Origin of the sequence: Cupriavidus metallidurans CH34 (assembly GCF_000196015.1) — a bacterium.
In the GTDB taxonomy this organism is placed as follows: Bacteria; Pseudomonadota; Gammaproteobacteria; order Burkholderiales; family Burkholderiaceae; genus Cupriavidus; species Cupriavidus metallidurans.
Genome location: NC_007973.1, coordinates 2,573,022 through 2,802,964 on the forward strand (window position 1 = coordinate 2,573,022; position 229,943 = coordinate 2,802,964).

General features: G+C 63.5%; 217 protein-coding genes, 4 tRNA genes and 2 pseudogenes (2 of these 223 cut by a window edge). 99 read left to right on the forward strand and 124 right to left on the reverse strand.

All coding sequences use genetic code 11. From position 1 onward, the window contains the following. Positions 1–437 carry the end of a conjugal transfer protein TraG N-terminal domain-containing protein gene (locus tag RMET_RS11845; protein WP_004350620.1) on the forward strand. 1,111 nt of this gene lie to the left of the window's left edge, so 437 of the gene's 1,548 nt are visible here — the last part of the coding sequence; its start codon lies off the left edge, out of view; it ends in the stop codon at positions 435–437. Between the two features lie 15 nt (positions 438–452). On the opposite strand, the gene RMET_RS11850 is transcribed toward RMET_RS11845, so the two are convergent. From RMET_RS11850 to RMET_RS11860, 3 genes are all read right to left on the reverse strand, one after another. Then, positions 453–812, reverse strand: a complete 360-nt coding sequence (locus tag RMET_RS11850) for a DUF3742 family protein (RefSeq protein WP_003149770.1) — start codon at positions 810–812, stop codon at positions 453–455. Between the two features lie 73 nt (positions 813–885). After that, positions 886–1,518, reverse strand: coding sequence for an RES family NAD+ phosphorylase (locus RMET_RS11855; protein ID WP_003149772.1), 633 nt, complete (start codon positions 1,516–1,518; stop codon positions 886–888). Positions 1,519–1,530: 12 nt separating this feature from the next. Continuing rightward, positions 1,531–2,157 carry a hypothetical protein gene (locus RMET_RS11860; protein WP_003149774.1) on the reverse strand — a complete coding sequence of 209 codons (627 nt, stop codon included), beginning with the start codon at positions 2,155–2,157 and terminating at the stop codon, positions 1,531–1,533. Between the two features lie 315 nt (positions 2,158–2,472). Here RMET_RS11860 and mobH point away from each other — a divergent pair, with 315 nt between their 5' ends. Continuing rightward, entirely contained in the window at positions 2,473–4,365 is a 1,893-nt protein-coding gene (mobH, locus tag RMET_RS11865; RefSeq protein WP_004350623.1) for a MobH family relaxase, read from the forward strand. A gap of 47 nt (positions 4,366–4,412) precedes the next feature. Here the strand turns inward: mobH and RMET_RS11870 are convergent, their stop codons facing one another. Next, positions 4,413–5,408: an AraC family transcriptional regulator gene (locus RMET_RS11870; protein ID WP_004350625.1), complete on the reverse strand. Its 996-nt coding sequence runs from the start codon at positions 5,406–5,408 to the stop codon at positions 4,413–4,415. Between the two features lie 411 nt (positions 5,409–5,819). On the opposite strand from RMET_RS11870, the gene RMET_RS11875 reads away from it, so the two are divergent. Then, the gene (locus tag RMET_RS11875; RefSeq protein WP_004350627.1) at positions 5,820–6,614 is read left to right on the forward strand and encodes a crotonase/enoyl-CoA hydratase family protein; all 795 of its coding nucleotides are present in this window, start codon (positions 5,820–5,822) and stop codon (positions 6,612–6,614) included. A 59-nt stretch (positions 6,615–6,673) separates the two neighbouring features. On the opposite strand, the gene RMET_RS11880 is transcribed toward RMET_RS11875, so the two are convergent. From RMET_RS11880 to RMET_RS11890, 3 genes are all read right to left on the reverse strand, one after another. Further along, the gene (locus tag RMET_RS11880; protein WP_003149783.1) at positions 6,674–7,045 is read right to left on the reverse strand and encodes a DsrE family protein; all 372 of its coding nucleotides are present in this window, start codon (positions 7,043–7,045) and stop codon (positions 6,674–6,676) included. Positions 7,046–7,155: 110 nt separating this feature from the next. Further along, positions 7,156–7,533 (reverse strand): carboxymuconolactone decarboxylase family protein, encoded by a 378-nt coding sequence (locus tag RMET_RS11885; RefSeq protein WP_004350630.1) that lies wholly within the window; start codon positions 7,531–7,533, stop codon positions 7,156–7,158. Positions 7,534–7,609: 76 nt separating this feature from the next. Then, positions 7,610–8,836 (reverse strand): MFS transporter, encoded by a 1,227-nt coding sequence (locus RMET_RS11890; protein WP_004350634.1) that lies wholly within the window; start codon positions 8,834–8,836, stop codon positions 7,610–7,612. 149 nt (positions 8,837–8,985) lie between these two features. On the opposite strand from RMET_RS11890, the gene RMET_RS11895 reads away from it, so the two are divergent. The 10 genes from RMET_RS11895 (at position 8,986) to lnt (ending at position 21,103) form a co-directional block, all read left to right on the forward strand. Next, positions 8,986–9,297, forward strand: a complete 312-nt coding sequence (locus RMET_RS11895) for an ArsR/SmtB family transcription factor (RefSeq protein ID WP_003149789.1) — start codon at positions 8,986–8,988, stop codon at positions 9,295–9,297. A 22-nt stretch (positions 9,298–9,319) separates the two neighbouring features. Further along, positions 9,320–9,847 carry a rhodanese family protein gene (locus tag RMET_RS11900; protein ID WP_004350638.1) on the forward strand — a complete coding sequence of 176 codons (528 nt, stop codon included), beginning with the start codon at positions 9,320–9,322 and terminating at the stop codon, positions 9,845–9,847. Between the two features lie 187 nt (positions 9,848–10,034). After that, positions 10,035–10,913: an MBL fold metallo-hydrolase gene (locus RMET_RS11905; RefSeq protein ID WP_003149790.1), complete on the forward strand. Its 879-nt coding sequence runs from the start codon at positions 10,035–10,037 to the stop codon at positions 10,911–10,913. Positions 10,914–10,961: 48 nt separating this feature from the next. After that, positions 10,962–12,632 carry a bifunctional protein tyrosine phosphatase family protein/NAD(P)/FAD-dependent oxidoreductase gene (locus RMET_RS11910; protein ID WP_004350643.1) on the forward strand — a complete coding sequence of 557 codons (1,671 nt, stop codon included), beginning with the start codon at positions 10,962–10,964 and terminating at the stop codon, positions 12,630–12,632. Between the two features lie 518 nt (positions 12,633–13,150). Continuing rightward, positions 13,151–14,707, forward strand: a complete 1,557-nt coding sequence (locus RMET_RS11915; protein ID WP_003149798.1) for a cbb3-type cytochrome c oxidase subunit I — start codon at positions 13,151–13,153, stop codon at positions 14,705–14,707. Next, complete coding sequence (locus tag RMET_RS11920; RefSeq protein ID WP_003149800.1) at positions 14,704–15,345, forward strand: cbb3-type cytochrome c oxidase subunit II; 642 nt, start codon at positions 14,704–14,706, stop codon at positions 15,343–15,345. The genes RMET_RS11915 and RMET_RS11920 overlap by 4 nt, the downstream gene beginning before the upstream one ends. 8 nt (positions 15,346–15,353) lie before the next feature. Then, positions 15,354–16,160 carry a c-type cytochrome gene (locus RMET_RS11925; RefSeq protein ID WP_023120493.1) on the forward strand — a complete coding sequence of 269 codons (807 nt, stop codon included), beginning with the start codon at positions 15,354–15,356 and terminating at the stop codon, positions 16,158–16,160. Continuing rightward, complete coding sequence (locus RMET_RS11930) at positions 16,144–17,241, forward strand: c-type cytochrome (protein WP_004350647.1); 1,098 nt, start codon at positions 16,144–16,146, stop codon at positions 17,239–17,241. Before RMET_RS11925 ends, RMET_RS11930 begins: the two co-directional genes overlap by 17 nt. Positions 17,242–17,287: 46 nt before the next feature. After that, positions 17,288–19,480 (forward strand): heavy metal translocating P-type ATPase, encoded by a 2,193-nt coding sequence (locus RMET_RS11935; protein ID WP_223813029.1) that lies wholly within the window; start codon positions 17,288–17,290, stop codon positions 19,478–19,480. A 24-nt stretch (positions 19,481–19,504) separates the two neighbouring features. After that, positions 19,505–21,103, forward strand: a complete 1,599-nt coding sequence (lnt, locus tag RMET_RS11940) for an apolipoprotein N-acyltransferase (protein WP_003149811.1) — start codon at positions 19,505–19,507, stop codon at positions 21,101–21,103. Positions 21,104–21,256: 153 nt separating this feature from the next. Here lnt and RMET_RS32255 read toward each other — a convergent pair whose 3' ends face one another. Then, positions 21,257–21,625, reverse strand: a complete 369-nt coding sequence (locus RMET_RS32255; protein ID WP_082219899.1) for a sensor histidine kinase — start codon at positions 21,623–21,625, stop codon at positions 21,257–21,259. A 17-nt stretch (positions 21,626–21,642) separates the two neighbouring features. Here RMET_RS32255 and RMET_RS11945 point away from each other — a divergent pair, with 17 nt between their 5' ends. Further along, positions 21,643–22,671: an IS30-like element IS1088 family transposase gene (locus RMET_RS11945; RefSeq protein ID WP_011516271.1), complete on the forward strand. Its 1,029-nt coding sequence runs from the start codon at positions 21,643–21,645 to the stop codon at positions 22,669–22,671. Here the strand turns inward: RMET_RS11945 and RMET_RS11950 are convergent. Next, entirely contained in the window at positions 22,660–23,748 is a 1,089-nt protein-coding gene (locus RMET_RS11950) for a histidine kinase dimerization/phospho-acceptor domain-containing protein (RefSeq protein WP_231138470.1), read from the reverse strand. The genes RMET_RS11945 and RMET_RS11950 overlap by 12 nt on opposite strands. Then, the gene (locus RMET_RS11955; protein ID WP_003149815.1) at positions 23,745–24,413 is read right to left on the reverse strand and encodes a response regulator; all 669 of its coding nucleotides are present in this window, start codon (positions 24,411–24,413) and stop codon (positions 23,745–23,747) included. The genes RMET_RS11950 and RMET_RS11955 overlap by 4 nt, the downstream gene beginning before the upstream one ends. A gap of 180 nt (positions 24,414–24,593) precedes the next feature. On the opposite strand from RMET_RS11955, the gene ccmA reads away from it, so the two are divergent. The 16 genes from ccmA (at position 24,594) to RMET_RS12035 (ending at position 38,219) form a co-directional block, all read left to right on the forward strand. Further along, a complete protein-coding gene (ccmA, locus tag RMET_RS11960) occupies positions 24,594–25,205 on the forward strand; it encodes a cytochrome c biogenesis heme-transporting ATPase CcmA (RefSeq protein WP_004350655.1) in 612 nt (203 codons plus the stop codon). Continuing rightward, entirely contained in the window at positions 25,202–25,888 is a 687-nt protein-coding gene (ccmB, locus tag RMET_RS11965; RefSeq protein WP_003149819.1) for a heme exporter protein CcmB, read from the forward strand. Before ccmA ends, ccmB begins: the two co-directional genes overlap by 4 nt. 12 nt (positions 25,889–25,900) lie before the next feature. Next, entirely contained in the window at positions 25,901–26,638 is a 738-nt protein-coding gene (gene ccmC, locus RMET_RS11970; RefSeq protein ID WP_003149822.1) for a heme ABC transporter permease CcmC, read from the forward strand. Continuing rightward, complete coding sequence (gene ccmD, locus RMET_RS11975) at positions 26,635–26,826, forward strand: heme exporter protein CcmD (RefSeq protein WP_003149824.1); 192 nt, start codon at positions 26,635–26,637, stop codon at positions 26,824–26,826. The genes ccmC and ccmD overlap by 4 nt, the downstream gene beginning before the upstream one ends. Continuing rightward, positions 26,810–27,256 carry a cytochrome c maturation protein CcmE gene (gene ccmE / locus RMET_RS11980; RefSeq protein ID WP_003149827.1) on the forward strand — a complete coding sequence of 149 codons (447 nt, stop codon included), beginning with the start codon at positions 26,810–26,812 and terminating at the stop codon, positions 27,254–27,256. The genes ccmD and ccmE overlap by 17 nt, the downstream gene beginning before the upstream one ends. Positions 27,257–27,259: 3 nt before the next feature. After that, a complete protein-coding gene (locus RMET_RS11985) occupies positions 27,260–29,221 on the forward strand; it encodes a heme lyase CcmF/NrfE family subunit (protein ID WP_003149828.1) in 1,962 nt (653 codons plus the stop codon). After that, the gene (locus tag RMET_RS11990) at positions 29,218–29,742 is read left to right on the forward strand and encodes a DsbE family thiol:disulfide interchange protein (RefSeq protein WP_003149830.1); all 525 of its coding nucleotides are present in this window, start codon (positions 29,218–29,220) and stop codon (positions 29,740–29,742) included. The genes RMET_RS11985 and RMET_RS11990 overlap by 4 nt, the downstream gene beginning before the upstream one ends. Further along, positions 29,739–30,194, forward strand: a complete 456-nt coding sequence (locus RMET_RS11995; protein WP_003149833.1) for a cytochrome c-type biogenesis protein — start codon at positions 29,739–29,741, stop codon at positions 30,192–30,194. The genes RMET_RS11990 and RMET_RS11995 overlap by 4 nt, the downstream gene beginning before the upstream one ends. Beyond that, complete coding sequence (gene ccmI / locus RMET_RS12000; RefSeq protein WP_003149835.1) at positions 30,191–31,072, forward strand: c-type cytochrome biogenesis protein CcmI; 882 nt, start codon at positions 30,191–30,193, stop codon at positions 31,070–31,072. The genes RMET_RS11995 and ccmI overlap by 4 nt, the downstream gene beginning before the upstream one ends. A gap of 97 nt (positions 31,073–31,169) precedes the next feature. Then, on the forward strand, positions 31,170–33,008 hold the full coding sequence (gene dsbD, locus RMET_RS12005; protein WP_011517004.1) for a protein-disulfide reductase DsbD: 1,839 nt from the start codon (positions 31,170–31,172) through the stop codon (positions 33,006–33,008). Further along, entirely contained in the window at positions 33,008–33,844 is an 837-nt protein-coding gene (locus tag RMET_RS12010; RefSeq protein WP_004350666.1) for a TlpA disulfide reductase family protein, read from the forward strand. The genes dsbD and RMET_RS12010 overlap by 1 nt, the downstream gene beginning before the upstream one ends. 2 nt (positions 33,845–33,846) lie before the next feature. Then, positions 33,847–34,620 carry a thiol:disulfide interchange protein DsbG gene (gene dsbG, locus RMET_RS12015; RefSeq protein WP_003149839.1) on the forward strand — a complete coding sequence of 258 codons (774 nt, stop codon included), beginning with the start codon at positions 33,847–33,849 and terminating at the stop codon, positions 34,618–34,620. A gap of 90 nt (positions 34,621–34,710) precedes the next feature. Next, entirely contained in the window at positions 34,711–35,517 is an 807-nt protein-coding gene (locus RMET_RS12020; protein ID WP_004350669.1) for a sulfite exporter TauE/SafE family protein, read from the forward strand. A gap of 42 nt (positions 35,518–35,559) precedes the next feature. After that, the gene (locus tag RMET_RS12025) at positions 35,560–36,936 is read left to right on the forward strand and encodes a dihydrolipoyl dehydrogenase (RefSeq protein ID WP_004350672.1); all 1,377 of its coding nucleotides are present in this window, start codon (positions 35,560–35,562) and stop codon (positions 36,934–36,936) included. 31 nt (positions 36,937–36,967) lie between these two features. Beyond that, entirely contained in the window at positions 36,968–37,291 is a 324-nt protein-coding gene (locus RMET_RS12030; protein WP_003149844.1) for a hypothetical protein, read from the forward strand. A 37-nt stretch (positions 37,292–37,328) separates the two neighbouring features. Next, on the forward strand, positions 37,329–38,219 hold the full coding sequence (locus tag RMET_RS12035; RefSeq protein ID WP_004350675.1) for a LysR family transcriptional regulator: 891 nt from the start codon (positions 37,329–37,331) through the stop codon (positions 38,217–38,219). Between the two features lie 21 nt (positions 38,220–38,240). On the opposite strand, the gene RMET_RS32260 is transcribed toward RMET_RS12035, so the two are convergent. Next, positions 38,241–38,534: a helix-turn-helix domain-containing protein gene (locus tag RMET_RS32260; RefSeq protein ID WP_003149846.1), complete on the reverse strand. Its 294-nt coding sequence runs from the start codon at positions 38,532–38,534 to the stop codon at positions 38,241–38,243. A 119-nt stretch (positions 38,535–38,653) separates the two neighbouring features. Between RMET_RS32260 and RMET_RS12040 the strand changes: the two genes are divergently transcribed. Then, positions 38,654–39,310: a substrate-binding domain-containing protein gene (locus RMET_RS12040; RefSeq protein ID WP_003149848.1), complete on the forward strand. Its 657-nt coding sequence runs from the start codon at positions 38,654–38,656 to the stop codon at positions 39,308–39,310. 199 nt (positions 39,311–39,509) lie between these two features. Here RMET_RS12040 and RMET_RS12045 read toward each other — a convergent pair. After that, positions 39,510–40,835: pseudogene (locus RMET_RS12045) on the reverse strand (tyrosine-type recombinase/integrase); the annotation flags it as partial. A 136-nt stretch (positions 40,836–40,971) separates the two neighbouring features. On the opposite strand from RMET_RS12045, the gene RMET_RS32265 reads away from it, so the two are divergent. The 4 genes from RMET_RS32265 (at position 40,972) to RMET_RS12065 (ending at position 44,167) form a co-directional block, all read left to right on the forward strand. Continuing rightward, positions 40,972–41,517 (forward strand): transposase, encoded by a 546-nt coding sequence (locus RMET_RS32265; protein WP_124682078.1) that lies wholly within the window; start codon positions 40,972–40,974, stop codon positions 41,515–41,517. Between the two features lie 111 nt (positions 41,518–41,628). After that, positions 41,629–43,068 carry an IS481 family transposase gene (locus tag RMET_RS12055; protein WP_008651549.1) on the forward strand — a complete coding sequence of 480 codons (1,440 nt, stop codon included), beginning with the start codon at positions 41,629–41,631 and terminating at the stop codon, positions 43,066–43,068. Further along, positions 43,065–43,898 carry an ExeA family protein gene (locus tag RMET_RS12060; protein ID WP_008651548.1) on the forward strand — a complete coding sequence of 278 codons (834 nt, stop codon included), beginning with the start codon at positions 43,065–43,067 and terminating at the stop codon, positions 43,896–43,898. The genes RMET_RS12055 and RMET_RS12060 overlap by 4 nt, the downstream gene beginning before the upstream one ends. A gap of 53 nt (positions 43,899–43,951) precedes the next feature. Then, the gene (locus RMET_RS12065; RefSeq protein ID WP_011229369.1) at positions 43,952–44,167 is read left to right on the forward strand and encodes a hypothetical protein; all 216 of its coding nucleotides are present in this window, start codon (positions 43,952–43,954) and stop codon (positions 44,165–44,167) included. Between the two features lie 187 nt (positions 44,168–44,354). Here RMET_RS12065 and RMET_RS12070 read toward each other — a convergent pair. The 5 genes and pseudogenes from RMET_RS12070 to uvrC all read right to left on the reverse strand — a co-directional run. Then, positions 44,355–44,963, reverse strand: a pseudogene (locus RMET_RS12070) (tyrosine-type recombinase/integrase); the annotation flags it as partial. Between the two features lie 228 nt (positions 44,964–45,191). After that, a tRNA-Gly gene (locus tag RMET_RS12075) sits at positions 45,192–45,267 on the reverse strand. Between the two features lie 83 nt (positions 45,268–45,350). Continuing rightward, a tRNA-Gly gene (locus RMET_RS12080) sits at positions 45,351–45,426 on the reverse strand. A gap of 180 nt (positions 45,427–45,606) precedes the next feature. Next, complete coding sequence (gene pgsA, locus RMET_RS12085; RefSeq protein ID WP_011517005.1) at positions 45,607–46,206, reverse strand: CDP-diacylglycerol--glycerol-3-phosphate 3-phosphatidyltransferase; 600 nt, start codon at positions 46,204–46,206, stop codon at positions 45,607–45,609. Between the two features lie 133 nt (positions 46,207–46,339). After that, positions 46,340–48,361: an excinuclease ABC subunit UvrC gene (uvrC, locus tag RMET_RS12090; RefSeq protein WP_011517006.1), complete on the reverse strand. Its 2,022-nt coding sequence runs from the start codon at positions 48,359–48,361 to the stop codon at positions 46,340–46,342. A 112-nt stretch (positions 48,362–48,473) separates the two neighbouring features. On the opposite strand from uvrC, the gene earP reads away from it, so the two are divergent. Both earP and efp read left to right on the forward strand, forming a co-directional pair. After that, positions 48,474–49,625, forward strand: a complete 1,152-nt coding sequence (earP, locus tag RMET_RS12095; RefSeq protein WP_011517007.1) for an elongation factor P maturation arginine rhamnosyltransferase EarP — start codon at positions 48,474–48,476, stop codon at positions 49,623–49,625. 129 nt (positions 49,626–49,754) lie between these two features. After that, positions 49,755–50,315 carry an elongation factor P gene (gene efp, locus RMET_RS12100; RefSeq protein WP_008642375.1) on the forward strand — a complete coding sequence of 187 codons (561 nt, stop codon included), beginning with the start codon at positions 49,755–49,757 and terminating at the stop codon, positions 50,313–50,315. Between the two features lie 119 nt (positions 50,316–50,434). Here efp and nagZ read toward each other — a convergent pair whose 3' ends face one another. From nagZ to RMET_RS12205, 21 genes are all read right to left on the reverse strand, one after another. Then, positions 50,435–51,484, reverse strand: a complete 1,050-nt coding sequence (gene nagZ / locus RMET_RS12105; RefSeq protein WP_011517008.1) for a beta-N-acetylhexosaminidase — start codon at positions 51,482–51,484, stop codon at positions 50,435–50,437. A 14-nt stretch (positions 51,485–51,498) separates the two neighbouring features. Beyond that, positions 51,499–51,930: a holo-ACP synthase gene (gene acpS, locus RMET_RS12110; protein WP_011517009.1), complete on the reverse strand. Its 432-nt coding sequence runs from the start codon at positions 51,928–51,930 to the stop codon at positions 51,499–51,501. Next, positions 51,927–52,709: a pyridoxine 5'-phosphate synthase gene (pdxJ, locus tag RMET_RS12115; protein WP_011517010.1), complete on the reverse strand. Its 783-nt coding sequence runs from the start codon at positions 52,707–52,709 to the stop codon at positions 51,927–51,929. The genes acpS and pdxJ overlap by 4 nt, the downstream gene beginning before the upstream one ends. A gap of 28 nt (positions 52,710–52,737) precedes the next feature. Then, the gene (gene recO / locus RMET_RS12120; RefSeq protein ID WP_011517011.1) at positions 52,738–53,634 is read right to left on the reverse strand and encodes a DNA repair protein RecO; all 897 of its coding nucleotides are present in this window, start codon (positions 53,632–53,634) and stop codon (positions 52,738–52,740) included. A gap of 5 nt (positions 53,635–53,639) precedes the next feature. Continuing rightward, the gene (gene era, locus RMET_RS12125) at positions 53,640–54,578 is read right to left on the reverse strand and encodes a GTPase Era (RefSeq protein WP_011517012.1); all 939 of its coding nucleotides are present in this window, start codon (positions 54,576–54,578) and stop codon (positions 53,640–53,642) included. Next, entirely contained in the window at positions 54,575–55,345 is a 771-nt protein-coding gene (gene rnc / locus RMET_RS12130) for a ribonuclease III (RefSeq protein WP_008644793.1), read from the reverse strand. Before rnc ends, era begins: the two co-directional genes overlap by 4 nt. Positions 55,346–55,349: 4 nt before the next feature. Continuing rightward, positions 55,350–55,742 (reverse strand): DUF4845 domain-containing protein, encoded by a 393-nt coding sequence (locus tag RMET_RS12135; protein ID WP_011517013.1) that lies wholly within the window; start codon positions 55,740–55,742, stop codon positions 55,350–55,352. Positions 55,743–55,795: 53 nt separating this feature from the next. Next, entirely contained in the window at positions 55,796–56,695 is a 900-nt protein-coding gene (gene lepB, locus RMET_RS12140) for a signal peptidase I (RefSeq protein ID WP_011517014.1), read from the reverse strand. A 45-nt stretch (positions 56,696–56,740) separates the two neighbouring features. Next, on the reverse strand, positions 56,741–58,534 hold the full coding sequence (gene lepA / locus RMET_RS12145; RefSeq protein ID WP_011517015.1) for a translation elongation factor 4: 1,794 nt from the start codon (positions 58,532–58,534) through the stop codon (positions 56,741–56,743). Positions 58,535–58,781: 247 nt separating this feature from the next. Next, on the reverse strand, positions 58,782–60,287 hold the full coding sequence (locus tag RMET_RS12150) for a DegQ family serine endoprotease (RefSeq protein WP_011517017.1): 1,506 nt from the start codon (positions 60,285–60,287) through the stop codon (positions 58,782–58,784). Positions 60,288–60,416: 129 nt separating this feature from the next. Next, on the reverse strand, positions 60,417–61,496 hold the full coding sequence (locus RMET_RS12155; protein WP_011517019.1) for a MucB/RseB C-terminal domain-containing protein: 1,080 nt from the start codon (positions 61,494–61,496) through the stop codon (positions 60,417–60,419). Between the two features lie 8 nt (positions 61,497–61,504). Next, positions 61,505–62,161, reverse strand: coding sequence for a sigma-E factor negative regulatory protein (locus RMET_RS12160; RefSeq protein WP_011517020.1), 657 nt, complete (start codon positions 62,159–62,161; stop codon positions 61,505–61,507). A gap of 136 nt (positions 62,162–62,297) precedes the next feature. Continuing rightward, the gene (rpoE, locus tag RMET_RS12165) at positions 62,298–62,897 is read right to left on the reverse strand and encodes an RNA polymerase sigma factor RpoE (protein WP_008644807.1); all 600 of its coding nucleotides are present in this window, start codon (positions 62,895–62,897) and stop codon (positions 62,298–62,300) included. A gap of 255 nt (positions 62,898–63,152) precedes the next feature. Further along, a complete protein-coding gene (gene fabF / locus RMET_RS12170; RefSeq protein WP_011517021.1) occupies positions 63,153–64,385 on the reverse strand; it encodes a beta-ketoacyl-ACP synthase II in 1,233 nt (410 codons plus the stop codon). 211 nt (positions 64,386–64,596) lie between these two features. Further along, positions 64,597–64,836 (reverse strand): acyl carrier protein, encoded by a 240-nt coding sequence (gene acpP, locus RMET_RS12175; protein WP_008644813.1) that lies wholly within the window; start codon positions 64,834–64,836, stop codon positions 64,597–64,599. 169 nt (positions 64,837–65,005) lie between these two features. After that, on the reverse strand, positions 65,006–65,755 hold the full coding sequence (gene fabG / locus RMET_RS12180; protein ID WP_011517022.1) for a 3-oxoacyl-ACP reductase FabG: 750 nt from the start codon (positions 65,753–65,755) through the stop codon (positions 65,006–65,008). 20 nt (positions 65,756–65,775) lie between these two features. After that, positions 65,776–66,711, reverse strand: a complete 936-nt coding sequence (gene fabD / locus RMET_RS12185; protein ID WP_011517023.1) for an ACP S-malonyltransferase — start codon at positions 66,709–66,711, stop codon at positions 65,776–65,778. A gap of 73 nt (positions 66,712–66,784) precedes the next feature. After that, positions 66,785–67,765 (reverse strand): beta-ketoacyl-ACP synthase III, encoded by a 981-nt coding sequence (locus tag RMET_RS12190; RefSeq protein WP_024569908.1) that lies wholly within the window; start codon positions 67,763–67,765, stop codon positions 66,785–66,787. Positions 67,766–67,843: 78 nt separating this feature from the next. Next, positions 67,844–68,923 carry a phosphate acyltransferase PlsX gene (gene plsX, locus RMET_RS12195; RefSeq protein WP_011517025.1) on the reverse strand — a complete coding sequence of 360 codons (1,080 nt, stop codon included), beginning with the start codon at positions 68,921–68,923 and terminating at the stop codon, positions 67,844–67,846. Positions 68,924–69,115: 192 nt separating this feature from the next. Beyond that, positions 69,116–69,295 carry a 50S ribosomal protein L32 gene (gene rpmF / locus RMET_RS12200; RefSeq protein ID WP_008644820.1) on the reverse strand — a complete coding sequence of 60 codons (180 nt, stop codon included), beginning with the start codon at positions 69,293–69,295 and terminating at the stop codon, positions 69,116–69,118. A 120-nt stretch (positions 69,296–69,415) separates the two neighbouring features. Continuing rightward, positions 69,416–70,033, reverse strand: coding sequence for a DUF177 domain-containing protein (locus RMET_RS12205; RefSeq protein WP_011517026.1), 618 nt, complete (start codon positions 70,031–70,033; stop codon positions 69,416–69,418). 166 nt (positions 70,034–70,199) lie between these two features. Here RMET_RS12205 and RMET_RS12210 point away from each other — a divergent pair, with 166 nt between their 5' ends. Both RMET_RS12210 and RMET_RS12215 read left to right on the forward strand, forming a co-directional pair. Further along, complete coding sequence (locus RMET_RS12210) at positions 70,200–70,799, forward strand: Maf-like protein (RefSeq protein WP_011517028.1); 600 nt, start codon at positions 70,200–70,202, stop codon at positions 70,797–70,799. Between the two features lie 3 nt (positions 70,800–70,802). Continuing rightward, positions 70,803–71,534, forward strand: a complete 732-nt coding sequence (locus tag RMET_RS12215; protein ID WP_011517029.1) for an SAM-dependent methyltransferase — start codon at positions 70,803–70,805, stop codon at positions 71,532–71,534. Between the two features lie 56 nt (positions 71,535–71,590). Here RMET_RS12215 and RMET_RS12220 read toward each other — a convergent pair whose 3' ends face one another. The 4 genes from RMET_RS12220 to RMET_RS12235 are packed head-to-tail and all read right to left on the reverse strand — an operon-like array spanning position 71,591 to position 74,900. Further along, positions 71,591–72,754 carry a S49 family peptidase gene (locus RMET_RS12220; RefSeq protein WP_011517030.1) on the reverse strand — a complete coding sequence of 388 codons (1,164 nt, stop codon included), beginning with the start codon at positions 72,752–72,754 and terminating at the stop codon, positions 71,591–71,593. Between the two features lie 41 nt (positions 72,755–72,795). Next, the gene (locus RMET_RS12225) at positions 72,796–73,179 is read right to left on the reverse strand and encodes a Rieske (2Fe-2S) protein (RefSeq protein ID WP_011517031.1); all 384 of its coding nucleotides are present in this window, start codon (positions 73,177–73,179) and stop codon (positions 72,796–72,798) included. Beyond that, positions 73,172–73,831 (reverse strand): HAD-IA family hydrolase, encoded by a 660-nt coding sequence (locus tag RMET_RS12230; protein WP_011517032.1) that lies wholly within the window; start codon positions 73,829–73,831, stop codon positions 73,172–73,174. Before RMET_RS12230 ends, RMET_RS12225 begins: the two co-directional genes overlap by 8 nt. Positions 73,832–73,889: 58 nt before the next feature. Next, complete coding sequence (locus RMET_RS12235) at positions 73,890–74,900, reverse strand: RluA family pseudouridine synthase (RefSeq protein ID WP_029310031.1); 1,011 nt, start codon at positions 74,898–74,900, stop codon at positions 73,890–73,892. Positions 74,901–75,881: 981 nt separating this feature from the next. On the opposite strand from RMET_RS12235, the gene RMET_RS12240 reads away from it, so the two are divergent. The 5 genes from RMET_RS12240 to RMET_RS12260 all read left to right on the forward strand — a co-directional run bounded on the left by RMET_RS12240 (position 75,882) and on the right by RMET_RS12260 (position 82,856). Next, the gene (locus tag RMET_RS12240; protein WP_011517034.1) at positions 75,882–78,995 is read left to right on the forward strand and encodes an Rne/Rng family ribonuclease; all 3,114 of its coding nucleotides are present in this window, start codon (positions 75,882–75,884) and stop codon (positions 78,993–78,995) included. Between the two features lie 245 nt (positions 78,996–79,240). Continuing rightward, the gene (gene moaA, locus RMET_RS12245; protein ID WP_029310027.1) at positions 79,241–80,365 is read left to right on the forward strand and encodes a GTP 3',8-cyclase MoaA; all 1,125 of its coding nucleotides are present in this window, start codon (positions 79,241–79,243) and stop codon (positions 80,363–80,365) included. A 37-nt stretch (positions 80,366–80,402) separates the two neighbouring features. Further along, a complete protein-coding gene (mobA, locus tag RMET_RS12250; RefSeq protein WP_011517036.1) occupies positions 80,403–81,014 on the forward strand; it encodes a molybdenum cofactor guanylyltransferase MobA in 612 nt (203 codons plus the stop codon). 94 nt (positions 81,015–81,108) lie between these two features. Next, positions 81,109–82,395 (forward strand): molybdopterin molybdotransferase MoeA, encoded by a 1,287-nt coding sequence (gene moeA / locus RMET_RS12255; protein ID WP_011517037.1) that lies wholly within the window; start codon positions 81,109–81,111, stop codon positions 82,393–82,395. A gap of 179 nt (positions 82,396–82,574) precedes the next feature. After that, on the forward strand, positions 82,575–82,856 hold the full coding sequence (locus tag RMET_RS12260; protein WP_008648396.1) for a hypothetical protein: 282 nt from the start codon (positions 82,575–82,577) through the stop codon (positions 82,854–82,856). Between the two features lie 153 nt (positions 82,857–83,009). Here RMET_RS12260 and RMET_RS12265 read toward each other — a convergent pair whose 3' ends face one another. From RMET_RS12265 to RMET_RS12290, 6 genes are all read right to left on the reverse strand, one after another. Next, on the reverse strand, positions 83,010–84,356 hold the full coding sequence (locus tag RMET_RS12265) for a DNA recombination protein RmuC (RefSeq protein WP_011517038.1): 1,347 nt from the start codon (positions 84,354–84,356) through the stop codon (positions 83,010–83,012). Positions 84,357–84,375: 19 nt separating this feature from the next. Further along, positions 84,376–85,371 carry a 2-hydroxyacid dehydrogenase gene (locus tag RMET_RS12270; RefSeq protein WP_029307391.1) on the reverse strand — a complete coding sequence of 332 codons (996 nt, stop codon included), beginning with the start codon at positions 85,369–85,371 and terminating at the stop codon, positions 84,376–84,378. A 5-nt stretch (positions 85,372–85,376) separates the two neighbouring features. Then, a complete protein-coding gene (locus RMET_RS12275) occupies positions 85,377–86,807 on the reverse strand; it encodes a sodium:proton antiporter (protein ID WP_011517040.1) in 1,431 nt (476 codons plus the stop codon). A gap of 98 nt (positions 86,808–86,905) precedes the next feature. After that, on the reverse strand, positions 86,906–87,592 hold the full coding sequence (locus RMET_RS12280) for a LutC/YkgG family protein (RefSeq protein WP_011517041.1): 687 nt from the start codon (positions 87,590–87,592) through the stop codon (positions 86,906–86,908). 75 nt (positions 87,593–87,667) lie between these two features. Next, on the reverse strand, positions 87,668–88,846 hold the full coding sequence (pncB, locus tag RMET_RS12285; protein WP_029307390.1) for a nicotinate phosphoribosyltransferase: 1,179 nt from the start codon (positions 88,844–88,846) through the stop codon (positions 87,668–87,670). A gap of 87 nt (positions 88,847–88,933) precedes the next feature. After that, positions 88,934–89,464 (reverse strand): hypothetical protein, encoded by a 531-nt coding sequence (locus RMET_RS12290; protein ID WP_011517043.1) that lies wholly within the window; start codon positions 89,462–89,464, stop codon positions 88,934–88,936. Positions 89,465–89,882: 418 nt separating this feature from the next. On the opposite strand from RMET_RS12290, the gene fdxA reads away from it, so the two are divergent. From fdxA to rpsU, 6 genes are all read left to right on the forward strand, one after another. Further along, positions 89,883–90,206 carry a ferredoxin FdxA gene (gene fdxA / locus RMET_RS12295; protein ID WP_008648407.1) on the forward strand — a complete coding sequence of 108 codons (324 nt, stop codon included), beginning with the start codon at positions 89,883–89,885 and terminating at the stop codon, positions 90,204–90,206. A gap of 76 nt (positions 90,207–90,282) precedes the next feature. After that, complete coding sequence (locus RMET_RS12300) at positions 90,283–91,386, forward strand: NAD(P)/FAD-dependent oxidoreductase (RefSeq protein WP_008648409.1); 1,104 nt, start codon at positions 90,283–90,285, stop codon at positions 91,384–91,386. A gap of 238 nt (positions 91,387–91,624) precedes the next feature. After that, positions 91,625–91,700 (forward strand) — tRNA-Asn (locus RMET_RS12305). A gap of 145 nt (positions 91,701–91,845) precedes the next feature. Continuing rightward, the gene (locus RMET_RS12310) at positions 91,846–92,685 is read left to right on the forward strand and encodes an AraC family transcriptional regulator (protein WP_011517045.1); all 840 of its coding nucleotides are present in this window, start codon (positions 91,846–91,848) and stop codon (positions 92,683–92,685) included. 24 nt (positions 92,686–92,709) lie between these two features. After that, on the forward strand, positions 92,710–93,318 hold the full coding sequence (locus RMET_RS12315; protein ID WP_011517046.1) for a LysE family translocator: 609 nt from the start codon (positions 92,710–92,712) through the stop codon (positions 93,316–93,318). 350 nt (positions 93,319–93,668) lie between these two features. Next, the gene (gene rpsU / locus RMET_RS12320) at positions 93,669–93,881 is read left to right on the forward strand and encodes a 30S ribosomal protein S21 (protein WP_008648415.1); all 213 of its coding nucleotides are present in this window, start codon (positions 93,669–93,671) and stop codon (positions 93,879–93,881) included. Positions 93,882–93,945: 64 nt separating this feature from the next. Here the strand turns inward: rpsU and RMET_RS12325 are convergent, their stop codons facing one another. Further along, the gene (locus RMET_RS12325; RefSeq protein ID WP_011517047.1) at positions 93,946–94,563 is read right to left on the reverse strand and encodes a LysE family translocator; all 618 of its coding nucleotides are present in this window, start codon (positions 94,561–94,563) and stop codon (positions 93,946–93,948) included. A 184-nt stretch (positions 94,564–94,747) separates the two neighbouring features. Between RMET_RS12325 and nodI the strand changes: the two genes are divergently transcribed. After that, complete coding sequence (gene nodI / locus RMET_RS12330; RefSeq protein WP_017514830.1) at positions 94,748–95,641, forward strand: nodulation factor ABC transporter ATP-binding protein NodI; 894 nt, start codon at positions 94,748–94,750, stop codon at positions 95,639–95,641. Between the two features lies 1 nt (position 95,642). Then, the gene (locus RMET_RS12335) at positions 95,643–96,500 is read left to right on the forward strand and encodes an ABC transporter permease (protein WP_011517049.1); all 858 of its coding nucleotides are present in this window, start codon (positions 95,643–95,645) and stop codon (positions 96,498–96,500) included. Positions 96,501–96,545: 45 nt separating this feature from the next. On the opposite strand, the gene RMET_RS12340 is transcribed toward RMET_RS12335, so the two are convergent. From RMET_RS12340 to sdhC, 28 genes are all read right to left on the reverse strand, one after another. Then, positions 96,546–97,754 (reverse strand): O-succinylhomoserine sulfhydrylase, encoded by a 1,209-nt coding sequence (locus RMET_RS12340; RefSeq protein WP_011517050.1) that lies wholly within the window; start codon positions 97,752–97,754, stop codon positions 96,546–96,548. Between the two features lie 36 nt (positions 97,755–97,790). Continuing rightward, positions 97,791–99,323, reverse strand: coding sequence for an amidophosphoribosyltransferase (purF, locus tag RMET_RS12345; RefSeq protein WP_008648427.1), 1,533 nt, complete (start codon positions 99,321–99,323; stop codon positions 97,791–97,793). 115 nt (positions 99,324–99,438) lie between these two features. Further along, positions 99,439–99,936, reverse strand: coding sequence for a CvpA family protein (locus RMET_RS12350; RefSeq protein ID WP_011517051.1), 498 nt, complete (start codon positions 99,934–99,936; stop codon positions 99,439–99,441). A 215-nt stretch (positions 99,937–100,151) separates the two neighbouring features. Next, positions 100,152–100,889, reverse strand: a complete 738-nt coding sequence (locus tag RMET_RS12355) for an SPOR domain-containing protein (protein ID WP_011517052.1) — start codon at positions 100,887–100,889, stop codon at positions 100,152–100,154. 41 nt (positions 100,890–100,930) lie between these two features. Then, positions 100,931–102,241: a bifunctional tetrahydrofolate synthase/dihydrofolate synthase gene (gene folC / locus RMET_RS12360; RefSeq protein ID WP_011517053.1), complete on the reverse strand. Its 1,311-nt coding sequence runs from the start codon at positions 102,239–102,241 to the stop codon at positions 100,931–100,933. A 78-nt stretch (positions 102,242–102,319) separates the two neighbouring features. After that, positions 102,320–103,192: an acetyl-CoA carboxylase, carboxyltransferase subunit beta gene (gene accD / locus RMET_RS12365; RefSeq protein WP_011517054.1), complete on the reverse strand. Its 873-nt coding sequence runs from the start codon at positions 103,190–103,192 to the stop codon at positions 102,320–102,322. A 193-nt stretch (positions 103,193–103,385) separates the two neighbouring features. Continuing rightward, positions 103,386–104,183 carry a tryptophan synthase subunit alpha gene (trpA, locus tag RMET_RS12370; protein WP_011517055.1) on the reverse strand — a complete coding sequence of 266 codons (798 nt, stop codon included), beginning with the start codon at positions 104,181–104,183 and terminating at the stop codon, positions 103,386–103,388. 11 nt (positions 104,184–104,194) lie between these two features. Beyond that, positions 104,195–105,130, reverse strand: a complete 936-nt coding sequence (locus RMET_RS12375; protein ID WP_011517056.1) for a DNA-methyltransferase — start codon at positions 105,128–105,130, stop codon at positions 104,195–104,197. Beyond that, positions 105,130–106,323: a tryptophan synthase subunit beta gene (gene trpB, locus RMET_RS12380; RefSeq protein WP_008648451.1), complete on the reverse strand. Its 1,194-nt coding sequence runs from the start codon at positions 106,321–106,323 to the stop codon at positions 105,130–105,132. Before trpB ends, RMET_RS12375 begins: the two co-directional genes overlap by 1 nt. Positions 106,324–106,412: 89 nt before the next feature. Beyond that, complete coding sequence (locus RMET_RS12385; RefSeq protein WP_029310026.1) at positions 106,413–107,120, reverse strand: phosphoribosylanthranilate isomerase; 708 nt, start codon at positions 107,118–107,120, stop codon at positions 106,413–106,415. Continuing rightward, positions 107,098–107,928 (reverse strand): tRNA pseudouridine(38-40) synthase TruA, encoded by an 831-nt coding sequence (gene truA, locus RMET_RS12390; protein ID WP_029307384.1) that lies wholly within the window; start codon positions 107,926–107,928, stop codon positions 107,098–107,100. Before truA ends, RMET_RS12385 begins: the two co-directional genes overlap by 23 nt. A gap of 152 nt (positions 107,929–108,080) precedes the next feature. Then, on the reverse strand, positions 108,081–110,903 hold the full coding sequence (locus RMET_RS12395; RefSeq protein WP_011517060.1) for a FimV/HubP family polar landmark protein: 2,823 nt from the start codon (positions 110,901–110,903) through the stop codon (positions 108,081–108,083). A 301-nt stretch (positions 110,904–111,204) separates the two neighbouring features. Further along, entirely contained in the window at positions 111,205–112,341 is a 1,137-nt protein-coding gene (gene asd, locus RMET_RS12400; protein ID WP_008649390.1) for an aspartate-semialdehyde dehydrogenase, read from the reverse strand. Between the two features lie 441 nt (positions 112,342–112,782). Next, positions 112,783–113,850, reverse strand: a complete 1,068-nt coding sequence (leuB, locus tag RMET_RS12405) for a 3-isopropylmalate dehydrogenase (RefSeq protein WP_011517061.1) — start codon at positions 113,848–113,850, stop codon at positions 112,783–112,785. A 27-nt stretch (positions 113,851–113,877) separates the two neighbouring features. Next, positions 113,878–114,528 (reverse strand): 3-isopropylmalate dehydratase small subunit, encoded by a 651-nt coding sequence (gene leuD / locus RMET_RS12410; RefSeq protein WP_011517062.1) that lies wholly within the window; start codon positions 114,526–114,528, stop codon positions 113,878–113,880. Positions 114,529–114,537: 9 nt separating this feature from the next. Beyond that, positions 114,538–114,672: an entericidin A/B family lipoprotein gene (locus tag RMET_RS12415; RefSeq protein WP_008649378.1), complete on the reverse strand. Its 135-nt coding sequence runs from the start codon at positions 114,670–114,672 to the stop codon at positions 114,538–114,540. 26 nt (positions 114,673–114,698) lie between these two features. Next, positions 114,699–116,108 (reverse strand): 3-isopropylmalate dehydratase large subunit, encoded by a 1,410-nt coding sequence (gene leuC / locus RMET_RS12420; protein ID WP_011517063.1) that lies wholly within the window; start codon positions 116,106–116,108, stop codon positions 114,699–114,701. Between the two features lie 314 nt (positions 116,109–116,422). Further along, positions 116,423–117,124: an ABC transporter ATP-binding protein gene (locus RMET_RS12425; RefSeq protein WP_011517064.1), complete on the reverse strand. Its 702-nt coding sequence runs from the start codon at positions 117,122–117,124 to the stop codon at positions 116,423–116,425. Beyond that, positions 117,124–117,891, reverse strand: coding sequence for a high-affinity branched-chain amino acid ABC transporter ATP-binding protein LivG (livG, locus tag RMET_RS12430; RefSeq protein WP_008649372.1), 768 nt, complete (start codon positions 117,889–117,891; stop codon positions 117,124–117,126). The genes RMET_RS12425 and livG overlap by 1 nt, the downstream gene beginning before the upstream one ends. Next, on the reverse strand, positions 117,888–119,162 hold the full coding sequence (locus RMET_RS12435) for a high-affinity branched-chain amino acid ABC transporter permease LivM (protein ID WP_011517065.1): 1,275 nt from the start codon (positions 119,160–119,162) through the stop codon (positions 117,888–117,890). Before RMET_RS12435 ends, livG begins: the two co-directional genes overlap by 4 nt. Before the next feature lie 12 nt (positions 119,163–119,174). Next, the gene (gene livH / locus RMET_RS12440; RefSeq protein WP_011517066.1) at positions 119,175–120,101 is read right to left on the reverse strand and encodes a high-affinity branched-chain amino acid ABC transporter permease LivH; all 927 of its coding nucleotides are present in this window, start codon (positions 120,099–120,101) and stop codon (positions 119,175–119,177) included. 140 nt (positions 120,102–120,241) lie between these two features. Further along, a complete protein-coding gene (locus RMET_RS12445) occupies positions 120,242–121,369 on the reverse strand; it encodes a branched-chain amino acid ABC transporter substrate-binding protein (RefSeq protein ID WP_008649366.1) in 1,128 nt (375 codons plus the stop codon). A gap of 665 nt (positions 121,370–122,034) precedes the next feature. After that, positions 122,035–123,336: a citrate synthase gene (gene gltA, locus RMET_RS12450; RefSeq protein ID WP_008649364.1), complete on the reverse strand. Its 1,302-nt coding sequence runs from the start codon at positions 123,334–123,336 to the stop codon at positions 122,035–122,037. 42 nt (positions 123,337–123,378) lie between these two features. Beyond that, positions 123,379–123,660, reverse strand: coding sequence for an FAD assembly factor SdhE (locus RMET_RS12455; RefSeq protein WP_080710369.1), 282 nt, complete (start codon positions 123,658–123,660; stop codon positions 123,379–123,381). Positions 123,661–123,794: 134 nt separating this feature from the next. Continuing rightward, positions 123,795–124,496, reverse strand: coding sequence for a succinate dehydrogenase iron-sulfur subunit (locus RMET_RS12460; protein WP_008649360.1), 702 nt, complete (start codon positions 124,494–124,496; stop codon positions 123,795–123,797). Between the two features lie 34 nt (positions 124,497–124,530). Beyond that, positions 124,531–126,309, reverse strand: a complete 1,779-nt coding sequence (sdhA, locus tag RMET_RS12465) for a succinate dehydrogenase flavoprotein subunit (RefSeq protein WP_011517068.1) — start codon at positions 126,307–126,309, stop codon at positions 124,531–124,533. Between the two features lie 3 nt (positions 126,310–126,312). Beyond that, positions 126,313–126,678, reverse strand: a complete 366-nt coding sequence (gene sdhD, locus RMET_RS12470) for a succinate dehydrogenase, hydrophobic membrane anchor protein (RefSeq protein ID WP_008649354.1) — start codon at positions 126,676–126,678, stop codon at positions 126,313–126,315. 11 nt (positions 126,679–126,689) lie between these two features. Next, positions 126,690–127,100, reverse strand: a complete 411-nt coding sequence (gene sdhC, locus RMET_RS12475; protein ID WP_008649352.1) for a succinate dehydrogenase, cytochrome b556 subunit — start codon at positions 127,098–127,100, stop codon at positions 126,690–126,692. A gap of 17 nt (positions 127,101–127,117) precedes the next feature. Between sdhC and RMET_RS33570 the strand changes: the two genes are divergently transcribed. Beyond that, entirely contained in the window at positions 127,118–127,408 is a 291-nt protein-coding gene (locus tag RMET_RS33570) for a hypothetical protein (RefSeq protein ID WP_152560242.1), read from the forward strand. Between the two features lie 65 nt (positions 127,409–127,473). Here the strand turns inward: RMET_RS33570 and RMET_RS12480 are convergent, their stop codons facing one another. After that, positions 127,474–128,328, reverse strand: a complete 855-nt coding sequence (locus RMET_RS12480; RefSeq protein ID WP_008649351.1) for a GntR family transcriptional regulator — start codon at positions 128,326–128,328, stop codon at positions 127,474–127,476. 391 nt (positions 128,329–128,719) lie between these two features. Here RMET_RS12480 and RMET_RS12485 point away from each other — a divergent pair, with 391 nt between their 5' ends. The 6 genes from RMET_RS12485 to RMET_RS12505 all read left to right on the forward strand — a co-directional run bounded on the left by RMET_RS12485 (position 128,720) and on the right by RMET_RS12505 (position 136,107). Next, entirely contained in the window at positions 128,720–129,703 is a 984-nt protein-coding gene (locus RMET_RS12485) for a malate dehydrogenase (RefSeq protein ID WP_008649349.1), read from the forward strand. A gap of 134 nt (positions 129,704–129,837) precedes the next feature. Then, a complete protein-coding gene (locus RMET_RS12490) occupies positions 129,838–130,818 on the forward strand; it encodes an HpcH/HpaI aldolase/citrate lyase family protein (protein ID WP_011517069.1) in 981 nt (326 codons plus the stop codon). Between the two features lie 225 nt (positions 130,819–131,043). Then, complete coding sequence (locus tag RMET_RS12495; protein ID WP_011517070.1) at positions 131,044–131,595, forward strand: hypothetical protein; 552 nt, start codon at positions 131,044–131,046, stop codon at positions 131,593–131,595. Between the two features lie 188 nt (positions 131,596–131,783). Beyond that, positions 131,784–134,489: an aconitate hydratase AcnA gene (gene acnA, locus RMET_RS12500; protein WP_011517071.1), complete on the forward strand. Its 2,706-nt coding sequence runs from the start codon at positions 131,784–131,786 to the stop codon at positions 134,487–134,489. Positions 134,490–134,665: 176 nt separating this feature from the next. Further along, on the forward strand, positions 134,666–134,800 hold the full coding sequence (locus RMET_RS34370) for a hypothetical protein (RefSeq protein WP_008649342.1): 135 nt from the start codon (positions 134,666–134,668) through the stop codon (positions 134,798–134,800). Positions 134,801–134,904: 104 nt separating this feature from the next. Further along, the gene (locus RMET_RS12505; RefSeq protein ID WP_008649341.1) at positions 134,905–136,107 is read left to right on the forward strand and encodes a DUF2863 family protein; all 1,203 of its coding nucleotides are present in this window, start codon (positions 134,905–134,907) and stop codon (positions 136,105–136,107) included. 72 nt (positions 136,108–136,179) lie between these two features. Here RMET_RS12505 and trmB read toward each other — a convergent pair whose 3' ends face one another. Further along, positions 136,180–136,845, reverse strand: coding sequence for a tRNA (guanine(46)-N(7))-methyltransferase TrmB (gene trmB / locus RMET_RS12510; protein WP_029310025.1), 666 nt, complete (start codon positions 136,843–136,845; stop codon positions 136,180–136,182). Positions 136,846–136,923: 78 nt separating this feature from the next. Here trmB and RMET_RS12515 point away from each other — a divergent pair, with 78 nt between their 5' ends. Continuing rightward, on the forward strand, positions 136,924–138,510 hold the full coding sequence (locus RMET_RS12515; RefSeq protein ID WP_049799751.1) for an ABC transporter substrate-binding protein: 1,587 nt from the start codon (positions 136,924–136,926) through the stop codon (positions 138,508–138,510). A gap of 53 nt (positions 138,511–138,563) precedes the next feature. Here RMET_RS12515 and RMET_RS12520 read toward each other — a convergent pair whose 3' ends face one another. Beyond that, positions 138,564–139,463 (reverse strand): class I SAM-dependent methyltransferase, encoded by a 900-nt coding sequence (locus tag RMET_RS12520; RefSeq protein ID WP_029310024.1) that lies wholly within the window; start codon positions 139,461–139,463, stop codon positions 138,564–138,566. A gap of 29 nt (positions 139,464–139,492) precedes the next feature. Then, positions 139,493–140,254: a tetratricopeptide repeat protein gene (locus RMET_RS12525; RefSeq protein WP_011517075.1), complete on the reverse strand. Its 762-nt coding sequence runs from the start codon at positions 140,252–140,254 to the stop codon at positions 139,493–139,495. Between the two features lie 155 nt (positions 140,255–140,409). Between RMET_RS12525 and RMET_RS12530 the strand changes: the two genes are divergently transcribed. The 3 genes from RMET_RS12530 to RMET_RS12540 all read left to right on the forward strand — a co-directional run bounded on the left by RMET_RS12530 (position 140,410) and on the right by RMET_RS12540 (position 142,485). Then, a complete protein-coding gene (locus RMET_RS12530) occupies positions 140,410–140,892 on the forward strand; it encodes a hypothetical protein (RefSeq protein WP_011517077.1) in 483 nt (160 codons plus the stop codon). Between the two features lie 157 nt (positions 140,893–141,049). Further along, positions 141,050–141,406 (forward strand): ArsR/SmtB family transcription factor, encoded by a 357-nt coding sequence (locus tag RMET_RS12535; RefSeq protein ID WP_011517078.1) that lies wholly within the window; start codon positions 141,050–141,052, stop codon positions 141,404–141,406. Beyond that, the gene (locus RMET_RS12540) at positions 141,403–142,485 is read left to right on the forward strand and encodes an SRPBCC domain-containing protein (protein ID WP_011517079.1); all 1,083 of its coding nucleotides are present in this window, start codon (positions 141,403–141,405) and stop codon (positions 142,483–142,485) included. Before RMET_RS12535 ends, RMET_RS12540 begins: the two co-directional genes overlap by 4 nt. 55 nt (positions 142,486–142,540) lie before the next feature. On the opposite strand, the gene RMET_RS12545 is transcribed toward RMET_RS12540, so the two are convergent. The 6 genes from RMET_RS12545 to RMET_RS12570 form a co-directional block, all read right to left on the reverse strand. Then, entirely contained in the window at positions 142,541–143,893 is a 1,353-nt protein-coding gene (locus tag RMET_RS12545; protein ID WP_011517080.1) for a c-type cytochrome, read from the reverse strand. A gap of 10 nt (positions 143,894–143,903) precedes the next feature. Beyond that, a complete protein-coding gene (locus tag RMET_RS12550; RefSeq protein ID WP_011517081.1) occupies positions 143,904–145,679 on the reverse strand; it encodes a GMC family oxidoreductase in 1,776 nt (591 codons plus the stop codon). A gap of 2 nt (positions 145,680–145,681) precedes the next feature. Further along, positions 145,682–146,413 (reverse strand): gluconate 2-dehydrogenase subunit 3 family protein, encoded by a 732-nt coding sequence (locus RMET_RS12555; RefSeq protein ID WP_029310023.1) that lies wholly within the window; start codon positions 146,411–146,413, stop codon positions 145,682–145,684. 310 nt (positions 146,414–146,723) lie between these two features. Then, entirely contained in the window at positions 146,724–147,218 is a 495-nt protein-coding gene (locus RMET_RS12560) for a DNA-deoxyinosine glycosylase (RefSeq protein ID WP_011517083.1), read from the reverse strand. 125 nt (positions 147,219–147,343) lie between these two features. Next, positions 147,344–149,245: a molecular chaperone HtpG gene (htpG, locus tag RMET_RS12565; protein WP_008648084.1), complete on the reverse strand. Its 1,902-nt coding sequence runs from the start codon at positions 149,243–149,245 to the stop codon at positions 147,344–147,346. Positions 149,246–149,345: 100 nt separating this feature from the next. Next, entirely contained in the window at positions 149,346–150,893 is a 1,548-nt protein-coding gene (locus tag RMET_RS12570) for an aminotransferase-like domain-containing protein (protein ID WP_011517084.1), read from the reverse strand. Between the two features lie 84 nt (positions 150,894–150,977). On the opposite strand from RMET_RS12570, the gene RMET_RS12575 reads away from it, so the two are divergent. The 9 genes from RMET_RS12575 to RMET_RS12615 all read left to right on the forward strand — a co-directional run bounded on the left by RMET_RS12575 (position 150,978) and on the right by RMET_RS12615 (position 160,589). Beyond that, positions 150,978–151,655 carry a VOC family protein gene (locus RMET_RS12575; RefSeq protein ID WP_008648089.1) on the forward strand — a complete coding sequence of 226 codons (678 nt, stop codon included), beginning with the start codon at positions 150,978–150,980 and terminating at the stop codon, positions 151,653–151,655. 27 nt (positions 151,656–151,682) lie between these two features. Then, on the forward strand, positions 151,683–152,399 hold the full coding sequence (locus RMET_RS12580) for an alanyl-tRNA editing protein (RefSeq protein ID WP_011517085.1): 717 nt from the start codon (positions 151,683–151,685) through the stop codon (positions 152,397–152,399). A 22-nt stretch (positions 152,400–152,421) separates the two neighbouring features. Continuing rightward, positions 152,422–153,051, forward strand: a complete 630-nt coding sequence (locus tag RMET_RS12585) for a LysE family translocator (RefSeq protein WP_011517086.1) — start codon at positions 152,422–152,424, stop codon at positions 153,049–153,051. 5 nt (positions 153,052–153,056) lie between these two features. Beyond that, positions 153,057–154,031, forward strand: coding sequence for a DMT family transporter (locus RMET_RS12590; protein ID WP_041240544.1), 975 nt, complete (start codon positions 153,057–153,059; stop codon positions 154,029–154,031). A 12-nt stretch (positions 154,032–154,043) separates the two neighbouring features. Then, positions 154,044–154,496: a RidA family protein gene (locus RMET_RS12595; protein WP_008649984.1), complete on the forward strand. Its 453-nt coding sequence runs from the start codon at positions 154,044–154,046 to the stop codon at positions 154,494–154,496. A gap of 87 nt (positions 154,497–154,583) precedes the next feature. Continuing rightward, positions 154,584–155,771, forward strand: a complete 1,188-nt coding sequence (locus RMET_RS12600; RefSeq protein ID WP_029307362.1) for an aminotransferase-like domain-containing protein — start codon at positions 154,584–154,586, stop codon at positions 155,769–155,771. Between the two features lie 37 nt (positions 155,772–155,808). Then, positions 155,809–156,453 (forward strand): glutathione S-transferase family protein, encoded by a 645-nt coding sequence (locus tag RMET_RS12605; RefSeq protein WP_011517089.1) that lies wholly within the window; start codon positions 155,809–155,811, stop codon positions 156,451–156,453. 517 nt (positions 156,454–156,970) lie between these two features. Next, positions 156,971–158,647: an L-lactate permease gene (locus RMET_RS12610; RefSeq protein WP_011517091.1), complete on the forward strand. Its 1,677-nt coding sequence runs from the start codon at positions 156,971–156,973 to the stop codon at positions 158,645–158,647. Between the two features lie 109 nt (positions 158,648–158,756). Beyond that, on the forward strand, positions 158,757–160,589 hold the full coding sequence (locus RMET_RS12615; protein ID WP_011517092.1) for an ABC transporter ATP-binding protein: 1,833 nt from the start codon (positions 158,757–158,759) through the stop codon (positions 160,587–160,589). An 8-nt stretch (positions 160,590–160,597) separates the two neighbouring features. On the opposite strand, the gene RMET_RS12620 is transcribed toward RMET_RS12615, so the two are convergent. The 5 genes from RMET_RS12620 to RMET_RS12640 form a co-directional block, all read right to left on the reverse strand. Continuing rightward, the gene (locus RMET_RS12620) at positions 160,598–161,128 is read right to left on the reverse strand and encodes a chromate transporter (protein ID WP_011517093.1); all 531 of its coding nucleotides are present in this window, start codon (positions 161,126–161,128) and stop codon (positions 160,598–160,600) included. Beyond that, positions 161,125–161,706: a chromate transporter gene (locus RMET_RS12625; protein ID WP_011517094.1), complete on the reverse strand. Its 582-nt coding sequence runs from the start codon at positions 161,704–161,706 to the stop codon at positions 161,125–161,127. The genes RMET_RS12620 and RMET_RS12625 overlap by 4 nt, the downstream gene beginning before the upstream one ends. Before the next feature lie 319 nt (positions 161,707–162,025). Continuing rightward, complete coding sequence (gene parC / locus RMET_RS12630) at positions 162,026–164,356, reverse strand: DNA topoisomerase IV subunit A (RefSeq protein ID WP_011517095.1); 2,331 nt, start codon at positions 164,354–164,356, stop codon at positions 162,026–162,028. Positions 164,357–164,510: 154 nt separating this feature from the next. Then, a complete protein-coding gene (locus RMET_RS12635) occupies positions 164,511–165,296 on the reverse strand; it encodes a lytic transglycosylase domain-containing protein (RefSeq protein WP_029307360.1) in 786 nt (261 codons plus the stop codon). Between the two features lie 69 nt (positions 165,297–165,365). Continuing rightward, complete coding sequence (locus tag RMET_RS12640; protein WP_008649957.1) at positions 165,366–167,360, reverse strand: DNA topoisomerase IV subunit B; 1,995 nt, start codon at positions 167,358–167,360, stop codon at positions 165,366–165,368. Positions 167,361–167,561: 201 nt separating this feature from the next. Here RMET_RS12640 and RMET_RS12645 point away from each other — a divergent pair, with 201 nt between their 5' ends. Both RMET_RS12645 and RMET_RS34375 read left to right on the forward strand, forming a co-directional pair. Then, on the forward strand, positions 167,562–168,773 hold the full coding sequence (locus tag RMET_RS12645) for an MFS transporter (RefSeq protein ID WP_011517098.1): 1,212 nt from the start codon (positions 167,562–167,564) through the stop codon (positions 168,771–168,773). 1 nt (position 168,774) lies between these two features. Further along, entirely contained in the window at positions 168,775–168,900 is a 126-nt protein-coding gene (locus RMET_RS34375) for a hypothetical protein (RefSeq protein WP_008649954.1), read from the forward strand. A 69-nt stretch (positions 168,901–168,969) separates the two neighbouring features. Here the strand turns inward: RMET_RS34375 and RMET_RS12650 are convergent, their stop codons facing one another. The 8 genes from RMET_RS12650 to RMET_RS12685 all read right to left on the reverse strand — a co-directional run bounded on the left by RMET_RS12650 (position 168,970) and on the right by RMET_RS12685 (position 179,906). Then, a complete protein-coding gene (locus RMET_RS12650; RefSeq protein ID WP_011517099.1) occupies positions 168,970–170,895 on the reverse strand; it encodes an ATP-binding cassette domain-containing protein in 1,926 nt (641 codons plus the stop codon). Positions 170,896–171,149: 254 nt separating this feature from the next. Beyond that, complete coding sequence (locus tag RMET_RS12655; RefSeq protein WP_157139107.1) at positions 171,150–173,873, reverse strand: LuxR C-terminal-related transcriptional regulator; 2,724 nt, start codon at positions 173,871–173,873, stop codon at positions 171,150–171,152. Positions 173,874–174,004: 131 nt separating this feature from the next. Further along, the gene (locus RMET_RS12660) at positions 174,005–175,555 is read right to left on the reverse strand and encodes a long-chain-fatty-acid--CoA ligase (RefSeq protein WP_011517101.1); all 1,551 of its coding nucleotides are present in this window, start codon (positions 175,553–175,555) and stop codon (positions 174,005–174,007) included. A 117-nt stretch (positions 175,556–175,672) separates the two neighbouring features. Beyond that, complete coding sequence (locus RMET_RS12665) at positions 175,673–176,506, reverse strand: SDR family NAD(P)-dependent oxidoreductase (protein WP_029307357.1); 834 nt, start codon at positions 176,504–176,506, stop codon at positions 175,673–175,675. A gap of 79 nt (positions 176,507–176,585) precedes the next feature. Further along, positions 176,586–177,005, reverse strand: coding sequence for a MaoC family dehydratase (locus tag RMET_RS12670; protein WP_011517103.1), 420 nt, complete (start codon positions 177,003–177,005; stop codon positions 176,586–176,588). 23 nt (positions 177,006–177,028) lie between these two features. Further along, positions 177,029–177,478, reverse strand: a complete 450-nt coding sequence (locus RMET_RS12675) for a MaoC family dehydratase N-terminal domain-containing protein (RefSeq protein WP_011517104.1) — start codon at positions 177,476–177,478, stop codon at positions 177,029–177,031. A gap of 66 nt (positions 177,479–177,544) precedes the next feature. Next, the gene (locus tag RMET_RS12680; RefSeq protein ID WP_011517105.1) at positions 177,545–178,738 is read right to left on the reverse strand and encodes a lipid-transfer protein; all 1,194 of its coding nucleotides are present in this window, start codon (positions 178,736–178,738) and stop codon (positions 177,545–177,547) included. A 31-nt stretch (positions 178,739–178,769) separates the two neighbouring features. Next, positions 178,770–179,906 carry an acyl-CoA dehydrogenase family protein gene (locus RMET_RS12685; protein WP_011517106.1) on the reverse strand — a complete coding sequence of 379 codons (1,137 nt, stop codon included), beginning with the start codon at positions 179,904–179,906 and terminating at the stop codon, positions 178,770–178,772. Positions 179,907–180,184: 278 nt separating this feature from the next. Between RMET_RS12685 and RMET_RS12690 the strand changes: the two genes are divergently transcribed. The 3 genes from RMET_RS12690 (at position 180,185) to RMET_RS12700 (ending at position 183,498) form a co-directional block, all read left to right on the forward strand. Beyond that, positions 180,185–181,324, forward strand: coding sequence for an acyl-CoA dehydrogenase family protein (locus RMET_RS12690; protein ID WP_011517107.1), 1,140 nt, complete (start codon positions 180,185–180,187; stop codon positions 181,322–181,324). A 67-nt stretch (positions 181,325–181,391) separates the two neighbouring features. Next, on the forward strand, positions 181,392–182,579 hold the full coding sequence (locus RMET_RS12695; protein ID WP_011517108.1) for a lipid-transfer protein: 1,188 nt from the start codon (positions 181,392–181,394) through the stop codon (positions 182,577–182,579). A gap of 88 nt (positions 182,580–182,667) precedes the next feature. Further along, positions 182,668–183,498, forward strand: coding sequence for an SDR family NAD(P)-dependent oxidoreductase (locus RMET_RS12700; RefSeq protein ID WP_011517109.1), 831 nt, complete (start codon positions 182,668–182,670; stop codon positions 183,496–183,498). A gap of 104 nt (positions 183,499–183,602) precedes the next feature. Here the strand turns inward: RMET_RS12700 and RMET_RS12705 are convergent, their stop codons facing one another. Next, complete coding sequence (locus RMET_RS12705; RefSeq protein WP_011517110.1) at positions 183,603–186,380, reverse strand: LuxR C-terminal-related transcriptional regulator; 2,778 nt, start codon at positions 186,378–186,380, stop codon at positions 183,603–183,605. 364 nt (positions 186,381–186,744) lie between these two features. Between RMET_RS12705 and RMET_RS12710 the strand changes: the two genes are divergently transcribed. From RMET_RS12710 to RMET_RS12745, 7 genes are all read left to right on the forward strand, one after another. After that, positions 186,745–187,695, forward strand: a complete 951-nt coding sequence (locus tag RMET_RS12710; RefSeq protein ID WP_104670240.1) for a Bug family tripartite tricarboxylate transporter substrate binding protein — start codon at positions 186,745–186,747, stop codon at positions 187,693–187,695. Positions 187,696–187,908: 213 nt separating this feature from the next. Then, the gene (locus RMET_RS12715; RefSeq protein WP_011517112.1) at positions 187,909–189,030 is read left to right on the forward strand and encodes a CaiB/BaiF CoA transferase family protein; all 1,122 of its coding nucleotides are present in this window, start codon (positions 187,909–187,911) and stop codon (positions 189,028–189,030) included. Between the two features lie 13 nt (positions 189,031–189,043). Then, on the forward strand, positions 189,044–189,793 hold the full coding sequence (locus RMET_RS12720) for a hypothetical protein (protein ID WP_011517113.1): 750 nt from the start codon (positions 189,044–189,046) through the stop codon (positions 189,791–189,793). Between the two features lie 518 nt (positions 189,794–190,311). Beyond that, entirely contained in the window at positions 190,312–191,460 is a 1,149-nt protein-coding gene (locus RMET_RS12730; RefSeq protein WP_011517115.1) for a porin, read from the forward strand. A gap of 152 nt (positions 191,461–191,612) precedes the next feature. Continuing rightward, positions 191,613–192,185: a DUF2889 domain-containing protein gene (locus tag RMET_RS12735; protein WP_011517116.1), complete on the forward strand. Its 573-nt coding sequence runs from the start codon at positions 191,613–191,615 to the stop codon at positions 192,183–192,185. A gap of 644 nt (positions 192,186–192,829) precedes the next feature. After that, on the forward strand, positions 192,830–193,762 hold the full coding sequence (locus RMET_RS12740; RefSeq protein ID WP_011517117.1) for an amino acid ABC transporter substrate-binding protein: 933 nt from the start codon (positions 192,830–192,832) through the stop codon (positions 193,760–193,762). A 132-nt stretch (positions 193,763–193,894) separates the two neighbouring features. Continuing rightward, positions 193,895–195,082, forward strand: a complete 1,188-nt coding sequence (locus RMET_RS12745) for a benzoate/H(+) symporter BenE family transporter (RefSeq protein ID WP_011517118.1) — start codon at positions 193,895–193,897, stop codon at positions 195,080–195,082. Between the two features lie 62 nt (positions 195,083–195,144). On the opposite strand, the gene RMET_RS12750 is transcribed toward RMET_RS12745, so the two are convergent. Continuing rightward, entirely contained in the window at positions 195,145–195,669 is a 525-nt protein-coding gene (locus RMET_RS12750; RefSeq protein WP_011517119.1) for a hypothetical protein, read from the reverse strand. Between the two features lie 338 nt (positions 195,670–196,007). Between RMET_RS12750 and RMET_RS12755 the strand changes: the two genes are divergently transcribed. Then, positions 196,008–196,337, forward strand: a complete 330-nt coding sequence (locus tag RMET_RS12755) for a DMT family transporter (RefSeq protein ID WP_011517120.1) — start codon at positions 196,008–196,010, stop codon at positions 196,335–196,337. 27 nt (positions 196,338–196,364) lie between these two features. Here the strand turns inward: RMET_RS12755 and RMET_RS12760 are convergent, their stop codons facing one another. Beyond that, on the reverse strand, positions 196,365–196,691 hold the full coding sequence (locus RMET_RS12760) for a hypothetical protein (RefSeq protein ID WP_011517121.1): 327 nt from the start codon (positions 196,689–196,691) through the stop codon (positions 196,365–196,367). Between the two features lie 643 nt (positions 196,692–197,334). Between RMET_RS12760 and RMET_RS32270 the strand changes: the two genes are divergently transcribed. Then, complete coding sequence (locus tag RMET_RS32270; RefSeq protein WP_157139108.1) at positions 197,335–198,042, forward strand: fimbrial protein; 708 nt, start codon at positions 197,335–197,337, stop codon at positions 198,040–198,042. An 89-nt stretch (positions 198,043–198,131) separates the two neighbouring features. On the opposite strand, the gene RMET_RS12770 is transcribed toward RMET_RS32270, so the two are convergent. Then, a complete protein-coding gene (locus RMET_RS12770; protein WP_011517123.1) occupies positions 198,132–198,380 on the reverse strand; it encodes a hypothetical protein in 249 nt (82 codons plus the stop codon). An 892-nt stretch (positions 198,381–199,272) separates the two neighbouring features. Between RMET_RS12770 and RMET_RS12775 the strand changes: the two genes are divergently transcribed. Further along, on the forward strand, positions 199,273–200,106 hold the full coding sequence (locus RMET_RS12775; protein ID WP_011517125.1) for a 2OG-Fe(II) oxygenase: 834 nt from the start codon (positions 199,273–199,275) through the stop codon (positions 200,104–200,106). 299 nt (positions 200,107–200,405) lie between these two features. Next, the gene (locus RMET_RS12780) at positions 200,406–200,780 is read left to right on the forward strand and encodes a hypothetical protein (protein WP_011517127.1); all 375 of its coding nucleotides are present in this window, start codon (positions 200,406–200,408) and stop codon (positions 200,778–200,780) included. Positions 200,781–200,928: 148 nt separating this feature from the next. On the opposite strand, the gene RMET_RS12785 is transcribed toward RMET_RS12780, so the two are convergent. From RMET_RS12785 to RMET_RS12820, 7 genes are all read right to left on the reverse strand, one after another. Beyond that, positions 200,929–201,585: a hypothetical protein gene (locus RMET_RS12785; RefSeq protein WP_152560281.1), complete on the reverse strand. Its 657-nt coding sequence runs from the start codon at positions 201,583–201,585 to the stop codon at positions 200,929–200,931. A gap of 433 nt (positions 201,586–202,018) precedes the next feature. Next, positions 202,019–202,234 carry a hypothetical protein gene (locus RMET_RS12790; protein WP_011229369.1) on the reverse strand — a complete coding sequence of 72 codons (216 nt, stop codon included), beginning with the start codon at positions 202,232–202,234 and terminating at the stop codon, positions 202,019–202,021. A gap of 53 nt (positions 202,235–202,287) precedes the next feature. Continuing rightward, positions 202,288–203,121, reverse strand: a complete 834-nt coding sequence (locus tag RMET_RS12795; RefSeq protein WP_008651548.1) for an ExeA family protein — start codon at positions 203,119–203,121, stop codon at positions 202,288–202,290. Further along, a complete protein-coding gene (locus RMET_RS12800; RefSeq protein WP_008651549.1) occupies positions 203,118–204,557 on the reverse strand; it encodes an IS481 family transposase in 1,440 nt (479 codons plus the stop codon). The genes RMET_RS12795 and RMET_RS12800 overlap by 4 nt, the downstream gene beginning before the upstream one ends. A gap of 111 nt (positions 204,558–204,668) precedes the next feature. After that, positions 204,669–205,214: a transposase gene (locus tag RMET_RS32275; protein ID WP_124682078.1), complete on the reverse strand. Its 546-nt coding sequence runs from the start codon at positions 205,212–205,214 to the stop codon at positions 204,669–204,671. Positions 205,215–205,717: 503 nt separating this feature from the next. After that, complete coding sequence (locus RMET_RS12815) at positions 205,718–206,023, reverse strand: hypothetical protein (protein ID WP_011517130.1); 306 nt, start codon at positions 206,021–206,023, stop codon at positions 205,718–205,720. Next, positions 206,020–206,217 carry a hypothetical protein gene (locus RMET_RS12820; RefSeq protein WP_011517131.1) on the reverse strand — a complete coding sequence of 66 codons (198 nt, stop codon included), beginning with the start codon at positions 206,215–206,217 and terminating at the stop codon, positions 206,020–206,022. The genes RMET_RS12815 and RMET_RS12820 overlap by 4 nt, the downstream gene beginning before the upstream one ends. 55 nt (positions 206,218–206,272) lie before the next feature. On the opposite strand from RMET_RS12820, the gene RMET_RS12825 reads away from it, so the two are divergent. After that, positions 206,273–206,479 (forward strand): hypothetical protein, encoded by a 207-nt coding sequence (locus RMET_RS12825; RefSeq protein WP_152560279.1) that lies wholly within the window; start codon positions 206,273–206,275, stop codon positions 206,477–206,479. A gap of 161 nt (positions 206,480–206,640) precedes the next feature. Here RMET_RS12825 and RMET_RS12830 read toward each other — a convergent pair whose 3' ends face one another. The 7 genes from RMET_RS12830 to RMET_RS12875 form a co-directional block, all read right to left on the reverse strand. Continuing rightward, positions 206,641–206,895 (reverse strand): hypothetical protein, encoded by a 255-nt coding sequence (locus RMET_RS12830; RefSeq protein WP_198162174.1) that lies wholly within the window; start codon positions 206,893–206,895, stop codon positions 206,641–206,643. Between the two features lie 84 nt (positions 206,896–206,979). Then, positions 206,980–208,178, reverse strand: a protein-coding gene (locus RMET_RS12835) for an IS3-like element IS1087B family transposase (protein WP_085959070.1) whose coding sequence is annotated in 2 segments (ribosomal slippage) — positions 206,980–207,863 and positions 207,863–208,178 — 1,200 coding nt in all. Because the reading frame shifts where the segments join, the coding sequence is not laid out codon by codon here. Between the two features lie 141 nt (positions 208,179–208,319). Next, positions 208,320–208,529 (reverse strand): hypothetical protein, encoded by a 210-nt coding sequence (locus RMET_RS32280; RefSeq protein WP_011517133.1) that lies wholly within the window; start codon positions 208,527–208,529, stop codon positions 208,320–208,322. Between the two features lie 769 nt (positions 208,530–209,298). Continuing rightward, the gene (locus tag RMET_RS12850) at positions 209,299–209,967 is read right to left on the reverse strand and encodes a recombinase family protein (protein WP_011517138.1); all 669 of its coding nucleotides are present in this window, start codon (positions 209,965–209,967) and stop codon (positions 209,299–209,301) included. A 469-nt stretch (positions 209,968–210,436) separates the two neighbouring features. After that, complete coding sequence (locus RMET_RS12860; protein WP_152560163.1) at positions 210,437–211,342, reverse strand: DUF5677 domain-containing protein; 906 nt, start codon at positions 211,340–211,342, stop codon at positions 210,437–210,439. A 198-nt stretch (positions 211,343–211,540) separates the two neighbouring features. Next, positions 211,541–212,917 carry a phage integrase gene (locus RMET_RS12870; protein ID WP_011517141.1) on the reverse strand — a complete coding sequence of 459 codons (1,377 nt, stop codon included), beginning with the start codon at positions 212,915–212,917 and terminating at the stop codon, positions 211,541–211,543. A gap of 109 nt (positions 212,918–213,026) precedes the next feature. Continuing rightward, positions 213,027–213,101, reverse strand: a tRNA-Arg gene (locus RMET_RS12875). Positions 213,102–213,210: 109 nt separating this feature from the next. Here RMET_RS12875 and RMET_RS12880 point away from each other — a divergent pair. After that, positions 213,211–213,981 carry a PP2C family protein-serine/threonine phosphatase gene (locus tag RMET_RS12880; protein WP_011517142.1) on the forward strand — a complete coding sequence of 257 codons (771 nt, stop codon included), beginning with the start codon at positions 213,211–213,213 and terminating at the stop codon, positions 213,979–213,981. An 816-nt stretch (positions 213,982–214,797) separates the two neighbouring features. Then, the gene (locus RMET_RS12885; RefSeq protein ID WP_011517144.1) at positions 214,798–216,702 is read left to right on the forward strand and encodes a DEAD/DEAH box helicase; all 1,905 of its coding nucleotides are present in this window, start codon (positions 214,798–214,800) and stop codon (positions 216,700–216,702) included. 76 nt (positions 216,703–216,778) lie between these two features. Here RMET_RS12885 and egtB read toward each other — a convergent pair whose 3' ends face one another. Both egtB and egtD read right to left on the reverse strand, forming a co-directional pair. Beyond that, complete coding sequence (gene egtB, locus RMET_RS12890; RefSeq protein WP_011517145.1) at positions 216,779–218,035, reverse strand: ergothioneine biosynthesis protein EgtB; 1,257 nt, start codon at positions 218,033–218,035, stop codon at positions 216,779–216,781. A gap of 130 nt (positions 218,036–218,165) precedes the next feature. Next, positions 218,166–219,254 (reverse strand): L-histidine N(alpha)-methyltransferase, encoded by a 1,089-nt coding sequence (egtD, locus tag RMET_RS12895; protein ID WP_011517146.1) that lies wholly within the window; start codon positions 219,252–219,254, stop codon positions 218,166–218,168. A 571-nt stretch (positions 219,255–219,825) separates the two neighbouring features. Here egtD and RMET_RS12900 point away from each other — a divergent pair. The 3 genes from RMET_RS12900 (at position 219,826) to RMET_RS12910 (ending at position 221,923) form a co-directional block, all read left to right on the forward strand. Next, complete coding sequence (locus RMET_RS12900; RefSeq protein WP_011517147.1) at positions 219,826–220,524, forward strand: TerC family protein; 699 nt, start codon at positions 219,826–219,828, stop codon at positions 220,522–220,524. Between the two features lie 107 nt (positions 220,525–220,631). Further along, positions 220,632–221,426, forward strand: coding sequence for a thymidylate synthase (locus tag RMET_RS12905; RefSeq protein WP_011517148.1), 795 nt, complete (start codon positions 220,632–220,634; stop codon positions 221,424–221,426). Next, positions 221,423–221,923, forward strand: coding sequence for a dihydrofolate reductase (locus RMET_RS12910; RefSeq protein ID WP_011517149.1), 501 nt, complete (start codon positions 221,423–221,425; stop codon positions 221,921–221,923). Before RMET_RS12905 ends, RMET_RS12910 begins: the two co-directional genes overlap by 4 nt. Positions 221,924–222,021: 98 nt before the next feature. Here RMET_RS12910 and pmbA read toward each other — a convergent pair whose 3' ends face one another. Next, positions 222,022–223,389, reverse strand: coding sequence for a metalloprotease PmbA (pmbA, locus tag RMET_RS12915; RefSeq protein ID WP_011517150.1), 1,368 nt, complete (start codon positions 223,387–223,389; stop codon positions 222,022–222,024). 57 nt (positions 223,390–223,446) lie between these two features. Between pmbA and yjgA the strand changes: the two genes are divergently transcribed. Continuing rightward, on the forward strand, positions 223,447–224,046 hold the full coding sequence (gene yjgA, locus RMET_RS12920; protein ID WP_017513869.1) for a ribosome biogenesis factor YjgA: 600 nt from the start codon (positions 223,447–223,449) through the stop codon (positions 224,044–224,046). After that, positions 224,043–224,693, forward strand: coding sequence for a molybdopterin adenylyltransferase (gene mog / locus RMET_RS12925; protein ID WP_011517152.1), 651 nt, complete (start codon positions 224,043–224,045; stop codon positions 224,691–224,693). The genes yjgA and mog overlap by 4 nt, the downstream gene beginning before the upstream one ends. A gap of 78 nt (positions 224,694–224,771) precedes the next feature. On the opposite strand, the gene RMET_RS12930 is transcribed toward mog, so the two are convergent. Together RMET_RS12930 and orn are read right to left on the reverse strand one after the other, a co-directional pair. Further along, complete coding sequence (locus RMET_RS12930; RefSeq protein WP_011517153.1) at positions 224,772–225,653, reverse strand: AEC family transporter; 882 nt, start codon at positions 225,651–225,653, stop codon at positions 224,772–224,774. Between the two features lie 73 nt (positions 225,654–225,726). Beyond that, entirely contained in the window at positions 225,727–226,344 is a 618-nt protein-coding gene (orn, locus tag RMET_RS12935) for an oligoribonuclease (RefSeq protein ID WP_011517154.1), read from the reverse strand. Positions 226,345–226,496: 152 nt separating this feature from the next. Here orn and RMET_RS12940 point away from each other — a divergent pair, with 152 nt between their 5' ends. Genes RMET_RS12940 through RMET_RS12950 form a run of 3 tightly spaced genes read left to right on the forward strand, consistent with a single transcriptional unit; the run spans position 226,497 to position 229,067 of the window. Next, the gene (locus RMET_RS12940) at positions 226,497–227,747 is read left to right on the forward strand and encodes a M48 family metallopeptidase (protein ID WP_029309724.1); all 1,251 of its coding nucleotides are present in this window, start codon (positions 226,497–226,499) and stop codon (positions 227,745–227,747) included. Continuing rightward, the gene (rsgA, locus tag RMET_RS12945; protein ID WP_011517156.1) at positions 227,744–228,715 is read left to right on the forward strand and encodes a ribosome small subunit-dependent GTPase A; all 972 of its coding nucleotides are present in this window, start codon (positions 227,744–227,746) and stop codon (positions 228,713–228,715) included. The genes RMET_RS12940 and rsgA overlap by 4 nt, the downstream gene beginning before the upstream one ends. 34 nt (positions 228,716–228,749) lie before the next feature. Next, complete coding sequence (locus RMET_RS12950; RefSeq protein WP_011517157.1) at positions 228,750–229,067, forward strand: putative signal transducing protein; 318 nt, start codon at positions 228,750–228,752, stop codon at positions 229,065–229,067. Positions 229,068–229,163: 96 nt separating this feature from the next. Here RMET_RS12950 and RMET_RS12955 read toward each other — a convergent pair whose 3' ends face one another. Continuing rightward, positions 229,164–229,943 carry the 3' portion of a CobD/CbiB family protein gene (locus RMET_RS12955; RefSeq protein ID WP_011517158.1) on the reverse strand. The gene runs 201 nt beyond the window's last position, so only the last 780 of its 981 coding nucleotides appear in the window; the start codon falls outside the window, past its right edge — the gene reads right to left on this strand; the stop codon is at positions 229,164–229,166.

Genomic DNA, 229,943 nt, shown 5'->3' on the forward strand with positions numbered 1-229,943 from the left:
TGGTTGTCTGCATTCCGGTGGTGCTCATGGTTAGCACCTACAACCTGAAAACACTCGTGACGGTCAGCGTGGTGCAGTTTGCGCTGTTCTTCGTGGATTTCTGGTTCCAACTCGCGCGCTGGATCGACAGCACCATTCTGGACGCGCTCTACGGATGGGGCTGGGGATGGAACCGGCCGCATACGAATTTCGATCCGGTCATGGGCCTCAACAATGCCTTCGGAGACATGCTGTTGAATTTCGTCATGGCGACGATGTTCATCGTGCTGCCCTTGTTCTGGGTAACCGCCTTGGGATGGGCGGGCTACGCCGTGGGGGGCATGTTGCAAGGGCTTGCTGCTGGTACGGCAGGCGCCAAAGCGGCCGGCGGCAAAGCCGCCGACATGGCCTTTGGCGGCGCTATGAAGTGGGCATCGACACCCAGCAAGAGGAAGTAGTGCCTTGCTTCTTCGCTAGGTCTCATCAGATGGATCATGTGAATCTATCCGATACTCATCGTGGGTATAGAGGCCAAAACCGGCGTGCCCGTGCCGCCACTCTGGTTCGGGCGGCTCCCATTCGACGGTATCGTGCCCCCGGGCCACAAACACCAGCGCGACCAGCAGCAACGCCAGCCAGAAAGCAACGTAGAGCAGCAGCCCCAGGACAGCCAGTTTGCCGGCCCACAGCAGCGCGGCGGCGGCAGCCAACGGCACACCCTTGGACACCAACCAGTTCGACGCCCGACGTTCGCTGCGCGCATAGGCGCGCCACCCGCGGCCAAGGGCGCGGCCGAGGCGTTCCGCAGTGCTGATGCGGGTCGTGGTGCTCATGGTCGTCTCCTGCTACTGAGGGATGCCTATTCCAATTTGGTCCATTTCATTCTGCTGCGGGCTTCAAAGTGCTTCATGACGCTTCGTCATCCGGTTCCACCGGGCCGGGGTCAGGCTCCACGTCGACGCGATACGTGGCAACGAAGTGCGGCCAGTCCACATGGTCCACCAGGTCGATGTCATCGACAACGCCTACCTTTGCTGCCGCACGCTCGAACAGGGCGATGCTCTTGGCGGGATAGTTGTTGCGCGACGGATAGAGCACCCCGTCGAACAGCGCTTGGCCGTCGTCTCCGAGAATTGCATGCACCTGGGCGGACACTTGCTGCGTGTGCGTGTAGTCGCGGCTGGCCAACTGCTCCAGGTTCAGGCCGAAGTAGCCCGCCATGACGCCCGGCGCCGTGAGGTCGGCCAAGAGCACATCGTCCATCACGCCTACTGCGCGCACCATCCGGGCCTGGACTTCTTTCAGCGCGATCGAGCGCTTCGTGTCCGCAAGCCACTGGTGCTTATGAAACACCGACTCCATCAGCGCCGTGGGCAGGTCGCGCCCCAGGTAGAGCACGCCGTAGGCCCGCGCCGGGTCATCGTAGCGATTGGTGCTGCTGCGGCCATAGTACAGCGGGCTGCCCCGATAGACGACGCGGCTCACATGCTGGAGCAGTTCACCGGCATCGATCAGGAACGAAGGCAGCTCGTGGCTCATGGCGATCTCGCTTCAATGCACCTGAACGCCCAGTACGTTGAACACGGCATCGGCCACGTCATCGATCGTGCTGTGCGTCACCGCATCCACCGGCGAGCGGCCGCCCAAGCCTTCGAGCGGTTCGGACAGCGCGCGGTAGATCGTCCAGGGGTCGATGCCCTCGACCTCCTGAAGCACGGTTTGGGTCAACTGCTGCTTTACCGGGTCGAGCTGCCAGTCGGGCAGCTTCTGACCGCGCGGCCCCACGTTCAGCGCCAACAGCCGACGGGCGAGGATGTCCTTGTAGATCTGCTGGCGCGACTTGTCCGCCAGCTTGGCGTACTCGGGGATCGGCAGGTTATGCGGCTGGTTGAAGGCTTCCAGCAACACGGCGCGGCCTCGCTGGACGTCGGTTTCAGTCGGTGCCCAGCGCGTTTCGGTGCGCAGCGCGGCCGCCTTGCGTGCCAGGGCCTGCCCCACCGTCTCTCCGTCCAAGTTGGCGGGCAGCTTCACCGCCTCCACGCGCTCGTGAATGAAAGCCTGCAACTCGGCCGCGAAAGCCGGCGCATCCCGGATTTCGACGGTATCCGCGAAGCGGCGCACATCCTCCACCGTGACGCGCGGCAGGCGATCGGCAATGAATTCAATGGCATTGGGCATGGTGATCTCCCAGGCAGGTTTGAGACAGGATTCACTCTAGTCTCTATTGTCGCTTTTGTCAACTTTGTCGCCTTTCGAGAACCTGCCCGGCGGAAGCGGCGTCCACTCAGCATAGAGCGCGACCAGCACCGGCTCGCCGTCCAATCCATTCCACCGAGTTCCCCATTGACGCTGGAATCGCATCCCGTGCCCCGCTATACCGAAACGGTGAAAGGCCAGAGGGCCGAAATGGCAAGGGAACGGGGTGCAAGGGGAAAGGCCCTACCTCGAAAAGGCCAAAAGGCCTCCCGATCGGCCCGTCATCAGGACACCCACATGCTTTCCCTGTTCCAGCGAAAACGGCCCGCGGTCGCTACCGCTCCAACGCCACCACCCGCATCCGACCTCCCGAAAGGGTTGATGCGGCCCGAGTCGGCCGCATCGCTGCTGGCCACCCCGCGTCGGCAGAAGCTGCTGGAGCACATCTGGCAGCGCACGTCTCTGTCGCGCAAGCAGTTCGCCGTCCTGTACCGCGCGCCGCTGGAGCGCTACGCCGAACTGGTTCAGGCCTTCCCGGCTTCCGAATCGCATCATCATGCGTACCCGGGCGGGATGCTCGACCATGGCCTGGAGATCGTTGCCTATGCCCTCAAGCTGCGGCAGTCCCATCTGCTTCCCATCGGCGCAAGCCCCGAGGACCAAGCTGCGCAGGCTGAAGCCTGGACTGCTGCGGTCGCCTATGCCGCGTTGTTGCACGACATCGGCAAGATCGCCGTCGATCTGCACGTCGAACTGGCCGATGGCTCGCTGTGGCACCCGTGGTACGGTCCGCTGCACCAGCCGTACCGCTTCCGCTACCGCGACGATCGCGAATACCGCCTGCACAGCGCGGCGACGGGCTTGCTCTACCGCCAACTGCTGGACACCCAACTCCTGGACTGGCTCAGTGACTATCGCGACCTGTGGGGACCGCTGCTCTACGTCCTGGCCGGCCAGTACGAGCATGCCGGTGTGCTGGGCGAACTCGTGGTGCAGGCCGACCGCGCCTCCGTGGCCCAGGAACTGGGCGGCGATCCGGCGCGCGCCATGGCCGCGCCCAAGCACGCGCTGCAACGCAAGCTGCTTGACGGGTTGCGCTACCTGCTCAAGGAAGAGTTGAAGTTGAATCAGCCCGAGGCCTCCGATGGCTGGCTCACCGAGGATGCCTTGTGGCTGGTGAGCAAGACGGTCTCGGACAAGCTGCGCGCGCACCTGTTATCGCAGGGCATCGATGGCATCCCTGCGAACAACACCGCCGTCTTCAACGTGCTGCAGGACCACGGCATGTTGCAGCCCACACTGGACGGGAAGGCGGTCTGGCGGGCGACCGTGACCAGCAACGCCGGCTGGACCCACTCATTCACGCTGCTGCGCCTCGCACCTGCGCTGATCTGGGAGGCTGGCGAGCGACCGGCGCCGTTCGCCGGGACGGTAGCGATCGACACGTCACCTGTCGAGAAGCACGCCGCTGCGGCATCGTCGCCGGAGGTCGCGGCGAAACCGACCCCAGGAGGTCAGGAATCGCCGCCATGGGAAGGCGGCAGCGCTGCTGACCCAATTATCGCCCCCCTGGCTGAGGCCATGCCCGACGTCATGGAGGATCTGCTGACGATGGTAGGAATGGGCGATTCGTCCGCCACACAGCAGGATGAGTCAACCATCCCCACCGAACTCTCTGCCACACGCCCTGAAGCACCACCACCATCGATCGTGGCATCTTCACCCTCATCACCGGCGCCCGCGGCCACACCAGCAGCGACAACGGTGCAGCCATCTGGCGAGCACTTCATGGCATGGCTGAAACAGGGGATTGCCTCGCGTCGGCTCATCATCAATGACGCGAAGGCACTCGTGCATACCGTCAGCGATACCGCATACTTGGTCAGCCCAGGAGTGTTCCAGCGATACGCTCAAGAGCATCCGCAGTTGGCAGCCATTGCCCGCCAGGAAAAACTGGAGCCGTGGCAGTGGGCACAAAAGCGCTTCGAGAAGCTGGCCGCGCACCGCAAGCAGGCCAGCGGCCTGAACATCTGGACTTGTCACGTCTCAGGGCCGCGCAAATCGCGGCAGTTGCACGGCTACCTGTTGACGCAGCCCGGTGCGTTGTTCGAGCGAGTGCCGCCCAACAACCCCTACTTGTGCCTCTTCAACGAGGAGGCGGGGCGTGAAGTCTCGCTGGCTGCGAAATGAGGATATCCAGTGGGCGCGGTCCGGATGCCCGCTCTTCGGTGCACAGGTCAGAGCGTAACCCCATGGGAAATGCCCTGCTGCGCCGCCCGGTATCGTCCGGGGGTCATACCCGTCCAGTGGCGGAACGCGCGGTGGAAGACGGCAGGGGCACTGAAGCCCAAAGCATCGGATATCTCCTCCAGTGAGCTGTCGTTGCGCACAAGGTGGAGGATGGCCAGATCCCTGCGCAACTCATCCTTGATGCCCTGGAACGACAGCCCTTCCTGCTGCAGCTTGCGCATCAATGTCCGCGAGGACATGTGCAGCCGGCTGGAAACATCGTCCAGCGTCCGTCCGAGATCCACATGCAGCAGCTCACGCACCTTCAGCCGGAGGGCGTGCTGGTGGTAGGAGGTGAAAATCCAGTCGCGCGGCGCCCGCTCCAGGAAGCTGCGCGCGTCGGACGCGCTGCGTTTCGGCCGGACCTTTGCGAGTTCGGCGTGAAAGGTGATCTGAGAGAGGGGTCCGCAGAAATCGATCGGGGCCGGAAACAGGATCGAATAGTCGGCTGCAAATGATGGGCGTGGAAAAGCGAAGGCCACACTGCGCACCGGGACCTCTCGGCCGGCGAGCCATGACACGATGCCGTGCGTCAGCTTCAGCATCAGTGCGTGCCCGAATCGGTTCCCCCCCGCTTTGGAAGACCGCGGGACAAGTTCCAAGCGCAAGGAGGCGTCTGCCTTCGTGAGACTCAGCCTGTAGTCGTCCAGCAGCAGGTTCCAGACCTGCGTGAAGCGATACAGCGCTACCTCGATGCTTGGCGCGTCCATGACCGCTCGGACGATGTACTTCAAAGCGCCGGTCCGTATGGGCCGGCTCCACAGTCCCATCATTTCATCGCCGGTGGCAGCGGCGCTTCGTCGGTACAGCCCGACCAGTTGATCGTGCGTCAGACGCGAGCCGGGGTGGCTGATGAATGCCTTCACGATGCCGGCCTGCTGCAGGCAGCGATCCAGGGCCTGGTCCGAGCACAGCGAGCGCAGGCTGCGCAGCAGGTCCTCCACCAGATCGCATGAGACCGTGGCCGCCGCGACGGCATTTGGGCTCGCAGGAAGTCCTCTTGGCGGCCTGACGAGATTGTCAGTTTTTGCAAATTTCACGGCGCTATTGGCAATTGAGCCCAGCATCCCCGGTAAGTAATCTACGGGCATGGAAAAGGTAAAGGCCCCTCAATAGTATCGGCTGCGAGGTTCGACCGCGATTCCGGCGGTCTCTCTGCACTTCGCGCCCAGGCCAGGCTCAGTGCGCAAGAATTGGCAACATTGGCATAGATCCTCGGCCTTGAACGGATGGTCCGCTTCAGTGCGGGCCATGCCGTCACCGCAGCGGCGAGGCGGCCGATGCCTGCCGGACCGAGCATATCGACCTGCCCGCCGCAGACCACCATGTTCATGACCCACTGCAAGGAGAACTTCATGTCCGAGCCCATTCTGCTGACCTCCGAACAAGACAACATCGGCATCGTCACGCTCAACATGGCGCACAAGCGCAACGCGCTCAATGAGGAAGCGATCGCCGCCATCGACGCCTATTTCTCAGCGGTGCCCAGCCACATCCGGGCCATCCTCCTGACGGCCAAGGGCGATCACTTCTGTGCCGGCCTGGACCTCAAGGAACATCACGACAAGGCACGCAGCGGCGTCGAGTTCATGCGCGTCTGCCAGGGCTGGCACCGCGCGTTCGACAAGATCCAGCATGGCGGCATTCCCGTGGTCGCCTGCCTGCAGGGAGCGGTCGTGGGCGGCGGGCTGGAACTGGCCAGCGCAGCCCACGTGCGCGTTGCCGACAGCCGCACCTTCTTCGCACTGCCCGAGGGCACCCGAGGCATCTTCACGGGCGGCGGCGCCACGGTGCGCACTGCGCGGATCATCTCCGCCCCTCGCATGGTGGAGATGATGCTCACCGGACGGGTCCTCGATGCGCGGGAGGGCCGCGAACTGGGTTTGGCCCACTACGTATGCGACATCGCGAAAGGCGACACGCCCGCACCCGAGTTCGCCCTGACCCTCGCAAAGAAGATCGCGGGCAATGCGCCCCTTTCAAACTACGCCATCGTCAGCGCCATCAGCCGCATCGCCGACATGTCGGCCACGGACGGGCTGTTCACCGAGGGGCTGGTGATGGCCATGATCCAGCAGGGTGACGATGTGCAGGAGCGCCTGGGCGATTTCGTGAACAAGAAGGCGCACAAGGTCCAACTGAATGCTTGATCTTCAAGACGCGCGCTACCGGCCTCGGCCAGCGATGCGCGACCGCGTCATGGCTGGGCTCAGGTCACTTGCAAGGACCCCCTGGCGCCCATCAGCAACTCCACCACATCGGGTGCGTTGATGACGCTAAAACGCGGGTCCATCTGCGCGGCGGTCATACCGTTGTGGATCATGCACGAGCCGCAGATGGCAATGCGACCTCCCTTTTCCAAGAATTTCTCCAGCAGATCGGCAACGGGTTCGAAAGGCTTGCCGATGTCCAATCCAGCGGCCGCGCCGGGTTGTCCCAGTTCCACGGCTTCCACCATCAGGATGATGGTCGCCGTATGTCCCTTGAGCAGCGCGTTGAGCGCCATGATGAAGGTCACGGTCACCTTGTTGGGATTGCTTCTTCCGTCAAAAATGGTCGCAACGAAGTCGGTGGTCTGCATGGCTAGGTCCTTGTGATAAACAGCGACTGTGGGGATGCGAGTTGGAGGGTGCAAAGCTCTGGCACCGGATGCAGGCGGTCCGCGGCGCCGCACGACGGACCGGGCCCAGGCTACGGGGCGCTGGCCGGCGCGCCCGGAATGCTGGACAGCGCCGCGAACTCGTTGAAGGCGGCCACCGCGTTCGATGCGTACATCGCCGACGGACCCCCTCCCATATAGATGGCCACGCCCAGGGCCTCATGGACCTCCGCAGCCGTCGCGCCGAGCTTGACCAATGCCTTGGCATGAAAGCCGATGCAGCCATCGCACCGCGCGGCCACGCCGATCGCCAACGCGATCAGCTCTTTCGTCTTGGCGTCGAGTGCGCCGTCGGCGATCGCTGCCTTGCCCATCTCACCAAAACTCTTCATGACCTGCGGCACTCCCTTGTGCAGGGGCGCCAGGTGAGCCACCACGTCCTGCGTCAGTTGCCGGTAACTTGTCGTCATCGCGAACTCCTCATGGTTTTGGAACATCGAATATGAAACCGGGTTGACCCGCACGCTCGACCGGACCCAGACGGCTTCATGGCGCAGCGGCCGCCGCCGACTGCCGGCGGTTGCGCCAAGCCAGCCAACCCAGCAGGGCCAGCACGAGCGCGATGAGGGGCAGCATCAGGCCGTTGATGGTTTCCCAGCCCGAGGTGTTCAGCAGCCGGCCCGACCCGAACGAGGCGACGGCCACGGTGCCGAACACCAGGAAATCGTTGAGTGCCTGCACCTTGGCGCGCTCGGGCGCGGTGTAGCAGTCGGTCACCAGCGCCGTGGCGCCGATGAAGCCGAAATTCCAGCCCACGCCCAGCAGGATCAGCGAGCCCCAGAAGTGCAGAAGTTCGAGGCCGGCCAGGGCCAGCAGGCCAGAGGTGCCGATCAACACCAGTCCGCACGCCGTGATGGCGGTCTTGCCGAAACGCGCGATCAGGTGGCCGGTGAAGAAGCTCGGCGCAAACATGGCGAGCACGTGCCACTGGATGCCCAGCGCCGCCTCGCCCACGGTGTGGCCGCAACCCACCATGGCCATCGGCGCGGCCGTCATGATGAAAGCCATCAGGCCGTAGGACACGATGCCCGCCGTGACGGCCACGACGAAGCCTGGACTGCGCGCGATCACTGCCAGCGGGCGCGCCGCGCCCACGACGGCGGACGCCTGGGGCGGCGGCATGCGCAGCATCAGCAGCAGCGGCAAGGCCAGCAGCGCCAGGCCCGCCTGCCCGAGGAAGCTGCCAGCGAACGGCGCCATGGGCCAGGCGTCGCGCGTCCAGATGACGACCTGCGGGCCGATGACCGCGGCGATCAGGCCGCCGATCATGATGCGCGAGATGACGGTGGCGCGCTGCGGCGGCGGCACCGCATCGCTGGCCGCGAAGCGGTAGCTCTGCACGCACGCGCCGTAGAAGCCAGCCATCGCCGTGCCCACGCAGAAGGTCTCGAAACTGCCCCACAGGACGCCCAATGCGGCGATGAGCCCGGACACCGAACCCAGCAGCGCCCCCAACGCATAGGCCGCGCGCCGGCCCAGACGACGCATCAGCAGGGCCGCAGGGATGGTCGACAGCGCCAGCCCCAGGTTGTAGAGGCTGACCGGCAGTGTGGCCAGCGAAGGGTTGCTGGCCAGCATCTGACCCACGATGCCGCCCAGCGAAATGATGATGGGTGGCGCGGCGCCGCCCAGCGATTGGGCGGCCATCAGCAGGCCCACATTGCGGCGGGCATCTGTCGCAGCGGGCGGTGGCAGCGAAGCAGGTGGCGTCATGAACGAATCAGGAATGAGGTGTCAGGCGAACCCACGCCGCAGCATGAGAACACCGGCAGGAAGACCTGCCGCACTTCCTGCCTTCGAGGAAGTGCCTTGATATTTTATTAGCTTATGCTAAATTAGATACATGTTAAATACAAGCTGCCATGATGGTTGACAAGAAAGACCAGTCGTTTCTACAGGACGGCGCGGCCAAGGCTGCGGCCATGCTGCGGACGGTCGGCAATGAGCATCGCCTGCTCGTTCTCTGCCTGCTGATCGAGCATGGCGAGATGACCGTCGGTGCCCTGCACGAAAACGTGGCGCTGAGCCAGTCCGCCTTGTCCCAGCACCTGGCCAAGATGCGCGAGGAAGGCCTGGTGACCTATCGGCGAGAGTCGCAGACCCTGCACTACCGTATCGACAACCCCGACGTGGCCAAGCTCATCGCCACGCTCAAGGCCATCTTCTGTCCCTGATCCACCCTCGGAGGCCATTGCCATGTCCCTGAAATCCATCTCGCCCCAAGCTGCCAGCGAACTCATGAACCAGGGTGCCGTTCTGGTGGACATCCGTGCGGCGGACGAACATGCCCGTGAGCGCATCGCGCAGGCACGCCATGTGCCGATGGACCGCTTGCGAAGCGGCGGCCTGCCGCTCGACGGCGCTTCGGCAATCATCTTCCACTGCCGCTCGGGCAACCGGACGCGGGTGAACGCCCCGACGCTGGGGGCATGCACGGCCTGCGAGGCCTACGTGCTTGAAGGCGGGCTGGACGCCTGGAAGAAGGCCGGCCTGCCCGTCGTGGCGGACGCCTCTCAACCCCTGGAGCTGCAACGGCAGGTGCAGATTGTTGCGGGGTCCTTGATCGTGCTGGGTGCCGTGCTGGGCGCCACGATTTCGCCATGGTTCCATGTGCTTTCGGGCTTCGTGGGCGCGGGGCTGGTCTTCGCCGGTGTCTCGGGGTTCTGTGGGCTCGCGCGCGTGCTGATGCGCATGCCCTGGAACCGCCGCGCGCTGGCCGGCTGAGTCTACGGGTGGGGAAGCGATTTCTTCACTCGGCCGCCGGTCGGCAAGAACATGCGACGGCAAGTTTTTAATTTTGAGTTAATTCGACCCGGACACCATCTGGCATGTGAGAACGACCCACAAACATCCGATCAAGGGAGCTTGGGCGACAACAGACGGGTCATACATTCAGCGAGGCAAAGACACCGTGAAGATCGAACCCTTCTTTGACGAGGACACCAGCACCTTCAGCTACATCGTGCTGGACACGAAAAGCGGTCAGTGCGCCATCATCGACAGCGTGCTCGGCTACGATCCTAAATCCGGCCGCACCTCGCGCGCCGGCGCGGACCGCATGGCCGAGCGCGTGCGGGAACTGGGGGCGAGCGTCCAGTGGATTCTGGAGACGCATGTGCACGCAGATCACCTGAGCGCCGCGCCGTATCTCCATTCGTGCCTGGGCGGCCGAACCGGCATTGGGGCGAACATCCGTACCGTACAGCAGGTGTTCGGCCAGCTCTTCAACGCCGAGCCGGCCTTCGCGCGTGACGGCCGGCAGTTTGATCGTCTGTTCGACGACGGCGAGACCTTCATGCTCGGCACGCTGCAGGTGCGGGCCATGCATACCCCCGGCCATACGCCCGCTTGCATGACCTATCTGGTCCAGGACAACGCCACACCTGAAGCGCCTGCCGCAGCCTTCGTGGGCGACACGCTGTTCATGCCCGACTATGGCACGGCGCGTTGCGACTTTCCGGGTGGCGACGCGCGCACACTGTTCCGCTCGATCGGCCGCGTGCTGTCGCTGCCGCCGGAGACCGTGCTCTACATGTGCCACGACTACCGCCCCGGGGGGCGCGAGCTTCAATGGAAGACCACCGTGGCCGAGGAGCGTGCGCACAACATCCATGTGCGTGACGGCATCAGCGAGGATGACTTCGCGGCCACGCGCGAGCAGCGCGACGCCACGCTGGCGATGCCCGTGCTTCTGCTGCCCTCCGTGCAGGTGAACATGCGGGCCGGCGAGTTGCCGCCTGCCGAATCCAACGGCGTCCACTACCTCAAGATTCCCATCGATGCCCTCTGAGAGCGGCACCGACCGGCTGAAAGGACAATTTCCGGGCAGGAGACCCTCATGGACATCAAAGCCTTGGACCAGGGACTGGCCGTCAGCGGCCAGATCGCTGCCACCGACCTGCAGGCCATCGCCGAGGCTGGCTACCGCTCGGTGATCTGCAATCGGCCCGATGGAGAAGCGGGCGATCAGCCCGGCTTCAGCGAAATCGAGCAGGCCGCCCAGTCACTGGGTATGGCGGCGACCTACCTGCCCGTCGAGTCCGGCAAAGTGACCGACCAGCAGGCCCAGGCCTTCGGGACGCTGATGACGCAACTGCCCGGCCCGGTGTTCGCCTACTGCCGCACCGGCACGCGCTCGGCCACGCTGTGGGCGCTGAGCCAGGCGCAGCGTCAGCCGTTGGCCTCCATCCTCGAAGCCGCGCGCGGTGCCGGCTACGACCTGTCCGGCGTGGCCCGGCGCATCGCCAACGGCGGGCGCACACCCACCGAAGTCGTGGACGCCACGCATGACATCGTGATCGTCGGCGCGGGCGCGGCGGGCATCGCGGTGGCGTCCAGCCTGCTCGCGCGCAAGCCGGACGCGGACATCGCCGTCATCGACCCGGCGGATGTGCACTACTACCAGCCGGGGTGGACGATGGTGGGCGCGGGCATCTTTCCGCCTGCGCACACGGCGCGCACGATGGCGAGCGTGCTTCCGCGCGGCGTCAAGTGGATCAAGATGGCCGTCGCCGCGTTCGAGCCCGAGCGCGACGCCCTCGTGCTCGATGGCTGCCGCGTCGTCAAGTACCAGCAGCTCGTGGTCTGCCCGGGCCTGAAACTCGACTGGAACGGCATCGAGGGCCTACCTGAAACACTGGGCCGCAACGGCGTCACCTCCAACTACCGCTACGACCTCGCGCCCTACACCTGGGAACTGGTGCAGAACCTCAAGAGCGGCCAGGCCCTGTTCACGCAGCCGCCCATGCCCATCAAATGCGCGGGTGCGCCGCAGAAGGCGATGTACCTCTCGGCCGATCACTGGAAGCGGCAGGGCGTGCTCAAGAACATCCACATCGAGTTCTGCAACGCGGGAGGCGTGCTCTTCGGCGTGCCGGACTACGTGCCCGCGCTCATGGAGTACGTGAAGGCTTATGGCATCGATCTGCAATTCAGCAACCAGCTCGTGGCCGTCGATGGCGCAGCGCATGAAGCCACCTTCATCCGCACGAACGCCGACGGCACCAAGGAGCGCGTCACCCGTCCATTTGACCTGCTGCACGCCGTGCCGCCACAGAAGGCGCCGGACTTCATCCGAGTGAGCCCGCTGGCGGACGCTGCGGGCTGGGTGGACGTGGACCCGTCGAGCCTGCGCCACAAGAAGTACGCCAACGTCTTCGCACTCGGCGACTGCACCAACACCACCAATGCCAAGACTGCTGCGGCCGCACGCAAGCAGGCGCCGGTGGTCGCGCACAACCTGCTCGCCGCCCGGAGCGGGTCCACGCGCCTGGCCAGCTATGACGGCTATGGCTCCTGCCCGCTCACTGTCGAGCGCGGCAAGATCGTGCTGGCGGAATTTGCCTACGGCGGCAAGCTGGCGCCTTCGTTTCCGAAATGGTTCATCGACGGCAAGCGGCCGTCATCGCTGGCGTGGCTGCTGAAGGAACGCATCCTGCCGCCGGTCTATTGGGACGGCATGCTCAAGGGCCGCGAATGGCTCGCGCATCCTGTCCTCTCGGACGGGTGAGCCGCCGCATGCGTCATCGCCGGGACATGGGAAACCGACGCTCATAGTGCGGGCGAAAGGAGGAGCGGCATTCGGCCCTCCGAGCCTCAACAGCGGCTATCCCTGCCAGGGGAGACTGTCCTTCGGGATGCGGGTGGTTATAACGGATACGTGCGTCCACTGTGATTTCCTGGCACTAGGCGAACAAGCGATCGTCCCGCCCCCTGCCGATGCTGACCCCAGGCGCAGCGCCGGTGTCTGCCGCGAGGCGGCCGAGACCTTCGCGTCACGACGATTCGAATATCCGGGCCGACTGTATTTGGATCTCGCCATCCAGACAGTCCACGGTCAAAGAGCGCGGGGCACCTCGAAAAACACTCTTAACTTTCGCTTAATCGAGGCTGACCATCATTCCCGTGATTCACATGCGACATTCATAAAAACAATGCTGAGGCAAGCCCTGATGGAACACTATCGCCAACACCAGTGGTTGGCATCGGAACCAATTCGGATGGTTGCGCGCCATTTCTGGAGCGCCCATGAATGAAAGCCTAGGGTTTCTCCTTGCTCTGAGCTTTATCGTCTCGCTGGCGGCTCTGGGCGCGTTGATCTGGTCCATCGTGACGCGCCAGATCCATGCGGGAAAGAAGGAGGCTTCGACCATATTTCTGGAGGGCGAGGCCGGCTCCCCGGATGATCCATCTTCATTCGATGAAGGGGCGGCCGAGCATCGATTCGACGCCTTGCGTGCCGGCGTCGACGCCCCGGGTCGGAACGTCGTACTGGTCCTGTCCATCGCTTCCTTCCTGTTCCTGATCGTTGGCTCGCTGTTCGGGATGATCGCCTCGCTGAAGTTGCACTGGCCCGACTGGCTGGCGAGTCAGGCGTTCACCACCTTCGGGCGCGCGCGCACCGTCCATCTGAATCTGGTCGCGTACGGCTGGCTGTCCACAGGGGGCATAGCGGTCGCGCTCTGGATCATCCCTCGCATGTTTCATACGCCCCTGCGAAGGCCCGCAATGGCGATGGTGGGCGCGGTGCTGTGGGCCCTCGGCGTGGCGGCCGGTGCCATTGCCATTGCCAATGGATGGAGCGACGGCCTGGAGTGGCTCGAAATCCCATGGCAGATCGACATCGTCCTGGCCCTCGGCGGCTTCTTCATCGCATGGTCCGCCATCGCGACGACCCGAAAACGCAACGTTCACCACATCTACGTCAGCGGCTGGTACTACCTCGCGGGACTGGCATGGTTCCCCATTCTGTTCTTCATCGCGAATATCCCGGGCCTGCATTCAGGCGTGCAGCAAGCCACCACCAACTGGTGGTTCGCGCATAACGTGCTTGGCCTCTGGCTGACACCGCTGGGGCTGGGTGCTGCCTATTACCTGATTCCCAAGATCATCGGCAAGCCGATCTATTCGTATAGCGTTTCGCTGCTGGGCTTCTGGGGCCTTGCCTTGTTCTACAGCCAGGTGGGTATTCATCACCTGATCGGTGGGCCCGTGCCGACGTGGGTGGTCACGCTGTCGATCGTGCACAGCGTCATGATGTTCATTCCTGTCATCGCGGTGGCGATCAATCAGCACGTGACGGTCGCGCAGAATTTCTGGGCGTTCAAGGAGTCCATGGCGCTGCGCTTCGTGTCCACGGGCGCATTGATGTACACGGCCGCATCCTTCCAGGGATCGCTGGAGGCTGTACGGGCCATCAACTCGATCACCCACTTCACGCACTACACGGTGGGGCATGCGCACCTGGGAGCTTACGCATTCGTCTCCATCGTGCTGTTCGGCGCCTTCTACTATCTCTTGCCCTACCTGACGGGCAAGAACTGGCCCTGTCCGCGACTCATCGCCATCCACTATTGGCTGACGGTCCTGGGTTTTCTGATCTATTTCCTGTCATTGACCATCGGCGGTTTCCTGCAAGGCATGTCGCTGCTCGATCCACAGACCAGTTTCGCTGACATCACCCGCAACATCGTGCCGTATCTCGAAGGTCGATCGGTGGGCGGCGGCATGATGACGCTGGGACACTTCGTCTTTGCCTTCCATGCGATGGCCCTACTCTGGTCGAAACGGCGAGGTGACGCATGAACCGGCTGATTCCATTGTTCGTCGGCGCTGTCGGAATCTTGGTGTTCGCGACCGTCATGCTCGTGGTGCTCCCCGGCCTGCAGGTCCGTACGGTCCAGGCACCTGCGCAGTTGCAGAACTACACGATCGAACAGCTAAGAGGCCGTGCGCAGTACGTGGCCAATGGCTGTGTCTACTGTCACAGCCAGCAGCCTCGTTCGAGTGGCCAGACGCTGGCGGATCAGGCCCGGGGCTGGGGAAGGCCGTCCACGCCGGGCGACTACGCCTACGACGCTCCCCAACTGCTCGGGACGATGCGCACCGGCCCCGATTTGCTGAATGTCGGGGTGCGCCTGCCGAGCCGGGACTGGCAATTGACCCACCTGTACCAGCCCAGGGCCATCTTCGACTGGAGCATCATGCCTTCGTACCCCTTCCTCTTCGAGGTCAAGGAGAAGGCCGCGCCCGGCGAGGTCGTGGTCAAGTTGCCGCAGGAGTACCGTCCCGCGGACGGGAAAGTGGTGGTGGCCCGACAGGAGGCGCTCGACCTGGTCGCGTACCTGTTGAGCCTGGACCGTTCCTACCCCGTCAGCGCCAAAGAGGCGACATTGCGTGATCGTGGCTACGATCCGAAAACTCAGAAGGGCCCGCGTCAATGAGGGGCGAGATGAAATCCGAGCTGAGCGGCAAGGGGCGTCGTGTTCAAGACGTAGACCCGACATTCGACCCCTGGGAGCAATCGCGTCCCATTCCCTTGTTTGTGCTGGCCATCTTCCTGGCGCTGGCGATCTGGGGCGCTTTGAGCTACATCGCCGACCTGGCGCCGAATCGCGGGGCGGCGATTGGCGGGACCGTTGCGCCGAAGCAGCAGGCGCCCGCAGTTCCCGATGACGCGCCGGTGCTCGTCTTTCAGGGCAACGACATCGTCTGGGCCTGCGCGTCATGTCACGGCGACCACGGTGCTGGCGCGGGGCTGACGCCCGCGCTGGCCGGCCTGTCCGAAGCCTACATCGCGAAGCAACTCCACGACTTCGCTACCGGAAGCCGCCCCAACGAGTCCATGCGGTACGTGGCCAGTGCAATGAGCGCCGAGGAGATCGGGCAAGTCTCGGCCTATTACGCTGCGCTGCCGCACGTTGCCGGGCCGCCCGTCGATCTGGGCGGAGACGCGGCGCGTGGAGAGGCACTGAGCCGAACGGGCGACTGGAAAAAGGATATCCCGGCGTGCGTGACCTGTCATGGCCAGCAGGGTGAGGGTGTCGGCGGCCATTTCCCTGCGCTGGCGGGTCAGCAGCCCGAGTACATCTTCCACCAGTTGGTCTCATGGAAAGGCGGCCATCGCCACAATTCGCCGCAATCCTTGATGGATGACATCGCGTCGCGCATGTCGGACCAAGACATGCGCGATGTGGCTCAGTATTTCGGATCTTTGCGTCCGGGCAGCAAAGGAGGCAATCATGACGAACAACGGTGATCGCCGCTCTGCGCACACGGGGACACTCCGGCGTGCCGGTTATGCTGCGGCGCTGGGTCTCCTGCTGTTTTCGGCAGGTTACGGCGTCTACGAGAGCGGCGTGATGGGGTATCTGTACAGCGCGATCAGCGGCAAAACGGTCACGATTCCTTCGGCCGCGCCCTATTCGAGAGCAGATATGGAAGCTGCTCGCAAGGCCTACGCAAAAGACGCCAAGGCGTCTCCGCCCGGTATGCCCGTCGGTGCGGACGGCTACTACCTCCCGCCTGCGGAGGATGACATTCCGAAAGGACCCTATGGCGATGCCATCCGGCGAGGAATGAAAATCTTCACCGACACTGGCGCCATGGTCAAAGACCACGTGGGCAATTCGCTGGCCTGCGCGAACTGCCACCTCGACTCGGGACGGCGAGAGAATGCCGCACCGATGTGGGCGGCCTATGCGTCCTACCCCGCTTTTCGCAGCAAGACCGGGACCATCAGCACGCTCGAAGACCGGATCATGGGCTGTTTCACCTATTCGATGAACGCCCAGGCGTCGTCCTCCGGGAAACCGCCGCCCGCTGGCAGCGATGTGTACCGCGATCTCATGACCTATATGGCCTGGATGGCCGATGGGCTGCCCGCCGGCAACAAGCCGCGCGGAGCGCTCTATCCCAAGGTGCCGAAACCAAAGGACGACTACGACGTGGGCCGAGGTCTGGCGGTCTATCAACAAAATTGCGCACTGTGCCATGGTCCTGATGGACAGGGCACGCGGGAGGAAAACGGCAAGATGAGATTTCCCCCGCTTTGGGGACCCGAGTCGTACAACTGGGGCGCCGGCATGGCCCGCATCGATACTGCAGCGGGCTTTATCTGGGCGAACATGCCGCTTGGAAAGCCATACAGTCTGACAGAACAGGAGGCCTGGGACGTGGCGGCATTCATCAACAGCCACGAACGCCCCAAGGACACACGCCAGACCGGAACCGTGGCTGAGGCGCTGGAGAAATACCACGAAGGTGAGCAAAGCTACTACGGGAAGGTCGTGGGCGGAAAACTGCTTGGGGTTGGAACGGATGCCAAGAGCGGACCGTAGTTCCGGTGGGGATTTCGACTATGAGCAGGCCCGTGTGGCGGGCCGGATGGTGTTTTTCGTAGACGGGCTTTGGTGCGTGAGCTGTGCGATGGCCTTGCAGCGCGTCCTGCAGCGTGTGCCCGGCGTGGTCTCGGCGACGGTGAATTTCACCTCCGGTTCGGCGCTGGTGACCTGGGTCCCGGAGTCGATCGACTTCCCCTTGCTGCTGCGAAAGGCCGAGGGTCTGGGCTACGCACTGTCCCCGTTGAAAGGCAGCGACGAGCTGGAAGCGGCCCTGCAGCGGCAGGCCAGGAAGATCCGCTTGCAGTTGACCGTCGCGGTCGTCTTCGGGATGTGGAGCATGCTGGGCTCATGGGTGCTTTACCTGAACGCCGACGAGGCGGCGGCGCTCGTCATCGCCTGGGCCAGCGTCGTAGCAAGCCTTCCCGTCGTCGGATATTCGGCGTGGGATTTCTACCGCGCCGCCGCCCGTTCGCTGCGCGCCGGGATCGCAGGGATGGACGTCTTTGCCTCTGTTGCTGTCCTTGGCTCCCTCTTTGTGTCGGTCGGGTCCCTGGCCATGGGGTCCGTGGCGATTTACACCGACGCCGCCACCATGTTGATCACTTTTCTGCTGATCGGAAGATTGATCGAAATCCATGCCCGGCAGGAGAGCGGACTTGCCGTACAAGCATTGCGCAGCCTTGCGCCGGAAACCGCGACGAAGCTGACTTCTGCCGGCGGCGAAAAGGCCGAGAGCACCGTCCTGCTGGCAGAGCTCGCGCCCGGTGATACCGTTTTGATACGCGCCAACGAGCGCATCGCGGTCGATGGCATCGTCGTAGCGGGACAGTCGGCCGTCGATCTCTCGCTGCTGCAAGGCGAGTCCGCGCCTCGCAGCGTTCAGCCTGGCGAACGGGTCTTCGCCGGGTCCGTGAACCTGCGCGGACCTCTGACGGTCCACGTGACCGCCGGTGCGGGGGACCGACGATTGGACGTGCTCGGCCTGCGCATGCTTGAGCTGTTTGGCGCTCGTTCGTCGTTGTCCGAGACGGCCGAGCGCTTCGTCCGGATACTGCTCCCGGTCGTGGTGACGGCATCTCTGCTCGCCTTCGTCCATTACCTGTGGAACGGCTCAAGCGCAGACCAGGCGTTGCTCGGTGCGCTGAGCCTTCTGGTCGCAGCCTGCCCTTGCGCGGTCGGTCTGGCGATGCCGCTGGCCTACGCCTTTACCTGCCGCGAGGCCGCGCGGCGCGGCGTCCTCCTGAGAGACTCCGCGAGCGTCGAAGCGCTCGCCAGGGCAAGGATCATGGCGTTCGACAAGACCGGCACATTGACGTGCGGTCAGATGCGTATCGTCAGCATCCAGACGCGGCACGGGGGGGCCGAACAGGACCTCATCGACCTTGCGGCAAGGGCCGAGGCCGGCGTCGCGCACCCCATTGCACACGCGGTGGTCCTCGCGGCCCGGCAGTCTGGAATGAGCAGCGCGTGCGAGCCCGACGGATGCCAGGTGACGGCGTGCGCGAAAGGCGTGACGATGCATGTCCCCGGCGGCGAGACCGTGTGGGTGGGTGAAAGGCATTGGCTGCTCGCCGCGGGAGTCGAGGGCATGCCGCCGGAAGATGGCCTGCCAGGGCTGGTACACGTAGCCAATGGCCGGGATTGGCTCGGCTCCTTGCGTCTGCAGGATGCCCCTCGCGACGACGCCCGTTCGTCACTGCAGCGGTTACGTGCGCAGGGATTGAAACTCTGGTTGCTGACCGGGGATTCCAGCGCAGCGTCCGAACGCCTGACGGCTGACCTGGGCATAGACTTCGACCGGGTCGAGGCCGATTGCTCTCCGGAAGAAAAAGCCGACATCGTGGCAAAGAGCCCAGCGCCTGTCGCATTCGTGGGCGACGGCGCCAACGATGGCCTGGTCCTGGCCCAGGCAGCCTGCGGAATCGCCATCCCAGGATCGAGTTCCGTGGCTGTTTCCGCAGCCGGGGTGGTGATCGCGCACGGCAGCGTGGGCGCTGTCGTCGAGACCCGTGAGTTGGCTCGCAAGTTTGATCGCATCGTCCGGCAGAATCTCGCATTTTCCGTCGTGTACAACCTCGCCGTGATTGTCGTGCTGTTCGAAGCAGGCGTGACGCCCTTTGCCGCCGCGCTCGCCATGCTGGCCAGCAGCGCGTCGGTGCTCCTGAACACCTGCAGGCTGCTGCAGGGCCGCGTCGTCTGTGACAAGTCGATGCAGGCCAAGCCGGCTGCGTCCTGAAAGGAGCACTGGAATGCTCAGGCTGTGAGCAGGCTTGCGCGGTGGCGAAATGCCGCGACCTTGGCGTTTGCCGGTAGCGCACATGCGTTGACGTTCGCCCCGGATCCGTTGCCCCAGTGGTCGCTGCCCATCGTTCAAATCCTCGCGCTGGCGGTGCTGGCACGCGCCAGCTTTGCCGCCGAGCGCGGCCGGCAGGCATTCCTTCGCGGATGGGCGTTCGGCTTCGTCAATTTTGCGGTCGGCTTGTACTGGCTGTTCATCAGCATCCATGACTACGGTGGTTTGTCCGCGCCACTGGCCGGTGCGAGCGTCGTGGCGCTGTCTGCCTTTCTCGCGCTGTTTCCCGCTCTTGCCTGCGCGATCAGCAAGTGGCTGCAGTCTCGCACTCGGCGGGGAGCAGCGCTGTCACAAGTGCTGGTCTGGTCAGCTGTCTGGGCCGCCTCGGAATGGCTGCGCGGCGTGCTGTTCTCGGGCTTTCCGTGGCTGAACATTGGCTACGCCCATGTGGACAGCCCCTTGGTCGGCTGGGCGCCGTTGCTGGGCGTGCATGGCGTCGCGCTGCTCGCGGCGTGCGCCTCGGGGACCGTGGCGTTCCTGTCGCGTCCGGCCGCGGCTTCCATGCGCTCGAACGTGTCTTTGCTGGCGACGGTGCTGATCCTGATCGCCACGGGATGGACACTTACTCGCCTCGATTGGTCGACGGCCGAAGGCGAGCCGCTGCATCTGAGGCTAGTGCAGGGAAACATCGATCAATCGCAGAAGTTCGACCCGACCCTGCTTGAAGACGGCATCGCCAGTCACTTGCGGCTGGCCGCACAGCCACCGGGCCCCGGAGAGCCGCATCCGGACCTGATCGTCTTGCCAGAGACCGTCGTGCCCGTATTCCAAGACCAGCTCGACCCGATGATTTGGAAAACCTGGCTCGACGTAGCGGCGAACCAGCGCAGCACGATCGCGATGGGCGTCCCTTTGCACAGCATGGCGGCCGACGGCAGTTCGCGCTACACCAACAGCGCCATCGGCTTCGACTCCGGCACGCCGTTGCAGCAGCTTGTCGACGCCTCCGTGCCGCTACGCTACGACAAGCACCACCTCGTGCCCTGGGGCGAATATGTACCGGCTGGGTTCGAGTGGTTCACGCGGATGCTGAAAATGCCGCTGGGTGACTTCGATCGTGGAGCCCCGGTCCAGAGACCATTCTCGGTGAATGATCAGCATTTGGCGTTCAACATTTGCTACGAGGATGTTTTCGGTTCCGAGCTGCTCCCGTCGCTCCTGCCGACCCCAGGCGCAGGACCCGGCGCGAGCGTGCTCGTGAACTTGAGCAACCTCGCTTGGTTCGGCCAGACCTGGGCGCTTCGCCAGCATCTGCAGATCGGGCGGTTGCGCAGCATCGAGACCGCTCGGCCTATGGTGACCTCCACGAATACAGGCATCACGGCCTCGATCGATCCGAAAGGACGGGTCGTTGCCGCTCTGCCGCCACATCGGCCGGGCGTGTTGTCCGCGACCGTACAAGGCATGAGCGGCCTGACGCCGTATGTTCGCTATGGCGACCAGCCGGTCCTGTTGCTGGTAGGGATAGTATTGGCTGCTCTCGTACGGCGCCCGACCCCACGGTAGTCGCAAGAGCGGCAGCCGCACGAGCACCGCCATGCGCCTGATCCCTGGCGGATGCCTACTCCGAAGTCAGGCGCTGGATCGAACGAAGGCGAACCACATCAGCACGCCTGCGTCCATTGGCTGTGACCGCGCTATCCCTGGCAGGGTCCGAACCTACGGTTTTGAATCCAAGCCACGCCCTGCAGGCCTAGCTTGACCTTTTTTGGGTGCGGGGTCGGTGGGCACGAGAAATTTCGCAACCAGGCCTCCGCCTTCCCGGGGTTCGAGATTCAGGGCCCCACCAAATCTCTCTGCAATGGCCCGAACGATCGAAATGCCCAGGCCCGCCCCGTCCTTGCTCTTTCGGCCCTGATCACCGCGCCAGAAACGTTGGCCAATTTGGCATGCCTGCTCGGCAGTCAGCCCGGGGCCACGGTCCGACACGCTAATCACACACTGCTGTGCATTCGGATCCAGGAACACGCCCACCTCGATGGCCGTATCTCGCGGCGAATAGGCGGCCTCAATTCCGAAGTGCAACACCGAGAATTGAGGCCAAGATGACCAAGAAAAATTACCAGCAGTTGAGTGAGACCGAACGCCATGCGATAGCCCTGGGGCTGCAGCAAAAGCAAAGCCTCAGCGCCATAGCCAGGGCCCTGGGGCGTGACAAGAGCACTATCAGCCGCGAGTGCAATCGCAATGCAGGCGGCAAGGGCTACGCCTCCAAGTTCGCCCAGCAGCGCAGTGACAATCGCAAACGCCAAGCCCGTCCCAGCCCCAAGCTGCACCGCCAAGGGCCCTTGTTCCCGCTGGTTTGCGACTACCTGCGCCACAAGTGGTCGCCCCAGCAAATCGCCAACGAACTCCAGCGTCTTCACCCACAGGATCGCCGCTTGCAAGCCTCACACGAAAGCATCTACACCTGCATCTACGCCCAGCCCCGGGGAGAGCTCAAGAAGGAGCTGGTGTCCTGCCTGCGCATGGCCCACGCCAAACGTTGGCCCCGCTCCAGGGGAAAGGATCGCCGCAAGGAGACGCAAGACTTGCTGAGCATCCATGTGCGAGCACCCGAGATCGAGGATCGCCAGTTGCCCGGCCACTGGGAGGGTGATCTGATCAAAGGCAAGGCTAACGCCAGTGCGATTGGCACGCTGGTCGAGCGCACCACCCGTCTGGTGGTGCTGGTCAAGCTGCCACACCCCAACCCCGCCACAGCGGCGCATGTACTGCAAGCCTTCAGCGACAAGCTCAAGACAATAGCCCAGCCGATGCGCCAGACCCTGACCTACGACCGGGGCAGCGAGATGGCCGAGCACCGCCAGCTCAGCGAGAACACAGGCATGAAGGTGTACTTCTGCGACCCCTACAGTCCCTGGCAAAGGGGGAGCAACGAGAACACCAATGGGCTCTTGCGCCAGTACTTCCCCAAGGGGACTGATCTGAGTGGCTACAGCCAGGAGCAGTTGGACGCTGTGGCCGATGAGCTCAATGGACGGCCCAGGATGACTCTGGGGTGGCGCAAGCCCATCGAGGTCTATGCCGAGCATTTGGCGCGGCTGGCCCAGCAGCCGGATTTAGTGCATTGAGTTTTTGTTGCACTTGGACTTGAAACCGCCATAGCGCATCGCGTTGTCAACCAGATTGCGAACCGCCGTTTCCAGCATCGACTTGGGCACCGGGGTTCCGATGTCCTCGCCGCTGACGTTCAACGACAAGCGCTCTTTTTCTGCGGCCTTCCACTGTTCCAGCACGCCGCCGACGGAAGCGACCACCGAAGTGCAACCATCCGCCTTGTCGGCAGACGTCTCGGCGCGGGCCAGTATCATCATCTGGTCCAAGGTGCGCCTCAGCCGCTTCACGCCTTCCTCTGCACTGGAAAGAGAGGACGCCACCTCGTCGCCTTCACTGATCCGGGCCACCTGCAGGTGCGTATCGATCACGGTCAACGGCGTGCGCAGCTCGTGCGCCGCGGCGTCGGTGAATGCCCGTTGGCTGGCGAGTGTCCGTGCCAGGCGCTTGAGAAGCCCATTCATTGCGTCCAGAACCGGGCGCAGTTCCGAGGGTGAATGGTTGACGGCGATCGGGGACGTGTCGTCCGCGTGTTTGTCGCGCAATTGCTGCGACAGAGCCTCCAGGGGGGCGAGCCCCCGTCCGATGCCGATCCAAAGGGCAGCCAGGCCGCCCAGGAAGGCAATCAAGAAGGGCACGCCAGCCACGCTTAGCAATTCGTTGATCAGCATATCCCGCTGATCCACGCGATCCGCCGTCGTGATCTGGTAGCCATTGGCACGAAGAACGTAGACCCTCCACTGATGTCCCAAAACGTCCCGCGTGCTGAAGCCGGCCGGCAGTGACTCGAACTCCGAGTGAGGTCCGGTGGTCGTTCGTGCCAGGATCTCTCCCTGCAAAGACCGGATTTCGCATGCGATGCCCTCCTTGCCGCTGACGCGCACCGCCTCGGTGAAGTCGTTGGACGCTGCATTCGGAGCCAGCGCGGCGCGTTCAAGAAGCCCCGACACCATGCGTGCCGACATGGCAAGACGACCGTCGAGGGTCCGGTCGAGATTGGAATGAACGCCGCGCATCATCCAGCCGGCGGCAGCGCCCCACAGAACCAACAGCGAAATGCCGGCGATCAGAACGGCGCGCAGCCGCAGGCTCATGATGCAAGCCTCCAGCCCAGCCGATAGCCGAGCCCACGGACCGTCTCGATGGCTTCGGCGCCGAGCTTGCGGCGGATGTTGTGGATATGCACATTCAGCGCGTTGCTGCCGATCTCTTCCCCGAGGCCGTACAAGCGCTCGTTGAGCATGTCGGGCGGGACCCACCGGCCATCGGCGTTGGCGAGATGGGCCAGCAGATCGACCTCGCGGCGCGACAAGGAGACGGGCTCGCCCTGGAACCAGGCCAGCCCGCTCTCCGGCTCCAGCCGCAGGGGACCGGCCGAGATGACCTGGGCCGCACGGCCTTGCGTGCGTCTGACCAGCGCATGCAACCGGGCTGCGAGTTCACGCAGGTCGAACGGTTTGATCATGTAGTCGTCGGCACCTTCATGCAGCCCTTTGAGCCTGTGTTCGATGGCGTCCCGCGCCGTGAGGATCAGGACGGGCAATTGAGGTTCGACGGCCCGCATGCTGGCCAGCAACTCCATGCCGTCCCGGTCAGGCAGCCCGAGATCGAGCACCAGGGCATGGAAGGTGTCTTCCGCATGCGTGGCTTCGGCTTCTTCTGCGGTGCCGACGTGATGCACCGCGATGCCGTGCTTGTGCAGACCGGCCACGATCCCCCGTCCGATCAGTTTGTCGTCTTCCACCAACAGTATTCGCATGGCGCCTACCAACCTGAATTTGCTTGTTTGACACGCTCATGTTAGGCCAGAAATGACAGCAAGGTAGGACGCAAGTTCCCGCTAATTCTCAGTTAATCGGGAGAAGACATGATTTTGAAGATTGCCCCTTGAGGGCGCACCTTCCAGGGATGCCCATGTGCATGAACTATGACCCGGCCCATGCTTGAAGCTCTCGATCTCGCGGGCGTTCGCGGGGAGCGCCGCCTGTTTGACCATTTGACTTTCCGGATCGTGCCGGGCGAGTGCCTGTCGGTGCACGGCGAGAACGGCAGCGGGAAGACCACGCTATTGCGAACGCTTGCAGGGTTCGCTACGCCTGCTGCTGGCAGAGTCTTGTGGAAAGGAAAGCCGCTGCGCAACCAGTGGAGTGAATACCAACGCGAACTGGTTTACAACGGCCATGGCATTGGACTCAAAGAAGACCTGAATGCCTTGGACAACCTGCTTGCCGCGGCCGCCATCGCTGGTGAGCCGGTCACCACGGAATGCGTGGAATCAGCGTTGGACGAAGTTGGCTTGGCCGAGCACAGGCACTTGCCGTTCCGGATGTTGTCACAAGGCCAAAAGCGTCGTGCAAGCCTGGCTCGATTGCTCCTCTACAGGAGGAAGTTGTGGATTCTCGATGAGCCCTCCACAGCGCTGGACCAATTCGGTGCGCGATGGCTTGGTGAACTGATCCATCGGCACCAGTCACGCGGCGGCATGGTCGTTCTGACGAGTCACCAGGAGCTGGCCTTGAAAACTTCTCAGACCGTCCGGATGGGGGCATGAGCCGGCCCCTCGTTGCCAATCCGGTATTTGTCGTGATGCGCCGGGACTTGAAGCTCGCCTTGCTCCGAAGGTCAGACGCGCTGATACCTCTTTGCTTCTTTGTCGTGGTCGTCAGTCTGTTTCCATTGGGTATCGGCCCCGAGCGCGAAATGCTCCGACGGATCGCTCCGGGCGTCCTGTGGGTATCGGCGTTGCTGGCCAGCATGCTTTCGCTCAATCGCCTGTTCGAGCAGGATCACGCCGATGGCACGCTGGAGCAGATGATGCTGTCGCCAGCGCCGTTGGCCATGTTGGTCGTCGGCAAGATCGCGGCGCATTGGCTGTTGTCCGGTTTGCCCTTGGCCTTGCTTGCGCCCGCGCTGGCATTGCAGTTCGACCTGCCTGCCTTGTCCCTCTGGATTTTGACCGCATCGCTCGTTATCGGTACGCCGGTGCTCAGCCTCATCGGCGCCGTCGGCGCGGGGCTGACGCTGGGCGTACGCGCAGGGGGTGTCCTCGTTGCTGTGCTGGTGCTGCCGCTCTACATCCCGGTGCTGATCTTCGGTGCCGGCGCGGTCGATGCGTCGATCATCGGTCAGGGAGCGTCGGCCAACCTCTCTTTGCTCGCCGCCGTGTTCGTCTTGGCGGCGTTCTTCACGCCATTCGCAGCGAGTGCATCGCTGCGCATCGCACTGGAGTACTGAGGAGCGAAGCGTATGGTCAACTGGTTCAAGTTTTCATCTCCCAAGGCGTTCTACCCACTCGCGGGGAAGCTCGTCCCTTGGCTCGGCGTGACCGCCGCGGCGCTGTCGCTCGCGGGCGTCTATGTGGGGTTCTTCTTGGCACCCACCGACGCCCAGCAGGGAGAGGGGTATCGCATCATCTTCCTGCACGTGCCGGTTTCATGGATGTCCATGGTCATCTATCTGGCGATGGCGTTCTGGGCCGGCATTGGCCTGGTGTTCAACAGCCGCCTGTCGGCAATGATGGCCTCGGCGCTGGCCCCCACGGGTGCACTGTTCACCTTCCTTTCTCTGTGGACCGGCGCCTTGTGGGGAAAGCCGATGTGGGGAACCTGGTGGGTCTGGGATGCGCGGCTGACCTCTGAACTAGTCCTGCTGTTTCTGTACATCGGTTTCATCGCACTCCAGTCGGCGATCGAAGATCGTCGCCGTGCCGACCGGGCAGGCGCCGTGCTGGCACTGGTCGGCGTGGTGAACATCCCTGTGATCTATTTCTCCGTGCAGTGGTGGAACACCTTGCACCAGGGCGCCTCGGTATCGCTGACTCGTTCGCCCTCCATGGCGACGGTCATGTTGTTGGGCATGCTGATCATGGTTCTTGCGGCCTGGGCTTACACGGCTGCGGCGGCGCTGGCGCGTGTGCGCTGCATCATCCTGGAACGCGAACATCACGCCGGCTGGCTGCAGGACATCGAGGAGGTGAAGCGATGAACTGGGCCAGTGTGGGTGAGTTCCTGGCGATGGGCGGATATGGCGTGTACGTTTGGGGATCCGTCCTGACGACGGTGGTGTTGCTCTGGACTGAATGCCGAATGCTCCGGCGCCGGCGCCGAGCAGCGCTATGGCGCATCCAGTCGGAATTGCTGGGCAAGGAGGCGCGGCGTGAAGCCACGAAATAGACGCATCGCACTCATCGTCGCCGGGCTATCCGCCCTCGGCATCGCCACCGCGCTGGTGCTCAATGCCTTTCAGAGCAACCTTGTGTTCTTCTTCACGCCCTCGCAGGTCAGTGCCGGGGAGGCACCACTGGAGCGCACCTTTCGAGTCGGCGGCATGGTGGAACGAGGTAGTCTGAAGCGCCAGCGTGGTGAGCTTGCCGTGCAGTTCGTCATCACCGATACGGTCAAAGCAATCCCGGTCACGTATTCGGGCATCTTGCCTGACCTGTTCAGTGAAGGAAAAGGGGTGGTTGTTCAAGGACGGCTGGACAGTGCCGGCCTCTTTCGCGCCGAGGAGGTGCTGGCCAAGCACGACGAGAACTACATGCCGCCCGAGGCCCAGCATGCGCTGGACGAAGTCCAGAAGAAGCCGGCTTCAAGGAAGCCTTGACCCATGATTCCAGAAATCGGCCACCTCGCCCTCATCGCTGCCTTGTTCGTGGCACTCGCTCAAGGTGTTCTTGCCCTGGCCGGCGCGGCGCGAGCCAACCTCACCTGGATCGCGTTCGCCCGCCCCGCTGCACGCGCTCAATTCCTGTTGGTGATGGTCGGTTTTGCCGCGCTCACCTGGGCCTTTGTCGCGAAGGACTACTCGGTCGCCTACGTCGCTCAAAACTCCAATTCTCAGCTCCCGCTGGGCTACAGAATGGCCGCGGTCTGGGGCGGACATGAGGGTTCGCTCCTGCTCTGGCTGCTGATGCAGACCGGCTGGGCCTATGCGGTCAGCCGGTTGTCGAAACAGCTTCCGGATGCCATGGTGGCGCGCGTTCTGGGCGTGCTCGGCCTGGTGACGGCCGGCTTCCTGCTGTTCGTCCTGTTGACCTCCAATCCCTTCGAGCGACTTTTCCCGGTACCGCAAGATGGATGGGATCTGAATCCGCTCCTGCAGGATATCGGCTTGATCTTTCATCCACCGCTGCTTTACATGGGGTACGTCGGATTTTCGGTGGCCTTCGCATTCGCGATTGCTGCATTGCTTGCCGGACAACTGGACTCGACGTGGGCACGCTGGTCTCGTCCCTGGGCCACCGCAGCCTGGGCAAATCTGACGGTCGGAATCGCCTTGGGGAGTTGGTGGGCCTACTACGAGTTGGGCTGGGGGGGCTGGTGGTTTTGGGACCCGGTCGAGAACTCGTCGTTCATCCCCTGGCTGGTGGGCACCGCCTTGATCCACTCTTTGGCGGTGACGGAAAAGCGGGCCAGTTTCAAGAACTGGACGGTGCTGCTCTCGATCGGCGCATTTTCTTGCTCGCTTTTGGGTGCCTTTCTGGTGCGCTCGGGCGTACTGACTTCTGTGCATGCATTTGCCACCGATCCGCGACGCGGGTTATTCATTCTGATTCTGCTGACGGTCATTGTGGGCACGTCGCTCGCTTTGTTCGCATGGCGAGCCCCTAAGGTCGGCATGGGAGGACGGTTCGACATGGTCTCCAGGGAGTCCTTGCTGCTGGTCAACAATGTGCTGTTGGTCGTCACTGCCGGCGCTGTCGCGCTCGGTACGCTGTACCCACTGCTCGTCGATGCGCTGGGCCTGGGCAAGCTCTCCGTGGGGCCGCCATACTTCAATGCGGTGTTCGTGCCATTGATGATCCCCGCGTTGCTTCTGATTGCGGTAGGACCCGCCGCCAATTGGAAGGCCGCCCAGTTCGGTGCCATCTTCAGGCAGTTGCGCGTGCCGATGATTGCTGCACCCCTGGTGGGCCTGACCGCCCCGTTCGTGCTGGGGCACTGGTCAGCTTCTGCGGCGTTGGGCTTGATGCTCGCCACGTGGATTGCGGTGTCGGTGGTGACGGGCATCTTCGGCCGAATGCGCGCCACCCGCGGCGGGTTGCGTGCCCAGCCACGCAGTTGGCTTGGGATGCATATGGCGCATCTGGGCATCGCGGTATTCGTGACTGGCGTGACCATCGTCAGTGGGTATGAGACCGAGCGAGACGTTCGATTGGCCCAGGGCGAGTCCGTCAGCATCGGCGGCTACGACCTCACTTTGATCGGCGTCAGAAGCACGCGGGGGCCCAACTACGTGGCGCAGATAGGCGATATCGAACTGTCGCGCGACGGCAAGGTCTTGCGTCGGCTGCATCCGGAAAAGCGCAATTACCCGGCCTCGCAGATGCCGATGACCGAGGTGGCGATCGATGCAAACGGACTGCGCCACGTCTACGCGGCGCTCGGCGAACCGCTCGGCGACGGTGTTTGGAGCGTTCGTGTCTACCACAAGCCATTCGTTGACTGGATCTGGATCGGCTGCATCCTGATGGCGCTTGGCGGTGGCTTGGCCATCAGCGATCGTCGATACCGTCTGAAGCCTCGCCGTCAACACGTCGCTCCGCCATTGCCCGAGGCCGCATCATGAACCGTTTCCTATGGCCGCTGCTCGGATTCCTTGTCTTGGTGTCGTTCCTCGCAGTGGGCCTGACGCTCAAGCCCAGCGAGGTGCCATCGCCCTTGATCAACAAGCCCGCGCCGCGCTTCAGCCTTCCGCAACTGCAAGCTCCGGACCTGACCTTCTCATCCGAGAGCATGATCGGGAAAGTTTGGGTACTGAACGTGTGGGCTTCCTGGTGCGCGCCCTGTCTTGAGGAGCATCCTGTCATCACCGAATTGGCCAGCAGGCATGCTGTTTCGGTGGTCGGCATGAACTACAAGGACACGCCCCAGAACGCCATCGCCTGGCTACGGCGCAATGGCAATGCCTTTGAAACGACGGTCTCCGATGCGCATGGGGCGGTCGGCATCGACTTCGGGGTGTACGGCGTGCCGGAAACCTATGTGATCGATAAGGCAGGCATCATTCGCTACAAGCACACCGGGGCGATTGACGCGGGGGAAATGCGCGGCGAGCTGCTGCCGCTGGTGCGGGAGCTTGAGAAATGATTCTCTGGCGGGTGGCATTGTTTTTCTTTCTGTTCACGGCTCCGGTCTGGGCCAGCGACCAAGCGGCCGAGGACCGAATGCTGGGCATTGCATCCGAGTTACGTTGCCTGGTTTGCCAGAATGAATCGATTGCAGCTTCGCAGGCCGATCTTGCCGCTGACTTGCGCCAACAGATCCGCGAGCAGATCCGTGCCGGCAAGAGCGATGACGACATCCGGACTTATATGGTCGAGCGATACGGCGATTTCGTGCTCTATCGCCCGCCCTTGAAGCCGACAACGATGTTGCTTTGGTTTGGCCCGTTCGTGGTGCTTGCCTTGGGCATTGTGGTCTTGGTCATGAATCTGCGCAGCCGAAACCGCAAGCCGAAGCATGCTGCACTCAATGAAGAGGAGCGCAGACACGCGGACGCGCTGCTGGCTCCGCCACACAATGTACTGGACGAAACATGAGCATCGTTTTCCTGACTCTGGCGTCGGTGCTCGTGGGAGGCGTCTCGATATGGCTTTCTTTCGTTCTCTGGCGAGGGGGACATGGTGCGAGCGACCAAGTTGCCCCTGAAAGCGTGAACGTCGCGGTACTGCGCGATCAATGGGCGGAGTTGGAGAGAGACCACATCAATGGCACGTTGTCGGCCAATGAATTGGCCGATGCAAGATCTGATCTTCAGCGGCGAGCGCTGAATGAAACTGCTGCTCCTCCGTTGAAATTGGGGCCGCCTGCTGGAAGCAAGCGGGCAGCGATCACTGTCGCCATTCTGCTGCCGATCGCGACAGCGCTCACCTATTCGTACCTGGGAAATCCGGCCGCCACGGACCCGTCACAGGTTCGCAGCGCGAGCATGACGACGCAAACCGATGTGCAAGCAATGGTGGCCTCTCTTCAGGCACGGCTGGCCCAGCACCCCGATGATCCTGGAGGCTGGCTCATGCTGGCGCGTTCCTACCGTTACTTCGGCGATCATGAGCAAGCCGTCAATGCCTTCACCCACGCCAATGAGCTGGTCCAGAACGATCCACAGGCGTTGGCGGAGTACGCGGAGTCGCTGTCCAGAATCCGTGGCTCCGGTTTTGAGGGAGAGCCCACTCGTCTGCTTGAGCGCGCCTTGTCGCTCGATCCCAATGCAGCCCTGCCTCTGACTCTGGCCGGCGCTGCTGCGGTGCAGCGCCGGGACTATCAAACGGCCATCGCGCACTGGGAGAAGCTGCTCGGGATGATGCCCCCCGATTCCGAGGCGGCGAAAGTCGTCGCGGCCGGGATTGAACGGGCCCGGACGGAGCAGGCGGAACTCGCCCATGGTCGATCACCAGAGCCAAGCGCAAAGCCTTGATGGCATCCCCGTCCCCCACGGGCCATTGGGGGGACCTTTAGTTTCGCTTAATCGGGTCATCGCATGATCCAGGCAGCTTTGCTTGGAGGACTCGGATTTGGCTTTTTATCGGCGCATCGTAGCGATCTTTCTCCTGTGTGGTTGTGCGGTCGGCAGTGCGTGGGCGGACGGCCTTTTTCCCTCCTGGGGCCGCAGCGAGCGGCAATTTCTGGACGTTGCCGAAGTTCTCAAGCTGGACGCTGTGCAGCAGCAGGGCGATTCGTTCTCGGCCGCTGGACACGTTGCCGATGGCTACTACGTTTATCGCCATGCCATCAAGTTGGTCGATGCGCAGGGCCATGAAGTCAGCCTGACGCTTCCGGCAGGAACAGCCAAACACGACGAATTCTTTGGCGATACGGAAATCTATACGGGCGATGCCCTCAATCTGCGCTTTCCCGCCACCGCCCCCGGCCCGCTGACACTGCATTGGCAAGGGTGCGCGGAGGCAGGTATCTGCTATCCGCCGCAGACCATGAATGTGGCATTGCCGGCAGTGGTGGCCGGCACATCCCCGACCGGCAATGACTCCGTACAGCGGAGTTCGGCTTTGACCTCCACCAACACAGTCAGCTTGGGCGGAGCTACCGAGGTGGCAGAGGATCAAGCGGCAGCGCAGCGCCTAGCAGCATTGGGCCCCGTGTGGGGAACACTGCTGTTTTTTGGCTTCGGCTTGCTGCTCGCTTTCACACCATGCTCGCTCCCGATGATCCCCATCGTCTCCACCATGGTCGTCGGCAGCCAGGCCAAGCCGCGGCGGGCTTTCTTCCTCTCTCTGTCCTATGTCCTGGCGATGGCGGGCACCTACGCCGCGGTGGGCGTGGCCGCTGGCTTGGCCGGGGCCAACCTGCAAGCCACACTGCAATCGCCTTGGCTGCTCGGAGCGTTTGCAGCCTTGTTCCTGGTCCTGGCGAGTTCACTGTTCGGCCTGTTCGAGCTGCAGATGCCCTCGGCGCTGATCAATCGGGTCGAATCCGCCGGTAGAGATCGCTCGGGCGGGAGCATCTCCGGCGCGGCGGCGCTGGGCTTCCTCTCGGCGCTTCTGGTCGGGCCTTGCATGACCGCTCCATTGGCAGGCGCATTGCTGTACATCGGGCAGACCGGCAGCGCGGTCTACGGTGGCATGGCCTTGTTCGCGCTGGGTTTGGGCATGGGACTGCCCCTGCTGGCCATCGCCGTGTTCGGTGCCCGGGTCCTGCCACGGCCTGGCGCGTGGATGGACCGCGTGCGCGTGGCATTCGGCTACGTCATGGTGGGCATGGCCGTGATGATGCTGACGCGCTTCCTGCCCGGCACGGTCAGCCTGGTTCTGTGGGGCGCATGGGTCTTGTCGGTGGCGATTGGCCTGATCGCGTGGGGCCAGGCCGTGGCAGCGAAGCATCGGCTGGCATGGTCGCTGCGGTCCGGCGCCGTCTTCGCCGGCTTGTGGTCCATCCTGATGCTGGTCGGCGCGGCCTCTGGCGGCGAATCGGCATTGCAGCCGCTGGCCCACCTGCGCGGTGGTTCGACTTCGCCAGCACCGGCGGCGGGCGGCGTCGCTTACCTGCAGGCGAAATCGGTCGAGGACGTGGATGCGCATTTGGCACAGGCCGCTTCGCGCGGCCAATGGACCCTGATCGACTTCTACGCCGACTGGTGCGTCAGTTGCCATGTGATCGAACGCAACGTATTCGGCGACCCCGCCGTCGCGTCCCGCCTGGCCCGGATGCAGGTCGTGCGACCAGATGTGACGCGCAATGATGCGACCGATCAGGCCTTGCTCAAGCATTGGGGTGTCATGGGGCCGCCCACGCTCATTCTGGTTGGCCCGGACGGTACGGAACGCCGGGACCTGCGCGTCGTCGGTGAGATCGATGCCCGCGCCTTCCTGGTGCGCTTGGACAAGGCAGGTTCCTGATGATCAGCGTAGGTCCGTTCTCCGTCCAAGTCGTTGCCGTCTTCCTGGCCGTCCTGCTGGCCTGGGCGGTGGCGCGCATGGTTGCCAAGCGGTTGCCCGACTCTCCGTACAAGGCGGCCGGCGGAATGTTGCTGGACGCCGCTTTTGTGGGGTTTGTGGCGGCTCGCCTCGGCTACATCGCGCAATGGTGGGAAGAGTACGCGCAGTCGCCGATGTCCATGATTTCCATTGGCGACCAAGGCTTTTCGTGGTGGGTCGGTGTCCTGGCAGCGCTGGCGCTCATCTGGTGGCGCACCCGTGCGGTTCGGGCATTGCGCCGGCCTGTATTGGCGGGAGTTGCGGTCGGACTCGCAGCCTGGTTTGCTACCGGGGGCGTACTGGCTCTGCTGCAGCGCTCGGCACCGCCGTTGCCAGCGTTGACGCTCGCAACGCTCGATGAACAGCCAGTCGTCCTGAATTCCTATGCTGGGCGGCCCGTCGTGCTCAACCTCTGGGCGTCGTGGTGTCCACCATGCCGTCGCGAGATGCCGGTGTTCGAGCAGGCACAAGCGCAGTATCCCGATATCGCTTTTGTCATGGTCAACCAGGGAGAGAGCGCCCAGCAAGCCCGCGCCTTTCTTGAGAGCGAACGCCTGCATCTCAAGGATGTGCTGCTCGACCCCGCTTCCCAGACCATGCAGGCCGTCGCATCGCGAGGCCTGCCCACCACCTTGTTCTTCGATGAGCAAGGACGCCTGGTGGATACCCATCTGGGCGAACTCACGATGGCCAGCCTCAAACACACGGTGTCGCGCCGATTCGCGCCAGCCCAACAGATCAAGACAGACAAGGAGTAACCATGTTTGCACAACGCTCGCACATTTCGTTCCTGCTGGCCGCCAGCTTCATGGTGGTCACCGGCTGCAGCAAGGCAGAGACGGCTGACAAGCCGGCCGTCCTCAAGGCGCTGGAAGGTCAGGGCCTGACCGTCACGCAGGAATTCAAGGTCGGCGGCGGTCTGCGCGCCTTCGCTGCCGTCGCGGGTGACCGGCCCATTGCCGTGTACATCACGAGCGATGGCAATGCCATCGTGGGAACTCGCCTGAACGCCAAGGGCGAGCCAATGGACGAAGCGGACCTGGAAAAGCTGGCCGCCAAGCCGGTCAGCGACAAGGAATGGTCGCAGCTGCAGTCGTCCACCTGGGTGCTGGACGGCAAGGCAGATGCGCCGCGCGTCATCTACACCTTCAGCGATGCCAACTGCCCCTATTGCAACGCCTTCTGGGAAGCTGCACGCCCCTGGGTGGATTCCGGCAAGGTCCAGTTGCGGCACATTCTGGTAGGCATCATCAAGGATGACAGCCCGGCCAAAGCCGCGGCCATTCTTGGCGCGCCTGACCGGAGTGCGGCGTTGTTGACGAACGAGCGGCAGTTTGGCCAGGGCGGGATTACGCCAGCCAAGAGCGTGCCTGCCGATGTGCGCAAGATCCTCGATGACAACCTGGCACTCATGGCGAGCACCGGCTTCCGGGGGACGCCCGGCATCGTTGTACGCGGCCCCAATGGGATCCTCAAGAAGTACAACGGCATGCCGCGAGGGGCGCAATTGGGTGAAGTGCTGGGGCCGCGCTGAACCAGCCGCCCAGGCGCCGAACCTGATGGCCGCTTCTCTCAGCCCGCATCTCAGGCTGCTCAACGGAAATTGCACAAAGGATCATTCACTATGCTCTCGCTGACGGGTGGAGTGCTGGGCCTCATCATCGGAGCCGTGCTGGGATTGACTGGCGCCGGCGGCGGCATCTTCGCGGTGCCGGCGCTGGTGTTCGGCCTGGGCATGGACATCCGTCAGGCCGCGCCCGTGGCGCTGCTCGCCGTGGGAGCAGCGGCGACCCTGGGCGCTTTGCAGGGCTTGCGCCAGGGGGTAGTTCGGTACAAGGCAGCGATGATGTTGGCGGCTGCCGGCGCCGTGACGGCTCCGCTGGGCGTGCAGTTTGCCCACTGGCTTTCGCCTCGATGGCTGAACCTGATCTTCGTCGCCATCATGCTCGTGGTGGCCTACCGGATGTTCATGTCATCTCGCGGCAGCCAGACGCAGGACGATCTGGCTGACGAGCCAGCCCGGGTCTGCAAGATCTCCAAGGACACCGGCCGCTTCGTCTGGAACGTGCGAACAGCGACCACGCTGGGGAGCATCGGCATCGTCTCCGGTTTGGCCACGGGCATGTTGGGGGTGGGCGGCGGATTCATCATCGTCCCGGCTCTGGCGCATTTCAGCGAGCTGCGCATGCACAGCATCGTCGCGACCTCGCTCATGGTGATCGCGCTGCTGTCCGCTGTAACCGTGTTCATCGCGTGGAGTCATGGCATGACGCTCACCGCGCCCGCCTGGACATTCGTTCTCACGGCGCTCGTGGGCATGTCGCTCGGCCGTGTTCTGGCACGCAGGATTCCCTCAAAGATGCTCCAGCGGGTGTTTTCGATCACCTGCGTGGCCGTGGCGGCCCTCATGCTCATGCGCAATGTTGGCTAGAGGTCCGATGTTCGATTAATTGATTGTGGACGGGAAAATTCAATGCAGACAAGGAAAGTAGATGTCGCCATCATTGGCGCGGGAACCGCTGGCAGCACCGCATTCCATGCGCTGAAAGCGACAGGCAAACAGGTGGTTCTGATCGATCGGGGGCCATTGGGGACGACCTGCGCGCGCGTCGGATGCATGCCCTCGAAGGCGGCCCTGCATGCCGGCATGCACTGGAAGGTCGCCAAGGCACTGGCAGCGAGCGCCACGCCATCGACCCAAGGGCCGCAGGCCTTATGGTCCCACGCCCGCCAGACCAGGGATGCGCTGGCCGGCGCCGCCGCGGAGCGCACGCGCAAGGCGGCTGGCGAGAGCCTGATCATGGCCGAAGCGCGCTTCGTCGCGCCGGGCATCTTGCAGGCAGGTGAACAACGGATCGAGGCCAGCGCCTTCATCGTGGCGACGGGCTCTCGCCCGGTGGTCCCCAAAGCGCTCGACGGCGTTGCCTCCCGCATCCTGACCACCGATACCCTGTTCGACCTGGGCGTCCTGCCCGCACGGATGGGAATCCTGGGACTGGGCGCCATCGGGCTGGAACTCGGCCTGGCCCTGTCTCGCTTGGATGTGCAGGTGGTCGCGGCAGACCAGAAAGACGCCATCGGCGGCATCCAGGACCCCGATGTCCTGGAGCGGGCGATCGCCAGGTTCGAGACCGAGTTGCCGATGTGGTTGGGCGCCGCCGTCGAAGTCAGCCTTGAAGGCGACCAGGTGCGCATGCGCGCCGGCGAGCGCGACGCGCTCGTGGATCGGCTTCTCGTCGTGACGGGACGACAACCCAATACCGAGGCGCTCGATCTCGCCGCGGCCGGCATCTCCTTGGATCAGGCTGGCCGACCGAGCATCGACCCCGCGACCATGCAGGCCTGCGGGCCGTCCCAGGTGCCGATTTTCTTCGCAGGCGATGTGCAGCCGGATCGCCCTCTGATGCACGAGGCCGCGGACGAGGGTCAGATGGCAGCGCAAGCCGCACTGGCGAGCTTGCGCGGCGAAAGTTGGCCGGGCGCATCCCGGCGCGTGCCGATCACGATCCTGTTCACCGACCCGGATGCGTGCGCAGTCGGCATGACCTACGAGGCGGCGGTGCAGGAAGGCGCGGTCGTCGGCACCGCGGAAGGCAGCGGCAACGGGCGCTCCAAGATTCTTGGTGCTCCGGAAAACCTGCTGCACATCTATGCCGACCCCGGCTCAGGCGCCTTGCTCGGTGCCAGCATGCTCCTGACGCAAGGCGAGCACCTGGCGCACCTGATCGCTTGGGCGATCCAGGCGAAGCAGACCGTCAACGATCTGCTGGCCATGCCGTACTACCACCCCTCCATCGAGGAGATGCTGCAAAGCGCCTTGAAATCCGCATCCCAGCAGATGCGCCCGTGAACAACCCTTCTGACTGCACCACCGACCGACCATGACCCAAGACACCCAGCGCCCCACATTGAAAGTGATCCTCCACGCACCGACGGCAGAAGCCTTTGAGCGTGCGCGAAGCAATGCAACCAATCTCAAGCGCGCGGCGCCCGATGCCGATGTGCGCATCGTTGCGAACGCGCAAGCCGTCGCCGCCGCCCTGGACACGGCACCTTCCGACCTCGACGCGCTCACCTGGGTATGCCCGAACACACTTTCGCGGATCGGCAGGGACAACAGAGAGCCGCTCGAAGTACTGGACGGGCCTGCTGTTATCGAGATGGCGCGCATGCAGCAAGCGGGATGGATCTACATACGGGCGTAGCACGCGACTGCCGGTTCGGCATGGGGGGGCTGAGACCATGGAATTACGACATCTGCGCTATTTCATGGCCCTGGCTGAAGAGTTGCATTTCACGCGCGCCGCCGAGCGCCTGCACATCGAACAGCCCCCCTTGTCCCGTGCCATCAAAGAACTGGAGGACGAGCTAGGGGTCGTGCTGTTCGACCGGAACCGCCGTGGAACCGTGCTGACGTCGGCGGGTGTTGTCTTTCTTCAAGATATCCGCAGATTGTTCACCGTGCTCGAACAGGCACGCGAAAACGCCCAGGCCGTGGCAGCAGGTTTGCGAGGCAGTCTGCGCATCGCGATTTCCGACGGGGCAATCGATGCTCGCCTGTCGGCATTTCTGGCCCGGTGCCGCGCGGAGGAGCCGGAGATCGAGATACGGCTGTCCGAGGTTCCGCTGGCCGAGCAGTTGCGCGGCCTGCGGTCCGGGGATTTCATGATCGGATTCGCGCATACGGCCGACGTCGGCGACGACATACGGGCTGAGCCCATCTGGCGAGATCCATTGGTCATTGCCGTGCCGGCACGGCACGCACTGCTCGCCCACAAAAAGGTCCCGCTCCAAGAAGTCGGGATCCATCCACTGGTCTTGTGCGATCCCCATGCGTGCGAGGGCTACTGCCGGGAACTGACACGACTGCTGCAGGTGCTTGAGCACAAGTTGAACGTCGTCGAGGAGGTGTCCTCGCTGGACATGATGCTCACCTTGGTCGGTGCTGGTTACGGTATCGGCTTTCTCGCGGCGAGCAAGATTCCGGTTTGCCAACGCCCGGACGTGGTGATCCGTCCCCTGGCCATCGATTCAGCCGTCATCACGACTTACTTGCTGCGGGCCGACAGCAGTGATTTGTCGGCTTCGCTGGAGCGGTTCATCGTTCGCCTACGTGACTCTGCGAGCGGCTGAAGGCCCCGCTGGCAGACACCCTCAAAGATCGGTTTCGGCACGAAGATTGCGCTCGGTGGCCGCCATCAATTCAGCCGCGCTTATCCCAAGTGCTACTGAAATTTTCAGTATGAGGGGCAGCGTGGGCACGTGCTCTCCACGCTCGATCTTGCCCATGTGCGAGCGCGAAATGCCTGCCCGAGATGCGAACTCGTCTTGCGCGACTCCTTGTGCGACGCGCGCAGCGCGCACGGCCTGTCCGAAAGCTGTCGCCGCTGCGGATTCATACGTTGTTGTGCCAGAAGGACGGCCTGGCTGAATGGTTGATTTCTGCATTAGCAGAAGCGTCAAACAATCTGCCAAAATTAACCACGTTAAAGATAACGGCGTTAAACTTCACTCTTGACCACGATGCAAGTTCACCTACTCGGCCAGAACACTTTTTGGGGGCTCGCATGCATGATGCCACCAGCCAGTTTCCCCATCTCAGGCTTGCGATAGCACCTGGGGTGCCATCCTCATGCTTCTCCTCGCTTCTCGCCCTGCAACGCGCGGAAGAGCCGGAAATCACTATCGCGTTCTTTGAGACATCAAGTGACGACCTGGTGACGGGCATTGATGAAGGTCGTTACGACGCAGGAATGTCGCTTCGGGCCGTAAGCGCTCCGTCTCTGAAAAGCCAACCCTTGTGGATCGAGAACATCGCTGTTGCCATGCCATTGTGGTCCCCCTTGCTCGCCCAGACAAAGCTTACGATCGCCGAACTTTTGGACTACCCCGTGTTTCGCTGGCCGGCAGAAAGCTGCTCACTACTGGATCAGCGGCTGTCATCCCTCCCGTCTTTAAGCCGGCAGAGCGTCCAGCATGTGACCTCGTTCGACATGTTGGCGCTATGGGTCGGCGCTGGCTATGGTGTCGGGATCACCGCGCAATCGCGCATCGAGCGCGCTGATGCATGGGGGATCACCGCCCGGCCGCTGGCCGAGGGGCCCTACGAGGTCGTGACTCATCTGCAGCGCCTCAAAGGACGAACTAACGCGGTTTCTGAGCGGTTCGAGCGCAGAGCGATGCAGGTAGCCAAGGATAGTGCAGTCCAATCGAATACCCGATAGCGCGCCCGCGCTGAGCGTTCCCTGATGTGCAGACGCCAGGCGTCCGGCGATCTGCTGGACATGCATGATCGTCTGCTCGATTTCTCGACGGCGCATACCGGCGCCGTGTCCTTCGCTCCCGCACAGCGTGCTGAGCGAACTCATGCAGGCGGTGCAGATGTAGCGCGGGGGCCGTAAGGCCCCCGCGAGGGCTGTAACCCTATGCGCCGTCCAAGGCGACAGCGCTCTCCATCAGCCGGCGAACACTCTGGCGCACCTCTTCGGAGATAGGCCGCGGCGGTACGACCTCGGGAGCATTCGCATGTGGCTCGCTGCCTGCGATGATCTGTACCACCATGCCCAGATTGCTTGGCGTCACGATGTCGATGGCCGCGCGGTCACCCAGGTCGGGATGTGGCTGGGTCAGCATGCGGTAAAGCTCCCATGAATCCGCCTGGGGGTACTGGCGCATGAGCACCTGGGCCAGCTTGTGTTTGAGCGGCACCAGTTGCCAATCGGGAACTCGCTGCCCCCGGTTGCCCAGGCTGATGGAGAGCAGCTTGCCCGCCTTCAACTCGCGGTTGATCTGGTCCTTGGACTTTCCAGCCAACTTGCCGAACAGGGGCACCGGCAGACTGCTCGGCGATTCGTAGATGGCCAGCATTTCCTCGCGCTCGCGCTGGATGGCCGACACCTCGGGTTCTGGCGCATGAGTCGGGGATGGCGGCACCTGCGACAACCGTTGGAAGGTGATGCCCCCTTCGTTCGGCGTCACGACGATGGGGGTGGCCACCACCGGCGGAACGGGAGGCGCAGAGGAAGCTGCAACGATGGCGTCGGGCTTGTCCTCCTCCGCCATGGCCGGTACGCCCTCGATGTGGATAGTGAGGTGCGCGCTGGCCGCTTCGACTTGGCCCTGTTCGAGCAAGTCGAGGCGGTCGGCCCAGTCCTGCATCATCCGGCGGCGCGGTTCCACGTACTTGGCGTGGTTGTAGGCCGAACTCACCTTGTTTGGGTCGGAATGCGAAAGCTGCGCGTCCACCCAAATCTTGGGATAGCCGATCTCGTTGAGTGCCGTCGAGATGGTTCCACGAATACCGTGGCCGGTCAGTTTGTCCTCGTAGCCCATCCGCTTCAAGGCGGCGTTGAGCGTGTTCTCGCTGATGCGCTTCTTGAGTTCGCTGCGGTGCGTCAGCAGGTGGCGCTGGGCGGGCCGCATCACCCCCAGGAGGTAGCGCACGATCTCGATGGCCTGAAGGGACAGCGGCACGATGTAGGGCGGTACGTCCTGCGGCCGCTTCCCCGCTTTGCGCATCTCGTCCTGAAGCTGCTTGACGATCTGCGGGGGGATGATCCAAAGCCCACGGTCGAGGTCGAACTGATCCGGGGTCGCCAGCCGCAGTTCGCCGGTGCGCACGCCGGTCAAGAACAGCAGGCGGATACCGAGCTGGGTTTGCCAGCCGCGCGGGTTGTAGAGCCTGAGCTTCTGGAGGAACTCGGGAAGCTCGGGCAGGTGCAGGTAGGGGTTATGGGTCACCGCGGGCTTGGTGTGCATAAGCAGCTTTCGTGATGCCGAAAGCGTGGGGATTTGAGCAAGAACGGTGATGGACGCTGGAGGGGTTCCCTCAGGGAGCGTGCATGCACGCGCCTGAGGGAAGATGTCGCCTTTATTGTGTCGAGCAATGAAGGAGACCTCAGCAGTGTGCCATGCCTTGCTACAAACGCCAGCGTTTTTTGCCCTGTTGCGCCGGATCGACGAAGACTTGATGAAGGTGGCGCGAGACAGGGGCTGCTGCCATTGCGGCTCTGTGCTGCACAGTGCCAACTATCCGCGTAAGCCGCGCGGATGCCCACCGGCAGCACACCCGGACTGCAATACGCGCCTGAGCCTGTGCTGTGCCGGATGCCGCAAACGCATGACGCCCGATTCGGTGCGCTTTCTCGGCCGGCGTGTCTGGCTGGCCATTGTCCTGGTACTGCGATCGAGCCGTGCCACTGGCGCCTGCCTGGACGGCCTGCCGGCGATCAGTTGGGCCACGCTCAAGCGCTGGCGTCAGTGGTGGACCGAGACCTTCCCCAAGACCCCCGTCGGTCGGTGGCTGCGTGGCCTCATCCCGCCAACGCCCGAGCCGTTCATCTATCCCGACTGCCTGCTGCAATCGGTCGAGCACGACAGCGAAGACGAGCGTCTGGCCGCGGTGTTGCTTCTGCTGCTGGGCCCGGCCTGACCACGCTGGCTGAGGGATGCGCCAGATAGGGGAATCTCCCGCAGAACATGTCGATGGCGGGTCACCCGCACTGCCCGTAGCCTGCTCCCGTTATCCCCCCAACGGAGAGTCATGTCACTATCGATTGATCATCGCAACCGATGGGCGCGCTTGCGCTTCTCGGTCATTGGCCCTTTGCTGGCTTCGCCGCCTGCCAAAGGAGAATTGCAGCAAGCGTTCCAGGCACTGGCCGCCAAGGTCTGGCGGCACCCCATCACCGGCGCCGACGTTCAGTTCGGCGCGTCTTCCATCGAACGCTGGTATTACCGGGCCCGTCACGTCCAGGATCCGGTCGATCAACTCAAGAACCGACTGCGCGACGATTGCGGCCACTTCGTCAGTCTGAGCCCAGCCATCATCGAAGCGCTGGTCGAGCAGTACCGTCAGCACCCCGGCTGGACCATGCAGTTGCATTACGACAACCTGCGCGTCGCGACCAAGGATGGCCCGGACACGCTGCCGTCCTACACCACGGTGTGCCGGTATCTGAAGGCGCAGGGTCTGGTGCGCAAGCCAACCCCGCGCTCGAGCACGGATGGGGCCATCGCTGCTGCGGCTCGCCGCGAGGCACGCGAGGTGCGTAGCTACGAGGTCGACCACGTGGCCGCGCTCTGGCACCTGGACTTCCACCATGGTTCGCGCAAGGTGCTCACCCCCGATGGGCAGTGGCACAAGCCGCTGCTGCTCTGCATTATGGACGACCATTCGCGGCTGGTCTGCCACCTGCAGTGGTTCCTCGACGAGACCACTGCCTCGCTGGTGCACGGCGTCTCGCAGGCGATCATGAAGCGAGGGCTGCCGCGGGCCATCATGACCGATAACGGCGCAGCCATGATGGCCGACGAGTTCGTCGAGGGGCTGGCCAGTCTGGGCATCCTGCACCAGACTACCTTGCCCTACAGCCCATACCAGAATGCCAAGCAGGAACGCTTCTGGGGACAGCTCGAGTCCCGGCTGATGGCCATGCTCGAAGGTGAGTCGCACCTCACCCTGGAGCAATTGAACCTCGCCACGCAGGCCTGGGTCGAGCAGGAATACCACCACAAGGAACACGCCGAACTCGAGGCGACGCCTCTGCAGCGCTACCTGTCCTGTGCCGACGTCTCGCGCCCCAGTCCCGAGGCGCTGGCCTTGCGCCGGGCCTTCCGTATCCGCCAGCATCGCCGCCAGCGCAGAACCGACGGCACCTTCACGTTGGACGGCGTGCGCTTCGAGATCCCCGGCGCTTACCGCCACCTCGAGCAAGTCTGCCTGAGCTACGCGCGCTGGGATCTCTCCCAAGTCGACCTGATCGATGCGCGCATCGGCGCGATCCTGGCCGCCGTGTTCCCGCTGGACAAGTCTGCCAATGCCGACGCACGGCGCGCGCATCTCACGGCCAAGGGTGCCTCGCCTGCTAACGAGGAACCCGCGCAGGCTGGCACTGCGCCGCTGCTGCGTCAGTTGCTCGCCGAACACGCCGCCACCGGCCTGCCGCCGGCCTATCTCCCACCCGCACCCACCAAGCTATGAATCAACCCAACCTGCTGGCCTTGTACGGTCTGAAGTTCAACCCCTTCGCCCAGGACATCCCCGTCGAGGCCGTGTTCGTGCCACCCAAGCTCGATCACTTCTGCTGGCGCATTGAGAACGGTATGGCCCGCGAAGGCGGCTTCGCCATGGTGCATGGCGACCCCGGTTGCGGCAAGAGCGTCACGCTGCGCCTGCTCCATCAGCGCCTCATGCGCGTCCCCGATCTGATGGTCGGCTCGATCGCTCACCCACAGAGCAATCTGGCGGACTTCTATCGCGAGCTCAGCGACATCTTTACCGTACCGCTCAAGCCCCACAATCGCTGGGGCGGCTTCAAGGCGCTGCGCGAGCGCTGGCTCACCCACATGGAGGCCAGCCGCCGCCGCTGCGTGCTGCTCATCGATGAAGCCCAGGAGATGGCGGTGCCAGCCCTCTCGGAACTGCGCCTGCTCGCACAGGCACGCTTCGACTCGCAATTGCTGCTGTGCGTGGTGCTTGCCGGCGACGCTCGCCTGCCGGAGAAGTTCAGCCGCGAGGACCTGATCCCGCTGGGCAGCCGCATCCGCTGCCGTCTGGCGCTGGAGAGTGCGAGCATCGACGAGCTGCAGGCCTGCCTGGACCACTTGCTGGCCGCCGCCGGCAACGCCACCCTGATGACCATGCCATTGCGCCAGACCCTGTGTGAGCACGCCGCCGGCAATTACCGCATCCTGATGAACCTGGCGGGCGAGCTTCTGGCCCAGGCCGCGCAGCGGGAGCTACCGCAGATCGACGAGAAGCTCTATCTGGAAACCTACAGCGCAACCCTGAACCGCCGCGCCAGGCGGTGAGTGGCGCCGTTGGCCATCGCCGCCACGTCCATCAACACAACGACGACATCACCATGACCTTCCACCAGCCATCCGGCATCGCCCAGGGGCTGCCCCTGCTCATTGATGCCAACTGGACGCCCGCGCAGGCCTGGGCTGTGATCGAATTGCTCGACGATCTGCGCGACCGTCTGCATGCTCACTATCAATTGGCCTTGGCCCAGTGGCTGGCCGAAGATCGGCAGGAGCATCCTGATGGCCTTGGCGATCTCGCAGATAACGACTTCTGATCCAGTAACAAGGGGCCCGCCGGGCCCCTTGTTACATCAGTGCCGCTGCTCCGCATCCGGTCCACCGCGATAGATCGCCACGTCCATCAGCGTTGCCCGACGGCACGCAACATTGGTGATGGACGGTGCCGCAGCCGACCATCAATTACCGTGCTCGCGCATCCATCGAATCTCGTGCTCACGCACACTTGGGCTCGGCCACTACGTCCAGGTCCGTGGCCGGATTGGCCTCCATGCCCTCGACGATGACGAGCGCATAGCGGAATAGCTGCCCCAGCCAGGTCCGGACCTTTTCGGCAGTGGTGAAGGCCTCGCGCTTCTCGATCCGCGCCAGGACGCCCAGGAGTTGCGGCCTGCGAATGTCATAGATCGACATCTGCTTGAGGCTGGGCAGCACGTCTTTCTCGAAGATCCGCTTGATCTGCGACAGTGTGCTGTTCCGGCCTTCCTTGAGTTCCTTGGCGCGGTGCTCGACCCAAGCATCGAAGACTGCCTTGAATGTGTAGTCCGAGGCCAGCTTGACCGCATGCCGTTTCTGCTTGCGGTCGGTGTGGGGGTTGATGCCTTGGGCCAGGAGCGCCCTGGCTTCGTCGCGCAAGGTGCGGGCTTCGCGCAGGCCGATCTCGGGATAGTTGCCCAGGGATATGCGTTTTTGCTTGCCGAGCCAGTAGTAGCGCAGGTGCCACGATTTGCCGCCGGTGGGGGCGACCACCAGGCCGAGGCCATCGGTATCGGGGATGCTGTAGGTTTTCTTGGCGGCCTTGGCTTGCCGCACGGTCAGATCAGAGAGTGCCATCATCAAACTCCTAAGTCGTGAGACTTAGGCTCAATGCTGCTGGTCATCCCGATCCAACCCCAGCAACAACCCGGAACCGGCACCACCCGCATTCTCTGGCCTCAATTTTGGCCTCAAAAACGCTGGCTGTCGGTGGATTTCCGTGGCTTTGGCTGGAATGAAAAAAGGGGCCGAAGCCCCTAATTTCAATGACTTACAGACGTCAGTGGAAGTCTGTAGATCAAAACTTGGAGCGGGAGACGAGTCTCGAACTCGCGACCTCAACCTTGGCAAGGTTGCGCTCTACCAACTGAGCTACTCCCGCGTACAACTTTTACTGCTGTGGCAGCTTTGCTGCCATTCCGATGACTTGCACATGCTTCGTCATGTCACCGGATGCCATTAACCTGGAGCGGGAGACGAGTCTCGAACTCGCGACCTCAACCTTGGCAAGGTTGCGCTCTACCAACTGAGCTACTCCCGCAGGGCCCTGCATCTTACCGAAAAGCAGACTATCGCGCAACTTCTTTTAAACGCGCAGCTTTATGCTGCCATTTCGCGCTATGTACCGCTTATCTTGCTGCTTTCGTTTGCGTCGTCAGCAGCGAGAACGAGATTATTGCAAAGGACGATCCGGCTCGTCAACAACTTTTTGCAGCAAATCTCACTTTTGTGTCCGAGCCCCGCTGATGACCTCGCTGCGCTCGCGAATCTGCGGCCAGGCGAGCTTCATGTAATAGAACATCGACCACAACGTGAGCACGGCCGCCAGGTAGATCATCCAGCCACCAAGCAGCGATGCGTCCACACCGAACAGCGCGTCGTTGAACAGCAGCAACGGGATCGCGATCATCTGCACGGTGGTCTTCAGCTTACCAAGGAAATTTACCGCTACGCTCTTCGAAGCGCCGATCTGGGCCATCCATTCGCGCAGTGCCGAAATCGTGATCTCACGCCCGATGATGATCAGCGCGATCAGGTCGGCCACCCGCCCCAGCGCCAGCAACGACAGCAATGCGGCTGTCACCATAAGCTTGTCGGCCACCGGATCGAGGAAGGCACCGAAGGCCGAGGTCTGATTCCAGCGCCGCGCCAGAAAGCCATCGAGCCAATCCGTCACTGCCGCGATGACGAAGAACGATGCCGCGGTGACGTTCTTGGTGTGCATCGGCAGCCAGGCCTCGGGCAGGTAATAAACCCCGACGACCAGCGGGATCATGGCCACGCGAAGCCAGGTCAGCAGAATGGGAATGTTAAGTGGCATGGGCGGTGCTAGGGCAGTGTGTTCCCGGGCAGACAACGCCGGATTGCGATGTCGATTGCCGCGATTGTCGCCGATTTCGGACCCGACACGTAGTTTCGGGCCGAAAACCGCCCAATTCGTGGGCACGCGAGGCTCAGTGCAACTGTCGGTAGATCTCCTCGGCCAGGGTGCGCGAAATGCCTTCAACGCTGGCCAGCTCGTCGATGCTGGCCGCCATCACACCCCGCAAACCACCGAAGCGCGTCAAAAGCTTCTGCCGGCGGCGCGCCCCCACGCCTTCGATTTCCTCGAGCCGCGAAGTGGTGCGTGCCTTGGCCCGGCGCGCGCGCATACCCGTGATCGCGAACCGGTGCGCCTCGTCGCGGATCTGCGCAACCAGCATCAGCGCCGCGCTGCCCTGCCCCAGTTCCAGCGACGGCCGGCCGTCGGCAAACACCAGCGTCTCGAGACCCACCTTGCGTCCCTCGCCCTTGGCCACGCCAACCAGCAGGCCGATATCGAGACCGAGTTCTTCGAACACCTGCCGCGCGACCTCGACCTGCCCCTTGCCACCGTCGATCAGCACCACGCGGGGCATGCGGGGCACACCGTCGCCGCCATCGCCAGCCGGATCGCCACCCGCCTCCTGCAGTTGCTCGACGAGCTTCTGGTACCGGCGCGTCAACACCTGGCGCATCGCCGCGTAATCATCGCCCGGCGTGATATCGGCGATGTTGTAGCGTCGGTACTCGCTGTTCTGCATCTCGTGATGATGGAACACTACGCACGATGCCTGCGTGGCCTCGCCAGCGGTGTGACTGATATCGAAACACTCGATGCGCAATGTCGCCAGATCCTCCAGGTCGAGGCCAATGGTTTCGGCCAGCGCGCGCGTGCGCGCCTCCTGGCTGCCCTGCTCTGCCAGCCGACGAGCCAGCGCCAAGCCCGCACCCTGCGCTGCCATCTCCAGCCAGGTCTTGCGCTGACCCTGAGGCTGGCGCACCAGCGTGATCTTCCGGCCCGCCTGCATCGACAGCGCCTCGACCAAGGCGGAATCGGCCGGCCGATGACTCACCACCACGATGGGCGGCGGTGCCTGATCCAGATAGTGCTGCACCATGAAAGCGGACAGCACGCGAGCGGCGATGCGGTCGATGGGCAACTGATCCGTATCGGCAGCCGCTCCTTCATGCGCGCTACCGTCTGCCTCGTCTCCCTCCTCCACGATCATCGCCGCCTCGTCGACGTGGGCCGGGAAGTACGCCTTGTCGCCGAGATGACGACCACCGCGCACCATTGCCAGGTTCACGCAGGCACGCCCACCCTGCACCGCCACGGCCAGGATGTCGATGTCGCGCGCCTGGCCGACTTCCTCCACGGCCTGCCGCTTGAGCACGGTCGACAGCGCGGCGATCTGGTCCCGAACCGCCGCAGCCTGCTCGAACTCCAGCTGCACCGCATGGGCTTCCATCTTGGATTGCAAACCCTCAAGCACCTCGGTCTCGCGGCCCTGCAGGAAGCGCGCCGCGTTCGACACGTCGCGCGCGTAGTCGTCCTCGCTGATCGCGCCGACGCACGGCCCGGTGCAGCGGTGGATCTGATGCAGCAGGCACGGCCGCGTGCGATTGTTGAAAACCGTATCCTCGCAGGTTCGCAACTGAAAGACCTTCTGCAAGATCTGCATGCTCTCGCGCACGGCGTGAGCGCTTGGGAACGGCCCGAAATACTGGTGCTTGCGATCGGTGGCGCCACGGTAGTACGCCATGCGCGGGAACTTGTGCCCAGTCAGCCTGAGGAATGGATAGGACTTGTCGTCGCGAAACAGAATGTTGTAACGCGGCGCCAGGGCCTTGATGAGGTTGTTCTCAAGCAGCAGCGCTTCCGCCTCGGTCCGCACCACCGTGGTGTCGATGCGCGCGATCTTGGCCACCATCATCGCAATGCGCGGCGACAACTGCGTCTTGTTGAAATAGCTCGAGACCCGCTTCTTCAGGTCGCGCGCTTTGCCGACATAGAGGATGTTGCCGTCGGCATCGAAGTAGCGATAGACGCCAGGCAACCCCGGCATACGCGCCAGGATCGGGCGCGGGTCGAACGCCGGCGCGTCGGACGATTCCGGGGTATCGGATTCGGGCGACGTTGTCTCGGTGGGAGGGACGGGTTCCTGCTCGGGCATCGGGGACGGAAAGTGTGTGACGTAACGCGCCAACGTGGGGCGCTCGCTCTAGAATCGCAAGTTTAGAGCAATTCTCCCGCCGGACTTTCCGCAGGCGGGCACCGTCATCGTCATGCCAATCCGTTCCTGGGACATCTTTTGCACCGTCATCGACAACTTCGGCGACATCGGCGTCTGCTGGCGACTGGCGCGCCAACTGGCGCAGGAGCACGGTCATGCGGTGCGACTGTGGGTCGATGACCTGACCAGCTTTTCCCGACTGGCACCCGAGATTGATGTGACGGCCACCCGCCAGCGGCTGGCCGGCGTGGACGTGCACACCTGGGATCCAAAGCCGGAGGCACCGTTCGAGCCCGTCACGCCACACGACGTGGTGATCGAGGCCTTTGCCTGCCATCTGCCCGAGCCGTTGCAGGCCGCCATGGCCGCGGCCGATCGCAAACCCGTCTGGATCAATCTTGAATACCTGAGCGCCGAGGCCTGGGTGAGCGAACATCATGCGATGGCCTCGCCCCACTCCCGGCTGCCACTGACCAAGTACTTCTTCTTCCCGGGATTTGCACACGGCACCGGAGGCCTCTTGCGCGAATCCATGCTCGGCGCATCACGCGCGGCATTCCTGGACAGCCCGGCCGCGCAAGCCACGCTTTGGCACCGTTTGGGCGTGGAGCCGATCGCAGGCGCCCTGCGGACGAGCCTGTTCGCTTATTCGAACCCGGCCTTACCTGCGCTACTCGAACAATGGCGCGACGGCACGACGCCGGTCCAATGCCTTGTGCCACAAGGATTGGCCGCCACGCAGGCGGGCGGGTGGCTCGGCGCGCCGCTACAGCCGGGTGAATCGCACCAGCGCGGCAATCTGACCATGCAATGCATCCCGTTCGTGCGCCAGGAACACTACGATGAACTGCTGTGGGCCTGCGACATCAACTTCGTGCGCGGCGAGGATTCATGCGTGCGGGCGCACTGGGCCGCCAAGCCAATGATCTGGCACATCTACCCCCAGGATGACCACGCGCACCGCGAGAAGCTCGACGCCTGGCTCGGCCGGTTCTCACGCTCCGGCGTGGTGCCCGAGGCTTCCGCCGCGCTGACGAATTTCACGCACGCGTGGAATGGCTACGGCCATGCACCGGATTGGGCGGCGTTACAGGCACAATTACCCGCCCTCACTTCCGGTATGGACCGCTGGCAGCGGCAGTTGCAGCACTTGGGAGATCTGGCGGCGAATCTCGTGGCCTTCTGCGAAAATCGGGTAAAATAGCCGGTTGATTTTTATGGCGAGCCAAGTTCAAAGGCCCAAGAACAGCAAACGCCGGCTGCGCCCTTCGCCATACCGATTTCCGGGCACCTACAACGATCCCGGACCATTTTTTTCAGGAAAACAGTTCAGATGAAAATCGCACAGGAACTCCGCGTCGGCAACGTGTTCATGATTGGTTCCGACCCGATGGTGGTTCAGAAGGCCGAGTACAACAAGTCAGGTCGTAACGCCGCTGTCGTCAAGATGAAGTACAAGAACCTGCTGACGGAAGCCCCGGGCGAATCCGTCTTCAAGGCCGACGACAAGTTCGAAGTCGTGGTGCTGGAGCGCCGCGAGTGCACGTACTCGTACTTCGCCGACCCGATGTACGTGTTCATGGACACCGAGTACAACCAATACGAAGTCGAGAAGGACAGCATGGGCGACTCGCTGAACTACCTCGAAGACGGCATGGTGGTGGAAGTGGTGTTCTACAACGACAAGGCCATCTCGGTCGAAATGCCGACGACGCTGGTTCGCGAGATCATTTACACGGAACCGGCCGTCAAGGGCGACACCTCGTCGGGCAAGGTGCTCAAGGGCGCCAAGATCAACACCGGTTTCGAACTGCAAGTGCCGCTGTTCTGCAACATCGGTGACAAGATCGAAATCGACACGCGTACCGGCGAATACCGCAGCCGCGCCAACTAAGATCTCTTAGGGCATACGCAAAAAAGGGCAGCTTCGGCTGCCCTTTTTCTTTCCACGGATCCATTCCTGCTGATTCATGTCTGGGTGGTGTCGATTCACCACCCGGCGGCCGGAGTCGCTCAAGCGATAAGATCGTGTTCCTTCAGCAGGCGCAGCGCGGCGCGGTATTCGCCTTCTTGCTGCAACTTGTTCCAGTCCAGCGGCTTGCGGCGACCGAACAGCTTGCGGATGCGCCGCTGCGAGGCCTTGCCGATCGACACATCGAGTTCATTCAAAAGCTGGTCCGCGCGATCCGGATGGTTGCAGATCAACACCATGTCGCAACCCGCCTCGAGCGCGGCACGTGCGGCCTGGGTAACGGTACCGGCCACGCTCGCGCCCTCCATGCTGAGGTCGTCACTGAAAATCACGCCCTCAAAACCAAGCTGGGTCCGCAGGATGTCCTGCAGCCAGTAGCGCGAGAAGCCCGCAGGGCTCGGATCGACGGTCGGGTAGATCACGTGGGCAGGCATCACAGACGCTAGCGCCGGGCCCATCCAGTCATAGGGACGGGCGTCCTGGGACAGGATTTCATCAAGACCGCGCTCGTCCACCGGAATGGCCACATGCGAATCGGCTTCGACATAGCCATGCCCCGGGAAGTGCTTGCCGCAGTTGGCCATGCCGGCCAGCAGCAGTCCGTGCGTCAGATGGTTGGCCAGCATGGTCACTACACGAGGATCGGCATGGAACGCACGATCGCCAATGACACCACTGCGGCCATAGTCGAGGTCTAGCACCGGGGTGAAGCTCAGGTCGATGTCGCATGCACGCAGTTCGGCCGCCAGCACGTAGCCGCAAGCCATCGCCACTTTGGTGGCAGCCAGCACGTCACGGTCCCACAGCGCCCCAAGCCGGGACATCGCCGGCAGGTGCGTGAAGCCATCGGTTTTGGCGCGCTGCACGCGGCCACCTTCATGGTCGATGCAGATGAGCGCATCGTCGCGGACTTCACGAATGGCCCGCGTCAGCGCCACCAGTTGCGCGCGCGATTCGAAGTTGCGCGCAAACAGGATCACGCCACCCGTCAACGGGTGGGCAATGCGACGCGCATCGTCGGCGGTGAGTTCCTTGCCCACGACGTCGAGCACTACCGGGCCCGGCCGCTTGCCGGAGACTTTCTTGTTCATATCGAATATCGAATTCAGTTCGAAGCGGGTTCGGATTGCGGGGCCGCCAGCTGACCACCCCGCTCGGCGATCGCGAACGCGACCGCATATTCATGTTCGTCACTGACACTGACACGAACGGTCAGGCCGCGTTCCCGCACCCATTCCGCCAGTTCGCCAGTGCAATGCGGCGCGGGCTCGCCCGATGGCTGGTTCAGCAGTTCCATCGCACGCCACGTCATCGGCCAGCGCATCCCCAGGCCGATGGCCTTCGAGAATGCCTCCTTGGCCGCGAAACGCGTGCACAGGAATGCCAAGCCGCGCTTTTCCGAGCGCGCCTTGCGTGCAAGATAGATCTTCATCTCACGCGGCCCGAGAATCTTCTCGACAAAGCGCCCACGCGTGCGCTCCATCACGCCGCGCACGCGATCAATCTGGATGATGTCGGTGCCGACGCCGTAGATCACGCGGGCTGACCCGGAACCGGGTAACGGGTACCGAGGCGCGCCGCCACCATGATGGCCTTCATCTCGCGCACGGCGTTCTGCCACCCGGCAAACACCGCATGGGCAACGATCGCGTGACCAATGTTGAGCTCCTTGATCCCCGGCAGCGCAGCAATCGGCTGCACGTTGGTGTAGTGCAGGCCGTGGCCGGCGTTGACGATCAGACCATGCTTCTGCCCCGCTTCCACGCCCGCCGCTACACGGCGGAACTCGGCTGCCTGCTCCTCCGCCGTATGCGCATCGGCGTAGCGGCCAGTATGGATTTCAATTACCGGCGCCTTGCACGCGGCAGCGGCGGCAATTTGGTCAGGGTCAGCATCAATGAACAGCGATACACGGATACCCGCGTCGGCCAGTTGCCGGCATGCGGCGCTGACTTGCTCGAAATGGCCCGCTACATCGAGTCCGCCTTCGGTGGTAACTTCCTCGCGCTTCTCGGGCACCAGGCAGACGTCCTGGGGCTTGATCTCGCACGCAATGTCGAGCATCTCGGAAGTGATCGCACATTCCAGATTCATGCGCGTGGCCAACTTCGGGCGCAGCGCGCGCACGTCGGCGTCGCGGATATGGCGACGGTCCTCGCGCAGATGCAGCGTGATCAGGTCGGCGCCGGCCTCCTCGGCCTGCAGCGCTGCCTGGATCGGATCGGGATACACCGTGCCGCGCGCGTTGCGCAGCGTGGCCACGTGGTCGATATTGACCCCGAGGTCTATGACACCGGGGTTCGCGTGGAAAATCATGCCGGCTTCTCTCAGGAGAATTGGGATATTAAAGGTACTGCAGATCGATCAGGATCTGGCGCGTCTTCAGTGGCGCACCCTGCAAATAATAATGCAGCAGGAACCGCATCAGTGCGCGGCTTTGCGAAACGGTCTGCGCACGCGAATAATCATCCTGCGCCATATCCAGCAGCGTCTGTCCCGACACCACGGGCCAGCTCGACGGATCTGACGCATGCGTGCGCCGCACCCCGCGCTCAGGCTGGTAGACGTAATCGAGCCCCGGCTGCACGCGTTCGCCCGATCTGAGGCACTGATCGAACGCTACCGCAAACCCCGTCTCCTGCAGCAGCACCCGCTCGAAGCTGCGCAATACGAAGCTGGCCGGCTCGCCATGTGACAGCCGCGTCAGCGTCGCCATGTAGTGGCGGAACAGGGTCGGATGCGCGTCCTCGCGCGGACAGAAGCGCAGCAGCAGTTCGTTCAGGTAGAAGCCGGAAAGCAGCGCGTCGCCGGAAAGCGGCAGCATGCCGCCCACGTACTCCGCCTTGGTCAGCGTCTTGACCTCGCCGCGGCCGGTCCAGGACAGGGCGATCGGATGAAAATGCTGCAGCACCGCGCGCAGTGCGGAATGCGGCCGCTTGGCCCCTTTCGCGACCATGGCCACGCGACCGTGATCGCGAGTGAAGACATCGAGAACCAGACTGGTTTCGCGATAAGGATGCGCATGAAGCACGAAGCCCGCCTCATTGGTGACGCGCAGTTCCGAGCGAGCCGGAACGATACGCATCGCGCGATCCATCATTTCGCGGCCGGCCGCCACCGAGGGGCTGACCGCCGCGTTCATGGCAGGTACCGCGCCAGACCCCAGCAGCTCCGCCGCTTCCTCGGCAATCGGGTCGGCACTGCGCGCACGCGGCGCGGCAGCGCGGCGCACGTCAGGCATCTTGCTCACTCGTAGCCGTAGGCGCGCAGTCCGGCTTCGTTATCGGCCCAGCCGCTCTTGACCTTGATCCACATCTCCAGGTAGACCTTGCCATCAAACAGCTTCTCCATATCCAGGCGTGCCTCGGTGGAGATCTGCTTGAGCTTGGCGCCCTTGTTGCCGATGATCATCGCCTTGTGCGCGTCGCGTTCGACCAGGATCGTCGCGAAGATCCTGCGCAGGCGCCCTTCGGTCTCGAATTTGTCGATCACGACAGTGCTGGTGTACGGCAGTTCGTCGCCGGTCCAGCGGAACACCTTTTCGCGGATGATCTCGGACGCCAGGAATCGCTCGCTGCGATCGGTCATAGCATCGACGTCGTACATCGGCTCGCCTTCCGGCAGATACGGCCGGATGATCGCCAGCAGACGCTGGATATGATCGCGCGTCTTGGCCGACATCGGCACCACCTCCCGGAACGGGAAACGCTGCCCCATCTGCTCGAGGAACGGCATCATGACTTCGCTGCGGCCTTCGCCGATTCGGTCGAGCTTGTTGCAGACCAGCAGCACCGGAACGTTCTTGGGGAGCAGCGACAGCACCTTCTCGTCATCGGGGCCAAAATAGCCGGCTTCGACGACAAATAGCACGATATCGACCGACGACAGCGTCGACGTCACGGCGCGGTTCAGGGAGCGGTTCAGCGCGCTGGCGTGGCGGGTCTGGAAACCAGGTGTATCCGCGAACACATACTGGGTATCATCGGTCGTCTGAATACCGACGATACGATGCCGCGTGGTCTGTGCCTTGCGGGACGTGATGCTGATCTTCTGGCCGACCAGCGCGTTCATCAGCGTGGACTTGCCAACATTCGGACGGCCAACGATGGCCACTGTGCCGCAGCGAAATGCCACGGCACCTGAGGGTTCCGCCGCATCTTGCTGCGGAGGGAGAGAATCGGTCATTCCTTCAACCTGAGAGACAACTGGGGATCGGGCGGCACCGGCTGCTTGCGCGTCTTGCCCGTACGTTCGGCACGGCTGCGCTTGAGCAACTGCGGCACGAGCTTCTGGACTTCGTCGAGCGCGAGCTTGGCCGCGGCCTGTTCGGCGGCGCGACGCGACGCGCCGGTTCCGAACACGCGCACCTCCAGTTTAGGCACGATGCATTCGACTTCAAATTGCTGGCTGTGCGCCGCACCGTGCGTGGCGATGACGTTGTATTGCGGCAGGGCAATCTTGTGGCCCTGCAGATACTCCTGGAGCAGCGTCTTGGCGTCCTTGCCCAGCGTGCGCGGGTCCACCTGCTCCAGAATCGGGATATACAGCTTGCGGATCAACGCGCGCGCCGCGTCGAACCCCGCATCGAGAAACACGGCACCAACGATAGCCTCGAGCGCATCGGCAAGAATCGAGGGGCGGCGGAAACCGCCGCTCTTCAACTCGCCTTCACCCAGACGCAGCGCATCGGAAAGCTGCAGCATCTGGGCGATCTCGTAGAGCGCCTGCTGCTTGACCAGATTGGCCCGCACCCGTGAAAGATCGCCTTCGTCGAGCTTGCCAAACATGCCAAAGAGCATATCGGCCACGGCGCAGTTCAATACCGAGTCGCCCAGGAATTCCAGGCGCTCGTTGTGCTGGGCGCTATGGCTGCGATGCGTGAGCGCCTGCTGCAGCAATTCGGGCTTGCTGAATCGGTAGCCGAGACGTTGCTGCAAGGCGTCGAGGGTCATGTCGTTACTGCGTTCCCGAGTAGGTAATCAAAAAACTCAACGGACCATAAATCTGAACTTCGGTCCGGTACTCGAAGCCGACCGCGCGGATCCGCCCGGTTTCGTCCTCTTCAATATCCAGATCCTCGCCCTTGATCGACGAAATGCGATCGATCGTGGCCTGTTTGTCGAAACTGGCTGCGACTTCACTACGTTTGGTACCAGTACCCTTGGCATAGTTGACGGCGCGCTTGATGGAGAAATACTCGATCAGGCTTGGAATTACCTTCAACGCCGGTACGGCGACCGCCCCCACAATGATGAAAACGACAAGCAACGATCCCAGCGAGAACCCGCGCGCCCGATGAATCACATCGAAACGAACCCGCCCCTGTGAACCCAACCGCTTTTGACCCATGTTGCGCTTCCCTCTTTTTTGAGTGTCTTGCGCCGCGTGAAACCGTACGAGCGTTACTTGAACGATCCCACGCGCCCGAAATTACCCAGATTCATCCAGATCAGGAACGCCTTGCCCACGATATTCTGATCAGGCACGAACCCCCAGTATCTGGAATCCAGGCTGTTATCCCGGTTGTCACCCATCACAAAATAGTGACCTTCCGGCACTTTACACGTCACGCCCTGCTGATTGTAAGTGCAGTTATCGCGGAACGGAAAATCGGGATCGGCACCGGCCACGAAGGCGGGGCGATCATTGTCATTCAGGATGCCGTGCTGGGGTCCGCCCGGCAACTGCTCGACAAAATGCTTCGAGTACGCCAGACGTTCTTCGTCGAGATAATCCGGCAGCGGGCTGTATTCGGCCGGCTTGCCATTGATCGTCAGCTTCTTGTTTTCGTACTGCACCACATCGCCCGGCACGCCGATCACGCGCTTGATGTAGTCGAGCGACTCGTCCCGCGGATAGCGGAACACCATGACATCGCCGCGCTGGGGCTCGCCGAGGCTGATGATCTTCTTGTTCACGACCGGCAGACGAATGCCGTAGTCGTACTTGTTGACCAGGATGAAGTCGCCAATCAGTAGCGTGGGGATCATCGATCCCGACGGAATCTTGAACGGCTCCACCACGAACGAGCGCAGCACGAACACCGCCAGGATCACCGGGAAAAAGCTCGCCGAATATTCCAGCCACCACGGTTGGCGCAGCTTCTCTTCCGCCAGACGCGCACGCGAGCGATCGATGTCTGCGCCGCCCTGCATCGACTGCATGTCATTACGACGCGCATCGAATTCGGCCAGCGCGAGTTGCGCCACGCTCCGGCGCTGTCGCTCGAACACCAGCTTGTCCGCGACCCAGGCTATGCCTGTGATGACCACCAGCACAAAAAGTATCAGTGCAAAATTCATAACGGCTTCAAGTGATGTCGATGTTGTGTCGTCGCTGGGGTGCGCTTACTTGTCGTCCACCTGCAGGATCGCCAGGAAGGCCTCCTGCGGAATTTCGACGGTCCCCACCTGCTTCATCCGCTTCTTGCCTGCTTTCTGCTTTTCCAGCAGCTTCTTCTTCCGGCTGATATCGCCGCCGTAGCATTTGGCCAGCACGTTCTTGCGCAGCGCTTTCACGTTCTCGCGCGCGATGATATTCGAGCCGATGGCGGCCTGGATGGCCACGTCGTACATCTGACGCGGGATGATCTCGCGCATCTTGGCCGCCACCTCGCGACCGCGATACTGCGAGTTTGAACGGTGCACGATCACGGACAAGGCATCGACCTTGTCGCTGTTGATCAAGATATCCACCTTCACCACATCCGACTGCCGGTATTCCTTGAACTCGTAATCCATCGATGCGTAGCCGCGCGATACCGACTTCAGGCGATCGAAGAAATCCATCACGATTTCCGCCATCGGGATCTCGTACGTGAGCTGCACTTGCTTGCCGTGATAGCTCATATTGATCTGCGCGCCCCGCTTCTGCGTGCACAGCGTCATCACCGAGCCGACATAATCCTGCGGCATGTACAGGTTGACCGTGACGATCGGCTCGAGAATGGCTTCGATCTTGCTCGGATCTGGCATCTTGGCCGGGTTCTCGACGGTCAACACCGTGCCATCACGCTGCTGAACCTGATAGACCACGGTCGGCGCGGTCGTGATCAGGTCCATGTCGAATTCACGCTCCAGACGCTCCTGCACGATCTCCATGTGCAACAGACCCAGGAAGCCGCAGCGGAAACCAAAGCCGAGTGCCTGCGAGACTTCCGGCTCGAACTGCAGCGATGCATCGTTCAGACGCAGCTTCTCGAGCGATTCGCGCAGGGCCTCGTACTGATTCGATTCCACAGGGTACAGCCCCGCGAACACCTGCGGCTTGACTTCCTTGAAGCCCGGCAGCGGCGCTTCGGCGCGGCGCGTCATAGTGGTGATCGTGTCGCCAACCTTGGCTGCCTTCAGCTCCTTGATGCCCGCAATCACGAAACCCACCTGCCCCGCCGTCAGCTCATCTCGCTGGATCGACTTCGGCGAGAACACACCGACCTGCTCCACCAGATGCTGGGCGCCGGTGGCCATCAGCAGAACTTTGTCCTTGGGGCGAAGCGTGCCGTTGACCACGCGCACCAGCATCACCACGCCAACGTAGTTGTCGAACCAGGAATCGATGATCAGCGCCTGTAGAGGCGCGGCGGCGTCACCCTTGGGGGGCGGAACCTTGGCGATCAGCGCCTCGATCACGTCTTCCACGCCCTGGCCAGTCTTGGCCGAGCACGGTGTAGCGTCCTGTGCGTCGATGCCGATCACGTCCTCGATCTCCTGGATCGCATTGGCCGGGTCGGCCTGCGGCAGATCGATCTTGTTCAGCACGGGCACGACTTCGACGCCCAGTTCGATGGCCGTGTAGCAATTGGCAACGGTCTGGGCTTCCACGCCCTGCGAGGCGTCAACCACTAGCAGCGCGCCTTCGCATGCGGACAGGGAGCGGCTGACTTCGTAGCTGAAGTCGACGTGTCCCGGCGTATCGATCAGATTCAGGTTGTAGACCTGGCCGTCGCGCGCCTTGTAGCTCAGCGCGGCGGTCTGGGCCTTGATCGTGATGCCCCGCTCCTTCTCGATATCCATCGAATCGAGCACCTGCGCTTCCATTTCGCGATCGGACAGCCCGCCACAGCGCTGAATGATCCGGTCGGCCAAGGTGGATTTACCATGGTCGATGTGGGCAATGATCGAGAAATTACGAATGTGGTCCATCTAACGTTCTGGGAAGCACCGGCGCGCTCATGGGTAGATCTGTCGGGCGCGGGAGCAAAAAAGTTGGGGCGCACGGAGCTCGCGCCAATCCGCGATTTTACCGGATTTTCAAGGACTTCCGTCCGCGAATTGAACTCGGGCGACGCGGGGCGCGGTGCGCCAAAATGACGTTTGACGCACCCACCACGAAACAATCGCGCCGGAACTTGTCCGGCGCGATTGTTTGAAGGCTCGATCCAGGGCCTGGTCAGCGCGTCTGATTGGGACGCAGCGTCAGCACCTGGGTAGCATCGCCGCGGCGCACGAACACGGCAGCCATCTTGTTCTTGTCCAGTCCCTTGACGAGATCGTTGAACTGCCTCGCACTGGTCACGTCGGTATCACCGAGTCGCAGGATGATGTCGCCCGGACGGATCCCGGCGCGAGCGGCCGGACCATCAACCGTGTCGACCTCCACCCCTGACTTCAGCTTGAGCTCGCGCATCCGCGCCTCGGGGATGTCGTTGACGATCAGGCCCAGTGCATTCGGCTTCGGCGCGGGTGCCTCTTCGTTACCTCCGCCGCGCTTGTCGCCGCGGCGCGGCGTGGCGCGAGGGGTGTCGGGCTCAAGCTCCGCCACCGTGATCATTACCTCGCGGGTCTGCCCCTTGCGCCACACCTGCATCGGCACGCGCGTACCCGGCTTGGTGTCACCGACCATCCGCGGCAGATCCGCAGCCTTCTCAATATCCCGGCCGTTGTACTTCAGGATGATGTCGCCCGCCTCGATACCGGCCTTTTCGGCAGGACCGCCCGGCTCGACGCTACCAACCAGCGCGCCGCGAGTGCGCCCAAGGCCCAGCGAGTCCGCCACTTCCTTGGTCACATCACCGATCGCCACGGCGATCCGCCCACGCGTCACCTTGCCAGTCGCCTTCAGTTGCTCGGTCACACGCATCGCTTCGTCGATCGGGGTCGCGAACGAAATGCCCATATAACCGCCGCTGCGGCTGTAGATCTGCGAATTAATGCCGATGACTTCGCCGCGCAGGTTGATCAGCGGGCCACCCGAATTACCAGGGTTCACCGCCACGTCAGTCTGGATAAGCGGCAGGTAGTCGCCGGTGTCGCGCGCCTTAGCCGATACGATACCGGCGGTCACGCTGCTGTCCAGGCCGAACGGCGAACCAATGGCCAATACCCACTCGCCAGTGCGGACCTTGTCCGAATCCCCGAGTGGCAGGCGTGGCAGACCCGTTGCATCGATCTTGAGCAGCGCCACGTCGGTACGCTTGTCCGCACCAATCAGCTTGGCCTTGAATTCGCGCTTGTCAGGCAGCGTCACGTAGATCGTGTCAGCCTCTGCCACCACGTGGGCGTTCGTCATCACGTAGCCATCCTGGCTGATGATGAAACCGGAACCCACGCCCCGGCTCATCTCTTCGCCCTGCCCCTGACTTTGGCCCTGTCCTTGCGGAGGCTGGCCACGGCGCGGCTGTCCCGGCGTTCCGGGCATTGGCACGCCGAAGAAGCGACGGAAGAACTCCGCCATTTCGTCGTCATCGGGGGAATTGCCGCCACGCGAGCGCACGCGCTCTGTCGTGCGGATATTCACAACCGCCGGGCTCACCTTCTCGACCAAGTCGGTAAAGTCGGGCAGGTTGTAGTTCTGGGCCGCCGCCTGAGCGTGCCCCAATTCGGAAACAGCCGGACCGAACACGAGCATGGCCACCATGACCACGACCCTTGCCAGGGCTGGAGATCTGGAAATCATCGACAAAACTCCCGGGAGATCAGCGAGAAACGGATGCTTCACAGCGCATAAGGCCGGGGGACGCCTGCAAAGCGTACTGCCTGGCGGTGTTGCGGGACTGCCACTCCACCGCCGCCGGACCAATTTCGGTCAGTGTACCGCTTTGGGCGGGCGGTATTCCACGCCGGCCGCAAACTGCCTCACCGTAGAAGCAGGCACTTCGCCGACCACGGTAATCCAGAAATCGGCCACGCGCCGTACCACGACCTGGGTGGCACCTAGCGACGCCACGCCCTCGCGGCGGGCACGCTGCTCGGATACGGGCTCGATGAAGACCGAAAGCCCCGTCAGGCCATCACTGTAGACGACCTGCAATACTTCGAAGACCTGCCCGGACTTGTTGGCCGAGGTCGGGGCATGCAACTCGCCCAGTGGGCGGCGCACTTCCCGGATCTTCTGAAAGCCCTTGATTGGCGTGTTGATCGACCAGCCTTCGTCGGCGATGCTGGCAGGCTGATAGGTAACCTCGTAATGACTCCAGGAGCTCGCGCCCTTGATCGCATTGAGGATGCGCTGCTTGTCTGAAGGCACGCCGATATCGACCTGCGAGAATGCGACCTGCTCGAGTACCTTGCCGCCTTCGCCGATCGTCTGCGCGCGCATCAGCAGGCCCGAATTCCTGTCGGCCCACAACCGCACCGCGTAACGTGCCGTGTCGTGAGGGTCCAGCGAGAAGACCTCGCACTCGACGCCGGCGACACGTTCGGCCGGCAGCTTGTGCATGTCGTACAGGTCGAGCACGTCGCTCTTGTTCGTCGCCAGCAGCGCCGGGAAACGGTCCTTGGCCTCCTGCTTCTCCACGACCACAAGCTTGGCCTCGGGAATCAGGCTGTGAACCACATCATTCTGGCGCAGCACCTCGCGCGGTTTGCCGTCCAACGTTTCCAGTCGTTCGTACTCGTTGTGTACGAGATCACTGTAATGCTGGATCCGCGAGGCATGGATGATGCTGCCGCGCTGATAAATCAACGTACCAACGTAGTTCTCCCGCTGGGCAGCACGATGGATCTTGTTCAGCCACGCCGTGGCGTCACGGCGGTTCAGCGTGGAGTCAGACGGCTGCGCAGTCGCGGCGGCAGCGGTCAGACATAAGGCCAGAAAAAAGGACCTCCGCAGGCCCTTCTTTCCGTGTACGCCCGCTGCATTGGCGAGCGACGGTCCTTTATGCATGTCCGGCATTATTCCTGCGAATTGTCCTGAGAGAAGTTGACACCATTCACCACCGTACGCATGGTCGGCACAAAGGCATCGGTTGCGACCGACGTGCGATGGGCACGCAGGTATTCATCGAGACGGGGATCGCGAATCATCTGGGCACTATCGGCGGAGACCGCCATGATCGAACCCGCGGCCGCCGGCGCAGCAACGCCAGCCTTTACCGTCGCACCGGCCGGTTGCTCGACGCTTGCAACCACAGCATCCGGAGCGCCCACACCGCCTGGCCCACGCATCTGCGGCACCACGACCCAGCTCACAGCAGCCACTGCGGCGGCAATCGCGGTACCCGGCACCACACGGCGCACCCACGATGGACGCACCAGCAGTCGATGACGGCCAGCCTGCGCGACAGCCGGCACCAGCACATGCGGCTCGGCTTCAAGCTGCGCGGAGAATCGGGAGAGGAAGGCTTCGGTCGACCCTGCGTGCGTCAACTCTTCCGAACGCATCGCATCGCCGATCAACTGGTACATCGACCAGTCGGCCATACCAGCGTCGTCTTTGGCAAGGCCGAGCGCGGCATCCACGTCGTGCGGCGCCAGCTCGCCGTCCATCAATGCGGAGATCTGCTCCGCGGCTTCCATTACATGAACCGACTGCTTATGAGCCTGACCCATTTCCAACCCCAAGAAATTCCATCGAACACCGATAAATCCCGTCACTACTGCTTGTCGTTTATCGATGCAGGAATAGGCTGCAACGCTGGCTGCACGACATTCAAACTGAGAGACACCAGCATCCTGCTGACATCCCCTACCACCGCTTGCCCTCTGCCGTTCCCAGCAGCGGGCGCAACTTCTCGGCGATCGCTTCGCGCGCCCGGAAAATCCGCGAGCGCACCGTACCGATCGGACACCCCATCGCCTCCGCGATCTCCTCATAGCTGAGGCCTTCGATCTCGCGCAGCGTAATGGCGGTGCGTAATTCTTCCGGCAATGCCTCCATGGCGCGGTTCACCGTATCGGCAACCTGGCGCGTGTGGAGCATCGACTCCGGCGTATTGATATCCCTTAGTTGCTCACCGTCCGCAAAAGTTTCAGCCTCTTCGGCATCGATATCGCTGGACGCTTCCGGCCGCCGTCCCTGGGTGGCCAGGTAGTTCTTGGCCGTGTTGACGGCGATCCGGTACAGCCACGTGTAGAAAGCGGATTCGCCCCGGAACTGGGGCAGCGCGCGATATGCCTTGATAAAGGCATCTTGCGCCACATCCTCCACTTCGGCGGGGTCTCGGACAAGGCGGGAGATCAGGCGGATGATCTTGCGGTGATATTTGGTCACCAGCAACTCAAAGGCCCGTTTGTCGCCCTGCTGGACGCGTTCAACTAGAAGCTGATCGGCTTCGCGTTCACTCACGAATAGTTCACCTGCTGCAGTGTATCTCTTGGTTTCGTCGTCAAGACAAGCGTTGTATTTTACCTACGATCCAGGCGATTTCGGGTGTCGCGGAGCGCATTCTGTGACCACAACTGCGCAATAAGGTTCCGCCTGGCCACGAACGCGGTTGCACCTGCGTGCAACCCAAGGATTCGGGGAAATGCCGGGGAGTACAGGATGGGACGGGGGCCGCTGTCACCAGCCGGCCCCGTTTCATGCGAAACGCGCGCGATATCAGACGCGGCGGAAGACAAGCGTACCGTTGGTACCGCCGAAGCCGAAGTTGTTCTTCACGGCGACATCAATCTTCATGTCACGTGCCGTATTGGCGACGTAATCGAGATCACACTCGGGATCTTGATTGAAGATGTTGATGGTCGGCGGCGAGATCTGATTGTGAATCGCCAGAACCGTGAACACCGACTCCAGGCCCCCAGCGCCACCCAGCAAGTGACCGGTCATCGACTTCGTCGAGTTGACCACCATCTTGTAGGCGTGATCACCGAATGCCAGCTTGACGGCATCGGTCTCATTCTTGTCACCCAGCGGCGTCGAGGTGCCATGCGCGTTGAGGTACTGCACTTCGTCCGGATTGATTCCGGCATCCTTGATCGCAGCGACCATGCAGCGGCGCGGACCGTCGGTGTTCGGCGCCGTCATGTGGAACGCGTCACCGCTCATGCCGAAGCCGATGAGTTCAGCATAGATTCGCGCGCCGCGCGCCTTGGCCGACTCATACTCCTCGAGCATCATCACGCCGGCACCCTCGCCCAGCACGAAGCCATCGCGGTCCTTGTCCCACGGACGCGACGCCGCAGCAGGGTCATCGTTGCGAGTGGAAAGCGCGCGTGCTGCCGCAAAACCGCCGATGCCGAGCGGCGACACCGTCGACTCCGCTCCGCCAGCCAGCATCGCATCGCAGTCGCCCGCCTGAATCAGACGCGCCGCCAGGCCGATGCTGTGCAGCCCGGTCGTGCAGGCCGTCACCGCAGCCAGGTTCGGGCCCTTGAGGCCGTGGATAATCGACAGGTGGCCGGAGATCATGTTGATGATCGAACCTGGCACGAAGAACGGCGAGATCCGGCGCGGGCCGCGTTCGGCCAGCGTCATCTGCGTATCTTCGATCATCGGCAGCCCGCCAATACCCGAGCCCACCAGCACACCGATGCGCTCGGCGTTGGCCTCGGTCACTTCCAGGCCGCTGTCCTTGAGCGCCTGCGAACCGGCGGCGATGCCGAAATGGATGAAGGTATCCATGTTCCGGGCTTCCTTGGCCGGGATGTAATCCTCGGCATTGAAGCCCTTCACTTCGCCCGCAAAGTGCACAGCAAAGGGAGAGTGATCGAACTTGGTGATGGTGGCGATGCCGGACTTGCCGGCAACCAGATTGGCCCAGCCTTCGGCAACCGTGTTTCCGACGGGAGACACAAGGCCAAGCCCAGTGACGACGACGCGACGACGGCTCACTATTTTTTCCTACGAGTACGTGAAGCGGAATTGGATTGATTCAGGATCTCGCTGCTCCTGCCGATAGGAAGTGATTCCTTGCGAGAGGAAGCGGCTGAGATCATTCCGATTCTGCTTCGTCGAACAGACGAAAGCCACAGAAAACAGCGTGACAGGACCGTAACGGCCCCGCCGACCTGCCTTCTGTGGCTCGGAATATGAAGACGACGGCTTAGGCCTTGACGTGCGCGGTAGCGTAGTCAATAGCTTGTTGCACGGTCGTGATCTTTTCGGCTTCCTCATCGGGAATTTCCATGCCGAATTCATCTTCCAACGCCATCACGAGTTCAACCGTGTCCAGCGAGTCCGCACCGAGATCGTTCACGAACGACGATTCGTTCTTGATGTCTGCCTCGGCCACGCCAAGCTGCTCAGCAACGATTTTCTTGACGCGTTGTTCGATATTGTCCATGTAACCCTCCAGGGAAGTTCGACAAAAAGTGGGCGCATTTTAGCAGGTTTGGACCACAAAAAATCCGCCTGCCGAACTTTGCAAGAATCACGCCCGTTTGGTTTGAAAAACAACAGCTTCGCCCGGCTTCTTTCGGCTTCTCCCTCGAAACCGATCCCGGGCGGAACCATCAATTCATGTACATCCCGCCGTTCACGTGCAGCGTAGTGCCCGTGATGTAGGCGGCCTGCGGACCAGCCAGGAACGCCACCGCATTGGCGATGTCTTCCGGCTGGCCAAGACGACCCAGAGGAATCCGGGTCTTCAGCGCCGCATGCTGCTCTTCCGACAGTACCTTGGTCATGTCGGTATCGATGAATCCGGGGGCCACGCAGTTGACGGTGACGTTGCGGCTGCCGATTTCGGCGGCCAGCGCGCGCGTCATGCCCTCGACACCAGCCTTCGCCGCAGCGTAGTTCATCTGACCGGGGTTACCGGTGGAGCCGACCACCGAGGTGATGTTGATGATGCGGCCGCCACGAGCCTTCATCATCGGGCGCAGTACGGCACGGGCCAGACGGAACACGGCCGTCAGGTTCGTGTCGATGACGGCGCTCCAATCCTCGTCTTTCATGCGCATGGCCAACTGATCCTGCGTAATGCCGGCGTTGTTGACCAACACGTTCAGACCGCCGTTCGCCTTGATGATCTCGTCGATCACTGCCTCGCAGCGCGCCGCGTCGTTGACGTTCAGCACCACACCGCCGCCCTTCAGGCCTTCGCCAGCCAGGTACTCGCTGATGCCAGCAGCGCCCGACTCACTCGTGGCGGTACCGATCACCGTTGCGCCCTGCCGTGCGAGCTCCAGCGCGATGGCACGGCCGATCCCGCGCGATGCGCCGGTCACCAGTGCGACCTGATTCTCCAGAGTCTTGCTCATGTTGCGTTTGTTCCTTGGTCTTACTTCAGCAGCGCCAGCGTTTCCTGCAGCGACGCCGGATCAAAGATTGCACCACCAACGAGGTTGCCGTCGATGCGCTTGGTCATACCGGCCAGCACTTTACCCGGACCGCACTCGATCACGTGTGTCACGCCCTCGGCGGCAATCTTCTGCACGCACTCGACCCAGCGTACCGGAGCGGCTGCCTGACGAACAAGCGCGTCCTTGATCTGAGCCGGGTCACTGATGATTGCCACGTCGACATTGTTCACCAGCGGAATGGCCGGTGCCGAGAACGACAGGCCAGCCATGCGCTCGCGCAGGCGATCGGAGGCAGGCTTGAGCAGCGACGAGTGGAACGGGGCGGACACCGGCAGCGGCAGCGCGCGCTTGGCGCCCTTCGCCTTGGCAATCTCGCAGGCCTTTTCCACGGCGCCCTTGTTGCCGGCGATCACCACCTGCGACGGGGCATTGAAGTTGACAGCCTCGACCACGCCAGCGCCTGCCGCCGCAGCCTCGGCGCACGCGGCGCGCACGTCATCGTCCGACAGGCCAAGGATCGCGGCCATGCCGCCCTCACCCACCGGCACCGCTTCCTGCATCGCCTGGGCACGGAAGCGAACCAGCGGCACCGCCTCGGCAAACGGGATCACCCCTGCGGCCACCAGCGCCGAGTACTCGCCCAGGCTATGGCCTGCAACCAGCGCCGGAGCCGGACCACCGGCGTCGAGCCATGCGCGGTACACGGCCACTGCGGCCGTCAGCATCACGGGCTGCGTGTTGGTCGTCAGGTTCAGCTCTTCGGCCGGACCTTCCGCAATCAGCTTGCCGATGTCCTGACCCAGCGCCGTCGAAGCTTCTTCAAGCGTGGCACGCACCACTGGGTTATCGGCAAAGGCATTGAGCATGCCGACCGACTGCGAACCCTGTCCGGGGAAAACAAATGCGAATTTCATCTGAAATCCAGTCCTAGCAATTCATCTTGTCAACTGGTGCACCGCGTTCTACGCGCCGCGCGCCGGCCGCATCTTACATGCGCAGCAGCACCGCGCCCCAGGTAAAGCCGCCGCCCACACCCTCCATCAGCACGGTCTGCCCGGGCTTGATGCGGCCATCGCGTACCGCGACGTCGAGCGCCAGCGGAATCGAAGCGGCGGAGGTATTGCCGTGTTCATGCACGGTGGCAATCATGCGCTCGCTCGGCAGGCCGAGCTTCTTGGCCGTGCCCTGCATGATGCGAATGTTGGCCTGGTGCGGGATCAGCCAATCGATCTCGTCGGCCTGCATCTCGGCCGCCGTGATGGCTTCGCGCGCGACCTTGTCGAGCACGGTCACAGCCAGCTTGAACACAGCTTGTCCGTCCATATGCAGGAACGCATTGCCGGTGATCGCGCCACCGGACACATTGCCCGGCACGCAAAGGATGCCCACGTGGCTTCCGTCCGAATGCATGGCCGTGGACAGGATGCCCGGCTCATCGGACGCGGTCAGGACCACCGCACCGGCGCCATCGCCAAATAGCACGCAGGTGGTGCGATCGTTGAAGTCCAGAATGCGCGAAAACACCTCGGAGCCGATCACGAGCACATTCTTGTGCGAGCCGCTGCGGATGAACTTGTCCGCCGTGGCCAGCGCATAGACAAAGCCGGAGCAGACGGCCTGCAGGTCGAATGCCGCGCATTGGTTGGTGATGCCGAGCTTCTGCTGCACGAGGCAAGCGGCGCTCGGGAAAACGTAGTCGGGCGTGGACGTGGCGACGATGATCAGGTCGATGTCCTGACGGTCGATACCGGCCGCCTCGATCGCCCGTTCGGCCGCCTTGACGGCCAGGTCGCTCGACGTGACGTCGGGCTCGGCCCAGTAACGCGCCGAGATGCCGCTGCGCGAGACGATCCACTCGTCGCTGGTCTCGATGCCCTTCTCGGCGAGCTGAGCCGCCAGGTCGGCGTTCGTGACGCGCCGAGGAGGCAGATAGCTCCCTGTACCGATGATTTTTGCGTACTTGGTCATGTCGTGTCGGATCGTGATGCTCACCGGGTCGCCCTGTGCGCGGTCGCGCAGGCTGCCCGCCGCAGCGGGCAAGCGGCCTCAGGCGGCGCGAGAATCGGGATGTGGGTTCGGTGCGTCTGTCTCCGGGCTGCCCGTCGCGGCGCCACCGGCACCTGACTTGTGAGCGAATGCCCTTGCTATGCGTTCGATGACGCCATTTCTGGCGGCATCATACCCGCGTTTGATGGCCCACTCAAAAGAATGGGCATCGGCCGAGCCGTGGCTCTTGATCACGAGCCCACGCAGGCCCAGCAGGGAAGCGCCGTTATAGCGGGCCGGATCGAGCCGTCGCGCCAGGCGCGACAGCACCGGCATTGCCACCACCGCCAGCAGCTTCGTGAACCACGACCGCGTGAATTCTTCCTTGATCATACTGCCGATCATCTTCGCGAGGCCCTCTGTGCTCTTGAGCGCCACATTGCCAACGAAACCGTCACAAACGACGATATCGGTCGTACCCTTGAAGATGTCATTGCCTTCCACGTTGCCGTAGAAGTTTAGCTCGGAAGCACGCAGCAACTCGCCGGCGGCCTTGACCACCTCGTTGCCCTTGATCACTTCCTCGCCGATATTGAGCAGCCCGACGGTCGGGTGCTCCTTGTGATCCACCACCGACACCATGGCATCGGCCATACGCGCGAACTGCAGCAGGTGTCCGGGCTCGCAGTCGGCATTCGCGCCGAGGTCGAGCACCGTGGTGCCCCAGCCTTGTTCATTTGGAATCGTGGTGGCAATAGCCGGGCGCTCGATACCTTCGAGCGTTTTGAGCACATAGCGCGACACCGCCATCAGCGCGCCGGTGTTGCCGGCGGAGATGCAGGCATCGGCCTTGCCTTCCTTGACCTGCGTGGCGGCCACGCGCATCGAAGAATCCTTCTTCTTGCGCAGCGCCACTTCCACCGGGTCATCCATGGTGATGACCTCGGTTGCCGGCACGACGGTCACACGCGGATGATCCGTTGCATGCAGCTTCTTGAGCTGCGCGCCGATGGCGTCGGGCAAGCCGACCAGGATCATCTCGGCGTCGTCGTGACTGGAAAGAAAACTGATCGCCGCCGGCACCGTCACGGATACGCCGTGATCGCCGCCCATGCAGTCGATAGCGAGCTTGATCGTCATTATTTCCTGATACGGAAAGCGCGCCGGCACCCGTCGCCTGGGGCTGCGGGGACGCAATCAGCCGGACGCGCGAATACGTTGCGGTGCGGGAGCCGAGCGCCCAACAAAAAAGCGGCAACGAGCTTGCCGCTTTCCTGTTTTACACCTGACAACGTGCGCGAGCGGGACACTTGGTCACGCCAGACGACTTGGTCAGTCGTTCTTGGTCTTGATGACCTTGCGACCACGATAGTAGCCGTTCGGGCTCACGTGGTGACGCAGGTGGGTTTCGCCGGTGGTCGGCTCGACAGCCAGCGGCGCGACCGACAGATGGTCGTGCGAACGATGCATGCCGCGCTTGGACGGCGACTTCTTGTTCTGTTGAACAGCCATGATGACTCCTTCGAGAATTTTGCGATATTAACACACGCATCCTGCGCAAGGCGTAGCCGGGGCCCGGCCGGATGCTTCAACTGCTACCGAAAAGACGCTTGCCGTGCCGCGTCTGCGGCGTCAATGCTTCGTCTTCAGGCTGGCCAGCGCCGCGAAGGGCGACGGCCGCTTTTCTTCCTCAGGTGGCGCCTCTGGCTCCACCTCGCCGTCCGCGCCGGTCACGAGCGACTCGTGCACCGACGGACAGACCGCGTGCTTCGGCGCTGTCGGCAATGCCAGCAGCACCTCGTCTTCAATCAGTTCCAGCACCGAGAATTTCTTCGAACCGACAATGACATCGGTTTCGTCGTCATCCATTGGCGCCGCTTCGGCGGCCGCTTCACTGACCACCACTTCAAAGCACATTTCCGTGGCGATCGGCTCGGCGTACACCCCGAGACACCGCTGGCAATCCAGCCAGACACGTCCATTGACCGCCACATCGAGAAACAGTCGCTGCACGACCGGCGTGCCGGGCTCCACCGCCTCATCGCGGACGGAACCTGCCACCGTATAGTGGAATGTCTCGTCCGGCGCCGAAGCTGGCGCATCGGCGGCCGTCTCGGCTAAGATGCGCGGCAAATCGCGCGTGGCCACATCCCCCGTCGCATTGCTGCCCTTACGGCAGAAGGCGAAGAGATCGGTTTCGCGCAGATCGAATGCCCCGGCGGACGCCACGGGCTGGGTTGGCTGACTCATACGGGCTGAATCGCTCAAAATGCCTTGTCTGCCACACAAATCCCGGCGACGTGCGTGCCTGTGCAGCTAAACGCGCGATTATACGTTGAAAAACCCGAAGCGGTCAAAGTATACAAGCAGTACGCCGCCCACCACAGCTTCTGCCTCTCTGCTCTCTGTTAACAATATGTCTTCCGACACCCGCCCTGCCTTGATTCTCGGGTCGAGCTCCCCCTATCGGCGCGAATTGCTGTCGCGCCTGCGCATCCCGTTCGAGGTTGCCACGCCGGATATCGACGAAACTCCCCTGGCCGGCGAACGTCCCGCTGCCACGGCCTTGCGCCTGTCCCGCCTCAAGGCGGAAGCAATTGCCGCGCTTCACGCCGGCGCCCTGGTGATCGGCTCCGACCAGGTTTGCACGCTCGACGACCAGCAGATTGGCAAACCCGGCACCCATGCCAAGGCGCTGGCCCAGCTCCAGTTGATGCGCGGAAGAACGGTCACTTTCCATTCCGCGCTGTGCCTGCTTGATGGGCGCACCGGCGAGGCCCAGATCGCCGATATCCAGACACACGCCACTTTCCGCAACCTTTCCGATGCCGAACTCGACGCCTATCTGCGACTCGAGACGCCCTATGACTGTGCCGGCAGCGCCAAGGTCGAAGGACTGGGCATCATGCTGCTCGAGCGCGTCGAATCCGACGATCCGACCGCGCTGATCGGCCTGCCGCTGATCGCACTCACCGGGATGCTGCGTCACGCCGGCTATCCATGCTTCGGAGCCTGACCGATGGCCGGTAACCTGTTCCTGATTCCCAACACACTGGGCAAGCGCGACGAATTCGACCCCGTGATGGACGTGATCCCAGCGGGCGTCCAGCAGATCGCGGCGCGCCTCGACTACCTCGTCGCCGAGAACGCCAAGACCGCACGTGCATTCCTGAAAAAGCTCAGCGAAACGACCCCGCTCGCGCAGCCGATCCAGCAGATCGAGATCCGCGAGTTGAACGTCAATACCCGCCCGGACACACTGACGGCCTTGCTTGACCCGATTGCCGCGGGCCGCGATGGCGGGCTGCTCTCCGAGGCTGGCGTACCGGCCGTGGCCGACCCCGGCGCGGACCTGGTGCGACTGGCGCATACGCGCGGCATCACCGTGCGCCCGCTGGTCGGGCCCAGCTCGATCCTGCTCGCCGTGATGGGCTCGGGTCTGAACGGCCAGAGCTTCGCGTTCAACGGATACCTGCCCGTCGACGCCGATGTCCGCGCGCAGAAGCTGCGCGAACTCGAACAGCGCTCCCGCAAGTCGCATCAGACGCAGGTGTGGATCGAAACGCCCTACCGCAACGGTGCGCTGCTCGAGGCGCTGCGCCAACACTGCTCTGGTACCACGCTGCTGTCGATCGCAGTCGACCTGACGCTCCCAACCGAAGCCATCGTCACGCTGCCGATTTCAGCATGGCGCCCTGACCGGCTCGACCTGCACAAGCGCCCCGCGATCTTCTCGCTGCTGGCGCAGTAAGACAAAAACAAAAGCCCCCGGAAATCGGGGGCTTTTGCATGGGCGCATCGCGCCGATTACCGCACCGAAGGCACGGTTGCACTCATCATCATCAACTTCATCGCCGCCGATCCAGCGGCCGCGCCGAAGCGCTTGGCCATGCGTTCGGCGATGTTCTCCTTGACCGTGTAGTCGACGATGTCCTCGGCCTTGAACAGGTCCCGGGCCACGTAGTCCGCGCTACCCAGGCCATCGGCCAGCCCAAGCTCCACAGCGCGCTCACCCGACCAGAAGAGCCCCGAGAACAGTTCGGGATCGTTCTTGAGCCGATCGCCACGACCTTCCTTCACCACGTCGATGAACTGCTGGTGGATCTCCTTGAGCATGGACTCCGCGTAGCCCTTCTGGCGTGGCACTTCCGGCGAGAACGGATCGAGCATGCCCTTATTGGCGCCTGACGTGTACAGGCGGCGCTGGACGCCGACCTTGTCCATCAGGCCCGTAAAGCCAAAGCCATCCATCAGCACGCCGATCGACCCAACAATACTGGCCTTGTCGACATAGATCTTGTCGGCTGCGGCGGCCACGTAATAGCCGCCAGATGCGCAGATTTCCTCGACCACCACGTAGAACGGCTTGTCCGGATACAGCTTGCGCAGGCGGTGAATCTCGTCGTTGATGATGCCGGCCTGTACCGGCGAGCCGCCTGGCGAGTTGATCTTCAGGATCACGCCAGCTGCCGATGTGTCCTCGAAGGCCGCCTGAAGCGCGGCGTTGATAGAGTCCGCGCTGGCCGTGGTGCCGGCGGCAATTTCGCCGTCGAGCGTGACCATGGCGGTATGGCGACCGCTCGTCGAACTCAGCACATCCCCCTTGAAGTCGATCACCGCGTAGAGAATCAGTGCAACGATGGCGAGGGTAAGAAAGCGGAAGAAGATCTTCCAGCGTCGCGCCGAGCGCTGCTCGCGCAGGGAGGCCATCAGCACCTTCTCGAGCACGTCGCGCTCCCAGCCGCCACTACCACTGCCACCACCGCTGCCGCTGCTGCCACCAACCGGACCGCCCTTGCCTGCCAGGCGGGCGCGCCGCTCGTCGGCTTCGCGCTTGGCCGCGTCGTCGCCAGCCTGCAGTTCCCGCTCCAGCGGGAATTCGGCGTGCTTTGCCGTCTCCAGCTTGCTGTCGTCGCCCGCGCGCTCTTGCGGTTGACCCGGTTCGTTCGGCGGATTTTGCTGTTCTGTCATGCGAATGGACTCGATAAAGTCAGATGACGTCCCGCTCCGCCTTACTCGGCGTCGAGCGGGAAAAATGGGGGTTCAGGCAACCAGAAGACCGCGCCCTCGCGCTCCTCGATCCGGAGCTTGGCGAGCGCGGCCCCCTTGCACGGGCCACCCACGCACAAGCCGGTGTCCGGCGCGTAGGTCGCGCCATGTGTAGCGCACATCAAGTATAAGCCCGCACTATCGAAAAACTGGCCTTCCTGCCAGTCCAGTTCCATCGGCACATGGGCGCACTGATTCAGATAGCCGTGCGCGGCGCCGTCGTATCGCACGACGAACGCGCCGATCTCCCGCGTGTTGAGACGCACGGCAAAGCGCACACCTGCGCCACCGTCGACCAGTTCCTCTGCCGCGCAAAGGCGCCGCGGTTCCAGCGATGCTTCAGGCATGAGCGAGCAGCCAGGCCTGCAGGTCGGAAATCGACGTTGCGCAATGCACAGGCGACATCTCACGCAGCGATTCCGCCGGATGCGCGCCGTAGGTGACGCCAAGCCCCTGCGCGCCAGCGTTGATGGCCATCTGCAGGTCGTGGGTCGTGTCGCCGATCATCACGGTCCTACCGATATCCTGGCCAAGTTCGCGCGTCAGTTCGTGGAGCATGGCCGGATGCGGCTTCGAGAACGTCTCGTCGGCGCAGCGCGTAGCATCGAACAGCTTGCCGATGCCAGTTGCCGCCAGGGCACGTTCGAGTCCGACTCGGGTCTTGCCGGTGGCCACGCCCAGGAAGTAATGCTCGGCGTGAAGCGCCTCGAGCATGTCGAGCACGCCCGGAAACAGCACCAGTTCGGCGTCACGCGTCAGGAAGTGATAGCGGTAGCGTTCCGCCAGACGCGGATAGTCGGCGGGATCGAGCGTCGGCACTGCATACGAGAGCGCGTCTTTCAGGCCGAGTCCGATTACATGGCTGGCCGCGCTGTCATCCGGCACTGGCAGTCCCAGGTCACGGCTGGCGAGCTGTATGCATTTGGCGATGGTCGGGGTGGAATCCATCAGGGTTCCATCCCAGTCGAAGACGATCAGGTCGAAGCGCTGCCTGGCCATTGCGGTCCTTGTTGGATACTGAAAGTGTGTGAGCGCTAACAGCGATGGTGCGTACGGATCAGTCCGCGTCGCGCGCTGGTCGCCCTTGCCGCAATTGTTGCAGAAATTCAACACACTCGGCAGGCAATGGCGCGGACACTGTCATCGGCGCGCCGGTGACCGGATGTGTCAGCGTGAGCCGGTGCGCATGCAGGAACATGCGTTTCAGCCCCGGCTTGGTGCCGCTGCGAGAAAGCGCCTTATTGAGCGCAAAATCGCCATATTTATCATCACCAACGATCGGGAAGCCAATCGATTGCAGATGCACGCGAATCTGGTGCGTCCGCCCGGTCTTCAGTTCGGCCTCCAGCAACGTGTAGCCATCGAAGGCCTCCATGCGATTGAAGACCGTATGTGACGCCAACCCGTCCGCCTGCACACGCACGCGGCGTTCGCCGTCCGGCGTGCTGTATTTATATAGAGGTAGCTTCACATGCTGGCGCGTGTTCGGAAACTCGCCCGCCACGCAGGCGAAATACCGCTTGTCCATGCCGTTGCCACGAATCTGCTCGTGCAGGTGCACCAGCACGGAACGCTTCTTCGCCAGCACCAAAATTCCGGACGTTTCCCGATCGAGCCGGTGGACCAGCTCGAGGAACTTCGCCTCCGGCCTGGCGCGGCGTAGCTGTTCGATCACACCGAAGGCCACCCCAGACCCGCCATGCACGGCCACGCCGGCCGGCTTGTCGATCACGAGCAGCGCGGCATCCTCAAAAAGCACAGGAAACTCGCCGGCGGGCACGAAACCACCGGTCGGGGCAGCCTTCTCCGCCACGCGCATCGGCGGGATACGCACCACATCCCCGTTCTGCAGCCGATAAGTGGCGTCGACCCGACCTTTGTTGACGCGCACTTCGCCCGAGCGCAACACGCGATAAATGTGGCTTTTGGGCACGCCCTTGGCCACCTTCAACAGGAAGTTGTCGATGCGCTGCCCTTCCGAACTTTCGTCGACTGTCACGTACGCCACTTGGAGCCCGCTGGGGCGCGATTGCGGCTCCGTTGCAATTTGATGGCGTAACTCATTCATTTTCAATATAATTTCCCGGCCGTTACCGGCCAAAGACCGGAAACGCACGACCTGTGTAAGCGAGGTTTGGCGCGAGCCCTGAAAACCTGCCCGGATTTGCCAGCCATTTTTCGCGGCGCATCGGGCAGGAACATGCGGGACACCCAACAGATTGAATTGGGTAGTCCCACCAGTATCCGCGCAAGATTTCGCATTTTACACTTCGGGTTGCCATCGACCCGGCCCGTCCCCCGCTTATTGCGTACCCCGCAAGCGCCGGACAGGCGAATGGTGGCAATCAGCAGCACGCACGCGCCGCGCCGGCACGCAGGAAGTTGCCCAGAGGTAACTTCGGCATCGAACCGGTCGACACGTGGAAACTGAGTGTTCAGGTAGAAAAGAATTCAATGTGGATGCCCGCCATCGGGCATCCACATCGGTGAGAGAAGACCGCCCGCACCGGGAATCGGTGCCGGCCCGGCAGGCCAGCCTGCCAACCGACCTGCAAATCGGCCGCGATCCGGCGTGGTTCATAACACCCGGATCGTCTGGCGCCCTGACGTAGAACGCCAAGAAGCAGTGGCGCGCCCGCCAGCACACAGGTCGGATTGGTATCGGCATGCGCACGCCGCGTCCGGATAACTTGCTCTTTGACGCGTCTTGGCCACCCCGGCCCGGCTGCGAGGGGAAACGAAAGCCTGTGCCGCCGGCACGGCGTACACGTCCCCCCGCCCCCGGCCAGCCGGTATCCGCCAGAGGTCGCTGTATCAGGAGCAATATTGCATTGCTCTCCCGACCCAACTGACTGCCCGTCCACAGGGACGGCCAATTCGCCGACAGCTTCTCCTTTCACCCGCGCCCAGCCGGCCGCGTTTTTGCGCGCGCTGGCGTCTTTGGCAATTCTCCCACCCTCGCTCACTTTCCTCGCGTGCTCCCTGGACCGTTGCGGGCATGGCCGATTCATGACATTTGGCACCCGCGGCACTGGAGTGAGGTATTGCGATGAAACGCATGCTGTTTAACGCGACGCAACAGGAAGAACTGCGCGTCGCCATCGTCGATGGTCAGAAACTGATCGACATCGACATCGAAACTGCCGGGCGCGAACAGCGCAAAGGCAACATCTACAAGGGTGTCATCACCCGGATCGAACCCTCGCTGGAAGCGTGCTTCGTCAACTACGGCGAAGAGCGCCATGGCTTCCTGCCGTTCAAGGAAGTGGCGCGCGCCTTCTTCAAGGACGGCGTGGACGTGCGCAACGCGCGCATCCAGGACGCCCTGCACGAAGGCCAGGAACTGATCGTCCAGGTTGAGAAGGAAGAGCGCGGCAACAAGGGCGCAGCCCTGACCACGTTCATCTCGCTTGCCGGCCGCTACCTGGTGCTGATGCCGAACAACCCGCGCGGTGGTGGCGTTTCGCGCCGCATCGAGGGCGAAGACCGCCAGGAACTGCGCGAGACGATGGCGCAGCTCCAGGTGCCGGAAGGCATGAGCATCATCGCGCGCACCGCCGGTATCGGCCGTGCCGCCGAAGAACTGCAGTGGGACCTGAACTACCTGTTGCAGCTGTGGAAGGCCATCGACGGCGCCGCCGGCGACAACAAGGCCCCGCTGCTGATCTATCTGGAATCCAGCCTCGTGATCCGCGCGATCCGCGACTACTTCCAGCCCGATATCGGCGAAATCCTGATCGATACCGACGAGATTTATGAGCAGGCCCGCGCCTTCATGAGCGTGGTCATGCCGGACAACATGAGTCGCGTGAAGAAGTACCGCGACGACGTGCCGCTCTTCTCGCGCTTCCAGATCGAGCACCAGATCGAATCGGCCTACTCCCGCATGGTGATGCTGCCGTCGGGTGGTGCCATCGTGATCGACCACACCGAAGCCCTCGTTTCCGTCGACGTGAACTCGGCCCGCGCCACCAAGGGTGCGGACATCGAGGAAACCGCGCTGCGCACCAACCTGGAAGCGGCCGACGAAATCGCCCGCCAGCTGCGCCTGCGCGACCTTGGCGGCCTGATCGTGATCGACTTCATCGACATGGAGTCCGGCAAGGCCCAGAAGGATGTGGAAACGCGCCTGAAGGATGCGCTGCGCCACGACCGCGCCCGCGTGCAGATGGGCAAGATCAGTCGTTTCGGCCTGATGGAGCTGTCGCGCCAGCGCCTGCGTCCGTCCCTGTCCGAAGGCTCGCATATCACCTGCCCGCGCTGCAACGGCACGGGCCACATCCGCGATACCGAATCGTCCGCCCTGCAGGTGCTGCGCATCATCCAGGAAGAGGCGATGAAGGAAAACACGGCCGCCATCCACTGCCAGGTGCCGGTGGAAGTGGCCGCTTTCCTGCTGAACGAAAAGCGTCAGGAAATCAACCTGATCGAGTTGCGCTTCAAGGTCAACGTGCTGCTGATCCCGAACAAGCACCTCGAAACGCCGCATTACAAGCTCGAGCGCCTGCGCCACGACGATCCGCGCCTGGAAGAATCGACCGCCAGCTACCGCATGGCCGAGGCTGCCGCCAAGGAACTCGAGGCCGACACGAGCTACAGCAGCCGCAAGAAGGAAGAAACGCGTCCGCGTCAGGAAGCGGCCGTCAAGGGCATCACGCCCGACGCGCCGGCTCCGGTTTCGGTGCCGCGCCCTGAGCGCGTGCGCCCGGAGGCGCCTGCGGCGCGCCCCGCACCGGCAACCCAGCCGGTGGCCAGCGGCGGTTTCATTGCCTGGCTCAAGGGCCTGTTCGGCGCCAAGCCGGCCACGCCGCCCGAGGCACCGGCAAAGCCGGCAGCCGAAACCCCGTCGCGCGGTGGTGAAGGCCGCCGCGAGCGCGGTCAACGCGGCGAAGGCCGTGGTGAAGGCCGTGAGGGACGCGAAGGTCGTGAAGGTCGCGAGGGCCGTGGCCAGCGCGGCGAGCGTGGCGAACAGCGCGGTGACCGTCAGGGTCGTGGCCAGCGTGGTGAACGCAGCGAGCAGCAACGCGGCGAACAACGTGAGCAGCGTGAGCCGCGTGAGCAACGTGGCGAACGCCCTGCACGCGCGCCTCGCGAAGGCCAGGCCACCCCGGCAATCGCCCAGCCGGAACGTGCCGAGGCACGCCAGGAAGGCCGCCGCGAGCGCAGCCAGGAACGCCGCGAGCGTCAGCGCGAGCGTCAACGCGAGCGCAATGAGGCCCGCGAGACCGATGAGGCACTGAGCACCGAAGCGCCGCAGTTGGCCGTCGGCGCCGCCCAGGTAGCGCCAGTCGCCGCAGCCGCCGCAGCCGCCGCAGCCGCCGCAATGGTCGCCGTGACCACGGAAGCAGACACCACAGAACTGCCGGCTGGCGTGGAAGGTGCCGAGACCGGTGAAGGCGAAGAACGCCGTCGCCGCAATCGTCGCGGCCGCAACCGCTATCGCCGCGACCGTGATGACACTGCGCAAAATGCCGAAGGTATTGACGGCGACGAAGCCAATCTGGCCGAAGTCAGCGCAGGCGTGACGGAATCGGAATCTGAGTCGACTGGCTTCCAGCCCGCTGTTGCCGAGGCCGATGAAAGCGTCAAGGCTGTCGAAACGGCCGTGGCGGTGACGCCGGCGGAAGTGGCCCCAGCAGCACCGGTCGCTCCGGTAGCCCCGGTGGCATCCGAGCCCGTCTTCGCAGCCGTGGCCGAGCCGCAAGCGGCGCCGGTAGTGACGCCCGCTCCGGTCGAGACTGCGCCGGTGGTAGCCGCTCCCGTGGCAGCTGCTCCGGTGATTTCGGAACCTGTCATCGCCACGCCGGACGTCGCGCCGGCCCCGGTTGCAGCCCCGGTTGCAGCCCCGGTTGCAGCCCCGGTTGCAGCCCCGGTTGCAGCCGTGGTGGAAACCGTGGCAGTCGTATCGGCCGCAACGCAGGTGACCGCCGCGCCAAGCGCCGAGAACCTGGAGCCGATGCTGGCTGCGGCTGGCCTGGAGTGGGTCCGTACGGACGGCGACAAGCACCGCGCCGCACAGGAAGCCGCTTCGCAGATCGTGCCGGCACCGCGCGTGCCGCGTGAGCGCAAGCCGCTACCGCCGCTGCCGGAAGGCCCGATGGTTCTGGTCGAGACCGGTGGCGTACAGCAAGCCGCTGCACAGCAACAGCAGCAACAGCAGTAATTGCCTCGCGCGCTGACCGCGCGCCGGCAAGGGGAAAGGGGACGGCCAGAAGCCGTCCCCTTTTTTTGTTTGCGGATTGATTGACTTGCTGCAATGCCGCAAGCTGTATTGCAGCTGCCTCGGGCAAACTGTGACCCTATGGCAATAATGTCATCCACGATGCCCGATGCCGCTCGGCTAGAATGGCTGACAGAAAGGCCTCCCTGGCGCCCGCGCGCCGAAGAGCCTCCGTCCTCACCCTGGCCATGACCGATACCGTCATCCCCATTCTCGACCTGCGCGACCATCGATACCGTTCGATGGTGCCGAGCATTCCTTCGCACCTGGTTGCGCCGAACGGACTCGTCGCCGATACACGCGGCCGGCCGCTGCATGACCTGCGTATCTCGGTCACTGACCGCTGCAACTTCCGCTGCGTGTACTGCATGCCGAAGGAAGTGTTCGACAAGGACTACACGTTCCTGCCCCACTCCGAGTTGCTGAGCTTCGAAGAGATCGAGCGCACCGCGCGCATTTTCGTCTCGCAGGGTGTGGAGAAGATTCGTTTGACCGGCGGCGAACCGCTACTGCGCAAGAACATCGAGCGACTCGTGGAAATGCTCGCGCGCATCGAAACCGTATCGGGCAAGCCGCTGGACCTGACGCTGACCACCAACGCATCACTGCTCGCACGCAAGGCGCAGTCATTGCGCGACGCCGGACTGTCCCGCATCAGCGTGAGCCTTGATGCCATTGACGACGCGATCTTCCGCAAGATGAACGACGTCGACTATGCCGTGCGCGACGTGCTCCACGGCATCGAAGTGGCGCAAGCCGTCGGGCTGGCGCCGATCAAGGTCAACATGGTGGTCAAGCGTGGCACCAACGACGGCGAAATTGTGCCGTTGGCGCGCCACTTCCGCGGCAGCGGCATCATCATGCGCTTCATCGAGTTCATGGACGTGGGCGCCAGCAACCACTGGCAGATGGGCGAAGTTCTGCCATCGGCCGAAGTCGTGCGCCGGATCGACGAAGTGTTTCCGCTGGACGCTGTGGCCGCCAATTACTCGGGCGAGACCGCAGAGCGTTGGCGCTACCGGGATGGCGGCGGCGAGATCGGCGTGATTTCGAGCGTCACGCAGGCCTTCTGCGGAGACTGCAGCCGCATCCGGCTGTCGACCGAAGGTCGGCTCTATCTGTGCCTGTTCGCCACCGAGGGCTACGACCTGCGCGCCCTGCTGCGCGGTGGGCACAGCGACCTGGAGATCGCCAACGCAATCGCCCAGGTCTGGCAAGGCCGCACCGACAACTATTCCGAACAGCGCAGCGATCCGGCAATTCGCGCGGCACGCGCCGAGCGCAAGATCGAGATGTCCTATATCGGCGGGTGATGCCCTTCCGGGCGCCGCGCCCCAATCCTCGAGATCCATGATTTCACGCGACGACATAACCGGCCTGATCCTGGCCGGCGGCCGAGGCAGCCGCATGGGCGGCACGGACAAGGGCCTGCAACCGCTTCGCGGCGTGCCGATGGCCATGCACACGCTGATGCGCCTTTCCGCGCAGACCGGCGCGGTGCTGATCAACGCCAATCGCAACCTTGCCGCCTATGAATCGTTCGGTGTGCCGGTCGTCACCGACTCCGTGCCCGACTTCGCAGGTCCCCTGGCCGGCATGCTGGCAGGGCTCGAGCAATGCCAGACCGGCTGGATGGTGACGGCGCCTTGCGATTCGCCATTCCTGCCCACGGATCTGGTGCAACGGCTGGCCCAGGCCATCGAGACCGAGGACGCCGAACTGGCGATTCCGGTCACGATCGACGCCGACGGCCGGCGCCAGACCCAGCCCGTGTTCTGCCTGATGCCGGCCTCGGCCATCGACAGCCTGGTCGCCTATCTGAACGGTGGCGGCCGCAAGATCGAGACCTGGGCGGCCAGCCATCGGCTGGTGGAAGTGCCGTTCGACGATGCCGCGGCCTTCGCCAATATCAACACGCTCGACGAACTGCACATGCACGAAAGCGAGAAGCGCGCGGGTTAGACTTCCAGCCTACGCTCAAGACCTCGCCTTCCGAGTACACGCGCGCCGTCCACTGTTTCTGTTCAGACTGTCACGCGCGCCACCAGACTACGCCATGCCTTCGCTTCAATCCGTCATCTCCTGCCTGTCAGACTACGACCCCTCCGCCCTGCCCGTGGCGAAGGCCAACGCCATCATTGGCGATGTGATCGAGCCTGTTGGCGGCATCGAACAACTGGCGATCCGCACCGCACTCGATCGCGTGCTGGCCGAGGATGTGATCTCGTCGATCGACGTGCCGGCGCATGACAACTCCGCGATGGACGGCTACGCGTTCAGCAGCGCGGCGCTGGCCGACGCCGGGAGCGACGTGGTGCTTCAGGTCATCGGTACGGCCTACGCCGGCAATGCGCTTGGTAGCCCGGCAGGCCCGGGGCAAGCCGTGCGGATCATGACCGGCGCGGTCATGCCCGACGGTTGCGATACGGTGGTGCCTCAGGAATTTGTTGAGATCCAGGCCGGTGGCAACCAGATCCGTTTCGCGGCTGATGCCGTGCGCGCCGGCGACAACCGCCGGCTGCGTGGCGAGGATCTGGCCAGCGGGCAGGCCGCGCTTGCTGCGGGCCGCATCCTTCAGCCAGCGGATATCGGCCTGCTGGCCTCGCTTGGTGTGGCCGAAGTCAAAGTGCGCCGTCGCCTGCGCGTGGCCTTCTTCTCCACCGGCGACGAGCTCCGCTCGATCGGCGAGGTACTGGACCCGGGCTGCGTCTACGACTCGAACCGCTACACGCTGCACGGTATGCTGCGCCGTCTCAATGTCGACCTGATCGACATGGGCGTGGTCCGGGACGACCCGGAAGCACTGGAAGCCGCGTTCCGCAGCGCTTGCGAGAATGCCGACGCGATCATCACGTCAGGCGGCGTTTCCGTCGGAGAAGCGGACTACACCAAGCAGATCATGGCGCAACTGGGCGACGTCACCTTCTGGAAGATCGCAATGCGCCCCGGCCGCCCGATGGCATTTGGACGCATCACGTCGAATGGCCGCGAAGCACTGTTGTTCGGCCTGCCAGGCAATCCGGTGGCCGTGATGGTCACGTTCTACCATTTCGTGCGGGCAGCGCTGCATCGATTGATGGGTGCCAAGGTCGCCCCACTCCCGCTGATGCGCGTGCGCAGCGCCGGAACCATTCGCAAGAAACCGGGCCGTACCGAATACCAGCGAGGCATTCTCGCCCCCGGTGCCGATGGCACGCTGGAAGTCCGCGTCACAGGCCAGCAGGGCTCAGGGGTGTTGCGGTCCATGAGCGAAGCCAACTGCTTTATCGTGCTCGCGCATGAACAAGGCACCGTGGAAGCGGGGGAAAGCGTCGAAATCATGCTTTTCGACGGATTGATCTAAGCGCAGCGGTACGGCAACGTCCTGCGACGGGTGTCGTTTTTGTGCCGCATTCGGCGGCAAAAGCCGCGCCCCGCCATCCGAATTGCCCACCCACAAGAGGGGCAGACTAGGCGTCGCAAGCCCCAATCGCTACACTTGCAGCACGAAAATCCGAATCCCCGAATATTGTGTCTGTCGTCATGAACCAGGAGATCGCGTACCTCCACCCTGTCAAAACCGCTCGCGCGCTGGTGCTGGTCTACCTGTGCTTTTCCGTACCGATCGTCGCCATGGGCCTGTTCGTCGCCTTCATTCGCTACGGCGACCTGCCCGGCATCACCGTCTTCACGGCCCTGATCCTCAACGCGTTGATCGGATTCGGACTGCTCTGGCTCGGTTGCAAGGCATACAACTGGGTGGCTGCCCGCTTCGGCGGCATCGAAGTTCACGTGCGCGAATTGACGCCCGAAGATCGTCAGTAAGCCGTTTCGACTGTCACTCAGGCGCTGCGCCGGTTCCGCGCAGCGCCACAAGCTGGACGTGCCGTAGGCAAATGTTGTAACTTTCGCCGCCTTCCTCCGGCGGCTGATCTACAGCCTTGTGGACGCTCCGAGAACGCGTCCGAATCTGAGAGACTAAAGGCCTTCCGCCTGCCCCTGCTCCGCAGCATCTGCATCCACTGAGGCCTTCTCGGCCGTTCCCAGTAGCTGTTCCGCCAAATCTCCAGGTAACGCCTCGACGGTACGCAGCTTGCGTTCCATTTGCCGGGTACGGACTTCGGCCTGTTCGATGTTCCGAGCCGCACGTACCAGCGTGTCACGCGTCTTGGCGAGGACTTCACCGAATTTGCCGAACTCGGTTTTCACGGCGCCGAGCACCTCCCAGACTTCGCTCGATCGTTTCTCCAATGCAAGCGTGCGGAAACCCATCTGCAAACTGTTGAGCAACGCGGTCAGCGTCGTTGGGCCAGCCACAGTCACTCGATAGTCTCGCTGCAGCAGGTCAGTTAGTCCTGGGCGCCGCAGCACCTCGGCATATAACCCTTCGGTAGGCAGGAACAGAATCGCAAAGTCCGTCGTTGCGGGAGGCGACAGATACTTCTCCGAGATCGTCTGGGCTTCGCGCCGCACTGCGACCTCGAGCTCACGGCTCGCACTGTTCACCCCGTCCACATCACCCCGGTCCTGGGCGTCGATCAGGCGCTCGTATTGCTCCTTCGGGAACTTGGCGTCGATCGGCAGCCAGACCGCCCCGCTCTCCAACTCTCGCCCAGGCAGACGGATGGCAAACTCGACGCGTGCGCCAGAACTGCGGACCGTTTCGACATTCTTGGCGTACTGGTCAGGCGTGAGTATTTGCTCAAGCAGCATTTCGAGCTGAACCTCGCCCCATGTGCCGCGCGACTTCACATTGGTCAGCACGCGCTTGAGGTCGCCTACGCCCTGCGCCAGCACCTGCATCTCGCCGAGTCCACGATGGACTTGCTCCAGACGATCGGACACCAGCTTGAACGATTCACCGAGCCGCTGCTCCAGCGTGGCGTGGAGCTTCTCGTCCACGGTGCGACGCATTTCCTCAAGCTTGGCTGCATTGTTGGCCTCGATGTCGCGCAGCTTCTGTTCGAGCGTCGCGCGCACCTCCACCAGCCGCCGCTCATTGGCTTCCGACAACTGCGCAAGCTGCTGTTGCTGTACCGTCGCGATGCTCGTCAGATGCGTCGACAGCGTCTGCTGGAATCGCAGCATCTGCTGTCCGGCTTCACCGCGATTGGCGCGCGCGCTTTCGGCGATTTCCGTGCGCACTTCGCGTTCGAGCCGCTCCAGGCCACGCGCGGTATCCTCGCGCACGTCGTCACGCAACTCGCCGAGCAGCGGTTGCAGGTCCGCGCCAGCGGATCTGCGCTGCGTGCGCCATACCAGCACCAGTAGCAGCAGTACCGCCACCACGGCGGTCGCGAGGGTCAGGATGGAAACCAGTGACATGTCTCGGGCAGCCCAGCAATCAGCGACGACGCGCCATCACTTCAGGATTGACGACAGTTGGCGGCTTCCCGGCCTGCGGACCCACGTCCAGCGCGGCGATCAGATTGTCCGCGGCCAGGTTGGCCATGGCGCGGCGCGTCTTCTCGGAAGCGCTGGCAATATGGGGCGTCAGCACGACGTTCGGCACGGTCAACAGATCCGGATGCACGCTCGGCTCGCCCTCGAACACATCAAGCCCCGCTGCAAAGATCTTGCGTGCGCGCAGTGCCGCCGCAAGCGCGGCGTCGTCGACGATGCCACCGCGCGCGAGATTGATCAGCGTCGCAGTCGGCTTCATCTGCGCGATTTCAGCTGCGCCAATGGCGTGATGGCTTTCGACGCTATACGGCAGCACCAGGATGAGGTGGTCGGACTGCTGCAACAGTTCCGCCTTGCTCACGTATCGCGCATTGAGCGAACGCTCGACATCGTCCGGCAACTGGCTCCGGTTGTGATAAAGCACCTGCATGTCGAAGCCTGCCGCGCGTCGCGCCAGCCCCTGGCCGATACGCCCCATGCCGAGGATACCCAGCGTGCTGCCTTGGACGTCCATGCCGACCAGCATGTCGTAGCTCCAGCGCTCCCATTTGCCAGCCCGAAGATAGTGCTCCCCTTCGGTCACGCGACGCGCCGTTGCCATCAGCAGAGCCCAGCCGAAGTCCGCGGTGGTTTCCGTCAGCACGTCAGGCGTGTTGGTCGCGACGATGCCGGCCGCAGTCAGCGCAGGCAGATCGAGGTTGTTGTATCCGACCGCCATGTTGCATACGGCACGCAACTGCGGCAAAGCCCCCACCAGTTCGCCATCGATCCGGTCCGCAGCGTTGGCCAGAACACCCACCTTGCCCGCCAGTCGTTCTCGCAGTGCGCCGCTGTCGAGCACCAGATCCTCCTGGTTGTCATCGACGTCAAAGTACTGCGCGAGCCGTTCGATGACGTCGGGGAAGATTGCGCGGGTGACCAGAATGGAGGGCTTCATATCAGTCATACGTGGAAAAAGAGGAGCGTCATCACCAGGAACAGCGGCAGCAGCACAGTGCAGGACCAGGCCATGTAGCCGAAGAAGCTCGGCATCCGCACGCCACGGCTTTCAGCAATTGCCTTCACCATCAGGTTCGGCGCATTGCCGATGTAGGTATTGGCGCCCATGAACACCGCGCCAGCGGAAATCGCCGCCAGCGTCGAAGCATCGCGCGTCATCAGCGTGGCCGGATCACCACCAGCGGTATTGAAGAAGACAAGGTAGGTCGGCGCATTGTCGAGGAACGACGACAGGATGCCTGTGGCCCAGAAATACATGCTGTCGATAGGCTGCCCATTGCCATCGCTGACCGCGCGGATCACGCCGGCGAAAGCGCCATCCGTACCGGCCTTGAGCATGGCGATCACGGGGATAATCGTCAGAAAGATGCCGGCGAACAGCTTGCCGACCTCAAGGATCGGCTCCCAGTTAAATTCGTTTCCTGCGCGCGCCACATGCGGCGTGACGATGAGCGACGCCACGGTGACCACGACCAGCAGAACGTCGCGCAATACTGCCGGCAGCGGCACGTCCGTGCCCATCACATCGAACACGATGCCCGGCTTCCACAGCCCGCTCATCAGCACCAGGCCGATTACGACCAGCAGCAGCACGAAGTTCACCTTGCCGTCGATGCGAATGCCCCGCGAATCAGGCGTCGGATCCTGTCTGACCGGCAGTTCCTCTTCCCGATTCAGATAGTAGTGACGATCGATCACGTAGAACAGCGCCAGCAGCAGCACCCACATGAAGATCGTCTCGGGCAGGATGTTGCGCATGGTCCAGAAGAAGTCCACGCCCTTCAGAAAACCAAGGAACAGCGGTGGATCGCCGAGCGGCGTCAGCGCACCGCCTGCGTTTGCCACGAGGAAGATGAAAAACACGACGACATGCGCCACATGCCTGCGATTGTCGTTGGCACGAAGCAGCGGCCTGATCAGTAGCATCGCCGCGCCGGTGGTGCCCATGATGCTGGCCAGCAACGTGCCCAGCGCGAGAATGCCGGTGTTCAGCTTTGGTGTGCCATGCAGGTTGCCGCGCACGCAGATACCACCCGCCACCACATAGAGCGCAGTCAGCAGCACGATGAACGGGATGTACTCGGACAGCAGCGCATGCACGACGTTGGCCGCCGCGGTATGCATGCCAAAGACCGTCGCGAACGGCACCAGGAACAGCACGCCCCACGCCGCGGCGATCTTGCCGTAGTGGTAATGCCAGAGCTTGGGCGCGAACAGCGGAAACAGCGCAATCGACAACAGAATGCCGGCAAACGGCAGTCCCCAGATTGGCGCTAACGCCGCCCCGTCGAGGTCGGCAGCGTGGCCCCACCCCGGCAGCAGTCCAACAAGCGCAAGCAGACAATGGGGAAGCAGTGTGCTGACACGTCGCATCGTGTGGATTTCTCCTTTCTCGTGAAGAGGGCCAGTGTAAAGCAAACCCCTCGGAGAAAGGTCTCAAAATGCGCCTGTTGCGGCGCGTGGGGCGATGATCAGCCCTGATCGACGAGGATCACGTGCACCCGGTATGGGCCATGGGCGCCCAGCACGATGGTCTGCTCAATATCGCCGGTTCGCGACGGACCGCTGATGATATTGGTGGCGCGCGGCAGTCGACCATGCTCGGCGCGCATTTGCGCAAAGGCTTCTTCAAGATTGGCCACGATGCGCGACACCGGTACCACCGCAATATGGGTCTCGGGCAGCAGCGCTGCCGACGCAAACGTGTCCGGGCCCGATAGCAGCATCAGCGAGCCAGTCTCTGCAATCGCCACGAAGCAGCCCGTGATGCCGACCAGGTCGCCATGATCATGGTCACCTTGCGGATCGCGCAGCGGCGGGCGGCATTCGACCGTCATCCCCTGCTCCGCCCACGGCAAGCTGCCCAGGCTGGTCCATGCCACGGCACGGCGCACGAGCTTCAGCCCATCCACGTACCGCGCCACGGCCGCCGGAACTTCGGACAGGGTCGCCACGCGATCCACGGTCGAGGCCATTTTTTGCGCCTGCGCGACGAACCCAGCTGTACGATCGCCGTCAACCGGAGGCTGCGGCCCTTGTGGATGTCGCGCCAGATAATCGGCCACTGCCTCCCGTTCACCTTCGGTCACGGCGGGCCCCCGGCCCTGGGCAGCGCGGATGCGGGCGAAGATGCGGTCACGGGCGGCGTTGGTTTCCATGGCGATGTGAGTATGTGGCAGTTGAAGGGGCAGACCGATTGTAGAAAGCGTCCTGATGCGCGCGGTTGAAAGTTCCTAAGCGGGGGCCTGAACCGCGAACACCTGCCGCAGGTACGACAGATAGCCGGGATCGTCGCACATCGTCTTCTCGGGCGTGTCCGACAGCTTGGCCACGGGCTGCCCATTGCAGCGCACCATCTTGATCACGATCTGCAATGGCTTGTAGCCAAGATCATTGGTCAGGTTGGTGCCCACACCGAATGCGAGCTTGCAACGGCCACGGAATCGCTCATAGAGCTCGATGACCTTGGGAATGTCCAGCGCATCGCTGAAGATCAGCGTCTTGCCGCGCGGATCCACGCGGTTCGCTGCGTAGTGCGCGATCATCCGCTCGCCCCATTCGAACGGATCGCCCGAATCGTGTCGCACGCCATCGAACAGCTTGCAGAAATAGAGATCGAAGTCCCGCAGGAATGCGTCGAAGCCGTAGGTGTCCGAAAGCGCGATGCCAAGGTCACCACGATACTCGTGTGCCCACCGCTCCAGCGCGTAGACCTGCGAATCACGCAGGCGCGGCCCAAGGGCCTGGCAGGCCTGCAGGTACTCGTGCGCCATCGTGCCAAGCGGCGTCATGTTGTGCAGACGCGCGAAGTGGACGTTGCTGGTGCCGGCCAATTGCGGGCCAATGGCGTCGCGCATCGACAGCAGGACCTCCTCCTGCCAGTCGCACGAGAACCGGCGGCGGGTGCCGTAGTCCGCGATCACGCAATCCACATAGGGCGGCGCCGCGAGCAGCTCCAGCTTGGCCTGCAGCCGGCGACGGCCCTCCGCCAGATCGGGCTTCGGCTGGGTACGTCGGAAGTACACCTCGTTGACGATGGCCAGCAGCGGAATCTCGAACAGGATCGTATGAAGCCACGGACCCTTGATGATGATCTCGATTTCGCCATTACCCTTGGCCGACGGCAGCACCTGCACGTACTTCTCGTTCAGATGGAACAGCGCCAGAAACTCGACAAAGTCGCTTTTGATGAAGCGCAGGCCACGCAGGTAATTGAGTTCATCGTCGGTGAATCGCAACTGACAAAGCTGCGTGATCTGGGACCGGATCTCGTCGACGTACGGCGTCAGGTCGACCCCGGCGTTGCGGCACTTGAAGCGGTACTCCACCTGGGCCTGCGGGAAGTGATGCAGCACCACCTGCATCATCGTGAATTTGTACAGGTCAGTGTCGAGCAGGGAACGGATGATCATAACGAGGCCAGACGGGGGCATACCGGAAGTCAGGCCATCATGCTAACCGAAAGTATCGCGGAGGCGCGCTGGCGTGGCCTGGCGTCGTCAGCCGCCATCGAGCGAGCGCAGTCCTTGTGGCGGCTTCTGTTCCGACTTGCGGGGCGTCTGCACACACCAGAGCGGCACCCCCTGCTCGTTCGGGCAGGTGACCAGCGTGGCCTGCGCACGTGGCACCGCAGTCGGCAAAGGATCGGCGAAATTGGCCGATGCGACCATGATGCGCTCCTGGTAGACCGAACGGCCGGCCCGGTCGAAGCGCAGCACCTGGATCATCGAGCCGGGCGGCGGGTGCAGGTCCGGGCCGCATGGCACAAGACCTTCGCGGCTGCAATTGGCCATCGGGTCGCCGGCGGCCGCGCGGACCACGCTGAAGCTATCCCATTCGAACGCCGTCAGCGATGAAAGCGTGACCGGCTGATCTGTCCGCGCCCGCCAGGCCACCAGCCGGGAGACCACGCTATCGGCCATGGCCGCGGATCCGTCCGCCGGCGCCAACGACTGGGCGGCCAACGGCAGCGGCGCAAGCATCGCTGTGGTCAGGCAAACTGCGAATCGGAACAGATGGCGTGCCGGCATGGCATGGATCCCCGGTCGGATGCTGCGTGGTCTGAATGTCCCGCAAGGGCCCGTGGCGGCACTTTTACCCTGGGTAGCCACAGGCGTCGTAGGGAGAATATTAGCGGTTCGCCACCGGTTCCGATGCCCTGAACGCCACGAAAGCCGCCTGGCAGGCCGACTTTCGAATCGAATTGCCAACAAAACACATAAAGAAATAAGAAAACTATCTTACCCAGCTATATAGACTCGCTATTCTTGCGGGAAGGCTCGGCTACAATATCGGTCTTTGAAAGTCCACGGCCCCCGTTCGCCCCAAGTTATCCCGATTGACTTGCGCTGCGCTTGACGCATGTCGGGTGACTGGCGGGAACGCCGGGCAAGAATGCGGCCTTGGACCTCCCCCATTTGAAGACCGATCCGTTTTTCTGGAACCGAAATGACTCACGTTGTCACCGAATCCTGCATCCGTTGCCGCTATACCGACTGCGTTGATGTGTGTCCGGTCGATTGTTTCCGCGAAGGCCCGAACTTCCTGTCCATCGACCCGGACGAATGCATCGACTGCGCCGTGTGCGTGGCCGAGTGCCCGGTCAACGCGATCTACGCCGAGGAAGACGTGCCGGGCGATCAGCAACAGTTCATCGAACTGAATGCCGAACTCTCCCGGATCTGGCCGTCCATCACCAAGACCAAGGCCCCGCTGGCCGAAGCCGAGGAATGGAAGGACGCCACCGACAAGCTGCAATACCTGCAGCGCTAAAAAAATACAGAGAGCCGTCCCCCGCGCTTTCTAGCAATGCCGGGCACATGTGTGCCCACAACGTATCAGGACGAATATGGACTTGAGCATTCCTAACCCCGTGGCCGACGCGACCCATCAGGCCGGCGGGAACCCTGGCGGTCAGCCGCTGGAAATTGACGCGCTGATCGTGGGCGCTGGCCCGGTCGGCCTGTTCCAGGTCTTTGAACTGGGGCTGCTCGAAATCAAGGCACACATCATCGACTCGCTCAAGGTAGTGGGCGGCCAGTGCGTCGAGCTGTATCCGGACAAGCCGATCTACGATATCCCGGCCGTGCCCATCTGCACGGGCCAGGAACTGACCGACAACCTGCTGAAGCAGATCGAGCCGTTCTCGCCGACGTTCCATCTGGGTCAGGAAGTGAGCGTCGTGGAGCGCCGCGAAGACGGCCGCTTCTTCGTCGAAACATCGCTTGGAACCCGCTTCATCACCAAGACCATCTTCATCGCCGCCGGCGTTGGCTCGTTCCAGCCGCGCACGCTGAAGGTGGAAGGCATCGACAAGTTCGAAGGAAAGCAGCTGTTCTACCGCGTCAAGGATCCGAGCCGCTTCCACGGCCGCAATCTGGTCGTCGTCGGCGGTGGTGATTCGGCGCTGGACTGGACGCTGGATCTGGTGGGCAAGGCCGAGTCGGTGGTGATGATCCACCGCCGCGATGGTTTCCGTGCCGCACCGGCATCGGTGGCCAAGATGCGCGAGCTGTGCGAGCAGATGGAAATGCAATTCATGGTCGGCCAGATCGGCGGCTATGAAGAGAAGGATGGCGTGCTCACCGAGATCAAGGTGACCGGCGCCGACGGCGTGACCCGCCGTATGCCCGTCGACGACATCCTCGTGTTCTTCGGCCTTTCGCCGAAGCTCGGCCCGATCGCCGAATGGGGCCTGGACCTCGAGCGCAAGCAGATCAAGGTGGACACCGAGAAGTTCGAGACGAACATCCCGGGCATCTTCGCGGTTGGCGACATCAACACCTACCCGGGCAAGAAGAAGCTGATCCTGTCGGGCTTCCACGAAGCCGCGCTGGCTGCTTTCGGCGCCGCGCCGTACATCTTCCCGGACAAGAAGATCCACATGCAGTACACGACGACCTCGCCGAAGCTGCACAAGGTGCTTGGCGTGGAGACGCCGGTTTTCGACTGAGATCGGAACCGAAACAAAAAAGCCGCCTCCGGGCGGTTTTTTGTTTGCATAAATCGAAAAGCTGGCTATAATGCGGCCTCGCTGCTAAACACGGCAACGCTGCAAAAGGTGGAAACGCCCGCTGCAAGCCGGTTTCGAGGCGAACCAGAGTTCTGGCAACAACTTCTAGCGAAAACAAAACGTTAAAAAGTTGTTGACGAAACGAAGAGAAGCTGGTTATAATTTCTTTCTCAGCTGTTCCCCGATAGCTCAGTCGGTAGAGCGCCGGACTGTTAATCCGTAGGTCCCTGGTTCGAGCCCAGGTCGGGGAGCCAACCGATAGAAGAGGAAGGCCGATGCGAAAGCATCGGCCTTTTTCTTTTTGCGCGTCCGACACCCCTCCCCTGCACAAACGTTCCAGAGCCTTCGCATCAGACTGTATAAGATGCCCGCTCAAGGAACCGAAACGCAAAAATCGCTGTGAGCCCCCAAAGCTGGATCGATCTCAGGCAGGATGCCAGCACTGGCATCGAGACGATTCGCGCCCATTTCACTGGCCACGCCTACGATCCTCACTGGCATGACAGCTACCTGGTCGGATACACCGAGCAGGGCATTCAGCAGTTCCACTGTCGCCGCGAAGTCCAGCGCAGCACCCCCGGCAAGGTGTTCACGCTGGAGCCTGGCGAGATCCATGATGGCTACGCGGTGGCGCCGGAAGGCTTCACCTACTCGATGCTCTATCTCGACGCACAGTGGATGGAGCGCGAGCTACGCGCCGTATTCGAGGACGCCCCAGCGCACTGCCAACCCGGCTTTGCTCAGACCCTGAGAGAAGACCCTGCGCTGATCTCGGCCATCGGTAGCGCCTATACGGTCCTGCAGCAGCCCGAATTGCGCATCGTCCGTCAGTCGGCACTCGATGCGCTGCTCGCCCAACTGACAGCGCATCTGCATTGGCGCGCGCATCACGCATTCGACCCGCGCTTGCCCCTGGTGGCACAGCGGGCGCGCGACTATCTCCACGACCACCTTGATCACGATATCGGGCTCGATGACCTGGCTGCGATCAGCGGCGTGGATCGCTATCGACTGACACGCGCATTCAAAGCGGCATTCGGCATCGCGCCGCATGCCTATCTGGTGCAGATGCGTCTGGCGCGCGCACGACACCTCCTGGCCCGAGGCGCAACGCCAGCCGATGTCGCCGTCGCGCTCGGCTTTGCCGACCAGAGCCATCTGGGACGCTGGTTCCGGCGCGCCTATGGCCTGACACCCGCGCACTACCGCAAGCGCTGCTCAAATCTTCCAGACGCGTGAGACATCGGCCGCAACAATGGCCACATGCTCGACACGCTCCCTTTCCTTCCTTTCCTGCTTTTCGCGATCGTTGCGTCGATCACGCCCGGCCCGACCAACGTCATCGTACTGAGCCACAGCGCCCGCCGCGGAATCGTGGCAACGCTGCCAATCATCATAGGCGGCTGTGGCGGCGCAGCCTTGCTGGTACTGGCCGTCGGCATCGGCATTGGCGATGCCTTGACTGACCATCCGCAGGTCCAACGCGTGATGGCCTGGAGCGGCGTGCTCTGGCTCTCCTGGCTGGCGTGGCAGATCTGGAGCAGCCCGGCGGCAAGTGTCGAGGTCGACAGCAAAGACAAACGGTCACTCGGCCTCGCAGGCGCGGCCGCCTTGCAGCTCGTGAATCCGAAGACCTGGATGATGGCGCTGGCCGTGGTAAGTGTTTTCGCGGGCCACGGATCAGACCAGTCGCATCAGGTGATCCTGCTGTCACTCACCTTCTTTGTCGTCTCGCTGCCCTGCATGGGCGTATGGGCGGCCCTCGGCGCGGGTGCCACCCGCTTCATCCGATCGCCCGCCATGATGAAGCGCTTTGACCGCCTCATGGCGCTTGTACTACTGATCTCGGCATGGTGCAGCCTGTTGCAGTAACGCCAATCCCTCGTTTGGCGGTCGTCGCGCACATTTCCTGGTGTATGATCTCGGATTGCCCAAGTTTACTTGACTCACCCCCCGGTATACCTGTAAAAGCTTACCGGCGTATTTCTTGCGCAATATTCACGGAAACAGGTAGACCGCCAAGTTTTTACCTAGCTAGGAAAATTTGGCCCATCACCCCTGACACAGGCAGTACGGATTTCGGTCCACAGCAGGTTCTAGGGGCGCACCACGGCATTCGCCGCTGTGTGCAATACCACCGTCGCGAAAGGCTCCGGAGCCTGACATGACACGTTTCCCCCTATGAACCCACCGCCCCAGGCGGTAATTTCCGAAGGACTGAATTGACTAAGATCGTTCTGAAACCGGGCGAGCCCGTTGAAGTTGCAATGCGTCGTTTCCGTCGCGCCATTCTGCAGACTGGCCTGATCGTGGAACTGAAGAGCCGCACCGCCTACGAAAAGCCGACGACCGAGCGCAAGCGCAAGAAGAAGGCTGCCGAGGCCCGTCTGCGCAAGCGTCTGCGTATGCAAATGCTGCCGAAGAAGCTCTACTGATTCGCGCATTGCCAAGAAAAACCGCCAGCAAGCTGGCGGTTTTTTTTCGTCCCTGCGGCACCGCCTAGGAACGCGTGGCGATCAGCGCGCCCGCCCCAATCAGCGTAATGCCGCCGGCACGCTGCATATTGGCCTGCGCCCGTCGCGTGGTCAGCCGAGTCGCCAGCGAACGCGCCAGCAGCGCATAAACCGTGGCATTGGCACTCGCCAGCACAACGAAGGTCGGGATCAGCACCACGGCCTGCGACCAGAATGCCAACTTCGCATCCATGAACTGCGGCACAAAGGCCACGAAGAACACGATGCTCTTCGGGTTCAGCGCCGTGACCAACCATGCCTTGGCAAAGCGCTGGGCGCCGCTGCCGGACTGCGGCGCCACCTCGAGTTCCCGGGCCTGATTCGCGGTACGCAGCGCCTGCACACCGAGATAGACCAGATAGGCCGCCCCAACCCACTTGAGGGCCGTGAAAAGCGTGGCAGAGGCCGCCAGCACCGCTCCCAGGCCGGCCATCGACAGCGTGAAGGCCGTCAGGTCGCCACAAGCCACACCAGCCACCGTGGCATAGGCGCTGCGGCCGCGGTGCGCGAGCGCATCGCCGATCACAAGGAGGATCGTCGGCCCTGGAATGATCAGCAGGATCACGCTGGTCAACACGAACGTAATCCAGTGTTCGAAAGTCATCACGGCTCCTTTGAAGTCCGGCTTCGGAAATATTAAGAGTAAGCCGAACGTCGCGCGTTAGCCAACCTACACTCCGGCAAATGGAATTGTCTCGCCGTGATTCGCGCAACAATACGCCGAACGATGCCCTGCATAATGGCAGATATCGCATCCTCGGGACCTCGCCTTGACCGCAATCCTCCAGATGCGCAATGTGCGCAAACTCTATGGCGACCACGTCGTGGTCGACAACCTGGACCTGGAAGTCCAGCCCGGCCAGTGCTTCGGCCTGCTCGGCCCGAATGGCGCCGGCAAGACCACCACGCTGCGGATGTTGCTGGGCCTGACTACGCCAGCATCCGGCACGCTGATGCTTTGCGGTGAACCGATTCCGCAACGCGCCCCACAGGCGCGGATGCGCGTGGGCGTAGTGCCGCAATTCGACAATCTCGATCCCGACTTCTCCGTCATCGAGAACCTGCGCATCTTCGGGCGCTACTTTGGCCTGTCCTCCGCCCAGATCGCGGAGCGAGTGCCGAAGCTGCTCGAGTTCGCGCGACTGGAAAGCCGTGCCGACGCGCAGGTACGCGATCTCTCTGGCGGCATGCGGCGGCGGCTGACCGTGGCGCGAGCGCTGATCAACGATCCTGACCTGCTGATCATGGACGAGCCGACCACGGGCCTCGACCCGCAGGCCCGACACCTGATCTGGGAGCGACTCAAATCACTGCTCTCGGCCGGCAAGACGATTCTGCTGACCACCCACTTCATGGAGGAAGCCGAACGGCTCTGCAACCACCTGTGCGTCATCGACGCGGGTCGCAAGATCGCTGAAGGCAAGCCACATGAACTGATCGACAGCGAGATCGGCTGCGATGTGGTGGAAGTCTACGGCGATGAGCTCGAACCGCTGCGCGACACGCTGACGCCCCTGGCTGAACGGACCGAAATGCGCGGCGAAACGCTGTTCTTCTACGTGCGCGAGCCGGCTCCGCTGCTGGCCGCCCTGCATGGCAAGGGCGGCGTGCGCTACCTGCATCGGCCCGCCAACCTCGAGGACGTGTTCCTCAAGTTGACCGGCCGCGAGATGAGGGATTGAAATGAGCGAACTGGATCCACCACGAAGCACTGACGCGATCGTCGCCAGCGCGCCGCCTGTCGTGCAAACCCACCAGCGCTACCCTCAGCCGCTGCTGCCACGCAATGCGCGCAACTGGATGATGGTCTGGTACCGCAACTACATGGTCTGGAAGAAGCTGGCCGTGCCGTCATTGATCGGCAACCTGGCGGATCCGATGATCTATCTGTTCGGCCTGGGTCTCGGGCTTGGATTGCTGGTCGGCAATGTGCATGGCGTGTCGTATATCGCGTTTCTCGCGGCAGGCACAACTGCGTCGAGCGTGATGATGTCCGCTAGCTTCGAGTCGATGTATTCGGCGTTCTCGCGCATGCATGTGCAGCGCACCTGGGAAGCAATCATGCACGCTCCACTGACGCTGGGCGACGTGGTGCTGGGCGAGGTGCTATGGGCAGCCAGCAAGGCTGTGCTGTCCGGGGTGGCGATCATGCTGGTGGCCGGTCTTCTGGGCTATGCGCAGTTTCCGAGCGCGCTCGGGGCGCTACCGGTCATCGTGCTGGCGGGTGTGACGTTCGCCAGTCTGGCAATGATCGTGACCGCGCTGGCACCGAGCTACGACTTCTTCATGTTCTACCAGACGCTGGTCATGACGCCGATGCTGCTGCTATCGGGCGTGTTCTTTCCGCTCGAACAGTTGCCGGAAGGCGCGCAGGCCGCCACGCAGGTGTTACCGCTGGCGCACGCGGTGGCATTGATTCGCCCGTTGATGTTGGGGCGGCCGGTGGAGAATGTCGCGCTGCACGTCGGTGTGCTCGCGGCGTATGCAGTCGTGGCGCTGACGGTGGCGCTGGTGCTGCTGAGGAAGAGGATGCTGCGGTGAAGCCCCCCTCGCCCAGTCATGGGCAAGGGGAGAAAAACCAACCGCTTACTGGCCCAGGCCGCGCAGCAGATCGGCCTTGAGATCCTCCACGGACTCCAGGCCAACGGCCAGTCGGATCAGCCCTTCGCTGATGCCGGCGGCGGCCTTGGCTTCAGGCGCCACGCGACCGTGGGTGGTGGTGTACGGATGGGTGATCGTCGTGCGCGTGTCGCCGAGATTGCCGGTGATCGAGCACAGCTTCGTGCTGTCGATCACGCGCCACGCAGCAGCACGCATGGCTTCGGGGCTATCGCCCTTCAACTCGAACGACACGATCGCGCCGCCCCCGCTCTGCTGGCGTTGGGCGATCTCGTACTGCGGATGCGACTTCAGCGCCGGGTGGAACACACGATTCACGGCCGGATGTGACTCGAGGAACTCGGCAATCGCCAACGCGCTCTGCGAGTGACGCTCCATGCGGATCGCCAGCGTTTCCATGCCCTTGAGCATCACCCACGCGTTGAACGCCGACAGCGTCGGGCCCGCCGTACGCACGAACGGGAACACCTTGCCCATGATGAAATCGTGCTTGCCGACCACCGCGCCGCCAAGCACGCGGCCCTGGCCATCGATGTGCTTGGTGGCCGAATGCACCACCACATCGGCACCGAACTTGATCGGCTGCTGCAAAGCCGGTGAGCAGAAGCAGTTGTCGACCACGAACAGCGCGCCGGCATTGTGCGCAATATCGGCAACTGCCGCGATATCGGACACCTCGGTCAGCGGGTTCGACGGCGTCTCCAGGAAGAACAGCTTCGTGTTCGGCTTCACAGCGGCACGCCAGGCAGCCAGATCGGTGCCGTCGACGTAGGTCGTCTCCACACCGAACTTGGCCAGGATCGAGTTGAACAGCGTCATCGTCGAGCCGAAGATCGAACGCGAGCTGACCAGGTGATCGCCGGCCTGCAGCGTGGCGAGCGCCACCGACAGAATCGCGCTCATGCCCGAAGCCGTGGCCATGCAGGCCTCCGCGCCTTCCAGCGCGGCCAGGCGCGACTGGAACATCGACACGGTCGGATTCGTGAAGCGCGAGTAGGTGTAACCCTCTTCCGAGTTGGCGAAGCGTGCGGCGGCTTCGGCTGCACTGTTGAAGCAGAAGCTCGAGGTCAGGTACATCGCCTCGGAGTGCTCCATGAATTCGCCAGTGCGCAGCGTGCCGGCGCGCACGCCGAGGGTATCAATGCCGTAGGCGTCGGGGTTGAACGGTTCGCTCATGCTGCTTTGCTGCCTTCCGAAGATTCTTGTCTCTTGTTATTCGTTGCCGCCCGAGCGCTGCAGATGCAGCTGCGAACGTTCGGTTTCACCGCCGTTGGTGCCTTCACGATCGGCCAGGCTACGCGCGGTCTCGAGGCGCTCCAGATAGGCGTCGTCGATATCGCCGGTAACGTACTTGCCGTCGAAGCACGACGCATCAAAGTCACGCAGGTTCGGGTTGATGTCGCGCACAGCCTGCTTCATCGCTTCCACGTCCTGGTAGACGAGCTGGTCGGCGCCGATCATGCGCGCCACTTCTTCGTCCGTGCGACCATAGGCCACCAGTTCGGCACGCGTGGGCATGTCGATACCGTAGACGTTCGGGAACTTCACCGGCGGCGCTGCCGACGCGAAGATCACCTTCTTCGCACCTGCGTCACGCGCCATCTGCACGATCTCGAGCGACGTGGTACCACGGACGATCGAATCGTCGACGATCAGCACGTTCTTGCCCTTGAACTCGACACCCATCGCATTGAGCTTCTGGCGCACCGACTTCTTGCGCACTGCCTGGCCCGGCATGATGAACGTACGGCCCACGTAGCGGTTCTTGAAGAAGCCCTCGCGGTACTGCACGCCGAGCGCATTGGCCACCTGCATGGCGGCCGGGCGGCTCGAATCGGGAATCGGCATGACCACGTCAATATCGCCAGCCGGCACTTCGCGGCGGATCTTTTCGGCCAGGTAGTCGCCCATGCGCAGGCGGGCATCGTAGACCGGCACGCCGTCAATGCACGAATCCGGACGGGCCAGATAGACATACTCGAAGATGCATGGCGTCAGCACCGGATTATCAGCGCACTGCTTGCTGTGGAACGAGCCGTCCAGGTCGATGAAAATCGCCTCGCCCGGCGCCACATCGCGCTCCATCTGGTAGCCGATGCCTTCCAGGGCCACGGATTCCGAGGCGATGAGGTATTCCTTGCCGGTCGGGGTGTCGACGCTGCCAATACACAGCGGGCGGATGCCGAACGGATCGCGTACGGCCAGCAGGCCGTAGCCGGCGATCTGCGCGGTGATCGCATAGGCACCCTTGACGCGGCGGTGCATGCCCGCGACGGCCTTGAAGATTGTCTCCGGGTCCAGTTCGTTGCCGCTGCTGGCGCGTTGCAGTTCGTCGGCCAGCACGTTCAGCAGCACTTCGGAGTCCGAATGCGTGTTGATGTGGCGGCGATCGCGACGGAACATTTCCTCGCGCAACTGTTCCGAGTTGGTCAGGTTGCCGTTGTGGGCGAGGATGACGCCGTACGGCGCGTTCACATAGAACGGCTGTGCTTCTTCCTCGCTCGACGCGGAACCGGCGGTCGGGTAGCGCACCTGGCCGATGCCCGACGTGCCCGGCAGGCTGCGCATGTTGCGCGTGCGGAACACGTCACGCACCATGCCGTTGGCCTTGTGCATGTGAAAGGTGCTGCCATTGGCCGTGGCGATGCCGGCTGCATCCTGTCCGCGGTGTTGCAACAGCAGCAGGCTGTCATAGATGAGTTGATTGACAGGGCTGGTGGAAACCGCACCGACGATACCGCACATGCCGAACTCCCAGGAAAGGCAAATGATTCAGGGGCGCAATCCCGTCAAGGGAGAACGGGATCTGCGTTGTCACTGTCGCCGCGGGTGCGCTCTGTCGAGCAACGCCCGCAGGCGCTCACGTCTTCACATATTTGGCCAGGTCCGGCGGCAGCCAGTGCCGCAGCTCGTCCATGGCCTGCATCACATAGGGGCGCGACACCGCGTCACGCCAGAATGGCTCTTCTGGCAGCCTGGTGAGGCCCGCCAGCACGACGACCAGCATCACGATCAGCGCGCCACGCGCCAGCCCGAACAACAGCCCCAGGCCGCGATCCGCCGGCTTCAGCCCGGTGGATTCCAGTAACTGGCCCAGAATCGCCCCCGCCAACGCGGCGACGATCCACGTACCAAAGAATACGGCGAGAAAGCCCAGCGCGCTGCGCGTCAGTTCGCCGCCAGGCAGCGACTCCGGCATCCATTGTGCGGCCATGCCGCCGAAATGGTATGCCAGCACGAAAGCCACGACCCAGCCCACCAGCGCGAGCACTTCGCGCACCAGGCCACGCAGTATGCCAACCAGGCCCGAGGCCACCACGATGAAGGCCACCGCGTAATCGAAAAAAGTAAAAGCCATGCGTCCTGGGCGGTCCGATGCGTTCCTGTCAGATGGGGGCAGACTGCCGGATTGCGATACGTCGCGGCACACCACGTGCCCACTCGCCGACGCATCGGCTTAGAGGCGCTATCAAAATGACGCTGGCGTCGCTGCGCGGCCTTGGCCAGTCCACTTGTACTGTCTGCGTCCGCGCGGCTAGCCAGCACCGCTTCGCTTCATGTTGAAAGCGCCTCTTACTGCTCCACGATCTTCGAAGTGAGTCCGATCGCCTTGACCTTCTTCTCCGCCGCCTCGGCGGCGTCGCGACTGGTGAACGGACCTGCCCGCAGCAGGTTCCGCTCGCCATCGGCCAGCGTCTTCTTTTCCACATAGGCCGGCACCTTGCTCTCCTTGAGCTTAGCCAGCCAGTTCTTCGCGCGTTCTTCCGACGAGAACGCGCCAATCATAATCAGGTACTTCGTGCCGGCGGCGGCAGGCTTGTCCGCCGGCTTGCTATCGGCAACCTTGGTGTCAGGCTTCGCGTCAGCCTTCGGCTTGTCGGATTTGTCGGACTTATCCGAAGCGGGTGCGGTGACGATCTCCTCGCCCGCGTCTAGCGCCGCATCGTTGCGATTGGCATTGGCGGACGGTGGCAGCGGCTCGGCCTTGCGTGCCTCGACCTTCGGCTTTTGCGTGGCGCCCTGCCCGTTGGCCACGCTGACGGCCACATCCTCCGAAACCGGACGCGGCTTGTGCTCGAACATGATCGGCAACACGATGATCGCGGCCGCGAGCAGCACCACGGCACCGATCAGACGACGCCGCGCGCGTTGCTTCTGGGGAAAATCGGGGTCAAGGGTATCGTCAGCGTATTCGTCCGCCGTCCGACGCGACGCGCCGATGCCGGCGCTCGATTCCGCGCGCGTGCGGCGACCGCGTTCGGGTGCCGGGTCAGTGCCCTTACGGGACGAGAACAGCGAAAGCAGGCCCATAGATGCCCAAAGTATGGTGTTCGGTGCGATGCCGTTCCGGCTCAGTTGGCCTGCGTGGCACGATATGCCATCACGCCGGCCACTGTGTAGAACGACCCGAAGACCAGGATTCTATCATTCTCGGTAGCGCGCTCGACAGCATCGCGATACGCAAGTTCGGGGCTGGAAAAACATGCAACGGTGTTGTCCGGGCCCTCACGGAAGCCAGTTGCCTCAAGCTTCTCGCGCAATTCCGCGGCAGTAGCGGCCCGGTCGGTCGGCAGGTCGCACAGGCACCAGTGGTCCACCTTGTCGGCCACGTGTTGCAGCACGCCGGCGATGTCCTTGTCGTGCATGGCGCCGAACACCGCATAGGTGTAACGGAAGAACCCCATATTCTCAAGGTTCTGTCCAAGCGTCGCTGCGGCATGGGGGTTGTGCGCGACATCGAGGATCACGGCCGGTCGGCCCGGCAGCACCTGGAACCGTCCCGGCAACTCCACGAACGCCAGGCCGTTGCGCACTTCCTGCGCGCTCACAGGCAGGCGCGAACGCATGGCCTGCAGCGCGGCCAGCGCCGCAGATGCGTTGAGCAGCTGGTTGGCGCCACGCAATGCCGGGTAGCCCAGGCCATTCAGCTTGCGGTCGCGGCTGGCCCAGTCCCATTGCTGGCGTTCCTGGCCCTGCGCGGCCTGGTGGCGGAAATCGCGTCCCACGAGCCAGAGTTCGGCGCCGATCGCCTCGGCGTGATCGATCACCGACTGCGGTGGCAAGGGATCGCCGACGATCGCCGGCACGTGCGGGCGGAAGATGCCGGCCTTCTCGTAGCCGATCTTCTCACGTGTGTCGCCAAGGTACTGGGTGTGGTCGATATCCACACTCGTGATAATCGCGCAGTCCGTATCAATCACATTGACCGCATCCAGGCGGCCACCGAGACCGACTTCCAGAATGATCGCGTCGAGTCCGGCTTCGGCAAACATGTGGATGATCGCCAGCGTCGTGAACTCGAAATACGTCAGGCTGACCGGATCGGCAAAGCTCGTGCGTGCGCGCTCGACGGCCTCGAAATGCGGCAGAAGCTGGGCGTCCGTCGCCTGCTCGCCATTGAGGCGGGCACGCTCGTTGAACTGGATCAGGTGCGGCGAGGTATGCAGGCCCACCTTGTAGCCCGCTTCGAGCAGGATGCGCTCCAGGATCGCGCAGGTGGATCCCTTGCCGTTGGTACCGCCCACCGTGAAGACCACGGCGTCGATACGCAGGCCCAGCGCTTCCTTGACCCGCGTGATGCGGCTCAGGCCCATGTCGATGCCCACGGGGTGAGCGGTTTCAAGATGTGCGAGCCAGTCGGGGAGATTGTGGAAGATGGGCATACGGATTCAGAACTACAAAAGCAAAATGGCGCGGGTATTCGGCACCCGCGCCATTGTCCTGCAAATTTGCTTGCCGCGTCAGGCTACCGCGTCAGCCGGCTGCTTCTGCAGCAGCGCCAGCAGTTGCGCCAGTTCGGCGCGCAGGCGGCGGCGGTCCACGATCATGTCGATCGCGCCCTTCTGCATCAGGAACTCGGCACGCTGGAAGCCTTCCGGCAGCTTTTCGCGCACGGTCTGCTCGATCACACGCGGGCCGGCAAAACCGATCAGCGCCTTCGGCTCGGCGATGACCACATCGCCCAAGAACGCGAAGCTTGCCGAAACACCACCCATCGTCGGATCGGTCAGCACGCTGATGAACGGCAGCTTGGCATTCGAAAGCAGGTTCAGCATGGCCGTGGTCTTGGCCATCTGCATCAGCGACAGCAGGCTTTCCTGCATCCGCGCGCCACCGGTGGCAGTTACGCAGATGAACGGCACTTTCTGCTCCAGCGCCGCCTGGGCGCCACGGGCAAAACGCTCGCCCACTACCGAGCCCATCGAACCACCCATGAACTCGAACTCGAAGCAGGCCACGACCACGGGAATGGTGTGGATCGCGCCACCCATCACCACCATCGCGTCGGTCTCGCCGGTGTCATCCATGGCGGCCTTGATACGGTCCGGGTACTTCTTGGTGTCCTTGAACTTCAGGGCGTCCACCGGCACGATTTCCTGGCCGATTTCATAGCGGCCTTCGGCGTCGAGCAGCTTGTCCAGGCGCTCGCGCGAACCGATGCGCATATGGTGGTCGCACTTCGGGCAGACGTGAAGATTGGCCTCGACGTCGGTACGGTACAGCGTGGCCTCGCACGACGGGCACTTGACCCACAGCCCTTCCGGAATGCCCTTGCGGGTGGAGGGGTCGGTCTGTTGAATCTTGGGAGGCAGGAGTTTATCCAACCAGCTCATGAAAGCTCCTTTCGGATAACTGCCGTCCGCGCGCGGGCCTCCTTCGGGAGGGGCGAATACAGGAACGGCAGGGAATCAGGCCGCGAATTTACCATGCCCGGGCCATCGGACCGAAGCAAAACGCGCCATTTGTGCAGCAAGAATCATAAATGGCGCGATTTTCTCAGCGGTACGTCAAGCGTTGGACCAGAAATCAGGCGTCCAGTGCCTGGCGGATGTCGGCGATAAAGGCACGCAGGGAGTCCACGGCCTTCTCGCGCGGCGCATCCTCAAGCAACTGCACCAGGCGGCTGCCAATCACCACGGCGTCGGCCACGCTGCCGATGGCACGTGCGGTTTGCGCATCACGGATACCGAAACCCACGCCCACGGGCAGGTTCGCGTGCTGCTTGATCAGCGGCAGACGCGCAGCCACGCTCTCGAGGTCGAGCGTGGCCGAGCCGGTCACGCCCGTGAGCGACACGTAGTACAGATAGCCACTGGCCACCTTCGCCACCGCGGCGATACGGTCGTCGGTCGAGGTCGGCGCCAGCAGGAAGATCGGGTCCATCTGGTTCGCGCGCATCAGCGCGGCGAAAGACTCGCACTCTTCGGGCGGGTAGTCGACCACGAGCACGCCGTCCACGCCGGCCGCGCTGGCCGCCTTGGCGAAGGTTTCCTCACCCATGCGCTCGATCGGGTTGGCGTAGCCCATCAGCACTACCGGCGTGGTCGCGTTCGTCTTGCGGAACTCGGTCACCCAGGCCAGCACCTGCGTCAGCGAAACGCCCTGGGCCAGCGCGCGCTCGGAGGCGCGCTGAATCACGGGGCCGTCGGCCATCGGGTCCGAAAACGGCACGCCAAGCTCGATCACGTCGGCGCCGCCAGCCACGAGGGCGTGCATCAGGTCGACGGTCAACGCGGGAGCCGGATCGCCGGCGGTGATGAACGGAATCAGGCCCTTCTTCTGCTGCGCGGCCAGTGCCGCGAAAGTCTTCTGGATACGGGACATGTCAGTGGCAATCAGATAAGGCGTTGCACGGGCGATGCCGCTTCATTGGCATCGTCATTGGCGGCGTCGGCGGTATCGGCGACATCGGACGCTTGCGGCTTGAGCGGCGCATACACGGGCTGCGCGGCGGTCACGCGCTCGCGCACCAGGCCGGCGTACTCCGGATTCATCTCGAATCCGACGAAACTGCGGCCGTGCCGGACGCAAGCCACGGCGGTCGTGCCGCTGCCCGTGAATGGGTCGAGCACGATGCCGCCCGGCGGACAGCTGGACAGCACCATGCGCTCGACGATCTCGAGCGGCTTCTGCGTCGGATGGTCGGCCCGCTCCGGGTCCTGGCGGTGAATGCGCGGCACGCTCCACAGGTCCTTCGGGTTGTACCCCACCTCGAGCCATTTCTTGCCCTCGAAGCGCGGCCGGCTGCGCGCCTTCTTGGTCTCGGCGTCGTACGGAATCCGTACCGGATCGAGATCGAAGAAGTAGTCGCGCTGACGAGCGAAGAAACCGATGTTGTCGTGCACCGACGAGAACTTTCGCGTGGTGCCGCCCATGCTCGGCACGCGGCGATCCCAGATGATCTCGTTGATCATCGTCATGCGCCGCTTGAGCATGACGAACAGCTCGGGCGAGTACTGCCAGGTGCAGAACAGGTACAGCGTGCCGCGTGGCGCGATCTTGGGCACGATCGCGTCCATCCAGCGCTCCGACCACTCGAGATAGGCATCGCCCGACAGCAGGTCGGAATCGTTGCCGTAGTCCTTGCCAAGGCCATAGGGCGGGTCCGCCACGACCAGGTCGATCGAGCCGTCGGGGATACGCTTGATCCCTTCGAGCACGTCTTCCTGATAGAGGCGCATGGTTGCCGTATCGAGAATATCGAACGGTTCCGAGCCCGCCCCGCCCGCCTCGGACTGGGGCAGCGTCGTATTGGGAGGCAGCGTACGCATCAGAGCTTCAACCCCGCGCGTTCGGCCACGGTATGCATGTCCTTGTCGCCACGCCCGGACAGGTTCACGAGCAGCAGCTTGTCGCGGCCCAGCGTCGGCGCCAGCTTGCACGCATAGGCGATCGCATGGCTCGATTCGAGCGCTGGGATGATGCCTTCGATGCGGCAGCAGTCGTGAAACGCCTTGAGGGCCTCTTCGTCGGTGATCGGCACGTACTGCGCGCGGCCCATGTCCTTCAGCCACGCGTGCTCGGGGCCGACGCCGGGGTAGTCCAGGCCTGCCGACACCGAGTGCGTCTCGATGATCTGGCCGTTGGCGTCCTGCAGCAGATAGGTACGGTTGCCGTGCAGCACGCCCGGGGAACCGCCGATCAGCGCAGCAGCGTGGCGACCCGAATCCAGGCCATCACCGGCCGCTTCCACGCCGATCAACTGCACATCCTTGTGTTCGATATACGGATAGAAGATGCCCATCGCGTTCGAACCGCCGCCGACGCACGCGATCACGGCGTCGGGCTGGCGACCCGCGAGTTCGGGCATCTGCACCTTGGCTTCCTCGCCGATCACGCACTGGAAATCGCGCACCATCATCGGGTAGGGGTGCGGGCCGGCCACGGTGCCGATGATGTAGAACGTGGTCTCGACGTTGGTCACCCAGTCGCGCATCGCTTCATTGAGCGCGTCCTTGAGCGTGCGCGAGCCGCTTTCCACAGGCACCACGGTGGCGCCCAGCAGCTTCATGCGATAGACATTGGCCGCCTGGCGGCGCACGTCCTCGGAGCCCATGTAGACCACGCACTCCATGCCAAAGCGCGCCGCGATCGTGGCCGTGGCCACGCCATGCTGGCCCGCGCCGGTTTCGGCAATCACACGCTTCTTGCCCATGCGCTTGGCAAGCAGCGCCTGGCCGATCACGTTGTTGATCTTGTGCGCGCCAGTGTGGTTCAGGTCTTCGCGCTTGAGGTAGATCTGCGCGCCACCGAGCGTCTCGCTCCAGCGTTGCGCGTGATAGATCGGCGACGGGCGGCCAACGAAGTGCTTCAGTTCGCGGCGATACTCGGCGTCGAAATCAGGGTCCTTCTGGTATCGCGCGTAGGCGTCGCGCAACTCGTCCAGCGCGTGAACCAGGGTTTCGGAAACGAAGGTACCGCCATAGGGGCCAAAGTGGCCACGGGAATCGGGCAGGTCGTACATGTCCAGGCTCTCAGGAAGCGCGTCAGCCATGGGATGACGCGCGGGGTATCGGGGTCGGCGCGGCCGTGAGCCACGGAAGGCGGAGGGAATTATCCTGCGGATCGCCCTGCGTCGGCCTGTCGAACGGCGCGCACGAATGCGGCAATACGGGCGTGGTCTTTCACACCCTTGCTGGCCTCCACGCCGCTGCTGACATCCACAGCGTAGGGCCGCACGCGCTCAATCGCTCCAGCGACGTTTTGCGCGTTCAATCCACCACTCAAAACGATGCGAGGAGCGTCGTTTGCGCGGGGATTGGCAGGATTGGGCGGAAGCCATTGGGCAGGAATCAGGGTCCAGTCGAAAACGTGGCCGCCACCGCCATAGCCTTCCACGAAGGCATCGAGCAGCAGGCCGGAAGCGTCACGATATTGATTTGCGAATTCTACCAAATCGAGCCCCGGGCGGACACGTGCGGCACGCATGAATGGCAGCCGGCAGCGCCGGGCGATCTCGGTGCACTGCTGGGGCGTCTCGTCGCCGTGGAACTGAAGCAACGTCAACGGCACACGCTCGGCCACATGGGCCACCTCTTCGGCATCTGCATTGACGAACAGGCCAACCACGGACACGAACGGCGGCACCAGTTCGGCCAGGGCCGCGGCGTGGGCCACATCCACGTGGCGTGGGCTCCTGGCGTAGAAGACCAGACCGATCGCATCGGCACCGGCGTCCACGGCGGCGCGCACGTCCTCTTCGCGCGTCAGGCCGCAGATCTTGATGCGCGTGCGGGGCTCAAGCGCCATCGTGGCTGTCATCGACAAATACTCCGTGGAAGAAGCTGGCGGCCGGGTCCGCCTTGGGCAACTGGTATGGCTCAGGATACTTCACGTCGACCAGATAGAGCCCGTCCGGCATGAAGGTTGGCGCGGCCTTCTGGCGATTGCGCCCTTCCAGCACTTCCGCCATCCACTCGGCAGGATATCGGCCACGCCCCACCGCCACGAGGCAGCCCATCAGGTTACGCACCATGTGGTGCAGGAAGGCGCTGGCCCGGAAGCGCAGGAACACCCAGTTGCCATCCGCCTCGATCGTCACGTCGTACATCGTCTTGACGGGCGACTTGGCCTGGCATTCGGCGGCGCGAAACGCCGAGAAATCATGTTCGCCGAGCAGACATGCCGACGCCCGGCGCATCGCCTCGGTATCGAGCCGCTGCCCGTGCGGCAGCATCAGGTAACCGGCACGGCCGTGAATCATCGGTGCGCGATGCGGCCCCGTGTACAGCGCGTAGTAATACATGCGCTCGTAGGCCAGGAAGCGCGCGTGGAAGTTCTCGTCGACGGGCTCCGCCCACTGCAGCGCGATCGACGGAGGCAGGAAGGCGTTGACGCCGCGAACCCATGAAAAGCGGTCGCGGTCGAGTTCGGTGTCGAGGTGGATGACCTGCCCCAGCGCGTGCACACCTGCATCCGTCCGCCCGGCTACCGTGGTCAGCAGTCGCACGCCTGCGAAGCGCTCGATCGCGTCCTCGAGGTGGTCCTGCACGGTATTGCGATGGGGCTGCGACTGCCAGCCGGAGTAGGCCGAGCCGTCATAGTGGAGGCCGATGGCGATGCGGTTCACAGGCAAGAAACAGTTTCCTGATGGCACAAAAACAAAATGCGCCGGAAGGGACGCTTCCGGCGCATCGCTTCGGGTTGCGGCAAGGCATCTGCCGCAAACCCTGCATCATACCGACCTTTAGGGCGTGCCCCTCGGCCGTCTGTCGCAATGGATCAGGCCACCTCGCGCAGCAACGAGCGGGCTTCCTCCTGCAGGGAATCTTGCGATTGATCGACCACCTCCTGCAGCAGTTCGCGGGCACCTTCCTTGTCGCCGATCTCGATATAGGCGCGCGCCAGATCGAGCTTGATCTGCATATCGCGGCTGCCATCCATCGTGGTGACCGACAACGTGCTGGCGGACATGCCATTCGAATCGCCGTGCCTCCCCTCCGACGTCACGCGCGACAGATCGATCGGCTCGACGAGCTTGCCGCCCTGGAGCATCGTCGGCGCGGGCAGTGGCACCGTGGATTCGTCCAGTGACTGCGCCATACCGGACAGCGGCTTGGCGGAGTCCTGCTCCAGCTTTTCCGGATTCAGGTCCAGCGACAGGCTCGACATATCGAACTCAAGCGGACGCGAACGGGTCGGCGTATCGAGCGCCGGCACGCCAGCATCGTGACGTTCGTCGAGTGCGTCGTCGAGACGCACAGGCTCCGACTCGAGATCGTTACCGAATACCAGCGAAGCGGATTCGGGCGCCACGATGGGCTCCCCCGCCGCCGGTGCCGGGAAGGCATCGAGCGGCAAGGCCAAGTCCGGCATGGCCGGCGGTTGCGTCAAGTTCGCGGCGGGATCCTGCGTGCGCCATTGATCGGCCACCGGGGTGGTCGTATCCGCCTCGACCGACGTATCCGGCGCGACGGACAGGTACAACGCGTTGCTCGGATCCAGCTTGCGGCCCATTTCGGCGGCCTGTAGCCAGTCCGCGCCGTGCCCACCCGTCTGGGCGAACATTTCTTCTGCGATCACTCGGAAACCTTCCACATCCTGACGAGTGCTGTAAATCTCCATGAGCTTCAGGCGAATGGCCTGGCGCTCCGGATTCTGCTGCAACGCTTCGCGCAGGATTTCCTCCGCCTGCACGTCGCGCCCATAGGCGATGTAAACCTCGGCCTCGGCGATCGGATCGACTTCCGTCGCCTCGGGCGAGTTGTTGCCAATGCGGAAGTCCGCGCCAAACACGCTGTGCTGCGACGTATCGACGCTCTGTCCACCGGCAGTGCCGAACAGCGAGTGGCCACCGGCCATCACCGTGCTTTCCTGCGACAGGATACTGTCGCCAAAGCCAGTGTTCTCGCCAGACTTCTGCTTCTGGCGGCGGCGATAGTACGCATATCCGCCCAGCAGCACAACCATCAGTGCAGCACCCGGCAGCAGCATCGGGTTGGCCAGCAGACCGTCGAGCAGCGAAGGCTGCGGCAACGGCTCGGGCTTGGGCAGGGCAACGGGCTTCTTCGCGGCAGCCGGGGCCGAAGCTGCGGCGGCCGCAGTTGCTGCCTTCGGAGCCGATGCCGCGGCAGTGGCGGTAGCGGGAGCAGCGGCCTGAGCATCCGAAGCCGATGCAGCCTGGGCTTGCGGTGCCGATGCGGCTGCCGTGGCTGCCGGAGCAGGCTCGGGCGTGGCGGTGCTCGGGGCCGCTGCGGTCGTCGTGGCTGCCGCCTTGGCCGGCTCTGCCGGCACCACGGCCGGCGCGGGAGCCGATTCGGCCGCCTTGCCAGCCGGCGCAGGCGCCTTGGCTGCCTGATTGGCCTGATTCAGCTTCGCGATCTCCGCGTTCTTCAGCTCCATCAGGCGCTGCATGTCGGAGATGTTCTTCTCCAGGTCAGCCACGCGCGACTCGGCTTCCTTGAGCTTGCGCTGGCTGGCCACGTCGGCTTCGGCCTGCGCCTGGGCTTTGCCCTGCGCGCCACGGTCCGCCTTGGAGAGCTTCAGTTCGTCACGTGGGCCCGCTGCGGGCACGGTGGTGTCCTGCACGCGCGCCGTCACATTGCCGGACTGCTCGCGGCCTGAACCGGGCTCCACCGATTTGGCGGCGGCGGCAGCGGCCAGACGGCTGCGATAGCTGTCGAAACCCTGCGTGCGGGCGACCACTTCACGGCGGGCCTCACGCGGGCTGACGGCCTGTGCCTGCTGGGCGCTCGGCACCTTCAGCACTGCACCCGACTTGACCCGGTTGATATTGCCGCCGATGAATGCGTTGGGATTGTTGCGATACAGCGCCAACAGCATCTGGTCGAGCGACACGGAATCCTGCGTCTGGACCGCATCGCCGGCGATGGAAGAGAGCGTGTCGCCACGCTGCACCGTATAGGAACCATTGGCGGCGGCACCTGCGTTCGCCACCGGAGCCGCGGCGGGCCGTGGCTGTTGCTGGGCGCGAGGCTGAGTCGACGCCGCAGGAGCCGGACGCGCGGCCTCGGGGGCGGCTGCCACCGGTGCCGGCGCGGGCGCCGACCGGGCTGGAGCTGGCGCTGGAGCCGGAGCCGGTGTTGCATCGGGCGTGGCCGCCTGCACCACCGTGGTCGGGGAAAAAGTCTGGTTGGACGGCTTGGCACCGGCCGGATCCAGCAGGAACGTGTACGCCCGCGTGACCTTGCCGCTGGACCAGCTCATGTCGACCAGAATGTCCACGAACGGCTCGCTGAGCGGCTGGTTCGAGCGGACGGTCGCAACATAGCTGCCGTTCGGGCGTTGCTGCACATCGAGCTTGACGCTCGAGATGGCTGGCAGGTACGTCAGCCCTGCGCGCGCATAGGCGGACGACGGGGCAAGCTTGACAGTCAAACTGCCCGCTTCCTCGGCCGACACACCGGTGATATCGATTTCGGCCTGGAGCGGCTGCCCCAGGTTGGACTGTACCCGTAGTTGCCCGAACCCCGCGGCATACGCGGCCGGCTGGACAAGCAGCAGGCCGAGAGCCGTGACGGCCAGCGTTGACCAGCGCTGACGGACATTAGGCGCATCTTTCCGGCGATGTAGGCTCACACTCACCTCGTGCTCCGTTATGTTTTTAGTAGCAAAAGTTAACCCGACCCCAAAACGCATGGCAGGCAGCGCGGTACCGGTTCCAATCGAATATCTACCCGGACGCACATCACTTCTCGTCACCTCGCATCCCGGACGCTGGGTGACGCTGACCCCGTTGGCCTAGCTCATGCCGGCTGTATTGTGACGCAACCCCGGGGAAAATAGCCACCCGGATGCAACAACGCCGCGCTGTGGCGCGGCGTTGCAGGCAAAGCAGCAGATTCTGTTGCCTCGCTGCAACGATGCGGCGAGGCAAGTTCGGGAATCAACCCTCGATCAGAATGCGCAGCATACGACGCAGCGGCTCGGCGGCGCCCCAGAGCAACTGGTCGCCAACGGTGAACGCCGAGAGGTATTCGCCGCCCATCTGCATCTTGCGCAGGCGACCGACCGGAATCGTCAGCGTGCCGGTCACGGCGGCCGGCGTCAGGTCCTTCATGCTGGCCTCACGCGTATTCGGCACCACCTTGGCCCATTGGTTGTTGGCGGCCAGCATGCCTTCGATCTCGTCCAGCGGCACGTCCTTGCGGAGCTTGATCGTCAGTGCCTGCGAGTGGCAGCGCATCGCGCCGATCCGCACGCACAGGCCATCCACGGCGATCGGGCTGGCGCCGGTGGCGCCCAGGAAGCCTTCGCCACGACCCAGAATCTTGTTGGTCTCGGCGCCGCCCTTCCATTCCTCGCGCGACACGCCGTTACCGAGGTCCTTGTCGATCCAGGGGATCAGGTTCCCGGCCAGCGGCACGCCGAACTGCTTGGTTTCGTCGGCAGACAGGCCGTGCTGGGTCGACAGGATCTGACGGTCGATCTCCAGGATGGCCGAGGCCGGGTTGTCCAGCAGCGGCTTGACCGCGGCGTTCAGCGTGCCGAACTGGGTCAGCAGCTCGCGCATATGCTGGGCGCCACCGCCCGAAGCGGCCTGGTACGTCATCGAGGTCATCCACTCGACCAAGTCATGCTCGAACAGGCCACCCAGACCCATCAGCATGCAACTCACGGTGCAATTGCCACCGATGAAATTCTTGACGCCCTTCTTCAGCGCGTCCTTGATCACACCCATGTTCACCGGATCGAGCACGATGATCGCGTCGTCCTTCATGCGAAGCGACGATGCGGCGTCGATCCAGTAGCCATTCCAGCCGGCTGCGCGCAGTCGCGGGAAGACGTCGTTGGTGTAGTCGCCGCCCTGGGCGGTGAGCACCACGTCGCACTTCTTCAGCGCTTCGATGTCATTCGCGTCCTTCAGCGTGGTTTCATTCTTGGCCATGGCCGGAGCCTTGCCACCCGCGTTGGACGTGCTGAAGAAAATGGGTTCGAAGTGGTCGAAATCACCTTCTTCCTGCATGCGCTGCATCAGGACGCTGCCGACCATTCCTCGCCAACCGACGAGACCTACAATCATGACTTACCTCGGATGTGATGTGAACTTCCCCGCCATTTTCCTCGCCCGGCGTGGCTGCGCGGGGAAGACGGGCAGGCACGACGAACGATCTAGGGGATCGTTTTGGTAATAGTTTTAATCGTCGTGGTGGTCAGGCCGAGCGAATCCACGCCAATCGAGCCGCGCTTGGCGGTACGAGCAGCGAATGCAGTCAGAAGGGACTGGTGGAATCGGGCCATAGCGGGACAGTCTACACGAATTTGCGGCAGCGCCGCAGGGGAAATAATGGGTGTTTTGTAGCTTCTGGAGGGCTTTCTCCTCTCTCCCACACGTGGGAGAGAGGTCGGGGAAGACGGTAATCGGCAACAAATTGCGAATTCGCATCCTGCACCGCCCGGCCGTCCCCCGCTGCCCCGCTCCCGCCTTGCGGGAAAGGGGAAGCAAACCACTCGGCGCCTGGCCTTACAGTGCCGCCAGCACCGCCTCGCCCATCTCGCGCGTGCCAACCTGCTTGCAGCCCGGCGTCACGATGTCAGCCGTGCGATAGCCTTGGGCCAGCACCTTCTTGACAGCGTTCTCGATGCGGTCAGCCTGTTCGGCGCGGTTCAGCGAATAGCGCAGCATCATCGCGGCGGAGAGGATCGTGGCCAGCGGATTCGCCACGCCCTTGCCGGCGATGTCAGGCGCCGAGCCGTGCGACGGCTCATACAGACCCTTGTTGTTGGCATCGAGCGACGCCGACGGCAGCATGCCGATCGAACCGGTCAGCATCGCAGCCTCGTCGGACAGGATGTCACCGAACATGTTGCCGGTGACGATCACGTCGAAGCTCTTCGGCGCCTTGACCAGCTGCATCGCGGCGTTGTCCACGTACATGTGCGACAGCTCGACGTCCGGGTACTCCTTGCTGACGTCGATCACGATGTCTTTCCAGAACTGGAAAGTCTCGAGCACGTTGGCCTTATCGACGCTGCACAGCTTCTTGCCGCGCTTTGCAGCGGCCTGGAACGCCACATGCGCGATGCGGCGGACTTCCGGCTCGCTGTAGCGCATCGTGTCGAAGCCTTCGCGGGCACCCTTGAACAGGCCATCCGGCGCCTCGCGCACGCCGCGCGGCTGGCCGAAGTAGATGTCGCCGTTCAGCTCGCGCACGATCAGGATATCCAGGCCAGCCACCAGTTCGGGCTTCAGGCTCGATGCGCCGGTCAATTCCGGGTAGCAAATAGCCGGACGGAAGTTGGCGAACAGCTGCAGATGCTTGCGCAGGCCGAGAATGGCCTGCTCGGGACGCAGCGGGCGATCCAGGCTGTCGTACTTCCAGTCGCCCACGGCGCCAAACAGGATGGCGTCGGCTTCCTTGGCCAGCTTCAGCGTGTTGTCTGGCAGCGGATGGCCTTCGGCCTCGTAGCCAGCGCCGCCGACCGGCGCGGTTTCCATCTCGAATTTCTCGTCCAGTGCGTTGAGCACCTTGACGGCTTCAGCAACGATCTCGGGGCCGATGCCATCGCCCGGCAGAACTGCAATCTTCATCTTTCTGATCCTGTAGTTTGTCTTGCCTCAGCCAACCACGCGGTTGCCCAGCCACGGCATCTTCGTGAGGCGCTCGGCCTCGTATGCCTTGATCTTGTCCTGGTGACGCAGCGTCAGGCCAATATCGTCGAAGCCGTTCAACATGCAGTACTTGCGGAACGGGGCGATATCGAACGAGTAGTTGTCGCCGCCCGGCGTGACCACCACCTGGCGATCCAGATCGATCGTCAGCTTGTATCCAGGGAACGCGTTGGTCTCGTTGAACAGGTGGTCGACCTGAAGGTCCGTCAGCACCACCGGCAGCAGGCCGTTCTTGTAGCAGTTGTTGAAGAAGATGTCGGCGAAGCTCGGCGCGATGACGGCACGGAAGCCGTATTGCGTGAGTGCCCACGGTGCGTGCTCGCGCGAGCTACCGCAACCGAAGTTGTTGCGCGCCAGCAGGATCGAAGCCCCCTGGTAGCGCGACTGATTCAGCACGAAGTCCGGGTTCAGCGGACGCTTGCTGTTGTCCTGCCCCGGCTCGCCGACGTCCTTGTAGCGCCACTCGTCGAACAGGTTCGGGCCAAAGCCCGTGCGCTTGATCGACTTCAGGAACTGCTTCGGAATGATCGCGTCGGTATCGACGTTTTCACGATCGAGCGGCGCCACAAGGCCGCTATGTACGGTGAACTTTTCCATGTGATGTCCTTACTTCTTCGTCGCCGCGCTCTCGAGCGAACGGCCCGCGGCCTGCGTGTCCTTGCCCAGGCCGGCCATGGTGTTGCAGCCGGCGATTTGCAGCATGCCCAGACATGCCAGCAGCGTGATCACGAACTTTTTCATATGTCTCAATGCCGATCGGCGCAGGCTCAACCGAGCTTGCGAATATCGACGAAGTGCCCCTCGATCGCGGCCGCGGCAGCCATCGCCGGGCTCACCAGGTGCGTGCGGCCACCGGCGCCCTGACGGCCTTCGAAGTTGCGATTCGACGTCGACGCGCAGCGCTCGCCCGGATCCAGGCGGTCAGCGTTCATCGCCAGGCACATCGAGCACCCCGGCTCGCGCCATTCGAAGCCGGCAGCCTTGAAGATCTTGTCCAGGCCTTCGCGCTCGGCCTGTTCCTTCACCAGACCCGATCCCGGCACCACCATCGCCAGCTTCACGTTCGACGCGACCTTGCGGCCCAGCTTCTGAACGACCCACGCGGCGGCACGCATATCTTCGATGCGGCTGTTGGTGCAGGACCCGATGAACACCTTGTCGATGTTGATCGACTCCATCGGCACGTTCGGCTGCAGGCCCATGTACTCGAGCGCGCGCTCCATCGCGTTGCGCTTGTTCGAGTCCTTTTCCTTCTCCGGATCCGGAACGCGGTCCTCGATGCTGATGACCATTTCGGGCGACGTGCCCCAGGTCACCTGCGGACGGACTTCTTCGGCACGCAGCTCCACAACCTTGTCGAAGTGGGCGCCGGCATCCGAATGCAGCGTGCGCCAGTACGCCACGGCCTGGTCCCACTCCACGCCTTGCGGCGCGAATGGACGGTTCTTGACGTATTCGAGCGTGACATCGTCCACGGCCACCAGGCCGGCACGCGCGCCGGCTTCGATTGCCATGTTGCAGACGGTCATGCGGCCTTCCATCGTCAGGTCGCGAATGGCCGAGCCGGCGAACTCCATCGTGTAGCCCGTGCCGCCCGCCGTGCCGATCTTGCCGATGACGGCCAGCACGATGTCCTTGGCGGTGCAGCCGCGGGGCAGCTTGCCTTCCACCTTGATCAGCATGTTCTTGGCCTTCTTGCCCAGCAACGTCTGGGTGGCCAGCACATGCTCCACTTCCGACGTGCCGATGCCGTGGGCCAGCGCACCGAACGCGCCGTGCGTGCTGGTGTGCGAGTCACCGCAGACCACGGTCATGCCGGGCAGCGTGGCGCCCTGCTCCGGCCCGATCACGTGAACGATGCCCTGGCGGTGATCGTTCATCTTGAACTGGGTGATGCCATAGGCATCGCAGTTCAGGTCGAGCGTGTCCACCTGGAGCTTCGAGATCGGGTCGGCGATGCCTTGCGAGCGGTCGGTGGTCGGCACGTTGTGATCCGACACGGCCAGGTTGGCGCTGATGCGCCAGACCGGACGCTCCGCCAGCTTTAGTCCTTCGAACGCCTGCGGGCTGGTCACTTCGTGAAGCAGGTGGCGATCGATGTAGAGCAGCGTGGTGCCGTCTTCCTCGACGTGGACGGTGTGGTCATCCCAGAGTTTGTCGTAGAGCGTCTTGGCCATGATGCGAGTGGCGAACCGTCCGTACTGCCCATCCTGGGCAGCAGCGGCGCGTGTCCGCGCATTGGTTTGCAGGGGAATTGTTTTCCGGATGCCTTCGCGGGCAAGCAGGTATTTTGCTGCGATTCCGGCGAGGCCGGGGATTGCTTGACATCGCAATCGATTATGCCATGTGGGCCGGCCGCCAGCGGGTCGGAGAGACCGCCCGGGCGGCGGTCATTGGCGAAAGGGGGATTTCGCGGATGGCGAAGGGGCCTTTGACGTGGGCCAGTCTGCCTCCCCTCTCGCGCGGACGAGAGAGGGGAGAAATCGGCACCTTACCCGCCCAGATACGCCGCGCGGATGCGGTCGTTGGCCAGCAGGTTCTGTCCGGTATCGGCCAGCACCACCTTGCCGGTTTCCAGCACATAGCCCCGGTCGGCCGCCTGCAGCGCCTTGTTGGCGTTCTGCTCGACCAGGAACACGGTGACGCCCTCGTCACGAATCGTGCGAATAATGTCGAAGATCTGCGCGATGATCAGCGGGGCCAGGCCAAGCGTCGGCTCGTCCAGCAACAGCAGGCGCGGCTTGCTCATCAGCGCGCGGCCGATCGCCAGCATCTGCTGTTCGCCGCCCGACATCGTGCCAGCGCGCTGGCTAGCGCGCTGATTCAGACGCGGGAACAGCTTGAACACGTGCTCGATGCCTTCCTCGATCTCGTGACGGCTGGCGAAGAACGCCCCCATCTTGAGGTTCTCCAGCACAGTCAGGCTCGGGAAGACACGGCGGCCTTCCGGCGAGATGGCCATGCCCATGCGCATGATCTCGTGCGTGTTGCGCCGCGTGATGTCCTGGCCCTCGAACGACACCCGGCCGCTGGACGCGCGCGGCGTGCCGCACACCGTCATCATCAGCGTGGTCTTGCCGGCCCCGTTGCTACCGATCAGCGTGACGATCTCGCCCTTGTTGACCTCGATCGACACACCCGACAGCGCCTCGACCGCGCCGTAGTGGGTATGGACGTTTTCCAGCTTCAGCATCAGTCCTCTCCCAGGTAGGCCTTGATCACGCGCGGGTCGTTGCGCACTTCCTCGGGCTTGCCGACCATGATCGGTTTGCCGTGCTCCATCACCAGGATGCGATCGGACACGCCCATCACCAGGCTCATGTCGTGCTCGATCAGCAGCACCGAGATATTGAACTCGCGACGCAGCTTGTCGATCAGCTGCTGCAGCTCGATCTTCTCCTGCGGATTCAGGCCAGCGGCCGGTTCGTCGAGCATCAGCAAGCGGGGCTTCGTGATCATGCAGCGTGCGATCTCAAGCCGGCGCTGATGGCCATATGACAACGTGCCCGCCTCGCGGTTGGCCACGCTCGTAAGACCCATGCGCTCCAGCCATTCGGCGGCACGGCCCAGCGCCGCGCGCTCGGCGTGGCGATAGGCTGGCGTGGCCAGCAGGCCATGCAGCAAACCTGCCTTCACCTGCAGGTGCTGCGCGACCATGAGGTTCTCCACCACGGTCAGTTGCTTGAACAGGCGAATGTTCTGGAATGTGCGCACCAGACCGCGGCGTGCAACCTGATGGCTCGGCAAACGCGCGATCGAGTGGCCGTCGAGCATGATCTCGCCGGCCGTGGGCTTGTAGAAACCGCCCACGCAGTTGAACACGGTGGTCTTGCCCGCGCCGTTCGGGCCGATGATGGCGAAGACCTCGTCACGACGCACATCGAACTCGATGCCGTCGACGGCCAGCAGACCGCCGAAGCGCATCTGCAGGCCGGATACTTTCAGCATTTCTGCGCTCATCGCGGCAACTCCACGTGGGGACGGCTTGCGGGCAGCAGGCCCTGCGGACGCCACATCATCATCAGCACCATCACCAGGCCGAAAATCAGCATCCGGTACTCGGCAAAGTCACGCGCCACCTCGGGCAGCACGGTCAGCAGGATGGCCGCCAGGATCACGCCAAGCTGCGAACCCATGCCACCGAGCACGACCACGGCCAGGATCAGCGCGGACTCGATGAACGTGAAGGATTCCGGAGTGACCAGCCCCTGGCGCGCCGCGAAGAACGCGCCGGCCAGACCGGCGAACGATGCGCCCAGCGTGAACGCGGACAGCTTGATGCGCGTGGGATTCAGGCCCAGCGAGCGGCACGCGATCTCGTCCTCGCGCAGTGCCTCCCAGGCACGGCCCATCGGCATCCGGATCAGACGACTGGTTACGAACAGCGTGAAGCCCACCAGCAGCAGCCCGAGCAGGTACAGGAAGATCACCATGTGCTGGCCGGTATAGGGAATACCGATCAGGTCATTGAACGTCTTCGCCCCTTCCACGCTGGCGCTGCGTGCCAGTTCGATACCGAACACGGTCGGCTTCGGAATACCCGAGACGCCATCCGGACCGCCGGTAAGGCTGGTCAGGTTGTTCAGCAGCAGGCGAATGATTTCGCCGAAGCCCAGCGTCACGATGGCCAGGTAGTCACCACGCAGCCGGAGCACCGGGAAACCGAGCACGAAGCCGAACGTCGCGGCCAGACCAGCGGCCAGCGGCAGGCACTCCCAGAACGTCAGGCCGAAGTACTGGTTCAGCAGCGCGTAGGTGTAGCCACCCACGGCGTAGAAGCCCACATAGCCCAGGTCGAGCAGACCGGCAAAGCCCACCACGATGTTCAGGCCCAGGCCCAGGATCACGTAGATCAGCGCCAGCGTGGCCACGTCCACCGCGCCGCGCGAGCCGAGGAACGGAAACACCAGCCCCACGGCCAGCAGCAGCCACACCGCCCTGCGCTGCCGCTGCGCGCCCATCGCGGGCAGCGCCGGCAGCTTCACGGCGCCGCGCGCGCGCGTCAGCATCGGCTTGAACAACTGGAAGATGAACACCACGGCCACGGCGATCCATACCGGACGCCAGTGCGGCTCGAGCACCACCTTGTAGCCATCGAGCTTCAGTTGCAGCCCGAGCAGCGGCACGGTCAGGATGGCCGTCAGCACGGCGGCCGTCACCGCGTTCTTCAGCGTGTCGGAGACCGACGTTTGCGGGACGGACGCCCGCGAAATCGAAGTCGCTTGAGTCATGTCGTCCTCCCCTTAGACCTTTTCCACGTCGGGCTTGCCGAGCAGGCCCGTGGGACGGAAGAGCAGCACCAGGACCAGCAGGCCGAACGCCACCACGTCCTTGTACTCGGCCGGCATGTAGCCGGAAGCGAAGGTTTCGGCCAGACCCAGCAGCACGCCGCCGAGCATGGCGCCCGGGATGCTGCCGATGCCGCCAAGCACCGCCGCCGTGAAGGCCTTGATGCCAGCGATGAAGCCGATGAACGGATTAAGCTTGCCGATCGTCAGACCAATCAGCACGCCACCCACGGCGGCCAGCATCGCGCCGAGCACGAACGTGAACGAGATCACGCGGTTCGTGTCGATGCCGAGCAGGTTAGCCATGCGCATGTCTTCCGCGCAGGCGCGGCAGGCGCGGCCCATGCGGGAGTGGCCGATGAACAGCGTCAGCACGATCATCAGCACTAGCGTCACGCCCACGATGAGCAGCCGCGAATACGGCACGGTCACCGTGAAGTCTCCGCCCATCTGGAATTCGATCGCGCCAGAAATCAGGATGGGCACCGATACGTCGCGCGCGCCCTGCCCGATCTGGACATAGTTCTGCAGGAAGATGGACATGCCGATCGCCGAGATCAACGGCACCAGGCGCGGCCCGCCACGCAGGGGGCGATACGCCACGCGCTCGACGGCATAGCCGTAGCAGCCTGTCACGGCGACGGAGACGATCAGTGCCGCACCAAGCACCAGCGGCAGCGGATAACCCGCCTGCGCGCCAATGGCGGTCAGCGTCACGAGACCCACGTACGCGCCGATCATGTAGATCTCGCCGTGGGCAAAGTTGATCATGCCGATGATGCCGTAGACCATCGTGTAGCCGATGGCGATCAACGCATAGATCGCACCCAGCGTCAGGCCGTTGACCAGCTGCTGAGTGAACTGTGGAAGAAATTCGTTCATGCGAGGGGCCTTGTGGATCGGGAAGCCCGATGCGGGGAGTTGACCGCCGTCATGTGGCGATCTATCAACATCGAACCGATACCAAAACGCCCCGCTCACCGGGTCGGGAGCGGGGCGTCTCGCCAGAATGGCGCCGGGATTTAGTTGGCGGCGGTCTTCGTGGCGTCCTTGTGCCACGTGTAGACGACGAACTTGAACGACTTCAGGTCGCCCTTCGCGTCATATTCAACCTTGCCGATCGGCGTGTTGAACGCGTTCTTGTGCATGTAAGCGGCAACCTTCGTCGGGTCCGTGCTCTTGGCGCCCGTGATGGCATCGCCAATGATCTTCACGGCGGCGTACGCAGGCATCTGGAACGGACCGTTCGGGTCACGCTTCTTGTCGGCGAAAGCCTTCACCAGGGCCGCGTTGGCCGGATCGGCCGAGAAGTCGGCCGGCAGCGTCACCAGCATGCCTTCCGATGCCGGACCGGCGATGGCCGTCACGTCCTTGTTGCCAACGCCCTCGGGACCCATGAAGGTCGCCTTGACGCCCTGCTCACGCGCCTGGCGCAGCAGCAGGCCCATTTCCGGGTGATAGCCACCGAAATAGACGAAGTCCACGCCTTGCGACTTCAGCTTGGTGATGACAGCGGAGTAGTCGGAATCGCCGGCGTTGATGCCTTCGAAGACCGCCACGGGAATCTTGGCCGCTTCGAGGTCCTTCTTCACCGAGCTGGCGATGCCCTGGCCGTACGACTGCTTGTCGTGCAGCACGGCAACCTTCTTCGGCTTGACCTTGTTGATGATGTACTGGGCGGCTGCGGGACCTTGCTGGTCATCACGGCCGATCGTACGGAAGATGAAGTTGCGCTTCTTCGTTTCGGTCAGCTGCGGCGCGGTAGCCGACGGCGTGACCATCACGATGCCTTCGTTCTCGTAGATATCCGATGCCGGGATCGTCGAACCCGAGCACACGTGACCAATCACGTAGTGGATGCCCTGGCTCACGATCTTGTTGGCCACGGCCACAGCCTGCTTCGGTTCGCAAGCGTCGTCCATCATGACGGCTTCGAACTTGTTGCCGTTGGCGCCGCCGGCGGCATTGATCTGTTCGATGGCGGTCAGGGCACCAGCCTTGACCATGTCGCCGTACTGGGCGACCGAGCCGCTCATCGGGCCGGCAATGGCGATCTTGATGGTTTCGGCGTTGGCCGAAGTAAAGGCAGCGAGGCCGGCAGTGGCAAGCACGGCGGCCATGGCAGTGGACGTGAGACGGGACAACGTCATCAGGAGCTCCTCGATTATGTATTGGTCATCCGGGCAGAGTCGGCATGACCGGCGCAATCGAACAACACCCGCGGGAATGCGCCGCCTGACGTGGCGAACGGTACGGCCCAGAGCGGAAGTCGGGCCTGCGGTGAAGAGTTGATGCTTGTGCGGGGCCCGGCATGTGTCGGCGCCCGCCAGACGACGGTCGCCAAAAGTTCGGAAAGACAACGTTGATGCGTTCTCTATTGCGCAAGCGCTTCGCCTGCCCCGCTTTCCAACACGGCTGGCCGGAAGGGTGGCCCGACTGCCGGTCGGTAAAGCAGCCCGCATTATAAAGGGAAAGTTGCAACCAGATAGAGTGAAGTTCTTCGAATTTGGGGAAAACCCGACAACTAATGAAGACCGTTGCAACCCGCCGACGGCAGGATTCGCCGCCAAAAGCTGATTTCACAACAATTGTGCACAGCGGCATCTGTGGCGTGCCGGTGGCATTGGGCCACCTATGGCAACCGCAGGGCCAGCGCCCCCTACCAGGACATGAGATCACGCGAGTCAATGATCGGCGCCTGCCTCAGGCTTAGCAGCCGCGCTGCCCCGCTCTCGCCAGTGCGGCGCAACACACAAGGCAAAAAAAACGCCCCGGCGGACCGGGGCGTTCTTCAGCTTGCGTGGCAGCAACCAGATCAGCGCTTGGCCAGATCCGGCACTTCGCGTGCGGCGGCGCCGTTGAACAGCTGGCGCGGACGACCGATCTTGTATTCCGGATCGGTGATCATCTCTTCCCACTGCGAGATCCAGCCCGGCGTGCGTGCCAGGGCGAAGATGCAGGTGAACAGCGAGGTCGGGATGCCCAGCGCGCGCTGCACGATACCCGAGTAGAAGTCCACGTTCGGGTACAGCTTGCGGCTGACGAAGTACTCGTCTTCCAGCGCGATCTTCTCGAGCTCCATGGCCAGCTTGAACAGCGGGTCGTTGTGCAGGCCCAGTTCGTTCAGCACTTCATAGCAGGTCTCGCGCATCAGCTTGGCGCGCGGGTCGTAGTTCTTGTACACGCGGTGGCCAAAGCCCATCAGGCGCACGCCCGAGTTCTTGTCCTTGACCTGCTTGATGAACTCGCCAATGTTGTCGACGCTGCCGATTTCTTCCAGCATCTTCAGCGCGGCTTCGTTCGCGCCGCCGTGAGCCGGACCCCACAGGCAGGCCACGCCAGCGGCGATGGCTGCGAACGGGTTCGTGCCCGACGAACCGGCCAGACGCACGGTCGAGGTCGACGCGTTCTGCTCGTGGTCGGCGTGCAGGATGAAGATGCGGTCCAGCGCGCGCTCGAGCACCGGGTTCACGGTGTACGGGGCGCACGGCGTGGCGAACATCATGCGCATGAAGTTGCCCGAGTAGGACAGGTCGTTCTGCGGGTAGATGTACGGCTGACCCATGGTGTACTTGTACGCCATGGCAACCAGGGTCGGCATCTTGGCGATCAGGCGGATGGCCGAGATCTCGCGCTGATGCGGATCATCGATGTCCATCGCGTCGTGGTAGAACGCGCTCATCGCGCCAACCAGGCCCGTCAGGACGGCCATCGGGTGCGCGTCACGGCGGAAGCCGCGCAGGAAGAACTGGAGCTGCTCGTGGACCATCGTGTGGTTCATCACCGAGTTCACGAACTCTTCCTTCTGCTTGGCGTTCGGCAGCTCGCCCTTCAGCAGCAGGTAGCAGGTCTCGAGGTGATCGCACTTCTGTGCCAGTTGCTCGATCGGGTAGCCACGGTACAGCAGTTCGCCCTTGTCACCGTCAATGTAGGTGATCTTGGAGTTGCACGAAGCGGTCGACATGAACCCCGGGTCATAGGTGAACTTGCCGGTTTGTCCGTACAGCTTGCGAATGTCGATCACATCCGGGCCAACGGTGCCCTTGTAGATCGGCAGCTCAACGCTGGGGGAACCATCGGAAAACGATAGCGTGGCTTTCACATCGGACGGCGTCATGTCGGTTCCTTCAAATACTGTGAATAATAGTGTTGACCAAACTCAGACCGAACGCAGCAGGCTTATAAGCCGTTGCATCGGGGGCGTGTCGAGCTCACCGTCCAGCTCCTTGCGGGCAAGCAGCAGGTCCATCAACTCGTTGTCGCTGAGCTCGAACAGATCGCTCAGCGATGCCACGTCCTCGTCGGACAGGCTCTCCTCGTAACGGTTGAAAAAACGTTCGACGATGATGTCGTTCTCCAGAAGGCCGCGGCGGGCGCGCCAGCGTAGACGGGCACGTTTGTGCGGATCGGCCTGATGGGAGAAAGTGGTGGAAAGACTCATGGTCAGCCTTCTTGCGACCGGCGCGCCACCCGATTGATACCGCATCGGGCTGACGCGCCGCTTACTTCAACTACAGACTGTCTGTGTTCGTACGGATTCCGCCCGGTACGCACAAGGCAGTTTATACCGGCAGATTAAACAGCGCGGCGAACCATCAATTCCTTGATCTTGCCAATCGCCTTCGTCGGGTTGAGGCCCTTCGGGCACACATCGACGCAGTTCATGATGCTATGGCAACGGAACAGACGGTACGGGTCGTTCAGGTTGTCCAGACGCTCGCTGGTGGCCTGGTCACGGCTGTCCGCGATAAAGCGGTAGGCCTGCAGCAGACCGGCCGGGCCAACGAACTTGTCCGGGTTCCACCAGAACGACGGGCACGACGTCGAGCAGCTTGCGCACAAGATGCACTCGTACAGGCCGTCCAGCTCGTCACGTTCCTGCGGCGATTGCAGACGCTCCTTCTCGGGCGGCGGCTCGTCGTTGATCAGGAACGGCTTGATCGAGTTGTACTGCTTGAAGAAGTTCGTCATGTCGACGATCAGGTCGCGCACCACGGGCAGGCCGGGCAGCGGACGCAGCACGATGCGGTCCGGCAGTTCGCGCATGTTCGTCAGGCAGGCCAGGCCGTTCTTGCCGTTGATGTTCATCGCGTCCGAGCCGCACACGCCTTCACGGCACGAGCGACGGAACGAGATCGTCTCATCGAGCTTCTTCAGCTTGACCAGCGCATCCAGCAGCATGCGCTCGTGACCGTCGAGTTCCACCTCGTAGGTCTGCATGCGGGGCGCGGCGTCCTTGTCCGGATCGTAGCGGTAGACTTCGAAAATACGCTTCATTTCTGTGGGTCCTGTTTTCTCTACGACGCGGGTATCAGAACGTACGGGCCTTCGGCGGAACTGATTCCACCGTCAGCGGTTGCATCTTCACCGGCTTGTAGTCGAGGCGGTTGCCTTCGCTGTAGAACAGCGTGTGCTTGAGCCAGTTCTCGTCGTCGCGATTCGGGAAGTCGCTATGGGCGTGGGCGCCACGCGATTCCTTGCGGGCTGCGGCCGAGATCATCGTTGCCTTGGCCACTTCCACCAGGTTCGACACTTCCAGGGCTTCCACCAGCGCGGTGTTAAAGACCTTCGACTTGTCCTTCAGGTGGATGTTGTTGGCGCGCTCGGCCACTTCCAGGATGCGCTCGACGCCTTCGTCCATCAGCTTCTGCGTACGGAACACGCCGGCGTGCGATTGCATGTTGCGGCGGATATCGTTGGCCACGTCCTGGGTGTATTCACCCGAGGTCGTGCCCTGCAGCTTGGCCAGACGGGCCATGGCGCGGTCGGCGGCATCTGCCGGCAGCGGCTTGTGTTCCTTCTGCTTCATCGCGTTGGCGACGATGTGGTTACCGGCCGCACGGCCGAACACCACGAGGTCGAGCAGCGAGTTCGTGCCCAGACGGTTGGCGCCGTGCACCGACACGCACGAGCATTCGCCGATGGCGTAGAAGCCGTTGACCACTTCGTTCGGGTTGCCGTTCTTCGGCACCACGACCTGACCGTGGAAGTTCGTCGGAATGCCACCCATCTGGTAGTGGATGGTCGGCACCACGGGGATCGGTTCCTTGATCGCGTCGACGTTGGCGAACTTCATGCCGATTTCGCGGATCGACGGCAGACGCTTCATGATCGTCTCGGCGCCGACGTGCGTCAGGTCGAGCAACACGTAGTCGCCATTCGGACCGCAGCCGCGGCCTTCCTTGATTTCCTGGTCCATCGAACGCGACACGAAGTCACGCGGAGCCAGATCCTTCAGCGTCGGGGCATAGCGCTCCATGAAGCGCTCGCCATCCTTGTTACGCAGGATACCGCCCTCGCCGCGCACGCCTTCCGTGATCAGCACGCCCGCGCCGGCCACGCCGGTCGGGTGGAACTGCCAGAACTCCATGTCTTCCAGCGGGACGCCGGCACGTGCCGCCATGCCCAGGCCATCACCGGTGTTGATGAAGGCATTGGTGGAAGCCGCGTAGATACGGCCGGCACCGCCGGTCGCGAACAGCGTGGTCTTGGCTTCGAGGATATAGACTTCGCCGGTTTCCATTTCCAGCGCGGTCACGCCCAGCACGTCGCCGTCCTCGTCGCGGATCAGATCCAGCGCCATCCATTCGACGAAGAAGTGGGTCTTGGCGCGAACGTTGCGCTGGTACAGCGTGTGCAGCAGCGCGTGACCGGTACGGTCAGCGGCCGCGCAAGCGCGTTGCACCGGCTTTTCGCCGTAGTTGGCGGTGTGGCCGCCGAACGGACGCTGGTAAATCGTGCCATCGGCGTTACGGTCGAACGGCATGCCGAAGTGTTCGAGTTCGTACACGACCTTCGGTGCTTCACGACACATGAACTCGATGGCGTCCTGGTCGCCCAGCCAGTCCGAGCCCTTGATGGTGTCGTAGAAGTGATAGTGCCAGTTGTCTTCGCTCATGTTGCCAAGCGAAGCACCGATACCGCCCTGCGCCGCCACGGTGTGCGAGCGCGTCGGGAAAACCTTCGACAGCACGGCCACGTTCAGGCCGGCTTCCGCGAGCTGGAGGGATGCGCGCATCCCGGCGCCGCCCGCCCCGACGATGACCACGTCAAATTTGCGACGCGGCAATCCAGTCTTGACTGCGACCATTTATTACACCCTCCAGAGAATCTGAGCAGCGTAGCCCGCGCAACCGACGAGCCACAGAATCGTTAGAACTTGCAGCACGAGGCGCACGGCCATCGGCTTCACGTAGTCCATCCAGATATCGCGCACGCCGATCCACGCATGGAACAGCAGGGACAGGATGGTCAGGAACGTCAGGATCTTCATCCACTGATTGGCGAAGAGACCCGACCAGCCTTCGTACGAAGGGTTGCCGAAGGCGAGATACACGGCGGCGAGCACCACGGTGAACACCACCATGATGACCGCGGTAACGCGTTGCGCGAGCCAGTCTTTCAGACCGTAGTGCGCACCGACAACCAGACGCTTGGGACCGATATTATTGTTTGCCACCTTGATTCTCCTCAGAACAGACCGAACAGCTTCAGACCGAAGATCAGGGTGAGCAGCAGGCTGACCACCAGCACCGTGACAGCCGACTTGGCCGAGGCAGGCTTGGTTACGCCAACGTGCACATCGAGCAGCAGGAATCGGATGCCGGCACAGAAGTGATGCAGGTAACCCCAGATCAGGGCCAGGATCACAACTTTGATAAAGCCGTTGGACAGCAGGGCCGAGAACTTGGCGAAGCTCAGTTCGGAGGTGACGCTCTGCTCAAACAGGTACAGAACGAAAGGAAGGAGGAGGAACATCATTGCGCCGCTTACGCGATGCAGGATGGATACCTTGCCGGCCCAGGGCAACCGGTAGCGCGAGATTTGCGCGATACCGATGTTCCGGAACTCCGGCCTGGCTTGTTTGACGGCTTCAGCCATGCGAGACCCCATTTGCGGTGAAAAGAAAACAGCAAAAGTACGACACTGCCATTGCTCCCGATTGCATTGGCGCGCCACAGCGGGTACCGTGGCTGCACCGGATTGCATCAAGCGTGTGGGTGACACTGGATGCAAATGAATGCAGTGGAGCAAATCCAGATGATTTTAGCGCCTTTGTTGCGCGGCGCACCAATAATTTTCGCCTATCGCGCACCAACACGGCGTGCCCGACAATCGCACGCGACAGTGTTTGTACCGTTTCAGGCGGGAAAAATCTGGCCATTCCATTCACGCTCAACAATGGTTGAAGCAGGTCCCATACACGCGCCACAATAATCGACGCCCTGGACCGCTCCCCCATCGCCATCGCGCATTAACTCAAGTCGTTTTGGTAATAGTGCCGCGTCGTGACATACAGACCGCGGCGGACTTCCACCGGGCGGTCACCATATGTGAATGAGACACGCTCCACCGATAGCAGCGGTGAGCCCGGTGCCACCGACAGCAATTCCGCCGCCGTATCATCGGCAACCACCGCACGGATCTTCTCCGTGGCGCGGATCATCCGCGTACCGAACTCGCCCTCGAAGAGCGCGTACATCGGGCCCTTCCACTCGTTGAGCTTTTCGGCCGTCAGGCCCTTGAAGTTGGCGCCCAGTAGCCAGATCTCGTCCAGCACCGTGGCTTCATTCGAGAAAGTCAGCACGCGGCGGATCTGCACCACGCTATCGCCAGTGCGAATATCGAGCAGGCGGGCGATCTCGGCAGGCGCGCGCAACCGCTTGCATTCGAGCACGCGGCTGGAGCCGTAATGGGGCTCACCCTCGTCGGGTACCAGGCGGAGGAAGCGGAATTTAACCACGTCCTCATAATGGGTAGTCACGAACGTGCCCTTGCCCTGACGACGCGCCACCAGATTCTCGGCGGCCAGTTCGTCGATGGCCTTGCGCACGGTGCCTTGGCTCACCTTGTAGCGGGCAGCCAGATCCATCTCGCTCGGAATCATTTCGCCCGGCTTCCACTCGCCCGTCTGCAGGCTTTGCATGATCAGGGCCTTGATCTGCTGGTAAAGTGGGCTGAAAGTCGGCGACGGCGCGGCCGTCGCGGGGGCGACTGCAGCGCCCGGCGCGTTCGTGGACGGCTGCGTCCCGGCGCCGCTTTGGGGGGCGCCCGATTCCGGCGCGCCATTGGCGGCGGCTGCGGGCAGGGACGTAGGCAGGGATGACATAGCCCGGATTCAACCACAAAAGCGAGAATCACGTCCAGCACGCTATGAAATGTCTTATGTCTTATATAAGACATATGAATTGACATCAATCAGGGCTCACCCTACACTCGCGCAGGTCCGTGCCGTTGCTCCCGAATACCCCTTTGCGGGATGCGACGCACCACTCAGCAGTAGTAGACTTACGCCTTGTCGCCCACGACGCCTGCACCTGGCCGGAAGCGCACTCTCGTTGCCCGGTCACGCGCGAATGCCCGCGGGTTCCGCGGCGGACGCCCGCCTGCCTTCGTGGCGACACGCGACCAGCACCCGGTGACGCGCCGGGCCGCTCCATACCCTGGAGACCCAAGCGCCACCGACCGGTTACCCCCTCTTTTCGTTTGGAGACTTACTCATGGCTAAAGCCCCAATGCGCGTCGCAGTCACCGGCGCCGCTGGCCAGATCGGCTATTCCCTGCTGTTCCGCATCGCCAACGGCGACATGCTCGGCAAAGACCAGCCGGTCATCCTCCAACTGCTCGATCTCCCGCAAGCCCAGGCCGCCGTCAAGGGCGTGGTGATGGAACTGGAAGACTGCGCGTTCCCGCTGCTGGCCGGCGTGGTCATTACCGACGACCCCAAGGTCGCCTTCAAGGATGCCGACGTTGCCCTGCTGGTGGGCGCGCGTCCGCGTAGCAAGGGTATGGAACGCAAGGACCTGCTCGAAGCCAACGCCCAGATCTTCACGGTGCAAGGCAAGGCCCTGGACGAAGTGGCCAGCCGCGACGTCAAGGTGCTGGTGGTCGGCAACCCGGCCAACACCAACGCCTACATCGCCATGAAGTCGGCGCCGAACCTGAAGCGCGAGAACTTCACTGCCATGCTGCGCCTGGACCACAACCGTGCCCTGTCGCAAATCGCCGCCAAGACCGGCAAGCCGGTGTCGTCGATCGAGAAGATGTTCGTCTGGGGCAACCACAGCCCGACGATGTACGCCGACTACCGCTACGCCACCGTCGACGGCAAGAGCGTCAAGGACATGATCAACGATCCGGTGTGGAACAACGACGTGTTCCTGCCGACCGTTGGCAAGCGCGGCGCTGCCATCATCGAAGCCCGTGGCCTGTCGTCGGCCGCTTCGGCTGCCAACGCCGCCATCGACCACGTGCACGACTGGGTGCTGGGCTCGAACGGCAAGGTCGTTACGATGGGCATCCCGTCGAACGGTGAATACGGTATTCCGAACGATGTGATGTTCGGCTACCCGGTCACCACGGCCAACGGCAAGTACGAAATCGTCAAGGGTCTGGAAATTGACGCGTACAGCCAGGAGAAGATCAACATCACGCTCAAGGAACTGGAAGAAGAGCGTGCCGGCGTGCAACACCTGCTGGGCTGATCCTCCGCGAGCCAACCCGCTCATGAAAGACCGGGGTTCCGCATCGATTCTCGAAAATCGGCGCGGACCCCGGTTTTTCTTTTGGGCGCGTAAATCCCACTTTTGAATAACCCTACATTTTCTCCGTATTTAACGTGCATCCATCCGAGGTCTTGTTCCAGGGCGAAGCCATTCCGGTGCAACTGCCGGTATGTGACCACTATGCCGGTAGCGAAAAGCTCATGCGCAAATCGCTTGCCCTGCAGCAAGCGCTCGGGCCAGTGTTCGATATCACGTTCGACTGCGAGGACGGCGCGGCGGTCGGGCTCGAACGCGAGCACGCCACGCTGTGCGCGCAACTGATCAACAGCGCCGAAAATGCGCACAACCGTGTGGGCGTGCGCATCCACGATCCGGCGCACCCGTGCTGGCGCGAAGACGTCGACATCCTGGTGAGGACCGCCGGCGCCCGACTGGCCTATGTCGTGGTCCCGAAAGTAACCGACGTGGTGGAAGTGGCCCGTGTGACCGATCACGTGAACCAGGTAGCGCGCGCGTCCGGCATCGCCCGCCACATCCCAATACACGTGCTGATTGAGACACATTCGGCGCTCGAGCAAGTCTTCGACATCGCCTCGCTCGTGCAGGTGGAGTGCCTGAGCTTCGGGCTGATGGATTTTGTCTCGGCGCACCACGGCGCGATTCCGGGCGAGGCCATGCGCTCGCCCGAACAGTTCGAGCATCCGCTGATCCGCCGGGCCATGCTCGAGATTTCGGCAGCCTGCCACCGCCATGGCAAAGTACCGTCACACAATGTCAGCACCGATGTGCAGAACCCCCAACGCTCGGGCGACGACGCATACCGGGCGCGCGCCGAGTTCGGCTATCTGCGTAAATGGAGCATCCATCCGGGCCAGATCGAGCCGATTGTGTCGGCCTTCCGCCCCGGGGACAGCGAAATCGGCGCAGCAAGCCAGATCCTGCTTGCGGCGCACGAGAACAACTGGGCGCCGATCCGCCACGACGGCCAGCTCCATGACCGCGCAAGCTATCGCTATTACTGGTCGCTGCTGCAGCGTGCCCATGCCACCGGCACGAAACTGCCCTCGCCGGTGACGGAGTTGTTCTTCGACTGACACCAGTCCGAAGCACGCGGACTGCTCATTTTTACCTTGAAGTGGCCGATGACAAACCGTCCGCGAACAATTGTGTAACCAATGACTGACGGGCTTCGCCCCGTGGGGCAAATCGTAGAGAATAGCGGCGGAAAGTTGTAGCCGGAGCGCCCCCCCGGTGCTCCCCAGCGGACCGTACGACAAATAGCCGCTTTTGATTATTCAGAAAACCGGAAGGAAGACACAATGAAACACATCGTGCTGGCCGCCTGCCTTGGCGCCCTGACCCTGACATCCGCCGGCGCCGCGCTGGCCCAGGAACCGGCCAAGAAGCCGGCCGCTACCAAGAAGACGGCCTCGAAGAAGACCACCAAGAAGACCGAGGCAGCCGCCCCGGTTGAAGCTCCGGCCGGCGAAAAGTGGCAATGCGAACTGGGCCATGCGCTCTACATCACCGGCAACATGCAGCGTGACGAGGTGATCGGCGTGAACTGGGAAGGCAAGGTCTATCGCCTGCCGCGCCAGAACACCGTGACCGGCGCCGACCGCTACTTCGACCAGCGCACCGGCATGGACCTGGTGGTGATCCCGAGCAAGGCCATGCTGTTCAACCGGAACCTCGGTCAGCGTCTGGCGGACGAATGCCAGACGGCAGACATGCAGGCCGGCGGCTCCGCGCCGACCGTTGCCGGCGCACTGCGCGCCCCGGTGACCACGCCGCTGCTGGTGGCTCCGTCGCAACCGGCCCAGCCGGCAGATGCGCAACCCGCATCCGCACAATCCGCACCGAAGCAATAATTCCGCAGTAAAGTCCTGTTTTACCTTTGCCTGACCCGCTCGGGGTCAGGCCGAGTCGTGGTAACGGTGCGCGTCCGGTCCCGCCGGCCGCGCCGCTTGCATGGCGGCGGAACCCAATCGCGCACCGGGGTCTTAAGAATAAGAATGTTCAAAAGCGTCCCGCGTCACCCTTCGATTGGAGTCAGGCAATGCCCCACAATCTCAATAACACCCTGAAAGAATTCAAGCTCGGCACTGGCGGCCGCGGTCAGTACTATTCCCTGCCCCAGCTGGGCAAGGCCCTGGGCGTGAAGATCGAACGCCTGCCGGTGTCGATTCGTGTGGTCCTGGAATCCGTGCTGCGCAACTGCGACGGCAAGAAGGTGACCGAGGAACACGTCCGCCAACTGGCTAACTGGAAGCCGAACGCCGAGCGCGTGGATGAAATCCCGTTCGTCGTGGCCCGCGTGGTGCTGCAGGACTTCACGGGCGTGCCGCTGCTGGCCGACCTGGCTGCCATGCGCAACGTGGCCGAGAAGATGGGCAAGAACCCGAAGAAGATCGAGCCACTGGTTCCCGTGGACCTGGTGGTCGACCACTCGGTGCAGATCGACCACTTCCGCGAAAAGAACGCCCTGGACCTGAACATGCAACTGGAGTTCAAGCGCAATAACGAGCGCTACCAGTTCATGAAGTGGGGGATGCAGGCATTCGACACCTTTGGCGTGGTGCAGCCCGGCTTCGGCATCGTGCACCAGGTCAACCTGGAATATCTGGCGCGCGGCGTGCACAAGAAGGATGGCGTCTATTATCCGGACACCCTCGTCGGCACCGATTCCCACACCACGATGATCAACGGCATTGGCGTGGTCGGCTGGGGCGTGGGCGGTATCGAAGCCGAAGCCGGCATGCTGGGCCAGCCGGTCTACTTCCTGACCCCGGACGTGGTGGGCGTGGAACTGAAGGGCCGGTTGCGCGAAGGCGTGACCGCCACCGATCTGGTGCTGACCATCACCGAGATGCTGCGTCGCGAAAAGGTCGTCGGCAAGTTCGTGGAATTCTTCGGCGAAGGCACGGCCAGCCTGACCACGCCGGACCGCGCCACTATCGGCAACATGGCGCCCGAGTACGGCGCGACGATGGGCTTCTTCCCGGTCGACGAGAAGACGATCGACTATTTCCGTGGCACAGGCCGCACCGACGAGGAAATCGCCGCGTTCGAGGGCTACTTCCGCGCCCAGGGAATGTTCGGCGTTCCGCGCGCTGGCGAGATCGACTACAGCAAGACGTTGACGCTGGACCTGGGCACCGTGGCCCCGTCACTGGCCGGCCCGAAGCGCCCGCAGGACCGTATCGAGATCGGTCACGTCAAGGAAACGTTCAAGTCGCTGTTTGCCAAGCCAGTGGCCGAGAACGGCTTCAACAAGGACGTCGCCGACCTGGACCGCGAGTACACGAACGCCGACGGCGTGAAGGTGCACAACGGCGATGTGCTGATTGCCGCGATCACGTCGTGCACGAACACGTCGAACCCCAGCGTGCTGCTGGCCGCCGGCCTGCTGGCCAAGAAGGCCGTGGAAGCCGGCCTGAAGGTCGCGCCCCACATCAAGACGTCGCTGGCCCCTGGCAGCCGCGTGGTCACGGAATACCTGAAGGCCGCCGGCCTGCTGCCGTACCTGGACAAGCTCGGCTTCGGCGTCACCGCGTACGGCTGCACCACCTGTATCGGTAACGCCGGCGACCTGACCCAGGCGCTCAACGACACGATCGTGCAGAACGACATCGTGGCCGCCGCCGTACTGTCGGGCAACCGCAACTTCGAAGCCCGGATCCACCCGAACATCCGCGCCAACTTCCTGGCATCGCCGCCGCTGGTGGTGGCTTACGCCATCGCCGGCAACGTCACGCGCGACCTGATGACCGAGCCGGTGGGCAAGGGCAAGGGTGGCAAGGACATCTGGCTGGGCGACATCTGGCCGACGTCGGAAGAAATCCATGCGCTGCTGAAGTACGCGATGGACGCCAAGACGTTCAAGGGCAACTACGAGCAGGTCAGGAAGCCGAGCAAGCTGTGGGCAGCGATCAAGGGCACGAAGGGCCAGGTCTACGACTGGCCGAAATCGACCTACATCGCCGAGCCGCCGTTCTTCCAGGACTTCGCGCTCGAGCCGAGCGGCGAGGCCGTGACCGTCCGTGGCGCCCGCGCCCTGGGTGTGTTCGGCGACTCCGTGACGACCGACCATATCTCCCCGGCCGGTTCGATCAAGGACACCTCCCCTGCCGGCAAGTACCTGCTGTCGCATGGCGTGCTCAAGGCCGACTTCAACAGCTACGGCTCGCGCCGCGGCAACCATGAGGTGATGATGCGCGGCACGTTCGCCAACGTGCGCATCAAGAACCTGATGATCCCGGCCAAGGCCGACGGCTCCCGCGTGGAAGGTGGCATCACGCTGCACCAGCCCACCGGTGAAGAATTGTCGATCTATGACGCCGCGATGAAGTACATCGCCGAAGGCACGCCCACAGTGGTGTTCGGTGGCGAAGAGTACGGCACGGGCTCGTCGCGCGACTGGGCGGCCAAGGGCACCCAGCTGCTGGGCGTGAAGGCCGTGATCGCACGCAGCTTCGAGCGTATCCACCGTTCGAACCTGGTGGGCATGGGCGTGCTGCCGCTGCAGTTCAAGGGCAACGACAGCGTGCAGTCGCTCGGCATCGTCGGCAACGAAACCTTCGACGTGGAAGGCATCGAAGGCGACCTGAAGCCGCAGCAGGACGTGACGCTGGTCATCCACCGCGCCAACGGCGACACGCAACGCGTACCGGTGCTGCTCCGCATCGACACGCCGATCGAGGTCGACTACTACAACCACGGCGGCATCCTGCCGTTCGTGCTGCGTCAACTGCTGGCCGCCTGATTCGCCAGCTGCTGACCGAAACCGCCGTCCCGGCTTGCAAAGCGGGGCGGCGGTTTTGTTTTGTTTTTGCGGGTAATCCCCACCCCGTCGCGTAAGTTTTGCGCAAGCCTGCACTGCCAGACTCGTCCCACACGGATTCAGCGTGACTTATACAAAGACAAAGACGGAGACATCACATGGTGAAGATTCTGATCGCTTTCGTAGTCGTGGCGGGCGCCTGCCTGTACTTGCTGACCAAGGGCGGCGGCGAGGTTTCGATGGCCGGCGAGTCGCACAGCACCGAATCGCACGCACCGGCGGCCCAAAAGTAATCCAACAATGCAAACAACAGCCTGATTGAGGGTTCGCGAGGACTGCACCCGCCTGCGCAACGAGTAGAATACCGTTTTACGAAAAACGGACGTTCTCTACATATATGGCAGGTTTTCGCCCCAAGTCTTCCGCCAGACTCTCTCCTGACGCCGAACGGCTGGTGGCCGACGCGCTCGCCCTGGATGCATCGGGCAGCCGCATGGAGGACGGGTATTGGGAGCGTCGGCTGTCGCAGCGGCTCCATCGCCTGCTGAAAAACGGCAGCCAGACCGCGCTCGACGCCGCGCTCGAACACCTGTTCAAGCACAACGCCGATGCGTCCGACGTGCTGGCCGAACAGGCCGAGACCCTGGCCGAATCGGCCACTATCGAAGTCGACGGCGCCAAGCTGGATGTGCTGCTGATCGCGGCACCGATCCTGGCCCATACACGCTACGCAATTCCGTCGGGCGCGCTGAAGCCGGAACTGGCCCAGACGCTGGCCGTGCATCTGCAGGCGCATGTGCTGGCCACCGGCACCAAGGTGGCGCTGTCGCCGTACCTCTACAGCATCGACCAGCTGCCGCGCAGCCATAGCGACACCTTCGCGCTGACCCACAAGCTGGCTACTGCCGCACTGGCCGGGACCATGCCGAAGGTGGACCTGCGCGATCTGCCCGAAACCGCGCCGATCCTGGCCGACCCGCGCTACCTGCTGGCCGTGGTGGTGGCCCCGCACGAAGGTGCGCTGTTCCGCTGGCAAGAGGATGCCAAGGAACACCACGCCGAGCGTTCGGTGTGCCTGGAACAGTGGCGCCAGCAGGTGCAGCCGACCGTCGCGCTGCTGCTGCCCGGCTGCGAGTTCGAACTGTTGCTGCCGGATGCCTTCTTCCTGTCGTGCCGCGAATCGGACAAGAGCATCCGTCCGCTGACCGTGCGCGCCGCCGTGAACTACCTGTGCGGCACGCTCGATGTGCCGGCCGGCCAACTGGCTGCCGTGGTGGCCGGGTTCGGCGAGGAAGTGGTTGAGGAATATCGCGTCGGCTTCACGATGCGTGGCGAGAAGGAAGTGATCTACGGCATCGTCTGGCCTGTCTATGGCCGCGAAGCTGGCGAGGCCGATGCCGAGGAAAAGGGCAATCCGGTCGAGCAGATCTGCGAGGAGCTGCGCAACGCCGGTGTCGAGGACATCTTCCGCCATGCGGCGCTGTTCGATCCGGAATATTGCGAGGATTGCGGCACCCCGCTCTACGCGGACCGCTCCGGCGAAATCGTCCACGCGGAACTGCCCGAGGACGCGCCGACGCAACAGCCGCTGTTCCACTGACCGCGCAGTCCGAAAATGAAAAACCCGCCAGATCTGGCGGGTTTTTCATTTCATCCGACGCTCATCGAACGCTCATCGAACACTCACGCAGCGCCACAAGCCATGCCCTGACGCCGCGTACTTGCGCTCGAACGGCGTCATTGATGCCTCCGGCTGCCACGATTCGGTTTGCGTCGGACGCCCCACCATCGTCAGCGCGGCCGCGAACTCGTCGATGTAGATCTTCCAGTTGCTGCGGCATTCGAGATAGTCACCGCACGCCGCCAGTGCGGGAAATACGGCGTGTCCATGCCAGCGCCGGCTCAAATGGCCAATCTTGGGCCACGGGTTCGGATACAGCACATAGTGCCGCGTGACCCGCACACCCGCGCTCTGCACCAACCGCCAGAAATCGACCAGATCCGCGCGCGCCCAATGGAAGTTTTCGGGCAGGGGTGCATCCCACCAATCCTTGCCGGCCGTCAGGCGCTTTTCCGATTGATCCACACCAATGACATAGTGATCCGGAAATGCCGTAGCGAGACGCAACGTGCTTTCCCCGACACCGCAGCCCGCATCGAGAATCAGCGGCGCGCTGCCCGCCCGCTGCCATGCGTCGATGGCCGCGTCGAACGCGTGCTGGCTCGGCGCGCCAATCGGCTTGCGGAATGGCTCGGCCAGATGACGCTCCACCAGCGCGGCCAGATGCTCATGGATATCGGACTGTGCCGACGAAATTGTGCGGGAATTGGCAAACATGGCCGCGATTGTACTGGGTCTGCAACGATGTATAGTTACCGGCACAATATGGCCGAACACCGTACGAGGAGCCCACCGATGATCCGCCGCACGCTGCTGCAAGCATCCCTTTCGATTGCGTTGAGCGCCACCGCGCTCACGCTTTTGCCCGCCCAGGCGGCTCATGCCGAAGACCTGCGCATCGGCCTGGCCGCCGACGTGACGTCCATGGACCCGCACTGGAACAACTCGGGCCCGAACAACGCCATCGCACTCCATATCTTCGAGTCGCTCGTATTCATGGACAAGAACGCGCGCTACATTCCCGGCCTCGCGCTATCGTGGAAGCCACTCAACGCGATCACGTGGGAGATCAAGCTTCGCCCGAACGTGAAATGGCATGACGGCTCGCCGTTCACGAGCGAGGACGTCAAGGCGTCACTGGAGCGCCCCGAGAAGCTGACCAACGCGCCGGGGTCGTTCACCAGCTACACCAAGCCGATCGCCCGCATCGACACGCCCGACCCGCTGACCGTGCGCCTGACCATGAGCGTGCCGAATTATGCGAACCTGGCCAATGATCTGAACAGCGTGCCGATCATGCCGAAGAAGATTGCCGCGAATCTGACCCAGGCCGATTTCGATTCGGGCAAGGCGATGATCGGCACGGGTCCGTTCAAGTTCGTGCGCTTCGCGCGCGGCCAGGAAATCGTGATGACGAAGAATCCCGACTACTGGGGGCCAAAGCCCGAATGGGACCGCGCAATCTTCCGGATCCTGACCGACAATGGCGCGCGCTCGGCCGCCCTGCTTGCCGGCGATGTGGACGTGATCGAAAGCGTGCCATCCGCCGACGTGGCGAAGCTCAAGCAGAACCCGAAGTTCAAGATCGAGCAGACGGTGTCGTGGCGCACGATCTTCTGGCAGATGGACCAGTCACGCGACAACCCGCCGTTCGTCACGGACAAGGCAGGCAAGCCGCTCGGCAAGAATCCTTTCAAGGACGCGCGCGTGCGCGCGGCGATCAGCAAGGCCCTCAACCGCGACGCCATTGTCAGCCGCATCATGGAAGGCTTGGCGGTGCCGGCCTCGTCGATCGTCTCGCCGCAGATCTTCGGCCATCCTGGCACCAAGCCGGACGCCTATGACGTGGAAGGTGCGAAGAAGCTGCTGGCCGCCGCAGGCTATCCGGACGGCTTCGGCCTCACGCTGCACGCCACGAACAATCGCTATCTGAATGACGCCCAGGTTGCGCAGGCCACGGCCGGGATGCTGACGCGTATCGGCATCCAGACCAAGGTTGAGACGCTGCCCGTTGCCACGTACTTCACGCGCGCGCGCCAGGGGGAATTTGCATTCGAGATGCTAGGCTGGGGATCGGCCGCTGCCGACGTGGCGCTACGCTCGATCACGGGCACCCCGAACCCGAAGACCGGCTACGGCACGTGGAACTGGGGCAAGTACAGCAATCCGCAGCTTGATCAGCTGATCGAGAAATCGCTGACGACGATCTCCAGCGACAAGGCCCGCGAGGAGAATGCCCGCGCGGCGGCCAAGTTCGCGCTGGCCGACCACGCGATCATCCCGTCGCACAGCCAGCTTGCAATGTGGGCGATGCGCAAGGGCCTGCGCTATGAGGCGCGCACCGACGAGTGGTCGCTGGCGCAGTTCTTCCATAAGGAATGATGCTGGCCTGGCTCCCCTCTCCCACCTGGTGGGAGAGGGGATAAAGCGCGACGTCAGATCGCCAGCCGCTCTTCCTGCCGCGCATTCGCCGCGCGCAGCTTCTTCACCCAGTCCTTCGCCGGCAGCTTCGTGGTGGCCTCCACCACTTCCGCCCTCGCCTCCAGCGTTTCCCAAGACACGTCGATCGCCGGCCCGTTGAACGCCAGCGCGATGATGTTGCCGTCATGCACTTCGGGGAACACCAGCACGCGATTGTCGAACGCGTCGCAGATACGCACGATGTTCTTCGGGAAACTCTCGTGGTCTCCGAACAGGTTGATCGTCATCACGCCAGGCGCCTTGAGCACGCGACGGCAGGCACGATAGAACGCCGTGGTATCGAGGACCGGGCCACGCGCGGTGGCGTCGTACAGGTCGACCTGCAACGCGTCGATCGACGCTGTCTGCGCGCCATCCATCACGAAGTCCCATGCATCCTGCTCGCGCACGGACAGGCGCGCATCGTCCTCGCGCAGGCCGAACATGCTGCGGCCGGCCACGATCACGGCGGGATTCAACTCGACGGCCGTTACCTTCGCACGGGCGAATTGGCGATGGCAGAACTTGGTCAGCGCGGCGGCGCCCAGGCCCAGTTGCGCCACGTGGAAATCCGCAGCCGACGGCGACAGGAACAGCAGCCAGGCCATCATCTGCTGGGCGTACTCGAGTTCGATGGCATCGGGCTTGCGCAGGCGCATCGCGCCCTGCACCCACTCGGTGCCGAAATGGAGATAGCGCACGCCATCCATTTCCGAGAACGTCACCGGCGCGAAGCGCGGCGTCATGCGCTTCTCGCCGGCATTGTCGACATCGCCGGCGTCGCCGGACAGCTTCCTGCGCGAGGTTTCACGTTCGCCGCGCGCGGGGCGGCGCGAGGCCACGGCCTCGATAGATTTGCGTTTCAAAAGCGTCATGGAGGAATACAACGCGCTCAAGGCGCGGATCATTGGCCCAGCGCGACCTGCGCGCGCTGGAGCCATTCGCGATTGTGCTCGCGGGCGTGACGCGGCCAGTGGCGCGCGTCGTGAACAATTTCCGAGTACAGCGACTTGGCGCGCTCACGGTCGGCTGCATCACCCTGGCGGGAAAGCCAGTCGGCATACAGACAGCGCGGCGCGGCATCGCTGGCGCAGGTCAGCGAGCGCTCGAAGGCGTCGCGCGTGCCGGGCGCATCGAGCGCGGACAGCGCACGCGCGTAAAGCAATGCGGGTTCGGCCTGGTCCCGCGCCTGCGGATGCGCGGCAAACAGCTTCTCAAGCGTCGCCTGCGCATCGGCATGGCGGCCCGTGGCGACCTGGGCGCGCGCCAGCCCCTCAAGCAATGCCGGATCGGACGCAAACGGGCCGTTGGCCGCGGCCTGATAGTGCTCGAGCGCCTCGGCCGCGTTGCCCACTTCCAGCAAGGCAGCACCCAGGCGCATGCGGTGATCGACAGTCGGCGCCCGGTCGAATGCCTCGCGCGCTTCGCGTACGGCCCGGTTCGGATCGACGATCTGCTTGATCGCCCGCGACGCTGCCCGCGCCCCGCGCGAGTCGCGCAGGCTAGGCAAATAAACTGCGAAGAAATAGACGATGCTGCCTAGGCCCGGGAACAGGAATAGCAGCAGCAACCAGTACATGTTCTGGTGGGTGCGAACGGCGTGCACGGCGAAGAAAATCGCCACGATCACGTGCAGGCCGATGCCGCCGATACCGAGATTGGACATATCAAATCAATCCTGAAGAAGAACGACCAGAAGAATGCATGGCCGCGATTGTGACAGATGCCGAAGGAAGCCAGTAGGACAGCGGCGATGGCACTAAAGTTTTGCCAGCGCCGGCCGATCAACGGATTGGCTCTCTTCCGATCGGAAACCAGAACATGACGTCCATCACCAGCGTTACACCACAAGTCTTCACCGCCAGTGGCGCCGCAGTCACCACTTCGGCGTCGCAGGACGGCACGGACAGCACGGGCAAGGCCAGCGCACAGGATTCCAGCGCGTCGGCAAACGGCCGGGTAAACGGCGCCGCATTCAGCGGCAAGGCTGGCGGCGCCGGCGGCGCTGCGGCTGCCGGCGGCACGGACAGCTCCAGCAGCAGCGACACCGAATCGGCGGTCATCAAGGCGATCAAGCAGCAGATCGAAACGCTTCAGAAACTGCTGGCCACCCAGATGCAGCAGCTCCAGGCCGCGCAGAACGCCAAGACCGACGAAAGGACCAAGGCGAGCACCGTCGCTACCCTGCAGGGCGCCGTGTCCTCCACCAACGCCGCGCTGTCGCAGGCGTACGCCAAGCTGGCCGAGGCCATGCAGCAAGAGAGTGGCTCGAGCACCGGCGGTGTGGTCAATACGACGGCCTGAGGGGTTCTTCCGCTTCTAGCCGCCAAGCAGCTTCCGGTCAAAAATTGTCGCCTGGCTGGGTATCGCCCGGCAGGCGACAACTGCCCTCCACTCAGCGCAGCAAAGATCATATGTAACAGCCCTTGAACTTCATTTAACCAATGAGTTAAATGAGCGCATGTCCAATTCCAACGACCCGCTCTCCTCGGTTTTCGCCGCCCTGGCCGACCCCACCCGTCGCGCGATTCTTGCGCGGCTGGCGGAAGGTGAAGCCCCTGTGAGCGAACTCGCCCGTCCGTTCGACATGTCGGCCCCGGCCATCTCCAAGCACCTGCGTGTGCTGGCCGATGCCGGGCTGATCGAGCGGGAAGTCAACGCGCGTTGGCGCATCTGTCACTTGCGCCCCGGTGCGCTTCGCGACGCGCATGGCTGGCTGGAAACGTATCGGCGGCATTGGGAGGACAACCTCGACAGGCTCGTCGCCTTTGTCGAGCAGGCGCATACAGTCACCGATGACAAGGGGTTCAAGTCATGACCGAAGCAGCTACGTTTCATCTGGAGATGACCCGCCAGATTCGCGCGCCGCGCGAACGGGTCTTCGATGCGTTCACGGACCAGGCGGCGCTCGCGGCCTGGCATTGCCCGCGCGGCATGCGCGTGCTGGAAGCCAGCGCCGATGCACGGGTCGGCGGGCGCTATCGGCTTGTGATGGGCAGCCGTGACGGGTCGCAGCACATGGTCGGCGGCGAGTACCAGAAGATCGACCGCGCCAATTTCCTGGCCTACACCTGGCAGTGGGAAGGTGGCGAGTTGCCAGAGGGCACCCGCACACTGATCGAGGTGACCCTGACTGACAAGGACGGCGGCACGCTCCTGCACATGCGTCACAGCGGCTTCCCGGACACCGCCACACGCGATGCACACACCAGCGGCTGGCAATCGGTATTCAACCGCCTGAGCGACTATGTGGATGCCGAAGGCAGCGCGGGTACCGTCACCGTCTATGGCGATGGCCGCAGCACCTATGTCCGCACCGTGCGCATGGCGCTGGCGGAGAAGGGCATTGCGTACAAGCTCGATCCTCTGACGCCGCGGGACCCCGAATTGCTGAAGCACAACCCGTTCGGCCGCATTCCGGCCTTCACCGACGGTCCGCTGGAGTTCTTCGAGACACGCGCCATCCTGAGCTATATTGAGGAAGCATTCGATGGCCCAAGCCTGATCTCGCAGGCCGGCCCCACGGCCCGCGCACGCTGCGAGCAATGGATCAGCCTCATCAACTGCCACGCGTATGACGCCATGGTGCGCCGCTACGTGCTGCAGTACGTCTTCCCGAGTGGCGAGAACGGCCAGCCTGACCGCAAGACGATCGACGCCGCCCTGCCCGACATCGCCAAACAGCTCGATGCGCTCGAGCATGCCTATGGCGGTCGCGATTTCCTGGCGGGCAACACGCTGACGATGGCCGATCTGTTCTTCGCCCCGATCGTGGAGTACCTGGGACGCTTTCCGGAAAGCGCCGCGATGCTGGAATCACGCCCGAACATCCGGCGGGCTCACGCAGCAATGCGGGCACGGCCCAGCTACGCGGCCACACAGCCGAACTTCGGCTAACCAGAGCCCCGACAGCGGGCAGCGGGAGGCGCCGGCCTCCCGCTACCCCCGTTCGTCAGTTGTTCTCAGGCCGTTTTGGCTGAGACGCTGCGCCAACTGACTTGCGCACCTTCGCCACCTGCTCCGCGCTTACCGGCGGCGCCTGATTCCCCCAACTCGTCCGCACGAACGTCAGCACATCGGCGATATCCCGATCCGTCAGACGCTTGGCGAATCCGGGCATCCCGTAGTGCGTCGGGCCGGTCTTCGTCCACGGCATCTCACCACCCATCAGGACGATGTGGATCAGCGACGTTGGATCGTTGCTGTTCACGGTTGAGCTGAGCGCGATCCTCGGGAACGTACTCTCGTAGCCACTGCCACTCGTGCGATGACATGCTGCGCAGTTGTCGACAAAAGTCAGCGCGCCGTTGCTGCGATCCGTTCCGGCACGCAGCTTGTCCGTCGCACTGGCGTTCGCCGTCAACACGGCCGCACTGGGATTCACTGAGGTCAGCGTCTTCAGGTATGCCGCAATCGCCGTCAGGTCAGCATCGTTCACGTGCTGCATGCTGTTCTCGACCACTTCCGACATGCCGCCGAATGCCGCCGAATGCTTAGTGCGCCCGCTCTTCAGAAACGCGAAGATCTCGTCCTGCGTCCACGTGCCGAGACCATCCTTCTGGTCGCCGCGTAGGTTCTTCGCCAGGAAGTTATCGATCACGCCCCCCGAGAGATAGGTCTTGCCGTCATCGCTCAGTGCCTTCTCCTGCAATCCCCAGCCACGAGGCGTGTGACAAGCGCCGCAGTGCGCGAGCCCCTCCACCAGATAGCGGCCGCGCGCCACCGGGTCATTGGATACCGGTGGGTCGTCGGTGGCCACCTCCGGGGCGAAAGCCATGCGCCAGAAACGCAGTGGCCAGCGCATCGACAGCGGCCACGGAATATCGGTCGCCTTGTTGGCCCGCTCGATTGGCTGCACACCATGCATGAAGTACGCGTATAGCGCCTGCATGTCGGACGGCTTGACCTTCGCATACGAGGCATAGGGCATGGCCGGGTACAGCGTGGAGCCGTCCCTGGCGATGCCGTGGCGCACGGCGCGATCGAAATCGTCGTAGCTGAACTTGCCGATGCCGGAGCTTTTGTCCGGCGTGATATTGGTCGAATAGATCCGGCCAATCGGCGATTCGATGCCAAGACCGCCTGCGAACGGCTTCCCGTTCTTCGCCGTGTGACACGCCGCGCAGTCGGCCACCGTCGCGAGATAGCGGCCTCGTTCGACCAATTGCGCATCGGCGCCCGACACTGGCGCGGCAGTTGCCGAATCGCCCTGCCGGTCATCGGCGAACGCACCGATGGTCCACGCCGACGCCGCCAGCAGCGCCGACGCCGCCACCATCATTGTTGCTTTCTTGCTTGCTTTCATGGCCATCACCTCAAGCCTGAACCAGCGGCGCCGGGTGCTTCAAGTACTGCTCGCGGATAGCCTTCGCGGAGTGATAGGCAAGCGCGGCTACCAGACCGGTCGGGTTGTAGCCCATGTTCTGCGGGAACGCCGAGGCGCCCATGACGAACACGTTGTGTACATCCCAGCTCTGCAGATACTTGTTGACCACGCTGGTCTCGGGCGACGATCCCATCACGGCGCCGCCTGTCGTGTGCGTGGACTGATAGACGCGCGTGTCGTAGTGCTGGCCCTTCTTGCGGATGGCCTTGTAGTACGCCTCGGGCTTCATCGCCTTGGCCACCTCTTCCATGCGGGTGCCCATGTAATCCAGCATGGCGTACTCGTTGTCGTGCCAGTCGAAGGTCATGCGCATCAGCGGCAGGCCGTTGGCGTCGCGGTACGTCGGATCGAGATCGAGGTACGCATCGCGATACGGCATGACCGAGCCCGAAATGCCGATCGTCATATAGCGCTGGTACGCATCGACCACTCCCGCCTTCCACTTGCTGCCCCACGCTGGCGTGCCGGGGACAGTCGGCGTCTGCTTGATGGGCCGGCCGCCATAACGTATATGGCGAATACTCGCCCCGCCGAGAAAGCCGAGCGGACCATGATCGAACTGGTCGCCATTCAGGTCATCCAGCCCTACCCCGCCGGCACCCGTCCCGATGAACGGATTAAGCAGCGTGCCCTTGGGCAGCATCACGTTGACCGCGCCGTTCATCTGATACGCGTAGTTGCGGCCAACGACACCCTTGCCGGTTTTCGGGTCATACGGCGTGCCGATGCCGGAGAGCAACAGCAGACGCACGTTGTGCAACTGGTACGCCGCGACGATCACGAGATCGGCGGGTTGCTCGACCTCTCGCCCCTGGGCGTCGATGTACAGCACGCCGGTCGCGCGCTTCTTGTCGGAATCGAGCAGGATCCTGGTGACTTGCGCCTTCGTGCGCAACTCGAAGTTGGGTTTCTTCAGCAGGACCGGCAGGATCGTCGTCTGCGGTGACGCCTTCGAATACATGTAGCAGCCGAAGTCCTCGCAGAAGCCGCAGAAATTGCACGGCCCAAGGCGCACGCCGTAGGGGTTCGTATAGGGCTCGGACGTATTCGCCGCCGGTGCCGGGTACGGGTGGAAGCCCGCCTCGCGCGCGGCCTTTTCGAACAATTGCGCGCCGAGCGAATTCTTCAGCGCCGGGGTCGGGTACTCGCTCGACCGGTGGCCTTCGAGCGGATTGCCGCCCGGCTGGATCTTGCCATTCAGGTTGCCGGCCGTGCCCGAGGTGCCAAACACTTTCTCTGCGAAGTCGAAGTGTGGCTCGAGTTCGTCGTACGTGACACCGAAGTCCTGCACCTGCATCCCTTCGGGAATGAACTTCTTGCCATAGCGATCCACGTAGCGGCTGCGCAACTGCAGTTCTTCCGGCAGGACGCGATAGTGCATCCCGTTCCAGTGAAAGCCCGCGCCACCCACGCCATTGCCAAGCAGGAACGAGCCGTTTTGCCGATACGGCACCGCCAGGTCATCCACGCCGTGACGGATCGTGACCGTCTCCCGGGAGAGATCCTGAAACAGCTCTCCGCGCACGACGTACTTCAGTTCGTCGACGACTTTCGGATACTCGGCATCGGTCGGGGTATCGCGCATCGCGCCACGTTCGAGCGCCACGACGTCGAGCCCCGCGTCGGTCAGCTCCTGGGCGAGAATCGCGCCAGTCCAGCCGAGACCGATCACCACGCAATCGACCTTGTCCTTCTTGATCGCCATGCTTATCCCCTCCGTCCGTCGATCGACACCGGACCATAGGGATACTTCACCCCTGGCTGATCGATCCAGTCCGCGAAATCCGCCCGTGCGCCGGGGAAACCGACCATCTTCCAGCCCACCATGCCCTTGTTGCCGCCGTAGATCGGATCGGCAAAGAAACCCTCTTTCGTGTTGTTCAGCAGATAGGAGAAGAACGTCCTGGCCGGTACCGCATCGAACGAGATCTTGGCGTGCTCCATCTGGCCAAGCACGCTTTCCTGGTCTTCCTTGGAGAGATCGGCAAATGCCTTGCCGCCATACTGTTTCTTGCAGTATTCGTCGCAAGCCTTCACGCCGAGACGATATATGTCGCGCGGTGCGAGATTCATCTGGAAGCCAAGCTCTGCGGGCACATCGGGATGAAATGGCCCCTGTATGTACCAGAGCTTGCCGTGCCCGTAGGGCGTGTCCATCTGTCGGTCGATATATTCCGGAACGCCCGCTTTAAGCCCACCTGGCCCCAGTTCATCCTCCGGAATCAGCCGGTCGACCGCCGCCTGTACGAATTTCCATTCGCCGGCGGTGAAATAGTTGGGCTTGTAGGGCCCGACATTTCCGGCATTTGCAGATTGCGGTCCGGGAGACTCCGAGCACGCGGATTGTGATATCGCGGCACCTGTCGCAACGGATGCAGCGGGCACGACTGCCAGCATCTGCCGAAAAAATCGGCGACGCGGTTCTTGTTCCTGGGACATGGTCGTCTTCTCGTGTGGGGTACTTCGTAATGCCTTGGGGAAAAAAACGAAACACGTGGTGGAGCCTTGCACCATTAAAGAAACGGTCATGCCTGGGCGAGCATGACCGAATCATTGACTTATCAATTGAATATGATAGTCAATGATTCGACCGAGGATTCTGAATATTTCCAGTAGGCGAATTGATTTTTTTGAATTGGGTGCCCGATTTGCGTTGCATCAAATCGAGGTCTCGCCTACGTACGAGCGCGTGTGCCAACCATGCGCCCGAGATGCGCACGGCCGTACGGCAGAATTCAGCGTCGACGGATCAGTCGAGCCAGTCGCGCAGGCTCTCCCAGGCCTTGCGTTTTTCCGCATAGGCCAGCGTGTAAGCCGGGCTGCTCGATGGCAATCGCAGGATCGCATGGCGATCGCCATGGTCCGCAAGCGTCTTCTCGCCGATCTTCGCGGCGGTGCCGCCATTGAATGCGATGGCCTTGAGCGTCGGCAGCGTCGCGATCAGGCCGATCAGATCGTTGCCCTGATGGTCGCGGATGCTGCTATCGAGGCTGCCCTCGCGCCGTGCCTCGGCCACAACGTCCCACAGGCCAACACGATGGTCGAGCAGTGCCTGCAGCCTTGCTTCGTACTCGAGGCCGACCAGATCGACGCCAAGCACATCGCTCATCAAATGCCAGAAACGATTCTGCTTGTGCGCGTAATAGCGTGACTGCGCGAGAGAGACTTCGCCCGGCAGGCTGCCGAGCACAAGCACGCGAGTGTGAATGTCGACGACCGGAGGAAAGCAGCGCTTGGTGGTCATCGGGAAGGGGTATTGGAAGCGTGAAAGTCCTGCCCTCCCCCGCGATACCCTTTCCCATGCGCGGGAAGAAAGGTCGGGTGAGAGGGCAGGCGTTTCATACGACGATACCGAAACGACGATACCGATCAGGCCAGCAGTCGGTTCACCCGCTGCACATAGGCAGCCGGATCGTCGAGCATGCCGCCCTCGGCCAGCAACGCCTGGTCGAACAGCACGCGCACGCGGTCGCCGAAGGCTTCGCCATCCGGCAGATCGCGCAGCTTCTTCACCAGCGCGTGCTCCGGATTCAGCTCCAGGATCGGCTGGGCATCGGGCGCCTTCTGGCCAGCCTGCTTCAGCAGACGCTGCAGGTAGCCGCTCATGTCGCCATCGTCGGACACCAGGCACGATGCCGAATCCGTCAGGCGCAGCGTCACGCGTACGTCCTTGGCCTTGCCTTCGAGCACGGACTTCGCGCGGTCGACCACTTCCTTCCAGTCGGCGCTGGCCTTCTCCTGCTCGGCCTTCTCGGCTTCGTCGGCCAGCGCGCCCAGGTCCAGGTCGCCACGGGCCACCGACACTAGTTGCTTGCCGTCGAATTCATGCAGGTAGGACAGCAGCCATTCGTCAACGCGGTCGGTCAACAGCACCACTTCGATGCCCTTCTTGCGGAACACCTCGAGGTGCGGGCTCGACTTCGCGGCCACCCAGGTATCGGCCGTGACGTAGTAGATCTTGTCCTGACCTTCCTTCATGCGGCCCACGTAGTCGACCAGCGAGACCGACTGTTCAGCCGTGTCGCCATGCGTGGTCGCGAAGCGCAGCAGCTTTGCGATGCGTTCGCCGTTGCCATGGTCTTCGCCAACGCCTTCCTTGAGCACCTGACCGAACTGTTCCCAGAAGGTCTTGTACTTGGCGCGTTCGGCTTCGTCTTCGCTATCGGCCATCGCTTCCAGCATCGACAGCACGCGCTTGGCGCAGCCCTCGCGGATCGCCTTCACATCGCGGCTCTCCTGCAGCAGTTCACGCGACACGTTCAGCGGCAGGTCCGCCGAATCGACCACGCCCTTGACCCAGCGTAGGTACGCCGGCAGGAGCTGGTCCGCGTCATCCATGATGAACACGCGCTTCACGTACAGCTTCAGGCCGGCCTTGTGATTACGGTCCCACAGGTCGAACGGCGCGCGCGCCGGGATGTACAGCAGCTGCGTGTACTCGCTGCGGCCTTCCACGCGATTGTGGGTCCAGGCCAGCGGCGCCTCGTGATCGTGCGCGATGTGCTGATAGAACGCCTGGTATTGCTCGTCCGTGATATCCGACTTGCTGCGAGTCCAGAGCGCGCTGGCCTGGTTCACGCTTTCCCACTCGCCCGTGACCTTCTGCTGCTGCGCCTCGGCATCCCATTCCTCCTTGGGCATCCGGATCGGCAGCGAAATGTGGTCCGAGTACTTGCGGATGATGTTCTGCAGGCGGTACGACGACAGGAAATCGTCCTCGCCCTCGCGCAGATGCAGCGTGATCGTGCTGCCGCGCTCGGCACGGTTGATCGCATCGATGCTGAACTCGCCGTCGCCGGCGCTTTCCCAGCGCACGGCCTCGTCGGCGGCAAGACCCGCGCGACGCGTTTCCACGGTGACCTTGTCGGCCACGATGAATGCCGAGTAGAAGCCCACGCCAAACTGGCCAATCAGCGCGGCGTCCTTCTGCTGGTCGCCGGAAAGCTGCTGGAAGAACTCCTTGGTGCCCGACCGCGCGATGGTGCCGAGATTGCGGATCGCCTCGTCACGGCTCATGCCGATGCCGTTGTCGGTGATCTTCAGGGTGCGGGCGGCGGGATCGGCTTCGATCCGGATCGCCAGGTCGGCATCGTTCTCGAGCAACGCGGGATTCGCGATCGCCTCGAAGCGCAGCTTGTCGGTGGCGTCGGAAGCATTCGATACCAGCTCGCGCAGGAAGATCTCCTTGTTGCTGTACAGCGAGTGGATCATCAGGTGCAGTAGCTGCTTCACTTCCGCCTGGAAGCTCATCGTTTCGTGCGGTGCGGTCATGGTTCTCCTCTTGAAAACGAAAACGGGCGCGTATTTGCCCTGGTCCGTGCGTCCGGACCGGGATCGATGCGTGTGGAAATAGGGATCGGCAGCCGGTTTTTCAAGCCCCGGCGTTGACGGGCAGGCCAGACAGGCCCGATTGGCCGGACAAGCGGTCCATCTGGCCGGCCAGGAACCGGAGCATGCCCGGATCGCTGCTGCTGGCCACGTTGAAGCGCGTCCACGTGGACGGCATCTGCGATGGCGAGAACAGGCTGCCCGGCGCGAACAGATAACCTTCCTCGTGCCCGGCCGTGGCGATCACGTTGGTGTCCACGCCGGTATCGGCCCACAGGTAGATACCCGCATGATTGCCCGGGAAGATGCGCAAACCCAACCGCTCGAGCTGCTCGCGTGTCTCGTCGCGCGCCCGGTCCAGCCGGCCGCGCACGCGCTCCACGTGCTTGCGGTAGTGCCCTTCCGTCAGCACCTTGTAGACCACGCGTTCGTTGACTTCGGGCGAGGCCATGCCGGTCACGAGCTTGCTGTCGGTCAAGGTCACGGCCAGGTCCGGACTGGCGGCGATAAAGCCCACGCGCAGGTTGGCGGCCAGCGTCTTGGAGAAGCTGCCCAGGTAGATCACGCGCTTGAGCTGGTCCAGGCTGGCCAGCCGGGTGGCGGCGTGGCCCGGAGGGCAGAGATCGCTGTAGATGTCATCCTCGACGATCGTGAAATCGTACTGTTCGGCCAGTTGCAGCAGCCGAAAAGCGCGGGCGGCGGACAGCGACGTCCCGGTCGGGTTGTGCAGCACGGAGTTGACCACCAGCAGCTTCGGCCGGTGGGCCTGGACGATCCGCTCCAGCGCCTCCACGTCGGGGCCCTCCACGGTATAGGGCACGCCGATCACGTTGGCGCCCTGCGTGGCGAAGCGGGCGAACATCACGAACCAGGCCGGGTCGCCTACCACCACCGTGTCGCCCGGCTGCAGGAACTGGCGCGCGATCAGGTCGAACGCCTGCGTGATGCCGGAAGTCATCACGATCTGGTCCGGCGTGACGCCGATCTCCAGCTCTTCGAGCCGCGTGCGCAGTTGCTGCCGCAGCGGCAGAAAACCCTGCGGCGTGCCGCTGACCAGGAAATGGCTGCCGGGCTGACGGCCCAGGCTGCGCAGCGCACCCGACAGGAGCTCCCCGTCCAGCCATTCGTTGGGCAGGAAGCCCCAGCCGGGCGCCTTGTGGCTCTCGGCCGAATGGAACATGCTGCGCAGCAGCCAGGTGACATCGACGTTGCGGATCGCGGGAGTGGCCGGTGGCGCCACGGTGGACGCGAGCGGCGTGCGCTCTCGGACGTAGAAGCCCGAGCCGCGGCGCGACTCGAGGTAGCCCAGCGCCACCAGCCGCTCATAGGCCTCCACCACGGTAAAACGCGAAATGCTCTTCTCGGTCGCCAACTGACGGATCGACGGCATACGCATGCCAGCCCGGAACACCCGTTCGTCGATACGCAGCCGCGCCCACTCGGTCAACTGCTCCACCAGCGTCATCTGGGCCGACGGAATCGGGTCCGGAAGCTGCTCGAGCCCCGTCGCCGGCATCACGAGCCGCAACGGCCGTGTGCCGCCTGCGGCACTGCCAAGATCCCCCCGGCTATCCTTCTGGCTACCTTCCATGTGGCGCTCCCGCAACTGTACTGAAGACGATCTGCTCAACTGTATCGGTACTGTACCGACGAGCTTGACTAACATCAACCGACCATGACACTTGCCATCGACCATCTCGTGATCGCCGCGCCCGACCTGGACTCAGGCGCCGAGTATGTGGCCAGCGCGCTCGGCGTCGCTCCACAAGGTGGCGGCACGCACCCGCGCATGGGCACGCACAACCGCGTGATGGGCCTCTACGGCGGCCTGTACCTCGAAGTCATCGCGATCGATCCGTCGGCGGCGGCACCTGATCGGCCACGCTGGTTCGGCCTGGATGGCGACCTGATGCGCCAGCGGCTGCGCGATGGCCCGTTCCTGGCGCACTGGGCGGCCCGCGTCGAGCGTCCGGCCGATCTGTCGCGCTGGCAGGCGCAGTACCCGGACCGGATCGCCCCGGTCATTCCCATGACGCGCGGCGACCTGCGCTGGCGCCTGACCGTGCCTGACGACGGCAGCCTGCCCGCCTGGACCGGCGAGGCGGCGAATGCGGGCGATGGCCTGTTTCCCACACTGATCCAGTGGGACGTGGCAAACCATCCGGCAGTCAGCCTGCCGGGCCACGACCTGGCGTTGCGCCGCCTGCACGGCCAGCATCCGCACGCGGAACTGTTGCGCCAAGGACTGGCGTGGATCGGCGCCACGGACCTGATCGAGATCGAACAAGGCGACGGCCCGCCTCTGCTGGCCGCCGACATCGAAACCCCAGCGGGCATCAAGACCCTGCGATAAACGACACACACCAAAGGAGCTCCCCCGATGCCCGCCACCACACAAAAGCGCTTCGACGACGACGCCTACCTGGACCACTGCCAGGCCACGGTGCTGGCCGTCAGCGAAGCCGGCATCGAACTCGACCAGACCGTCTGCTACGCGCGTAGCGGCGGACAAGCGGGCGACACCGGCACCCTGACCACCGCCGACGGCCGCATCGTCACACTGGCCGATACCGTTTACGCGGACGACCGCCAGCGCATCCTGCACGTCCCCGCCTCCGACGCCCCGGCGCTGCAGGCCGGCGACCGTGTCGAAGTGAAGATCGACTGGACCCGCCGCCACCGGCTGATGCGCCTGCATACGTGCCTGCATCTGCTCGGGTCGCTGATCCCGGTGCCGGTGACGGGCTGCGGCATCTCGCCTGACTCCGCGCGCATCGACTTCGACCTGCCCGAATCGACGCTCGACAAGGCCGTGCTGACCGAACAGCTCAACGCGCTGATCAACGCGAAGACGCCGGTCACCATCGACCGCATCACGCCCGAAGAACTGGCCGCCCAGCCCGACCTCGTGCGCACGATCGGCGCGGCGCCGCCGGCCGGCACATCGACGATCCGCATCATCGAGATTCCCGGCGTGGACCGTCAGCCCTGCGGCGGCACGCACGTGGCCAACACGGGCGAGATCGGCGCGGTGGCCGTGACCAAGATCGAGAAGAAAAGCCGCACGAACCGCCGCGTGGTCGTGAACTTCGCATAACAGCGCCCCCGAAACACAGAATATGGAAGCCTGGCTCACGGGGCTCTCGACAGCCCAGTTCCTTGCATTGGTCACGCTGCTCGCGGTGGGCGCCTTCACGCCCGGCCCGAACACGACGATCGCCGCCGTCACCGGCGCCAACTTCGGCCTGCGCGCAACGCTCCCGCATTGCGTCGGGGTGTCGTTCGGCTTCGCCAGCATCGTCGCGCTGTGCACCACCGGCGTCGGCGCGCTGATCCTGGCCAGCCCGATGCTGGCCACCGTGATTCACGTGGTGGGCGTGCTCTATCTGCTGTGGCTGGCGTATCGCATCGCGCGCAGCACGTCGCTGGCGGAAAAGACCGTGCTCAAGCCGATGAATGTCTGGCAATCGGCGGCACTGCAGTACGCCAACATCAAGGCATGGATGCTGGCGCTGGCGGTGGCCGCGTCGTACATGGCGGGCGCCCCCTCGCCGGGGCAGCGCGTGGTGCTGGTCAGCGCGATATTCGCGCTGTTCGGCTTCTTCAGCAATGGCGCCTATGGCGTGCTTGGCGCGTCGCTGCGGCGCTGGCTGATGGAAGGCAATCGCGTGCGCTGGTTCAACGGCGCGATGGGCCTGGCACTGGCGCTGACCGCCATCTGGATCGCCGTCGCAGGACAACCGCATTGAGCATCATGAAGGATCCGAATCACTCCCCTCACTCCGGCGGCATGCTGCTGGGCTTTATCGGCGTGGCGATCTTCAGCCAGACGCTGCCTTTCACGCGCATGGCCGTGGCCGAGCTCGATGCGACGTTCGTCGCGCTCGGGCGCGCCGTGATCGCCGCCGCGCTGGCGCTCGCGCTGCTGGCGATGCGCGGCGCCCTGGCATCGGGCCGGCGACCGCGCGGTGGCCAATGGCTCCGGCTGGCCGTGACCGCGCTGGGCGTGGTGGTCGGTTTCCCCGTGTTTTCGTCGCTGGCCATGCGCGAAGTGCCGTCCGGGCATGGCGCGATCGTGATCGGCCTGCTGCCGCTGGCCACCGCGGTGTTCGCCGCATGGTTCGGCAATGAACGGCCGTCGCTGGGCTTCTGGCTGTCCGCCTTGGCTGGCAGCGCGCTCGTGGTGGCCTTCGCCCTGTGGCAAGGCGCGGGCGGGCTGCAACATGCCGACTGGTACCTGTTCCTGGCGGTGGTGCTCGGCGCGCTCGGTTATGCCGAAGGCGGCAAGCTCTCACGCGAACTGGGCGGGCTGGAGACGATCAGCTGGGCGCTGGTGGTCTCGCTGCCCGTGCTGGCGCCCGTGGTGGCCTGGCTGGGGCTGGAACATGCCGCATCCATCGCCGCCGCGTCGCCCCGCGCGTGGCTGGGCATGGCCTATGTGTCGGTGTTCTCGATGTTCATCGGCTTCCTGTTCTGGTACGCCGGACTCGCAAAAGGCGGCGTGGCGCGCGTAGGCCAGATACAATTGCTCCAGCCGTTCCTCACGCTGGCGGGCGGCGCGCTGATCCTGGCCGAGCCCCTCGATGCCGCCACCGTCGCTTTCGCAGTGGCGGTGATCGCCGTGGTGGCCCTTGGCCGACGCGCCGCAGTGCGCAACACCGCACCCGCCATGCCATTGGCATCCGCCGCCGAGGAGGCGCCCCCTATCCTTCCAGGACGACTTCACTGACAGGAGACATGCATGTCCGTCTATGACACCCTTGCCCGTCTGGGCGTGGAACTGCCCTCGGCCGGCGCCCCCGCCGCTGCCTATGTCATGGCAGCGACCACCGGCAACACCGTATTCCTGTCCGGCCATATCGCCAGGAAGGATGGCAAGCCTTGGGCTGGCAAGCTCGGCAAGGATATCGACACCGAATCCGGCAAGCAGGCCGCGCGCGCGATCGCCATCGACCTGCTGGCCACGCTGCACGCCCATATCGGCGACCTGAACCGCGTCAAGCGCATCGTCAAGGTGATGAGCCTGGTTAACTCGACGCCTGAGTTCACTGAACAGCATCTGGTCACCAACGGCTGCTCGGAGTTTCTGGCCGAGGTGTTCGGCGAGAAAGGCAAGCACGCACGCAGCGCGTTCGGCGTGGCGCAGATTCCGCTGGGCGCCTGCGTCGAGATCGAAATGATCGTCGAGATCTGACGTCGTCGGAAACCACGCAACACAGATAATGCCGCGCCGCCTCTTGCGGAGGCCGGCGCATTGAATTCCCCCACCACGAGACCAATCATGAAATGGGCCATCTCCCGCCGGGCGCAGCAACTGACCAGCTCGGCCATCCGTGAAATCCTGAAAGTCACCGAGCGTCCGGAAGTGATTTCGTTCGCCGGCGGCCTGCCCTCGCCGGCTTCGTTCCCGGTAGCGGCCATGGAAGCGGCGGTGGCCCGTGTATTCGCCGACAACCCGCAAAGCGCGCTGCAGTACGCGGCCACAGAAGGCTTCATGCCGCTGCGCGAGTTCGTGGCCAAGCGCTACAACGTCGATGTGGAACGCGTGATGATCACCACGGGTTCGCAACAGGCGCTGGACCTGATCGCCAAGGTGATGATCGACCCGGGCAGCCCGGTGTTGGTGGAAACGCCGAGCTACCTGGGCGCGCTGCAGGCGTTCTCGCTGTTCGAGCCGGAATTCGTGTCGATCCCGTCCGACGAAAAGGGCCTGATCCCCGAGGCGCTGACGCCCGAGCTGACCGCCGGCGCACGCTTCCTGTACGCCCTGCCGAACTTCCAGAACCCCACCGGCCGCCGCCTGCCGCTGGAGCGCCGCCAGGAACTGGTCAAGCGCGCCAAGGAACTCGGCGTGCTGCTGGTCGAGGACGATCCGTACGGCGAACTGAGCTACTCGGGCAACCAGTTGCCGTCGCTGCTGTCGATGAACCCGGACGGCGTGATCTACATGGGCTCGTTCTCGAAGATCCTGGCGCCCGGTATGCGCCTGGGTTTCGTCATCGCCCCGCCCGACCTGCATTTCAAGCTATGCCAGGCCAAGCAGGCCTCGGACCTGCACACGCCGACGTTCACACAGCGCATCGCCTATGAAACGATCAAGGACGGCCTGCTCGAACAGCACATCCCGACCATTCGCGAGCTCTACGGCAAGCAATGCGCGTTCATGCTGGACGCGCTGAAGCGCCACATGCCGGCCGGCGTGACATGGAACGCGCCCGAGGGCGGCATGTTCATCTGGGTGGAGCTGCCTGAGGGTCTGGACAGCATGAAGATCCTGGAAGAAGCCGTGCGCCGCAACGTGGCCTACGTGCCAGGCGCGCCGTTCTACGCGGGCAGCCCGCGCAAGAACACGCTGCGCCTGGCATTCGTGACCGTTTCGGCCGAGCGCATCGAGCAGGGCGTGTCGATCCTGGGCGAGGTGTTCCGCGAAGCGATCGCGCAAGCCGCGCCGCAGGCACGGGCGGCCTGAGCCGGCACGCTACAACCAACCCGAGGAGCCATCGAACATGCTTCGCATCTGGGGCAGGCTGTCGTCAATCAATGTCCAGAAGGTGGTCTGGTGCGCGCGCGAGCTGCATCTGGACCACGAGCGCATCGACATCGGCAATCAGAAGGGCGAGCTCGATACCGAGGCGTACGTGCGTCTCAACCCGAACCGCCTGATTCCGGTGATCGAGGATTTCCGCGACACCGACGTGGCCGGCGAGCCGTTCGTGCTGTGGGAGTCGAACGCGATCGTGCGCTACCTGTGCGCGCGCTATGGCGAGGACACGCTGTGGCCTTCGGACGTCAAGGCGCGCGCCTCGGCAGACCGCTGGATGGACTGGCAGACCACGACGTTCAGCCCGGCGATGGTCCAGGCGTTCCTGCAACTGGTTCGTACACCGGCGGACAAGCGTGACGAGGCCGTCATCGAGAAATCGTGCGAGCGCACCGAGCCGCTGGCGAAGATGCTCGACGACGCGCTGGAAGGCCGCGAGTTCATCGGTGGCGATCGCTTCACGATGGCCGACGTCTCGCTGGCCTGCGCGGCGCACCGCTGGATGGGCATGCCAAAGGCCCACACGGCCCGGCCTAACCTCGAGCGCTGGCTCGCGGCCATGCGGGCGCGTCCGGCGGCCACTGGCATCCTCGAACTGCCGCTGAAGTAATTCGTTGTATCGCGGTCACCGTCGCCCAGCCGGCCGGTGACCGCCTCCTCTCCCTCCCCCTGCCTGTGCGGAACAAGTCACTACGCCAGCCCGCGTTTTCAGTGACCACGGCGTTGGTTTTACGCCCTTCCCTCCACATCCCCTATTTCGAACACTCGTATTAAGGAGTAGTCTCGCGCGAGAGTGTGAGGTGCTTCAGCCTGCCCCCGAGCAAACCCTGATCCCTGAATCCGGCTCATCATTCCGATGATCCGATTTAAGGCAGGCGGCCCGGAACCCATCCTTACAATCCCCCTTCTGTCCACTTTGGGGCGCTATCAAAATGAAGCGGAGCGGTTCTGGCCAAACGTACGGCGGCAGACTGTAGAAGTAGTACGGCAAGGCCGTGCAACGACGCCGGACTCATTTTGATAGCGCCTCCCAGGGGCGCTATCGTCGCTTGAACGGGCATTTGCATTCCGGCAGCCCAGGCCCGTCAGAGGCAAGCTGTCGTTTCATTCCAGAGGAGGATTCAATCGTGTGGAGTCAAGTGTATGACCCGCTCGGCAGTATGGCGTTGTCCACTATTGCCGCCGCGGTTCCGGTTGTCGTGCTGCTCGCAGCGCTGGCGTTCTTTCACATGCAGGCCCACCTGGCGGCCGGGCTGGCGCTGGTCGTCGGCGTCGTCGTGGCGTCATTCGTGTTCGGAATGCCTCCGGAAATGGCTGGCAAAGCCGCCGGGCTCGGCATCATCTCCGGCTTGTTCCCGATTGGCTGGATCGTCCTCAACATCATCTTCCTGCACCGGCTGACCACGATAAACGGGTCATTCAAGGTGTTGCAGAACTCGATCTCGGGCGTCACCGAAGATCGCCGCCTGCAGCTCCTGCTGGTGGCATTCAGCTTTGGCGCGTTCTTCGAAGGCGCGGCCGGCTTCGGCACGCCCGTGGCCGTGACCGGCGCCATCCTGATCGGCCTGGGCTTCTCACCGCTGGCCGCATCGGGCCTGGCGCTGATCGCCAACACCGCGCCGGTGGCATTCGGCGCGCTCGGCGCGCCGATCATCGGCCTGTCCTCGGTGACCGGCATCGACCAGGTGCAACTCTCCGCGATGATCGGCCGCCAGTTGCCGTTCTTCTCGGTGCTGGTGCCGTTCTGGCTGATCTGGGCGTTCGCGGGCTTCCGCGGCATGCTGGCGATCTGGCCGGCGATCCTGGTGGCCGGCGTCAGCTTCGCGGTGCCGCAGTTCCTGGTGTCGAACTTCCACGGCCCGTGGCTGGTGGACGTGATTTCGGCGCTGGTCTCGATGGGCTGCCTGACCGCCTTCCTGAAAATCTGGCATCCGAAGGAAATCTGGACCTCGACGCGCATCCTGGGCCGTCACGACGATTCCAAGGTCGACAATGCCGAAGCCCTCGAAGCCGATGCCAAGGCCAACGCCGCATCGGCCAACATCTCGGTGATCAAGGCGTGGATGCCGTGGGTGATCCTGACCGTCTTCGTGTTCGTCTGGGGCATCCCCGAGTTCAAGAAGCTGATGGACGGCGTCTGGCAATGGAAGTTCGCCATCCCGGGTCTGGACAAGGCGGTGCTCAAGGGCCCGCCCGTGGTGGCGAAGCAAATCGCCGAGCCGGCCGTGTTCGCGTTCAACGTGCTGTCGATGGCGGGTACCGGCATTCTGGTGTCGGCCCTCGTTGGCGGCCTGCTGATGGGCTATTCGATCCCGCGCCTGATCAAGGAGTACTTCGAGACGATCAAGCTCGTGCGCTACTCGCTGTTGACGATCTGCGCGATGTTCGGCATCGGCTACCTGACCCGCTACTCGGGGCTGGACGCCACGCTGGGTCTGGCTTTCGCGCAGACCGGCGTGCTCTACCCGCTGTTCGGCACGATGCTGGGCTGGCTGGGTGTGGCGCTCACCGGTTCGGACACCGCATCGAACGTGCTGTTCGGCGGCCTGCAGAAGACCACGGCGGAACAGCTTGGCCTGTCTCCGACCCTGATGGCCGCGGCCAACAGCTCGGGCGGCGTGATGGGCAAGATGATCGATGCACAGTCGATCGTGGTGGCTTCCACCGCCACCAAGTGGTATGGCCACGAAGGCGAGATTCTGCGCTACGTGTTCTTCCACTCGATCGCGCTGGCGCTGATGGTCGGTATCTTCGTGACGCTGCAGGCGTACGTGCATCCGTTCACGCTGATGGTGATCCACTGATCCACCAGCCATCATCCGCTGCAGTCTTCAAGCCCCGCCCTCGAGCGGGGCTTTTTCATGGGCGTATCATGATCGGCTCACCCGGCAGACATGACGAGGATCGCCCCCCATGCTGATGCGCCGTCTGGAAAGACTGATCGACCCGTTCCGCGGCCTGCCCGACAGCCAGCCGCCGGAAAGCGTGTGGCGCTTCTATGCCCATTTCCTGCGCGAAGTCCGCGGCGTCTTCGCGGCGTTGCTGATCGTCGGCCTGATCGGCGCGCTGGTCGAGGTGGCGCTCTTCAGCTTTCTCGGCCGGCTGGTCGATCTGGCGCGCGAGACGCCAGACGGGTCGTTCTTCGCACGCCACCAGAACGAACTGCTGTGGATGGCGTTCGTCGCGCTGATCCTGCGCCCGCTGATGATCGGGGCCCACGACGTGCTCGTGCACCAGGTGATCAACCCGAGCCTGGCCAACATGATCCGTTGGCAGAACCACCGCTACGTGCTCAAGCAGAGCCTGTCGTTCTTCCAGAACGACTTCGCCGGCCGCATCGCGCAACGGATCATGCAGACCGGCTACTCGCTGCGCGACTCGGCCGTGCAGGCCGTGGATGCGCTCTGGCACGTGATCGTCTACGCGGTCAGTTCGCTGGCGCTGTTCGCCGAGGCCGACTGGCGGCTGACAATTCCGCTGCTCATCTGGATCGTCGGGTATATCGCCGCGCTGGCGTGGTTCACGCCCCGGGTCAAGCAACGCTCCGTGGTGGCCACCGACGCGCGCTCGCGCCTGATGGGCCGCATCGTCGACGGCTATACGAACATCACCACGCTCAAGCTGTTCGCCCACTCGCAGCATGAGGAGACCTACGCGCGCGATGCGATGGCCGACCAGACCGACAAGGTCCGACAGGCTGGCCGGATGGTCAGCGCGATGGACGTCACGGTGACCACGCTGAACGGCCTGCTGATCGCTGGCACCACGGGCATCGCGCTGTGGCTGTGGAACCAGGGGCTGGTCACCACGGGCGCCATTGCGTTGTCCACGGGGCTGGTCATCCGGATCAACAACATGTCCGGCTGGATCATGTGGGTGGTCAACGGCATCTTCGAGAACGTGGGCCAGGTGCAGGACGGCATGAAGACCATCGCCGTGCCGCGTCGCGTGCTCGACCGGCCCGATGCGCAGCCGCTCGACATCCGCCAGGGCGAGGTCAGGTTCGACCATGTCGGCTTCCACTATGGCAAGGGCAGCGGCGTCATCGACAACGTGAACCTCGTGGTGCGGCCTGGCGAGAAGATCGGACTGGTCGGGCCGTCGGGCGCGGGCAAGTCGACGCTCGTCAACCTGCTGCTACGGCTCTACGACGTGGAGACCGGCCACATCCTGATCGACGGCCAGGACATTGCTGGCGTGACGCAGGAGAGCCTGCGCGCGCAGATCGGCATGGTCACGCAGGACACATCACTGCTACACCGCTCGATTCGCGACAACCTGCGCTACGGCAAGCCCGACAGCACGGAGGCCGAGTTGCACGAGGCTCTGCGTCAGGCCCGCGCCGACGACTTCATGGACCTGCTGGTCGACTCGCACGGCAATCACGGGCTGGATGCGCTGGTCGGGGAGCGCGGCGTGAAGCTCTCGGGCGGGCAGCGGCAGCGCATCGCCATCGCGCGGGTGCTGCTGAAAAACGCACCGATCCTGATCCTCGATGAAGCAACGTCCGCGCTGGACTCGGAAGTGGAATCCGCGATTCAGGAAAGCCTGGAGGCGCTGATGCATGGCAAGACCGTAATCGCCATCGCGCACCGGCTATCGACGATTGCCCGAATGGATCGTCTGGTAGTACTCGACGGCGGCCGCATCGTCGAAAGCGGCACGCACGCCGAATTGCTGGCGGATGGTGGACTGTATGCGCGGCTTTGGGCGCACCAGACCGGGGGCTTCGTCGGCGTCGATTGATCCCGCCGTCAGACGAGCCCCAGAAGCCCTGCCCCGGCGCCAAGCGCCACCAGGGCCAGCGGGTGCACCTTCGTCTTCAGCATCAGCCCCACCGTCACCAGCGTCACGAGCACGGCCGTCCAGCTATGGTCCACGCTGCCGGCCAGCACCCAACCCGTGGACATAAGCAGGCCGATGGTCAATGCAGACAGGCCGCGTCGGATCAGGCCGGGCCATACCGCGTGCGGCGAACGACCCGCGAAGTATTCGAAGCCGAGCGCGATGACGCTCGACGGCCCGCAGATGCCGGCCATCGACGCGAACGCGCCGGCCGGCCCGGCCACCTGCCAGCCGAATAGCGCCACGAACAGAATGTTGGGTCCGGGAGACGCCTGCGAGATGGCATAGAGCGCGGCAAACTGCTCATCGCTCATCCAGCCATTCGCTTCGACCAGGAAGCGATGCATGTCGGGAATCACGGATCCGCCGCCACCGACAGCCAGCAACGAGAGCATGCCGAAGTGGCCAAGCAGGCTGCGCAGGATCTCGGGCGACGTCATGCGCCCCCCTTGCGCATCGCGCGGTATTCGAGCACCAGCGCAACGGGCACCAGCACGGCCATCACCGGCAACAGCGGCCAGCGCAGCAGGCCGATCGCAACGAACGCGGCAACCCCGACGGCAATCGCGCGCACGGTGCGCGGCTGGCTCTGCGCCAGCTTCACGCCCGTCGACAGCACCAGCCCCGCCGCCACCGCGGTCATGCCCGCCAGCATCTGCCGCACGGCGGTCACATCCTGGAAGCGCAGGTACAGGCCCATCGCGCAGAGCACCACGACCAGCGGCATCAGCACCAGTCCGGCGAATGCGGCCAACGCGCCGCGCAGTCCGGCGAAGCGCAACCCAAGCATCAACGCCAGGTTGATCACGTTCGGCCCCGGCAGCACCTGCCCGAGGCTCAGGATCTCGACGAAATCGCGGTCATTGAGCCAGCGGTTGCGTTCGACGACGGACCGTCGCACGAATGGCAGCACGCCGCCAAACCCTGACAGCCCCATGCGAGCAAATTCGATGAACAACGTACGGGGCGTGGGAGCCGGCGCAAGCTCGGACTCAACGGGAATCGGCGTGGAGGACATGGTCGTGATGATCTTCTTATGCCCGCGCACTGGAGGAATTGGGGGCAGCCGACATGGTACGGCAATCCCGCACGGCGGCACGCACGCGGGGTCATCACGGATTGGAAAGAGGGGGTCTCGATTGGCGATGCCGCAGGATGGGAGTGATGCGTGCAGTGTCGCGGATTATGCGACTTGCCCTGTCCCGCGGGGCCGGAGAGGTGAGAGCCCCGACAGCAACTCACATGCCGAGGGTTCGCTCCCCTCTCCCGCCCAGCAGGAGAAGGGCCGGATCAGAGAATCAGAGGACCAGCGCCGGAATCACCGACGCCGTTCCCCTTTACTCCCCAACCTTTACCGGCTCGATCTTCACTTCCTTGAGGCGCGGCTCGATCGCCTTGCCTTTGCGGGCGCGCTTGCCCACGTAAGGGATCAGCGTCTTGCCGGCCAGCTTCTGCGGCGGCACCTTGCCGCCACGAACGCCGATGCCGGAGATCATCAGGCCCGGCGCGCCCACGGCCACCGCCTGCATCAGCGTTTCCTTCGGTTCCAGCTCCATCAGGATCACGCCGCGGCCACCGGCCGACAGCACCTTGACCTCGTCCAGCCCCGCCAGCAGCAGGCGGCCATTGGCCGAGAAGCAGGCCACATGCGTGCACTCCTCACCAATCGGCGTCGGGGCCAGCAGCGTGTCACCCTCGTCCAGCGTCACGAAGGCCTTGCCTGCCTTCTGGCGGCCGATCATGTCGCCAACCTTGGTCACAAAGCCATTGCCACCCGCCGTGGCGATCAGCATCCGTTGCTCGGCGGCACCGGCGAACGTATGCGCGATCTGCGTGCCGGCGGCCAGGTCGATCAGCGTCGTCACAGGCACGCCATCGCCTCGCCCGCCCGGCAGGCCCGACACGGCCACCGAGTACACGCGGCCATTGCTGCCGAAAGCCAGCAACGTGTCGATGGTGCGGCATTCGAAGGTGCCGTAGAGGTTGTCGCCCGCCTTGAACGTGAACTGCGACGCATCGTGGCCGTGGCCCTGGCGCGTGCGCACCCAGCCCTTGCCCGACACGATGACCGTCACCGGCTCGTCGATCACCTTCACCTCGGCGGCGGCGCGGCTGGCCTCCTGGATCAGCGTGCGGCGCGGATCCTTGTCTTCCGGGCTGTACTGCTTCGCGTCCTGCTCGATTTCCTTGATGATGCGACGGCGCATCATCGTCTCGGACTTCAGCAGCACGTCCAGTTCGGCCTGCTCGTCGCGCAGCTTCGCCAGTTCCTGTTCGATCTTGATCGCTTCCAGGCGCGCCAGCTGGCGCAGGCGGATTTCCAGGATGTCCTCTGCCTGGCGGTCGCTCAGGCGGAACGCCTCGATCAGCGCGGGCTTCGGCTCGTCGCTTTCGCGGATGATGCGGATCACCTCGTCGATGTTCAGCAGCACCAGCATCCGGCCTTCCAGGATGTGGATGCGGTCCTCTACCTTGGTCAGCTGGAAGCGCGTGCGGCGCGTCACCGTGGCAAAGCGGAACTCGATCCACTCGCGCAGGATTTCCTGCAGCCCCTTCTGACGCGGACGGCCATCGGTGCCGATCATCACCAGGTTGATCGGCGCACCCGATTCCAGGCTCGTATGCGCGAGCAGCGTCTGGATGAAGTCCTGCTGCTCGGTGTTCTTGCTCTTGGGCTCGAACACCAGGCGAACCGGCGCATCCTTGCCCGACTCGTCGCGCACCGCGTCGAGCACGGACAGCATCGTCGTCTTGAGCTGGGTCTGCTCGGGCGTCAGCGCCTTCTTGCCGGTGCGGATCTTCGGGTTGGTGATTTCCTCGATTTCCTCGAGCACCTTCTGCGCCGACGTGCCCGGCGGCAGTTCGGTCACCACCATCTGCCACTGGCCCCGCGCCATTTCCTCGATGGTCCAGCGCGCGCGCACCTTCAGGCTGCCACGGCCGCTTTCGTAGATCTGGGCGATCTCCGACGCCGGCGAAATGATCTGGCCGCCGCCCGGGTAGTCCGGCCCCGGCATCAGGGCCAGCAGGTCCGCTAGCGAGATATTCGGGTTGCGGATCATCGCCACCGTGGCACCTGCCACTTCGCGCAGATTGTGCGGCGGAATTTCCGTGGCCATACCCACCGCGATGCCCGATGCGCCGTTCAGCAGCACGAACGGCAGTCGCGCGGGCAACAGCTTCGGCTCTTCTTCCGAACCGTCGTAGTTCGGCAGGAAGTCCACCGTGCCCATGTCGATCTCATCGAGCAGCAGGCGCGAGATCGGCGTCAGGCGGGCTTCCGTGTAACGCATGGCCGCCGCGCCATCGCCATCGCGCGAGCCGAAGTTGCCCTGGCCGTCGATCAGCGGATAGCGCAGCGAGAAGTCCTGCGCCAGGCGCACCAGGGCGTCATAGGCGGACTGGTCGCCGTGCGGGTGGAATTTACCGAGCACCTCGCCGACCACACGGGCCGACTTCACGGGCTTGGCATCGGCACGCAGGCCCATCGCCTGCATGGCGAAGAGGATGCGGCGCTGCACGGGCTTCTGGCCGTCGGCCACTTCGGGCAGCGCGCGGCCCTTGACCACGCTCACGGCGTAGTCGAGATAGGCGCGCTCGGCGTAGCGAGCAAGCGTCAGCGAATCGGCAGGCTCGTCGGCCTGAAACGTAATGTCTGGTTGATCCATGTTTGGCAAGATTTCGGCCCGGCAGGCACCTGCGCGCCCGGCAGCCGGCTGTTGCAGTCAGCGTGGGATTCTAAAGGAAGTAGATGGCGATACCGCCGCAACCTCTGGCCGCGTGGCAAATCCATCTCAGAAAGCGGCATCAGGCGCCCGCATGTCAGGGCATGGGCCGGCGACCGCCGATCACCATCCTGACCCGCTCGGCCGCCATGCCGGTCCGCACCACGCGCGCCTCGGACGCCTCGCCCGGCTGGTACAGGCGATAGAACTCCAGCACCGTGGCGACATACTGCTGCGTCTCGGGATATGGCGGGATCTGGTTGTTGTAGCGTTGCACGGCGCCCTCACCGGCGTTGTAAGCGGCCAGCACCAGCTCCAGGTTGTTCGGGAACAGCTCCATCAGCCAGCGCAGGTACCGCACACCGGTGGTGATGTTCAGACGTGGATCGGCCAGTTTCTGCTCCACGGTCCCGCGCTTGTCTGCGGCGATGCCGAAGCGCGCGCCCGTGTCCGGAATCACCTGCATCAGCCCGATCGCGCCCTTCGGCGACACCGCCGTCGGATTGAAGCCGCTCTCCACGGCCATCACGGCCTTGACCAGTGCTGGGTCCACGTTCTGCGCCGCAGCCGCCTTCTGGATGATCGGATCGACCATCGCCAGGTTCGGATGGTTGAGCACGTAGCGGTACAGCTTCTCGCGTTCGGGGTCCAGCTTGCCGCCGGGCAGGCCACCCCGGGGCAGATTGCGCATGTTGCTCGAATCGAAGCTGCCGCCATCCTTCATGAACAGCTTGTAGCGCGCATCGAGCTTCGCATCGGCAAAGTGCGCCACGCCATCGGCGTCGATAAAGCCCCAGAGCTCCGCATGGGCAGGCGCGGCAAGGCAGAGCGACGCCAGCGCGGCAAGCATTCCTGCCACCCGCGCTGCCACCCGCGCCACCATTCGCCCAGATCGGCGGAATCGATCGAATCGTCCGATGTTGTTGCTGCCCTGCCTCATTGCGCATCGCCGTCAGATGTCGGCCTCCACTTCGTTGCCCTTCTCTTCCAGCCAGCTGCGTCGTTGCGAGGCCTCGCCCTTGCCCATCAGCATGTTCATCATCGTGACGGTCTGCGGCATGTCGAACTCACCCAGCGACACCGGCAGCAGCCGGCGCGTATCGGGATTCATCGTCGTCTCCCAGAGCTGCCCGGCGCTCATCTCGCCAAGGCCCTTGAAGCGCGAAATCTGCCACGCGCCTTCCTTGACGCCATCCTTGAGCAACTTGTCCTGGATGGCTTCAAGCTCGCCTTCGTCCAGCGCATAGAGCTTCTGCGCCGGCTTCTTGCCACGCGCCGGCGCATCCACGCGGAACAGTGGCGGGCGTGCCACGCAGACGTTGCCGTTGGCCATCAGTTTCGGGAAGTGGCGGAAGAACAGCGTCAGCAGCAGCACCTGGATGTGCGCCCCGTCGACGTCCGCATCGGACAGGATGCAGATCTTGCCGTACCGCAGGTTCGACAGGTCGGGCTCGTCGTCCGGGCCATGCGGGTCGACGCCGATCGCCACCGCGATGTCATGCACTTCGTTGTTGGCGAACAGGCGGTCGCGCTCGGTCTCCCAGGTATTGAGCACCTTGCCGCGCAGCGGCAGGATGGCCTGGAATTCCTTGTCGCGGCCCATTTTGGCCGAACCGCCGGCGGAGTCGCCCTCCACCAGGAAGATCTCGTTGCGCTCGACATCGGTCGATTCGCAATCGGTCAGCTTGCCGGGCAGCACAGCCACGCCGGAGCCCTTCTTTTTCTCGACCTTCTGCGCGGCACGCGTGCGGGCCTGAGCCTGGCGAATCACCAGTTCCGCCAGCTTCTTGCCGAAATCGACATGATGGTTGAGCCAGAGTTCGAGCGCCGGGCGGCTGAACGTGGAAACCAGACGCACGGCATCACGGCTGTTCAGGCGTTCCTTGATCTGGCCCTGGAACTGCGGATCGAGCACCTTGGCCGACAGCACAAACGATGCGCGCGCGAACACGTCTTCGCTCATCAGCTTCACGCCCTTTGGCTGCAGCGAGTGCATCTCGATAAAGCTCTTCACCGCCAGGAACAGGCCTTCGCGCAGGCCGGATTCGTGCGTGCCGCCGGCTGGCGTGGGAATCAGGTTGACGTAGGATTCGCGCACCGGCGCGCCTTCCTCGGTCCACGCCACCACCCACGACGCGCCTTCGCCTTCGGCAAAGCCTTCCTCGCCGGCGTTCTTGTCCGGGTCGGCAAAGTGCTCGCCCTCGAACATCGGGATCACGAGTTCGGCGCCGCTGCCCTGGGCCAGGGCCTCGACCAGATAGCCCTTCAGACCCTGCTCGTACTGCCACACCGTCTGCTCGCCAGTCTTCTCGAGCACCAGCGTGACCTTCACGCCCGGCAGCAGCACGGCCTTGCTGCGCAGCAGGCGCTGCAGTTCGGCCATCGGGATTGCGGCCGAATCGAAATACTTCGCATCCGGCCACACCTGCACGCGCGTGCCGCTCTTCTTCTCGCCGCGCTCGATCTTGCGCGTCGCCAGCGGGCGGGTCACTTCGCCGCCATGCTCGAACGTCAGCGTGGACACCGCCCCGTCGCGCCAGACCGTGACGTCCAGGCGCGTGGCCAGCGCGTTGGTCACCGACACGCCCACGCCATGCAGGCCGCCCGAGAACGCGTAGGCGCCGCCCTTGCCCTTGTCGAACTTGCCGCCCGCGTGCAGGCGGGTGAAGACGATTTCCACGACCGGCACCTGCTCTTCCGGGTGGATGCCCACCGGGATGCCACGGCCATCGTCTTCCACGCTGATGCTGCCGTCACGATGCAGCGTGACCAGGATTTCGGTGCCGTAGCCGCCGAGCGCTTCGTCGGACGCGTTGTCGATCACCTCCTGCACGACATGCAGGGGGTTATCGGTACGGGTGTACATGCCGGGCCGTTGCTTGACCGGCTCCAGACCCTTCAGGACCCGGATGGAAGATTCGCTGTACTGACTGGTTTTGCTCGCCATGGAGTCGTTTTGCGGAAAGTGGGACGCCCGGCCGTCGGCGGCCGGAATGCGCAGCATTGTAATGGATGGGCGCGGCACGAATCCCGCGCCGGCAAGATTGAATGGCGCGGAGTAAACTCGCCGGACCGCGCATACGGCACCCCCGCAGTCGCTATAACAGCCGTCGACATAACAATAGAAACAATACCTACCGAGCCCGACATGACTGACCGCAAACTCTCCCTGACCACCGTCCTCGTGTGCGGTGGGCTGCTCGTGACGCTCTCGATGGGCATCCGGCATGGCTTTGGCCTGTTCAACCTGCCGATCACACAAACCCATGGCTGGAGCCGGGAGACCTTCGCCTTTGCCCTGGCGCTGCAGAACCTGATGTGGGGCGCCAGCCAGCCGATCACCGGTGCGCTGGCCGACAAGTTCGGCGCCCTGCGCATCATGATCATCGGCGTGGCGCTCTATGTGGCCGGGCTGATCGTCATGGGACTGGCCACCAGCGGCACCGCCTTTGCCACGGGCGCCGGGGTGCTGATCGGCATCGCGCAGTCCGGCACCACGTACAGCGTGGTCTATGGCGTGATCGGCCGCGTGGCCAGCGCGGAGAAGCGCGTCTGGGCCATGGGCATCGCAGCAGCGGCTGGGTCTTTCGGTCAGTTCCTGATGATTCCGGTGGAACAGACACTGATTTCCACCATGGGCTGGCAAAACGCGCTATTCATCCTGGCATTCCTCGCGTGCTTCATGCTGCCTCTGGCACTGACGCTGCGGGAACCGAAAATGGTCGCGACGACCACCGGCCATCACCAGACCATCGGCGAAGCGACGCGCGAGGCGTTCGGCAACCGCAATTTCCAGTTGCTGACGCTCGGCTACTTCGTCTGCGGCTTCCAGGTGGTGTTCATCGGCGTGCATCTGGCCCCTTACCTCAAGGACCGGGGCTTCACCGATCCCAAGGTCGCCACGGTGGCGCTGGCGCTGATCGGCCTGTTCAATGTGTTCGGCACCTATACGGCCGGGTCGATGGGCCAGCGGATGCCCAAGCGCTACCTGCTGTCGTTCATCTATATCGCGCGCTCGGTGGTGATCGCCGGCTACCTGCTGATGCCGCTGACGGCGGCCAGCACCTGGGTGTTCGCGGCGCTGATGGGCTTCTTGTGGCTGTCGACCGTACCGCTGACCAACGGGATCATCGCCCAGGTGTTTGGCGTGAAGTACCTGTCGATGCTGTCGGGTGTGGTGTTCTTCTCGCACCAGATCGGCAGCTTCCTGGGCGCATGGCTGGGTGGCTACCTGTTCGACAAGACCGGCAGTTACAGCACCGTATGGATGATCGCGATCGCGCTGGGCTTGATGGCCGCGGTAGTCAACCTGCCGATCCGCGAGCAGGCGCTGGTCCGTCCACAACCCGTGGGGGCCTGAGATGAGACTGGCCAAGGGCCTTGGATTCCTTGCCCTGGCGGCGCTGCTGACGCTGGGATTTCTGGCTTACCTGCGCCCAGCGTTCATGGTCGACCTGACCAATATGGTGCTGGCGTGGTGCGGATGAGTGGATTGACTACCGACCAGCCCCTCTCTCCCACGCCGTGGGAGAGAAGGTGAAAACCAAGGGCAACGCTCAAGCGCCCTCGCCCTTCGTCTTCTTCTCCAGCACTTCCCAGCGCTCGAGTGCTTCAAGCAGTTCCATCTCGATCTCGTCGTGACGCGTGGCCAGATCGGCCGCCCGCTTCGGATCGGTGGCGTACATCGAGCCGTCCTCGAGTTGCGCGCCGATGGTCTTCTGCTCGGTCTCCAGCGACTGGATACGTTCCGGCAGACTGTCGAGTTCGCGCTGCTCCTTGTACGACAGCTTGACCGTGCGATTCGCGCCCCGCGCCTCGCGCGCGGCCGACTTTGGCGCCTCCGTAGCCTGCTTGGATTCAGCGCGGGCAGCCTGCAACGCCTGCGCACGGGCCGACTGTTCCAGCCAGTCCGAGTAACCGCCTACCGATTCGCGCCACATGCCATCGCCTTCGGCAGCGATCGTGGAGGTCACCACGTTGTCCAGGAACGCACGATCGTGCGAAACCAGGAACACCGTGCCGCTGTAGTCCTGTAGGAGTTCTTCCAGCAGTTCGAGCGTGTCGATGTCCAGGTCGTTGGTCGGTTCGTCCAGCACCAGCACATTCGCGGGTCGCGCGAACAACCGCGCCAGCAGCAGCCGGTTGCGCTCGCCGCCCGACAGCGACTTGACCGGCGACCGCGCGCGTTCGGGCGCGAACAGGAAGTCGCCCAGGTAGCTCATCACGTGCTTGCGCTGGCCGTTGACCTCGACCCAGTCGCTACCCGGGCTGATGGTGTCCGCGAGCGACTTCTCCAGATCCAGCGAGGTACGCATCTGGTCGAAGTACGCCACCTGCAGATTGCTGCCATTGCGCACCGTGCCGCTGTCGGGCGGCAGTTCACCCAGAATCAGCCGCAGCAGCGTGGTCTTGCCGACGCCGTTTGGCCCGATCAGGCCGACCTTGTCGCCGCGCATGATCGTCGCGGTGAAGTCGCGCACGACTGCCTTGTCGCCATAAGCCTTCGACACGTTAGTCAACTCGGCCACGATCTTGCCCGAACGCTCGCCCTGCGAAACCTCGAGCTTGACGTTGCCCTGCACCTCGCGACGCGAGGCGCGCTCCGCCCGCATCGTCACCAGCCGCTGCACCCGCGCCACGCTGCGGGTACGGCGTGCTTCCACGCCCTTGCGGATCCACACTTCTTCCTGCGCCAGCAGCTTGTCGAACTTGGCTTGCTCCACGGCCTCGTTGGCCAGCAGTTCGGCCTTGCGCGTCTGGTAGGCGGCAAAGTTGCCCGGGAACGAAACCAGCCGGCCCCGATCGAGTTCGACGATGCGGGTTGCCACGCGATCCAGGAACGCGCGGTCGTGGGTGATCAGCAGCACGCTGCCGCGGAACCCGAGCAGCAGGTCTTCGAGCCAGCGGATGGCCTCCACGTCGAGGTGGTTGGTCGGCTCGTCGAGCAGCAGGATGTCCGGCTCGGCCACCAGACCCTGGGCCAGCGCCACGCGCTTCTGCAGACCGCCAGAAAGCGCGTCCACGCGCACATGCGGGTCGAGCGCGAGCTTTGCCAGCGTGGTTTCCACGCGGGTGCGCAACTGCCAGGCGTCGGCGGCATCAAGTTCGGCCTGCACGCGATGCAGTTCGGCCAGGGTGGCCTCGTCGTTGTGGGTTTCCAGCTTGGTGAGCGCAGCGTCATAGCGCAGCAGCAGATCGTGCGCTGCGCCCATGCCCTGGCTCACCGCATCGAATACGGTCAAGCCCGGCGCGAACTGCGGCTCTTGCGACACATAGGCGCACGTCACGCCGCTCTGGCGGGAGATCAGGCCATCGTCGGGCGCTGACATTCCGGCCACGATCCGCAGCAGGGACGACTTGCCCGTGCCGTTGCGGCCGATCAGGCCAACACGTTCGCCGGCTTCAAGGGAAAAATCGGTGTGGTCGAGCAACGCCACGTGGCCGAAAGCCAGCTGGGCATCGGTAATGGAGAACAGGGCCATGGTGGGTCCGACTGAGTAGGCCCAAGATTGTAGACGAGTCGCAGGCGTCGGCACCCATAAGGTGCCCCGAGAAAAGAAGTTCATTGCCGATCTGCATGACCGCCTGGAAACAAAAAGGGCCAACTGCCCACCGTCAACCGCTTTGATCCTGGCCGCCAACCATCGCTGATGACGGTCTACGTGCTCAAGAACGGCCTCAAGGCGCCGTGGGACTGGGACTGCCAGCACTCGGGCTCCGCCAGCGGCGCGCGGCGTCAACGTTCACAGAGCGCAAATTTGCGGGCCACGATGATGGCCTCGTAGCGACTTGTCACCTGCAGCTTGACGAAAATATTCTTGAGGTTCCACTTCACGGTCTGCACGCTGATATTGAGCGTCAGTGCGATCCGCTTGTTGGACATGGATTGCTCCAGCAGCGCAATGACTTCCAGCTCACGGCGCGTCAGCACCGGTACCGGCATATCGTCTTTCGGACCGCCCACTCCTTCGTCGTTCGACTCGATGGGGATCGGTGGCCAGGTCACTCCAGCGCTTTCGAGCACCGGACACTCACCCATGAGCCCCCTCACGTATTCCACAAGTGCGGCACCACCTCCCACGCCAGCGCGCAGCAGTATGCCGTGCAGCCCCTCCCCCTCCTCGATCAGCGTCCGGTGCAGGCCCAGCCGATAGCACGCTGCCAGCGCCGATTGCATGCAGGCGTGCGCCTCTGCCCTCCTGCCCAGCGCCTCCAGGGCCCGGGTCTGGAGGAAATCGCTCACGGCAAGCAGGCGGCCGTTGCTCATCGCACCGATGAAGGGACGGGCAGCGTCCAGCGCGATCAAGGCCTCCCGCGCGAGCCCCATGGCAAGCAGCAAGCGCGTGCGTGACATCGCTACGACGGCACCAACTTCGGCGAACTGCGGGTCGGTGTCCGCGTGGGTGCTGGCAATCTCGTCCAGCGCAGTCTGCATGGACCGCGCATGGCGCCAATCGCCGTAGCTCAACACAATGCGCTGCTGCTCCGCCAGCATGCATGCCACCCCTCGGTGCGCGCCAATGGCCCGGAAGTGCACTTCCGCCCTGGTGAAGTAGGCCAGCGCATCCTGCGGTGATTCGCGCAGGCTCATGATCCGCCCGAACACCTGCGCCGCACGCAGCCGCAGGTCGGCAGAGGCGGCTCGCAGGGCCGTCCGGCAGTGCAGCAAGGCCTCGCGGGCCTCATCGACGCGGTCGAGCTCGTACCAGGCCTGCGCCATCACGGCAGTACAGGTCACGGCGCAGAGCGAGCGGTCCCCGTGTATGGTCCGCGCGCGGCGCAGGACCATGGCGCCGATGCGCTCGGCCTCCAGGGCGTCCCCCTCGCGCATCGCCACGCCGGCGACGGTCGCCGCTGCGACCAGCGCAAGTTCACCGCGGCCCGTACGCGTGCTGCGCGCGGCCGGCGAGTGGTAAAGATCGCGCGCGCGCAAATGCTGACCCTGCACGGACAGCCAGCGCATACGCAGCGCGAGCTCAACGTCCTGCAAGGCGTCGGGCGTGGACCCCGGCTCATCGGTCTGTAGCACCTGGAGCGCCTGTAGCGCCGTCAGCGCCGTCAGCGCGGCGGCACCATCGTCGCGATGGGTGGCAATCAGCGCCCTGAGCAGCAGGACATGGCGGGCAGCGGCCGCATCGGTGCCAGTCGAGCCCGACTGTTCCACGCTTCGCAGCCACTGCTCGGCCAGGTCGTGCCGTCCCGACAACGCACAGGCCCATGTGCCCATGGACAGCAGCCGTGGGTGGCCGGCCAGCCGTTCGCAGCCGACGCTTTCCAGCCAGCGCGAAAAGACTCCGAGCTGTGCCAGGCTATGCGGCGGCGGCAAAGCACGGTCTACCAGCTGCGTCACCAGGCCGAGATCGTCACTCAGGACCGCGCTGCGCATGGCTTCGGCAAAACGTCCGCGCTGTATGAACCAGTGCGCCGCCCGGTAGTGAAGCGGCCTGGCATCGATGCCGACGCTCGCGCGCCGCTTGCCGAGATACGTGCGAAAGATGGGATGGAAGCGATACCACCGCTGGCCGTCGCGTCGCTCGACCGGCAACAGAAACATATGCTGCGAGAGAATTTCAGCCAGGTACCCCGCAGCATCCGCGCATCCGGTGACGCTGGCGGCCAGATCCGCGTGGAAGCAGCGCAGCACCGAAACCTGGAGAACGAAGTCAAGAAGTTCGGGCGACAACTCGTCAATCACCTCTTCCGACAGGTAGGCGTCGAGATTGTCACTGTCGCAAACACACTTACGCGCCGTCTTGCCATCCGGAAACTGGCTGCACATAGCCCGACTGGCCAGGCGCACACCGACCGGCCAACCGTCCGTGATGTCATGGATTTGCCATGCCGACTCGGGGCCGAGCCGGACATCCGGCCGAGCTTTCAGGAAGGCCTCCGTTTCATCCAGGTTGAACAGCAGTTCGGCACCATCAACGGCGACCACATCTTCCATGGCCAGCAAGCGCCCCAGCCGCAGGGCTGGCTTGGTGCGAGACGCAATCACAAGATGCAGGCCCGGGAGCATGGCATCGGCCATGGCCTGCACCAGTCCCACCGTCGCAGGATCGCCGACGTGATGGAAGTCGTCGATCATCAGGTACGATTCGCCAGGTGCTTGTGCCAGAGCATCAAGCAGGGCTGCCGCGAGATCGAATTCGTCAGAAGAATCTTCGGTAGTGACCATCTTCGCCGGCGCCACGGACACGCCGGCACGACCCAGCGCGCTTTCCAGGACCGCACAGAATTTCGGCAATGTCCCGTCGCCAGCGGCCAGCGTCACCCACAGCACGCGCGCGCCGGCCTGCTCCAGGTGGTGATGCCATTGCGCCATCAGGGTCGTCTTGCCGAAGCCCGCGCCAGCGGTCAGCAGAAAGAGTTTTCTGTCACCTGCCGCATGCAGCTTGCCAATCAGACGTTGGCGGATCGTCGTGCCGCTACCCAGACGTGGCGGCACGATCTTCGGCAAGATGCGCGAAGGCAGACTCATCGCTTCAGGACTCCTTGCGGTATCGGCACGGGCAGGTTGTCCCGGGGATGCAGGCGCCCCGGGACGCCAAAGCTGCTCCCCTGCGGCATTGCCGCCGCCGGGGAGCGCGGTTACTTCCAATGGCGCTTGCGCAGCTCGTTCTTGAGCACCTTGCCGACGCTCGACAACGGCAGCGCATCGACGAACTCGACGCTGCGTGGGATCTTGTAGCCGGCAATCCGCTCACGGCAATGGGACTGGATCGACTCGAGCGTAGCGCTCTCGCCCTGCCGGAGAACCACCACCGCATGCACGGACTCACCCCACTTCTCGTGGGGCACACCGATCACAGACGACTGCGCGACGGCCGGATGACTCGCCAGCGCCTTCTCCACCTCGGCGGAATAGACGTTCTCGCCACCGCTGATGATCATGTCCTTCAGGCGGTCGACCAGGAACAGGAAGCCGTCCTTGTCCATGTACCCACCGTCGCCGGTATGCATCCAGCCATTGCGGATCGCCTCCGCGGTAGCCTGCGGCTGGTTCCAGTAGCCGAGCATCACATTCGGGCCACGTACGATGATCTCGCCCACGGTACCGCGCGGGACCTCGTTGCCCCTGGAGTCGACCACCTTGACCTCAACGGTATGCGCCGGGCGGCCGACTGAATACATCTTGCCGCTCGCCTGCGCCGCCGCGTCGTGATACTCCGGGCCAAGCATTGTGGCCACCGGTGCCAGCTCGGTCATGCCATAGCCCTGCGAAAAGCGCACCGCTGGGAAGGTCTGCCTGGTGCGCTCCAGCAGCGCAGGGGTCATCGGCGAGGCGCCATAGCGCAGGCTGTTCAGCGACGACAGGTCCAGCTCGGCCGCGCGCCCCGGATGCCGGTCCATCCAGTCCAGCCCCATCTGGATCATGGTCGGCGCCAGCAGGACGGCCGTCACCCTGTCCTGCGCAATCCCCTCCATCATGCGGCCAGGATCGAAGGCGGATATCGCCACATGCGTGCCACCGACGAGGAACACAGCGTTGATCGACGCGAAGCATGCCAGGTGGAACATCGGCATCACATGCATCATCACGATGGATTCATCCACCGTGCCCGACATCGGCTGGTTGCATGCCGACGAGATCAGGTTCGCATGGCTGAGCATCACCCCCTTCGGGAAGCCGGTGGTGCCTCCGGTGTAGAAAATCCCCGCCAGGTCGTCGCCGTGACGGTAGGCGTCTTCCATCGGAGCGCTGTCCGCAATCAGGGTTTCATAGTTCAGCATGCCTGCCGGGGTCTCTCCGTCACCGGCATAGATGACGTGGCGCACGGTCGTGCACTCGGCCGCGACCTTCTGCGCAACCTCGGTGAACGGGTCGTCGACAATCAGCACCGCAGTGCCGGAGTCCTTGAACGAATACGCGATCTCTGCCGCACTCCAGCGGAAGTTGACAGGGTTGAGCACGGCGCCTGCCCACGGTACCGCCATGTAATACTCGATGTAGCGCGCCGAGTTAAGCGAGAACATTGCTACACGTTCGCCTTCGGCCACGCCCAGCTTGCGCAGCGCACCGGCCAGCCGCGCGACGCGATCCCCGATTTCGGCGTAGGTCAGCGCACGGCCGTTAAAACGTACTGCGACCTTGTCTGGTCGCTGCTGCATCGAGCGGTGCAGCGCCTGGGTCATATACATGTCGTTGTCTCTGCATTCGTTATCCGCACGTGCGGCAGCGAGCCTCTTGAAGGGCCGCTTTGGCAGCCAGGCGCGCCTTGCCCGCCACCGGCAGGCAAGGCTGTGGCCCCGATCCGATCAGAAGTTTGCGCCAGGGCCACCGCCACAGTACAGAACCTGGCCGGACAGGAAGTTCGACTCCGGCGTGCAAAGCAGATAGACAGCGCCAGCTGCCTCTTCGGCCCTGCCCGCGCGGCCGACCGGAATCATGCGGCTGGCGCCGTCGAGCATTGCCTGCTGCACGCCGACCTTGATCTCACGGCCTTCGATACTGACGCTCTTGCTCTGGTCCGCCGCCAGCGCCTGGGTGAGGCGCGTTTCGATCAGACCGAACGCCACGGCGTTGACGTTGACCTTCAGGCGGCCCCACTCCTTGGCCAGCGTCTTGGTCATGCCCAGGATGCCGGCCTTGGCGGCGGAGTAGTTCGACTGCCCGGCATTGCCACCGGCCGCACCCGAGGAAATGTTGACGACCTTGCGGAAGACTTCGCGGCCTTCGGCGGCTTCGGCCTTGGCCGCAGCGCTGATGACGGGCTGTGCGGCACGCAGGATGCGGAACGGTGCGGTCAAGTGGCAGTCGAGTATGGCGTACCACTGCTCGTCGGTCATCTTCTGGATCACGTTGTCCCAGGTGTAGCCGGCGTTGTTGACGATGATGTCGATGCCCTTGAAACTGTCGACCGTGGTCTTGATGAGGCGGTCGGCAAAATCAGGCGCGGTCACGCTGCCGACGCAGGCCACGGCTTCGCCGCCGTTTGCACGGATCAGCTCCACCACTTCTTGCGCCGGATCGGCGTCCAGGTCGTTCACGACCACACGGGCGCCTTCTGCCGCCAGTTTCATTGCGACTTCACGGCCGATGCCACGGCCCGAGCCGGTGACGATGGCGGACTTTCCTGCGAGCTTGCTCATTGCATGGTTCCTTTCGATGCTGGATGCGGGGGCCACGTCATGGCCCGTCCGCGAATGGATGGCAGTTCGGCCTGGTGACTCAGTGCAGCGCCACCACGGCTTCGCCAAGCAACTTCTCTTCGCCGTACTGGTTCGTGCACTTGAGCGCGACCTTGATACGTTTCTCGCCGCTTTCCTCGTACTTCTCGGTGACCACGCCCGTGCAGGTTGGCTGGTTGCCCAGATGGGTGATGCCGGTGAACCGGATCGACACATTGCGCACCTGCGACTGCGGCACCCAGCCGGTCAGCAGGCGGCCAAGGTACGCGGCCGACAGCATGCCGTGCGCGAACACATCCGGCATGCGCGCCTTGCGGGCAAAGTCGATGTCGATATGAATGGGATTGTGGTCGCCGGAGGCACCGGCGTAGAGCGCCAGCGTAGTGCGGTTGATCGCCGGCAATGCCAGCGCAGGCAGCTTGTCGCCAATCTTCACGTCATCGAAGCGGGTGGATTGCATGATTCTCTTCTCCTTGTCGATGGTCAGCCGCGACGTTCCACGAGCGTGCCGCGCATGTCGGCGACGTGCTCGCCGTTCTGGTTGGTGACGCGCGTCGTGGTGACAACGAAGTGCAGCGCTCCGCCCTTCTTGTCATAGACGTCGGTGAGGGTCGTCTCGAATTGCAGGACGTCGCCGGCATAGGCCATACGGTGGTAGTCGAATGCCTGCTCGGCGTGCAGGATGCGGCCCAGGTCCAGTTGCAGCACTTTCATGCGGTCGATGCCGGAAGCGGCCGCGACATCGCTGTTCAGGCACATGAAGAAGGTGGGCGGAACTGGCAGCGAACGATGGCCGGCGTCGCGCGCAGCGGATTCATCCACGTATTCCGGACTGGTCTCGCCGGTCGCCTTGGCGAAGAAGCGCAGGCGCCCTTTCTCCACGTCGATCGACCCCTTGCCGAGGTCCATCCCAATCATGCTCTTGTCAGCCATCTGATGTTCTCCTCTCGATAGTCATGGCCGGACGCGGGCCATACCCGCTCCCGCGCCGATCTGGCCTTATGCGCGGCCGTACAGCGTCACCACGCAGGCGCCGCCGAGGCCAAGGTTGTGCTGCAATGCAAGCTGCACGCGCTCCACCTGCGTCGCCTCCGCCGTGCCCCGGATCTGGCGGGTCAGTTCGTAGCACTGCGCCAGGCCGGTGGCGCCCAGCGGATGGCCCTTGCTCAGCAGACCGCCCGACGGGTTGATCACGACCTTTCCGCCGTAGGTGTTGTCGCCGTCTTGCACCATCTTCTCGGCCTCGCCGATCTTCGCGAAGCCCAGCGACTCGTAGGTCAGCAGTTCGTTCTGCGCGAAACAGTCGTGCAATTCGCAGACCTGGATATCCGATGGGCTTACTCCAGCCGCCTCGTACACGGCCTTCGCGCCGCGCTCGGCCATATGGAAGCCGACCAGGCCGATCATCGACGGTGGATCGAAGCTCTGCGCCACATCGGTGGTCAATGACTGGGCCAGGATGCGCACATCGGTGCGGAGGTTGTGCTTCTTCGCGAAAGCTTCCGTGCAGACGATCGCGGCCGCGGCGCCGCTGGTGGGTGGGCAGGCCATCGAGCGGGTCATGACGCCAGGCCACATAACCTTCTCGTTCATCACGTCTTCCTCCGTCACCACGGTGCGGAACACGGCCAGCGGGTTGTTGGCGGCATGGCGGCTCGCCTTGGCGCGGATCTTCGCGAAGGTCTCCAGCTTCGTGCCGTACCTTTGCATATGCTCGCGACCGGCGCCGCCGAACATCGTCAGTGCACTGGGCACACCGGCATCCAGCGCATCCTGCACCATCGGCGCCGAGATTTCCGTGAAGCGCGCCATTGCACGCTCACGGTCGGTCCAGACGCTCGTCAGTGCGCCCGGCTGCATGAACTCGAAGCCCAGCGCCAGCGCGCATTCCACCGCGCCGCTTTCCACCGCCTGGCGAGCCAGGAACAGAGCGCTGGAACCCGTGGAGCAGTTGTTATTGACGTTGACAATGGGAATGCCGGTCACCCCGACCTTGTACAGCGCGGTCTGGCCGCAGGTGGAGTCACCGTACACATAGCCGACATAGGCCTGCTGGATCCTGTCATATGGCAGGCCCGCATCCTCCAGCGCGAGCCTGGTCGCCGTGGCGCCCATGACGCTGTAGGAATCGCTCTGACCCGGTTTCTTGAACGGGATCATGCCGACCCCGGCTACCACCACATGCTTGGACATCGCTGTTGTCTCCTCGCTGAAATCGTTGTAGTTACATCTTGCGCGTGATGATGTCGCGCATCACTTCATTGGACCCGCCGTAGACGCGCGCCACGCGCATGTCGACAAAGGCGCGGGCGATCGGATACTCGAGCATGTAGCCGTAGCCGCCATGCAGCTGGACCATGTCGTCAATGCATTTCCACTGCACTTCGGTGGCGTGCAGCTTGGCAATGGCGGCTTCTTCGCCCGACAGCCGGCGGCGCATGTGCTCGCCCAGGTAGTAGTCCACCATGGTGCGCAGCGCCACGGCATTGGCCTTGACATCGGCCAGCTTGAACTTGGTGTTCTGGAAGTCCCAGACGGTGCCGCCAAAGGCCTTGCGGTCCTTCACATACTCGATGGTCTGTTCCAGCAGGCGTTCGATCTTGGCGGCAGCCGTCACAGCGATGATGAACCGCTCCTGTGCCAGGTCGTGCATCAGGTAGCCAAAGCCCTTGTTCACTTCGCCCAGCAGGTTGCCCGCCGGCACGCGCACGTTGTCGAAGAACAGCTCGGCGGTATCCTGCGAGTGCATGCCCACCTTGTGCAGCTTGCGGCCGCGGCGGAAGCCTTCTCGGTTGGTCTCGACCAGGATCAGGCTCACGCCCCTGGCGCCGGCCGCGGGGTCGGTCTTGCAGACCACCATCACCATGTCCGAGCAGAAGCCGTTGCTGATGAAGGTCTTGCTGCCATTGATGACCCATTCGTCGCCGTCGCGCACCGCCGTAGTCCGGCAGGCCTTGACGTCCGAGCCGCCTCCCGGCTCGGTGATGGCAACGGCGAGGATGGTCTTGCCCGCGCAGATGTCGGGCAGCCAGCGCTGCTTCTGTTCCTCCGTGCCCAAGCGGGCAATGTAGGGCGCCACGATATCCGAGTGCAGCCCGAACGACACGCTGACACCGGCATAGGCCATTTCCTCGGCGATGATGGCCGCGTGGCCGAAGTCGCCACCGCCGCCGCCATACTCGGTCGGCAGTGCCGTGCAAAGAAGCCCTTCGCGCCCGGCCTTGAGCCAGGTTTCGCGGTCGACGATGCCGTCGGCCAGCCATTGTTCCTGGCGCGGTACGCATTCGCGCTCCAGGAAACGGCGCACGGTGGTGCGGAACTGCTCATGATCTTCACGATAGACACTGCGAACGACTTCCACGACGTCTCCTCCCTGTCAGGTATTGGCGTAGCCGGCAGGTCAAACGATCCGGCCGGCTCTCGGTGAACGGATGATGCGCCGCGAGCCCCACCACCCCCCCTCCCCGATATGGGTAGTCCGGACACCCCGCTGCACGCCGGGGCGGAACCGGGGCCAGCCCCTACCCAACTCGGGGAGGCGTTCGCCTACAGGCTGGCCGCCATCATTTCCCGCAATGGCAGCGAGTGCGGTGACCACCGCCCTGCCCTCAGGTAACCAGGACCAGCAAGGAGATCACTGTGGACATCACCCGTACCGTGTTCCGCGAGGACCATGAGATGCTGCGCGACAGCGCGCGGCGCTTCTTCGAGCGCGAATGCGCGCCACACCAGGAGGCGTGGGACCAGGCCGGCCGCGTCGACCGCGAAACCTGGCTCAAGGCCGGCCGTGAAGGCCTGTTGTGCGTCGCGATCCCGACCGAGTACGGCGGTGGCGGCGGCGACTTCGGGCACTCCGCGGTGGTGCTGGAGGAAATGCACCGCGCCGGCATCTCGGGGGCCGGCTTCTCTCTGCACTCTGACATCGTCGCGCCGTACATCAACCGCCTGGGTACCGAGGAACAGAAGCAGCGCTGGCTGCCCGACATCTGCGCAGGCAAGACCATCCTGGCGGTGGGCATTACCGAGCCGGGAGGCGGCTCGGACGTCAAGGCCTGCCGGACTACGGCGGTGCGCGACGGCGACGAATGGGTCATCAACGGCAGCAAGACCTTCATCTCCAACGGCATGAGCGCCGACCTGATCATGCTGGTCTGCAAGACCGACCCCGCAGCCGGCGCCAGGGGCGTGAGCCTGATCCTGGTCGAGACCAACCGAGAGGGTTTCCGCTGCGGCCGCAAGCTGCACAAGGTCGGCCAGCCGGCTGCCGACACCGCCGAACTGTTCTTCGACAACGTGCGCGTGCCGGCGGGCAACCTGCTGGGCGAGCCAAACCAGGGCTTTGGCTACCTGATGCAGGAGCTGGCGCAGGAGCGCCTGATCATCGCGCTGTACGCCGCCACGGCACTGGAGCGCCTGCTCCGCATCACGCTGGAATATGTGAAGGACCGCAAGGCTTTCGGCGGCACCGTCTGGGACTTCCAGAACACCAAGTTCAAGCTGGCCGATGTCAAGGCCAATGCCGTGGCGCTGCGCACCATGGTGGACTACTACCTGGGCGAACACATGCGCCGCAAGCTCACCGTCAATGAAGCGGCCATTGCCAAGCTGTATTCGACCGAAACGCTGTGGAAGTGCATCGACGACATGGTCCAGCTGCACGGCGGTTACGGCTACATGCTCGAGTACCCGATCGCGCGGGCCTTTACGGACTACCGCGTGTCCCGCGTGGTGGGCGGCGCCAACGAAGTGATGCGCGAACTGATCGCACGCAAGCTCTGAGCGCGACGCGAACGATCACGGTGCTACCTGCCCGCAAGCCGCGGGCCAATTATCTGGAGAAGACAAGATGAGTGAAAAAGTACTGGTTGGCGGCGTGGGGATGATTCCCTTCAGCAAGCCGGGCGCCAGCCCCAGCTATACCGACATGGGTGCGGAGGCAGTCCGGCGGGCGCTGGCCGACGCCGGCATCGGCTACGAGCAGGTGCAGCAGGCCTACGTCGGCTATGTGTACGGTGACTCCACCTGCGGCCAGACGGCGTTGTACGAAGTCGGCCTGACCGGCATTCCTGTGGTCAACGTCAACAACAACTGTTCGACGGGTTCCACCGCGCTCTACCTGGCCCGCCAGGCCGTGGCGCTGGGCGACGCCGACTGTGTGCTGGCACTCGGCTTCGAGCAGATGCAGGCCGGCGCGCTGAAGTCGCACTGGGACGACCGCCCCAAAACACGCGCCCGCTTTGCGCACGTGCTGCAGGATCTGACCGCCGACGTGGCTGACCTGCCGCAGGCACTGCGCACGTTCGGCGGCGCGGGCCGCGAGCATATGCAGAAGTACGGCACGAAGATGGAAACCTTTGCCGCCATCCGCGCCAAGGCCAGCCGCCACGCCGCCAACAACCCGCTGGCACTGTTCCGGAACGTGGTCACCACCGAAGAGGTCATGAACGACAAGGTGATGTGGCCCGGCGTCATGACTCGCCTGATGGCCTGCCCGCCGACCTGCGGCGCCGCCGCCGCGCTGATCGTCTCGGAGAAGTTCGCGAAGAAGCACGGTCTACGCACCGACGTGCAAATCCTGGCCCAGGCCATGGCCACGGATCCAGTCGAATCGTTCGATCCGCCCTCCATGATCAGCTATGCCGGCTTCCACATGGCGCAAGCCGCTGCCAACAAGGTCTACGAGAAAGCAGGCGTGAACCCGAAGGACATCCGAGTCGCGGAGTTGCATGACTGCTTCGCCCATAACGAGTTGCTGAGCTACGAGGCGCTGGGCCTGTGCGGCATTGGCGAAGGCGAGAAGTTCGTGATGGACGGCGACAACACCTACGGCGGCCGCGTTGTGACCAATTCCTCCGGTGGCCTGCTGTCGAAGGGCCACCCGCTCGGCGCGACGGGCCTCGCCCAGTGCTACGAACTGACCCACCAGTTGCGCGGCACCGCGGACAAGCGCCAGGTGGAAGGCGCGAAGCTCGCGCTGCAGCACAACATCGGCCTGGGCGGCGCCTGCGTGGTGACGCTCTACGGCAAGGCCTGACCAACGGTCACGAATGCGGCGGCTTCGTGTCGCCGCCCCTCGAAATCTTGAAATCCCACAGCGGGAAACATCCAGCAGGAGTATGAACATGAGCAGGAAACTGGAAGGCAAGGTTGCCATCGTCACTGGTGCAGGGCGTGGTATCGGCCGCTGCATCGCCCTGAAGTTCGCCAGCGAAGGCGCCGGCGTGGTTGTCAACGATCTTGATGCCGCACCGGCCAATGATGTGGTGGAGGAGATCCGCCGCAGCGGCGGCAAGGCACTGGCCTTTGCCTGCAATGTCACCGAGCCGGACTTCGGCGAACGCCTGGTCAAGGCCACACTGGAGGCGTTCGGCGGCATCGACATCATCGTCAACAATGCTGGCTATACCTGGGACAACGTCATTCAGAAGATGAGCGACGAACAGTGGGACGCCGTCATCGACTGCCACCTGAAGGCGCCCTTCAACCTGCTACGGGCGGCCCAGCCCTACTTCCGCGAAGTCAGCAAGGCCGAGGCCGCCGAGGGCCGCGAGGTCTTCCGCAAGGTGGTCAATATCTCGTCGATCTCCGGTACGCAGGGTAACGCCGGGCAGGTCAACTACTCCGCCGCCAAGGCGGGCGTGATGGGCATGACCAAGACGCTGGCCAAGGAATGGGGCCGGATGAAGGTCAACGTCAACTGCGTGGCCTTCGGCTTCATCTCCACCCGCCTGACCGAGGCCACCACCGAAGAGAAGACCGTGAGCATCGAAGGCCGCGACATCAAGGTCGGCGTCAATCCGGAGCGCATCGCGCAGGCCAGCAAGGAGATGGCGCTCGGCCGCCCCGGCACGGCGGAAGAAGCCGCCGGCTCGGTCTACATGTTCTGCATTCCCGAATCGAACTACGTGACCGGCCAGACCATCATTTGCGGCGGCGGTCGCGGCGGATTCTGAGGCAGGGGCAACGGGGCTGCCTGTAGAGAGTCCCGCCTTGCGGCAACCCCGATTGCCAAAGGCGCCGGCAAATTGGGGAGCGGATCGCGCGGACGTCGACGGCCTCAGCGAGGTCTGGGGGCGCCGAGGTCTGGCGTATCGGCGGCCAGATCGCGCAACAGAGCCACGGCTTCATCTCTACCGGACACGCCGAGCTTGATGTAGATGTTCTTGAGATGCCACTTCACCGTCTCCGGCGAAATGGAAAGCGTGCGCGCCACCATCTTGTTCGACATCGCCTGCGCGATCAGCTTCAGGACTTCAGCCTCGCGCTCGCTGAGCGTCCTGATAGGCGTGGAGCGGCGCACGGCGGAAGCTGGCGCCACCGCGCGGCCGCGCCATCGGCTCGACGCTTCCAGCAGGCGCCTGGCATAAAAGGCCACGACCGGGTCGAGCCCCTGCTCGTCCAGCAACCTGCGCATCAGCCCCTGTCCGCCTGTCGCTGCGTCGAGAAGGCTGCGCACCAGACCAAACCGCTGGCCATGGCGCAGCGCCCCACAGAGGTGCTCCCGTGCAGCGCGTGCATTGCCGCGCCCGTCCTCGGCCACGGCGCACTGAACCAGCACGGTGGCGAAGTGCCGGCCTCGCGCGGCAAGCTCCACGCTGTCCAGGAGTGGCCTCAGGCGTGCCATGGCGCCATCGTAGTCATGGCGGTGCAGGGCCAGGCCGCTGGCGGACAGTTGCGCCACGACGTCGATCTCCCACACCGAAGCGCGGCCGGCCCCCGCTTCGGTCGACAGCTTCTGCGCGCGGGCGACGGTTGCTTCGGCCAGGTCGATCTCGCCCTCCTGCAACTGCCAGCGTGAGCGCACGGCCAGGGCCAGGGCCAGCAGACGGTCGAGGTGGTGCCGCACGGCGTAATCCTCCAGCCGGTCCAGGTAGGCAGCGGCCTCCAGGCGCCGCCCGGCGACACGATGGGACAGCGCAAGCATGAGCAGGGCACGCAGGACCGCGTCGGGGACCGAAACGGCTTCCAGTTGCTCGATCCGATTCTCCAGCAATTCGCAGACGGAATCGATCTCATTGAGTTCGTAGAAGGTCTCGCTCAGCAGCACTGCGGCCATGTGCGCGGCGCCCACATATTCGCCGCCAAGCTGCTCCGCCTCGTTCAGCACCTGGCGGAGCACCGGCTCGGCTTGCAGGATCTTGCCTTCCATCAACAGGCTGAGCCCGGACAGACAGCGTCCGACCAGACCGCTGACCATCGCGCCACCCCGCAGCGTGCTGTCGGCCAATACTTGCCGCGCCCGCTCGTGCTCGCCTCGGTGCATGTGGAGCCAGCCCACCACATTGCCGCGCGCGGTCAGCAGGAAATCGTCCGCATCCGCGGGTACACGCTCCAGTTCCGGCAACAGGACTGCCGCAGCACCGATGTCATCCTGCATCAGGGCCATGCCGCCCCGCAGCACCGTGACAGCGTAACGCTCGCGCAGCCCCAGCGTGGCGGCCTGCTGCGCAAGGCGCCCGATTGCCTGCGCGGCCGCATCTAGCCGGCGCGCACGCAGGTTGATGTGGGCCTGCATCAGTTGCAGCGAGAAGCGCGACTCGACCTGCTCGGGCGGCAGCATGCGCAGAAGGCTGGTCAACTGGCCGAGGCCCCCGCGTGCCAGCAGTTCGGAAGCACGCGCCTCGATCGCATCGGCGGCCGCGTTCGCCTCGCCGGCGAGCACGGCATGCCGGACTGCCTCTTCCACCTGGTCGCGCTGCTCGAACCAGCGCGATGCCGCCGCATGGAGCGCTTGCTGCTGTGCGACCGGCATTGCCTCCACCCGCGCAAGCAGCACTTCGCGCAGCAGGGGATGAAGGCGATACCAGCTTTCGTGCTCATGGCCGCTGACCTGGATGATGAACAGATTGCTGCTGTCCAGCCTGACCAGCCGCGTGGTCATGCGCGCAACGGCGTGCGGCTCACCGACCAGGGCCGCGCACAGGGGGGCGCAAAAGCGGCTGCAGATCGCCACGCAGGTCAGCAGCTTCTGGTCGTCCTCGGCGAGCTTCTGCAAGACCTCGCGCTCGAAATACTCGGCGAAGGCACTCGCATCGCGCAATGCAGTGGGCGAAAAGCCAGCCCCTTGCTTCGCCTTGATATCCAGCGCGAACAATTGCAATCCGGCGACCCAGCCGTCGGTCAGATCGTGCAGCCGGCGGGCGTCGCGCGGGCTGATCCCGCCAAGCTGGTCACGCAGGTAGGCTTCGGATTCCTCGGGGCTGAAACGCAGGTCGCGCAAGTCAAACTTCGTGACGAGGCCTTGCGAGTGCAAGCGCGCCAGCGACAGTGACAACTCGCCGCGCGAGCACAGCACCAGGTGCAGGTGCGGCGGGGCGTAGTCGAGCAGCCATTGCAGCGCCTGCCAGATGCGCGCGTCCTGGATGTGATGCACATCGTCGAGCACGAGGACCAGGTCCCGTGGCTGGCTGGCAACTGCCTCGATCAGCGTGACCACCCAATGCTCGACCCTGGATGCGTCGCTGCCGTCCCCGATGAGGTTCGCGGCCTTGCGCGCAATCTCGCCCTCGACCAGCCCGATGCTGGCGAGCAGGCAGTCGAAAAAGCGGCCCGGCTCGTCGTCCTCTTCGGCCAGCGACAGCCATGCCACTTCGAAGCCCAGTGATACCAACACCTGGCGCCAACTCACCATCGTCGAAGTCTTGCCGCATCCGGCTGGGCCCTGGATCACCACGCAACGCTGGTGCCGCGCTTCCAGCAGCCGCGCCAGCAGCGCCTCGCGAGCCAGTGGCCGCCGTGCAGGACGTGGCGGTACCAGCTTGGTGCCGGCAATGGGCTCGAATACGTGCGAGTGGATGCTTGCCAACGGTGTCTGCCCTGATTGGTACGAAGACATGATTCTGTGGTGCCGGACTCATCACGCAGGCAGCGGCCCGGCGACGGGAAGCTGGACATTATAGTGACATGTTCCGCGCACCAGCCAGTAAGAGGATCTCGGTAGTTCCGCCGTTCGGCAGGCTCCGTGCACGGCTCGGCATGCTGCATCGCGGCGCAAATACCCCCCATTCTTTACTCCGTTCGGGTAGGCAGTGGTCTCTGTCGGCCCATGCATGATGATGACTTCTGCCACAGCACCGGGAACCCGGGAATGAGCCATGGCCGCCCTGCCTTCCGGCCGGCCGAGCAACCCATGACAAGATGCGGCGGACACCAGCCGCGACAAGGAGACTGCAACGATGATCCGCAAGAGATGGACGTGCATGCTGGCGCTGGCGCTGGTGCTGGTGAGCCAGTCGGCTTCGGCACAGCCCACCTACCCGACCCGGCCGATCAGCTTCGTGCTGCCCTTTTCCGCAGGCGGCGCCGCTGACACTGTCTCTCGCATGCTTGCCGAGGAAATGAGCAAGCGCCTGGGCCAGCCGATCATCGTCGAGAACCGTCCGGGTGCCGCCGGCGTCATCGGCACAAACGTTGCAGCCAAGGCTCCGGCCGACGGCTACACCGTATTGCTGACACTGACGCAGGCGATCCTCACCAACCAGTTTCTGTTCACCAAGCTTCCCTACGATCCCCGCAAGGAACTGGCCTTCGTCACCGAGGTCTGCGGCGGTTCCGTCCTTCTTGTGGTCAATCCCCGCATACCAGCAAAGGACGTCAGCGAACTGCTCAACTGGGCCGCCAACAACCGCGCCTCATTCGGCTCGTGGGGTACGGGCTCCTACGGACACCTCACCAGTGCCTACCTGAACCGCTCACGCAAGATCGACCTCACCCATGTCGCCTACAAGGGCGAAGCACCGATGATCCAGGACCTGGTGGGCGGGCAGATCGACATCGCCTTCGTTACCGCGTTCTCGGCCAAGCCCTTTATCGACTCGGGCAAGCTGCGTGTTCTGGCGGTGACGGGTGAGCGGCGCCTGCCCGCCCTGCCCAATGTGCCGACGCTGGCTGAAGCCGGGCTGACAGATCCGGAATTCCAGTCAACGGGCAAACTCATCATGATGGTGCCCGCCGGCACCCCCGCGCCAATCGTCGAACGCATCGAGAGTGCGGCACGCGCCGTGATCGGCACCGAAGCGATCCGCAACCGCATGCGCGGCATCGGCATGGAGCCGATCGGCAACAGCAGCAGGCAGGCGCTGGCCAATTATGAGGCGATGTATCCGGTGCATCAGCGGCTCGTTCAGTTGACCGGCGCGAAGCTGGACTGACGCCTCTCCCGCGCTGCTGCTCGCCCGGGACCGTCCCGGGCCGCAAGACCACTTTCCCGTACTCCGCACCGACGCCACCCCGCCCCACCTCCCCAATGCGGGGAGGCCGGTCGGGCGCCAACGCGCCCTAAGCTTGGCTGGCCTGCCGTCCGGCACCGGCGCCGCAGCGACTGACACGTGCCAGCGGCTTCACCTCGGAGAACGAAGAACATCATGCTGTCTGGCATCAGGATTGTGGAAATCTGTGGGATCGGCCCGGGCCCGTTTTGCGCAATGCACCTTGCGGACCTCGGCGCGGACGTGATTGCGATAGAGCGCACGGCCTCCGGAGAGTCCGGCGCTCCGGCAGACGGCAGCGTGCTCAATCGCGGCAAGCGTTCAGTGGTTGCCGACCTGAAGACGGCCGAAGGCCGGGAGCTGGTGCTGCGCCTGATCGAAGATGCGGATGCGCTGATCGAAGGCATGCGTCCGGGCGTCATGGAGCGCCTCGGGCTCGGGCCTGACGTGCTCCAGCAGCGCAACCCCCGCCTGGTCTACGGCCGCATGACAGGCTGGGGCCAGTACGGTCCACTGGCACAAGCTGCCGGGCACGACAACAACTACATTTCGCTCTCAGGCGCGCTCTACTACAATGGCGCCCCTTCCGAGCCGCCCTCCTCGGCCATCACACTGGTCGGTGATGTGGGCGGCGGCGCGCTCTACCTCGCAATTGGCCTGCTGTCCGGCATCCTGAACGCACGCGCGACCGGCAAGGGTACGGTGGTCGATGCGGCCATCACCGATGGCTCGGCCCACATGCTGCAACTACTGCTTGCCACGCGCAAGAAGGGCCTGGTGACGGGCGTGCGTGGCCAGAACGTTCACGACAGCTCGCACTTCTTCGCCACCTATCGTTGCGCCGACGGCCACTTTGTCACGCTGGGCGCGCTTGAGCCGCAGTTCTATGCCTTGCTGCTGCAAAAGCTCGGCCTGGCCGAGGACCCGCGCTTCGCCCGGCAATGGGATCGCCAACGCTGGCCGGAACTGCATCGCCACTTTGCCGAGCTGTTTGCCAGCAGGACGCGTGCGGAATGGTGCGCGCTGCTCGAGAACACGGATGTCTGCTTCGGGCCGGTACTGAGCCCCGAAGAAGCCGCGGCGCATCCGCACAACGTCGCTCGCGGCGTGTACTTCGAAAGCGACAGACAACTGCAGGCTGCGCCGGCACCGCGCTTCGACGGCCAGGCCCGGCGACCGGGGCCGATACCGACGCCCGGCCAGCATACGGAAGAGATCGCGGCCATCCTTGCCGGCAAGGATGCGCACGGGCTATGGCATTCCCCCCGTGCAGGCTGACCGGAGCCACCGCATGCGCCGCAGCACATACGCGGACAGTGCACGGGATTGCGCCACGGCGCAACGCGGGCGCCTGCAGCCCCGGCTGTCCGCGCTGATCGCCGAAGTACGCGCGCTGCGTCGCGAGCTCGAACTTATGCTGGCGCTGTACGCGATGCCCGATCCCCGCGAGGTGATGGCATGCCGCGCGCAACTGCTCGACCAATGGATCCAGCAGGCGCAGGGCCGGCGGCAGCTGGTCTGCCTGGCCTGCGCGGCCGAAGAAGGGGTACTCACCCGGCACCATCTGGAGCTTGGCCAGCAGACCGCGTCGACCACATCCGACCGCGCGCTGCGCGCCTTGTACTGGGCAAGTGTCCAGCGCTGGAGTCGCCTGCCTGTTGCTGGCCAGCCCCGAACGAGCGCACCCGTGGTGCGGCGATACGCCTCGAAGATCGTGGCAGCCGATATGTGCGAGAAGTGCTGTGAACTCAGGCATGACGCCAGGCGCTTCGCTCCGCACGAGGCACTGGCCCCACTGGCCCCACTGGCCCTTGAGCACGACGAGATGCACCGGACTGACCAGGCAGTGACGATGTCCCGGTATGACTGCATGGCCTGCGCTACGCGGTGGGTTCGACGGGTCTTGCCATGGGAGCCGTTTGTCTCCTGGAGCGTCGTGCAGTCCGATGTTGCTTCGGCTGCGACGCCGCCGGGCCCTCTTCACGCGCTGACCGCAATGGCAGTGGGTAAGCATTCCGGCCTCGTGCCATCCAGCCTGTAGAGCACAACAACCCGGTCCAGCCCCCTTCCGTCACCACACCGCGAAGAAAACAAAAAAAACCGGCCAACGGGCCGGCATGAAAATACCTGCCGGCAAGGACACCCGACAGGCGTGGAGAAGGAACAGAACCAGCGGGACGGCGCGCCACGCGCGTCGACGCTCCGTGCACTGGCAGCCAGTTCGACACCAGCGTAGCGGCTCAACCCGACTTTGGCGCCACCCCTGAAGGGTAGTCGCCGACAACCCCGTATTGCACGGAGATGGCACACCGCTGCCGCGCAGCGTCCACCGAGAGCATCAGGGTCAATACGGATGGGTAGTGCGCGAATACGACACGCTGGCCATTTGGAGTGGTCTTCCTCGCCGCGCTTCTGCGCTCTACTTTGCCTGCGCTAGCTGCCACGACCTGCAACAGGCAGCACAGGCACGCGCCCGAGAAACAGCGCGACCGGACGGGCCGGAACCACACCTCGTGTACCTGCCGCCGGAATCCAAAAACGATACGGAGACCCTCAAGCATGAAAAGGAAGTTCCTGACCCTGGCGGCATTGGCGCCTGCTGCAGTCACTGCCCATGCGCAGACCAGCGTGACGCTTTACGGAGTGATTGACGGATCCGTCGAGTACGTCAACCGCGTGGCCGCTGGCGCGGCCACGCCCACGCAGGGCGGCAGCCGCTTCGGCATGCCGAGCGTTGGCGGCCTGTCCGCCTCGCGCTGGGGCCTGCGCGGCGTGGAAGACCTGGGTGCCGGCAACTCGGCGATGTTCGTGCTGGAAAGCGGCTTCCAGTGGGATTCCGGAGCCCTGCAAAGCGCCCCGCTGTTCAACCGCCAGTCCTACATCGGCTTGCAGAACAAGGAATACGGCAAGCTCAGCTTCGGGCGTCAGTACACTTCTTTCTTCGATGGCATGGCCAACTTCGCGCCGCTGCGCTTTGCCGCCACCTACGAACCGGGGATCTGGTGGATGGGCCTGAACTACCGCGAAGACAATATGGTCAAGTACACCGGCCAGTTCGGACCGCTGCAGGCCGTGGGCCACTTCTCGTTCGGTACCGGCACGGCAGTGCAGAACGCCAACATCGTGTTGGCCAACGGCGGCGTGGGTGAAACACCGGGTAATTTCACCGACAACACCGCCTACGGCGGTTCGCTGATGTACCTGGACAGCAGCGGCCTGGGATTCTCAGTTGCCGCGGACATCTGGCGCCCGGCCGCCGTAACGGGCCAACCGGGCAGGGTGAACAAGTATGGCGCCGCCGCGCTCTACAACACCGGGCCGTTCAAGTTCACGGCGGGGTACCGCTACAACAAGGGCGAGTTCTCCAATGGCGCCACCGTGCTGCGTGACGACTACTGGTGGGCCGGCATCAACTACCAGGCAACGCCCGCGCTGGGCCTGTCGTTGGCGTACTACTACGCGGACATCAAGAGCGCACGCACTGCGGCCACGTCGCCGGAGACCAACCCGGCAAATATGCAGCAGGTCAGCTTCATTGCCGACTACAACTTCAGCAAGCGTACGGACGTGTACCTGTCCGTTGGCTATGCCCACAACGGTGGGTTGAGCTTCGACAGCACCGCCACTGCCTTTGCGTTCAAGTACCCGACCATGACCGGTCAGCAAAATATGGTCGGCGTGACGGTGGGCGTACGCCAGGTCTTCTGACACAAGACGGCGGGCACCCGATACGCCGGACACTTTCGTCCGGCGTCCGGTACGCGGGATTTCCCGCTACCCGCTACCCGATTATGGGGGGTCGCAGAGCAGGCACGTGCGTACATCATCCTCTCAGGATGAGCAAGCCTGAAGGACAACGCATGGAACCAGAGACTCCGAACCAGCCGGAACGCACGCTGCGGCATACCCGCCAGATCCTTTGCCGCGGCTACCTGCGCGACGACGGCCTGTACGACATCGAGGCCGAACTGCATGACATCTCCCCAGTGCCGACCGAACTGCCTTTCATCGCGCTTCCGGCCGGTGGATCCATCCACCAGATGCGCCTGACCATGACGATCGACGCGGAACTGGTGATCCGGCACATGTCGGCCCGTACCGATACCGGCCCCACGCCCTACTGCGCCGAGATCAACGCGGCCTATGCGGTGCTGGAGGGACTGCGTGTCGGCAGCGGCTTCCGGCAGGAGGCAAAGGCGCGCCTGGGTGGCGCCAGGGGCTGCACACACCTAACCGAACTGCTGGGCCCGCTCGCCACCACCGCCATGCAGACGATCATGTCCATGCAGCGCGAGACCACGCCCTGGCACGCGCGGCTGGAAGGCGACGCCCCCATACTCCAACCCTGGGTACTGGGCACCTGCCACGCCTATCGCCTCGACGGCGAAGCCGCCAAGGTCATCTGGCCGATCGACCGCCGCGCGCGCAAGTAGGCCGGACCGCCTGACTACCCACTTCGCGGAGGGCTGCCATGCCCTGCCGCCGTGATCATGCCTGCGTGCGATGCCCGTGACGGGGCGCCATTGCCATCCAATCCGGCCCGTCCCGAGAGCCCAGTAGAGATAGCCGAGGCGGTGCGCCCAGCCGCGGGCTGCTACCAGCACGCTTGGCGCCGACGACGATGCGCAGGCGTTGGCATTGTTCTTGCGTGTCACCGCCGGATAGATACTCCCCATTTCTGCCGAAGCAAAAAAGAAGGGCCCGTTCCTTCACGGGCCCAAGAGTCTCTCCTCGGTGCCCTGCTCGCAAGGCACGGCTGAAGAATAGCCATTCGGCTGAGCCACAAGAAGTCGGATAACTCCGTAAGGGAAAGCCCCCGTCAACGCGGGTTGGGTCGAAGCGTTGCGTTACGGGGACGCCGCCATTGCGTAGCACACGTCTGCCGGCGTTTGCAGTTGTGTCACCGCCGCCCCCCGTGGAACAATCAGCGCCATCGGAAACATCCGATCGCACAACAAGAAGCAGCACCACGAAGCACGACAGAGCCGGACCGATCCGGCCAATTGGTGATCGGCGGATGGCCAGGGCGGCCAGCGCCGCCACGGTTATTTCTGACTAATTTTCGACGGGTGTCATCATGACCAATTCGGGCCTGCCACGCCGCGCCTCGTTCGGGGGCGTCGCGTCTGTCTTCCTTTCCCTTGCCGCATTGCTGACGCCGGCCGCCATCCCGGCGGCGCAGGCGGCATCCAGTCCGGTTATCCAGCGCATCCAGCAGACCGGCACGATCCGCATCGCGCACCGCGAAAGCTCCGTGCCGTTCTCGTTCATTGCCGACGGCAAGCCGGTCGGGTACGCCGTCGATCTGTGCCTGAAGGCGGCTGACGCCGTGCGCGCCCAACTGAAAATGCCGCAGTTGCGCGTGGAGTGGGTGCCCGTGACGCCGGCCACGCGCATCCCGGCCATCGTCGATGGCAAGGCCGATCTGGAATGCGGGTCGACCACCAACAATCGCGAGCGTCGCGAACAGGTCGCCTTCACGATCCCACACTACATCGCCGGCAGCCGCATGCTTGTCAAGTCGGATTCCGGCATCCGCCGCTGGAGCGACCTGCGCGGCAAGACCGTCGTCTCCACCACCGGCACCACGCCGCTGGCCATGATCCGCAAGATGGATGAGTCCGGCGCGATGGGCTGGAAGGTCCTGGAGGCCAAGGACCATGCCGAGGCGTTCGCGATGGTGGAATCGGGCCGCGCCGATGCGTTCGTGATGGACGACGTGCTGCTGTTCGGCCTGCGCGCAAACGCGAAGAACCCGGCTTCGCTGGCGGTGACCGGCGACCTGCTGACGATCGAACCCTACGCGATCATGCTGTCGAAGCAGGACGCCGAGTTCAAGAAGATCGTCGACAAGGCCCTGGTCAACGCGATCTATGACCAGGAAACCCAGAAGCTCTACCGCAAGTGGTTCCAGCAGCCGATCCCGCCCCATGGGATCACGCTGGATATTCCGATGAGCTACCTGCTGCGGGACTCGTTCAAGTTCCCGAGCGACAAGGTGGCGGATTGAGGCGCTGACGCCGACCACCGGTCTTGCTCCTCTCTCCCACTTGCGGGAGAGGGGAGAAAACAGAACACCACTCCGGTCATCCCGTGCGAAGATACCGCCCGTTGCCCTCGGGCCCGCACCGCACGACCCACCATGACCGCAGCCCCCCTCAAGCTGTCCGACCTGTCCGTTTCCACCACGGTGGCCGGGCTGATCGCCATGCTGACCGGCTACACCAGTTCGCTGGTGCTGATGATCCAGGCCGGACAAGCCGCGCACCTGACCGATGCCCAGATATCGTCCTGGATCTGGGCGCTATCGATCGGCATGGGTGTCACCACGCTCGGACTATCGCTGCTAATGCGGGTGCCGATCGTGATTGCATGGTCCACGCCCGGGGCGGCGCTGCTGATCGCATCCCTGCCCGGCGTGCCCTACCCGGAAGCGATTGGCGCGTTCCTGATGGCGGCCCTGCTAATGACGGCGGCCGGCCTGACCGGCTGGTTCGACAAGCTCATGAAGGCGCTACCGGCCAGCATCGCTTCGGCCTTGCTGGCCGGCATCCTGTTCCGCATCAGCGTCGACGTATTCGTCCAGGCCCAGCACCAAACGCTGCTATTACTGGTGATGTTCGCCGTCTACCTGTTTGGACGGCGCTGGTGGCCGCGTTATGCGGTGCCCGGTGTGCTGGTGATCGGCGTGGCGCTGGCCGGCGTACTCGGCCAATTGCACTTCGAGCAGTTTCACTTCGCCGTAACCATGCCGGTCTGGACCGCACCTGCGTTCTCGGTATCGGCATTCGTCAGCATTGCCGTGCCGCTGTTCATCGTGGCGCTGGCGTCCCAGAACATCCCTGGGCTGGCCGTGCTGCGTGCCGATGGCTACCACGTGCCGGCCAGTCCGCTGATTGCGGTCACGGGCGTGGCGTCGGCCATCCTGGCGCCGTTCGGATCGCACGGTATCAATCTGGCGGCCATCACGGCCGCGATCTGCACCGGCCCGCAGGCTGACGCCGATCCGCGCCGCCGCTACATGGCCGCCGTGGTCTGCGGTATCGGCTACCTGGTCATGGGCATCATGGCAGCCAGCATCGCCGCATTGTTCGCGGCCTTCCCAAAGGCGCTGGTGGTGGCCGTCGCCGCCTTTGCGCTGCTTGGCTCGATCGCCAATGGGCTGACGGTGGCCATGCAGACGCCGGTCGAACGGGAATCGGCCCTGCTGACGTTCATGATCACGGCGTCCGGCATGACGCTGGCAGGCGTCGGCTCGGCGTTCTGGGGCGTGGTGGGCGGCATGCTCGCGCTGCTGGTGCTCAAGCCGCGCGAGCCAAAGTCCGCTTGATGGTCGCCTGATCGTCGCCTGATGGTCGCCGGGCAACGGCCCAAGCTCAAAGACCCGATCTGCTAGAGCAGCAGGAAGGCGATGTCCCCCACGCCGATCTGCGTGAGCGACATGCCCTTGCGGCGCTGGAACAGCACATGCTCGAGCACCCGGTCACGGTGCTCGGCGAACACAGCGGGATCGAACCGCAACGCGGCGGTGGCGTAGTGCTCCGCCAGCAGTTTGTAGACGCGATGGCGCACCAGCAGCAGTTCGTTGTCGGTTTGCAGGCGCGACATCTCGACGCTGTGCTCATCCTCGAGCTGCCGCATGCTGACCACCACGCGCGCGTGCATCCCTCGATAGCGATCGATCTCGGCATGAGCGCGGCGCAGTTCGTCGCGCAGCGTCCGCACTTCCTGCATCAGTTTCAGATTTTGCTGCACGCCTCGCTGAATGCGGGACGCTTCTTCCAGCGCGTGGTCGGCTGCGGCAATCGTGTTCTGCCAGACGCCCTCTCCCGGATCGCGCCCGGGATCGGACTCCCCCTGCAAATGGCCGAGTCGCGTGGTCGGCCAGGCCGTTACCCCGTCAAGCTCGTTGTTCATGATGCTCCCCTTGATCCCATCTACAACCTCGCCAGCCGCCGGCGTATGTTTTGGTGCCGGCATGGTCAGGCCAGATTGGATACTGCCGCGACATTCTGGAGGCGCCTCTTGTGTATTCCCGGGCGCCCCGTGCGTTTTCAGCGCATACCATCATTCAATTCCCCTATCCCTTGCAGGGCAACCACCGCGTGGGAGGGTAATCGATCACCTGAAATTACGATGACGCCAGGATTCTCGGCAATTCGTCCCATGGTTTGCAGCCCCGTTTGGGGGTGATCGGGGGCGCGGATTGCATAATATCGAATCCGCGTGCCGCAACAGTCTCTTTTGATCAATTCATGAACGGATATCTGCTCCTCGCCCTGGCCATCGTTGCCGAAGTCATCGCCACCAGCAGTCTCAAGGCCGCCGAGAACTTCACGCGCCTGGTCCCCAGCGTCCTGGTGGTGACCGGATACGTAGCGGCGTTCTGGTTACTGATGCAGGTGATGAAAACAGTGCCAGTCGGTGTGGCCTATGCGATCTGGTGCGGCGCCGGAATCGTGCTGGTGACGCTCATCGCATCGGTGCTCTACCGTCAGGTCCCAGACCTGGCGGCCTGGCTCGGCATCGGGCTGATCATTGCCGGCGTGGCGGTGATCCAGCTTTTCTCGAAGATGTCGCATTGATTCCGGCAGCACCCTGCCCGGCTGCGCTCACCCCTTCGGTGGCAGCGTACGCAGCAGCCGGTTGACCTGTGCCAGCGTCTCGCATTCGTCAGCCTTGCGCTGCCGGCGCTGCTCGACGATTTCCAGCATGGCGCGGATCTGCCCATTCTTGGCCTCGCAGGCCTCGCGATTCGGCTCCGCGCACGGGACCTCCAGTTCACCCCGCAAGCTCTCCTGCACGATATTGATCAGCGCCGTGCAGCCCGATGTATCGGCCAGCGCCGGATCGGACGCCGGTGGCACCGCCAGAGCCGGCATCGCACCCATCAGGACAAGCAGCGGCAACCGGCAAAGATTCGCGCGGACGGATGACATGGGTAGGCGGAAGCTGGCCAAATGTGTCCTTGTTTGCGGCGTGAAGCCGACATCATAGCCGGTCGCTGAATCGGCCAATCGGAAATGTCCACAAGGTAAACGGATCGCGTCGAGAGACGCCACGTTTCGCCCGAACAGAGAAATTCAATTTATTACTATTCAAACACCAACAGCTACACCGGTAGAGTAATAACTTAACGAGACTGGCTTTGACGCATGACATCGAATGCACCGCGATTGCAGTCACCGTTCCCTTCAATCTCAATAGATGGACCGCGGCGCGGAATCTCAGTCCCGGTGCGTTTCCATCGGCGACAAGTTATTGCCCATGCTTGAACCTCTCATCAGACATTTTCGGCACACCGGATGGAACCCGACGCGGCCCGGGCTTATCCGCATCACCCTCCTCGGTGGTTACATCTTCTTGACCCCAATCCAGCCAGTGTCCGCAGGTTCGATCATCTATCCAAGCACCGCAGGGACCCCGTTCAGCCTGTCATTTGGGACGTCGTTGACGTCTTCGCGAGACCAAGGAGTTGGACGGCAACTGGCAACCGCGTGGCAAAACCCCGGCCTTAGACTTTCCGATGTTAGGTGCCCAGTAACGAAAACAACGAGTGTCAGTGGGATTCCAGTGCCAGGAATGCCCAATGCGTACCAGACCAATCTGGCGGGCATAGGTATGCGTTTTGCAATGACCGACGGCTGGACGGGGGGTTTGGCTGCAGCACCATCGAGGACGACGTTTTCTCCACCGAGTCCAAACGCCGCCGCCGTGGACTACTTCTCGGCTGAACTCATCGTGACTGGTCCCATCAAGTCCGGCGCATTGACCAGCCTGCCCTCCATGACCGTCCAGTTCTCGGGCAGTTGCTTCGATACAGTCACCCGAACCATCACGATCACACCCGGTACGCGAGTCATGGCCAACAGTTGCACCGTCACGACACCGCACGTCGAGGTGCCGCTGCCCCCGGTCAGGCTTGCGAGCCTGCTGCCGGTCGGCAGAGTAAGCACCGAACGCGCCGACTTCAACATCAGCTTGTCGTGTCCAACCGGTATCGGCATCCATATCACGTTGACGGACGCAATCCGGCCCGTCAACAGGACAAACGATCTCACGCCGGCGCTTGATTCCACGGCGCGCGGCATTGCGCTTCGACTGTCGAGAGGCGGCACGCCAATCACCTTTGGCGCCGATTCCGCTGCACGAGGAAACCCCGGGCAATGGTACGTGGGGCCGTCTGCCGCCACCACCCTTGTGCCCTTGACCGCGCGCTACGTTGCAACCGGAACCGTCAGACCCGGCGCTGTCAGAGCGCTGGCAACGTTCACGCTCAGTTATCAATGACCGGCGGGCGCGGACACTGGCCAAATTGAAAACAGACCATCGTGAAATGGCCTGCCAAAAGGTGGATAGGTAGATCAGCGACGGGCCAATCAGTCGTCTCCCCAACGCCAGCGTGGCGGCTCCCCCTTGATCCAGCAAACGACAAACAGCGCCAGGCTCAGGATCACCACGAGGAAGACAAAGACAACGGGACGGTGGTCAACGCGGAAGAAGAAGACAGCCAGCGCTAGCAACGCGAAGTACGCGCCGTAGGCTATCCAACCTTGCCAGCAAGTCGGGAGCCCCCACCCCCAGCCATAGCGCTTGGCGTGAAACCAGTATTCAGGGTCGGTCTGCATGGTCAGGCTCCGTATACCGCATGGACGTCAGCGCAATGTACCCGCGCATGACTTGATCCTCAACGATACGCCTGCCCCGTGGACCTAACGGGGTGCCGTCGCAGGAACGACTGTGGTCCCGGGCGGCGGGATGAACGGTATGAATTTGCAGGGCTCGCGCTGTCCCAACGAGCAGTTGGACCCGATCGCGCAGCCGGTGAGTAGTAGGGCAAAGAATGTACTGGCCAGTGCTTTCATCAGTATTCTTCCGAAGAATCTTTGAAGCGTAGCAGCGCATCCGGCCAGTTCTTCGCTACAACTGCGAAGCATATGATCTGCCACAACTTTTCATGTTCGGATCGTTCCGGATGCTAGCGCAGACAATCAATGTGCCAAGGCTAAGTGGTCATGACTGGAAAGCTGACAAGTAGAGAACTGCTGCAAATGGAATGATGATCCCACCGGGGAGTCATAGACACAGCATCAGTCAGCATGGGATGGGCAATGGAACGTGGACAGCCGGTAACGCCTCACTTCCGACGATAGCCTGCGCACCACCAGCCGCCAAAGCGCGGACAAAATCATTGGCCGAGTGTTATCCAACTTTGCGGCGGCTGCCGTGATCATCAACCTAGCCTCGTGTTGTCTGCATTGGAAGTGTTGGAGGATCGGCCTGCCTGCCGAGCGGCGAAACGATTGCAGTCATGGAGTTGCAGCGAGCGCTGCAAGACGGCGCAGTGTCGGCCATGATGCCGACGCGCGGCGCCGGCACAGACCAATATCTCCGCGAGATAAATGTGAGATATGCATCTCATTGCTTTCACAGAGACCGCGTGAATTGAGGAGAGCACATCCTGCTACAATCGCGCGCGGGTACGCAACTCCGCTAATTTGGCAGACAGGAGAAACAAGAATGGAACAAGCAACGCAAGTTGTCGAACGACCAGCCGACGGCTTCGAGAACATCAAGACTATCGATGTAGCCCGGTTGCTGCGTGAGGAACACTTGCTTACGAACGAGTTCGCCCAGCAACGCCCGTTCCGCTATATCGTTATCGACAATTTTCTGCACGCAGACCAAGCCGAACGCATCTACAAGTCCTACCCGGCGATTGACGAAGCTTGGCAGAATGGCAATGACGTACATACCAAGGGTAAGTGGGGCACCCCCGACGTAGAGGGAACCGTGGCAGGCGAGTTCTATCGCGAGGTCAATTCTCCCGAATTCCGTACCCTCCTCGGCCGCATCACAGGTATTCCGCAGCTTTTGCAGGACCCTGACCTGCAGGGTGCCGGCCTCCATCAGATCCGCGATGGCGGGTTCCTGAGTGTTCACATCGACTTTAACCGGCTTAGGGGCTCAAACCTCGATCGACGCCTAAACCTGTTGGTTTACATGAACCCGGGCTGGAAGGAAGAGTGGGGTGGCTGCCTGGAATTGTGGGATATGGAAAAGAAGCAGATGGTCAGCAGCGTCTTGCCGCTTCTAAACCGTTGCGTCATCTTCGAAACGAACGAAATTTCGTATCACGGCCATCCAGTTCCCGTGAGCTCTGGCGGCGTCACCCGCAAATCGCTGAGCGTGTATTACTACACCGATGGACGCGATGATGTGGTGGCTGATAACCATAGCACCATTTATGTCAATACACAGGGAGCGGAAGGCAGTGCCAAGCTGCTGAAGAATGGCATAGCTCATTCGGCTCGGAAGCTGATCAAGAAACTCGGCGGCGACGGCAACTTCTAAGGCAAGTCAATTCACCTTGATTTCCAGCAACAAGTCTTGATGTCAGCATAACCGCAGGCGAGGATGGCTTTGTCCGTCCCGCCCTACCTGAGTATCGGCCTTGTCCACAAGATGGGGCGCCTCCAGCCACCCCATCTACCGTTGGCCACGTCGCGTGGCAGCAACTACGGATAGTTCATGTACAGCGCCGCAATGGCGCTGACGCTTCCGCTGGTGACGACCTGCCCCGCCTGGAAATACGTAGGGAGCCCCCAACCCAGCCGTGGCCGCCTGGCACGCGATCAGGACACACGCTAGTAGTGCGGGCCGCCCTGCCAGCGATCCCGGTCAGTATCGTTATCCCGGTGATCGCCCCGATCACGATCTCCGTGATCGTGATCTCGATCGTAATCAGATCGACCATCTCCGCCGTAATACCCACCGCCTCTGTGATCGCCATGATCGGGGGTAATGACGCACCCACCGAGCAGCGCCACGGAGGTGACGAGAAGCACAAGAATGGGCTTCATATGGCACTCCTGTTCAGCCTTTTCCTTTCTCGAGCATATGCATTGGACTACCGGCACGATGTAGGAGCGAGGACATTCCGCAGCAAGGCGTTCTCCTACAGCGAGAGACGGCGCGGCGCGAAACGATCGGAAGAAACGATAAAGGGAGAGGCCAGTGCAGACTGAATGATGGTCCCGCCGACAGGCAAAGGAACCAAACTAGCGCCCCGCAAAGCCAGCACTGGCCTAGAGGGGGTTCGTGGGGTGGGTTGAATTACCCCAGCATGTTACCCCACCCCAAACCGGCCTTCTAGATCCCCGGCGATACCTCGCCTTAGATCAGGCCAACCTTAGCGGCCACCTTAGTCGCCATCCACGTCCCCTGAATCCGTACCATCTCCTCCCCATTCGGAGCGGTCTTGGTCTCGAACCCTCGGGACGCCAGCGCCCTGGCACTCGGGGCCACGTTGGACATGTACGCCTCAACCAACGGCTTGAATGCTGCCATGCTGTTACCGAACACCTGTTGCTGAACGGCAGTCTGCAAGGCTCCCTTGTTCTCAGGCTGACGGCAGAACGCATAGAAGTTCTGGAGGTCACCTGAGGGGATGCCGAGGTGGTTCACAACAAAGTTGTCAGCCTGCCCTTGATAGGCATCCACAACGAACTGAGTCCGCTGCGCTGCTTCGGCTGGCTCCATTCCCGTGTCTAGGGCCACGCCTGCCACCACATCATCTATGGTCATGTCCCCGACAGCAGCGGCGATGCCAATCGAACCTGCCTTCTGCACGGTGGAGTCGGACATACCGCCCAGCGCACTATTCACGGCGTCAACCACATCAGCGGGCATCGCTCCGGGTTCAACTTGAGTTTCCTCTTCAGTGTCATCCTGAGGAGTCCCCTTGGATGCCAACTCGAAGCCATCTGTGGTCTCCACCAGGACGCCAGCCTTCACGAGCGTTCCAACCTGAGCGGACATACCATCGATCACGACCACACTATCCTCCGTGATCTTGCTGGCAGGGTTGCCAAAACTATTCTTGGCAGTGGACCGCCAGTCATCATCACCGTAGGGCGTGAGGTCGCTAGCAGAGACGGTGCCGTGTGTGGTCGTGGTCGTGGCACCACCACCAGCCCGGAAGGTGATTGATGTGGTCCCACCGACAACCTTAGTGCTGGAATTCTGGTGGGCCGGGGGTGGCGTCAGGGGAATGGTCGTAACGCTATTGCTCTCAGCTGTGCGTGAGCACGAGATTCGATGGATGCGCGAGCACGGTAATTGATGGTCGGCTGCGGCACCGTCCATCACCAATGTTGCGTGCCGTCGGGCAACGCTGATGGACGTGGCGATCTATCGCGGTGGACCGGATGCGGAGCAGCGGCACTGATGTAACAAGGGGCCCGGCGGGCCCCTTGTTACTGGATCAGAAGTCGTTATCTGCGAGATCGCCAAGGCCATCAGGATGCTCCTGCCGATCTTCGGCCAGCCACTGGGCCAAGGCCAATTGATAGTGAGCATGCAGACGGTCGCGCAGATCGTCGAGCAATTCGATCACAGCCCAGGCCTGCGCGGGCGTCCAGTTGGCATCAATGAGCAGGGGCAGCCCCTGGGCGATGCCGGATGGCTGGTGGAAGGTCATGGTGATGTCGTCGTTGTGTTGATGGACGTGGCGGCGATGGCCAACGGCGCCACTCACCGCCTGGCGCGGCGGTTCAGGGTTGCGCTGTAGGTTTCCAGATAGAGCTTCTCGTCGATCTGCGGTAGCTCCCGCTGCGCGGCCTGGGCCAGAAGCTCGCCCGCCAGGTTCATCAGGATGCGGTAATTGCCGGCGGCGTGCTCACACAGGGTCTGGCGCAATGGCATGGTCATCAGGGTGGCGTTGCCGGCGGCGGCCAGCAAGTGGTCCAGGCAGGCCTGCAGCTCGTCGATGCTCGCACTCTCCAGCGCCAGACGGCAGCGGATGCGGCTGCCCAGCGGGATCAGGTCCTCGCGGCTGAACTTCTCCGGCAGGCGAGCGTCGCCGGCAAGCACCACGCACAGCAGCAATTGCGAGTCGAAGCGTGCCTGTGCGAGCAGGCGCAGTTCCGAGAGGGCTGGCACCGCCATCTCCTGGGCTTCATCGATGAGCAGCACGCAGCGGCGGCGGCTGGCCTCCATGTGGGTGAGCCAGCGCTCGCGCAGCGCCTTGAAGCCGCCCCAGCGATTGTGGGGCTTGAGCGGTACGGTAAAGATGTCGCTGAGCTCGCGATAGAAGTCCGCCAGATTGCTCTGTGGGTGAGCGATCGAGCCGACCATCAGATCGGGGACGCGCATGAGGCGCTGATGGAGCAGGCGCAGCGTGACGCTCTTGCCGCAACCGGGGTCGCCATGCACCATGGCGAAGCCGCCTTCGCGGGCCATACCGTTCTCAATGCGCCAGCAGAAGTGATCGAGCTTGGGTGGCACGAACACGGCCTCGACGGGGATGTCCTGGGCGAAGGGGTTGAACTTCAGACCGTACAAGGCCAGCAGGTTGGGTTGATTCATAGCTTGGTGGGTGCGGGTGGGAGATAGGCCGGCGGCAGGCCGGTGGCGGCGTGTTCGGCGAGCAACTGACGCAGCAGCGGCGCAGTGCCAGCCTGCGCGGGTTCCTCGTTAGCAGGCGAGGCACCCTTGGCCGTGAGATGCGCGCGCCGTGCGTCGGCATTGGCAGACTTGTCCAGCGGGAACACGGCGGCCAGGATCGCGCCGATGCGCGCATCGATCAGGTCGACTTGGGAGAGATCCCAGCGCGCGTAGCTCAGGCAGACTTGCTCGAGGTGGCGGTAAGCGCCGGGGATCTCGAAGCGCACGCCGTCCAACGTGAAGGTGCCGTCGGTTCTGCGCTGGCGGCGATGCTGGCGGATACGGAAGGCCCGGCGCAAGGCCAGCGCCTCGGGACTGGGGCGCGAGACGTCGGCACAGGACAGGTAGCGCTGCAGAGGCGTCGCCTCGAGTTCGGCGTGTTCCTTGTGGTGGTATTCCTGCTCGACCCAGGCCTGCGTGGCGAGGTTCAATTGCTCCAGGGTGAGGTGCGACTCACCTTCGAGCATGGCCATCAGCCGGGACTCGAGCTGTCCCCAGAAGCGTTCCTGCTTGGCATTCTGGTATGGGCTGTAGGGCAAGGTAGTCTGGTGCAGGATGCCCAGACTGGCCAGCCCCTCGACGAACTCGTCGGCCATCATGGCTGCGCCGTTATCGGTCATGATGGCCCGCGGCAGCCCTCGCTTCATGATCGCCTGCGAGACGCCGTGCACCAGCGAGGCAGTGGTCTCGTCGAGGAACCACTGCAGGTGGCAGACCAGCCGCGAATGGTCGTCCATAATGCAGAGCAGCAGCGGCTTGTGCCACTGCCCATCGGGGGTGAGCACCTTGCGCGAACCATGGTGGAAGTCCAGGTGCCAGAGCGCGGCCACGTGGTCGACCTCGTAGCTACGCACCTCGCGTGCCTCGCGGCGAGCCGCAGCAGCGATGGCCCCATCCGTGCTCGAGCGCGGGGTTGGCTTGCGCACCAGACCCTGCGCCTTCAGATACCGGCACACCGTGGTGTAGGACGGCAGCGTGTCCGGGCCATCCTTGGTCGCGACGCGCAGGTTGTCGTAATGCAACTGCATGGTCCAGCCGGGGTGCTGACGGTACTGCTCGACCAGCGCTTCGATGATGGCTGGGCTCAGACTGACGAAGTGGCCGCAATCGTCGCGCAGTCGGTTCTTGAGTTGATCGACCGGATCCTGGACGTGACGGGCCCGGTAATACCAGCGTTCGATGGAAGACGCGCCGAACTGAACGTCGGCGCCGGTGATGGGGTGCCGCCAGACCTTGGCGGCCAGTGCCTGGAACGCTTGCTGCAATTCTCCTTTGGCAGGCGGCGAAGCCAGCAAAGGGCCAATGACCGAGAAGCGCAAGCGCGCCCATCGGTTGCGATGATCAATCGATAGTGACATGACTCTCCGTTGGGGGGATAACGGGAGCAGGCTACGGGCAGTGCGGGTGACCCGCCATCGACATGTTCTGCGGGAGATTCCCCTATCTGGCGCATCCCTCAGCCAGCGTGGTCAGGCCGGGCCCAGCAGCAGAAGCAACACCGCGGCCAGACGCTCGTCTTCGCTGTCGTGCTCGACCGATTGCAGCAGGCAGTCGGGATAGATGAACGGCTCGGGCGTTGGCGGGATGAGGCCACGCAGCCACCGACCGACGGGGGTCTTGGGGAAGGTCTCGGTCCACCACTGACGCCAGCGCTTGAGCGTGGCCCAACTGATCGCCGGCAGGCCGTCCAGGCAGGCGCCAGTGGCACGGCTCGATCGCAGTACCAGGACAATGGCCAGCCAGACACGCCGGCCGAGAAAGCGCACCGAATCGGGCGTCATGCGTTTGCGGCATCCGGCACAGCACAGGCTCAGGCGCGTATTGCAGTCCGGGTGTGCTGCCGGTGGGCATCCGCGCGGCTTACGCGGATAGTTGGCACTGTGCAGCACAGAGCCGCAATGGCAGCAGCCCCTGTCTCGCGCCACCTTCATCAAGTCTTCGTCGATCCGGCGCAACAGGGCAAAAAACGCTGGCGTTTGTAGCAAGGCATGGCACACTGCTGAGGTCTCCTTCATTGCTCGACACAATAAAGGCGACATCTTCCCTCAGGCGCGTGCATGCACGCTCCCTGAGGGAACCCCTCCAGCGTCCATCACCGTTCTTGCTCAAATCCCCACGCTTTCGGCATCACGAAAGCTGCTTATGCACATCAGCATCGGGAGAGGCTTGGTAAAACTCAGTCATTGTTAGTCCTTGTCATTGGCGCTTGCGCGCTAAGTGAATTTCAATAAATCAGCCGTTTTCTGGGGAGCATGTAGGGTAGGTACTCCCATGCGTAGATCGCGGCTGTTTGGGCGTTACGTGCGGCTGGGAATGGCATTCCCTGAGCGGGGCCGACCCACCCAGAATCCAGCCTTGTTGATTGCCATGCCCAAGGCTTCCATCTCGGGGACCGTGAGACATCTCCGGTCATCCCATGTCCCCACTCGGTGCTTGTCGAAAGCGGAGGTGGAGTTGAAGTAGAGGCGACACGTGGGGCATTGGTTACGGTCGCCGGTGAGGTGAAGTTTCATGTGAGTCAGATGAGCCCGTTCTCTCGGGCGGCAGTGATGCGATAGAACCCACCGCCGACCTCAACACGGTCCTCAGCAGCGGTCTTACCTTCCATGACGCGATAGCCGCGCTTGCGGAGTCCGGTGGGGCTGTAGGGGTCAACGGGTTTAACTGGAGGAGTGGCGAGCGGGGAGACTTCGGTGGGAACTCTGGGATGCGCTCCGGTGGTTTCGTAGGTGCCGTTGTCTAGCTTCCGCACCAGACCAAGCCGGATGAGCGTGGCAATGGTTGAGGTCACGTCTTTGACCCGGCATACGGTGTCGTCATTCATGCTGGTGGCAGCACCTCAGATAGGCGCGCGCTCAATTCCAGATCGACCAGACCGCCAATCAGTGAGAGCAGTCGCCCGTGATCGGAAGGCTTCTCAATGAAAAGCTCCAGCCTCATGCGGAGGTCATCGTGTGGGTCGTCCCCTTCGAGCATCCGCTTACGTTGCTTCCTCGTGCTGCCCTTAGCGTGCTGCATGACGGCCTCCTTGGAGCATTCGCTTGCCGTTTGCCCTGGCGACCAGATGACTCACATGGCGCTCAAAGAAACGGAGATAGCATTGGGGGATGAGTGTTTGATAGTTGGTCTTCATCTGTTCGAGGACGGCAAGCGTCCTGCCTGGATCGGCATCAATGGGATTTGTCATGGCTGGGGGATACTTGAGTTGAACCTAAGTGGGCTGACCGTGGCGCTCAGCTTCGCTTCGCTGGGCGACCAATCCATGAAGAGAAATCCATGAACATGGTCATACACGGCGAAGCCGTATCAGGGATGCACGTATGTGGATGTCCTCTTCCTTTTCCTCTTCTTGTTTCTGTTCTTGTTCTTGTTAGCTTTTGGGTCGCTAAGCGAAGGGAAAAGCGAGAAAAAACCTAGGAGAAACCTAGGGGTTTCATTTCGCTAGAAGTCTTCGGTCTTCTCGGTGGCCTTACGCGGTCTGCCGCCCTTGCCTCCGTTGGTGCTGCTGGCCTTCGACTTCGTGATTGCCTTCTCTCGTTCATCATCGAGATGCACTGCACGGCCATCGGGGAAGTACAGCCTGAGAACCTTCGCCCAGACATCGGGGGTGATGCTGCGTGCAACGCGGTGGGCCTCTAGGTCATCCTGAGAGGGAAGTGCTCCGTTGCGCCAGTAGAGGCTTTCGAGAAGGATCAAAGCACCCATCTCCTCGCCATTAAGCAGTAACGTCCGCTCGAACCATTTGGAGTTGACCCTGTAACTCAGGACACCCGAACACCGTTAAGTTGATGATGTTGCGGCGCGTCGGAACTCCCGAGGCGAACGATACTTCAACGCTTTATGCGGATGCCAGTCATTGTATTGCTCGAACGCGACCGTTAGCTGAGAGAGCGCGGTCGGCACGTCGGGCTTGTTCATGAACGCGATGTAATCGCGCTTCATGGTCTTGACGAAGGATTCGGCCATACCGTTGCTCTGCGGAGAACGCACCGGCGTGGTCAGTGGCTCCAGGCCCAGTTCCCGCGCGAAGCTGCGCGTACGATGGTCGATGTACGCCGAGCCGTTGTCCGAGAGCCATTCGATGGTTTGCTCGGTCTGCACGGCGCCAAAGCGCTGCTCGACGGCCGCCAGCATGACATCTCGAACAATATCCCCACTGTGCCCGCCGGTGGTCGCCGCCCAACTAATGGCTTCTCGGTCATGGCAATCGAGCGCAAAGGTGACGCGTAGCGGCGAACCATCGTCGCAACGGAATTCAAAGCCGTCTGAACACCAGCGGGTATTGCTACGGTCGACAGCGACCCGACCGTCATGGCGACGTGTATCGAGTCGTCGCCCAGGCCGGCGAAGCAGCAACTGGTGGTCGTGCATCACACGATAAACACGCTTTGCGTTCACGGGCGAGGCCCCGCTCAGCTCATGACTGCGCCGTAGCAAAGCCCAGACCCTTCGGTAGCCGTATGTCGGCAGGCCCGCAACCAGCTCATGGATTTCAGCCACCAGCGCCGTGTCGTCGTATTGGCGGGCGCGGCGGCCATCCCGCCATTCCGACGAACGGGCCTGTTTCGCTGCCACCGCAGAGCGCGCCACGCCAAGGACATCGCAGACCGTCTTCATTGGTCGTCCCCGGGCAGTAAGGGCGAGCGCGCAATCCAGTTTTTTGAGCGCCCGTACTCCACGGCTTCCTTCAGGATCTCGGCTTCCTGCGTTTTCTTTCCGAGTAGCCGCTGCAGTTCCCTGATCTCCTTCATCGCTGCAGCCAACTGCGAGGCCGGGACCACAGCTTCGCCAGCGCTCACAGCGGCCAGGCTTCCTTCCTGGTATTGCTTGCGCCATGCGAACACCTGATTGGGATTGAGCCCATGCCGTCGGGCAACCGCCGAAACCGTGGCACCCGGCTCCATCGTTTCCTGAACGATGGCGAGCTTTTCTTGGACTGAACGGCGCCGCCGCCGCTCAGGTTCGGTAAGAATTTCGATGCTTTCCACGATTTGCCTAGGCTTGAAACTAGTCACAAGACTACCTCTTATTGTAAGAGGTGCCGGGTGTCCTGAGATTCAAGGGGCCGCTCCACCATTCCCCGACATCAAGTTGCCGGAAGGGGAGTTTCATGTTGCCGCTCAGCCGTACAGAAGTTGATCGAAGGTGATGACCACAACATCATTCTGTGCTGCTGGGGTCGTCAGAACGATCCCGCTAGGGACAGCCGTAAGGGGCACTGAAGCGCCACCATTGATGGTCGCGGTGGGAGTGACAGCGGGGTTGTACTCAGGCAAGCCGAAGAACTTCTGCCCGGCTTTTGCTTTTTCGGTATGTACGCGTGTTGTCATGATTATGTTTGGAGTTCGGGGGGTTAGATGAGACGGTGGATAGCGAGAACTTCGGCAGTGAGTTCCGCTTCATCCATCGTTGAGATGTCTGCCGCGTAACGTTGCACGGCACGCCGCACGAGAACGCTGGTGCTAGGCTTGCGGCCTCTCTTCACGGTCAACGCGGGATTGTTTTGGACAGCGCGAAGCTGGCCCATAAGCTCCGCCTCAAAGCGCATCCGCAGGACCGTTGAAGTGGCCTGAGGGAGTCGTCGGGCGTAAGCGAGGTTGGATTCCGATGGCATAGTTGGTTTGCTTGGTGTTGGCTTAATTGCGGAAAAAAAGAGGTGGCCCTTAGGTGGCCGCTGAGGTGGGGCGAGGAACTGATTGCCTCAGACGCAGGCACGCCAGAAAAGCAACAAGCCCCAAGTCCTTTCGGAGCCTGGGGCCTGTAACCTCTAACAAGGAATGCTGCTCAGCACAGAGCCTCTCTGAACTGCCCTGAGCGTTACCCGAGTTGTTGTGGGAAGGTGACCTGTCACCGGAGCCCTCTACCAAAGCGTTCCGGCTGTTGCTTCCTTCCTACTGTGGGCCAGCGAGAGCCAACTCTTCTATATAGTGGGACCTTGATCCTACTGTGCAACCCCGACATTTGCCGGTCCTATTGTCCAGGTCCTAGTGTGGGGGGCCGAACTGGTTGATCCTATTATGGGTCCTAATGCGCAACCAAACTGGTTGGTCCTGTTATGCAAGGACGACTGGTTGATCCTAATGTAGGGGCTAATTGCCCTCACGCCGCCTCAGTGCCCAACATTCCAGCGGCCTTGAGTGCCCTTGAGATGGTCGGTCGGGTTGTCCCTAGGGTGTCCACTATCTGGCTGTAGGACATGCCCCGCTTCCGTAGGTCAATGATCTTCCGGTGCATGTCTGCGTCTGCCTTGCGCCCCCCGTAGCCGGGTCTGTCGGTTTCCCCAGCGGCATCCTTTGCCTTCCGCCTAGCGATACCCTGCTCAGCACGCTCACGGCGCACCTCGTAGTCCTCTCGGGCCTTCGCTGCTGCAAGCTCAATCATCAAGTCACGGATTGCCGCTTTGACCGCATCGTGTGCCCAGTCTGATCGCTGAGCCTGCGTAGCCTGGAGGACATCGTGAGTCATCGGGACGAACTTGGCGCAGATCAGAATGCACTTGCTCGCTAGGCGCTGCTTCAAGGTCTTCCAATCATCCTGAGTCAACCGGGTCAGGCGGTCGATACCTTCCACCAACAGGACATCGCCAGACCGTGACTCATCAATGAGGCGGTCTAGTTCGTTGCGGTCCAAGGAGGCTCCCGAGGCGTTCTCAACATAGAAGGTCGTGATACGTGCGCCCTGCTCTGTGGCGAACTTGGTCAGGCTCTCCCTTGCGCGGTCTGCATCTTGGTCCGCAGTGGACGCACGGAGATACGCTCGAATTGCCATGATGTGCCCCTCGGTAACGTTTAGGTGTGAGAATCGTAACTAGTAACGAATAGGCATGTCAACACCTAGTTACGTTACCGAATGGGCTGTGGTTCGCTGGATACGTTACCGTATGCCCAAACTTAACCAGCGTTTCCCCTTGGTCTAGCGCAGTGGTTCACCTGCACGTCCAACCAGAGACCCCCGAGGTGGAAGCCCGAGGTGTCACGCTGGAGGTTGAACCATGAGCCCCGCTTGCGTGGGGACACACGCTCAATGAATGCCTCCACGTTGCCGAGTCGGATGTAAGGAAGGTCGATGGTGATGCGGGACATTGCTGCTCCTCTGTGTTGAAGGGAGCAACCCAGCTAGCAAGAAAACTCCAGGGCGCAAAACGCTGCACGTGGGCAGGCAGTGCGCCACCCCTACGGGGGGAAACGCCCAAGTCCAAGTCGAGGGGGAGGCTTTCAGATTTTTGCGGTGTAGGATTTCAGGCGGTCTCTTTGCTCTGCCTTGCCGACAGAAACGCCTCATGAGCCCGATTGGCAATCTCGATACGGTCCCCAAGGTCTTGTAACTCGCTGATTACTCCTTCCGCGCCATCCCCTGCGAAGTGCTCAAGGTAGGCCATGAGAGTCTCAACGCCGATCCTTGCTAGCGTGAAGAGAACCTGCGGACGCGGCCTGTGCCACGCCAGTTCAGGAGTAAAGCCTTCTCCATCGTGGTGGAGGTGATACTCAATGAGGTCCTGCCACGAGCCATGGACATTGTGTGACGGTCCTCCGAACAGGCCGAGGTATGCCTCGCCCAGTCCAACAGCATCAGCACGTTGGTAGAGGTCCACGTCTTTCCAGGGCTTCGCTGCCTGCTTAGTGACCTCCTCCGGTTTAACCCCGGACTTATCGAAAGACTTTTGGATTGACCCGAGCATCCTCGCCTCAATCGGTAGCATTACCCCACTCCGACTAGCGATGTTGGTCTCAATTCGGTCCATGAGTTTTTTCTCATGCCGAAGGGAATCAATGACGTAGGCTTGGTACACCGCCTTGGAGTTGGTGCTGACCAAGTACTGAATATTAATCATGCACTCGATAGCGAGCCGCCCGAGTACAAAGGTAGTCTCTCGTCTGTGCTGACAGGTCTGGTCAAGCAAGGCGGACGCCAGCTTGTAGAACCTCACGAGAAGGCCGCCAAGAATGGCCTGATCCCGGTCCCATTTGCGAGTCTCACCGGGGAGAAGGCTTGCGGTCAAACAGGTCCAAGAGCCTTGCTCAATCATCAGGTCCACAGAGAGGCCCGTGAAATCTTCCTCATCGGTGAACTTGGCGAGTTCCTCCGGGGAGACCTCTACGCGCTTGATATCTGGAATCTCCTGGCCTTCGGCTTGCTCACTCACCCTTGCCCCCATTCACATGACCAACTTCCACTTGCTTGCCCCACCAAGCCCTATGCTCTTCTGGCGTTACCTCAGTGGACTCAAGCCAGCCCCTTCCGTTGCACCTTGGGCAATCCTGAGGCTGACCTGAGGGACTGGTGATGTGGCTCCGCCCTTCGCACTGACCACAAGGAAAAATAACAGCCATGATCCACCTCCTCAGATGGTCACTTTCCCGAGCCACTCGGACATGACGCGAAGCGTATAGCCTTTGCCATAGGTGGCCCCAATACCGTCAATCGCCCATCCACCTATTGCAAGGCGAATCTCGGGAGGACAGCCTACCTCCCGCAGACGGTCGGCCATCGTGTGGCGTAGCTCATGCGCGGTGTGGTTCATCTTCACGCCATCAACCTTCAGCGTCCGTATCCACTTCGCAATAGTGTTGGATGCGTGAGTGGCCTTTGTCTCTACGGCGGTGCCCGCCTTGTCCGCTGAGGTGTACCGGGGGAAGGCGAAACGCTGGCCCTTCCTTGCAGTCTCTTTGATTCGCTGAGCGGCCCATAAGGCATGACCCAAGAGCGGCACTGTACGCGCACTCACGTCATTCTTGAGGGACCGCCAAGGGTGCGGCTGAATGACAACGTGGGGAATCTCAGCATCAAGGTTGATGTCATCCAAGGCCAGCCCTGCTATCTCTGCTAGGCGTGCTCCCGTGTCCCCTAGGATGGCAGTCAACCACCGGACATCATCATCCTTGGTCTTGCACGCAGCGAAGAGTGTTTTGAGTTCTGGCTCGGTGAAGGGCTCCCGCTTCTTTGCATCCTTGCCATTCTCTGGGATCGGAATCCGGGTGAATGGGTTGGCCTTGGCAATTTCCTTCTCGCGCAACCACGTGCCGATAATGGCGCGGATCGTATTCATGTAGCGATTGACAGTGCCAGTCTTCACCCCACGGGCAATCTCAGCAGCAACGTACTTGTGCGCATCACTCCGTGAGAGGTCTTCAATCGGCTTGTCGCCTATGGCATCCGTGAGTGTCTTAAAGACAAGCCTTGCACCGTCTTCAAAGCGTTTGTCGTTCCGCTTCGGATGCACCTTCAGATACAACTCAAGGGCCTCACTGAGGACAGGCTTGATGGTGCCCGCGATGATCTGCGCTGCTTTGATTTCGACGGGGCTCAGGTACTCGCTACCGTCCGCATCGCTATACACCTCGTCATCGCCCTCCGCATATCGCTGGCGCTTCTCGTCCAGGCTTTCGCGGAAGAGGTCTATAGCGTCCTCATCGTCATCCGTTGGGGTTGCCGTGAGGCCCCACTTGCGCAGCAACTCAACGGCCTGCCCTTGGATGGTCTTAGGTGTCGCCTCGGGGTGGCCGCGCATCATCGCCCACTCCGCTTCAAGCTCGCGGTTTAGTTGCTCGATCTTCCGCTTTGCTACCAGCACATCACCAGTCTCAAGGCTGGCCTTCACCAGCTTGGCGGAATAGCGGTCCTGTAGGTCTTTCGGGATTGCTCGCTGGTAGTAGATGACACCACCACGGAGGAAGGCATGTTTGAGAGTCACGCGCAGAACACCGAGAGTCAGCTTCATGAGTAGTCTATCTCACAAGACTACCCCACCGAAACTACTCTAGGCTGGTGCTAAGCTGCTGCAATTCCTTGATTACCAAAGGAATTCATGGTGCCCAGGGGCGGAAACTTGGTCCCGCCGACAGGAATCGAACCTGTATCTAGCGCTTAGGAGGCGCTCGTTCTATCCATTGAACTACGGCGAGCGGACCGTCTGCCTGGGGCTCGCGCCGCATCGGGGCAGGCGAGCCAAAAGACGGGGCGCAGTATAGCAAACTCGGGCGCAGGATCGGCGGCAGCCGCTATGCTGGACATATGGAGAACACAACAGCGTTCCAGTGGGAATCCGCCGCGCACACGGATGTTGGGCTCGCGCGGGCGCGCAATGAGGACGCGTGGCTCGCCGCGCCCGGCCTCTGGGTAGTGGCCGATGGCATGGGCGGCCACGCGCATGGCGATTTCGCCAGCCGCTCGATCGTGGAGGCACTATCGACGCTATCGCTGCCCGGCGATCTCGATCAGGCCATCGCCGATACACGCGCAGCCATCCTCGGCGTCAATCAGTTGCTGATGGATGAAGCACGGCATGCGCGGGTACGCGTGATCGGCAGCACGGTGGTAGCGCTCGTCTCGCGCGGGCATCAATGCGCCTGTCTCTGGGCAGGCGACAGTCGGCTCTACCTGCTCCGCGACAACCATCTGCAACAGCTCACACGCGACCACAGTCACGTGGAGCAATTGCGCGCGCGTGGCCTTATCACCGCCGACGAAGCGAAACACCATCCCGCCCACAACGCGATCACACGCGCCGTGGGGGCGGCCGCCACGCTTGACCTGGAGACCCTCACGCTGGACGTCCGGGACGGCGACATGTTCCTGCTCTGCAGCGATGGCCTCTACAACGACGTCGACGATACGGACATCGCCACGGTACTGGCCTCCTGGGATTGCCGGCACGCGGCAGATGAACTGGTGAGACTGGCGCTGGCGCGCGGCGGTCAGGACAACGTCACAGTGGTGGTAATCCGGGCCAGCGAAGCTGACGGCAGCTCGGAATCGTACTTGTCGCCGGACACTACGGGCTGACCCGCCAGACCTGGCGCATCGCAAGCAGCGCACCAAATGCGCCTCAAATAGAAAGCCCGCCAACTGAGTGGCGGGCTTGGGTTGCGGACGGGCCCGGACCTCCTGGGTCTGCGTCGCCGGCAATTCCGGTCATTCCTGTGCCAAGCATGTTTCCCGTGATTCCGCCCATGACGCGGACGTCCATCCGGACCACCCGGACAGTCGAAGAAAACCTGGCAATGGCAACAATGACCGCAATGCCGGGGCCGAGTGGCAAGCCAACCTTGCCAAAGGCAGGATCAGCGGGACTTGTCGTCGTCCGCCCCGTACGAGCATCGATGCTCGCGCTCTGGAGTATAGGCAGCAAGGCCGGACATGCAAGCCATGTGCGCGATACATCCCGTTACCTTTTCGGACTTTTCGCACCGCAACAAAATATTCGGTGTTCTGCTATACTCCGCGCCGTGAGTTTCGCACTGTGAGTTCCGCAACTCGCCCGGCTTTCAACGCTGTGGCGTATCCGCTACCTCCCAAGCTCTGCTCCCTGCCTCTGTCATTTTCTCGGAAGTATCGCTGACAGGTGCCTGGCCAGAACGCACCACTCACCTGACGCTGCCTCGTCTCCGATCCTGAAGAACAGCCCGATTGTTAGCTGTTTGCCTGCCAGGGTTCCGGTTGGTTTCTCGATAACCAGTCGCCCCTGCCTGCCGCCGTTTTGCCAGCTGAGTCTGTCGAACGGCCCACCGATTGGCGCCGAAGCCTTTTTAAGACTTTGCACTGCGCCCACCCCTTCGCGCACATCTGCCAGGGGTGCCATGCATTTTTAAGACGTACGACATGACCCAGCACGATTTCCGTGCGGAGCAGCCTATTGCCTCCGCCACCGACGCATTCGCCACGCCCGCCGATGCCGCCAGCCCGCTCGACAAGCTCGACGCCATGCTGAACGCTGACGCCGCACCGGCCGTGGAGGCCTCGGAAAACGGCTTCGCAAAACTCGGCCTCGACGCCGCTATCCTGCGCGCACTGGCCGAAGCCAACTACAACACACCGACACCGGTGCAGGCGCAGGCCATCCCCGCCTTCCTGGCCGGCCGCGACCTGCTGGTTTCCAGCCAGACCGGCTCGGGCAAGACCGCCGCGTTCATGCTGCCCGCAATCCAGCGCATCAGCGAAAAGCCGGCCACGCATCGTCCGACCGAACCGGCCAAGCGCATGAAGGGCAAGCGCCCCCGTCCGTCTCCGGCCCAGCCGTCGCTGCTGGTGCTGACGCCGACGCGTGAACTGGCCCTGCAGGTAACCGAAGCCGCCGCCAAGTATGGCCGCCATCTGCGCCGTATCGTCTGCGCCAGCATCCTGGGCGGCATGCCCTACCCGAAGCAACTGGCCATGCTGGCCCGTATGCCGGACATCCTCGTGGCCACGCCGGGCCGCCTGCTCGACCATATCGAAGCCGGCCGCATTGACCTGTCCGCGCTGGAAATGCTGGTGTTCGACGAAGCCGACCGTATGCTCGACATGGGCTTCGCCGACGACATCGACGCCATCGTTGCCGCCACGCCGGCATCGCGCCAGACGCTGATGTTCTCGGCCACGCTCGACGCCCGCATCGCCCAACTGGCCTCGCGCCAGCTCCGCGACCCGCAGCGCATCGAAATCGCCGCCGCGCGCGCCGACCACAGCAACATCGAACAGCGCCTGCACTTCACCGACGACATGTCGCACAAGGAGCGCCTGCTCGACCACCTGCTGCGCGATGCATCGCTCAAGCAAGCCATCGTCTTCACCGCTACCAAGCGCGATGCCGATTCGCTGGCCGAGCGCCTGTCGGACACCGGCTTCTCCGCCGGCGCGCTGCATGGCGACATGACTCAGGGCGCGCGTAACCGCACGCTGACGGCCCTGCGCCGTGGCAACCTGCGCGTGCTGGTGGCCACCGACGTGGCCGCGCGCGGCATCGACGTGCCCGACATTACCCACGTGGTGAACTTCGACCTGCCCAAGCAGGCGGAAGACTACGTGCACCGCATTGGCCGTACCGGCCGTGCCGGTCGCTCGGGTGTGGCGATCAACCTCGTGAACCACGGTGACATGTTCCAGTGGCGCCGTATCGAGCGCTTCACGAACAACCGCATCGACGCCTCGGTGATCGAGGGCTTCGAACCGCGTCGCTCGCCGAAGCCGCGCTCGAACTTCGGCGGCAAGCCGGGCGGCCGCGACGGCTTCCGCGGCAACGGTGGCACCGGTGGCGGCTATCGCGGCAACAACGGCAGCGGTGGCTATCGCGGTAACCGCGAAGGTAGCGGCGACCGCAACTTCGGCGAGCGCCGATTCAGCAGCGACAACCGTGGTTTCGGCGATCGCGCCCCGCGTCCGTTCGGCGACGACAACCGTGGTGGCTTCGGCGATCGTGGTGAGCGTGGTTTCGGCGACCGTAGCAATGGCAATAGCAATGGCGGCTACCGTGGTCAAGGTCAAGGCCAGGGTCAAGGCCAAGCTCAGCAGCGCAGCTTTGGTGGCGAACGCAGCTTCGGCAACCGCGACTTCGCACAGCGCGATGGCAACCGTGACGCCACGCAACGTGACGGTAACCGCAGCTTTGGCGGCAACCGTGACGGCCAGCGCGACGGCAACCGTAGCTTTGGCGATCGCAGCTTCGGCGACCGCAAGTTCGGTGACCGCGGTGGCGATCGCGGCGGCTTCGGCGGCCAGCGCAACAGCCGCTCGCGTTACGAGCGATAAATAAAAAAGGCACCTTCGGGTGCCTTTTTTTATGCCGCCGGCTTGCGTGCGACGAGCGCGAGCCGCTGATACCCCCTCACACCGCGCACGTCCTGAACCCGACGAACGACACATCGTCCTCGGGCAACAGCGCGGTTCGCGCACGCGTATGGCGCAGTCGCGCAGGGCTCGCAAACGACACACCTCGCACCACCTGATGGGTGCCGAAGCGGCCGACGATCTCGCCGTCCGTCGGCTCCGCGCTGAAGCCCAGATAGGGCTCGTATGGCGTGGCGGTCCATTCGCGCAGCGCGCCCCACTGGAGTCCGCGATTCTGCGTGGCCGCCAGTTCCCATTCGATTTCCTGCGGCAGGCGGCGACCCGCCCACACGCACCATGCCTGCGCCTCGAACAGGGTTACGTGCCGCACCGGCTCATCAGGGTTGAGTGTGCGCTCGGCTCCGAAGCGCGATACCACCCAGCTTCGCGTCACGGCATGGCGAGACCAGTAGCGCGGCGCGGACCGCTCCTGCATCATCAGCCACTGGCGGCCCGCCGCGGACCAGTACGCAGGATGCTCATAGCCGCCGTCCTCGACGAACTCGAGGTATTGCGCGTTGGAGACCAGTGCCGCATCCATCTCGAACGCCGGCACATAGACCTTCTGGGGCGGCAGTTCATCGGGCCATGCGAAACCATCTGCATCGCTCCAGCCTTGCGTGAAGTTTCCGCCCGGAAAATGCAGCGCGTCGTTGTGAGAGACCGATGCCGCCAGGCCCACGGATGCCGGCTCAGCCGGCGCTACGCCCAATGATTGCAACAATGCCGCGATGGTCTCCCCCTGCACATCCTCGTGGTACAGCGCGCGGCGGAACGGGTACAGCGTTGCATCATCGTCGTTGGCCAGCAGCGCGATGCGGCGCAGCAATCCATCCAGCACTTGGGCCGCGTACTGCTTGACGCGCGATACATCTGGCAGCGCGATTTCCCAGCGCTCGTCAGGACCAATGCGCTCGGGATCGAACCATTCATCAGCACCATCAAGCAAGGATGGCTCGCTGGCTACCGGCAGGCGGATACCGCCCTGCTCCAGATGGCGCACACCGCGCAGACACCACCACTCGGCGTGCCAGGCGACGTGGCCCAGCGTCCACAGCGGCGGGTTGCAATCGTACTGGCGCGGGACGGTCCAGCCACGGCGTGTCTGACCGAACGCACCCAGCCACGCCAGCGTGCGGTTGCGCGATTCCACGAGTGCCTGCGCCAGCCCCTCGCGCGGCAGACGCCGCGCATCGGGCCACGCCGCCTTGCCGCCGGTAAAGTGGAGATCGGGAAGCATGGAGAAGCCGCTCATCGCAAGGTCCGTGACTGAGGGTGAAAGAAAAGCCGGACACGCCGGCTGCGCGCATTATGACACCGGCGAGCCGGTGCCATTTCCCGCGCGCCCTATCCCCCTGCCGGCGCCGCGGCTTCTCCGCTGGCGCTCAGCCGCGCGCGTGGAAAACGGCGAACCAGCCGCGTGGGTCGGTCCAGCTTACGGGGTCGGTGAAACCAGCCGACTCCAGCAGGATCGCGAAATCCTCGGGCCGATATTTGTGCGAGTCCTCGGTATGGATCCGCTCCCCTTTGGCAAAGTTGCGTTCACCATCAGGCCAGCGAACCGTCACCGCGCGCTCGGCCTCAAGGTGCATCTGGATGCGGGATGCCTGCTGATCGAACGATGCCACGTGGCGCCAGTCCTCGAGCGCGAAGTCGCTGCCCAGGATCCGGTTCACATTGCGCAGCACATTGCGATTGAACGCGGCCGTGACACCAAGGGCATCGTCATAGGCCGCGACCAGCGTATCAGCGTCCTTGTAGAGGTCCACGCCAATCAGCACACCATCGCCATGGCCCGTCACCGCGCGCAGCCGCTGCAGTAGCGCCAGCGCGTCGATCGGTGTGAAATTGCCGATGCTGGAACCCGGGTAGAACAGCAACCGGCGGCCCCGCCTGACGTTGGGTGGCAGGTCCAGTGGCCCGCACAGGTCCGTGCCCAGACCGAGCATCGGAATATGCGGATGCTGTTGCTGCAACCCGGACAGGGTGCCACGCAGGAAATCCACCGAGATATCGAGCGCAACGTACTGGGCCGGTTGCAGGCTCGGGAAAAGCCGGGCGGCCTTCTCGCAGTTGCCGGCGCCGAGGTCGATCAGCACGCAACCGCTGCCGGCACGCGCCGCGATCGCCGGGGCGACGCTGGCGAAGATCGACGCCTCGGTGCGCGTCGGGTAGTACTCCGGCAAGTCGGTGATGGCCTCGAACAGGCGCGAGCCGAGCACATCGTAGAAGAACTTCGGGCTGATACCCGCCTGCGACCGGAGCAATCCGGCGACGATCTCGGCGCGCAGCGCGTCACTGTTCTCGTGATATTGCTGAATGAACTCCGGCCTGAGCGCGGCATGGGCGCCGTTCGCCACGACCAGGCGTGGCGTCGGGTCCTGCGCGTGTTCGGGAGCGGAATGGTGGTTGGCGTGGTGGAGAGACTGAGGCTGGGGGCGAGACGGGTTCAGTGGTGTCGTAACAGCCGGCATGACGTTTCCTTATTGTCGATGGGCACTACGTGAATCCCTCAAAGACCGCATGGCACGACGGGCACACGGTTGGCGTGGGGTGCGCTCCTGTCGTGTCTGGCGCACACCGACCGACCGCCAATCCAACAAGCATAGGCGCATATGCATATGCGTGCGTCATGCATTGCATGGCCCGGCAGCCCCGCTTTTTGCCTACACACCTTGTCCATACATTCAGACACATTGTCGGTGACGCAACATTTTTCCCGCAGCTTCGGTATAATCGCGCCCAACGCAAAACGCCGGAGCATCCGGTGTCAGCGTCCCTTCCAAAGGGAAGTTAAAGGGGAGTAGCTTGGGGGCCCATGCCCTTAGCACAATCGTCATTCCGAGGCGCTGACCCGTCTCCGGTTGTGCTGACCCTGGTGCGCATACCGTACCAGCGTGTCGAGCAAGACCTTTGCAACCTGGTGTTACGGTTTGCAAAGGCAGTCCCGCCCTTGTCGGCAACTTCCGTCGCTCCGTAATCCCAGGTGTCAAAAAAACTTGCTGGCCCGACCGGCCCGCAGCAATTTGCACTTGAGGAGCCTACATGGAGTGGTTTACCGATCTGTTCACGATGCAGTTCCTGACAGCGCTGCTGTCGATCGTCGTCATCGACCTGGTACTCGCCGGCGACAACGCCATCGTGATCGCCCTGGCGGCGCGTAACCTGCCGCCGCACCTGCAAAAGAAAGCCATCGTCTGGGGCACCATCGGTGCCGTGGTCGTGCGTTCGGCGATGACCATCGGCGTGGTCTGGCTGCTGAAGATCCCCGGCCTGCTGCTGGTGGGTGGCCTGGCGCTGGTCTGGATTGCCTACAAGCTCCTGGCGGCCGAGGAAGACGGTGACGAGCACGGCAGCGGAGCCAGCACGCTGGTGGGCGCGATGAAGACGATCATCATCGCCGACGCGGTCATGGGCGTGGACAATGTGCTGGCCGTCGCCGGCGCCGCGCACGGCAGCTTCCTGCTGGTGGTGCTGGGTCTGCTGATCAGTATTCCGATCGTGGTCTGGGGCTCGAGCCTGGTGCTCAAGCTGATGGCACGCTTCCCGTCCATCATCTACGTGGGTGCCGGCGTGCTGGCCTTCACGGCTGTGAAGATGATCCTGGGCGAGCCGATCACCAAGCCGTTCTTCGAGGCGCAACCCATCATCAAGTGGGCGCTGTACCTGGTGATCGTCGGCGGCGTGCTGGGCGCCGGCTACCTGACGCAGAAGCGCCGGGAGCCGTCCACCCAAGCCAACTGACACCCCGCGTCTGACGCAGAAAGCCGCCTTCGTGCGGCTTTCTGCTTTCAGGCTAAAATCCCCGCTTGCGGCCCGCACGCCGACGTCACTTCCCACTTCCTGTTCCGATGAAACAGTACCTCGACTTCATGCGCCATGTGTACGAGCATGGCACCGAAAAGTCCGACCGCACCGGCACCGGTACGCGCTCGGTCTTCGGCTACCAGATGCGCTTCGACCTGAACGAGGGCTTTCCCGTCGTCACCACGAAAAAGCTGCACCTGAAGTCGATCATCCATGAACTGCTGTGGTTCCTGCAGGGCTCGACCAACATCAAGTACCTGAAGGACAACGGCGTCACCATCTGGGACGAATGGGCCGATGCCAACGGCGAACTGGGCCCGATCTACGGCTACCAGTGGCGCGCATGGCCGACACCGGACGGTCGCCATATCGACCAGATCACCGAGGTCGTGCAGCAGATCCGCGACAACCCCGATTCGCGCCGGCTGATTGTGTCGGCCTGGAACGTGGGCGAGATCCCGCAGATGAAGCTGCCGCCCTGCCACGCGTTCTTCCAGTTCTACGTGGCCGATGGCAAGCTGTCCTGCCAGCTCTACCAGCGCAGCGCCGACATTTTCCTCGGCGTGCCGTTCAACATCGCCAGCTACGCGCTGCTGACGCACATGATCGCGCAGCAATGCGACCTGGGCGTGGGCGATTTCGTGTGGACCGGTGGCGACTGCCACATCTACAGCAACCACTTCGAGCAGGTGGAGACGCAGCTTTCGCGCGAGCCGATGAAGCTGCCAACGCTGCGAATCAAGCATCGTCCCGACAGCATCTTCGACTACAAGTACGACGATTTCGAGCTGGTCGGCTATGAGTCGCACCCCGCGATCAAGGCGCCGGTGGCCGTATGACGCTGCTGACACTGATCGTCGCGCGCGCGCGCAACGGCGTGATCGGCCGTAACAACACCTTGCCGTGGCGCCTGCCGGAAGACTTGCAGCATTTCAAGCGCACGACCATGGGCGCGCCGATCATCATGGGTCGCAAGACCTGGGATTCGATCGGCCGGCCGCTGCCGGGGCGCCGCAATATCGTGGTGACCCGCAACCGCGACCTGCATATCGAGGGCGCCGATGTGGTGGGATCGATCGAGGATGCGCAACGGCTGTGCATAGGTGCGGAACAGGTATTCCTGATCGGCGGCGCACAACTCTATGCGGAGGCACTGCCGAGCGCCGATCGCCTGATCGTCACGGAAATCGACGCGGATGTGGAAGGCGATGCGTTCTTCCCGGCCGTGGACCGCACGACATGGGTCGAGACCGCGCGTGAGCTCCACCATTCGGAAACGAATGGCTTCGACTATGCGTTCGTGACGTACGAACGGCCGGCTTCCGGGGAAGAATAAAAAAGGGCGGCGCAAACGGGTTCACCCGCTTGCGCCGCCCTTCGTCGTCCCTGATCGGCCCTTGTCGTCTCTCCCGTTTGGAAGAGACGCACAAACCATCAGTTCCCGGCGATCGTCATCTGCTCGATCAGGATCGAGCCAGTCTCCTTGGTGCCACGCACCAGCGCATCGGCACCAACAGCAACGATCTGGCGCAGCATCTCGACCATGTTGCCGGCAATCGTGATTTCCTCCACCGGATACTGGATCACGCCGTTTTCGACCCAGTAGCCCGAGGCGCCGCGCGAATAGTCGCCGGTAACGTAGTTCACGCCCTGCCCCATCAGCTCGGTCACCAGCAGACCGGTGCCCATCTTCTTCAGCATCCCGACGAAATCGTCGCCCGCTTGCGTCTGCGAGCTGGTCAGCGTGAGGTTGTGCGAGCCGCCCGCGTTGCCGGTAGTCTTCATGCCGAGCTTGCGTGCCGAGTACGTCGACAGGAAGTAGCCCTGCACCACGCCGTCGCGCACCACGTCGCGTTCGTGCGTGCGCACGCCCTCTTCGTCGAACGGCGCGCTGCCCATCGCGCCCGGCACGTGCGGCCGTTCGTAAACCTGGATGTGCGGCGCGAAAACTTCCTTGCCCAGCGTGTCATACAGGAACGTCGACTTGCGATACAGCGCGCCACCCGACACCGCCTGCACGAACGCGCCTAGCAGGCCAGCAGCCAGTGGCGCCTCGAACAGCACCGGGCACTTGCGCGTGGACAGCTTGCGGGCGTTCAGGCGGGCCAGCGCGCGCTCCGCCGCATAGCGGCCAATCGCTTCCGGCTCAGCCAGCGCTCCGGGAGCGCGCTTCGACGAATACCAGTCATCCCGCTGCATGCCGCCGCCTGAACCGGCGATTGGCGCACACGAGATGAAGTGGCGAGAGTAGGGATAGCCGCCCGAGAAGCCGCGCGACGTGGCCAGCACGAACTGCGAGTGCTGGGCCGACACGCTAGCGCCGTCGCTGTTGCGAATCTTCGGCGAGACGGCGAAAGCCGCCGCTTCGGCGCGGCGGGCAATGTCGATCGCGCCTTCGGCATCGATGGTCCACGGGTGGAACAGGTCCAGATCCTGGGGGTCGCGCTCCAGCAACTCTTCCTCGGCCAGGCCGGCGCAGTCATCCTCGGCCGTGAAACGGGCGATGTTGTATGCGGCTTCGGCCGTGGCACGCAGCGCGGCGGCCGAAAAATCTGACGTGCTGGCATTGCCGCGACGCTTGCCGATCATCACCGTCACACCCACCACCTTGTCGCGATTCTGCTCGATGGTTTCCACCTCGCCCTTGCGCACCGACACCGACAGGCCACTGCCCTCGGAAATCTCGGTGGCGGCATCCGTCGCGCCGAGCTCGCGTGCCACACGCAGCACATCGGCCGCCATGGCCTTGAGCTGGTCCTGGGTGTAGGTGAAATGCGCGGTCTGTTCAGCGGTCTGGCTCATATGGGCGGGCGTGATCAAAAGTCCAAACGGGAATCATAGCAAGATAAAATGCCGCCCATGACGCGAAATACCCGTAACAATCCCAATGGCCGATTCCCGGGCGCCTTTGCCCCGGAGGATGAGGACGACCTGCCCAAGAGCAAGTCCCAGCGCAAGCGCGATATGACGGCGCTACAGGACATCGGCGCCGAGCTGGAGTCCCTGCCCAAGGACAGGCTCGCGCGCGTGCCCATGCCCGAGGCGCTGGCCGACGCGATCCACGCGGCCCGCAAGATCACCAGCCACGAAGGCAAGCGCCGCCAGATGCAGTTTGTCGGCAAGGTCATGCGTGGCCTGGACGACGACGAAATTGCCACCATCCGGGCGGCTCTGGAAGGCTTCAAGGGCACCAGCAAGGCCGAAACGGCCCGGATGCACCTGATCGAGCGCTGGCGCGAGTTGCTGCTGGCCGACGACGACGCGCTGACCAAGTTCCTTGGCGAGCACCCAAGCGTGGACGTGCAATCGGTACGCAACATCATCCGCAATGCCCGCAAGGAAAAGGAACTGGCCAAGCCGCCGAAGTACTTCCGCGAGTTGTTCCAGGCCATCAAGACCGCACTGGAAGCGAAGGACGCCGACGCGGCCCCAGACAACGCACCGGAGCCCGAAGCATGAACCCGCAGACCCCACCGACATCGCCCGTCGCCCGCAAGAGCCCAGACGAGCTGGTGGTCGGCTTTGTGTCGATTTCCGACCGGGCATCGTCCGGCACGTACCAGGACGAAGGCATCCCCGCGCTGCGCGACTGGTTCGGCAAGACGCTGACCACGCCGTGGCAGTCTGTGGAACGGTTGATCCCCGATGAGCAGGCGCAGATTTCGCGCACGCTGATCGAGCTGGTGGATGTGGCTGGCTGTGACCTGGTGCTGACCACCGGCGGCACCGGCCCAGCCCGCCGCGACGTGACGCCGGAAGCCACGCTGGCCGTCGGCACCAAGGAAATGCCGGGTTTTGGCGAGCAGATGCGCCAGGTCAGCCTGCATTTCGTGCCAACCGCGATTCTGTCGCGCCAGGTGGCCGTGATCCGCGAAACGCCGAGCCGCGCCGCGCTGATCGTGAACCTGCCCGGCCAGCCGCGCGCCATCCGCGAGACGCTGGAAGGCCTGCGCGATGCCGATGGCAAGTCGATCGTTCAGGGGGTGTTCGCGGCCATGCCGTATTGCATCGACCTGATCGGCGGGCCGTACATCGAGACCGACGAAGCGGTGGTCAAGGCCTGGCGGCCGAAGAACGCCGTGCGGGCGAAGCCGGCATCGGCTTGAGGTCTGAGGTTTGACGTTTGAGGTTTGACGTTTTCTCCCCACACCCGCCCGGCGGGAGCGGGGAGAAGACTGAAAGGTTCACTTCAAACCCAGGTACAGCCCGATCGGCACGAATACCACCGCCGCGATATTGCCAAGCAGCACGATCGACGCCACCTGATCCGGCTCCTGCCGGAAGTGGTCGGCCACCAGGAAGTTCAGCACTGCCGGCGGCAGCGCCGCGAAGACGAACAGCAGCCCGCGTTGCAGGTCGGTCATCGGCACCCACCAGGCCAGTCCCAGCGCCACGACGATCCCCGCCAGCGGGCAAACCGCTGCGCCCAGCACCCCCATCCCCCAGTTGCGCAGACTGACGTCCTTCATGCGCACGCCGAGCGCGAACAGCATCAGCGGCACGGTGGCATCGCCCAGCAGCTTGATGGACTCGTAGACCGGCTCGGGCAAGGTGAAATAGGGCTTCGCCAGCGACAACGCCACACCGGCCACCGTGGCCAGCACCATCGGGTTGCGCGCGATCTGCGCCATCGATGCTTGCCGGTTGACGATCTTCATGCCGACCGTGAAATGCATCAGGTTCGATGCCGCGAACAGCGCCACGGCCGGCGCCAGGCCTGCCGGACCGAATGCGAACACCGACAGCGGCAGGCCCATGTTGCCGCAGTTGTTGAACATCATCGGCGGCACGAATGTGCGGGGATTGGCCCCGATCATCCGGGCCACGAGCCAGGCCAGCACCCCCGAGCCGATCACCACGGCCACCGCACAGGCCAGCAGGACAAGCTGGTCCGCCAGCACGAAGTCCTTGCTGATGAACGCCGACACCACAAGTAACGGTGCAATCACTTCCAGCGTCGCCCGATTGATGCCGGTCATGTCCGGATGGGCACGGCGTCCGTAGAGCCAGCCAATCAGGATGATCAGGATGACCGGGGTGATGATCGAGACGATGCGCGTGAACATGGGCGGGGGCGACAGGGTGGCGCGGTGGAGGCCGCGCACCGGCCCGCCGCGTGGAGGTACTGCTCTTGAACGGTCAGGCTGCTGGTGCCTGGGGTGCCTCGGGCGCCTCGGGCGTGGCGGAAGCCGACGTCTTGATGAAATGCTGGCGGTAGTAGCGCAGTTCTTCCACCGATTCCAGGATGTCCGCCAGGGCCGTGTGAAGCTGGCGCTTGGTGAAACCCTTGTGGATCGCCGGCTCCCAGCGCTTGCAGAGTTCCTTGAGCGTCGAGACGTCCAGGTTGCGGTAGTGGAAGAACGACTCGAGCTTGGGCATGTAGCGCGCCATGAAGCGGCGGTCCTGGCAGATCGAATTACCGCACATCGGCGACTTGTTGGCCGGCACCCAGCGCTTCAGGAACGCCAGCAACTCGGCCTCGGCCTGGGCTTCGGTCAGCGTGGACGCCTTGACCTTTTCGATCAGGCCCGAGCGGCCGTGGGTACCCTTGTTCCAGTTGTCCATCGCGTCCAGCACGGCATCCGGCTGATGGATCACCAGCACGGGCCCTTCGGCCAGGATATTGAGTTCGGAGTCAGTGACCACTACCGCCACTTCGATAATCCGGTCGGTGTCCGGCTGCAGGCCGGTCATTTCCATGTCCAACCAGACGAGGTTGTTTTCACTTTTGACGGAGGATGCGGAAGGGCTTGTCATTCTGGCGGTACGGCTCGATATGGAGGTCGGATAAGAGCGCCCGACGAGTTACCCAAGGGTACGGCGGGCGAACAATTTATAATTCTCGCATATCCGCCCCGATGGCCAGGTATGCATGCCTTCCGCCGCGCCATCGTCAACAAGGCCCACAGATGTTCACGCTGATCTTTCTTGCCGCACTGGTTGTCATGGTGCTGACCAAACTCTGGCTGGCCAGCCGCCAGATTCGCCATGTGGGCCGTCATCGCGGCGCCGTGCCGGAGCGCTTTGCCGACACCATCACATTGTCCGCCCACCAGAAGGCGGCGGACTACACCATCGCACGCACGCGGCTGTCGATGCTCGAGGTGCTGGCCGGCGCGGCCGTCCTGATCGGCTTCACGCTCCTGGGCGGCCTGCACGCGCTGAACCAGCTCTGGCTGCACGTATTCGGCGGCGGTGGCTACTTCTATGGCGTCGCGCTGATCGCCAGCGTGGTGCTGATTGGCGGGCTGATTGACCTGCCCTTCTCGCTCTACGGCCAGTTCGTGATCGAAGAGCGCTTCGGCTTCAACAAGATGACGTTCGGACTTTGGCTGGCGGACCTGCTCAAGATGGCCGTGGTGGCCTGCGTGCTGGGCCTGCCGCTGCTGCTGGCCGTGCTGTGGCTGATGGACCAGGCCGGCACGTACTGGTGGGTCTGGACCTGGCTGCTGTGGATAGCGTTCAGCCTGCTGCTGCAGGTGATCTTCCCTACCTTCATCGCCCCGCTGTTCAACAAGTTCGAACCGCTCAACGACGAAACCCTGCGCGAGCGCATCGAGGCGCTGCTACGCAAGTGCGGCTTTGCCAGCAAGGGCCTGTTCGTGATGGATGGCAGCCGGCGCAGCGCCCATGGCAACGCTTATTTCACAGGCTTTGGCGCATCGAAGCGCATCGTGTTCTTCGACACCCTGCTGTCGCGGCTGGATGGCGAGGAAGTGGAAGCGGTGCTGGCGCACGAACTGGGCCACTTCAAGCGTCGGCACGTGGCCAAGATGATGATCGTGACTTTCGCGCTGTCGCTGGTGTTCCTGGCCCTGCTCGGCTGGCTGGCCACGCGCGAGTGGTTCTTCACCGGGCTGGGCGTGCTGCCGAACTTCGGCAACAGCAACCACGCGCTGGCGCTGGTGCTGTTCTTCCTGACGCTGCCGGTGTTCACGTTCTTCCTGGGCCCCCTGGCCAGCGTATCGTCCCGCAAACATGAGTTCGAGGCCGACGAATTCGCCGCGCACCAGACCAATGCTGGCCATCTGGTCTCGGCGCTGGTCAAGCTGTACAAGGACAACGCCTCGACGCTGACCCCCGACCCGCTCTACAGCGCGTTCTACTACTCGCATCCGCCCGCAGCCCAGCGGATCGACCGCCTGCTGGCGCACGCATGACCCGCAGCGCGCGCCATCACAACGCCGGGAAAGGCACCGGCAAGAACGACTCGAGCGAATCGGCACTGATTGTCGCGGCACACGGCCGGCACTATGTCGTGGAACGCGCGGACGGCACGCACCTGCACGCGTTTCCGCGCGGCAAGAAGAGCGACGCCGCCGTGGGTGACCATGTACGCGTGGAACTGGCCTCGGTCGATCAGGGTGTAATCACTGCGATCGATCCGCGCAAGAACCTGCTGCACCGCTCCGACCAGTTCAAGTCGAAGCTGCTGGCTGCCAATATCGACCAGGTCATCATCGTCCTGGCTACGGAGCCCAGCTTCTCCGAAGACCTGCTGGGCCGCGCCCTGGTATCGGCCGAAGCGCTGGAAATCCGGCCGCTGGTGATCCTGAACAAGACCGACCTGACCGCGCGGCTCGATGACGCGCGGCGGCGGCTGAAGCTCTACGAGGACCTGGGCTACGAGACGCTGGAGCTATCCGTGCACGGGCGCCCGGATGAGGCGCTCGCCGCGCTCAAGCCGCGCACGGCGGGCGTCTCCAGCATCATGATCGGCCAGTCCGGCATGGGCAAGTCGTCGCTGCTGAACCTGCTGATTCCGGGTGTGGAAGCGCAGACTCGCGAGATCTCCGCGAAGCTCGACTCGGGCAAGCACACCACCACGTTCACGCGCCTGTACCACCTGCCCGAGGAATGGGCAGTGATCGACGGCCGTCCGGGCTATCTGATCGACTCGCCAGGCTTTCAGGAGTTCGGTCTGCACCACCTGAGCGAAGGAATGCTGGAACGGGCCTTTCCGGAGTTCCGGCCAAGGCTGACCGAATGCCGGTTCTACAACTGCCATCACATCAACGAGCCGGGCTGCGGGGTGCTGCAGGCCATCGACGACGGCGCGATTTCCACGCGCCGGCATCAGCTCTACACGCAGTTGCTGCACGAGTCACGCCAGCAGAAGCCGTGGTAAGGTAAGCGCACCTGCCCGTTCGCTTCGCGCCATCATGAAACTGCTGCTGAGGACGCCATCGCTGGTCCACGCCGCGCACTGCGAAAACGTGCTGCGCGCGGCTGGCATCCAGGCCGAGGTCCGCAACACATGGCTGGCAGGCGCGGCGGGGGATATCCCACTGCAGGAAAGCGCACCCCAGGTTTGGATTCTCGATGACTCTACCGAAGCCGATGCCTGGGCGGTGCTGAATGCCGCCGCAAACCCGAGACCGGGTCCGCACTGGCAGTGCCGGCACTGCGGAGAATGGCACGAGGCGCAGTTCGCGGCGTGCTGGCGCTGTGGGCAGCCACAGGATCAGGCCGCCGGATAGACCAGCCATTGGCCGCCGGGAGAAAGAAAAAAGCGCCAACGATGTGGCGCTTTTTTCTTTGCGGGCATTGCGATAGTTGCGAGAATCGTTGCGGGCTCAACCCACCCACAACGCCAGCGAGATCATCGCCAGCAGAATCATCCAGAGGACCACGGCACGCCAGACCAGACCAACTGCCGATTGCAGCGTGCGAACACCTGGATCGCTGCCGAATTCGGGCGGCACGGGGTCCGAACCATCGTCCATGCCGGGAGCATAGTCGACGCCCGCCACGCTCATGCGCAGTATCACACTCGAATCGTCCTCGGCCAGCGGCGCGCCGAGCCGGACGCCGAGGGCCCCACCACCACTGGCAAGCAGGATGCCGTTGACCGCGTCGTTCCATTTGCGCGCGTGGTTGCGCCACGCGTAGACCGCATCCTCGAAGTTGCCGACGATCGCAAACCCGATCGAGGTCAGGCGCGACGGGACCCAATCGAGCACGTAGAACGCCTGCGCGGCGAAACAACCCAAGGCCGGACTGCGTTCGTTGGACGGGCTGTTCCACTGCCGGCTCAGATACTCGGCGGTGCGATAGAGGATCACGCCACCCGGGCCGATCGGCACCAGGAACCAGAAGAACACGCCGAAGACATGGCGATGCACGGCGACGATCGCCGCTTCAAGCGTATGGCGCACGATCTCGCTGACCGGCATTTCGACGGTATCGAGCCCGGTCCACTCGTGCAGGATCGTCCTCGCGGTATGTAGGTCGTCGCGGTTGAGCGCCTCGTGGATGTCGGTGAAGTAGTGGCTGAACTGCCGGAATCCGAGGGTCAGGTACAGCAGCAGCACATTCCAGACCAGCGTCAGCGCGATGCTGATCGAAGACAGCAG

Bases quoted from the DNA above. Each gene is read 5' to 3' on its own strand.
- RMET_RS11850 (WP_003149770.1), bottom strand. From the start codon at position 812: ATGAGCACCACGACCCGCATCAGCACTGCGGAACGCCTCGGCCGCGCC.
- RMET_RS11855 (WP_003149772.1), bottom strand. From the start codon at position 1,518: ATGAGCCACGAGCTGCCTTCGTTCCTGATCGATGCCGGTGAACTGCTC.
- RMET_RS11860 (WP_003149774.1), bottom strand. From the start codon at position 2,157: ATGCCCAATGCCATTGAATTCATTGCCGATCGCCTGCCGCGCGTCACG.
- mobH (WP_004350623.1), top strand. From the start codon at position 2,473: ATGCTTTCCCTGTTCCAGCGAAAACGGCCCGCGGTCGCTACCGCTCCA.
- RMET_RS11875 (WP_004350627.1), top strand. From the start codon at position 5,820: ATGTCCGAGCCCATTCTGCTGACCTCCGAACAAGACAACATCGGCATC.
- RMET_RS11880 (WP_003149783.1), bottom strand. From the start codon at position 7,045: ATGCAGACCACCGACTTCGTTGCGACCATTTTTGACGGAAGAAGCAAT.
- RMET_RS11885 (WP_004350630.1), bottom strand. From the start codon at position 7,533: ATGACGACAAGTTACCGGCAACTGACGCAGGACGTGGTGGCTCACCTG.
- RMET_RS11890 (WP_004350634.1), bottom strand. From the start codon at position 8,836: ATGACGCCACCTGCTTCGCTGCCACCGCCCGCTGCGACAGATGCCCGC.
- RMET_RS11895 (WP_003149789.1), top strand. From the start codon at position 8,986: ATGATGGTTGACAAGAAAGACCAGTCGTTTCTACAGGACGGCGCGGCC.
- RMET_RS11900 (WP_004350638.1), top strand. From the start codon at position 9,320: ATGTCCCTGAAATCCATCTCGCCCCAAGCTGCCAGCGAACTCATGAAC.
- RMET_RS11910 (WP_004350643.1), top strand. From the start codon at position 10,962: ATGGACATCAAAGCCTTGGACCAGGGACTGGCCGTCAGCGGCCAGATC.
- RMET_RS11915 (WP_003149798.1), top strand. From the start codon at position 13,151: ATGAATGAAAGCCTAGGGTTTCTCCTTGCTCTGAGCTTTATCGTCTCG.
- RMET_RS11920 (WP_003149800.1), top strand. From the start codon at position 14,704: ATGAACCGGCTGATTCCATTGTTCGTCGGCGCTGTCGGAATCTTGGTG.
- RMET_RS11925 (WP_023120493.1), top strand. From the start codon at position 15,354: ATGAAATCCGAGCTGAGCGGCAAGGGGCGTCGTGTTCAAGACGTAGAC.
- RMET_RS11930 (WP_004350647.1), top strand. From the start codon at position 16,144: ATGACGAACAACGGTGATCGCCGCTCTGCGCACACGGGGACACTCCGG.
- RMET_RS11935 (WP_223813029.1), top strand. From the start codon at position 17,288: ATGGTGTTTTTCGTAGACGGGCTTTGGTGCGTGAGCTGTGCGATGGCC.
- RMET_RS11945 (WP_011516271.1), top strand. From the start codon at position 21,643: ATGACCAAGAAAAATTACCAGCAGTTGAGTGAGACCGAACGCCATGCG.
- RMET_RS11950 (WP_231138470.1), bottom strand. From the start codon at position 23,748: ATGAGCCTGCGGCTGCGCGCCGTTCTGATCGCCGGCATTTCGCTGTTG.
- RMET_RS11955 (WP_003149815.1), bottom strand. From the start codon at position 24,413: ATGCGAATACTGTTGGTGGAAGACGACAAACTGATCGGACGGGGGATC.
- ccmA (WP_004350655.1), top strand. From the start codon at position 24,594: ATGCTTGAAGCTCTCGATCTCGCGGGCGTTCGCGGGGAGCGCCGCCTG.
- ccmB (WP_003149819.1), top strand. From the start codon at position 25,202: ATGAGCCGGCCCCTCGTTGCCAATCCGGTATTTGTCGTGATGCGCCGG.
- ccmC (WP_003149822.1), top strand. From the start codon at position 25,901: ATGGTCAACTGGTTCAAGTTTTCATCTCCCAAGGCGTTCTACCCACTC.
- ccmD (WP_003149824.1), top strand. From the start codon at position 26,635: ATGAACTGGGCCAGTGTGGGTGAGTTCCTGGCGATGGGCGGATATGGC.
- RMET_RS11985 (WP_003149828.1), top strand. From the start codon at position 27,260: ATGATTCCAGAAATCGGCCACCTCGCCCTCATCGCTGCCTTGTTCGTG.
- RMET_RS11990 (WP_003149830.1), top strand. From the start codon at position 29,218: ATGAACCGTTTCCTATGGCCGCTGCTCGGATTCCTTGTCTTGGTGTCG.
- RMET_RS11995 (WP_003149833.1), top strand. From the start codon at position 29,739: ATGATTCTCTGGCGGGTGGCATTGTTTTTCTTTCTGTTCACGGCTCCG.
- ccmI (WP_003149835.1), top strand. From the start codon at position 30,191: ATGAGCATCGTTTTCCTGACTCTGGCGTCGGTGCTCGTGGGAGGCGTC.
- RMET_RS12010 (WP_004350666.1), top strand. From the start codon at position 33,008: ATGATCAGCGTAGGTCCGTTCTCCGTCCAAGTCGTTGCCGTCTTCCTG.
- dsbG (WP_003149839.1), top strand. From the start codon at position 33,847: ATGTTTGCACAACGCTCGCACATTTCGTTCCTGCTGGCCGCCAGCTTC.
- RMET_RS12020 (WP_004350669.1), top strand. From the start codon at position 34,711: ATGCTCTCGCTGACGGGTGGAGTGCTGGGCCTCATCATCGGAGCCGTG.
- RMET_RS12025 (WP_004350672.1), top strand. From the start codon at position 35,560: ATGCAGACAAGGAAAGTAGATGTCGCCATCATTGGCGCGGGAACCGCT.
- RMET_RS12030 (WP_003149844.1), top strand. From the start codon at position 36,968: ATGACCCAAGACACCCAGCGCCCCACATTGAAAGTGATCCTCCACGCA.
- RMET_RS12035 (WP_004350675.1), top strand. From the start codon at position 37,329: ATGGAATTACGACATCTGCGCTATTTCATGGCCCTGGCTGAAGAGTTG.
- RMET_RS32260 (WP_003149846.1), bottom strand. From the start codon at position 38,534: ATGCAGAAATCAACCATTCAGCCAGGCCGTCCTTCTGGCACAACAACG.
- RMET_RS12040 (WP_003149848.1), top strand. From the start codon at position 38,654: ATGCATGATGCCACCAGCCAGTTTCCCCATCTCAGGCTTGCGATAGCA.
- RMET_RS32265 (WP_124682078.1), top strand. From the start codon at position 40,972: ATGAAGGAGACCTCAGCAGTGTGCCATGCCTTGCTACAAACGCCAGCG.
- RMET_RS12055 (WP_008651549.1), top strand. From the start codon at position 41,629: ATGTCACTATCGATTGATCATCGCAACCGATGGGCGCGCTTGCGCTTC.
- RMET_RS12060 (WP_008651548.1), top strand. From the start codon at position 43,065: ATGAATCAACCCAACCTGCTGGCCTTGTACGGTCTGAAGTTCAACCCC.
- RMET_RS12065 (WP_011229369.1), top strand. From the start codon at position 43,952: ATGACCTTCCACCAGCCATCCGGCATCGCCCAGGGGCTGCCCCTGCTC.
- pgsA (WP_011517005.1), bottom strand. From the start codon at position 46,206: ATGCCACTTAACATTCCCATTCTGCTGACCTGGCTTCGCGTGGCCATG.
- uvrC (WP_011517006.1), bottom strand. From the start codon at position 48,361: ATGCCCGAGCAGGAACCCGTCCCTCCCACCGAGACAACGTCGCCCGAA.
- earP (WP_011517007.1), top strand. From the start codon at position 48,474: ATGCCAATCCGTTCCTGGGACATCTTTTGCACCGTCATCGACAACTTC.
- efp (WP_008642375.1), top strand. From the start codon at position 49,755: ATGAAAATCGCACAGGAACTCCGCGTCGGCAACGTGTTCATGATTGGT.
- nagZ (WP_011517008.1), bottom strand. From the start codon at position 51,484: ATGAACAAGAAAGTCTCCGGCAAGCGGCCGGGCCCGGTAGTGCTCGAC.
- pdxJ (WP_011517010.1), bottom strand. From the start codon at position 52,709: ATGATTTTCCACGCGAACCCCGGTGTCATAGACCTCGGGGTCAATATC.
- recO (WP_011517011.1), bottom strand. From the start codon at position 53,634: ATGCCTGACGTGCGCCGCGCTGCCGCGCCGCGTGCGCGCAGTGCCGAC.
- era (WP_011517012.1), bottom strand. From the start codon at position 54,578: ATGACCGATTCTCTCCCTCCGCAGCAAGATGCGGCGGAACCCTCAGGT.
- rnc (WP_008644793.1), bottom strand. From the start codon at position 55,345: ATGACCCTCGACGCCTTGCAGCAACGTCTCGGCTACCGATTCAGCAAG.
- RMET_RS12135 (WP_011517013.1), bottom strand. From the start codon at position 55,742: ATGGGTCAAAAGCGGTTGGGTTCACAGGGGCGGGTTCGTTTCGATGTG.
- lepB (WP_011517014.1), bottom strand. From the start codon at position 56,695: ATGAATTTTGCACTGATACTTTTTGTGCTGGTGGTCATCACAGGCATA.
- lepA (WP_011517015.1), bottom strand. From the start codon at position 58,534: ATGGACCACATTCGTAATTTCTCGATCATTGCCCACATCGACCATGGT.
- RMET_RS12150 (WP_011517017.1), bottom strand. From the start codon at position 60,287: ATGATTTCCAGATCTCCAGCCCTGGCAAGGGTCGTGGTCATGGTGGCC.
- RMET_RS12155 (WP_011517019.1), bottom strand. From the start codon at position 61,496: ATGCATAAAGGACCGTCGCTCGCCAATGCAGCGGGCGTACACGGAAAG.
- RMET_RS12160 (WP_011517020.1), bottom strand. From the start codon at position 62,161: ATGGGTCAGGCTCATAAGCAGTCGGTTCATGTAATGGAAGCCGCGGAG.
- acpP (WP_008644813.1), bottom strand. From the start codon at position 64,836: ATGGACAATATCGAACAACGCGTCAAGAAAATCGTTGCTGAGCAGCTT.
- fabG (WP_011517022.1), bottom strand. From the start codon at position 65,755: ATGAGCAAGACTCTGGAGAATCAGGTCGCACTGGTGACCGGCGCATCG.
- fabD (WP_011517023.1), bottom strand. From the start codon at position 66,711: ATGAAATTCGCATTTGTTTTCCCCGGACAGGGTTCGCAGTCGGTCGGC.
- RMET_RS12190 (WP_024569908.1), bottom strand. From the start codon at position 67,765: ATGACCAAGTACGCAAAAATCATCGGTACAGGGAGCTATCTGCCTCCT.
- plsX (WP_011517025.1), bottom strand. From the start codon at position 68,923: ATGACGATCAAGCTCGCTATCGACTGCATGGGCGGCGATCACGGCGTA.
- rpmF (WP_008644820.1), bottom strand. From the start codon at position 69,295: ATGGCTGTTCAACAGAACAAGAAGTCGCCGTCCAAGCGCGGCATGCAT.
- RMET_RS12205 (WP_011517026.1), bottom strand. From the start codon at position 70,033: ATGAGTCAGCCAACCCAGCCCGTGGCGTCCGCCGGGGCATTCGATCTG.
- RMET_RS12210 (WP_011517028.1), top strand. From the start codon at position 70,200: ATGTCTTCCGACACCCGCCCTGCCTTGATTCTCGGGTCGAGCTCCCCC.
- RMET_RS12215 (WP_011517029.1), top strand. From the start codon at position 70,803: ATGGCCGGTAACCTGTTCCTGATTCCCAACACACTGGGCAAGCGCGAC.
- RMET_RS12220 (WP_011517030.1), bottom strand. From the start codon at position 72,754: ATGACAGAACAGCAAAATCCGCCGAACGAACCGGGTCAACCGCAAGAG.
- RMET_RS12225 (WP_011517031.1), bottom strand. From the start codon at position 73,179: ATGCCTGAAGCATCGCTGGAACCGCGGCGCCTTTGCGCGGCAGAGGAA.
- RMET_RS12230 (WP_011517032.1), bottom strand. From the start codon at position 73,831: ATGGCCAGGCAGCGCTTCGACCTGATCGTCTTCGACTGGGATGGAACC.
- RMET_RS12235 (WP_029310031.1), bottom strand. From the start codon at position 74,900: ATGAATGAGTTACGCCATCAAATTGCAACGGAGCCGCAATCGCGCCCC.
- RMET_RS12240 (WP_011517034.1), top strand. From the start codon at position 75,882: ATGAAACGCATGCTGTTTAACGCGACGCAACAGGAAGAACTGCGCGTC.
- moaA (WP_029310027.1), top strand. From the start codon at position 79,241: ATGACCGATACCGTCATCCCCATTCTCGACCTGCGCGACCATCGATAC.
- mobA (WP_011517036.1), top strand. From the start codon at position 80,403: ATGATTTCACGCGACGACATAACCGGCCTGATCCTGGCCGGCGGCCGA.
- moeA (WP_011517037.1), top strand. From the start codon at position 81,109: ATGCCTTCGCTTCAATCCGTCATCTCCTGCCTGTCAGACTACGACCCC.
- RMET_RS12260 (WP_008648396.1), top strand. From the start codon at position 82,575: ATGAACCAGGAGATCGCGTACCTCCACCCTGTCAAAACCGCTCGCGCG.
- RMET_RS12265 (WP_011517038.1), bottom strand. From the start codon at position 84,356: ATGTCACTGGTTTCCATCCTGACCCTCGCGACCGCCGTGGTGGCGGTA.
- RMET_RS12270 (WP_029307391.1), bottom strand. From the start codon at position 85,371: ATGAAGCCCTCCATTCTGGTCACCCGCGCAATCTTCCCCGACGTCATC.
- RMET_RS12275 (WP_011517040.1), bottom strand. From the start codon at position 86,807: ATGCGACGTGTCAGCACACTGCTTCCCCATTGTCTGCTTGCGCTTGTT.
- RMET_RS12280 (WP_011517041.1), bottom strand. From the start codon at position 87,592: ATGGAAACCAACGCCGCCCGTGACCGCATCTTCGCCCGCATCCGCGCT.
- pncB (WP_029307390.1), bottom strand. From the start codon at position 88,846: ATGATCATCCGTTCCCTGCTCGACACTGACCTGTACAAATTCACGATG.
- RMET_RS12290 (WP_011517043.1), bottom strand. From the start codon at position 89,464: ATGCCGGCACGCCATCTGTTCCGATTCGCAGTTTGCCTGACCACAGCG.
- fdxA (WP_008648407.1), top strand. From the start codon at position 89,883: ATGACTCACGTTGTCACCGAATCCTGCATCCGTTGCCGCTATACCGAC.
- RMET_RS12300 (WP_008648409.1), top strand. From the start codon at position 90,283: ATGGACTTGAGCATTCCTAACCCCGTGGCCGACGCGACCCATCAGGCC.
- RMET_RS12315 (WP_011517046.1), top strand. From the start codon at position 92,710: ATGCTCGACACGCTCCCTTTCCTTCCTTTCCTGCTTTTCGCGATCGTT.
- RMET_RS12325 (WP_011517047.1), bottom strand. From the start codon at position 94,563: ATGACTTTCGAACACTGGATTACGTTCGTGTTGACCAGCGTGATCCTG.
- nodI (WP_017514830.1), top strand. From the start codon at position 94,748: ATGCGCAATGTGCGCAAACTCTATGGCGACCACGTCGTGGTCGACAAC.
- RMET_RS12335 (WP_011517049.1), top strand. From the start codon at position 95,643: ATGAGCGAACTGGATCCACCACGAAGCACTGACGCGATCGTCGCCAGC.
- RMET_RS12340 (WP_011517050.1), bottom strand. From the start codon at position 97,754: ATGAGCGAACCGTTCAACCCCGACGCCTACGGCATTGATACCCTCGGC.
- purF (WP_008648427.1), bottom strand. From the start codon at position 99,323: ATGTGCGGTATCGTCGGTGCGGTTTCCACCAGCCCTGTCAATCAACTC.
- RMET_RS12350 (WP_011517051.1), bottom strand. From the start codon at position 99,936: ATGGCTTTTACTTTTTTCGATTACGCGGTGGCCTTCATCGTGGTGGCC.
- RMET_RS12355 (WP_011517052.1), bottom strand. From the start codon at position 100,889: ATGGGCCTGCTTTCGCTGTTCTCGTCCCGTAAGGGCACTGACCCGGCA.
- folC (WP_011517053.1), bottom strand. From the start codon at position 102,241: ATGCCCATCTTCCACAATCTCCCCGACTGGCTCGCACATCTTGAAACC.
- accD (WP_011517054.1), bottom strand. From the start codon at position 103,192: ATGAGCTGGTTGGATAAACTCCTGCCTCCCAAGATTCAACAGACCGAC.
- trpA (WP_011517055.1), bottom strand. From the start codon at position 104,183: ATGTCCCGTATCCAGAAGACTTTCGCGGCACTGGCCGCGCAGCAGAAG.
- RMET_RS12375 (WP_011517056.1), bottom strand. From the start codon at position 105,130: ATGCGTACGCTGCCTCCCAATACGACGCTGCCCCAGTCCGAGGCGGGC.
- trpB (WP_008648451.1), bottom strand. From the start codon at position 106,323: ATGTACGACCTGCCCGATTCCCGTGGCCACTTTGGCCCCTATGGCGGT.
- RMET_RS12385 (WP_029310026.1), bottom strand. From the start codon at position 107,120: ATGACAGCCACGATGGCGCTTGAGCCCCGCACGCGCATCAAGATCTGC.
- asd (WP_008649390.1), bottom strand. From the start codon at position 112,341: ATGATTGTAGGTCTCGTCGGTTGGCGAGGAATGGTCGGCAGCGTCCTG.
- leuB (WP_011517061.1), bottom strand. From the start codon at position 113,850: ATGAAGATTGCAGTTCTGCCGGGCGATGGCATCGGCCCCGAGATCGTT.
- leuD (WP_011517062.1), bottom strand. From the start codon at position 114,528: ATGGAAAAGTTCACCGTACATAGCGGCCTTGTGGCGCCGCTCGATCGT.
- RMET_RS12415 (WP_008649378.1), bottom strand. From the start codon at position 114,672: ATGAAAAAGTTCGTGATCACGCTGCTGGCATGTCTGGGCATGCTGCAA.
- leuC (WP_011517063.1), bottom strand. From the start codon at position 116,108: ATGGCCAAGACGCTCTACGACAAACTCTGGGATGACCACACCGTCCAC.
- RMET_RS12425 (WP_011517064.1), bottom strand. From the start codon at position 117,124: ATGCTGAAGCTGGAAAACGTCCATACCCACTACGGCGCGGTCGAGGCG.
- livG (WP_008649372.1), bottom strand. From the start codon at position 117,891: ATGAGCGCAGAAATGCTGAAAGTATCCGGCCTGCAGATGCGCTTCGGC.
- RMET_RS12435 (WP_011517065.1), bottom strand. From the start codon at position 119,162: ATGACTCAAGCGACTTCGATTTCGCGGGCGTCCGTCCCGCAAACGTCG.
- livH (WP_011517066.1), bottom strand. From the start codon at position 120,101: ATGAACGAATTTCTTCCACAGTTCACTCAGCAGCTGGTCAACGGCCTG.
- RMET_RS12445 (WP_008649366.1), bottom strand. From the start codon at position 121,369: ATGACGTTGTCCCGTCTCACGTCCACTGCCATGGCCGCCGTGCTTGCC.
- gltA (WP_008649364.1), bottom strand. From the start codon at position 123,336: ATGACGCCGTCCGATGTGAAAGCCACGCTATCGTTTTCCGATGGTTCC.
- RMET_RS12455 (WP_080710369.1), bottom strand. From the start codon at position 123,660: ATGAGTCTTTCCACCACTTTCTCCCATCAGGCCGATCCGCACAAACGT.
- RMET_RS12460 (WP_008649360.1), bottom strand. From the start codon at position 124,496: ATGAAGCGTATTTTCGAAGTCTACCGCTACGATCCGGACAAGGACGCC.
- sdhA (WP_011517068.1), bottom strand. From the start codon at position 126,309: ATGGTCGCAGTCAAGACTGGATTGCCGCGTCGCAAATTTGACGTGGTC.
- sdhC (WP_008649352.1), bottom strand. From the start codon at position 127,100: ATGGCTGAAGCCGTCAAACAAGCCAGGCCGGAGTTCCGGAACATCGGT.
- RMET_RS12480 (WP_008649351.1), bottom strand. From the start codon at position 128,328: ATGTCATCCCTGCCTACGTCCCTGCCCGCAGCCGCCGCCAATGGCGCG.
- RMET_RS12485 (WP_008649349.1), top strand. From the start codon at position 128,720: ATGGCTAAAGCCCCAATGCGCGTCGCAGTCACCGGCGCCGCTGGCCAG.
- RMET_RS12495 (WP_011517070.1), top strand. From the start codon at position 131,044: ATGAAACACATCGTGCTGGCCGCCTGCCTTGGCGCCCTGACCCTGACA.
- acnA (WP_011517071.1), top strand. From the start codon at position 131,784: ATGCCCCACAATCTCAATAACACCCTGAAAGAATTCAAGCTCGGCACT.
- RMET_RS34370 (WP_008649342.1), top strand. From the start codon at position 134,666: ATGGTGAAGATTCTGATCGCTTTCGTAGTCGTGGCGGGCGCCTGCCTG.
- RMET_RS12505 (WP_008649341.1), top strand. From the start codon at position 134,905: ATGGCAGGTTTTCGCCCCAAGTCTTCCGCCAGACTCTCTCCTGACGCC.
- trmB (WP_029310025.1), bottom strand. From the start codon at position 136,845: ATGTTTGCCAATTCCCGCACAATTTCGTCGGCACAGTCCGATATCCAT.
- RMET_RS12515 (WP_049799751.1), top strand. From the start codon at position 136,924: ATGATCCGCCGCACGCTGCTGCAAGCATCCCTTTCGATTGCGTTGAGC.
- RMET_RS12520 (WP_029310024.1), bottom strand. From the start codon at position 139,463: ATGACGCTTTTGAAACGCAAATCTATCGAGGCCGTGGCCTCGCGCCGC.
- RMET_RS12525 (WP_011517075.1), bottom strand. From the start codon at position 140,254: ATGTCCAATCTCGGTATCGGCGGCATCGGCCTGCACGTGATCGTGGCG.
- RMET_RS12530 (WP_011517077.1), top strand. From the start codon at position 140,410: ATGACGTCCATCACCAGCGTTACACCACAAGTCTTCACCGCCAGTGGC.
- RMET_RS12535 (WP_011517078.1), top strand. From the start codon at position 141,050: ATGTCCAATTCCAACGACCCGCTCTCCTCGGTTTTCGCCGCCCTGGCC.
- RMET_RS12540 (WP_011517079.1), top strand. From the start codon at position 141,403: ATGACCGAAGCAGCTACGTTTCATCTGGAGATGACCCGCCAGATTCGC.
- RMET_RS12545 (WP_011517080.1), bottom strand. From the start codon at position 143,893: ATGAAAGCAAGCAAGAAAGCAACAATGATGGTGGCGGCGTCGGCGCTG.
- RMET_RS12550 (WP_011517081.1), bottom strand. From the start codon at position 145,679: ATGGCGATCAAGAAGGACAAGGTCGATTGCGTGGTGATCGGTCTCGGC.
- RMET_RS12555 (WP_029310023.1), bottom strand. From the start codon at position 146,413: ATGTCCCAGGAACAAGAACCGCGTCGCCGATTTTTTCGGCAGATGCTG.
- RMET_RS12560 (WP_011517083.1), bottom strand. From the start codon at position 147,218: ATGACCACCAAGCGCTGCTTTCCTCCGGTCGTCGACATTCACACTCGC.
- htpG (WP_008648084.1), bottom strand. From the start codon at position 149,245: ATGACCGCACCGCACGAAACGATGAGCTTCCAGGCGGAAGTGAAGCAG.
- RMET_RS12570 (WP_011517084.1), bottom strand. From the start codon at position 150,893: ATGGAAGGTAGCCAGAAGGATAGCCGGGGGGATCTTGGCAGTGCCGCA.
- RMET_RS12575 (WP_008648089.1), top strand. From the start codon at position 150,978: ATGACACTTGCCATCGACCATCTCGTGATCGCCGCGCCCGACCTGGAC.
- RMET_RS12580 (WP_011517085.1), top strand. From the start codon at position 151,683: ATGCCCGCCACCACACAAAAGCGCTTCGACGACGACGCCTACCTGGAC.
- RMET_RS12585 (WP_011517086.1), top strand. From the start codon at position 152,422: ATGGAAGCCTGGCTCACGGGGCTCTCGACAGCCCAGTTCCTTGCATTG.
- RMET_RS12590 (WP_041240544.1), top strand. From the start codon at position 153,057: ATGAAGGATCCGAATCACTCCCCTCACTCCGGCGGCATGCTGCTGGGC.
- RMET_RS12595 (WP_008649984.1), top strand. From the start codon at position 154,044: ATGTCCGTCTATGACACCCTTGCCCGTCTGGGCGTGGAACTGCCCTCG.
- RMET_RS12600 (WP_029307362.1), top strand. From the start codon at position 154,584: ATGAAATGGGCCATCTCCCGCCGGGCGCAGCAACTGACCAGCTCGGCC.
- RMET_RS12605 (WP_011517089.1), top strand. From the start codon at position 155,809: ATGCTTCGCATCTGGGGCAGGCTGTCGTCAATCAATGTCCAGAAGGTG.
- RMET_RS12615 (WP_011517092.1), top strand. From the start codon at position 158,757: ATGCTGATGCGCCGTCTGGAAAGACTGATCGACCCGTTCCGCGGCCTG.
- RMET_RS12620 (WP_011517093.1), bottom strand. From the start codon at position 161,128: ATGACGTCGCCCGAGATCCTGCGCAGCCTGCTTGGCCACTTCGGCATG.
- RMET_RS12625 (WP_011517094.1), bottom strand. From the start codon at position 161,706: ATGTCCTCCACGCCGATTCCCGTTGAGTCCGAGCTTGCGCCGGCTCCC.
- parC (WP_011517095.1), bottom strand. From the start codon at position 164,356: ATGGATCAACCAGACATTACGTTTCAGGCCGACGAGCCTGCCGATTCG.
- RMET_RS12635 (WP_029307360.1), bottom strand. From the start codon at position 165,296: ATGGTGGCGCGGGTGGCAGCGCGGGTGGCAGGAATGCTTGCCGCGCTG.
- RMET_RS12640 (WP_008649957.1), bottom strand. From the start codon at position 167,360: ATGGCGAGCAAAACCAGTCAGTACAGCGAATCTTCCATCCGGGTCCTG.
- RMET_RS12645 (WP_011517098.1), top strand. From the start codon at position 167,562: ATGACTGACCGCAAACTCTCCCTGACCACCGTCCTCGTGTGCGGTGGG.
- RMET_RS34375 (WP_008649954.1), top strand. From the start codon at position 168,775: ATGAGACTGGCCAAGGGCCTTGGATTCCTTGCCCTGGCGGCGCTGCTG.
- RMET_RS12650 (WP_011517099.1), bottom strand. From the start codon at position 170,895: ATGGCCCTGTTCTCCATTACCGATGCCCAGCTGGCTTTCGGCCACGTG.
- RMET_RS12660 (WP_011517101.1), bottom strand. From the start codon at position 175,555: ATGTATATGACCCAGGCGCTGCACCGCTCGATGCAGCAGCGACCAGAC.
- RMET_RS12665 (WP_029307357.1), bottom strand. From the start codon at position 176,506: ATGAGCAAGCTCGCAGGAAAGTCCGCCATCGTCACCGGCTCGGGCCGT.
- RMET_RS12670 (WP_011517103.1), bottom strand. From the start codon at position 177,005: ATGCAATCCACCCGCTTCGATGACGTGAAGATTGGCGACAAGCTGCCT.
- RMET_RS12675 (WP_011517104.1), bottom strand. From the start codon at position 177,478: ATGGCTGACAAGAGCATGATTGGGATGGACCTCGGCAAGGGGTCGATC.
- RMET_RS12680 (WP_011517105.1), bottom strand. From the start codon at position 178,738: ATGTCCAAGCATGTGGTGGTAGCCGGGGTCGGCATGATCCCGTTCAAG.
- RMET_RS12695 (WP_011517108.1), top strand. From the start codon at position 181,392: ATGAGTGAAAAAGTACTGGTTGGCGGCGTGGGGATGATTCCCTTCAGC.
- RMET_RS12700 (WP_011517109.1), top strand. From the start codon at position 182,668: ATGAGCAGGAAACTGGAAGGCAAGGTTGCCATCGTCACTGGTGCAGGG.
- RMET_RS12705 (WP_011517110.1), bottom strand. From the start codon at position 186,380: ATGTCTTCGTACCAATCAGGGCAGACACCGTTGGCAAGCATCCACTCG.
- RMET_RS12710 (WP_104670240.1), top strand. From the start codon at position 186,745: ATGCTGGCGCTGGCGCTGGTGCTGGTGAGCCAGTCGGCTTCGGCACAG.
- RMET_RS12715 (WP_011517112.1), top strand. From the start codon at position 187,909: ATGCTGTCTGGCATCAGGATTGTGGAAATCTGTGGGATCGGCCCGGGC.
- RMET_RS12720 (WP_011517113.1), top strand. From the start codon at position 189,044: ATGCGCCGCAGCACATACGCGGACAGTGCACGGGATTGCGCCACGGCG.
- RMET_RS12730 (WP_011517115.1), top strand. From the start codon at position 190,312: ATGAAAAGGAAGTTCCTGACCCTGGCGGCATTGGCGCCTGCTGCAGTC.
- RMET_RS12735 (WP_011517116.1), top strand. From the start codon at position 191,613: ATGGAACCAGAGACTCCGAACCAGCCGGAACGCACGCTGCGGCATACC.
- RMET_RS12740 (WP_011517117.1), top strand. From the start codon at position 192,830: ATGACCAATTCGGGCCTGCCACGCCGCGCCTCGTTCGGGGGCGTCGCG.
- RMET_RS12745 (WP_011517118.1), top strand. From the start codon at position 193,895: ATGACCGCAGCCCCCCTCAAGCTGTCCGACCTGTCCGTTTCCACCACG.
- RMET_RS12750 (WP_011517119.1), bottom strand. From the start codon at position 195,669: ATGAACAACGAGCTTGACGGGGTAACGGCCTGGCCGACCACGCGACTC.
- RMET_RS12755 (WP_011517120.1), top strand. From the start codon at position 196,008: ATGAACGGATATCTGCTCCTCGCCCTGGCCATCGTTGCCGAAGTCATC.
- RMET_RS12760 (WP_011517121.1), bottom strand. From the start codon at position 196,691: ATGTCATCCGTCCGCGCGAATCTTTGCCGGTTGCCGCTGCTTGTCCTG.
- RMET_RS32270 (WP_157139108.1), top strand. From the start codon at position 197,335: ATGCCCAATGCGTACCAGACCAATCTGGCGGGCATAGGTATGCGTTTT.
- RMET_RS12770 (WP_011517123.1), bottom strand. From the start codon at position 198,380: ATGCAGACCGACCCTGAATACTGGTTTCACGCCAAGCGCTATGGCTGG.
- RMET_RS12775 (WP_011517125.1), top strand. From the start codon at position 199,273: ATGGAACAAGCAACGCAAGTTGTCGAACGACCAGCCGACGGCTTCGAG.
- RMET_RS12790 (WP_011229369.1), bottom strand. From the start codon at position 202,234: ATGACCTTCCACCAGCCATCCGGCATCGCCCAGGGGCTGCCCCTGCTC.
- RMET_RS12795 (WP_008651548.1), bottom strand. From the start codon at position 203,121: ATGAATCAACCCAACCTGCTGGCCTTGTACGGTCTGAAGTTCAACCCC.
- RMET_RS12800 (WP_008651549.1), bottom strand. From the start codon at position 204,557: ATGTCACTATCGATTGATCATCGCAACCGATGGGCGCGCTTGCGCTTC.
- RMET_RS32275 (WP_124682078.1), bottom strand. From the start codon at position 205,214: ATGAAGGAGACCTCAGCAGTGTGCCATGCCTTGCTACAAACGCCAGCG.
- RMET_RS12815 (WP_011517130.1), bottom strand. From the start codon at position 206,023: ATGAATGACGACACCGTATGCCGGGTCAAAGACGTGACCTCAACCATT.
- RMET_RS12820 (WP_011517131.1), bottom strand. From the start codon at position 206,217: ATGCAGCACGCTAAGGGCAGCACGAGGAAGCAACGTAAGCGGATGCTC.
- RMET_RS12825 (WP_152560279.1), top strand. From the start codon at position 206,273: ATGGCGCTCAAAGAAACGGAGATAGCATTGGGGGATGAGTGTTTGATA.
- RMET_RS32280 (WP_011517133.1), bottom strand. From the start codon at position 208,529: ATGACAACACGCGTACATACCGAAAAAGCAAAAGCCGGGCAGAAGTTC.
- RMET_RS12850 (WP_011517138.1), bottom strand. From the start codon at position 209,967: ATGGCAATTCGAGCGTATCTCCGTGCGTCCACTGCGGACCAAGATGCA.
- RMET_RS12870 (WP_011517141.1), bottom strand. From the start codon at position 212,917: ATGAAGCTGACTCTCGGTGTTCTGCGCGTGACTCTCAAACATGCCTTC.
- RMET_RS12880 (WP_011517142.1), top strand. From the start codon at position 213,211: ATGGAGAACACAACAGCGTTCCAGTGGGAATCCGCCGCGCACACGGAT.
- RMET_RS12885 (WP_011517144.1), top strand. From the start codon at position 214,798: ATGACCCAGCACGATTTCCGTGCGGAGCAGCCTATTGCCTCCGCCACC.
- egtB (WP_011517145.1), bottom strand. From the start codon at position 218,035: ATGAGCGGCTTCTCCATGCTTCCCGATCTCCACTTTACCGGCGGCAAG.
- egtD (WP_011517146.1), bottom strand. From the start codon at position 219,254: ATGCCGGCTGTTACGACACCACTGAACCCGTCTCGCCCCCAGCCTCAG.
- RMET_RS12900 (WP_011517147.1), top strand. From the start codon at position 219,826: ATGGAGTGGTTTACCGATCTGTTCACGATGCAGTTCCTGACAGCGCTG.
- RMET_RS12905 (WP_011517148.1), top strand. From the start codon at position 220,632: ATGAAACAGTACCTCGACTTCATGCGCCATGTGTACGAGCATGGCACC.
- RMET_RS12910 (WP_011517149.1), top strand. From the start codon at position 221,423: ATGACGCTGCTGACACTGATCGTCGCGCGCGCGCGCAACGGCGTGATC.
- pmbA (WP_011517150.1), bottom strand. From the start codon at position 223,389: ATGAGCCAGACCGCTGAACAGACCGCGCATTTCACCTACACCCAGGAC.
- yjgA (WP_017513869.1), top strand. From the start codon at position 223,447: ATGACGCGAAATACCCGTAACAATCCCAATGGCCGATTCCCGGGCGCC.
- mog (WP_011517152.1), top strand. From the start codon at position 224,043: ATGAACCCGCAGACCCCACCGACATCGCCCGTCGCCCGCAAGAGCCCA.
- RMET_RS12930 (WP_011517153.1), bottom strand. From the start codon at position 225,653: ATGTTCACGCGCATCGTCTCGATCATCACCCCGGTCATCCTGATCATC.
- orn (WP_011517154.1), bottom strand. From the start codon at position 226,344: ATGACAAGCCCTTCCGCATCCTCCGTCAAAAGTGAAAACAACCTCGTC.
- RMET_RS12940 (WP_029309724.1), top strand. From the start codon at position 226,497: ATGTTCACGCTGATCTTTCTTGCCGCACTGGTTGTCATGGTGCTGACC.
- rsgA (WP_011517156.1), top strand. From the start codon at position 227,744: ATGACCCGCAGCGCGCGCCATCACAACGCCGGGAAAGGCACCGGCAAG.
- RMET_RS12950 (WP_011517157.1), top strand. From the start codon at position 228,750: ATGAAACTGCTGCTGAGGACGCCATCGCTGGTCCACGCCGCGCACTGC.